At 45.4% G+C, this 230,686-nt stretch carries 203 protein-coding genes, 1 tRNA gene, 1 pseudogene and 5 riboswitches (2 of these 210 running past the window's edge); of the genes and pseudogenes, 63 read left to right on the top strand and 142 right to left on the bottom strand.

The features are described 5' to 3' along the window. Positions 1-603 carry the 3' portion of an alpha/beta hydrolase gene (locus NST58_RS03505; RefSeq protein WP_139329954.1) on the top strand. Its footprint begins 438 nt before the window's first position, so 603 of the gene's 1,041 nt are visible here — the last part of the coding sequence; its start codon lies off the left edge, out of view; its stop codon occupies positions 601-603. Here NST58_RS03505 and NST58_RS03500 read toward each other — a convergent pair whose 3' ends face one another. After that, positions 604-1,980, bottom strand: coding sequence for an MATE family efflux transporter (locus NST58_RS03500; protein WP_076193774.1), 1,377 nt, complete (start codon positions 1,978-1,980; stop codon positions 604-606). A gap of 255 nt (positions 1,981-2,235) precedes the next feature. On the opposite strand from NST58_RS03500, the gene NST58_RS03495 reads away from it, so the two are divergent. Then, positions 2,236-3,414 carry a Fe-Mn family superoxide dismutase gene (locus NST58_RS03495; RefSeq protein WP_339246248.1) on the top strand — a complete coding sequence of 393 codons (1,179 nt, stop codon included), beginning with the start codon at positions 2,236-2,238 and terminating at the stop codon, positions 3,412-3,414. Positions 3,415-3,532: 118 nt separating this feature from the next. On the opposite strand, the gene folE is transcribed toward NST58_RS03495, so the two are convergent. The 5 genes and pseudogenes from folE to NST58_RS03470 all read right to left on the bottom strand — a co-directional run bounded on the left by folE (position 3,533) and on the right by NST58_RS03470 (position 7,002). Then, positions 3,533-4,126, bottom strand: coding sequence for a GTP cyclohydrolase I FolE (gene folE, locus NST58_RS03490; protein WP_036676830.1), 594 nt, complete (start codon positions 4,124-4,126; stop codon positions 3,533-3,535). Between the two features lie 45 nt (positions 4,127-4,171). Next, positions 4,172-4,423, bottom strand: coding sequence for a YneF family protein (locus NST58_RS03485; protein WP_036676828.1), 252 nt, complete (start codon positions 4,421-4,423; stop codon positions 4,172-4,174). Positions 4,424-4,594: 171 nt separating this feature from the next. Further along, a pseudogene (gene queG, locus NST58_RS03480) lies at positions 4,595-5,749 on the bottom strand (tRNA epoxyqueuosine(34) reductase QueG); the annotation flags it as partial. Positions 5,750-5,783: 34 nt separating this feature from the next. Next, entirely contained in the window at positions 5,784-6,392 is a 609-nt protein-coding gene (lepB, locus tag NST58_RS03475; RefSeq protein WP_076101394.1) for a signal peptidase I, read from the bottom strand. A gap of 190 nt (positions 6,393-6,582) precedes the next feature. Then, positions 6,583-7,002: a GNAT family N-acetyltransferase gene (locus NST58_RS03470; protein ID WP_036676822.1), complete on the bottom strand. Its 420-nt coding sequence runs from the start codon at positions 7,000-7,002 to the stop codon at positions 6,583-6,585. Between the two features lie 482 nt (positions 7,003-7,484). Here NST58_RS03470 and NST58_RS03465 point away from each other — a divergent pair, with 482 nt between their 5' ends. Then, a complete protein-coding gene (locus tag NST58_RS03465) occupies positions 7,485-8,093 on the top strand; it encodes a superoxide dismutase (RefSeq protein WP_036676820.1) in 609 nt (202 codons plus the stop codon). Between the two features lie 857 nt (positions 8,094-8,950). Here the strand turns inward: NST58_RS03465 and mutY are convergent. Together mutY and acpS are read right to left on the bottom strand one after the other, a co-directional pair. Further along, positions 8,951-10,234 (bottom strand): A/G-specific adenine glycosylase, encoded by a 1,284-nt coding sequence (gene mutY, locus NST58_RS03460; protein WP_339246245.1) that lies wholly within the window; start codon positions 10,232-10,234, stop codon positions 8,951-8,953. A 37-nt stretch (positions 10,235-10,271) separates the two neighbouring features. Further along, positions 10,272-10,670 carry a holo-ACP synthase gene (gene acpS / locus NST58_RS03455; protein ID WP_076186292.1) on the bottom strand — a complete coding sequence of 133 codons (399 nt, stop codon included), beginning with the start codon at positions 10,668-10,670 and terminating at the stop codon, positions 10,272-10,274. Between the two features lie 209 nt (positions 10,671-10,879). Here acpS and NST58_RS03450 point away from each other — a divergent pair, with 209 nt between their 5' ends. Further along, positions 10,880-11,707: an alpha/beta fold hydrolase gene (locus NST58_RS03450; protein WP_076124399.1), complete on the top strand. Its 828-nt coding sequence runs from the start codon at positions 10,880-10,882 to the stop codon at positions 11,705-11,707. A gap of 95 nt (positions 11,708-11,802) precedes the next feature. Here the strand turns inward: NST58_RS03450 and nadE are convergent, their stop codons facing one another. The 3 genes from nadE to NST58_RS03435 form a co-directional block, all read right to left on the bottom strand. Continuing rightward, complete coding sequence (gene nadE, locus NST58_RS03445; RefSeq protein WP_339246242.1) at positions 11,803-12,612, bottom strand: ammonia-dependent NAD(+) synthetase; 810 nt, start codon at positions 12,610-12,612, stop codon at positions 11,803-11,805. 168 nt (positions 12,613-12,780) lie between these two features. Further along, positions 12,781-13,215, bottom strand: coding sequence for a BrxA/BrxB family bacilliredoxin (locus tag NST58_RS03440; protein WP_339246240.1), 435 nt, complete (start codon positions 13,213-13,215; stop codon positions 12,781-12,783). A gap of 120 nt (positions 13,216-13,335) precedes the next feature. Beyond that, on the bottom strand, positions 13,336-14,838 hold the full coding sequence (locus NST58_RS03435) for an ATP-binding protein (RefSeq protein WP_081393520.1): 1,503 nt from the start codon (positions 14,836-14,838) through the stop codon (positions 13,336-13,338). 394 nt (positions 14,839-15,232) lie between these two features. Between NST58_RS03435 and NST58_RS03430 the strand changes: the two genes are divergently transcribed. Further along, a complete protein-coding gene (locus NST58_RS03430) occupies positions 15,233-16,501 on the top strand; it encodes an NAD(P)/FAD-dependent oxidoreductase (protein ID WP_339246237.1) in 1,269 nt (422 codons plus the stop codon). Between the two features lie 449 nt (positions 16,502-16,950). On the opposite strand, the gene NST58_RS03425 is transcribed toward NST58_RS03430, so the two are convergent. The 3 genes from NST58_RS03425 to NST58_RS03415 all read right to left on the bottom strand — a co-directional run bounded on the left by NST58_RS03425 (position 16,951) and on the right by NST58_RS03415 (position 20,451). Beyond that, positions 16,951-18,228: an ABC transporter permease gene (locus NST58_RS03425; protein ID WP_339171105.1), complete on the bottom strand. Its 1,278-nt coding sequence runs from the start codon at positions 18,226-18,228 to the stop codon at positions 16,951-16,953. After that, positions 18,207-18,947 carry an ABC transporter ATP-binding protein gene (locus NST58_RS03420; protein ID WP_036676805.1) on the bottom strand — a complete coding sequence of 247 codons (741 nt, stop codon included), beginning with the start codon at positions 18,945-18,947 and terminating at the stop codon, positions 18,207-18,209. Before NST58_RS03420 ends, NST58_RS03425 begins: the two co-directional genes overlap by 22 nt. Positions 18,948-19,107: 160 nt before the next feature. After that, positions 19,108-20,451: an MFS transporter gene (locus NST58_RS03415; protein WP_339246235.1), complete on the bottom strand. Its 1,344-nt coding sequence runs from the start codon at positions 20,449-20,451 to the stop codon at positions 19,108-19,110. A 349-nt stretch (positions 20,452-20,800) separates the two neighbouring features. Between NST58_RS03415 and NST58_RS03410 the strand changes: the two genes are divergently transcribed. Both NST58_RS03410 and NST58_RS03405 read left to right on the top strand, forming a co-directional pair. Beyond that, complete coding sequence (locus NST58_RS03410; protein ID WP_036676802.1) at positions 20,801-21,268, top strand: MarR family transcriptional regulator; 468 nt, start codon at positions 20,801-20,803, stop codon at positions 21,266-21,268. A 243-nt stretch (positions 21,269-21,511) separates the two neighbouring features. After that, a complete protein-coding gene (locus tag NST58_RS03405; RefSeq protein WP_339246232.1) occupies positions 21,512-21,742 on the top strand; it encodes a hypothetical protein in 231 nt (76 codons plus the stop codon). A gap of 336 nt (positions 21,743-22,078) precedes the next feature. On the opposite strand, the gene NST58_RS03400 is transcribed toward NST58_RS03405, so the two are convergent. From NST58_RS03400 to NST58_RS03385, 4 genes are all read right to left on the bottom strand, one after another. After that, a complete protein-coding gene (locus tag NST58_RS03400) occupies positions 22,079-22,231 on the bottom strand; it encodes a hypothetical protein (protein ID WP_339246229.1) in 153 nt (50 codons plus the stop codon). Between the two features lie 68 nt (positions 22,232-22,299). Further along, positions 22,300-23,808 carry an MDR family MFS transporter gene (locus tag NST58_RS03395; protein ID WP_339246226.1) on the bottom strand — a complete coding sequence of 503 codons (1,509 nt, stop codon included), beginning with the start codon at positions 23,806-23,808 and terminating at the stop codon, positions 22,300-22,302. 30 nt (positions 23,809-23,838) lie between these two features. Continuing rightward, positions 23,839-24,393: a GNAT family protein gene (locus tag NST58_RS03390; protein WP_076279657.1), complete on the bottom strand. Its 555-nt coding sequence runs from the start codon at positions 24,391-24,393 to the stop codon at positions 23,839-23,841. Between the two features lie 184 nt (positions 24,394-24,577). Beyond that, positions 24,578-24,859: a hypothetical protein gene (locus NST58_RS03385; RefSeq protein WP_036676794.1), complete on the bottom strand. Its 282-nt coding sequence runs from the start codon at positions 24,857-24,859 to the stop codon at positions 24,578-24,580. 228 nt (positions 24,860-25,087) lie between these two features. On the opposite strand from NST58_RS03385, the gene NST58_RS03380 reads away from it, so the two are divergent. After that, complete coding sequence (locus NST58_RS03380) at positions 25,088-25,567, top strand: GAF domain-containing protein (RefSeq protein ID WP_036676791.1); 480 nt, start codon at positions 25,088-25,090, stop codon at positions 25,565-25,567. Positions 25,568-25,653: 86 nt separating this feature from the next. On the opposite strand, the gene NST58_RS03375 is transcribed toward NST58_RS03380, so the two are convergent. The 3 genes from NST58_RS03375 to NST58_RS03365 form a co-directional block, all read right to left on the bottom strand. After that, positions 25,654-28,086 carry a glycogen/starch/alpha-glucan phosphorylase gene (locus tag NST58_RS03375; RefSeq protein WP_076193750.1) on the bottom strand — a complete coding sequence of 811 codons (2,433 nt, stop codon included), beginning with the start codon at positions 28,084-28,086 and terminating at the stop codon, positions 25,654-25,656. Positions 28,087-28,186: 100 nt separating this feature from the next. After that, the gene (gene glgD / locus NST58_RS03370; protein ID WP_036676786.1) at positions 28,187-29,290 is read right to left on the bottom strand and encodes a glucose-1-phosphate adenylyltransferase subunit GlgD; all 1,104 of its coding nucleotides are present in this window, start codon (positions 29,288-29,290) and stop codon (positions 28,187-28,189) included. 122 nt (positions 29,291-29,412) lie between these two features. Beyond that, positions 29,413-30,576 carry a glucose-1-phosphate adenylyltransferase gene (locus NST58_RS03365; protein WP_076275458.1) on the bottom strand — a complete coding sequence of 388 codons (1,164 nt, stop codon included), beginning with the start codon at positions 30,574-30,576 and terminating at the stop codon, positions 29,413-29,415. Positions 30,577-31,051: 475 nt separating this feature from the next. On the opposite strand from NST58_RS03365, the gene NST58_RS03360 reads away from it, so the two are divergent. The 3 genes from NST58_RS03360 (at position 31,052) to NST58_RS03350 (ending at position 33,943) form a co-directional block, all read left to right on the top strand. Continuing rightward, a complete protein-coding gene (locus NST58_RS03360; RefSeq protein ID WP_038568592.1) occupies positions 31,052-31,735 on the top strand; it encodes a response regulator transcription factor in 684 nt (227 codons plus the stop codon). Then, positions 31,732-33,315 carry a HAMP domain-containing sensor histidine kinase gene (locus tag NST58_RS03355; protein WP_076186276.1) on the top strand — a complete coding sequence of 528 codons (1,584 nt, stop codon included), beginning with the start codon at positions 31,732-31,734 and terminating at the stop codon, positions 33,313-33,315. Before NST58_RS03360 ends, NST58_RS03355 begins: the two co-directional genes overlap by 4 nt. Positions 33,316-33,376: 61 nt before the next feature. Next, the gene (locus NST58_RS03350; protein WP_036676776.1) at positions 33,377-33,943 is read left to right on the top strand and encodes an FAD-dependent oxidoreductase; all 567 of its coding nucleotides are present in this window, start codon (positions 33,377-33,379) and stop codon (positions 33,941-33,943) included. A 390-nt stretch (positions 33,944-34,333) separates the two neighbouring features. Here NST58_RS03350 and galU read toward each other — a convergent pair whose 3' ends face one another. The 17 genes from galU to NST58_RS03265 all read right to left on the bottom strand — a co-directional run bounded on the left by galU (position 34,334) and on the right by NST58_RS03265 (position 60,072). Next, complete coding sequence (galU, locus tag NST58_RS03345) at positions 34,334-35,254, bottom strand: UTP--glucose-1-phosphate uridylyltransferase GalU (RefSeq protein WP_175617382.1); 921 nt, start codon at positions 35,252-35,254, stop codon at positions 34,334-34,336. Positions 35,255-35,272: 18 nt separating this feature from the next. Further along, positions 35,273-36,259 carry a glycosyltransferase family 2 protein gene (locus tag NST58_RS03340; RefSeq protein WP_076138397.1) on the bottom strand — a complete coding sequence of 329 codons (987 nt, stop codon included), beginning with the start codon at positions 36,257-36,259 and terminating at the stop codon, positions 35,273-35,275. A 78-nt stretch (positions 36,260-36,337) separates the two neighbouring features. Then, the gene (locus tag NST58_RS03335; RefSeq protein ID WP_339246220.1) at positions 36,338-38,467 is read right to left on the bottom strand and encodes a glycosyltransferase family 39 protein; all 2,130 of its coding nucleotides are present in this window, start codon (positions 38,465-38,467) and stop codon (positions 36,338-36,340) included. 206 nt (positions 38,468-38,673) lie between these two features. Beyond that, a complete protein-coding gene (locus NST58_RS03330) occupies positions 38,674-39,219 on the bottom strand; it encodes a DUF1697 domain-containing protein (protein ID WP_076186269.1) in 546 nt (181 codons plus the stop codon). Between the two features lie 28 nt (positions 39,220-39,247). After that, on the bottom strand, positions 39,248-40,066 hold the full coding sequence (locus NST58_RS03325) for an aminoglycoside phosphotransferase family protein (protein WP_076186267.1): 819 nt from the start codon (positions 40,064-40,066) through the stop codon (positions 39,248-39,250). Positions 40,067-40,080: 14 nt separating this feature from the next. After that, positions 40,081-40,377, bottom strand: a complete 297-nt coding sequence (locus NST58_RS03320) for an antibiotic biosynthesis monooxygenase (RefSeq protein ID WP_036676767.1) — start codon at positions 40,375-40,377, stop codon at positions 40,081-40,083. Between the two features lie 21 nt (positions 40,378-40,398). Beyond that, entirely contained in the window at positions 40,399-41,022 is a 624-nt protein-coding gene (locus tag NST58_RS03315; RefSeq protein WP_339246218.1) for a hypothetical protein, read from the bottom strand. Positions 41,023-41,045: 23 nt separating this feature from the next. Continuing rightward, entirely contained in the window at positions 41,046-41,564 is a 519-nt protein-coding gene (locus tag NST58_RS03310) for a DJ-1/PfpI family protein (RefSeq protein ID WP_076186261.1), read from the bottom strand. Between the two features lie 240 nt (positions 41,565-41,804). Beyond that, positions 41,805-42,917, bottom strand: coding sequence for an endospore germination permease (locus NST58_RS03305; RefSeq protein WP_076303404.1), 1,113 nt, complete (start codon positions 42,915-42,917; stop codon positions 41,805-41,807). Between the two features lie 240 nt (positions 42,918-43,157). Then, positions 43,158-44,315: a Ger(x)C family spore germination protein gene (locus NST58_RS03300; RefSeq protein WP_076193734.1), complete on the bottom strand. Its 1,158-nt coding sequence runs from the start codon at positions 44,313-44,315 to the stop codon at positions 43,158-43,160. Next, on the bottom strand, positions 44,312-45,862 hold the full coding sequence (locus NST58_RS03295) for a spore germination protein (RefSeq protein WP_139331104.1): 1,551 nt from the start codon (positions 45,860-45,862) through the stop codon (positions 44,312-44,314). Before NST58_RS03295 ends, NST58_RS03300 begins: the two co-directional genes overlap by 4 nt. A gap of 897 nt (positions 45,863-46,759) precedes the next feature. Next, positions 46,760-53,134, bottom strand: coding sequence for an S-layer homology domain-containing protein (locus NST58_RS03290; protein WP_339246212.1), 6,375 nt, complete (start codon positions 53,132-53,134; stop codon positions 46,760-46,762). A 19-nt stretch (positions 53,135-53,153) separates the two neighbouring features. Further along, on the bottom strand, positions 53,154-54,032 hold the full coding sequence (locus NST58_RS03285) for a carbohydrate ABC transporter permease (protein WP_081386388.1): 879 nt from the start codon (positions 54,030-54,032) through the stop codon (positions 53,154-53,156). Then, entirely contained in the window at positions 54,032-55,009 is a 978-nt protein-coding gene (locus NST58_RS03280; protein ID WP_081383334.1) for a sugar ABC transporter permease, read from the bottom strand. Before NST58_RS03280 ends, NST58_RS03285 begins: the two co-directional genes overlap by 1 nt. A 34-nt stretch (positions 55,010-55,043) precedes the next feature. Then, positions 55,044-56,444 carry an extracellular solute-binding protein gene (locus NST58_RS03275; protein ID WP_076304356.1) on the bottom strand — a complete coding sequence of 467 codons (1,401 nt, stop codon included), beginning with the start codon at positions 56,442-56,444 and terminating at the stop codon, positions 55,044-55,046. Between the two features lie 93 nt (positions 56,445-56,537). Beyond that, a complete protein-coding gene (locus NST58_RS03270; RefSeq protein WP_339246208.1) occupies positions 56,538-58,952 on the bottom strand; it encodes a hypothetical protein in 2,415 nt (804 codons plus the stop codon). A 67-nt stretch (positions 58,953-59,019) separates the two neighbouring features. Further along, a complete protein-coding gene (locus tag NST58_RS03265) occupies positions 59,020-60,072 on the bottom strand; it encodes a LacI family DNA-binding transcriptional regulator (RefSeq protein ID WP_076193723.1) in 1,053 nt (350 codons plus the stop codon). A 215-nt stretch (positions 60,073-60,287) separates the two neighbouring features. Between NST58_RS03265 and NST58_RS03260 the strand changes: the two genes are divergently transcribed. Next, the gene (locus NST58_RS03260) at positions 60,288-60,605 is read left to right on the top strand and encodes an MGMT family protein (RefSeq protein ID WP_036676747.1); all 318 of its coding nucleotides are present in this window, start codon (positions 60,288-60,290) and stop codon (positions 60,603-60,605) included. On the opposite strand, the gene NST58_RS03255 is transcribed toward NST58_RS03260, so the two are convergent. From NST58_RS03255 to NST58_RS03220, 8 genes are all read right to left on the bottom strand, one after another. Next, entirely contained in the window at positions 60,602-61,297 is a 696-nt protein-coding gene (locus tag NST58_RS03255) for a DUF1361 domain-containing protein (RefSeq protein ID WP_038568569.1), read from the bottom strand. The two genes, NST58_RS03260 and NST58_RS03255, sit on opposite strands and share 4 nt — an antisense overlap. 150 nt (positions 61,298-61,447) lie before the next feature. Then, positions 61,448-63,211, bottom strand: coding sequence for a SulP family inorganic anion transporter (locus tag NST58_RS03250; RefSeq protein WP_339246204.1), 1,764 nt, complete (start codon positions 63,209-63,211; stop codon positions 61,448-61,450). Positions 63,212-63,318: 107 nt separating this feature from the next. Continuing rightward, a complete protein-coding gene (locus NST58_RS03245) occupies positions 63,319-63,645 on the bottom strand; it encodes a metalloregulator ArsR/SmtB family transcription factor (protein WP_036676741.1) in 327 nt (108 codons plus the stop codon). Between the two features lie 74 nt (positions 63,646-63,719). Continuing rightward, positions 63,720-64,097, bottom strand: a complete 378-nt coding sequence (locus NST58_RS03240) for a hypothetical protein (protein WP_076279647.1) — start codon at positions 64,095-64,097, stop codon at positions 63,720-63,722. A 62-nt stretch (positions 64,098-64,159) separates the two neighbouring features. After that, complete coding sequence (locus tag NST58_RS03235) at positions 64,160-65,728, bottom strand: phospholipase D-like domain-containing protein (RefSeq protein ID WP_052096745.1); 1,569 nt, start codon at positions 65,726-65,728, stop codon at positions 64,160-64,162. A 175-nt stretch (positions 65,729-65,903) separates the two neighbouring features. Continuing rightward, a complete protein-coding gene (locus NST58_RS03230; protein ID WP_339246201.1) occupies positions 65,904-66,197 on the bottom strand; it encodes a putative quinol monooxygenase in 294 nt (97 codons plus the stop codon). Positions 66,198-66,256: 59 nt separating this feature from the next. Then, entirely contained in the window at positions 66,257-66,892 is a 636-nt protein-coding gene (locus NST58_RS03225) for a nitroreductase family protein (RefSeq protein WP_076223389.1), read from the bottom strand. A gap of 33 nt (positions 66,893-66,925) precedes the next feature. Continuing rightward, positions 66,926-67,354: a MarR family transcriptional regulator gene (locus NST58_RS03220; RefSeq protein ID WP_076304354.1), complete on the bottom strand. Its 429-nt coding sequence runs from the start codon at positions 67,352-67,354 to the stop codon at positions 66,926-66,928. A 164-nt stretch (positions 67,355-67,518) separates the two neighbouring features. Here NST58_RS03220 and NST58_RS03215 point away from each other — a divergent pair, with 164 nt between their 5' ends. Continuing rightward, positions 67,519-68,298 (top strand): carbon-nitrogen family hydrolase, encoded by a 780-nt coding sequence (locus NST58_RS03215; protein ID WP_339246197.1) that lies wholly within the window; start codon positions 67,519-67,521, stop codon positions 68,296-68,298. 102 nt (positions 68,299-68,400) lie between these two features. On the opposite strand, the gene NST58_RS03210 is transcribed toward NST58_RS03215, so the two are convergent. Further along, entirely contained in the window at positions 68,401-69,294 is an 894-nt protein-coding gene (locus tag NST58_RS03210) for a hypothetical protein (protein ID WP_339246194.1), read from the bottom strand. Positions 69,295-69,532: 238 nt separating this feature from the next. Between NST58_RS03210 and NST58_RS03205 the strand changes: the two genes are divergently transcribed. Then, positions 69,533-70,420 carry a CHAD domain-containing protein gene (locus NST58_RS03205; RefSeq protein WP_076124450.1) on the top strand — a complete coding sequence of 296 codons (888 nt, stop codon included), beginning with the start codon at positions 69,533-69,535 and terminating at the stop codon, positions 70,418-70,420. Positions 70,421-70,437: 17 nt separating this feature from the next. Here the strand turns inward: NST58_RS03205 and NST58_RS03200 are convergent, their stop codons facing one another. The 7 genes from NST58_RS03200 to NST58_RS03170 form a co-directional block, all read right to left on the bottom strand. Next, positions 70,438-71,649 (bottom strand): Ger(x)C family spore germination protein, encoded by a 1,212-nt coding sequence (locus NST58_RS03200; RefSeq protein ID WP_339246191.1) that lies wholly within the window; start codon positions 71,647-71,649, stop codon positions 70,438-70,440. Beyond that, complete coding sequence (locus NST58_RS03195; RefSeq protein WP_076179795.1) at positions 71,646-72,737, bottom strand: GerAB/ArcD/ProY family transporter; 1,092 nt, start codon at positions 72,735-72,737, stop codon at positions 71,646-71,648. Before NST58_RS03195 ends, NST58_RS03200 begins: the two co-directional genes overlap by 4 nt. Positions 72,738-72,764: 27 nt before the next feature. Then, positions 72,765-74,513 carry a spore germination protein gene (locus NST58_RS03190; RefSeq protein WP_339246189.1) on the bottom strand — a complete coding sequence of 583 codons (1,749 nt, stop codon included), beginning with the start codon at positions 74,511-74,513 and terminating at the stop codon, positions 72,765-72,767. A 111-nt stretch (positions 74,514-74,624) separates the two neighbouring features. Further along, positions 74,625-74,951: a thioredoxin domain-containing protein gene (locus tag NST58_RS03185; protein WP_076124458.1), complete on the bottom strand. Its 327-nt coding sequence runs from the start codon at positions 74,949-74,951 to the stop codon at positions 74,625-74,627. A gap of 37 nt (positions 74,952-74,988) precedes the next feature. Continuing rightward, positions 74,989-75,381 carry a MerR family transcriptional regulator gene (locus tag NST58_RS03180; protein WP_076185170.1) on the bottom strand — a complete coding sequence of 131 codons (393 nt, stop codon included), beginning with the start codon at positions 75,379-75,381 and terminating at the stop codon, positions 74,989-74,991. Positions 75,382-75,526: 145 nt separating this feature from the next. Beyond that, on the bottom strand, positions 75,527-76,162 hold the full coding sequence (locus NST58_RS03175; RefSeq protein ID WP_076185171.1) for a ThuA domain-containing protein: 636 nt from the start codon (positions 76,160-76,162) through the stop codon (positions 75,527-75,529). 48 nt (positions 76,163-76,210) lie between these two features. Next, positions 76,211-76,933 (bottom strand): SDR family NAD(P)-dependent oxidoreductase, encoded by a 723-nt coding sequence (locus NST58_RS03170; protein ID WP_339189368.1) that lies wholly within the window; start codon positions 76,931-76,933, stop codon positions 76,211-76,213. A 228-nt stretch (positions 76,934-77,161) separates the two neighbouring features. Here NST58_RS03170 and ytxJ point away from each other — a divergent pair, with 228 nt between their 5' ends. Next, on the top strand, positions 77,162-77,488 hold the full coding sequence (ytxJ, locus tag NST58_RS03165) for a bacillithiol system redox-active protein YtxJ (RefSeq protein ID WP_076302354.1): 327 nt from the start codon (positions 77,162-77,164) through the stop codon (positions 77,486-77,488). Further along, positions 77,485-77,724: a glutaredoxin family protein gene (locus tag NST58_RS03160; protein ID WP_076124465.1), complete on the top strand. Its 240-nt coding sequence runs from the start codon at positions 77,485-77,487 to the stop codon at positions 77,722-77,724. The genes ytxJ and NST58_RS03160 overlap by 4 nt, the downstream gene beginning before the upstream one ends. A 99-nt stretch (positions 77,725-77,823) precedes the next feature. Here the strand turns inward: NST58_RS03160 and NST58_RS03155 are convergent, their stop codons facing one another. The 5 genes from NST58_RS03155 to NST58_RS03135 all read right to left on the bottom strand — a co-directional run bounded on the left by NST58_RS03155 (position 77,824) and on the right by NST58_RS03135 (position 85,276). Beyond that, the gene (locus tag NST58_RS03155) at positions 77,824-80,148 is read right to left on the bottom strand and encodes a histidine kinase (protein WP_076304352.1); all 2,325 of its coding nucleotides are present in this window, start codon (positions 80,146-80,148) and stop codon (positions 77,824-77,826) included. 104 nt (positions 80,149-80,252) lie between these two features. Beyond that, on the bottom strand, positions 80,253-80,861 hold the full coding sequence (kdpC, locus tag NST58_RS03150) for a potassium-transporting ATPase subunit KdpC (RefSeq protein WP_076193779.1): 609 nt from the start codon (positions 80,859-80,861) through the stop codon (positions 80,253-80,255). A 55-nt stretch (positions 80,862-80,916) separates the two neighbouring features. Beyond that, positions 80,917-82,950 carry a potassium-transporting ATPase subunit KdpB gene (gene kdpB, locus NST58_RS03145; RefSeq protein ID WP_076124469.1) on the bottom strand — a complete coding sequence of 678 codons (2,034 nt, stop codon included), beginning with the start codon at positions 82,948-82,950 and terminating at the stop codon, positions 80,917-80,919. Between the two features lie 16 nt (positions 82,951-82,966). Next, on the bottom strand, positions 82,967-84,643 hold the full coding sequence (gene kdpA / locus NST58_RS03140) for a potassium-transporting ATPase subunit KdpA (protein ID WP_076141854.1): 1,677 nt from the start codon (positions 84,641-84,643) through the stop codon (positions 82,967-82,969). A 216-nt stretch (positions 84,644-84,859) separates the two neighbouring features. After that, positions 84,860-85,276 carry a hypothetical protein gene (locus NST58_RS03135; RefSeq protein WP_076124472.1) on the bottom strand — a complete coding sequence of 139 codons (417 nt, stop codon included), beginning with the start codon at positions 85,274-85,276 and terminating at the stop codon, positions 84,860-84,862. A 251-nt stretch (positions 85,277-85,527) separates the two neighbouring features. Further along, positions 85,528-85,717: riboswitch (cyclic di-AMP (ydaO/yuaA leader) on the bottom strand. 419 nt (positions 85,718-86,136) lie between these two features. Beyond that, a riboswitch (cyclic di-AMP (ydaO/yuaA leader) is annotated at positions 86,137-86,301 on the top strand. A 68-nt stretch (positions 86,302-86,369) separates the two neighbouring features. On the opposite strand from NST58_RS03135, the gene NST58_RS03130 reads away from it, so the two are divergent. Genes NST58_RS03130 through NST58_RS03120 form a run of 3 tightly spaced genes read left to right on the top strand, consistent with a single transcriptional unit; the run spans position 86,370 to position 87,954 of the window. Next, positions 86,370-86,924, top strand: a complete 555-nt coding sequence (locus NST58_RS03130; RefSeq protein ID WP_076124474.1) for a hypothetical protein — start codon at positions 86,370-86,372, stop codon at positions 86,922-86,924. Positions 86,925-86,938: 14 nt separating this feature from the next. Beyond that, a complete protein-coding gene (locus tag NST58_RS03125) occupies positions 86,939-87,460 on the top strand; it encodes a hypothetical protein (protein ID WP_076302352.1) in 522 nt (173 codons plus the stop codon). A gap of 41 nt (positions 87,461-87,501) precedes the next feature. Beyond that, positions 87,502-87,954: a hypothetical protein gene (locus NST58_RS03120; RefSeq protein ID WP_076302351.1), complete on the top strand. Its 453-nt coding sequence runs from the start codon at positions 87,502-87,504 to the stop codon at positions 87,952-87,954. A gap of 464 nt (positions 87,955-88,418) precedes the next feature. On the opposite strand, the gene NST58_RS03115 is transcribed toward NST58_RS03120, so the two are convergent. From NST58_RS03115 to NST58_RS03090, 6 genes are all read right to left on the bottom strand, one after another. Beyond that, positions 88,419-88,610, bottom strand: a complete 192-nt coding sequence (locus NST58_RS03115; RefSeq protein WP_339246181.1) for a hypothetical protein — start codon at positions 88,608-88,610, stop codon at positions 88,419-88,421. 31 nt (positions 88,611-88,641) lie between these two features. Beyond that, positions 88,642-89,922: an ABC transporter permease gene (locus tag NST58_RS03110; RefSeq protein ID WP_339246179.1), complete on the bottom strand. Its 1,281-nt coding sequence runs from the start codon at positions 89,920-89,922 to the stop codon at positions 88,642-88,644. Then, positions 89,915-90,817: an ATP-binding cassette domain-containing protein gene (locus tag NST58_RS03105; RefSeq protein WP_036676693.1), complete on the bottom strand. Its 903-nt coding sequence runs from the start codon at positions 90,815-90,817 to the stop codon at positions 89,915-89,917. Before NST58_RS03105 ends, NST58_RS03110 begins: the two co-directional genes overlap by 8 nt. 4 nt (positions 90,818-90,821) lie before the next feature. Beyond that, complete coding sequence (locus NST58_RS03100) at positions 90,822-91,751, bottom strand: ABC transporter ATP-binding protein (RefSeq protein WP_339246176.1); 930 nt, start codon at positions 91,749-91,751, stop codon at positions 90,822-90,824. A gap of 18 nt (positions 91,752-91,769) precedes the next feature. Next, on the bottom strand, positions 91,770-92,165 hold the full coding sequence (locus tag NST58_RS03095; RefSeq protein ID WP_076124482.1) for a GntR family transcriptional regulator: 396 nt from the start codon (positions 92,163-92,165) through the stop codon (positions 91,770-91,772). Positions 92,166-92,226: 61 nt separating this feature from the next. Next, positions 92,227-92,955, bottom strand: coding sequence for a hypothetical protein (locus NST58_RS03090; protein WP_076124484.1), 729 nt, complete (start codon positions 92,953-92,955; stop codon positions 92,227-92,229). Positions 92,956-93,314: 359 nt separating this feature from the next. On the opposite strand from NST58_RS03090, the gene NST58_RS03085 reads away from it, so the two are divergent. Next, entirely contained in the window at positions 93,315-93,470 is a 156-nt protein-coding gene (locus NST58_RS03085) for a hypothetical protein (RefSeq protein ID WP_339246172.1), read from the top strand. A 387-nt stretch (positions 93,471-93,857) separates the two neighbouring features. Here the strand turns inward: NST58_RS03085 and NST58_RS03080 are convergent, their stop codons facing one another. The 7 genes from NST58_RS03080 to NST58_RS03050 form a co-directional block, all read right to left on the bottom strand. Further along, the gene (locus NST58_RS03080; RefSeq protein ID WP_076124485.1) at positions 93,858-94,322 is read right to left on the bottom strand and encodes a DUF420 domain-containing protein; all 465 of its coding nucleotides are present in this window, start codon (positions 94,320-94,322) and stop codon (positions 93,858-93,860) included. A 26-nt stretch (positions 94,323-94,348) separates the two neighbouring features. Next, positions 94,349-95,269, bottom strand: a complete 921-nt coding sequence (gene ctaG / locus NST58_RS03075) for a cytochrome c oxidase assembly factor CtaG (protein WP_076124487.1) — start codon at positions 95,267-95,269, stop codon at positions 94,349-94,351. Between the two features lie 85 nt (positions 95,270-95,354). Continuing rightward, positions 95,355-95,681, bottom strand: a complete 327-nt coding sequence (locus tag NST58_RS03070; RefSeq protein WP_036682505.1) for a cytochrome C oxidase subunit IV family protein — start codon at positions 95,679-95,681, stop codon at positions 95,355-95,357. A gap of 5 nt (positions 95,682-95,686) precedes the next feature. Beyond that, complete coding sequence (locus NST58_RS03065) at positions 95,687-96,313, bottom strand: cytochrome (ubi)quinol oxidase subunit III (RefSeq protein WP_038568531.1); 627 nt, start codon at positions 96,311-96,313, stop codon at positions 95,687-95,689. Next, positions 96,310-98,157, bottom strand: coding sequence for a cytochrome c oxidase subunit I (ctaD, locus tag NST58_RS03060; RefSeq protein WP_076124740.1), 1,848 nt, complete (start codon positions 98,155-98,157; stop codon positions 96,310-96,312). The genes NST58_RS03065 and ctaD overlap by 4 nt, the downstream gene beginning before the upstream one ends. Before the next feature lie 126 nt (positions 98,158-98,283). Next, a complete protein-coding gene (gene coxB / locus NST58_RS03055; RefSeq protein WP_076124488.1) occupies positions 98,284-99,330 on the bottom strand; it encodes a cytochrome c oxidase subunit II in 1,047 nt (348 codons plus the stop codon). 403 nt (positions 99,331-99,733) lie between these two features. After that, complete coding sequence (locus NST58_RS03050) at positions 99,734-99,922, bottom strand: hypothetical protein (RefSeq protein ID WP_019913840.1); 189 nt, start codon at positions 99,920-99,922, stop codon at positions 99,734-99,736. Between the two features lie 469 nt (positions 99,923-100,391). On the opposite strand from NST58_RS03050, the gene NST58_RS03045 reads away from it, so the two are divergent. From NST58_RS03045 to NST58_RS03035, 3 genes are all read left to right on the top strand, one after another. After that, positions 100,392-101,381, top strand: a complete 990-nt coding sequence (locus tag NST58_RS03045; protein WP_339246167.1) for a serine hydrolase — start codon at positions 100,392-100,394, stop codon at positions 101,379-101,381. Between the two features lie 93 nt (positions 101,382-101,474). Continuing rightward, complete coding sequence (locus tag NST58_RS03040; RefSeq protein WP_036682511.1) at positions 101,475-101,813, top strand: membrane protein; 339 nt, start codon at positions 101,475-101,477, stop codon at positions 101,811-101,813. 110 nt (positions 101,814-101,923) lie between these two features. Continuing rightward, positions 101,924-102,880, top strand: coding sequence for a diacylglycerol kinase family protein (locus tag NST58_RS03035; RefSeq protein ID WP_339246165.1), 957 nt, complete (start codon positions 101,924-101,926; stop codon positions 102,878-102,880). 113 nt (positions 102,881-102,993) lie between these two features. On the opposite strand, the gene NST58_RS03030 is transcribed toward NST58_RS03035, so the two are convergent. From NST58_RS03030 to NST58_RS03015, 4 genes are read right to left on the bottom strand one after another with little or no spacing between them, the layout of a single operon-like run. After that, positions 102,994-103,587, bottom strand: a complete 594-nt coding sequence (locus NST58_RS03030) for a xanthine phosphoribosyltransferase (protein ID WP_076101352.1) — start codon at positions 103,585-103,587, stop codon at positions 102,994-102,996. Positions 103,588-103,629: 42 nt separating this feature from the next. Next, positions 103,630-103,932: a hypothetical protein gene (locus NST58_RS03025; protein WP_038568522.1), complete on the bottom strand. Its 303-nt coding sequence runs from the start codon at positions 103,930-103,932 to the stop codon at positions 103,630-103,632. A gap of 25 nt (positions 103,933-103,957) precedes the next feature. Beyond that, positions 103,958-104,776, bottom strand: coding sequence for a TrmB family transcriptional regulator (locus tag NST58_RS03020; protein WP_076124492.1), 819 nt, complete (start codon positions 104,774-104,776; stop codon positions 103,958-103,960). A 40-nt stretch (positions 104,777-104,816) separates the two neighbouring features. Further along, positions 104,817-105,608: a zinc ribbon domain-containing protein gene (locus tag NST58_RS03015; protein WP_076193702.1), complete on the bottom strand. Its 792-nt coding sequence runs from the start codon at positions 105,606-105,608 to the stop codon at positions 104,817-104,819. Between the two features lie 204 nt (positions 105,609-105,812). Here NST58_RS03015 and NST58_RS03010 point away from each other — a divergent pair, with 204 nt between their 5' ends. Continuing rightward, positions 105,813-106,541: a GTP pyrophosphokinase family protein gene (locus NST58_RS03010; protein ID WP_076218890.1), complete on the top strand. Its 729-nt coding sequence runs from the start codon at positions 105,813-105,815 to the stop codon at positions 106,539-106,541. Between the two features lie 365 nt (positions 106,542-106,906). On the opposite strand, the gene NST58_RS03005 is transcribed toward NST58_RS03010, so the two are convergent. From NST58_RS03005 to NST58_RS02995, 3 genes are all read right to left on the bottom strand, one after another. Beyond that, positions 106,907-108,058 (bottom strand): YCF48-related protein, encoded by a 1,152-nt coding sequence (locus NST58_RS03005; RefSeq protein ID WP_339246158.1) that lies wholly within the window; start codon positions 108,056-108,058, stop codon positions 106,907-106,909. A gap of 141 nt (positions 108,059-108,199) precedes the next feature. Next, on the bottom strand, positions 108,200-108,991 hold the full coding sequence (locus NST58_RS03000) for a hypothetical protein (protein ID WP_339246157.1): 792 nt from the start codon (positions 108,989-108,991) through the stop codon (positions 108,200-108,202). Positions 108,992-109,024: 33 nt separating this feature from the next. Further along, positions 109,025-112,120: a DEAD/DEAH box helicase gene (locus NST58_RS02995; protein ID WP_339246155.1), complete on the bottom strand. Its 3,096-nt coding sequence runs from the start codon at positions 112,118-112,120 to the stop codon at positions 109,025-109,027. 463 nt (positions 112,121-112,583) lie between these two features. Here NST58_RS02995 and NST58_RS02990 point away from each other — a divergent pair, with 463 nt between their 5' ends. Further along, positions 112,584-113,351: a TspO/MBR family protein gene (locus NST58_RS02990; protein ID WP_076124500.1), complete on the top strand. Its 768-nt coding sequence runs from the start codon at positions 112,584-112,586 to the stop codon at positions 113,349-113,351. Between the two features lie 94 nt (positions 113,352-113,445). On the opposite strand, the gene NST58_RS02985 is transcribed toward NST58_RS02990, so the two are convergent. From NST58_RS02985 to NST58_RS02965, 5 genes are all read right to left on the bottom strand, one after another. Continuing rightward, complete coding sequence (locus NST58_RS02985) at positions 113,446-113,826, bottom strand: RidA family protein (RefSeq protein ID WP_036682524.1); 381 nt, start codon at positions 113,824-113,826, stop codon at positions 113,446-113,448. Positions 113,827-113,919: 93 nt separating this feature from the next. After that, the gene (locus tag NST58_RS02980) at positions 113,920-114,585 is read right to left on the bottom strand and encodes an oxidoreductase (RefSeq protein ID WP_339246153.1); all 666 of its coding nucleotides are present in this window, start codon (positions 114,583-114,585) and stop codon (positions 113,920-113,922) included. A 19-nt stretch (positions 114,586-114,604) separates the two neighbouring features. Further along, positions 114,605-115,870 carry an MFS transporter gene (locus tag NST58_RS02975; protein WP_036682545.1) on the bottom strand — a complete coding sequence of 422 codons (1,266 nt, stop codon included), beginning with the start codon at positions 115,868-115,870 and terminating at the stop codon, positions 114,605-114,607. 104 nt (positions 115,871-115,974) lie between these two features. Next, on the bottom strand, positions 115,975-117,387 hold the full coding sequence (locus tag NST58_RS02970; protein ID WP_076179738.1) for an ATP-binding protein: 1,413 nt from the start codon (positions 117,385-117,387) through the stop codon (positions 115,975-115,977). A 169-nt stretch (positions 117,388-117,556) separates the two neighbouring features. Continuing rightward, the gene (locus NST58_RS02965) at positions 117,557-117,760 is read right to left on the bottom strand and encodes a CsbD family protein (RefSeq protein WP_036682530.1); all 204 of its coding nucleotides are present in this window, start codon (positions 117,758-117,760) and stop codon (positions 117,557-117,559) included. Between the two features lie 460 nt (positions 117,761-118,220). Here NST58_RS02965 and NST58_RS02960 point away from each other — a divergent pair, with 460 nt between their 5' ends. The 4 genes from NST58_RS02960 (at position 118,221) to NST58_RS02945 (ending at position 122,735) form a co-directional block, all read left to right on the top strand. Continuing rightward, a complete protein-coding gene (locus tag NST58_RS02960; protein WP_076124505.1) occupies positions 118,221-119,114 on the top strand; it encodes an FMN-binding protein in 894 nt (297 codons plus the stop codon). Positions 119,115-119,162: 48 nt separating this feature from the next. Then, positions 119,163-121,043, top strand: a complete 1,881-nt coding sequence (locus tag NST58_RS02955) for an FAD-dependent oxidoreductase (protein WP_076124507.1) — start codon at positions 119,163-119,165, stop codon at positions 121,041-121,043. Positions 121,044-121,288: 245 nt separating this feature from the next. Continuing rightward, positions 121,289-121,738, top strand: a complete 450-nt coding sequence (locus tag NST58_RS02950) for a hypothetical protein (RefSeq protein ID WP_076124508.1) — start codon at positions 121,289-121,291, stop codon at positions 121,736-121,738. A gap of 16 nt (positions 121,739-121,754) precedes the next feature. After that, the gene (locus NST58_RS02945) at positions 121,755-122,735 is read left to right on the top strand and encodes a polyprenyl synthetase family protein (RefSeq protein WP_076124510.1); all 981 of its coding nucleotides are present in this window, start codon (positions 121,755-121,757) and stop codon (positions 122,733-122,735) included. 569 nt (positions 122,736-123,304) lie between these two features. Here NST58_RS02945 and NST58_RS02940 read toward each other — a convergent pair. The 10 genes from NST58_RS02940 to NST58_RS02895 all read right to left on the bottom strand — a co-directional run bounded on the left by NST58_RS02940 (position 123,305) and on the right by NST58_RS02895 (position 135,328). Continuing rightward, positions 123,305-124,189, bottom strand: a complete 885-nt coding sequence (locus NST58_RS02940; RefSeq protein WP_036681005.1) for a UbiA-like polyprenyltransferase — start codon at positions 124,187-124,189, stop codon at positions 123,305-123,307. Between the two features lie 38 nt (positions 124,190-124,227). Further along, a complete protein-coding gene (locus tag NST58_RS02935; RefSeq protein WP_339246148.1) occupies positions 124,228-125,514 on the bottom strand; it encodes an aspartate aminotransferase family protein in 1,287 nt (428 codons plus the stop codon). A gap of 97 nt (positions 125,515-125,611) precedes the next feature. Beyond that, positions 125,612-127,537 (bottom strand): U32 family peptidase, encoded by a 1,926-nt coding sequence (locus tag NST58_RS02930; RefSeq protein WP_339246146.1) that lies wholly within the window; start codon positions 127,535-127,537, stop codon positions 125,612-125,614. 44 nt (positions 127,538-127,581) lie between these two features. After that, on the bottom strand, positions 127,582-128,373 hold the full coding sequence (locus tag NST58_RS02925; RefSeq protein ID WP_076138201.1) for an energy-coupling factor transporter transmembrane component T: 792 nt from the start codon (positions 128,371-128,373) through the stop codon (positions 127,582-127,584). Next, entirely contained in the window at positions 128,366-129,268 is a 903-nt protein-coding gene (locus tag NST58_RS02920) for an ATP-binding cassette domain-containing protein (RefSeq protein WP_339246142.1), read from the bottom strand. Before NST58_RS02920 ends, NST58_RS02925 begins: the two co-directional genes overlap by 8 nt. Continuing rightward, positions 129,259-130,113, bottom strand: a complete 855-nt coding sequence (locus NST58_RS02915) for an ATP-binding cassette domain-containing protein (RefSeq protein WP_339246140.1) — start codon at positions 130,111-130,113, stop codon at positions 129,259-129,261. Before NST58_RS02915 ends, NST58_RS02920 begins: the two co-directional genes overlap by 10 nt. A 29-nt stretch (positions 130,114-130,142) precedes the next feature. Then, positions 130,143-130,700 carry a Gx transporter family protein gene (locus tag NST58_RS02910; RefSeq protein WP_076124520.1) on the bottom strand — a complete coding sequence of 186 codons (558 nt, stop codon included), beginning with the start codon at positions 130,698-130,700 and terminating at the stop codon, positions 130,143-130,145. Beyond that, positions 130,684-131,073: a NusG domain II-containing protein gene (locus NST58_RS02905; protein ID WP_036681022.1), complete on the bottom strand. Its 390-nt coding sequence runs from the start codon at positions 131,071-131,073 to the stop codon at positions 130,684-130,686. The genes NST58_RS02910 and NST58_RS02905 overlap by 17 nt, the downstream gene beginning before the upstream one ends. Positions 131,074-131,892: 819 nt before the next feature. Continuing rightward, a complete protein-coding gene (locus NST58_RS02900) occupies positions 131,893-132,867 on the bottom strand; it encodes an alpha/beta hydrolase (RefSeq protein WP_339246137.1) in 975 nt (324 codons plus the stop codon). A 106-nt stretch (positions 132,868-132,973) separates the two neighbouring features. Then, positions 132,974-135,328, bottom strand: a complete 2,355-nt coding sequence (locus tag NST58_RS02895; protein ID WP_339246136.1) for a choice-of-anchor A family protein — start codon at positions 135,326-135,328, stop codon at positions 132,974-132,976. 108 nt (positions 135,329-135,436) lie between these two features. Next, positions 135,437-135,527: riboswitch (cyclic di-GMP riboswitch) on the bottom strand. A gap of 495 nt (positions 135,528-136,022) precedes the next feature. Between NST58_RS02895 and NST58_RS02890 the strand changes: the two genes are divergently transcribed. Then, a complete protein-coding gene (locus NST58_RS02890) occupies positions 136,023-136,415 on the top strand; it encodes a hypothetical protein (RefSeq protein ID WP_051491249.1) in 393 nt (130 codons plus the stop codon). Between the two features lie 199 nt (positions 136,416-136,614). Here NST58_RS02890 and NST58_RS02885 read toward each other — a convergent pair whose 3' ends face one another. Then, complete coding sequence (locus NST58_RS02885) at positions 136,615-137,028, bottom strand: ASCH domain-containing protein (protein ID WP_339246134.1); 414 nt, start codon at positions 137,026-137,028, stop codon at positions 136,615-136,617. A gap of 351 nt (positions 137,029-137,379) precedes the next feature. Here NST58_RS02885 and NST58_RS02880 point away from each other — a divergent pair, with 351 nt between their 5' ends. Both NST58_RS02880 and NST58_RS02875 read left to right on the top strand, forming a co-directional pair. Then, on the top strand, positions 137,380-137,724 hold the full coding sequence (locus NST58_RS02880; protein ID WP_076124523.1) for a DUF3221 domain-containing protein: 345 nt from the start codon (positions 137,380-137,382) through the stop codon (positions 137,722-137,724). A gap of 318 nt (positions 137,725-138,042) precedes the next feature. Next, on the top strand, positions 138,043-138,258 hold the full coding sequence (locus tag NST58_RS02875) for a hypothetical protein (protein WP_339246131.1): 216 nt from the start codon (positions 138,043-138,045) through the stop codon (positions 138,256-138,258). A 275-nt stretch (positions 138,259-138,533) separates the two neighbouring features. Here NST58_RS02875 and NST58_RS02870 read toward each other — a convergent pair whose 3' ends face one another. From NST58_RS02870 to NST58_RS02850, 5 genes are all read right to left on the bottom strand, one after another. Beyond that, positions 138,534-139,337, bottom strand: coding sequence for an undecaprenyl-diphosphate phosphatase (locus NST58_RS02870; protein WP_076138271.1), 804 nt, complete (start codon positions 139,335-139,337; stop codon positions 138,534-138,536). 199 nt (positions 139,338-139,536) lie between these two features. Continuing rightward, the gene (locus tag NST58_RS02865) at positions 139,537-139,692 is read right to left on the bottom strand and encodes a hypothetical protein (protein WP_339246128.1); all 156 of its coding nucleotides are present in this window, start codon (positions 139,690-139,692) and stop codon (positions 139,537-139,539) included. Positions 139,693-140,139: 447 nt separating this feature from the next. Continuing rightward, the gene (locus NST58_RS02860) at positions 140,140-140,307 is read right to left on the bottom strand and encodes a hypothetical protein (RefSeq protein ID WP_175617348.1); all 168 of its coding nucleotides are present in this window, start codon (positions 140,305-140,307) and stop codon (positions 140,140-140,142) included. 234 nt (positions 140,308-140,541) lie between these two features. After that, positions 140,542-140,613, bottom strand: a tRNA-Thr gene (locus NST58_RS02855). Between the two features lie 93 nt (positions 140,614-140,706). Then, the gene (locus NST58_RS02850) at positions 140,707-141,015 is read right to left on the bottom strand and encodes an MTH1187 family thiamine-binding protein (RefSeq protein ID WP_076124533.1); all 309 of its coding nucleotides are present in this window, start codon (positions 141,013-141,015) and stop codon (positions 140,707-140,709) included. 378 nt (positions 141,016-141,393) lie between these two features. Continuing rightward, a riboswitch (cobalamin riboswitch) is annotated at positions 141,394-141,629 on the top strand. 241 nt (positions 141,630-141,870) lie between these two features. Here NST58_RS02850 and NST58_RS02845 point away from each other — a divergent pair. From NST58_RS02845 to NST58_RS02830, 4 genes are all read left to right on the top strand, one after another. Continuing rightward, a complete protein-coding gene (locus NST58_RS02845; protein WP_339246125.1) occupies positions 141,871-143,856 on the top strand; it encodes an anaerobic ribonucleoside triphosphate reductase in 1,986 nt (661 codons plus the stop codon). Further along, positions 143,853-144,368, top strand: coding sequence for an anaerobic ribonucleoside-triphosphate reductase activating protein (gene nrdG / locus NST58_RS02840; protein WP_076278891.1), 516 nt, complete (start codon positions 143,853-143,855; stop codon positions 144,366-144,368). Before NST58_RS02845 ends, nrdG begins: the two co-directional genes overlap by 4 nt. Before the next feature lie 55 nt (positions 144,369-144,423). After that, a complete protein-coding gene (locus NST58_RS02835) occupies positions 144,424-146,757 on the top strand; it encodes a ribonucleoside-diphosphate reductase subunit alpha (protein ID WP_076142084.1) in 2,334 nt (777 codons plus the stop codon). Positions 146,758-147,041: 284 nt separating this feature from the next. Further along, positions 147,042-148,073 (top strand): ribonucleotide-diphosphate reductase subunit beta, encoded by a 1,032-nt coding sequence (locus NST58_RS02830; protein WP_036682584.1) that lies wholly within the window; start codon positions 147,042-147,044, stop codon positions 148,071-148,073. Positions 148,074-148,253: 180 nt separating this feature from the next. On the opposite strand, the gene ssuE is transcribed toward NST58_RS02830, so the two are convergent. Beyond that, positions 148,254-148,802 (bottom strand): NADPH-dependent FMN reductase, encoded by a 549-nt coding sequence (gene ssuE / locus NST58_RS02825; RefSeq protein WP_036682586.1) that lies wholly within the window; start codon positions 148,800-148,802, stop codon positions 148,254-148,256. A 401-nt stretch (positions 148,803-149,203) separates the two neighbouring features. Here ssuE and serS point away from each other — a divergent pair, with 401 nt between their 5' ends. Next, positions 149,204-150,493 (top strand): serine--tRNA ligase, encoded by a 1,290-nt coding sequence (gene serS / locus NST58_RS02820; RefSeq protein WP_076192777.1) that lies wholly within the window; start codon positions 149,204-149,206, stop codon positions 150,491-150,493. A gap of 415 nt (positions 150,494-150,908) precedes the next feature. Continuing rightward, the gene (locus tag NST58_RS02815; RefSeq protein WP_339246120.1) at positions 150,909-157,205 is read left to right on the top strand and encodes a 5'-nucleotidase C-terminal domain-containing protein; all 6,297 of its coding nucleotides are present in this window, start codon (positions 150,909-150,911) and stop codon (positions 157,203-157,205) included. A 105-nt stretch (positions 157,206-157,310) separates the two neighbouring features. On the opposite strand, the gene NST58_RS02810 is transcribed toward NST58_RS02815, so the two are convergent. The 11 genes from NST58_RS02810 to NST58_RS02760 form a co-directional block, all read right to left on the bottom strand. Then, a complete protein-coding gene (locus tag NST58_RS02810) occupies positions 157,311-157,949 on the bottom strand; it encodes a histidine phosphatase family protein (RefSeq protein WP_076302339.1) in 639 nt (212 codons plus the stop codon). Positions 157,950-157,987: 38 nt separating this feature from the next. Then, positions 157,988-158,791 carry an AAC(3) family N-acetyltransferase gene (locus NST58_RS02805; RefSeq protein ID WP_339246117.1) on the bottom strand — a complete coding sequence of 268 codons (804 nt, stop codon included), beginning with the start codon at positions 158,789-158,791 and terminating at the stop codon, positions 157,988-157,990. Positions 158,792-158,864: 73 nt separating this feature from the next. Beyond that, entirely contained in the window at positions 158,865-160,424 is a 1,560-nt protein-coding gene (locus tag NST58_RS02800; protein WP_076310028.1) for a response regulator, read from the bottom strand. After that, on the bottom strand, positions 160,421-162,331 hold the full coding sequence (locus NST58_RS02795; protein WP_081387132.1) for a sensor histidine kinase: 1,911 nt from the start codon (positions 162,329-162,331) through the stop codon (positions 160,421-160,423). Before NST58_RS02795 ends, NST58_RS02800 begins: the two co-directional genes overlap by 4 nt. A gap of 118 nt (positions 162,332-162,449) precedes the next feature. Continuing rightward, on the bottom strand, positions 162,450-164,144 hold the full coding sequence (locus NST58_RS02790) for an extracellular solute-binding protein (RefSeq protein ID WP_036682600.1): 1,695 nt from the start codon (positions 164,142-164,144) through the stop codon (positions 162,450-162,452). 92 nt (positions 164,145-164,236) lie between these two features. Next, positions 164,237-165,127 carry a carbohydrate ABC transporter permease gene (locus NST58_RS02785; RefSeq protein ID WP_036682603.1) on the bottom strand — a complete coding sequence of 297 codons (891 nt, stop codon included), beginning with the start codon at positions 165,125-165,127 and terminating at the stop codon, positions 164,237-164,239. Positions 165,128-165,144: 17 nt separating this feature from the next. Then, positions 165,145-166,098 (bottom strand): ABC transporter permease subunit, encoded by a 954-nt coding sequence (locus tag NST58_RS02780; protein ID WP_051491255.1) that lies wholly within the window; start codon positions 166,096-166,098, stop codon positions 165,145-165,147. Positions 166,099-166,307: 209 nt separating this feature from the next. Beyond that, positions 166,308-169,535, bottom strand: coding sequence for a cellobiose phosphorylase (locus tag NST58_RS02775; RefSeq protein WP_339246113.1), 3,228 nt, complete (start codon positions 169,533-169,535; stop codon positions 166,308-166,310). A 28-nt stretch (positions 169,536-169,563) separates the two neighbouring features. After that, positions 169,564-170,901, bottom strand: coding sequence for a glycoside hydrolase family 30 protein (locus NST58_RS02770; protein WP_339246111.1), 1,338 nt, complete (start codon positions 170,899-170,901; stop codon positions 169,564-169,566). 394 nt (positions 170,902-171,295) lie between these two features. After that, the gene (locus tag NST58_RS02765; RefSeq protein ID WP_339246109.1) at positions 171,296-172,315 is read right to left on the bottom strand and encodes a LacI family DNA-binding transcriptional regulator; all 1,020 of its coding nucleotides are present in this window, start codon (positions 172,313-172,315) and stop codon (positions 171,296-171,298) included. 52 nt (positions 172,316-172,367) lie between these two features. Continuing rightward, positions 172,368-172,757 (bottom strand): hypothetical protein, encoded by a 390-nt coding sequence (locus NST58_RS02760; protein ID WP_249267764.1) that lies wholly within the window; start codon positions 172,755-172,757, stop codon positions 172,368-172,370. A 366-nt stretch (positions 172,758-173,123) separates the two neighbouring features. On the opposite strand from NST58_RS02760, the gene NST58_RS02755 reads away from it, so the two are divergent. After that, positions 173,124-173,840: an HNH endonuclease signature motif containing protein gene (locus tag NST58_RS02755; RefSeq protein WP_076276010.1), complete on the top strand. Its 717-nt coding sequence runs from the start codon at positions 173,124-173,126 to the stop codon at positions 173,838-173,840. A 73-nt stretch (positions 173,841-173,913) separates the two neighbouring features. Here NST58_RS02755 and NST58_RS02750 read toward each other — a convergent pair whose 3' ends face one another. Continuing rightward, positions 173,914-174,111, bottom strand: a complete 198-nt coding sequence (locus NST58_RS02750) for a YwbE family protein (protein WP_036682616.1) — start codon at positions 174,109-174,111, stop codon at positions 173,914-173,916. A 62-nt stretch (positions 174,112-174,173) separates the two neighbouring features. On the opposite strand from NST58_RS02750, the gene NST58_RS02745 reads away from it, so the two are divergent. Further along, the gene (locus NST58_RS02745) at positions 174,174-174,476 is read left to right on the top strand and encodes a hypothetical protein (RefSeq protein WP_076124555.1); all 303 of its coding nucleotides are present in this window, start codon (positions 174,174-174,176) and stop codon (positions 174,474-174,476) included. A 2-nt stretch (positions 174,477-174,478) separates the two neighbouring features. On the opposite strand, the gene sdaAA is transcribed toward NST58_RS02745, so the two are convergent. The 4 genes from sdaAA to NST58_RS02725 form a co-directional block, all read right to left on the bottom strand. After that, positions 174,479-175,357: an L-serine ammonia-lyase, iron-sulfur-dependent, subunit alpha gene (gene sdaAA, locus NST58_RS02740; protein ID WP_076124557.1), complete on the bottom strand. Its 879-nt coding sequence runs from the start codon at positions 175,355-175,357 to the stop codon at positions 174,479-174,481. Next, on the bottom strand, positions 175,354-176,064 hold the full coding sequence (gene sdaAB, locus NST58_RS02735) for an L-serine ammonia-lyase, iron-sulfur-dependent subunit beta (RefSeq protein ID WP_076124558.1): 711 nt from the start codon (positions 176,062-176,064) through the stop codon (positions 175,354-175,356). Before sdaAB ends, sdaAA begins: the two co-directional genes overlap by 4 nt. A 154-nt stretch (positions 176,065-176,218) precedes the next feature. Continuing rightward, entirely contained in the window at positions 176,219-176,638 is a 420-nt protein-coding gene (locus NST58_RS02730) for a GNAT family N-acetyltransferase (RefSeq protein WP_076124560.1), read from the bottom strand. A 2-nt stretch (positions 176,639-176,640) separates the two neighbouring features. Further along, positions 176,641-177,216, bottom strand: coding sequence for a DUF4269 domain-containing protein (locus tag NST58_RS02725; RefSeq protein ID WP_076124562.1), 576 nt, complete (start codon positions 177,214-177,216; stop codon positions 176,641-176,643). Positions 177,217-177,341: 125 nt separating this feature from the next. Between NST58_RS02725 and NST58_RS02720 the strand changes: the two genes are divergently transcribed. Together NST58_RS02720 and NST58_RS02715 are read left to right on the top strand one after the other, a co-directional pair. Then, a complete protein-coding gene (locus NST58_RS02720; protein WP_339246103.1) occupies positions 177,342-178,241 on the top strand; it encodes an SDR family oxidoreductase in 900 nt (299 codons plus the stop codon). Between the two features lie 31 nt (positions 178,242-178,272). After that, a complete protein-coding gene (locus tag NST58_RS02715) occupies positions 178,273-178,728 on the top strand; it encodes a hypothetical protein (RefSeq protein WP_076142073.1) in 456 nt (151 codons plus the stop codon). Positions 178,729-178,744: 16 nt separating this feature from the next. Here NST58_RS02715 and NST58_RS02710 read toward each other — a convergent pair whose 3' ends face one another. The 3 genes from NST58_RS02710 to NST58_RS02700 all read right to left on the bottom strand — a co-directional run bounded on the left by NST58_RS02710 (position 178,745) and on the right by NST58_RS02700 (position 181,763). Beyond that, the gene (locus tag NST58_RS02710) at positions 178,745-180,394 is read right to left on the bottom strand and encodes an NAD(P)H-hydrate dehydratase (protein WP_339246101.1); all 1,650 of its coding nucleotides are present in this window, start codon (positions 180,392-180,394) and stop codon (positions 178,745-178,747) included. Between the two features lie 90 nt (positions 180,395-180,484). Further along, on the bottom strand, positions 180,485-181,117 hold the full coding sequence (locus tag NST58_RS02705; protein ID WP_076218933.1) for an NAD(P)-dependent oxidoreductase: 633 nt from the start codon (positions 181,115-181,117) through the stop codon (positions 180,485-180,487). A gap of 232 nt (positions 181,118-181,349) precedes the next feature. Further along, positions 181,350-181,763 carry a GNAT family N-acetyltransferase gene (locus NST58_RS02700; protein WP_339246097.1) on the bottom strand — a complete coding sequence of 138 codons (414 nt, stop codon included), beginning with the start codon at positions 181,761-181,763 and terminating at the stop codon, positions 181,350-181,352. Between the two features lie 179 nt (positions 181,764-181,942). Between NST58_RS02700 and NST58_RS02695 the strand changes: the two genes are divergently transcribed. Beyond that, entirely contained in the window at positions 181,943-182,251 is a 309-nt protein-coding gene (locus NST58_RS02695) for a hypothetical protein (RefSeq protein WP_076142069.1), read from the top strand. A gap of 722 nt (positions 182,252-182,973) precedes the next feature. Here the strand turns inward: NST58_RS02695 and NST58_RS02690 are convergent. From NST58_RS02690 to NST58_RS02675, 4 genes are all read right to left on the bottom strand, one after another. Further along, positions 182,974-183,198 (bottom strand): YezD family protein, encoded by a 225-nt coding sequence (locus NST58_RS02690; RefSeq protein WP_076101319.1) that lies wholly within the window; start codon positions 183,196-183,198, stop codon positions 182,974-182,976. Between the two features lie 117 nt (positions 183,199-183,315). Then, positions 183,316-184,185, bottom strand: coding sequence for a sulfate ABC transporter permease subunit CysW (gene cysW, locus NST58_RS02685; RefSeq protein WP_339246095.1), 870 nt, complete (start codon positions 184,183-184,185; stop codon positions 183,316-183,318). A gap of 122 nt (positions 184,186-184,307) precedes the next feature. Beyond that, positions 184,308-185,156: a sulfate ABC transporter permease subunit CysT gene (cysT, locus tag NST58_RS02680; protein WP_076124574.1), complete on the bottom strand. Its 849-nt coding sequence runs from the start codon at positions 185,154-185,156 to the stop codon at positions 184,308-184,310. 93 nt (positions 185,157-185,249) lie between these two features. Next, the gene (locus NST58_RS02675; protein WP_036682645.1) at positions 185,250-186,377 is read right to left on the bottom strand and encodes a sulfate ABC transporter substrate-binding protein; all 1,128 of its coding nucleotides are present in this window, start codon (positions 186,375-186,377) and stop codon (positions 185,250-185,252) included. Between the two features lie 387 nt (positions 186,378-186,764). Between NST58_RS02675 and NST58_RS02670 the strand changes: the two genes are divergently transcribed. After that, positions 186,765-189,032 carry an alpha/beta hydrolase gene (locus NST58_RS02670; protein ID WP_339246092.1) on the top strand — a complete coding sequence of 756 codons (2,268 nt, stop codon included), beginning with the start codon at positions 186,765-186,767 and terminating at the stop codon, positions 189,030-189,032. Positions 189,033-189,161: 129 nt separating this feature from the next. Here the strand turns inward: NST58_RS02670 and NST58_RS02665 are convergent, their stop codons facing one another. Then, positions 189,162-190,211 (bottom strand): lactonase family protein, encoded by a 1,050-nt coding sequence (locus NST58_RS02665; protein WP_076142066.1) that lies wholly within the window; start codon positions 190,209-190,211, stop codon positions 189,162-189,164. A gap of 250 nt (positions 190,212-190,461) precedes the next feature. Between NST58_RS02665 and NST58_RS02660 the strand changes: the two genes are divergently transcribed. The 3 genes from NST58_RS02660 (at position 190,462) to NST58_RS02650 (ending at position 192,793) form a co-directional block, all read left to right on the top strand. Then, positions 190,462-190,722 carry a GlsB/YeaQ/YmgE family stress response membrane protein gene (locus tag NST58_RS02660; protein WP_036682650.1) on the top strand — a complete coding sequence of 87 codons (261 nt, stop codon included), beginning with the start codon at positions 190,462-190,464 and terminating at the stop codon, positions 190,720-190,722. A 207-nt stretch (positions 190,723-190,929) separates the two neighbouring features. Further along, positions 190,930-191,430 carry a cytochrome c biogenesis protein CcdC gene (locus tag NST58_RS02655; protein ID WP_076185218.1) on the top strand — a complete coding sequence of 167 codons (501 nt, stop codon included), beginning with the start codon at positions 190,930-190,932 and terminating at the stop codon, positions 191,428-191,430. A 400-nt stretch (positions 191,431-191,830) separates the two neighbouring features. Continuing rightward, positions 191,831-192,793, top strand: coding sequence for an L-lactate dehydrogenase (locus NST58_RS02650; protein WP_076124580.1), 963 nt, complete (start codon positions 191,831-191,833; stop codon positions 192,791-192,793). Between the two features lie 99 nt (positions 192,794-192,892). Here the strand turns inward: NST58_RS02650 and NST58_RS02645 are convergent, their stop codons facing one another. Together NST58_RS02645 and NST58_RS02640 are read right to left on the bottom strand one after the other, a co-directional pair. Continuing rightward, entirely contained in the window at positions 192,893-194,935 is a 2,043-nt protein-coding gene (locus tag NST58_RS02645; protein WP_254847742.1) for a methyl-accepting chemotaxis protein, read from the bottom strand. A gap of 180 nt (positions 194,936-195,115) precedes the next feature. After that, positions 195,116-197,359: a heavy metal translocating P-type ATPase gene (locus tag NST58_RS02640; RefSeq protein WP_076302330.1), complete on the bottom strand. Its 2,244-nt coding sequence runs from the start codon at positions 197,357-197,359 to the stop codon at positions 195,116-195,118. A 264-nt stretch (positions 197,360-197,623) separates the two neighbouring features. Between NST58_RS02640 and NST58_RS02635 the strand changes: the two genes are divergently transcribed. Beyond that, positions 197,624-198,385, top strand: coding sequence for a CPBP family intramembrane glutamic endopeptidase (locus tag NST58_RS02635; RefSeq protein WP_076124584.1), 762 nt, complete (start codon positions 197,624-197,626; stop codon positions 198,383-198,385). Between the two features lie 431 nt (positions 198,386-198,816). On the opposite strand, the gene NST58_RS02630 is transcribed toward NST58_RS02635, so the two are convergent. The 7 genes from NST58_RS02630 to NST58_RS02600 form a co-directional block, all read right to left on the bottom strand. Then, positions 198,817-199,182, bottom strand: coding sequence for a metalloregulator ArsR/SmtB family transcription factor (locus NST58_RS02630; RefSeq protein ID WP_036682656.1), 366 nt, complete (start codon positions 199,180-199,182; stop codon positions 198,817-198,819). Between the two features lie 100 nt (positions 199,183-199,282). Continuing rightward, positions 199,283-200,017, bottom strand: coding sequence for an ABC transporter permease (locus tag NST58_RS02625; RefSeq protein ID WP_076302329.1), 735 nt, complete (start codon positions 200,015-200,017; stop codon positions 199,283-199,285). 1 nt (position 200,018) lies between these two features. Next, entirely contained in the window at positions 200,019-200,735 is a 717-nt protein-coding gene (locus NST58_RS02620; RefSeq protein ID WP_076124588.1) for an ABC transporter permease, read from the bottom strand. Next, complete coding sequence (locus NST58_RS02615; RefSeq protein ID WP_076302328.1) at positions 200,732-201,643, bottom strand: ABC transporter ATP-binding protein; 912 nt, start codon at positions 201,641-201,643, stop codon at positions 200,732-200,734. Before NST58_RS02615 ends, NST58_RS02620 begins: the two co-directional genes overlap by 4 nt. A 70-nt stretch (positions 201,644-201,713) precedes the next feature. Next, entirely contained in the window at positions 201,714-203,141 is a 1,428-nt protein-coding gene (locus NST58_RS02610) for a HAMP domain-containing sensor histidine kinase (RefSeq protein WP_038568448.1), read from the bottom strand. Further along, positions 203,138-203,812, bottom strand: coding sequence for a response regulator transcription factor (locus NST58_RS02605; protein WP_038568445.1), 675 nt, complete (start codon positions 203,810-203,812; stop codon positions 203,138-203,140). Before NST58_RS02605 ends, NST58_RS02610 begins: the two co-directional genes overlap by 4 nt. Before the next feature lie 119 nt (positions 203,813-203,931). Beyond that, a complete protein-coding gene (locus NST58_RS02600; RefSeq protein ID WP_038568443.1) occupies positions 203,932-204,351 on the bottom strand; it encodes a pyridoxamine 5'-phosphate oxidase family protein in 420 nt (139 codons plus the stop codon). 160 nt (positions 204,352-204,511) lie between these two features. Between NST58_RS02600 and NST58_RS02595 the strand changes: the two genes are divergently transcribed. The 7 genes from NST58_RS02595 (at position 204,512) to NST58_RS02565 (ending at position 211,671) form a co-directional block, all read left to right on the top strand. Continuing rightward, positions 204,512-205,732, top strand: coding sequence for an MFS transporter (locus NST58_RS02595; protein ID WP_280753303.1), 1,221 nt, complete (start codon positions 204,512-204,514; stop codon positions 205,730-205,732). Between the two features lie 72 nt (positions 205,733-205,804). Next, a complete protein-coding gene (locus tag NST58_RS02590) occupies positions 205,805-207,256 on the top strand; it encodes a hypothetical protein (protein WP_076185225.1) in 1,452 nt (483 codons plus the stop codon). A 158-nt stretch (positions 207,257-207,414) separates the two neighbouring features. Continuing rightward, a riboswitch (TPP riboswitch) is annotated at positions 207,415-207,525 on the top strand. A 161-nt stretch (positions 207,526-207,686) separates the two neighbouring features. After that, positions 207,687-208,736: an ABC transporter substrate-binding protein gene (locus NST58_RS02585; protein WP_339246081.1), complete on the top strand. Its 1,050-nt coding sequence runs from the start codon at positions 207,687-207,689 to the stop codon at positions 208,734-208,736. A 190-nt stretch (positions 208,737-208,926) separates the two neighbouring features. Next, positions 208,927-209,220 carry an MTH1187 family thiamine-binding protein gene (locus tag NST58_RS02580; protein WP_036682688.1) on the top strand — a complete coding sequence of 98 codons (294 nt, stop codon included), beginning with the start codon at positions 208,927-208,929 and terminating at the stop codon, positions 209,218-209,220. Further along, positions 209,217-209,978, top strand: coding sequence for an ABC transporter permease (locus NST58_RS02575; RefSeq protein ID WP_036682669.1), 762 nt, complete (start codon positions 209,217-209,219; stop codon positions 209,976-209,978). The genes NST58_RS02580 and NST58_RS02575 overlap by 4 nt, the downstream gene beginning before the upstream one ends. 34 nt (positions 209,979-210,012) lie before the next feature. Next, a complete protein-coding gene (locus NST58_RS02570; RefSeq protein WP_339248749.1) occupies positions 210,013-210,846 on the top strand; it encodes an ABC transporter ATP-binding protein in 834 nt (277 codons plus the stop codon). Between the two features lie 231 nt (positions 210,847-211,077). Continuing rightward, positions 211,078-211,671, top strand: a complete 594-nt coding sequence (locus NST58_RS02565; protein ID WP_339246079.1) for a hypothetical protein — start codon at positions 211,078-211,080, stop codon at positions 211,669-211,671. 583 nt (positions 211,672-212,254) lie between these two features. On the opposite strand, the gene NST58_RS02560 is transcribed toward NST58_RS02565, so the two are convergent. Both NST58_RS02560 and NST58_RS02555 read right to left on the bottom strand, forming a co-directional pair. Further along, entirely contained in the window at positions 212,255-213,004 is a 750-nt protein-coding gene (locus NST58_RS02560; RefSeq protein WP_312149627.1) for a WecB/TagA/CpsF family glycosyltransferase, read from the bottom strand. A 237-nt stretch (positions 213,005-213,241) separates the two neighbouring features. Beyond that, a complete protein-coding gene (locus NST58_RS02555) occupies positions 213,242-214,123 on the bottom strand; it encodes a nucleotidyltransferase domain-containing protein (protein ID WP_339170925.1) in 882 nt (293 codons plus the stop codon). Between the two features lie 185 nt (positions 214,124-214,308). On the opposite strand from NST58_RS02555, the gene NST58_RS02550 reads away from it, so the two are divergent. Then, the gene (locus tag NST58_RS02550; RefSeq protein WP_076278911.1) at positions 214,309-215,355 is read left to right on the top strand and encodes a YncE family protein; all 1,047 of its coding nucleotides are present in this window, start codon (positions 214,309-214,311) and stop codon (positions 215,353-215,355) included. A 46-nt stretch (positions 215,356-215,401) separates the two neighbouring features. On the opposite strand, the gene NST58_RS02545 is transcribed toward NST58_RS02550, so the two are convergent. Continuing rightward, positions 215,402-216,925 (bottom strand): DHA2 family efflux MFS transporter permease subunit, encoded by a 1,524-nt coding sequence (locus NST58_RS02545; RefSeq protein ID WP_076124605.1) that lies wholly within the window; start codon positions 216,923-216,925, stop codon positions 215,402-215,404. 206 nt (positions 216,926-217,131) lie between these two features. On the opposite strand from NST58_RS02545, the gene NST58_RS02540 reads away from it, so the two are divergent. The 5 genes from NST58_RS02540 to NST58_RS02520 all read left to right on the top strand — a co-directional run bounded on the left by NST58_RS02540 (position 217,132) and on the right by NST58_RS02520 (position 222,594). Then, a complete protein-coding gene (locus NST58_RS02540) occupies positions 217,132-218,022 on the top strand; it encodes a TetR/AcrR family transcriptional regulator (RefSeq protein WP_248549116.1) in 891 nt (296 codons plus the stop codon). Between the two features lie 77 nt (positions 218,023-218,099). After that, on the top strand, positions 218,100-218,789 hold the full coding sequence (locus NST58_RS02535; RefSeq protein WP_076124606.1) for a response regulator transcription factor: 690 nt from the start codon (positions 218,100-218,102) through the stop codon (positions 218,787-218,789). Then, complete coding sequence (locus NST58_RS02530) at positions 218,786-219,790, top strand: sensor histidine kinase (protein ID WP_076275632.1); 1,005 nt, start codon at positions 218,786-218,788, stop codon at positions 219,788-219,790. Before NST58_RS02535 ends, NST58_RS02530 begins: the two co-directional genes overlap by 4 nt. A gap of 106 nt (positions 219,791-219,896) precedes the next feature. Continuing rightward, entirely contained in the window at positions 219,897-220,658 is a 762-nt protein-coding gene (locus NST58_RS02525) for an ABC transporter ATP-binding protein (RefSeq protein ID WP_076192732.1), read from the top strand. Next, positions 220,648-222,594 (top strand): ABC transporter permease, encoded by a 1,947-nt coding sequence (locus NST58_RS02520; RefSeq protein WP_076192730.1) that lies wholly within the window; start codon positions 220,648-220,650, stop codon positions 222,592-222,594. Before NST58_RS02525 ends, NST58_RS02520 begins: the two co-directional genes overlap by 11 nt. Before the next feature lie 213 nt (positions 222,595-222,807). Here the strand turns inward: NST58_RS02520 and NST58_RS02515 are convergent, their stop codons facing one another. Next, a complete protein-coding gene (locus tag NST58_RS02515) occupies positions 222,808-223,479 on the bottom strand; it encodes an O-methyltransferase (RefSeq protein ID WP_339246071.1) in 672 nt (223 codons plus the stop codon). 339 nt (positions 223,480-223,818) lie between these two features. Here NST58_RS02515 and NST58_RS02510 point away from each other — a divergent pair, with 339 nt between their 5' ends. Then, complete coding sequence (locus NST58_RS02510; RefSeq protein WP_339246069.1) at positions 223,819-224,715, top strand: LysR family transcriptional regulator; 897 nt, start codon at positions 223,819-223,821, stop codon at positions 224,713-224,715. Between the two features lie 65 nt (positions 224,716-224,780). Here NST58_RS02510 and NST58_RS02505 read toward each other — a convergent pair whose 3' ends face one another. The 3 genes from NST58_RS02505 to NST58_RS02495 form a co-directional block, all read right to left on the bottom strand. Then, on the bottom strand, positions 224,781-225,263 hold the full coding sequence (locus NST58_RS02505; protein WP_076101239.1) for an NUDIX hydrolase: 483 nt from the start codon (positions 225,261-225,263) through the stop codon (positions 224,781-224,783). Between the two features lie 35 nt (positions 225,264-225,298). After that, a complete protein-coding gene (locus tag NST58_RS02500; RefSeq protein ID WP_339246067.1) occupies positions 225,299-227,014 on the bottom strand; it encodes an ABC transporter ATP-binding protein in 1,716 nt (571 codons plus the stop codon). Between the two features lie 306 nt (positions 227,015-227,320). After that, positions 227,321-229,573, bottom strand: coding sequence for a glycoside hydrolase family 127 protein (locus tag NST58_RS02495; protein WP_076192723.1), 2,253 nt, complete (start codon positions 229,571-229,573; stop codon positions 227,321-227,323). A gap of 145 nt (positions 229,574-229,718) precedes the next feature. On the opposite strand from NST58_RS02495, the gene NST58_RS02490 reads away from it, so the two are divergent. Next, positions 229,719-230,612: an AraC family transcriptional regulator gene (locus tag NST58_RS02490; RefSeq protein WP_076124617.1), complete on the top strand. Its 894-nt coding sequence runs from the start codon at positions 229,719-229,721 to the stop codon at positions 230,610-230,612. A 47-nt stretch (positions 230,613-230,659) separates the two neighbouring features. On the opposite strand, the gene NST58_RS02485 is transcribed toward NST58_RS02490, so the two are convergent. Beyond that, a protein-coding gene (locus NST58_RS02485; RefSeq protein WP_339246063.1) for a phosphotransferase crosses the window boundary here: on the bottom strand, positions 230,660-230,686 show its final stretch. It continues 951 nt past the right edge of the window; the window shows 27 of its 978 coding nt (coding positions 952-978); the start codon falls outside the window, past its right edge — the gene reads right to left on this strand; the stop codon is at positions 230,660-230,662.

The following is a 230,686-nucleotide window of genomic DNA, read 5'->3' as shown; positions in this document are numbered from 1 at the left end:
GATTACGGCTTTGCTGCCCAAGGCAACAAGGATATTGCAACCGGAGGTAAAAAAGAATCCCAGCAGCTTCTAGGAGCTATTGATTTTGCTAAAGAACGTGGAGCTGAGGAGTTAGTGGTATGGGGCTTCTCCATGGGAGCAGGCACAGCACTGCAAACAGGATTAGTATCAGAGGACATTGACGCGATGATTCTGGACAGCACCTTTTTGTTAGAGCCAGATACGCTGTATCATAATATTAAGCAAAATATTGATCTGCCCCGCCAGCCTTCCCTGGCGATTATGGAAATGCTGTTCCCAGTTCTAAACGGTACGGGGCTGAATCAAATTCCTTATGCGAAGGTCAAATCCGAAGATTATCCTTTCCCTATTCTACTCATGCATGGAACCGAAGATGATAAAGCTCCTTATCCTATTGCCGAAAAGCTGGCCGCGAACCAAAGCAATCCGTTCTCAGATTCCTGGGTCGTAGAGGGCAGCCATCATGAATTGCTATTCCGTGAGCACCCGCGTGAGTATTTGCGGCGAGTCTCTGCTTTCTTAGGAAATGTTCAACTAGCCAAAACCTACAATGGCAACCAGCCGGCGATGGCAAGTAACTAGTTAAGCACTACAATCCGCCTCTGTCCCCTGATGGGTCAGCTGCTTCAACCATTTACCACGGCGAAAACGCACGTAACCTATAACCAATCGAACAGCCTCTTCCAGGGACAGAAAGAAGTATACCCAGGGAAGAGGCTGTTTCCATCCCCATGACAACAGTAGCCCTAGAGGCACCCCAAGCAACCAAGTTGTGGAGGCTTCCATAATAAAGACGAATTTACTATCGCCACCACTCTGCAGGATCCCTCCCGCAATCATCATATTGCCCACCTTTATCCATAAAAAAAGAGCAAAAAAGCAGATAACGGAAGTGACCATTCGGCGCTCTTCCACTGTTAAGTTAAAGGCTGAGACGTAGAGCGGGGCAAGAACAGCAATAAGAACACCAAGCAGCAATGAAATCCCTACTCCTATTCGAACAAAAAAACGAGCATACTGAAAAGCACCTGCATTATTATTCTCTCCCAGCTTATGTCCGACCATAATGCCAGCTGCACCAGAAAGCCCTGCCAGAAGCCCAATCGTCAACCCCTGCAGCGGAAAGGTCACTGTCATAGCGGTCATCTCCGCTGTGCCCATACGGCTATATATTACGGAATAACAAGCCTCCCCTAAGACCCAAACCAATTCCGTTAAAACAATAGGCGCTATCGTTCTTAAAAAAGGTATGCACAGCGCTTTCGAAAACGAACTGAGTTCCTTAATACCTCCGGCACCCGGCAGCTTTCCACGATATACGGCTCCGACAATCAAGGCACTTTCGACTATACGTGAGATTAACGTTGCATATGCCGCACCTGCAAGTCCAAGCTCTGGAAATTCCCAATGCCCAAAAATAAGCGCATAGTTTAAAATAATATTCATTCCTACAGCAGCTATGCTAACAATCATTGGATACTTTACATGTCCTGAACTTCGTAGAACCGCCGAATAGAGCATCGTCAACATCGTTGGAATATAACTGAGGGCAACGATTTTCAGAAAAATGTACCCATTCTCCAACACTTCTTTATCCGTTGTAAAAATAGACAGACATAGCCGAGGGTTGAAAAAAACAAATATCGTAAATGAACCCGACAAGATCAGGCCAATTCCAAGACTTAATCCCAGTAGTGGTGTGATGCTCTTTCGGTCTTTACTCCCCCAATATTGAGCCGCGTATATAGCAAGACCCGTAGCAAGACCCGCCAGTACCACTGAAATCACGCTATAGATTTTACTAGCCATCCCAACCGAAGCGATTGCTACACCCCCAAGCTGCCCTACCATCAATTGATCTACTAAATACAGCACCGCCATGACTAGACTTTGGAGGGATATCGGTACCGCTAATTTTAAAAGCTGATTATAAAATTGCTTCTTCTCAAGCTTGTTCATACCCTCATCTCATTTCTCAAAGTTTTTCTACTACCCCATAGGATTTCATTAATCGGTCCACACGACAAAAAAAGGTACACCCTCCTTTTCGCGAGGTTGTACCTTTCGGTATCATTGCCTTTATTTTCCTGTATTATTTCACCATATCAAACAGTTGTCAACGATATTATTATCGCGTTCTTATGCTCTTCATAAGCTATCATGAGCACACATATAATGGACTGATGAAGACATATCACGGGAGGTTTTCTTGGAATGTTATATGTATACGGGCCGATGCTGCCAGTACGTATTTTAGAAGAAATCGTATTCTGGAAAACACAAGAGAAAGAGCATACCGAGGTTATCAAAGCAATCGTACCTAACCTGGAGGAACCCTATGTTAAACTGCTGGATGAATGGGCAGTGGTCTTCGGTGCCACAGAGATGGCCGCTCAGCAGTTATTGAATTCTGCCCTCTCTGCTTCTCCACCAAGTCAGGCTGAACTCACTGCGGAAACAGAAAAGCTGCTGCACATCTCCTGTACCCAATCCCAAGAATTTGTTCGGCAGCTTTTTGCCATCATGGAAAGTAGCGCAGCCGTCAAAGCCGTCCCCCTTGCTACCACTGTGATCCTGCATATTATTCGTGAATCAGAGTATTTCCTTGCCGTACTGCACACACTGAGCTCGCCCGGACAGCTCACACAAATTATGAGAGATTACACAACAGCCGACTATGTCGTAAGAACAGAAGAGGACAATGTCACGCGGAATGAGGGACTTATTCCTTCTACAGATACTATCCTTGATATTCGTGAAATGAGTGCTGTGCCAATTGGCGGACATACGCTGCCTCCATTGCCTTATGCTTATAATGCGCTGGAACCATACATCGATGAGAAAACCATGCGGATTCATCACGATAAACACCATCAAAGTTATGTAGATGGACTAAATAAAGCGGAGAACAAGCTAGCTGAGGCTCGCAAGAAAGGAGATTTCGATCTCGTTAAGCATTGGGAGCGGGAGCTAGCCTTTAATGGGGCAGGCCACTATCTCCATACAATCTTCTGGAACGTAATGTCTCCACAAGGTGGCGGGCGTCCAACTGGAGCCTTACTGGAAGCCATTGAACAAAGCTTTGGCAGCTATGACAGCTTCAAGAAACAGTTCACAGAAGCTGCGAATAAGGTTGAAGGTGGCGGCTGGGCTATTCTCGTCTGGAGTCCACGCAGTCATAGACTGGAGATTTTGACTGCGGAGAAACATCAGAACCTGTCACAATGGGACGTGGTTCCGTTACTGGCTCTGGATGTATGGGAGCATGCCTATTACCTTAAACATCAGAATAATCGGGCCGATTATATTGAGGATTGGTGGAAGGTCGTTAACTGGCCTTACGTCTCAGAACGTTATGCTGCTGCCAGTAAACTGGCCTGGAAGCCTTTTTGATATTATTTCAATTCACAGTGAACATCACTCTTATTCCCACACCCTGACCAAAAAGGACCCATCATTCACATTACGTGAACGATGGGTCCTTCCAATTTCGAGGTATGCACCCCGATATTTATTCCTTAATCAAGCTTAGAAACTCCGCACGAGCGGCGGCATCCTCACGGAAGACCCCTCTAGTAGCCATAGTTACCGTTTTGCTGCCTGGCTTCTTCACTCCGCGTGCACACATACACAGATGTTCTCCCTCCACAACAACCATAACACCGTGGGGGCCTAGCACCTCCGTCATAATATCAGCAATTTGCGCCGTAATGCGTTCTTGAACCTGTAGACGCCGGCTTACTGCTTCAACAAGCCGAGCTAATTTGCTGAGTCCAGCAATACGTCCGCTCGGAATGTATCCTATATGCACTTTACCAAAGAAAGGAGCCATGTGGTGTTCACATTGGCTGTAATAGACGATATCCTTAACGATCACTAGCTCTTCATGAGACTCATCAAAAGTAACGCCGAGCGCCTCGCGGGGATCTATCGAATAACCGCCGAATATCTCCTCGTACATCCGCGTAACACGTGCCGGTGTTTCCAGCAGTCCCTCGCGGCCGGTATCTTCACCGATTAATTCTAATATTTTCTCAACGTGATACTCGATTTGCTCACGGTTCTCTGCAACTTTACCGTTCACATATTCCTTGATGTTCCCCATGATGTCTCCCCCTTCCGCACCCGTATACATGTTATCCGGACCCGGTTACTTACTTCTACGTTTATTCCCTTTAGCTGCTCCTGGGCGCGCACCTGGCTGTCCCTGAGTCTTCATCATTTGCTGGGCACGCTGCATTTGCTTCCCGTTCAGGTTATAACCCATTTGCTTTGCAACCTTTTGCAGCATTTCAGGATCATTCTGCATGTTTGTCATTTGTTTGCGCAGATAATATACACCGATGAAAAAACCACCGATGAGACCTACGACCAATGTAATAATAGGTAATGCGATACTCATCTAAAGCCCACCTCTACACTCTATTGTCTGCATCGCCATATGGCACGCGAATCTATCATAGCATTTCGGGAACTGGACAGCAATTGGCAATATGCAACCTGTCTATGAACTTTTTCCTCCATTAATATCGCTGTCCTCCCGTGCCTTCTTCCCAGTAAGGAGCACATCCTGCGCCCGGCTTAGCATTTCCCTCACCGTGCTATCCTCCTCGCGCTCTAAACCCGCTTCTACAGCCGCTAGAGCCTCATCACCGCCAATACGTCCAAGCGCCCAAGCAGCAGTGCCCCGCATCTCTGGCCGCGGCTCTTTCAGAACAATCTCTGATAGCTTTGGCACAGCCCCGGCTTCCTTAAAATTGCCTAGGGCAATGATCGCATTTCGCTGCATCGGCTTTTTGCCTCTCCAGGCTGCTGAGCTATTGCCGAATTTCTCTTTGAACTCACGATTGCTAAGATCAAGGATCGGCAGCAGCAGCGGCTTCACGATTTCAGGATCAGGTTGCATCTGAGGGCGATGATTCCAGTTCTTACCTCTATTCTTGGGACATACAATCTGGCAAGTATCACAGCCGTATAGACGATTGCCGATCTTGGTCATATACTCCTCGCTGAGGAACCCTTTAGTCTGCGTCAAAAAAGAAATACACGCCTGTGCGTTAAGCTGACCCGGACCCACAAGCGCTCCGGTCGGACAAGCATCAATGCACTTAGTACACTCCCCGCAGCCTTCTTCAACTGGTTCATCCGGAGCAAAAGGAATGTTCGTAACCATTTCCCCAAGATAAATCCATGATCCCCATTTGGGTGAGATGATAGAACAGTTTTTGCCGCTAAAGCCTATTCCCGCTCTTTCCGCTACCGCTCTATCTACTAGAACACCGGTGTCCACCATACTTTCCAGCACAGCCTCCGGTACACGCTCGTGAATAAATTCCTCTAGCTTACTTAAGGCTTCCCTCAGCACATGGTGATAGTCCCTGCCCCAAGATGCCCGGGCGAGGATGCCTCTACGTGCACCCGGCTCAGATTTAGGAGGGTTCTCCATTTTAGAAGGGTAAGCCACTGCAATCGAAATAATAGATAACGGCTTGTCTCCAGAAGACAATGCTGGAACTGTCCTTTTATCCAGATCGGGTTCCTCGAAGCCAGATTCATATCCTTTGTCCCGGTGGTCTTGCAGTATATTTTTTAAATATAAAAAAGGTTCTGCTGTTGTAAACCCGATATCATCAATACCGAGTGATGTCGCAGCCTCCTGAATCTCTGCTTTAAGCTGTGCCCACTTGGAAGGCGGGGGAGCATACGATGTCTGAAATGTATTGGTCATTTCCGCCTTCTCCTTTCATATCTTCGCTGACTTCTTATAATCTATTCAGTTTTGACAGAGGCCACCATATATAATCAGCCCTGCCGACAATCATATCCTGTGAAATAGAGCCGAAGTAACGGCTGTCCTTGCTGGCTGAAGCATGACGGTTATCGCCCATTACAAAATAATTGCCACTTTCCACGGTTAACGCTGCAAAATCCGGATCTTCAATCTCAGTATCGATATAGGGCTCATTCACTATTTTTCCATTCACGTATAACTGATGATTCCGTACCTCTATGATATCTCCAGGTATGCCAATCACTCGCTTCACTAAATACTCCTTATGACTAGGTCCGGTACTTGGATCATGAAGAATGACAACATCACCATGTTTTGGATTTACGAAGAGCAATGAAATTTTATTAATGAAGAGCCTCTCACCCTCCCAGAGCGTTGGCTGCATAGACTGACCTTTAACCGTTGATATATTGAACACAAAAACATTAAGAACAGACATCACAGCAAAAACAATCACAGCTGTAAGCAGCCAATCCTTCATTTCCGAGACCAAACGACCGCCCAGGGTAGTCTTGGATCTGGAGGATCTATGTCTTTGTTTCCTATTTCTCGTGTAATCTACTTGGGGCTCCTGATTCAATATGTCACCTCTGTTCTCAATAATTGAAGTCTATACTTGCAGATATTATAACAATAAAAAAGCATATCTCCCAGCCATTAGCAATGGACTTCTGGAAAATACGCTCGAGTATGAATGAAACAGACTATATCGTCAGCTATAGTTCTTTTTTCTAGAAAATGTTTCCGCTTTCGCAGCTGAGTGATCAAAATTACCCAACAATGCTCAGCTTCCGGACAGATTTAAAGATTTGATTCTCGCTATATCCCATAGCTTCATACAATGGCAAAGCAAAAGAATTATGCTCATCGACGGCTACATAGATACCACTGACTTTACGAGCTTGAAACCTGGATTCCATAGCTGATACCAGACTTCTACCGACTCCTCTGCGGCGATAATCAGGATGTACAGCAATCCGGAAATAACAACCGTGGTTTTTCTCAATTGTACCAATCAGTGCTCCAACAATTTCTTCTTCATCTTCCGCAACTACAATGAGATCTGAATCCCAAGAAAGCTGCCTGGAGAAAGGCTCGATAGTGTTCTCGAAACACTCTTCCGATAATGCGGTTTGCAGCAAATCAGTCACAGGGCTAACGTCGCTTAATTGAAAGGAACGAACGTGCATTCTTTAAAATCTCCCTTGTCTATGGCTTATGAATTTAACAAAAAGAAGGGGTTCCCTTAACATAGAGAAAATAAAAAAAAGCATCAAATATCGAGGAATACCTGCTTTTAAATCTATTAAAGCACACTTTTCTCGTGATATCATCATTTTTCTTTTGAAAGCGCTTAATATCAAGCGTTTACATTTCGGATGGGGTTCATTTCTTCATTAAAAGGGTATTAATAAGGATGTATGTCTATAGGTTAGGGACTATTTATTTTAACATTCTAAATACAATTGTAAAACCCTTTCCCTCTCCAATTATACTTTATAAACATTTATGTTTGTTTAGTGTTGCATTATTGGTCTAGATACGGTTTAATTAAAGTATCCTATTGGGCGAAACCCTATAGTACATATTTACAATAAAGGATTTTGACGTTAGTTCGCCAGAATTCTTTATCTATAACAAAATTCTAATATAACTCAGGAGGGATTTTTCCATGGCATTTCAATTACCGGCACTTCCTTATCCGAACAACGCACTCGAACCACACATCGACGCATTGACGATGGAAATTCACCATGACAGACACCATAACACATATGTAACTAATCTGAATGCAGCTTTGGAAAAAGCACCTGAATTGCAAAGCAAAAGCATTGAAGAGCTTCTTACAGATCTGAACGCTGTACCTGAAGCTATCCGAACTGCTGTTCGCAACAATGGTGGCGGACACGCTAACCACACTTTGTTCTGGGAAGTTATCGGACCAAACGGCGGCGGCGCACCAACTGGCGCATTGGCTGAAGCTATCGATAAAGAACTGGGCGGATTCGAAAAATTCAAAGAAGATTTCGCAGCAGCAGCAACTACTCGTTTCGGCAGCGGCTGGGCTTGGCTAGTTGTTAAAGATGGCAAACTGGCAGTAACAAGCACACCTAACCAAGACAACCCAATCAGCGAAGGCGCTACTCCAATCCTCGGACTGGATGTATGGGAGCACGCTTACTACCTGAACTACCAAAACAAACGCCCTGATTACATCAAAGCGTTCTGGAACGTAGTGAACTGGGAAGAAGTTGGCAAACGTTACGAAAGCGCAAAATAAGAAATTCCATTTGGCTTATGCCATTTAACTAAAAAAGAAGGTATCTCAGAGCCGAATAGGCTAAGGGATACCTTCTTTGTTTAGGTTGGAGATATAGAGAGATAAAGATAAAGATAAAGATAAAGACAGAGATTGATTGAGATCCTCCCAGACACCGCATTTCACGCCGCTTGCGTCGCTTAAATGGATGCGCTGGATCGGTATAGATCAGAATAGATCGGTATAGATGAGAATAAATCGGAATAAATCGCAATAAATCTATACTCGGCTTACGAGAATCTGCGTTTGGAGTCGCTGAGCAATAGATTAGGGAATAACTCCCTAAAATTCTGCGATATACTCCATAAACACGAGTAATTAGGGAAATACTCCCTAAAAATCATCCTTTTTGGGCATAAAACTGATATTCCCCCAATTATTAGGGAGGTTTTCCCTAAAATGATCAATTACAAGCCAATTCGACCTATTTTTAGGGAAGAATTCCCTAATTAAATTTCATTCACTCTCGTAGCCATAGAACACCAGAAGAATTTAGTTGGAACAAGACTGAACTAATCTGAACCAAATAAACAAATATTTGCTACGAAGAGACTGAAGCATACGACCATGCTTGGGCGCATACGACCCTACTTAGGCGCATACGACCCTACTTAGGCGCATACGACCATACCTAGGTGCATACGACCCTACTTAGGCGCATACGACCCTACTTAGGCGCGTACGACCATGCTTTGGTGCATACGACCATGCTTTGGTGCATACGACCATGCTTTGGTGCATACGACCATGCTTTGGTGCATACATCATACTCAGGTTTTGTACATTTAGCACTTTAGCAACGCAACACGGCGAATCTTCTACTTCTCTAGCTTCGCCCGCTCTTCCTGCTCATCAAAATAAAGGTTCAGTAGCTTCAGAAAAACGTTAGGGAACGCATAGTTAGCCATGTCTTCGCGGCTGATCCAGCGCACTGCTCCGCCATCCTCTGGACTAGCGGTCCCGTCCTCAAATCTCTCGATAGGCATGCTGCTGTCGATCCCCGAGAATAAGTCCGCATCCGCGTTGTACACCGCCCGTCCTTCTGCCGCTATCGGCAGCGGAAGGGCGTCCTCTTCGCTGCAGCGGTACACCTGCAGCGTCCACACGATATGGCTGAAGATATGCTCAGCAGCCATCCAGTGCTTCTCAGGCCGGGCAGAGATCCCGGCCTCCCGCAGTGACCGGCGCAGCCGGTCCAGCGCCGCCGCTTCCGGCAGCCGCGCGCCTTTGGCGCCGCCTTCCACAGGCGGTGCCGGCCAGTGCGGCAGCTCCCACATGCGGGCTAACAGCCCGCTTTGTGGCCGCTGCCGGATGAGCACTTGGCCCGCGTGGGCACCGCGGCCCTCAATCAAAGCCGCCAGCCGCTCCTCAGGGCGCGGCGGCTTGGCCTTGGTCTTGACGGGCAGCGAGGTCTCGCAGCCCGCCAGGCGCGCGGCGCAATGCTCCATCACCGGGCAGGTTAAACAGCGCGGTGATTTAGGAGTGCATACGAGCGCCCCAAGCTCCATCAGCGCCTGATTAAAAGATGCCGCTTCCCCCTCCGGGATCAGTTCAGCTGCCAGGCGCTCCATCTTTACGCGGGTGGGTCCCTTGGCGATATCATCCTCTATCAGGAAGTATCGGGACAACACCCGCATCACATTGCCGTCGACCGCTGGCTCCGGCCGATTGAACGCAATGCTAAGGATAGCCCCTGCCGTATAAGGTCCCACTCCCTTTAAACTGAAGACAGCCTCGCGATCATTCGGCACCTGCCCGCCATACAGCTCTTTGACCTGTTTGGCCGCATGCTGTATATTGCGAGCACGAGAATAATAACCTAAGCCTTCCCAGCACTTAAGCACGTCCTCTTCTGGTGCATCGGCGAGCGACTCCACGGTAGGAAACCTTTCGATAAACCGATTGAAATACGGGATTACCGTATCCACCCTTGTCTGCTGCAGCATTATTTCAGAAATCCAAATATAATAAGGATTGCGGTGCCGACGCCAAGGCAAATCCCGTTTCTGCCCTTGATACCACTCCAGCAAATGATAGCTGAAATATTGCTTAGCCTCCTGCAGCTCCTGTTCGTCTTGAACTTGTAAATCTTGTTGTGTCATTATAACGCTCCTTGCCCTTCTATAATCAGGGTTCAATTTATGAACCTGGCCCTTCCACGACGGCAAAAGCCGAAGCCAAATCACGGCCATGTGTTATCGTAAGATGAATGGTGTACCTCTGTCCATTTGGCAGATCTAGTCTGCTCCAAGCTTCACACGATAAAGTTACCTCTGGTTTTCCTTTAACATCAGGCAATATCTCAATATCGTGAAAACCAACTACATTGCCGATGCCACAGCCTAAAGCCTTCACAACTGCTTCCTTGGCAGCAAAACGTCCGGCTACGAACTCAGCCAACCTCCCGCTTCGCTCTTCAGCAAGTTGATATTCTTGCTCTGTTAAGACCCGCTGGTTAAATTTCTTACCCAGTCCTCTATTTATTACCTCTGAGATTCGTTCAATTTCTAACACATCATGTCCGATTCCGTAAATCAACACTTCACGCTCCTTATGGACGTGTATCCCATTTTGCTTCAATAATGGTATGATCAATCATATGAAGTATTATTAAAAGTAATAGTCCTGCAAGATTCTTTCTGCTATCTTAAAAGAAAATGCGCTCTAAGTCTAATAAGACTATCCAGCGACTTCACGATAGACTAGCTGATTTACTTCATTTTTATATATGGAGAGGGGATTACCCTATGAATCATCGTAATTTTGAAATACCTGCCGGAGACGGAGCTGTTCTCCGCTGCTCACACTTCCCAGCCCAAGGCAAAGCCAAAAGCGTTATAGTTATAGCCCATGGCTACAAAGGTTTTAAAGATTGGGGAATGTTTCCTTACATAGCCACAACTCTCAGCCAAGAGCATGAAGTAATTACTTTTAACTTCTCTCATGCTGGCATCGGGGAAGATCTGCTGCATTTCACTGAACTTGAGAAGTTCGCCCGCAACACCTATCGCCGCAGCTTGAAGGACATGGAAATCCTGTTGTCCTATCTTAGCCAACACCCGAAATTCGGCAGCCTGCCGTTATTCCTTCTCGGTCACAGTCTCGGAGGGGGAATTTGTTTGGTCTACACGCTTGATCATCCCAATGAGATCAGCGGAGTAATCTCCTGGAACGGGGTTACGAAACTCGATCTGCTGACGGAAGAACAAAAGCAGCAGATGAAGGAAACAGGAAGAACCTATGTCCTTAATGGACGTACTGGCCAGCAAATGCCGCTGGATGCTGTAATTTTAGAAGACATGGAGAACAACAAAGAACGCTATAACATCCTTGAACGCATACAGAAAGCGTCCTTCCCAGTTGTCCTTATTCAAGGCAGTCAAGATGGAGTACATCTCCGCCAAGGATCTGAGCATCTCATCAAACTTCGGCCAGATATTAGCTGGGTGCAGGTTCCTGAGGGTAATCATACGTTCAACACTGTGCATCCTTTTGCTGGCACGACTCCGCAATTAGAGTTCGCGATTGCTGCGACAACTAATTTTATCGATCAGACACTTACGCTTACAGAATAATTATTCTTCTTAGTCTATCCAGCTATCCAACTCACAAAAACCGCCACGAGCTCTGCTGCTACGCAGACCCGTGGCGATTTCTAGTTCAACCTATTCTAAATCCCCGGAATAACATTACGCTTATGTGCCGTTCTCCGGTAATAATTCTCAAGCTTCTCAGCTACTTCAGGGTTAACCTGTTTACCTTCCAGATAGTCGCTGTTATCGTCATAAGTAATACCCAGCTCGGTTTCATCCGTCTGACCCGGCCATAAGCCCGCCGTAGGTGCTTTTGTGACAATATCCGCAGGCACACCGATATGTGCAGCCAATTGACGTACCTGACGTTTATTAAGTGTGGATAGTGGTGTAATATCTACAGCGCCATCGCCCCACTTCGTGTAGAAGCCGGTAATCGCTTCAGAAGCATGATCCGTTCCTACTACAATCAGATTGTTCTCAAAAGCAAGTGCATATTGCATAACCATACGTGTTCTGGCTTTAACATTTCCTTTGCCTTGATGCGTCATATGGCGGTGTTGGCCTATTGATTTCAGACCATGCTCAACTTCAAGGGCAATTTCATTTACAGCTTCCTCAATGTTGGTCTCCACAGTATGAGTCAGTTTAAAAGCTTTGGCAACATCATAGCTGTGCTCGATATCTTCCTGAACCCCATAAGGCTGGAATACTCCAAGCGTCATATACTCTGTGCCTTTTTCTGCCGACAGCTCGTCCGTAGCCTGTTTACAAAGACCTGCGGCTACCGCACTGTCCACTCCACCACTAATGGCGATCAATAATCCTTTAGCCCCTGCGTTCAGCACGTACGACTTTAAGAAATCAACCCGTTTTCGTGCCTCAACCTCTACATCAATCGTTGGCTTCACGCCAAGATCCGCAATAATTTCCTTCTGTAAACTCACCAAACACACCTCGTTCCATCAGAAATGGTTCCATATCCATCAAAATATCCACCCAAACGAAGCTCATGCTTCTAAGCATATTCTATCCCATTATTGCTCTTATATTTTGAAAAATCCCGCATGCAGCCGATTTGCCGGCTGATGCGAGATTATATGGAATAACTGTTTTTACTGGCACAAACGATTGAAGACTTCTTTCAATTCAGCAGCAATTTCAGCAGCCGAACGATCTTCTACGCCATTACGTTCAATAAAGTGAACGAGTTCTCCATCCTTCATCAGTGCGATGGAAGGTGAGGATGGCGGATAAGGAGCAAAATATTCACGTGCTTTAGCAGTAGCTTCTTTCTCTTGACCTGCAAACACTGTGAACAAGTGATCCGGAGTGATTTCATTTTGCAAAGCCTGAGCTACACCTGGACGACATTGTCCAGCAGCACAACCACAGACCGAATTTACGACTACAAGCGATGTTCCTTTTGCGGTTGGAAGAGTAGCTTCCACCTCTTCTGGAGTCATAAGCTCCTGAAACCCGATACTTGTCAGGTCATCACGCATAGGCTGAATTGAATCTCTCATATATTGATTAAAAGACATGGACATTTCTCTGCACTCTCCTTCACTTTTCAACTGTTTGTCAGATAATATTACAGCAGTACTTACTAACTTTATTATACATTCATACTCTGTGAAAGCAAGAGATGCTGTAGAGGGTGATTCAATCTAAGAGCGAACCCCGCTGGGTTCCTCCTTATCCAATGGGAAGGAGATCGTAAATACCGTACCCTCTCCTTCTACAGACTCTACATTTATTTTACCGTTATGCCGCTCCACAATACTAAGACACAAGGATAAGCCTAGACCTGTTCCCTGAATTTTCGTCGTAAAAAAGGGTAAAAACAGCTTCTCGCGTTGACTTTCTGACATACCAACACCGCTATCGGTGACAATCAACTCCACTTTATCATGAGTACTGCGTGTCTCCAGTGTCAGCACCCCCTTGGGTCCCATAGCCTCCATACCATTACGTCCTAAATTGAGAATAAGCTGCTTGATTTCCCGGACATTTAGCTCCAATTCATGCAGTGATGGGCTCAGCTTCAGTTCAACACTTTGACCGCGAAGATTAGCATCAGCCCACAGCAATGGACTAACTTCTTCTATAATATGGTGCAGCAGCACCTTCTCTTTATCAGAAACCCGGCTCTGTGCCAAGGATAAAAAATCATTAATAATACTATTAGCGCGGTCCAGCTCTTCCATCACAATCTGATAATAAGAATCCAATTCTTGAGCACTCTTTTCTCTCATCAGCTGCAAAAAACCCCGAACTACCGCCATAGGATTACGAATCTCATGGGTAATTCCAGCAGCCATCTGCCCGACCAAGCTCAAACGTTCCACATGATCCAGCTCTACACGTAGTTTTTCCTCATTGGTCATATCCTGCACAATAATTACAGCACCACTTGTTACCCCTGAGCTCTTATGCATTAACGGCGCTGAATAAATCTGATAGATGCGCGACTCATGAATCATTTTTTCACTGGAACGCCGTTTAGAGCGGATATTATCACTTACCCGCATATATGCCTGTGTATCCACTGAGCTGTGAAAAAACTTTTTTACCGGTTCGTCAATAATATCCTCTTTTCGCAAATTGGGATAATGAGTCCTCATCATTCCTAACATACAATCATTAAGATCAGTTACAACTCCGTGTTCATCCAGAGACATAATACTCAGAGGGACTACATTGGTAATCTGCTGCAGCTTCTCGGACTCCCACTGGAAACTTTCACTGATACTCTCCATTTGTACTTTATCCCGCAATCTACTTCTAACCATCTCAACAAAATATACAAAAACACCACCTAGCGCGATGGTAAAAAACAGATACACCGTAATCAGAAATGCTTGCACGGAATTTGATTCATATATATTTTCCCCGCCTATAATCGGGACTAACGCAATAAATAGCATGCTTGGACAAAGAATCATCCATAACATACCGATCTTCTCAACTACTGTACCTTTCTTAAAAGGTTTGGCCAATCCAAACAGTAGCGGATATAATAAAACCCCTGAATTCAATATCACGTTACTGATTCCTGTAGGCTCCGCAATGATTACATTGCAGATAAGCAAGAAAATGGACAGCAAAATGCCCGAACGGGTAGTTCCATATAAAATACCAATATACGCAGGGATTAATCCTAAATTCAAATAGGCTACACCAAACAGAGTTGTCGAAAGAAGAGAGCACAGGATAAGACTAAACGTACACGCCAAAATTAAAAAGGTCTGATCATTTGGGAGCTTCCCCTTTTTCCGAGTCACAAATCTACGGTCCACCCACCATTGAAAAAGAAAAAGAAAGGAGCATGCTGCCGATATTTGCAATAAGATATCCTTAACCGCACCAATAATTACAATCACACCCCAAAATGGACAAATTACCCTACATGCTTAGATTAAAGCACAGGATTACTCTCCTGACAACGATAATCACCTAATGATTGGACAAGACTGGTTACATGTGAATCAGAATGGTATGATTCCGTTAGGAATACCCGCGGAAATCGCTTCCGTGTCTTAACATGTAAAGGAGTAAAATTTCATGAGCAATTACGATGTGATCGTCATTGGGGGCGGCCCTTCGGGTCTAATGGCAAGCGTGGCCGCTGCAGAACACGGGGCATCCGTTCTGCTAATCGACAAGGGAGCAAAACTAGGCCGAAAGCTCGGAATATCCGGTGGCGGACGCTGCAATGTTACCAACGTCAAGGAAAGAGACGAGCTAATCGCCCATATTCCAGGAAACGGGCGTTTTTTGTATAGTGCCTTCGACCATTTTAATAACCAGGATATCATCGCCTTTTTTGAAGGTTTAGGCATTGCATTAAAAGAAGAAGATAACGGGCGGATGTTTCCCGTTTCCGATAAGGCCTCTAGTGTCGTATCTGCCTTAATTAGCAAAGTACGAAGTCTAGGCGTGCAGATTATGACCGACAGTCCCGTCTCAAGAATAATCTATAACGAAGGGGCTGTTAAGGGAGTCCAGCTGAGCTCGGGCAAGACGATCGCCTGCACTGCTGTTATCATCGCCACCGGAGGCAAGTCTGTACCACAGACCGGCTCCACTGGAGATGGCTACCCTTGGGCAGAAGCCGCAGGGCACACGATCACCGAGCTGTTTCCGACAGAGGTGCCGATTCTTTCACGGGAAGAATGGATTAAGTCAGGCGAGCTGCAAGGCCTGTCGCTACGTGATGTAGCCCTCACTGTGTGGAACCCTAAAGGAAAGAAGGTCATCTCTCATCGAGGAGATATGATATTCACCCATTTTGGATTATCAGGACCCATTGCACTGCGGTGCAGCCAATTTCTGAGACAAGTCCAACGTAAATCCGGCACAGATACGGTGGAGATGTCCATTGATCTCTTCCCTGATCTGAACACACAGGAAGTAGAATCAATGTTGCAGGATAAGCTGGATCAGGAACCTAAGAAAGCAATCCGCAATTCGCTAAAAGGGCTGTTGCCAGAGCGTCTCATCCCCCTCTTGCTGACTAAAGCTGACTTAGATGGGGATATAACCGGTCATCACGTCTCCAAGAATGGATTGCTTCTATTAGCTGGGATTTTGAAACGCATGCCGGTTTATGTGCATGGCACCCGTTCCCTATCCGAGGCCTTTGTTACCGGGGGCGGGGTAAACCTGAAGGAGATCGATCCCAAAAGAATGGAATCGAAGCTTATGCCGGGGTTATTCTTCTGCGGCGAGGTACTCGATATCCATGGCTATACAGGAGGCTACAATATAACAGCGGCCTTCTCAACAGGATATACAGCAGGCAAGCACGCTGCTGACATTCGACTGGGATAATCTCTAATGCAACGTGAATATCCTCCAAGCAGCTTACTACTTTGAAAATGGCGGTCTGCGCGATTCTCTCATTAATTGGAGAATCGCTCCTCTGTTTTGGGTTCCTCAGCTGCTATGTGGAGCGTCTGTCCTAATCAGCTACTGCGGCTTCGTACCCAGATGACGTTATTGGCGAATTTATCACCTTATGGGCAGTGTTTCGGACTCCAACGACGCTATTCATTATAACGAGGCTCATATAGGGTGTTTTTCATGGCAATAGCAACTATGGAGTCCGTTAGCATCCCAAAAGTGGAAAAATAGTATGTTTAGGGGCAGCTGTGTCCCATAGGCTAGCTAGGTACCTCGTACGTACGTGCGCACAATAGATCGAATCAAGACAACAAAAGAAGAGTGCTCCAGCAGCCTTTTCACGGCTTATGGGGCACTCTTCCGTTCTATTTATATCTTTATTTCGCTAAGCGAAATGTTCCAAATATTCTAGAGCTAAACAGTGCAACGATATAACCTAGCGGGATGAACAGGATAATCCCAAACCATCCATATAAGGAAATACAGATCAGCGCAGAACAAATGATTGAAAAAGGAAGCAGTAAGATAGGGACCGCACGCAGCCCCGCTTCGGCTTTTTGTTCCTTTGTAAACGGCAGAATTCCGATGTAATCATCTCCCACGAATAACGACCAGAACGACAACAGCCAATTGGTCATGAGAGAAACTAAAACTATAAAGCCCAGCCATTTGAACCCTGATGGAATGATAAATATCGCTAGAAGGGACACAGCAGTAAACGATAAGTAGAGCTTTAAATGGGCAGGATTCCGTACAAGGGCCTTAATCGCTGCCGCAGAGAAACGGCTCTCGGCAGTTTTTGATTTTAGCAAAGGCTGTGATTTCCGGAAAATCCACGGCTTATGGCGGGTCGGACGTGGCTTATCCAGTACGCCGCGGAGTAATAGGGCCGCTATTTTCATCCGCTGCTTATAATCTTCACGCACATCGTTCATGAACGTCCCACGCATCACTATACGCCGCTGAAGAGCGATTACCGCTACGACTGCAAAGAGTGCTGCAATCAGCAGCATAAAAACTGGACTGTTGTTCCAAAACGTAGCTGCACGGAAATAAATCCCACAAGGAACGGAGATGGCCAGAATCAGCCACAGCCAGCGCCGCCAGCCTTGCTTTTGTACTTTTACAATATGCCCAAGTAATTTAACGCACCAGCTACATGCCAGAGTCAGAGCGAACAGCGCCCATACCTCGGATGACAGCATTCCATATCCCCGAACCAGAAAAGGTAATAACAGCACAAAAGCTGCACAGAACTTCAACGATGTTACGATCAGGCTGTACAGCAACCCGCGGAACATGATCGTATTTATCCATCGCTGCCGTTGTCTTAGAAATAATAGATCGCCTTCCTGCAATAATAGCACCAGTCCCCCTCTACAGAGCAGGAGCACAAATAATGAAGGAATCAGCATAAACGGCAAATCTGCACTCCAAGCTGGCAATGCCTCGTTCCAGAACCCGTAATATAACCGTCCTCCCAGAAATCCCCCGGGAATCAGTATATATAACAGCACAGTCCAATCGGCAGCCGTACGAATAATAGCAGATTGCTCACGCCAATGAGAAAATAATCGCCGCCAGAATAGCTTTTTGGAGGTAGGAAAAGCAAACCCTCGCTGCTTCTGCTTACTCATGTCAGTTCGTCGAAGCAATCAAACAACGACGCCTCCGGCAGCCCAGCATAATCACGTATATCTTCGAGCGTTCCTGCAGCGGCAACCCTGCCACCCGAGATCAGCACAAAATCATCGCAAATTTTCTCAGCAGTATCCAATACATGCGTAGACATTAATACACCAGCTCCGCGCTGCCGCTCCGCTTCCAGCAGTCGCAGGAAATCTTTAGTGGCCCGAGGATCCAAGCCGATAAAAGGCTCGTCCACAATATAAACATCCGGCTGTACCAAAAAGCCAAGCATCAGCATCATTTTCTGTTTCATACCCTTAGAGAAGCCAGCTGGAAGATCATCACGGACATGGTTCATGCCGAACTGCTTCAGTAACCTCTCCGCCGTTTCTTGAAACTGCTCATATTTTAGTCCATAAGCAGCAGCAGCCAAATCTAAGTGTTCCCATAAGGTCAGGTCCTCATAAAACACCGGTTGCTCCGGTACATAAGCATAAGATTTATTAACTCCATTAAAGGAGACCTTAGCTTTGGTATTCTTAAGCAAACCGAGCAGTGTTTTGATTGTAGTACTTTTTCCCGCACCGTTTGGTCCGATCAGTCCGAGCAGCTGTCCACGCCGCACCTGAAATGAAATATCGAATATGCATGGGGCACCTGCTTCATAGCCTGCTTCATCGATCTCAACATCGAGTACAATCTCTTCGTCGCTCTCGGTATCCCCTGTTATTTCTACATTCTCCATATTCGCCAACTCCTAAATATTTCTAATGAATATTATTATCGAAATTCCAATCCAGAAAAATAGCTTCTCTAATCGTACTATATATACTTTCTCCAAGGAAGCAAACTGATTTTTTCACAGCTCAGAGAACTACTCTCCTATTTAAAAAAGAAACCTCCCATTAAAGAGAGGTCTGTCCGAGAAGCTCTAGGTTATTTGTTGCTGAAATTTCTTCTTCACGTTTAATTGCCGCTTCATCTCTACGCTCGATTTTACCACGCAGCATTAACAGTAACACTCCGAGCAGGGCTGTAAGCAAACCAGAGAGAATGAAAGCCGGGACAGGTCCTGACGCTGTAACTAAAGCCCCACCGGCCACAGGTCCCAAGATAACAGCCGCACTTGTTAGACTGCCTATAGTTCCAAATACACGGCCCGTGTATTCCGCAGGGGTCCGCTGTTGCAGCATAGAATTGAAGGGAATGAATGCAAGGCCTGCTCCCACACCAGCAAACATAAAAGAACCAAATAAAGCGATGTTCATCCATAATCCAGCCTGACCGTGGGCAGTTACAATTCCTGCACTTGAGAAAACAACCCCCATAATTACAGCTCCCAATCCCATAAAGACGAGCGTATGTTTACCACCGCCTATACGGCTTACAAGCAGGGCTGACAGTAAGGTGCCAAGACCACTGGCTGCCACACACCAACCCAGCAGATCACCGTTCACACCCGGAATTTCCCGGAATAACGTTACAATCTGCGAATCACCAATTTGCAGCATTAGCAGCACTAGCACCAGCATAGCAATCCCGCAAAGTACTACAGGCATTCCCGCGATCACCTGCAGACCCGCCGACATTTCTTGGCGAAAAGACTTCCGAACACCATTCTCCCCTGTGCTATCCTCTGCTGCATCTTTCTTCAGTGCAGCCGCACGCGGCAGTCCTATTAAGATGACCGCCGATAAAATGAAGGTAGCCGAGTCAATCACATAACAAGCGGCAATACCAAATGCGGCAACCAGCAGTCCACCTAGAGCAGGACCTACAATTTTGGTTATTTGTTCAATAGATGAGCTAAGCGCCATGGCTTTATCCATCTGGGCCGCAGGGACAAGCTCCTTGAGCTTTCCGCTTTTGGCTGGTGAAAAGAGTACATCCATGATCCCTTTAGCCACCAGCAGGACATATACCTGCCAGAGAGAACCTGCAAATACCAAACAAACAACGATTCCGGCACGAGCTAGATCCGAACCAATCATCAGCGCCTTGCGGTTAAAACGATCACTTAAATAACCTGCAAACGGCCCTCCTAAGAGCAACGGCACAGCCATACATAAAGATATAGCCGTAATTTCCCACGGTGTAGCATTCCATTTAAAACCTACCATTGTCAGTAGTGCTAGGATATGCAACCAGTCTCCCACATTCGATACAAGCTGTGCGGCAATAAGCAGCATAAAGGGCTTATTCGCCGTCAGCTTTCCTTCTTTTGAATCATGAGCCAGCTGTTCCTCCATCTTACTTCACTCCCCGTTACTATTTCTCGATGAAGTAATAGTAAAATATTGGAGAACATCAATCATCCGTCTGGAGGCGTAAATAGCGCTTGAACCTAAGGCTGAAATTCTTATCCTTTCAAAGACTGAAATCAAAAAAACCTTCGTTTTTATCGTATTTAAAAAATTGTTTGATTTTTAATAATTAAAAGTGTGCTCATTGTGACAAATCACATGTTCTTCATTCGCTCTTTCACGTATTCTAAGGTTATCTCAAGGTTCGTTGCACAGGTAACCCGTGCACTAATGACTATTGATTGCAAACTGTGCGATGAGTTCACACATGATTAACGATAGAGGGTGGAGAAGCATGATACAATCTTACGAACGTGATACGCAATTAACACTACATTTGTACCGGGTATTTGCCAAGTCTTTTAAGAGCATTAATGAACATGCTGTTACCGGCAGCAAAATTGAAGGTTTTAATCCGACTGCCTTTGCCGTTATGGAAGTGTTGTACTATAAGGGACCACAACCCATTCAACAAATTGGCGCCAAGCTGCTGCTGCAAAGCGGCAACGTTACTTACGTAATCGATAAGCTTGAGGAACGCGGCTATTTGCAGCGTAAGCCTTGTCCGAGCGACCGCCGTGTGATTTTTGCGGAGCTGACTACGGAAGGTGAACGTCTCATGAATGAGATGTATCCGAAATATTCAGAACGCCTGCATCTTGCTTTCAGCGGTCTGAATGATGATGAGAAGGAACAAATGATTGTTCTGCTCAAAAAGATGGGTCTACAAGCTGAGAAGCTATCCCCTCTTCCTCGTAAGTAAGAGTCGCTTATTTATGTGTTTTAGACAAGCTGTTATTGATTTCTGTTAATGGTAAAAAGAAAACCAATAGGCGATTCTCCGATTTATTTGAGAATCGCCTATTGGTTTTCTTTGTTCTGCGGCAGTTTACTTGAGCAGATGATATAAGTCCTTATGACCCCTCTGAGCAAAATTTGAGTGCCTTTTTACAGCCTCCGTTAGCCGAACATTAGTTGGGAACTGATCAGTTAGGGCAGTAAGTCGATGCCGAAGACGGACTTTGAGGTCCGCTTTTGGCAAACCTCGGATCATCATCATCCTTATTCGGCAGGACTTGCGTGCACGCTTCCGACTGGATTTGGCGTAGCACACCTCCGATTGGACTTGGCGAGCACACTTCCGATTGGACTTGTCGTGCACGCTTCCGATTGGACTTGGCAAACACACTTCCGATTGGACTTGGCAAACACACTTCCGATTGGACGTCCCTTCTAGCTGACCGTAACTACCACCCTCAGTAAAATTCACTTTTGATATAACCCGCTATATTTTCAGCGCCCGATCTTGATGGGAACCTGAGCAGTAGCTAAAGGAATAACTGCATTCTATACAGCTATTTCGTATGCAAATCGGATTATTCTAACTTTAAGTGTATTCTGTACAATTAAAAACCAGAAAAAGTACCCCTAGGCGAGTAAATCAAGAAAATAGATGTACTAAATACAGCTATATCCATTGAAGAGTTAACGGCAGGATTATAGTTGTACAAAATACAACTAAATTTGCCTAACGATTGCTTCCACTGCTTCCATCGACGCTCTACTCTAGAGGTTACATCAATCTGGCGTGCCACCCATCCGTTATTCCATGTGCTACTCCGTGCGTGATTCCATGTGTCACTCCATGCGTCATTTCATGTGATACACCGTCCGTTAGTCCATGCGTCATTCCATATGCCACACCGTCGGTCAGTCCCTGCGTCATTCCATGCGCCACTCCAGGGAGTTAATTCGTATGGTTCAACCACTTTAACACGCTATCTACCTAATAAGTTATGCCTTTTTCAAGGACGATGAAGCATCCTCTACTGAAGGCACACCGTTGCGCAAACCCCAGGAAATTATCAGCGACAAAACAGCGAAAACTGCCATTACGATAAATAATGAATGAAGACCACCTTCAAGGGCATCACGCAGACTGTTTGATACTTCCCCAGACAGGTTGGTTCCTGCATGTGATCCAAGCAGCTTATTAATATCATCTCCTGAGATGTTTGAATCTGGTTGTTTTCTTAACAGCTTATCAATATTCAAGTTCAGCCAGGAACCAAAAATAGCCACCCCAACAGTCTGTCCTAAAGAACGCGTGAACGCATTAAGCGCTGTAGATGCTCCCCGTTGCTCATACGCAACAGAGGACTGCGCGATAATCGTAAAGACTGTAGAAGAATACCCAAAGCCAACTCCACAGACCAGCATCAAGCATAAGAGCAGCAGCTGTGAAGACTCCCCTGTTAAGAAAGCCAGACCAATAGCCCCGGCAGCGATCATAATCAACCCAAGCATTGCGGTTCGACGCGAACCTGCTTTTAGAATCATCCGCCCTCCGGCGATCGAACCAAACATCCAGCCTACCGACATCGGCGCCAGTAGCAAACCTGAGATGGCGGCGCTTTTTCCGGATACACCCTGCACCCATAATGGCACATACGTAGAAAGCCCAATAATTAATGTGCTTACCAGCAGGTTAGCCCCAGTAGACACCGCTATGTTGCGGTTCGAGAATAGACCCAGCGGCAACATAGGTTCAGGAGCACGACGCTCCACAAAGAAAAATAAAACTAGCAGGATAACAGCCACACTTAGAGTTGCAATTAGCAGTGGGGATGTCCACTCCAGATTCTGTCCTCCTGTGGAGAGACCGAAGAGTAATGCGCCCATACCAGCAGCGAATAGCAGCACCCCTGCCACATCAATTTGTGCTTTCCGACGTACCTTCTCTTCCTTCAAATAACGGGCAATAAATACCATTGCTAGTAAACCAAATGGCAGATTAAAGACAAATACCCAGCGCCAGCTTAGGTAATCTACAACATATCCTCCAAGAAGAGGGCCTACCAAAGAGGAAATCCCCCATACAGAGCTAAGTAATCCTTGTGTCTTCGCTCTCTCTTCAATACTGTAAATATCCCCGATAATGGTAAAGGTCATTGGAATGAGCGCACCCGCGCCAATCCCCTGTATTGCCCGGAACAGGATCAGCTGTTCCATACTTTGCGAAATACCGCATAATAATGAGCCTAATAAAAAAACAGCTGCCCCCCACATGAACACCGGCTTGCGTCCAAAGAGGTCACTGATTTTGCCGAAAATAGGAGTAGTAATAGCCATTGCCAGCAAATAAGAAGTGAATATCCAGCTAAGCCACTGCATTCCCTGAAATTCACCTACGATAGCTGGACCCGCTGGTCCTGTTACCGTTCCTTCAATCGCAGCCAAAAAGGTAGCTAGCAGCACCCCTATCAGTATTAATTTACGTTCTAAATCCCCTGTTGACTTCAATGTTCCAAACCCTCTCTTTATGTAATCAAATCATTGCCATTCCCCACGCAGAAGCGCATGTAGAGTCACATCCTGAAAGCCGGAAGGGGTCTGACGATATTGACGCAGTATACCTTCCTTCTGAAAGCCGAGCGTTTGAACCAGCCTCTCCGCACGATTATTATCAGGATGACACAGCGCTTCTATCCGATTCAGCCCCATCCTATTGAAGCCGAAGTTGAGCACTAAACCAAGCGCTTCTTTCATATATCCAAGCCCCCAAAAGGCAGGCGCCAGATCGCAGCCAATTTCCCCGCGGTAAGCTCCCTGTAACTGCCAATAGTTATAACCGCAGCTCCCTATAACTTCACCTCCGGGTCCTACAATACTCCAGCGTAAGCTGTCCTCTTCCTGAGCCATCTGTGATAAAAATGCAATCAGTTGCTTAGTCTCTTCGATAGAGGATAATGCTGGAGCCCCCAGCCAGCGGGTGACCTCTGGATGAGACCAGATCTGATACAATGCTGAAGCATGTTCAGTAGTCATAGCACACAGCTTCACTCTACTGCCGACCAGTGTGGGTATCACTCCATTGCAGATATACAAGTCTCTGCCCCCCTTCAACTTATCAATTATACATCATTCAAGAGTATATCCTTAAGATAAAAGTTCTAAATTCTTTAACATTGAAAAGAACAAATTCTACGCGTTAACGTAAAAAGACGTCTGCAACAGGGAGCAAACACTCCCTAAATACAGACGCTTTTTATTCAACTTAACTACAATGATTTCATTCCGCTTCATGAATAACTTCACTGCATAACACCTGAAGTTTGGCTCGAATATCCTTGAACTCTTCAATTCCAGTCCCCGTAATACTGTACCCTTCGGTATGGGCAGTCAGAAAGTTGTCCAGTGTCAGCTTTTCCAATTCCTGTTTCACTTCGCGTTCTCCTACACGATACCCCAGATCTTCAAGTCCGAGCAGCATCTCTGAGATCGTCACATCTTTATCCCGTGCACAATAAAGCATATGAATTCCTATGAACAAGTTCTGTACATCAGCGCGCATATTCCACCTCTTCCGGCTATATAGCCTTCGGTATTTATACTAGCATTACCCTCTGACCGATCCCCGGAAACATTATTGTGGCTGTTCCGCATTTCATGGACTTCAAGGAACATTCCATATTGTTACAGATTGGTATTGTCGCTTGACGTATTATGTCTAGCTGTACTATGTTGATAATTACAGTTATGAGTTCATATTTGAATTTAAAGTACAGGAAGGTGATGCTTCATGTTTCAAGCTATGCCTTACGATGGAACACGCAACGAGCAGTTTGAAGCGGTTCTAATCCAACTAGAAGCATTAGTAAAGGACGAACCAAGTGCTACGGCCAACCTGGCCAATGCTTCGGCACTGCTTAAACACGCTATGCCGGATACGAATTGGGCCGGTTTTTATTTATTTGATGGCAAGGAGCTTGTGCTCGGGCCTTTCCAAGGTCTTCCTGCCTGCATCCGCATCCCGTTGTCTCGTGGAGTCTGCGGAACGGCTGCTGCGGAACGACGCACGTTAGTAGTTGGAGATGTGCATGCATTCCCGGGACATATCGCCTGTGACGCCGCTTCAAACAGCGAAATTGTTGTCCCGCTGATCAAGGATGATCGTTTGCTTGGCGTACTCGATATCGACAGTCCGCTGAAAGATCGTTTTGATGATGAGGAACGCCGGTTCCTGGAGCGGTTCGCAGCCCTGGTATCGGAAGTTATCTAAAGCAGCTCTGCCCTATAGAGCATAAGAAATAGGCTGTCTCATTTGTAGGAATCTTCTACTTATAAGACAGCCTATTCTTGTTGAGCCTATAGCCGTACCGGACTGATATTCCAAATCTCCGCCGCGTAGCGGCTAATCGTGTTATCACTTGAGAATTTACCGGAATGACCAATATTTATAATAGACTTTTTCAGCCACTCCTGACGGTTGCGGTATGCCCGGTCAATCTCGACATGAGTCTCGACATAACTTGCGAAATCCTTAAGCACAAAGAATTCATCGTTATTATCCAAAAGAGAATGGAAAATGGTCTCAAACTCCGCACCATGACAGCATATAGGTCCCGGATTAACCAACTGATCCAATACTTCCTTCACACGGCTATCCCCATTGTAGATATCACGTGCGTGATAGCCGCCATGCTGATAATAATCCATTACCTGCTCAGCACGAAGACCGAACAAGAACATATTGTTGTCCCCTACCATCTCATGCATTTCCACGTTAGCGCCGTCCATCGTACCTACGGTTAATGCACCGTTCATCATAAACTTCATATTCCCCGTACCGGAAGCCTCTTTACTCGCTGTAGAAATCTGTTCACTAATATCCGCAGCAGGAATGATCTTCTCGGCCAAAGATACCGAATAATTCTCAAGGAAAAAGATACGAATCTTGCCTTTAACATCCGGATCTTTGTTGACAGCCTCCGCCACAGTATTGATCAGCTTGATAATTCGTTTCGCCAAATGATAGCTTGGCGCCGCCTTTGCTCCGAATATAAACGTGCGCGGTACCATATCCATCGAAGGATTATCTTTGATTTGGTTGTACATATGCAGAATATGCAAAATATTTAGCAGCTGCCGCTTATAAGCATGCAGGCGCTTCACCTGAACATCAAAAATAGAGTCGGGGTCTACATGTACCGAATGCTTGCTGTAGATGTATTCAGCCAACTTGAGCTTATTCCGCCGTTTAATGCTGGCCACTTGTTCCTGGAAGGATGCATCCTCACAATATTTAATCAAGCCAATCATCTCTTGCGGATGGCTCATCCAGCGGGTTCCTATCGATTGATTGATAAGGTTAGCCAGATCCGGATTGGCATGCATCAGCCAGCGCCGGTGAGTAATCCCATTCGTCTTATTATTGAAGCGGTGCGGGTACATTTCATTAAAGAGCCGCATTTCGCGTTTCATCAATATTTCTGTATGCAGCGCCGCTACCCCATTGACACTATGGCTCGCCACAATCGCCAGATGGGCCATGCGAACCTGATCGTCATGAATAATTGCCATCTGTGAAATCCGGTCCTGATCACCGGGATAACGACTCATCAGCTCGCCGCAGAAGCGGGCATTGATCTCTTCAATAATAAGAAAAATACGTGGAAGCAAGTCCCTGACCATTTGAATAGGCCATTTCTCCAGGGCTTCGCTCAAGATCGTATGATTTGTATAGGACACCATACGAGTTGTAATACTCCACGCCTCATCCCATCCTAATCCATGTACATCCATCAGAATCCGCAGCAATTCAGGAATTACAAGCGTCGGATGTGTATCATTGATATGAAGTGCTACCTTGTCGGGCAGCGATTGTATAGGGAGTCCAAGCTTTCCAAAGGTTCGCAGAATACTTTGCAGGCCAGCGCTGCAGAGGAAGTATTGCTGCTTCAACCGCAACAGCTTGCCTTCGTATTGAGAGTCATCCGGATACAGGAACTCCGAGATGGATTCTACGGAACGCTTATATTCCAGGAATTTATGATAGTCTGATCCGGCAAAAGAGCCAAAGGTTCTGGTAGGCTGGGTGATGGACTCCGCGCTCCAGTTGCGCAGTGTATTCACATGCCGCCGATCTGCACCAATGATAGGCACATCATACGGAACTGCACGAACGGCCTCATATTGACTATGCTCAAAGACAAGCCGCCCGTTCTCCTCGCGAGTCTCAATCACGCCCCAGAACCTTACTTCTACCTGCTTGTCTTCACGACGCACTTCCCATACATTATCATTTTGCAGCCAGTAATCGGGCAGTTCCACCTGATACCCGTCAACGATTTTCTGCTCAAACAGGCCGTATTTATAACGTATACCGCAACCATGCCCCGCATATTGCAGGGAGGCCAGTGAATCCAAGAAACAAGCAGCTAGACGTCCAAGTCCTCCATTGCCAAGCCCAGCGTCGGCTTCTACCTCCTCAATATCCTGCAGCGAGAAACCAAGATCGGCCAATCCCTCACGCACGACCTCCAGCACGCCCATATTCAGCAGATTGTTCCCCAGAAGTCTTCCGATCAGAAACTCCATAGAAAAATAGTATACCTGCTTATCCTTATCCGTCTTGTACTTTTGATTGGTATCGGCCCAATTTTTCCCGGCATTCTCGCGAATCATGTTGCCTAATATTTTATAGACATCAGCATTCGAGGCTTCCTCCAAAGGTTTGCCCAATTTACTGATGAGCGTCTCGCGAAACACCTGTTTGAAAGTTTCTTTATCGTTAAACAACAGCAGGTTCCTCCTGACAAAAGCTTTTTTTAGGGATGCATTAGACTATGCCTGTAGATCAGATAGGTTATACTGTTTCGTTTCATCTAATCCAGTTGGTTTATATTTTGCTGCTCTTGGCGATGACAAATGGACGTTTACTATCCCCGACGAGAATTCGATTCTTACTTAAATGTACGTCCTTATCCATGATCACATTCTCAATAACAGCATCTTCCTCTATAATGCACTTCTGCATAATTACAGAGTTGATGATCTTCGCTCCTTTACGTACCTGAACCCCACGAAAGATCACGCTGTTCTCCACCGTTCCAGCTATAATGCAGCCGTTAGCCACCAGTGAATTGCTGACATTTGCGCTCTCTAAATATCGGGTAGGAGCCTCATATTTAATCTTCGTCTGCACTGGACTTTCTTTGAACAGACTAAAGTAATTCTCCTGCTGAAGCAGCTCCAGACTATTCTTATAATAGCTTTCCAATGAATTAATTACGGCATGATAGCCATGATACTCATAAGCAGCGATTTTGAATTTATGGCGGTTTTTCTGAATGACATCACGGAAAAAGTAACTCTCCCCATGTGCAATGCAATGTTCCACCTGCTCCAGGAACAGTTTTTTCTCCATAATGAAGATATCGAGATATAAATTGGGATGATCCTTCTCATGATGGATATTGGTCACATTATTCTCTTCGTCCACTTCAATACGCTGGCATAACTCATGCTCTGGCTGCAATTGCTCTATTTTTTTGTATACTACTGTAACATCGGCACCCTTCTCCAAATGGTAGCTGTACAAGTCCTGGAGATCGATAGTATTAATATGCTGGCTGCCGGAAAACACAATATATTTTGCAGATCCCCGTTTAAAAAGATCCAGATTATTATGATAATGCTGAAGGTCGCCAAGAGAAGTATCGGTGGGATCATTCCAGTCCGGAGGCAAAATAAATAGTCCCCCATGCTTGCGATTCATATCCCAAGATTTCCCGTCACCCAAATGGTCCATTAAAGAACGATATTTACGGCGAACAAACAGGCCCACGCTCTCCAGATCCGCACGCATCATATTGGAAAGCACGAAATCTATCAACCGATAACGACTGGCAAAAGGTACGGCTGCACCACAGCGGAAATAAGTGAGTTCATTTAGTTTATCGAGTTCATGATCCAGATTAATTACACCCATGAGTTGCTTCATCGGAATCCACCGTCCTCTTATAATTTATAAGAAAGTATAAGTTTCACTATATACTTTATCCTTATAAATCTCGCATAAACGCTTACCGTCCCTAGAAGGACGCCGAAGGCGTTTTAGCTTGATTATATGGTTTTGGCCACAGCTGATTTACGTTTTTTGCTTTTATTGTCGATCAGCAGAATTTCGTTCTCGTTCTCCCGCTCGATGCCTATTTCCATATAATCGTCGATTATCGTATTCTCACTAATAATCGCTTTATGAATGCGTACGTTCTTACCAATCTTAACCTTAGGCATAATTACGGAGTCCGTAATCACACTGCCTTCACCTACCTCTACGCCATAAAAAAGAACCGAGTGCTTCACTTCACCATGCACAATGCAGCCTTCATTAATAATGCATCCTGACACTTTCGCCCCAGGTGCGACATATTGGGCAGGTTGATTCGGATTACGTGTAAATATGCGCCAGCTGGGATCATTTAGATTAAGCGGTGGATTATCGCTCAGTAAATCCATATTCGCTTCCCACAGGCTTGCTACCGTACCAACGTCTCTCCAATACCCTTCAAAAGGGTACGCAAATAAAGAGTTCCCGTCTTCCAGCATCAAAGGGATGATATCCTTACCAAAATCGTGAGATGACCCTATATTCTCTCCGTCCTCCAGTAAATGCTTGCGGAGAATTTCCCATTTAAAGATGTACACACCCATAGAAGCTAGCGTGCTTTTTGGCTGTGCAGGCTTCTCTTCAAATTCGTAAATTTTCAGATCATCCTCCGTATTTAAGATTCCAAATCGACTTGCTTCCTCCAGCGGAACGTCAATCACAGAAATCGTGCAATCTGCATTTCTCTCCTTGTGGTATTGCAGCATAGCATGATAATCCATTTTATAAATGTGATCACCGGATAGAATAAGAACATGCTCGGGGTCGAACTGATCTACAAATTTAAGATTTCGATAAATCGCATCGGCTGTTCCCCGATACCAGCTGCTTCCATTCTCACGTTCATGCGGTGGCAATACGAATACTCCACCATTCTTACGGTTCAAATCCCAATCACTGCCTACTCCGATGTAAGAATGTAGTATAAGTGGCTCATACTGTGTCAATACACCGACAGTATCAATACCCGAGTTGGAGCAGTTACTTAAAGGAAAGTCGATGATCCGATAAGTGCCCCCAAAATAGACAGCGGGCTTGGCAAGCGATTTGGTTAAACCTTTCAATCTTTTGCCTTGGCCTCCAGCCAATAGCATGGCTACCATTTCTTTTTTCTTCATGGAAAAGCCTCCCTTGACTTATGGGTAATATAAAGTTCAGCAAACCTAGGATGAATGAACAGAATTCCAAAAAGAAGTGAATTAGAAAAGAAATACACCAGAAAGAAATGAGCCTTGATAGGAAGATGACAAAGTTGAAAAAACGAGGAAGGAAATTTTACACGTTCGGATGATCTAACCTAAAATAGGGAGAGCATTCTCCAAAATCAGGAGCCTGAATCAGGAGATTATCCTTATTGTAAAGTGTTCTATATTCTTCGTCAAAACCCTTTATCGCAATTCCGAAAATCCGGAATTTTTAACCCTGTTTGTCATTAAACACGTTAATATTCCTTATAACTAGATTAACCAATTTAAAGCCATGTGAAAGAAATTCACTCATTTATTCTAGAAAAAGAATCATTCGGTCTTCAGCAAACATTCAACCGGATATGGCATAATGAAGCTATCTATCACCGATTTGGAGGAACCTATGATGAAAGCAGTACAAGGAGTTCGACTTCTGCTCGTAGATGATGAGCCTCATATATTACAGTTCCTGGAGCTGGGTCTCCTTAACGAAGGTTTTGAAGTACGAACCGCGTCGGACGGGCTAAGCGCCATTTCGATTGCAGCTGAATTCAAGCCCCATGTAGCTATCCTGGATGTTATGATGCCGGGTATGGATGGATTCGAGGTATGTCACTATCTGCGCTCAGAAGAGACAGAGGTAGCTGTCATCATGCTTACTGCAAAAGACGAAGTGGATGATCGCGTAAAAGGACTATCTATTGGTGCTGACGACTATATGGTCAAGCCCTTCAGCTTTGATGAATTACTAGCGCGGATCCAAGCGCGGCTGCGGAATCAGTTTCCGGGGCTGCTAGGTGAGGTCCGCTGCGGTCCTTTCCGAATTGACAGTCGACGAAAGGAAATTCGCTTCAGGGAGGAAGTACTTGAACTCTCCCCTACGGAATACGAGTTATTACAGTATCTCGTTATCAATCACGGCCTTGTACTCAGCAAGCCTATGATTCTTGATAAAGTGTGGGGCTATGATTTTGGCGGTGAGGAAAATATTGTTGAGGTCTATATCCGTTCGCTTCGTGAGAAGCTCGGAGATAAGGAGCACCGTATTATCCGTACCCTGCGGGGCGCAGGCTACCGGGTGGATCTATGAGCACTCCCATCTTCAGATGGCTTCGCAGACTGCCTGCACCACGTTCCTTGCGTAAACAGCTGCTTGCCACATCGCTGCTTATTCTATCAGGATTGCTGCTGCTAATTGGAGTCTTACAATATATCCTTATGCGAGATTTTATATACAGCAATAGAGCCGAGTCTATGGAAGCGCAAATACGTTCTGTCCCCCGTGAGATGTTTTTTAACTTTTTTAATTCCTATGACGAGGACAGCACAGGTATAAATGACACGAACAACGAGTTTAACAGCAATTTCCCGTTGGAAAGAGAAGACATGAATAAAATGCCAAGTGGGCTGCGAACTGGCGAGAACCGGCGCCCGCTTCTGCTTGATGCCCATACAACTCTCGCCATGTACAGCTCGGATGGCACCTTCAGGGATTTACAGCAATTAACCCTCTCAGATATAGCAGCACCCAGGCTGACCAATGAGCAATACGATGCGCTGCTGATTCACACCACGGATAGGGCAACAGGAAATTACAAGCTCATCCAAGCTGAAGACGGAACTGAACATCTAGCTATATTCATGAATCTTTATAGACCTGGAAATACTAGATTGCTGCTGCAAATGAGTGTGAGCACAGGGCCATTGACGGATGTGATAATGCAGCAGCTGCTAATCTACGCAGGTTTGTCAGTGATTGCTTTATTGACTGGATTATTCCTATACTTACCGGCCCTGCGAAAGACGTTAGTTCCTCTATCTAATATGGGAGAATCGGCTGAGATCATTAATGCCGGTAATTTGGACATTCGGTTTCCAGTTGACCAAGGACAGGCCGAGATCGACAAGCTTGCTCATTCATTCAATGGTATGCTCGAACGTCTCGAAATATCCTTTCATAATGAACGGGAGGCCAAGGAGCAGATGCGCAGGTTCGCTGCCGATGCTTCCCACGAGCTTAGAACTCCGCTTACCTCAATACACGGTTTTCTTGAGGTCTTGCTGCGGGGCGCCGCCGATAATAAAGAACAGTTATATAACTCGTTGCGAAGCATGCATGGTGAATCGAAACGGATCAACAAGCTGGTCGAGGATCTGCTACTGCTCGCTCGAATGGATGGAGCTCCACAACTGCAGATGACTGATCTGATTCTCAGCGAGGTAATTCACGAAATGAAGCCGCATCTGCTTTTGCTCGCAGATCAACGTAAAGTTACTTTTGATATCTCCTATGGCATCCGTGGTAAATATGATCCCTATAAGCTCAAGCAGGTGATTCTGAATCTGTTCCACAATGCAGTTCAGCATACCAATGCCACGACAGGGAGCATTCATCTCTCTTTGCAAGCGGAAGGAAATCAAGCTCTATTAAGCGTGCGGGATAATGGCTACGGAATTCCCGGAGAGCACATCCCACATATCTTTGATCGATTCTACCGCAGTGACTCCTCTCGTACACGTAAATACGGCGGATCAGGGTTGGGTCTCTCCATTACAAAATCTATTGTCGAGGCACATCACGGCAAGATTAGTGTAAATAGCACCGTTGGCGAGGGCACAACGTTTACGGTTAGTCTGCCTTGCGAGGAAGGATTAGCCAAGGAAGAGTAACAACCGTTATAATTAAGAGGAACTGGAGCATCGCTCCACAAAACTTTTAGGAGGTAAATACATGTACGAAATCGCCGTAATTGGCGCCGGTCCTGCCGGTGCAAGCGCAGCCCTGTTCGCCGCCAAGGCGGGCAAAAAAACGCTGCTGATCGACAACGATAAGGGCATGACCCGCAGAGGTTGGTTTGAGAACTTTTATGGAATTTCCGAAGTAGGTGGTCCTGAGCTGGTCGAAACCGGCCACAAGCAAGCCGTTAAATTTGGCGCTGAGCTGGTTTCCGAACAGGCTATCAACCTCACCTCCAGCGGCAATGGTTTTGTCATTGAAACTGAAGATGGAATTATCTATGAAGCAAAACATGTCATTCTCGCCACAGGCGCCCTTACAGATCTAGCTGCCAAAGCTGGCGTAGAGACTAAGGATGGTACAGAGCCAAGAATCAAAACTGTAGTAGCCGTTGATGCTGAAGGCAAAACGAATATCGCAGGCATTTGGGCAGCTGGTACTGTTGCTGGAGTAAGTGTACATGCCATTATTACCGCAGGCGATGGTGCGAAGGTAGCTATTAATGTAATTAGCGAGTTAAATGGTGCGCGTTACGTTGATCATGATGTGCTGAAAGCTTAATCTATACTCAAAACATAAATCCGGAGGATGATTCTTAGGAATCGGTCTTTCGGATTTTTTCGTCACCCAGGAGAAACAAGTTACGAAATTTAAAAATAACTGCACTTGATGCAGCTATTTCATACAATAACACCCACACGGCTGTTTTAAGTGTATTTTATGCAACTAAAAACAGGCTAACTGAGCATTCTAGCTAAAATGTAAAGATATAGATGTATCAAGTACAACTAAATCGATTTGCAGCTGTCCCCCCATACTTTTAATTGTATAAAGTACACTTATTTGCTCGTCCCTCACCGTCCTTTGAACACCACACGCAAAAAAACTGCTTCAAAACCTCATCCCACCGCCGAAGCCGATGTTATGATCGTTTGAAACAGTTCCTCTCCCTCAACTGTGTATACTCCAATGCAAGGAATCCACTTCTTCTTCTCTTCCCTTAAGACTAGCAGCCAGCTCCTGCAAATACGGAACCAATAATGGGCGCAAATCCTCCCGCATCAAACCTACCTCCAGTGTGGCTTTAATGTAACCAAATTTATCACCAATATCATAACGTTTCCCGATTAAATCCAGCGCCAGCAAGCCTTCTTGCCGGCATACCTCGTGCAAAGCATCCGTCAGTTGATATTCACCGCCCGCTCCACGTTTGAGGTTAGCCAGCACTGAGAATATCGAAGGCTCCAAAATGTATCGCCCCATAATGGCGTATTCTGAAGGTGCTGTTTCAGGCGAGGGCTTCTCTACCAATCCTTTTACTTCATGAACTCCATTTAGTGAGCCGCTGGAGGCTATAATCCCATATTTGTTAACCTCCTGCCGTGGCACCTGCTGCACACCGACGATAGTCTGCTCCTCTTGCTCATACAATCTCATCATCTGCAGCAGCGCCGGGTCCTCCGAAACCATAATATCGTCACCAAGCAAAACAGCAAAAGGTTCATCACCGATAAATTGTTCCGCACAAAGGATGGCATGGCCTAGTCCCAGCGGCTCTTTTTGCCTAATGTAATGGATGCTCGCTAGCTCACTGATTAGCTGGACTTCACGAAGTAGATCCTCTTTCCCTTTTTCCAAAAGCGTCTGCTCCAGCTCCACCGATTTATCAAAATGATCTTCAATCGACTTCTTATTGCGGCCGGTCACGATGATAATACTTTCAATACCAGAGCGGACGGCTTCTTCTACGATATATTGAATCGCTGGTTTATCCACAATGGGCAGCATTTCTTTTGGCTGAGCCTTAGTGGCAGGCAGGAAACGAGTGCCTAAGCCCGCGGCGGGAATGACAGCTTTTCTAATCTTCATCATGAATCCCTCCCTTGCAGTTTATTTACGGAGATGGGTCACAGGGTGCTCACGAATGTTCTTTTGCTGCCCCTTACCTTCATAGAACTCTTGGACAATATAAAGCGGACGTCCCTTAGTTTCGTCATAAATCCGGCCGACATACTCACCTAGTATTCCTAGCATAATGAGTACAAATCCGTTGAAGGTCAGCGTAATTCCAATCATCGAAGCCCAACCCTTAACAACTGAGTCTGTAAAAATCACCAGGTACAAAACATACATAAGGTACAGAAAACCAGAAGCCGACAGCAGTGCGCCCAAATATCCTGCCAGCTTCAGCGGCTTATAGGAAAAGGAGGTGATTCCGTCCAAAGAGAGCTTGATCATACGTTTTAGTGGATATTTAGTTTCCCCCGCCAGACGTTCATCCCGTTCATATTCAATCGCCTTCTGACGGAAACCAACCCAACTGACCAGTCCGCGCACGAAACGGTTTTTCTCCGGTAGACGTTTGAGCTCTTCGCAGACCCTACGATCTATAAGCCGAAAATCACCCGTATCCACAGGGATAGAAATATCGGTTGAATAACGCAGAATTCTATAAAAGAGGCTGGCCGTCCACTTTTTGAATAGGGATTCACCGTTTCGCTTCACCCGCTTAGCATATACAACTTCATACCCCTTCTTCCATTCCGCAATCATGTCCAAGATCAGCTCAGGCGGGTCTTGCAAATCAGCATCAATAATGACAACTGCATCCCCAAGGGCATAGTCCATTCCGGCAGTAATAGCGATCTGATGTCCAAAGTTACGTGACAAATCGATCAGCTTCACACTCTCATCCCAGTAGCTATATTCCTCGATCATCTGGGCACAGTTGTCGGTGCTGCCGTCATTCACGAAGATCAGCTCATACACTTCCTCCGTCATTGCCATCACTTTTTTAATACGACGATACGTTTCCTGAATGACTGCCTCTTCATTAAACATCGGTATAATAATGGAATAGCGCACGTTGATACTCATGAGCAGCTCCTCCTTTAATTTGAATGCTGAAGCGTGCCTGCAAATGTATTAGCACGCTTCGTACTCTAAAACACTGAACTAGTTAACTGTAACTTTGTATAACGTTCCGCTGTTACCAGCATCGTTTCCTGCCCAATCCGCTGTTGGAACCTCTGTACCATTGTCGGTAATCCAGGTAGATAGCGTAGAGTTCCCTCCACGTCCACTACCCATACCGCCGCTGCTCAGCAGGAAGTATTTCACCTTTCCACTCTTTACTAACGCCTTTAGGGTATCTGTGGTATATACTGTGTCCGAATTGGAAAAACCGTTCAGAATAACAACCGATGCCCCCTTATCGACGATATAAGGAGCTGCTGTGCCATAATCCAATACGGCAAACAGATAAGGCTCCCCAGTATTATTTTCCTCCAGATAGGACAACAGACTCTCGTTCGCACTTGTGGCGCTATTACGCCCAAAGTTGCTAGAATTGCCGCCCATTCCTCCTCTGCTCTCACTGCTCCCTGGTCCTGCTTCAGGGGTTTGGCTATTCAGGCCATAAGTAATTGGGGTAGCTGCCCAGTAGAGCGGGCCAATTAACAATACTAGTACAGCAACAATACTTGCCGAGAAAACAAATGGCTTCTGCTTGCCTTTAAGAACGACCAGCACCAAAGAAACAACTATACCGGCAGCCAGAATGCCAATCGACCAGCCCCTGCCAATCGTATCGTCATAAGGATGAATAATGTACCATTGAAAAACTGCTGTAACCAGCGTCGCAACTGGCAATAGCCATGACAGCCAACCAGAGTGCTCACGACACAGACTCCAGAGCTTTGACCAGCCTGCACCGACCAGCGCGGCTATCGGCGGAGCCATCATCACCAGATAATATTGATGGAAGAATCCCGCAATACTGAAGAATCCCATCACCGGCACCAGCCATGCTAACCAGAATAGAGCTTCTTTATGCCCTTGCGTAAAGTTCCTTCTCCGCAGATTAGCGAATAATCCAATACAACCAAACAATACAAAAGGCAGCATCCAGCTTGCCTGACCTGACAGCTCTGATTGGAACAGGCGCAGTGGACCTGCGGTTCCAGTATTGAACATTCCACCTCCGCCGCCATTCATGCCGCCGCGTTGTCCTTGACCCCCACCTTCACCACCAAATTGCCGGTTTTGATTATCTGTTCCACCGCCGGGTGGTTGCCCTGGAGAACCTCCATCATCGGCGCCATTTTGACTGTCTGAGGTTGAATTCATACCTTGCCGACCCGAAAATGCTCCACGTCCGCTATCCGTACCATTTTCAGCATCTGCCCCGTTCATAGCGGGTCTTTCACCGTTCATAGCTGGCATCTCGCCATTCATGTTCGGCATCTCACCACCATTCATTGAAGGCATTCCACCTCCGCCACCACCTGTCCCCCGATCACCCGTCAATCGGGCGACACCATTATAACCAAAGGCAAGATTGAGCACGGAGTTAGTACCGCTGCTGCCGATATAAGGTCGTTTACTAGCGGGAATCGAATCCACTATCACTGCCCAGGATAACGAGACCACGAGTAATATAGCTGTCGAGGCCGCTAATACTCCAGTTTTTCGCTTCCAGTTCACTTTCGCAGCCAAGACATAAAAGAGATAAAAAGCCGGCAATACCATATAAGCCTGCAACATCTTCTCATTAAACCCAACACCGATTAAAGCGAATGCGGCAAGGAGACTGCCCAGCTTATTACTCTTCGTTCCTTTAAATAAAAACCAAACCGCCAACAGTAACGTGAATACTAACAAAGCATCAATGTTATTCGTCCGGCTAACAGCCGCCGCTACTGGAGTTGTTGCCATGGCCAGCGCTGCTAAACGAGCTGCTGCTTTACCAAAGGTAGGTTTTACCAGAAGGTATACGAGCAACACGGAGCCCACGCCCCCAAGCGCCTGAGGTAAAATTACACTCCAGCCATGCAGCCCGAAAATGAGTGCGCTAAGAGTCTGAATCCAAAAGGTGACCGGTGGTTTATCCACCGTGACTGAACCTGCAGAGTCGAGTGAAGCGAAGAAGAAATTATGAAAGTTTTGCAGCATACTTCCCACGGCAGTGGTGTAGTATGTATTCACATAGTGGTCATTCCAAACTCCATAACCGTACAAAAAAGCAGCGAGTATTAAAATGAGCCACAGTATAAGATCCGAGCTTATTTTTCTAGCAAAACTCATCTCCATTTCACTCCTATCCCTTGATCATTCTATATGCCGGCAGTTCTGTAACTCCGGCCCAAGCTTTCCGTAGGTGTATTATTTCATCCATACCTTAACTCTCAATGAGTGCAAGCTGAATGTTTGCTGAATAAATGAGGCTGCCGGAACGCAAAAAAGACCCCACAATGTGGAGCCTTTCGGTACCCTGTTCAATCCAAACTATGTTATTCCATCTTGCCTATGGCAACAAGCTTATTCACCGTGTTCCAGTTGCGTGCGGTAATGGGCATCCCGAGTATTTTGTCAAAAGGGACTTTAAAAAGCGATGATTGGCTCACACTGACCTCATATAATATATACATCTCTCTGCCGACAAAACGCACTTTATCCGGTCCATTCTCATAAGTGCACAGTTTATCCAATGCTTCCCCTGAAGGCTCGGCTGGTAAAAAAGTAACATACCATCTTTTGAATTCCTCTGGCTCGGACAGCTGAAAAGGATCGTTAGCGATCACATTCTCCATTTCTGCTAAAGTACGGATAATAACAGAGACCTCGAATCCAAAAACCTCATGAATCTGACGTTCAATGACTCCTCTAAGCAGGCTTACCGAACCTTCATCACTCTCAAAAACGACATTTCCACTCTGAATATACGTTCGTACATTTGCAAATCCAAGAGACTGAAACATCGCCTTCAGGTCCAACATTTTAATAATTTTGTTCCCGCCGACGTTAATTCCACGCAGCAGCGCTATATAGGTAGTCATAGAATACGCCTCCGTTTTTGTGCCATGATCAGCTTACCTCTGCGGCTAAGGTGTGTAGACGTTTACGAACTTCTTTTACCAGCAGCTCCTTCTCTGGAGGCGAAAGCCCCTCCACCAGACGTGCGGCAGCGATCGGCAAAATCCAGCGGTCTACGTCCTCATAAGTGTGTCCTGATAATCTGAGATACTCTTGAATGTATCCCTTAGTTAATCTTTTTCTTATAAAACCTAACATTAATTTGGAGAAGGCCGAAGCTCCCGGAGGCATAGCTCCCAAACTGAACATCACTACGGAACGCGCAGCATCTCCAGCAGGTTCTCCCACTACACCCGTCATCCAGTCGATCACCCAGAGCTGTTCATCCATAAGCACATTGTCGGGATGAAAATCCCCATGACATAAACGAGTGCCTTCCGGCAGCTTCTCCAGATACTTCAAAATGACGGATTTTTCCTCTTCGCTCAGCATAGGGGCAACCATGATCTGACTTTTCAGCATATCCTTTTGCTGGCCGATTTCCTCTGTAGTTTCAAGCTTATGTAAATCACAATGAAGCCCCGCCATCAGCCTGGCATATTGGGTAACTTTCCAAGGCTTCTCACCCATCACCTTTAGTAAAGAGGGACCCTGAATTTGTTGAAAAACGATACCTTGTCGATTCTGTTCAGAAATAAGCTCAAAAGGCTGGGGGGTCCGAACACCCCGCGCATGTACAAACTGGCTGATTTTATATTCCCGGCTGACGTGTTGCTCTGCTATATCCTCCCGATACAATTTAAGAATCCTCTGATCGTCATGCTGCCAGATCTCCGCTGTTCTGCCTTCCCCAACAAGCTTGGCCTTCATTCGGTATCCTCCATTTAGTCCAGATTAATGCGGGTAAAATGCTCAACTACCGGAAATGGGTCGTAGTAATGGTGAAGGAGTGCTTTCCATTCCTGATATTGGCTGGATTCTCTAAATCCAACAGTGTGGTCTTCAAGCGTTCTCCACTTCACCAGCAACAGATACTTATGATCATCCTCCAAGCAATGTTGTAATTCATGGCCCATATAACCTTCTATCGAGGAGATTAAGCTTGATGCCTCCTTGAAGCTTTGCTCAAATTCAGTAGTCAAACCAGGCTTCACTTGCAGCATCGCAGCTTCCAAAATCACACTCATCATCTCCTAAAGTTATTAATTTAAAGCATCCCGGAAAAATTCATGATAGAAATTAATGATGACCAGCAGTATTGCTAGTGACTCGTTGACACTGCCTACCTCCAGCGAATGATTGGCATCATCGATTCTATACACCTTCAAATGATTCAGCCCACTAATTTCACCCGAATGCTCTTCACCAAATAAGGGGTCACTGCCACCATAAATTACAGTCCCCCGACTCCGCTGAATCAGCGGCACCGCCTCAGGCAACGGGGTGATATATAGATGAGACGTCTTCTTCTGTATTTCTAGCTCTTCAGCTATTCTACCTGCAATAACAGCTCCCATGCTTTTACTTATAAAAAGAAACCTCTTATAATCCGGCAGAGAAGCAATCACGGCTTTACATTCCTCAATGATAATACTCATTTCTTCACGCTTGAAATCCACCCTAGCACTCTGGTAACCATATTCTAAAAGCAGAACATCACAATTATGCTCCCGGGCAGCTTTAGCCGCATAATCCAGCAGAGAGCGATCAACTGAATAATTTTTACCCGGAAAAATAACAGCCAGCGCTTTGGACCCTTGGGTGATATATTTATGTTTAACCTCTCTACCCCAATAAGAGGACATAATGATATTGCTAACGTTCATACATGTTTCCCCTCTTCTACTCCTTAAACGGATTTAAAATGTTTAAAGAAATCTATCGTTTCTTGCAAATCTGCCTCATCTTTATAGATACTCATTACTCGCCCAATTTCAAGCGCAAAATCTACATATCCATTCGGCTTAGCGGTAATGATTGTTCCATCGACAACGACGTTAGATACGCCAGATTCATTGTCCACATAAACCTTACCATCCAGTACTCCGGCTGCCTTAAGAATGGATACCCCACCGCAAATGCCCGCGATGACTTTGCCTGCTCCATTCAGGCTTCTGATTAAATCTAATAGAGCCTCCTGCCCTATTAAATTATCTGTTTCCCCACCAGGGATAATCAATAAATCTATGGTGCTAACGTCCACATTTTCAACCAATACGGATGGATTCACAGAAAAACCCTCGCAGGAGATTAACGCCTTATCTTCCAAACCTAAGGTATAAACCTCACCCTTTGTTTTCATAAAATAAGCTGCCAATGTAACCTCAAACTGCACAAAGCTATCATATATAAGAATATATGTATTCAATGATAGATCAGCTCCCCTGTTCTCAAAAAAAGTAATCTCTATTCTATGTATCTATCATTATAGCATCATCGCCCTCTCCTGAAACTTACGGACTCAGAGGACGCTAATCAATAACAACTATGCGCTCCGCTAAGATTCCGAATGTGGGATTTCACCTAATTACTCATAACAAAAAGGACACAAGCATCCCAACAGCCACTTTTTATGGCTCACGAGACACCTGTATCCTCCTATTTAGAGCTATTGCTGCGACTGCGGCGCTATCTGTTTATTTTTACCTCGGCTCACAACAATTTCAGCGCAAATCCATAATATCAACGGAATAATCACCTGGAAAGGAAAGGCGTATATTTTATAAATATGGTAAGAGAAATAGTACATTTCCATAATATCCTTGTACACAAAATCCGCAAAATAGATCATGAGTAGTCCCATCTGAAGCACAACGGAGCGGTAACTCTTGAGCTTGAATACTTTAGCTACTCCAATGCAAGATACGTAAAGGCATAAACTTCCTTTTATAAATGTTGTGATTACAAAAGCCACTGCCGATGACGCTTCAATTCGGGTCAAAAAATCTCCTACATTAATACGCCCTGCAGACACATAAGCCGGAAAATATAAACTAGACAAGACCTCAGGACCCAGCATCAATAGGTTCCGTAGTGTAGCCATAATAATAATTGCCCCAGCAATCGCTACGCCACCAAATAATACCTTCTTCGCTGAGCTCTTCTTCGATAAATTACCGAATACCCCCAGAAAGACTACAACCTCTGCAAATGGAAAAGAAAATGTGCCCAGCGTATCGTTAAATAATGGCTTCCAGCCTTTATCCAACAGCGGAAGTAGGTGATGATATTCCATTTTGGAAAAAGCTAAGGTGACAATGACTAGATTAACAAATATTGCGAACAGTAATAGAAGCTTAGAACTTCTCCCCAGCACTTCAATCCCAGCCTTAACTATCCATATACACAACAGTCCAAGACATGCCATAGGTGCTATCATTGGTGTTTCGGTTAAAGTAACGGATCTACTGAATTCTCCAAAAACCCTAAGAATTAGTGTCCCTAGATGAAAGGTATACCAAATATAGAGACAAGAAATGATTCGACCCAAGACGCCTCCAAACACGGTAATCAACATATCAAATAGATCCTTGCCTGGTAATAAGATGTGTAGTCTGGCATATATCAGCAGCAGTGGGACCACCAGTACCATGGCTAATAATACGGCGATCCAGTTACTGTTACCGGATTCTCCCGGCACACCCATAAATATTGAAGTCCCCATAATAAACAAGACAGCAATACTAATAGCATGCCCTGTTGATACGATCTCTTTGTTCATACTCTATTCTCCCTTTAGGCTTGTCCCCTAAAATAGCATCTTAATCCAGTGTTCTAGGTATGGTGAAGGACTAGGGAGTGACCATCTCATTGCCAATGCAAAAGCAATACAGAATGATACCAGACATAGTGCGGAAGAAACATAAAAATCCCGCTTCATCCCCTGTTTCCATAGACCATAAAGATCACTCAAAACAATTACCGCATAGATAAATATGACCACAACAACCAATTTTATTACCTATTTTTGATGAATCTTGATAGACCTTGACGTTTGTGCACTGCTCTCGATAATCACCTTGGAATTCACTACTATCTCTACGTTGGAAAATTCCTTCCCCCAGTTTTTCTCGATTTTCTCCCAGGTCCGTGGCATTTTCTCATGAAGAAGCTCTCCAAATCCAAAAATATCTGCATGGTAATCCTTCTGAACCTTATGAATAACGGAGAGAATCTGCTCCTCCAGTTCTTTTTCAGCCCACCTTTCTATAGTCTTCTTGCTGTCCAGATTATTGAATTCCCCCGAAGATTTAACCTCGTCCAGTCCTGCGTGTGTCAGTGTATTAAGCTTTATTTGGAGCTTACCGTTTATCCATACAGGTTTTATTTTTGTACGATTGGATAAAATTTCGAGGGAAAAGGCAGGTTCTCCACTTTCATCCTTTACGATTAACACACCTCCCTCGATTTGATTGTTGGCAAACAACATGTATTTCGTTTCTTCGCCACTGATCATACCGATCATTTTATCCATCCTGAAAATAGCTGTTCCGCTAACTCGTGCATTCTTCGTCTTATTTTGTTCATGAACATAAATTAATGGAGCGATGGCATATTCACCAGAAGCCTCGAGCTTATCTATGAAGTCCCAAATTTCCACAACCGGCGCTGTACTTACATTTTTCTCAGTCCTCATCTGCTGTGCAAGTGCATAGGACATAATACTCTCAGTCGAACTGCTGAGACTTATGATTTCTTGAGCCGACTTCTCTTTAGCGACAAAAATATACACATCCGATCGGGTTTCCGTATCCCTGTTGTACCAATCTATTACTTTGGTGACTCCCTCCCTTGCAATCTCCTCACTAAGGATAATCGCCTTAGAATGGCTCCAAAATAACTTTTTTCCAGTGATCGAGATCATTCCCCTCACAATATCAAACATGGTCTCGCCCGCGAGCGTGATCATTTTGAAGCCAGCCTGACTTGATTTCATTCCTTCCTTCGTATCTACAATCTCTGTTGTCACCAATAACTGACCGTCTTTTTTCCCCTTATCAATCGCGACCCCGGCAACAATCGACATATCGTCAATTTCAAAGTAGTTCCAGCAGCCTGTATTGCAGATCAGAAGCATCATGGATGTAACAATCAGAAGTATCCTTTTCAGCTTGCTCATGGTCTTCTCCTTATTTTATTGGAACCTTTTCTCCTCATATTTCGTGCCCCAATTAACGCCGGACGCAGATACATATGCCACCACGGCGCCCTGATCGCTGTATCTTTAATGTCCTGAGGACGGATTGAGCCTACTCCAAGCATGTATGGAACCCCAAAACTACGCAGACTCATCAAATGAACTACTAAACCAAGCATTCCAAGAAAATAACCGTATATCCCTAGAAAAAAACTCGCACCCAGCAGCAATGTTCTTACGATAATTAAAGGACCGGTCAACCTAGGGTTAAGTAGCGTCATGATTCCTGTTAAACCGACTACAATAATCATTGGAGCACTAACTATTCTAGCCTCTACTGCTGCTTGTCCTAACACGAGAGCGCCTACGATACTGATAGCCTGTCCTATATAGGTAGGTATCCGCTCACCCGCCTCTCTTAATATTTCAAATATAGTTAACATGAATAACGCTTCTACTATTGTAGGAAAAGGGACTGCTACTCTTGCTGTAGAAATACTGAGCAACAACATGGTTGGGATCATTTCCTGGCTATAGGTAACTAAAGCTACGTAAAGAGCAGGTATACTGATCGACAAAAAAGCTCCAAAAACTCTCAACATTCGATTGAAGGAACCAAAATAAAAGTTAATGTAATAATCCGAGCTGGCTTGAAAATTCTCTACAAATACATAGGGGACAGTCATTGCAAACGGGCTGCCTTCAATGAGCACGGCAACTCTGCCCTCCATCATGTTACTGACTACAGCATCCGGGCGCTCTGTACTTCCTGTCATTTCAAAGGGCGAATAGGGCTCGTCTCTAATTAATTCCGCCAGAGATGCCGTATCTAGAATAAGATCTATGTCAATCTGTTCCATTCGATTCTGTAATTCTTTGAGAATAGCCGGTGATGCTAACCCCTCCATGTAACAGATACATATCGGTGTTTTAGACCGTGTTCCCAGTGAACTAAAAACAAATTTCAACTCGGAATCTTGTACCCTGCGCCGAATAAGAGTGAGATTTACTAACAGTGATTCCGTAAATCCCTCCCTTGGACCTTTGACACTTTTTTCGGTCACCGGTTCCGCAAGAGCTTTTGTCTCCCAACCCTGTGCACCAATGTTCAGAACACCGGCATAACCGTCCATCAACAGTAAGGTCTTGCCAGCTATAATCGCATAGATCATTTCATCAAAATTCTCAGAGGCAACCACATCGCTAATACTAATGACCTGCGTCCGGATGTTCTCCATCAGCTCGGCTTTATTGCCACAATCCTTTTCGGTAAAATCAAATGCCATGACGGGCTTGATAATCCCCTCTTGGATCATATGTTTGTCAACCATTCCGTCAACATAGACTAATCCAAAGCGAAGACTATCACTAAACATGTTGCTAAACACTCTGATTCTAAGCGTTCCATCGTTCTTGAATATGTCTCTAAACACAGTCATCATTTCATCCAGTGACGTACTCAGAGTCTGCTCAGATTTTGTGTTTTTTTGAGACGTATTGCTGTTCCCACCTGCTGGCCGTTCCTCCACAGTAGTCACTCCTGTCAGAATTAGGTTTCCTAGAAATTATCCCCCGTCTCTCCAAATCCTATCCGCCAAAATTATACTGAAAAGGGATCAACAAGAAAGAAAATGAGACTGCTCCATAAGCTGGGTTCCGCAGGTAAGTCACTAAATCAGCCCTTGGGGTCATGCCAATAGCGAGCGACTCACTGCATACATCCTCAGACACTTTCGGCTCAGGCACTCAACACCGCATACATCCTCAGACGCTTACGGACTCAGGAGGCGTTATTGGCTCAATTACCGCCTTTTGGGCACATTTTCGGACTCCAGTGCAGCTATTTCATTCAAAGTGGCTCTGTTCGGGCGATTTTTATGCCAATAGCGACTATGGAGTCCGATAGCACGCCAAAAGTCGATAAATGCAACGTTTAGGGACTACTGGGTCCGTTGCCGCCGAGTCACACTCATCCTTTGGGCTTACTGACCTAGCGCAATAACACCGAACACACTCTCAAGTACTTACAGATCTAGGTACGATAACACCGAGTGCATCCTCAGACGCTTACGGACTCAGGAGGCGTTATTGGCTCAATTACCGCCTTTTGGGCACATTTTCGGACTCCAGTGCAGCTATCTCATCAAAAGTGGCTCTAATCGGGCGATTTTCATGCCAATAGCGACTATTGGGTCCGATAGCACACCAAAAGTCGATAAATGCAACGTTTAGGGGCTACTGGGTCCGTTAGCGATCTCTTGCGTGCAAATTACATACCATGAAGCAAAGTTTGTTTTAAGAGCGTGGTGGATACGAGCATGAGATTAGGTGTTTGGGGTTGGCAGCAAAAAAACACAGGTGCCCAGCAGTCATGATCATGACTACGGGACACCTGCGTCTTTTTTATATCTTGTATTGCTGCATGATTATTGAAGCTGCTCAAACAGGCGGAAGATCACGGTCGCTGCTTGCGCTCTTGTAGCCTTGCCGTTTGGTCCAAATTGGTTGGATGTCATACCGTTAATAATTCCACTAATACGCATCACTTCTACAGCTTTGGCTGCATCCGCAGACAACTGGTTCACATCAGAGAATGCTTCACCAGAAGCATTTGTTCCGTCAGTCAATGGGATATTAATCGTCTGAGCCAAACGATAAATCATGACCGCCATTTCCTGACGAGTAATCTCCTCGCTTGCACCAAAGTTGCCATCCGCTTTGCCTTTAACAATACCGAGCTTTTGAGCGCTCGCAATCGGACTGGCATACCATGCCCCATCCTTAACGTCTGTAAATGTGCTTACAGCCGTCTCATCTAGTAAATCAAAAGCGTTCATCAATATTTTGATGAATTCTGCACGGGTCACATTTCCACTTGGATTAAAGTGTTCAGCATCCATCCCTTGGATTGCGCCTCGTGCTGCGAGTGCTTCAATACTGTTTACCGCCCAATTAGCTGTAGCGGTATCTTTGAATGAAACATTCGAGTGAACCACTACATAACTGCCAAGCTGTTGCAAATTTAACTCAAGCATCTGTGTTCCTGTATTAAATCTTCCGTTCTTAACGATCTCTAGTTGCTGATTACTGTTCAAGTAATAAACCACTACTTTATGTGCTTTCTCACCAGACTTCAGCGTATAAGGAAGTGCCAGCTTGATCCCCGATGTCTTCAGTACATCGCCTGGAATAATCACACCATCTACGCTAAGACTGATGTCTTTAATTGTACCTGCATTCAACTGACTGCTTACCGAAAGTGGCAATCCGGATATATCTCCAGTGCCCACAATAAGCTTAAGTTTGCCGTTCTTAGCATCTTTGTAAGTCTTCAGGAAATTTTCCGGCAGCATTATGCTTGCTGTTCCTATATCAATCTTGAGGGATTTAACATTCCCCGCTGCTGCCAGTGACTGCAGTGGCAGCTCAACTACAATTTGTTTCGCGTTTCCGGTAGGTTTCACGACAATGGATAGAATACCATCCTTTGCATCCTTTGCTGCCTTTTCAACATCTGCGGCAGCGAGTTCAGCCAATGATTTTCCATCTGCTCCGATGATCGTCTGGACAACGATTTTACCATTGCTTACAGCAGGGGCAGCTGTCGCAGACGCGCTAGGCGACGGTTTTGCCGTGGCTACCGGCACATAAGTACCCGGTGCCTCTGTTGGTTTCGGCGTTGCCGTTGGCGTTGGTGTCGTTGTCGGTGCAGGTGTTGGCGTAGGTGTTGGCGTAGCTTCTGAAAGCAACTTCAGGCCCGCAACCGCCGCAGTAAGCTGACTTAATGCCTCATCAATGTCTGCCTGAGTAGCAGTTCCACTCTCCAGCAACATCACTGCACGTGCTACCTCTTTCTCAAGAGTATTCCAGCTCTCCTCTACATAAAGGCTCTTATCCAGAGCCTCTATTGCTCTAAGCTTCTCCTCCAAGGCTGCCGTTATGAGAGGTGGATTTACAGAAACTAATGTTAAGGTATACGTTCTGGTCGTTGTTTTATCCAGTGCCGTCACAATGACCTTGTAACCCGTTTGAATTTCTCCCGCAATAGTAATGCTATCGGGTTCATACACAGCGAAGGTAACCCCTACCGGAACAGTAAGTCCTTCCTTCAGCTCATCAAGTGTAGTCGTATCCGGTAAAATAATTTCTTTGGCTACCTGATCAATAGATCCGCCCGGAATTGTGATTCCGCTGATCGTTGCATCATGAGCTTCGACAGGCTGTAAGGCTTCAAAGGCATTTTTCAAATTGGAATATGCCACATTAATATCACCATCGGTAGCACCGTCATTTGCATAAGTGGCTTTAGCAGCCTCTAGTGCAATGCGTAGTGCCTCCCATTGCTCAGGCGTTCCGGTATAATTCTCTTCATTTACCGAAGGATCTTCCGCTGTATCAATGGCTGCTTTAAGTTTAGATTTATCGTACCTCACACTGATGCGGCAGCTGGCAGCAATATCGGTGCCCGCCACTTTACCAAATATAGTGAAGTCTGTAGCAATGGTGAGTTTGTTAAGGGGAATTTCCTCCCATACCACACTTGCCAAGCCTGTCGTTTTATCGGCGTAAGTTACCGTAACCTTAGCTGGAAGATTAGGCACGACGTTAACTGTCGTACTCACCGCAATCTGTTCAATGCTTACAATCGCACCATGGTCGCCGGGAGCAGGAACTTCTCCTTCTGGCTTAGACGAAATTGCCCGCCATTCCTTAACGCCTGTCCAAATACTAGTGGACTGCTTATTAAGAATCAAACGGAGTTTATCCGTCTTCACCTCGTCAAAGGTTACCTCGTTAAATGCATTTCTTGCTTTGCCTTTCTCGCTCAGGCCCGTTACCGGTAAGTATTTTCCGGCATCCTTATCCCAATATTCGAAGCTGTAATCTCCCGGTACCTGTACACCGCCTTCATCATCATAGAAGTACACGGAGCTGCCTGACAAAGTCACGGGCTCTTTCCAGGTCAGTTGTAGCCAGTGGCTTTCACCGGGACCGCCCCAGTTCCCATACTGAGTTTCTGCTTCGCTATTGTAAATACTTGCTGAAGTATAAGGGATATAACCATCATTAATGCCATATACAGACTCCCATGCCGAAGTGTAAGAGGCACTAGGGGTAGCCAAAAGGGCAGCATTTCTGTATCTAAGGTTCTCCACCGCCATCCGCATTTGATCCGTTGCCACTTTGATCTCTTCCAGTGTATATTCTCCCTGAGCCAGCAATGCCTTGGCAGCAGTCAGTGTAGCTTGCAGCTCTTGCCATGTTGCCGCAGTAAAATCATCCTTGTTCCGGACAAGTCTGCCGGAATCCCGATCCGCAAACTTAGCGATCATCTCTGTCAGTTCTGCAGTAGCTACAAATACGGTGACTGGAACCTTCACGACAGTTTCAAGTTCCCCATCGCTGACAGTCAGGCGGTATTCATATTCACCAGTCGCCTTAAAGGTTGCTTGCAGCATGGCCTTATCAAGCCCTGTCTCCTCTACTTCTCCTTCACCTGAAATCTTCTCCCAGGTATAAGTCAGCTTGCCACTTGGCAATCCATCATCAACGATTTGTGGCATAATCGTCAGAGGCACATTTTGCTCAACCTTCAATGGTGTTTCTAGATAAACCTTTGGTGCCTGATTGGCAGCCGCCTTAACCTCCAGATTATTGTTGTAGATCTGAATCTCCTTTATGGCGGTCGCAAGTTCCAGCGAATGCGTCACATGAATGCGAATCGCTACAGTGTTAACCTTTTGGAACTCTACATTGTTATAGTTGGAAGCAATATACTCCGGATAGCGGAATTGCCCCTCCACTGGTTTCCAGCTTCCATCAGCATCCTGATATTCGACACCGAATGTCTGTGGTGTACCATAACCGTTCAGAAGCCGGTCATTATAGAAATAGACTTTTACATTGTCCACAGCCTGGACTCCACCAAATTTGAAAATAACCGTATCGACGGAATTCGGCGAACCTCCGAATAAAGCTGTGTTTGACGTATGATTAATCGATGCGATTGTTGAATTGTCCGCCAGGTTGCGGATGTTCGAACCGCTCTTGATATAAGTCGATTCAACAGTAGTGCCTGAAGCAACAGCCAGATTCATACCGTCATTAACAATATCTACGCCTGCTTTATTAAACATATCGACAGTCTTCTCATTGCTGGCTAGGGATGTTTGATCTGCCGCAGCAAGTGTCGTAGCACTGCCTTTTTCATATAACACCTGTGTCTTCGAGTTGTCGCCAACAGCCCCAGTTACATCACCTGAAGGTTTTTCCACCTTACCAGTAGCTGTATCATAAATCAGATGGGACATTTCGTTAGTTGTCATTACGAGTTCATCATTAATGAAGAGCGAATAACCTGCTGGAATACCTTGATAATGAGGATTGTCACTGTATTTAGCAGGATCCTGCCATACGATAGATAAGTTAGCATCATGATAACGCACGTTATCTACAGCAAAATAGTCATAATCGACATTAATCGGCCATAGCTCGATCTTGTCATCTGTCCGTGGCTGAATACCCGCCATATCTTCAACCACAGTGTAATTCATCATGCCAAGCGTATCGTGGTGAATCCATGCCCGTACCATATCTCCACTAGGGTTAGGAGGATTGTCTTTTGTCCATGGCGTGCCGAAGAAGTAATCCTCCAGCCAGAAAAATTCATTAGAGTCCAGGTGGTCCGTATTGCCCGGCTCCACTGTATGCAACCAAGCGCCCCAATCAAACAGTGTTTTGTAAACGTCACTATTGATGTTATCTATAGGATAATAGCGCAGAGAGGCACGAACGGTATTAATATAGTTGCCGAAGTTACACCATGCGAACTGGTCTGTACCGAAGGCATCCGTCTTGCCATTCTTAAAATCTTCCACCCGCTTCATAATGCTGTTCTGATCCGCTGTAAAGAAAGGAAAGATCGGATAATAATTCGGATCTGCGTAATCAGACAACTGGGATAAATATTTCGCCTCATATCCTTCTTCACCTTCAGTTGGTACTACACCAAAGTTAAAGACAAACATGTTATTATCCCGCCAAGGGTTGAATACATCAGTACCACCCACAACTTTTTTGTGCAAAAAGCTGCCTGTACCATTCGTATCTGCCACACCGTCACCATCAAAGTCAGCCTTGTCGTACCACATCTCATTCAGAATTGAATTCTTAATATTCTGCGCCACAGTGTTCATTTTAGCTGCACCCGCAGTATCCCCAAGCTGCTCGTACATCTTCGCTGTTGCCACTGCATTGGCGTAGGTAGTAGAAGAGCCATCCAGCCGGGCATAGTTACCACTGCCATTCCAGTGCATGGATACGGTATCTCCGTCATTACCTGTAATCGGACCATGGTTATAATAAACAAGATTTGGATTAGTGCCTTTAAAATGTTCAAGTGTGCCGGTAACATCAGTGGCGGAAAAATCAGCGAACTTCTTCAGTATTTCCTGACCACCACCGTAAATCTTGTAAGCATCCCAGCCTACTTGCGACGTGTTCTGCATCATATCCCAAGTCCAGATGTTAGGACGTCCGGGATTATTTTTATAGTTCTTATTCTCGGAATATTCCCCTTGAGCCAGCCAGGTTCCATACAAGTAGGAAGGATCACGCAGCCATTTCAGATCCTGCATCGCCCAAGGTACACTGACCGTAATCCCGTTGTTGTAGCCGAGAACGCCCTCCATGTTCATCGGGAACTGCCAGTCATTGCCCGGAATGTTGGCATCCAGCAAATTAAAGCGGTTACACCACCAACGATAATAAAGTACCTTCTTCACATTCTCATCGGGAACATCGATATATGGAATGTTCTCTGCCCACCACTCGTTGTACTCCCGCACCTGTGCGGAGAAGGCTGTATCATTGCTGTCAGCAGCCTTAAAGCTCTCATAATGCAGCTTTGAGCCTGGTATTTCATCCGCGAGCCAACCCATGACTACCTTTTGGTCAACGGAGCCACCGGCGGGCACTGTAATCTCTTTAACCAGTTCATTTCCGGAAGGACTCATGCCGTTTCCGCTCAGGTGAACATCCACGTAGGACATTGCTTCAACTACCTTTTGCCCAGCTTTGCCTATCATTAGCGGAGCAGCCACTCTGTAACCCACCAGCTCATCACCCTCAGCCGCTGAGACGAAAGGTGATTTAACCTTCATCGTCAACGTTATATCGCTGGCTGTAGGATTCTTCAATTGAAGCAGCGTTACAGCACTGTTATAGCTGGAAATAAATTTCCGCTGGTTAATCTCCAGGCCTCCGCTTGTGTAGGTCTGATTCTCATGACTCGGGTAGTTCTTCCGCACATTTTTCTGTTCCGCCAAGTCTCCTGTAGAAAGGGTGATGTTATACATCGTGTCCTTGTTCAAAGTATCCGCGTAATGCACTGTTCCCACAAAACCCAGTTTGGTATTATCCTGAGTTTTCATATACAAAGCGCTTCCCCGGCTGAATAGAGTATTGGCGCTAACTTCGTCGTTGACATCATCCGGAATGACACCTTCGTTAACTAGCAAGGCGTCAAGCCAAGGCAAATCGGAATTATCTTTTGCAAAAGCCTCAAAATCAAAAGCTTCAATTGCCTGCATCATTTCTCCGACGGTGACATCGCTGAAATTAACGCCTTCCTTAACAATAGAATTATCCTTCCACTTCGCCTGCCCGTAATCGGTGCCTACACCTTCATGATAGAAATCAGTCGTGTAGTTAGCCGATACGGGAACAATCCCTGCATTTAATACCACAGCCGCGCATAATGCCGCTACAGAAGCTCTTCTGGGCCATTTATGACTTGACATTTGGATGAATTCCTCCTTTTTATCCCTTGATTCCTGTTAATGTAATGCCCTCAACAAAATATTTGTTGCCGATCAAGAAAAATACTAGACAAGGAGCTGTAACGACGAGCGCCAGTGCCATGACCTGTTCATAGTTCGGAATGCGCATCCCGTTCACAATATACAAGCCCATAGGCAGCGTATAATCTGCTTCAGTCTTTAAATAAATCATGGTGTAGAAAAATTCATTCCAACAGTTGATAAAGCTGAACAACGCCACAACAATCATTGCGGGACGTATAAGCGGCAGCATGATGCGGGAGTAGATACGGAAATAACCCGCACCGTCAATCTTGGCAGCTTCACTGAGTTCTAGTGGAATCGTCATGAAAAATTGCCGGAGCAAAAAGACAAAATACGCGTTGCCGCCTGCACAGAAAAAGGCCGGAATAATAAGAGCAGGTTTGCCAGCTAGTCCCAAAGAAGTGTACAGAGAATATTGTGGCAGCAGGGTTACGGCACTAGGCAGCATCATCGTACTGATGACCAGCACGAACCACATCCCGCGCAGCGGAAAGTTCAGCTTAGCAAAGGCATACCCAGCAAAGCTTGTCGTCAGCACCGTCCCGATCACATAAGGAACTACAATCGAAACTGAATTCCAGAGCTGCCGCAGGAACTGAATACGTTCCAATCCAAGCCGAAAATTATCGACATTTAGTGACTCGGGGAAAAACACAGGCGGCCGCGCCAGTATTTCTGTATGGCTCACGAAGGCACCTCGCAGCAGCCAATAAAGCGGAAAAGCAAACACCACTGCGAGTATACAGGAGAGCAGAATCAGCCCGGTATTGATGGCTTTAGCTCTTTTCTTTTTTTTCTGGATACTTGTATAATTCATAATTGCGGTAGCCGCCATTATCTCGCCTTCTTTCTTTTGCCCATCGAATCGTCCCTTTTAAATGCGCCCTGGAAGTAGAACAGCACACCAGTAATGGCCATAGTGATTAGGAAGACGACCCATGCCTCAGCAGACGCCAAACCGCGCATCCCTACCTGAACAAATGAATGGTCATAGATCATAACGTTGATAAAATAAGTCATCCGATCGGGTGCACCATTTCTGGACAACACCACACTTTGCGTATAAATCTGGATAGAGGTCATCATGCACATAATCAATTGGAAAAAGAGGACAGGCTTGATCGTCGGATAGGTTACTTTGAGGAACTTGTGCCAAGCATTTCCCCCGTCCATCTCGATAGCTTCCAGCAATTCTCCCGGAACATCCTGCAGCGTAGCGATGAACACAACAATCGTCCCACCACAGGTCCACAAGCTCATGATAAACAATGTCTCAAAAATACGGATGGGATCTGTCAGGAAATCAACAGGGGCTATTCCTATCTGCAATAAAATCCAGTTAAGCAATCCACCCTTGGCTTGGTTCTGTAGAAGCATCTGCCACACAATTGTTGTCGCCAGCATCGGAACTACAGACGGCAGAAAGAATATAGCCCGCATCAAGTTTCTGCCGATAAATTTACGGTTCAATAAGAGTGCAACAATCAGACAAAAGGTGATTACAAGCGCCACGTTAATGAAGGCATAAATCAAGGTTACCGTTATGGATTTTTTGAATTCGGAGCTGGTATTGGTGAATATGTACCGGAAATTATCCAGTCCAATCCACTCCATAACTTGGCTTCCGCTCATAATCGTTATTTTATGAAAGCTGTAAAACAAACTGGCCAACATCGGATAAAGCGTCAATACCAAAAATCCAATAATGGCCGGTGCTGCAAACAAATATCCAGCCACCGCCTCTTTGGTGACACCTCTGGCATGCTTTTTAACATAGACCGCAGCCGTTTCGGTTTTGCTCTCTGGGTTCATAAGCAATAGCCCTCTTTTCAAATATAAGCTCTAATTAGGAAACCTTGCCGCTCTCGAACAACTGCTTGATCGCTGGCATGATCGCGTCATAGACTTCTTTAACACTTTTCTTACCTGCCAACGCCTGATCAATAGATTTCTCATATTCAGTATTCATCTTGAGGTAGGCAGGAACGTAATATGCAGGCCATTGTGCGATAGCGTCTTTCGTTGTGGAATAACTAAGGATAGTTTCTTTTGCGCTTTCAGGAAGATCGGAGGTCCACTTTTCAACCAAGGTAGGATCGGTATACCAATCTGCCTGGTTCGGCAACCACGCACCACTCTTCAGCAGCTCCAGACTGTTCTCAGGGTTGACCATGTAAGCATAGAATTTCTTGGCTTCCTCAATGTGCTTCGATGTATTGTACACAACAAGCGGAGCACCACAGTTCATCGTTACTGCCTTTTCCATCTTAGGCAGAACGCCAACGCCGATATCTTCATTACCTTTGATATTAGCTAGATCCCAAGATCCGCTGATTGCCATGGCATAACCACCACTCAAAGCGTCTACCGCAGAACCAATTCCAGAATTCCAAGTGTAATTGAAAGCGGATGCAACCTTGTCTTTGTTAACGAGGTCAGCTAGCTTCTGGATGGCATCAACCGTTTTGGGAGAATCCCATTGAAACTCCTTTCCATCCGGCGAAACAATCCCGCCACCGTTGGCATAAGCTGCCCAGAAGTGGTGGAACTCCCGTCCCGCTGTCATACCAAGCCCGTAGTTCTCGGTCAGAGCAGCATCAAAGCCTTCATCTGCCGCTGTTTTTCCTTTAGTATCTGTCGTTAGCTTTTTCGCGTTTGTCACGAATGTATCCCAATCCCACGCATTTTCAACTTTGGAGGGTGGATATTCAAGACCTGCTGCATCAAATTTGGACTTGCTATAGTAAAGCAGCTCCAACTGGTTGGATAGGCCGACTCCAATCACTTTTTGCTCAGGTGAATGGATTGTAATCGCTGATAGTTTTTCAGGAATGCTTCCGTCCGCTAATAAATCGCTGATATCTTCGATAATTCCCATTTCATTGTACTTTTGGATATCGCCTTCACCCATATAACTGATATCTGGAAGTTCACCGGATTCGAGCCGGGTCTGAATAAATGTATCAAAGGAGCCATCTGCTGGAAGTACTTGTGCATTGATTTTCACTCCGGTGTCGGCTGTATATTTTTCTGCTGCCGCTTCTACCAGCTTTTTCTGTACATCATCACCCCAATACAATAATTCCAAGGTTACATCTTTATCAGGCGTAGTTTCCTTGTTGGCTGCTCCAGACCCTTCAGATGCCTTTGGAGCCGCGTTGTTGGAATTGCCCGAACAGCCTGCCAGTGCGGAAAAAACCATCATTGATGCTAAAGATAGAACTAGAGTACGTTTTCCAAACTTCATGTTTGTTGCCTCCCTTTTTTTCATATCTATTTATTTCAAGCCAAGCATTTAAAGCTTTAGCCTAAAATCATCATGGTTTGTCATTCTTAGCGATTACAGACAAGGGCTGAATATTCCTCCGCCTGCCAGTCTTACGCGAGGCTCTAGTATCCCCTCAGTTGTGCGATATTCGAGCTTATCCTCAAGCAGCACATATCTTGACGGATATGCAGCGTAACTTGTTACGATCCAGCCCTCCGAGTCTTCTTCAATATAACCGTTAATACAGCGCATCTTTCCGCGTGGATCCCTGTACAAATATGTGGTTGTCCCGAAGCCCATTAGATAGGCCACTAGCTCCTCCCCCATATCCCAATCATCTCCTGTCACACCCGAGAACAGCGAAGCAAACAAGGAATCACTTGCCCCCACAAATACGGATTGCCCAAAACGGTTTCGCGACAATTCTGGCATGTTCAGGTTAGGAGCTGCCACACTATATGTAGAGGCTGCCTCTCCAGGCAACAAACGGCGTGGAGTAGAGCGTACATTCCAATCGTAACAATTGAATACTGCCATCGTAGAACGGTAAGCGGCTTCCAAATATTCAGGGTCTCCAAGGAATTCATAGGCAACCCGGGATGCACCTGCTACCAATCCACCCCAAAGGGAATGAATCATATACGACAAAGCTTCCCACCAACGATCCGGATTCTGCACTCTGTAATCATTGCTGAATCCGATATTTGCCAGAATTAGTTGCCCATAACGCTGAGCCTCCTCTTTATTTCCAAGGTGACACAATGTTTCACAGGTAGGACCAAATCCTGCATTATCGTAAAAATGCTCCGTTATAGCTCCCTCATACTGCTGTATCCCTGTCTCCAGATTTCTGCCAAATTGCTCCCATAAGGTAAGTAGACGTTTATACTCTTCTGAAAGACCGCTCTGCTTCAGTGCCTCTAATAAATCAAGAATATAGAGCACAAATATACCATTTAGACGGCTCTCATCCTGTTCACGCTGCCCACTATGCCGATCAGGGTCTAGGCGAAGGCACATGATTTCGGCAGCCCATTGTAGATATTCTCTAGGAGAATGAATTTTAAGTAATGAACCATCCATTCGTGACAATAGATAAAAGACATGCCCAATATAATCCAGATCATAAATGCGGTAGAATTCTCCATACAAGGGACGCGGATGATTGAAATCTCCGCCTTCAAACCAATGCTCCTTCACATCCAATACTGCGGCAATCTCGGCCTTAGCTACTTGTTCGGGGACAGCCTTGGCCATGCTATTCTTCATCAGAAGAAAAGCAACCTTACCCAGCGATTCTCCCTGATTCGATAGCGGACGGAAGGCATATGGCCTCTCAGCCTCACCTGTCCCTCCAAAGTTGTTATTTACCAACCACTCGGCTCTCTTTTCCAGAATCAGGTCAATCGACTCCAGTACATTCCAGACCAGGATATCGGTCCGTCCATCTTCTAGCCCCAGCTCCAGCTTATGTTCTCCCGGCTCCAAACGCTGTAAAGATATAGTGTAGCTGCTGCCTGACTCCAACCGTACAGCTTCGTTCGTAATATTCTCCTGGCGGATCAGCTCCGTTGCCGTTGAAGTGCTATACAAACGCAGCTCACGTAGAGCCTGGCCCTGCGGCAGATCAACAACAGCTTCGAACCTTCCTCCCCGGGTTAATACAGGCGTATAGCTCCAGCGCGGATGTCCATAGGCCATACCCTGCCTATAGAAATCATCTCGATTCTGACAGGGATGGAATATGTATTCCCAGCTGGAGGTTTCTCCAGCGTCAAGATCCAGCGGACTGTAAGCGCCACCATATATCCAGTCGGCAGCTGCAGATTCGGTCATAGATGATCCGTCCTCCACCAACGATAGCCGATGATACAGCAGACCATCCAAAGAAGGGGAAACCTGCTCAAGAAAACGATTCTTATAACTACAATAAGTACCTAGGGTTACTGTTCTGCCCTGAACACCATAAACACCCAGATGTGGTGCTTCGTTGCTCCGTCGAATGGCAGCAATTTTAGCGAAATCTCCACCAAGATGGGGGAATACTGCACAGGACTGACTCATATTGCGCTGCACATTTTCATCTCGGTACATGACATAAGCGAGCGAAAACCACACATGAAGTCCATTAATTCTTACAGACTGTGTTGATCGGTTCATAGCTTCAATAGTCCATCTTAGTCGCTCATCTTCCAAAGAATATGTAAGTCTGATTGCAATCGGCGCACCTTCAAAATCCACAAATACACGGTTTTTTCCTTCTGGTGTGATTTTGGGCAACAGATCAGTGCTTTTTATGATATTCCCGTCTAGCTCTATTGTCCATTCTCCGAATAGCTTATCTGTATCCGCATAACCTGCCTCTTTCAAATAAGACGGATCAACTACCCAATTCATTTCACTAGGGTCGCCCTGTAATATCAGAGACTGAAGTGCTCCGCGGTCGCTTAACTCCATCCTGAAATTTTCGTTGCCTAGAATCGTCATTGCCTAGCACCTCTTCAATATTTTAAGTTAAACGTTTAGATTTATGAGGAAAAAGGAGCTGTGAAACTTATTTTTGTCTCACAGCATTTTTTAACGTAGCCACAGAATCACGTTCGATCAACCGGCACTCCGGCATGGTCAGTGAATCCATCTTCGTCCCCTTGATTAAATTGAACAAAACCTCAATAGCTTGATAGCCCATCTCATGTAGCGGAAGTCCCATTGTTGTTATACGCGGGCGTAAGTAATCACTGAATTCACGATTATCAAAACCGACAACCGACAGATCATCCGGTATTTTAAACCCTTTTTCCTCTGCCGCCTGCAAAATACCTACAACCATTACATCATTCATGGAAAGAATCGCGGTTGGAGGCTCCGGCAAAGCGAGCAACTCGGAGGTAAGACGATACCCTGATTCCCTCTCCCAGTCTCCCATCTTAATTAACAGTGGATCGAACGGTAATTGATATTCAGTAACGGCCTTGTAATAACCGTTCAGTCTTAATCTGGAAGGGATTGAATCCATCAAACCACTGATTACAGCAATTCTGCTATGTCCTTGGTTAACCAAGTAGGACATGGCTTGGTAAGCAGCTTGCTCATCATTATACTGGATAGAGATATCGTCCTGTGTGTAAGAGTAGGTATACACAATAGGCTTACCTTCCGTATCGATTAAACCCGTTAAATCACGGGGATGAACACCGATATAAATAATCCCATCCACTTGATTACTGAGCAGTTCGGCAACCGCATTAGCGGCATACTTTCGATAGTCTTCCGTATTCGAGAAGTTACGGCCGATACGCTTGTCCAAACGAAGATTCACCAGTAAAATATGCAAATCATTACGATCTCCAAAATCATTAATTCCATCGATAATATCGGGGGTGTTAAATACCGTCACATCTTCTGCAATAACACCTATTGTATTCGTACGGTTGAGTTTGAGACTCTTCGCAATAGCATTCGGCTTATAATTCAACTCCTCAATGGCTGCAACAACTCGTTCCCTTGTATCGGAACGTACATTGCGGGTACCATTAAGCACATAGGAGACTGTAGCAATCGAAACATTAGCCTTTGCGGCTATGTCTTTAATGCTGGTTTTCCTCATTACACCTTCTCCTATCTTATTATGGGAACTCTTTTAATCACGTTGTTAAACGTTTAGATTATTTTTACAGTTAAAATATACCACGCGTATTTATTGCTTTGCAACCCCTTTTTTGCTATTCTCAAAAAATCCTCCTGTTCGTCCCCCGTTTCGTTTAGAATTGATTTATCTGTTGTTCATTGGATAAAAATAAGATATAGGAGCTTGAGCTTGCTATGACACCATTTACTGAGAGAGTTATTCATATCATACAGTCTATACCAGAAGGTAAAGTGATGACTTACGGAGGAGTTGCCCGCGCGGCAGGCAGCCCAAGAGGAGCGAGGCAGGTCGTTCGCATCCTTCATTCCATGAGCAAAAAATATAAGCTGCCCTGGCATCGGGTCATTAATGCTAAAGGAATGATCGCACTAACTGAGGATGAGTCTAACTCCCTCCAGAGGCTCTATCTACAGGGAGAGGGAGTTAGTTTTAATGAAAAAGGTGTGGTAGATCTGAAACAATTCCAGTTTGAGCCGGAGTGTACCGATTAGTACCCTCTGGTAACTCTTCGTCTTTCTCCGGTGCCAAGAGCATTGAGTAGACAATACATCGTCGCGTAAATGACCAGCAGGACAAAGGCAATGAACAAGCTGAAAAATACGGACTGGAGATTCAGGCTATCCAGAACAAGTTGATACAACTGATGCCTGTCCGTCAGGACGTCCCAGCTATTGAGTCTGTAGACTCGGCCAAGCAGTACACCATATCCCCCGAGCATACATGCCGCAAGCACGAATACCCATGACCACAGCAGGTTGCTTTTACGATAAATGACCGTCTGGAACTGATACAATGAGAAAAAACCGGTCAACCATCCACTCCAGGTGAACAATAAAAGAGTGACCAAGTCATACCAGTAGCGATTCTGAATGGCTCCCTCCACGATATATCTACTTTTTCTTACCGTTAAATGCACCAGGTCAGTCATGAGATAAGGCGCGTTGGGAAAGAACAGCAGCCACGCGACACCCAAAGGAAGAAGTAATAGACCGCCTATCTTCCTTTTGTCTAGCTCATAAGCAGCCATGGAGAATAAAAACGGAATCCATGCTAAGAACAAATTCCAAATTAAAAAACCGTAAAACGAATCCGTCTGAAGTGACACTACACGATATACCGCCAATGTAGCGACAGACAATCCCGCCAAGAGCATAAACACCTTCGGATAATTCAATTCCTTCATGAGCTTATATTCTCCTTATCGATATTGATTACATTAAACTTATACCTAATTGTACAAATTCAGAATTCCGAAGTCCAATTTTAATACAAAAGCCCAGACGCAAGAATAGCGCCCAGGCCGACTTTATTTATTAAGCTCAAGTACCGCTGATTAGTTCAGAGGCAATGCTGGCTTCTTGCGTCCTGTCAGACCTCGTAGTCCACCTGCATCCTCCTGACAGGATAATGCCGTACACTCCCTAAACGCCGCATGACTGCATCCGATACATTTATTGTGATTAATACTGCTAAGAGCTTCATTGATCGCTTCACCGGTATGATGATAGAACTGTGCCTCTCCTATTTTGTCATATAGCCCGGTTCTCTTAAGTAGCTCAAGCGGCTGCGGCTGAACACCGGAGATCATCAGTTTCCCTCCAACAGCATGGAGATGCCGCACCAGCTCCGCCAGATTGGATTCGCCCGTAGTATCCATGAATGGCACTTTTCCCATCCGCATTAATATAATTTTCGGCTGATCGGAGCCATAACCCGGCATGGTGTCATCAAATCTATACGCAGCGCCAAAAAACAGCGGCCCTTCCACGGTATAAATCCCAATCTGCGGACAATCATGACTCTCCGTTACCATATGTGCTCCTACCTTGACGGAATTAGGATCAGGCAATACTTTGGATACCAGATGAACCTCTCCCATCCGTTTCACAAACAAAATCACCGCAAGAATCAATCCCACCTCTACAGCCAGCGTTAAATCTGCAAATATCGTCAACAAGAAAGTGATGAATAATACCAAAGAATCGCCTGTTTTGATTTTAAGCAATTGAAGAAATTGTTTACGCTCACTCATATTCCAAGCTACTACCATCAAGATAGGAGCCATCGCTGCCAACGGAATACTAGAAGCATAGGGTGCAAACAACAGAAGAATTAGGAATACCACTACCCCATGAACGATCCCTGAGATCGGAGAAACTGCGCCGCTTTTGATATTTGTGGCGGTTCTGGCAATGGCACCCGTGGCTGGAATTCCTCCAAACAATGGAGCTGCAATATTGGCGATTCCCTGACCAATCAGTTCACGGTTGCTGTTATGGCGGCTACCCGTCATCCCATCAGCTACGACAGCTGACAATAAGGATTCAATAGCACCCAACATCGCGATGATAAAGGCCGGACGAATCAGCAGTATAATCCGCTCCCAGGTAATGGTCGGAAAACGGAAGCTTGGTAATGTATTAGGGATATTCCCATAGGCCAAACCAATCGTAGTCACCTTACCGCTAAAAAATAACGCTGCTATGACAGTTGCACAAAGAAGACCGACCAATGAACCCGGCACCTTCGGAGCAAAGCGAATCGCTAGGATAACAACGGCCAGACAAATCGCGGCGGTCAGGATACTATATCCATTGATCGTCGATAGATGAAGTCCAATTTCTTTCATGTTATCTACAAAGCTCTCGTGCCGTTCAATATCCCTTAACCCAAGGAAGTTAGCAATCTGTCCGGTGAAGATAATAACCGCTATTCCTGCTGTGAAACCAATCGTGACCGGCTTCGGAATAAATTTAATCAGTACACCCAGCCTTAACAATCCCATGAGGACTAAAATAACCCCCGCCATCATCCCCGCTAACAGCAGGTTCTCATAACCATACTGCATCCCAATGGCGAACAAGATAGGAATAAATGCACCTGTCGGTCCACCAATCTGAAATTTCGATCCCCCGAACAATGAAATACATATGCCGGCAACGATTGTCGTATAAATGCCATATTCCGGCTTTACACCAGAAGCAATAGCAAATGCCATCCCTAAAGGAATGGCAATAACCCCGACGATTGTCCCTGATATCAAATCCTTGCGAAAAGCGTTCATGTTGTAGCCTTTATAACGACCCCGCCCTGTCATGTTCAAACCTTCTTTTCTTTAAATATCTGATTATTTGAATATAAGAAGAACATTACTCTAGGACGCGACTGTTGTCAACGCCAAAATAACGTTAATCTATTCCATTTTCACTCGCCGCGCATGCCTTCCAGCAATGAAATGGTATTCACGAGATGGTTATCAAATATTTGTTTGGCCACGACCAGAAGGTCCTTGATCAGAGGATCACGCAAGGCATAAATGACTGTGGTGCCTTCTTTCACACTGGTTACTACATTTTTGGCGCGTAAAACAGCTAGCTGCTGGGATACAGCAGAACCTTCCGAGCCGAGAATAGCCTGCAGTTCATTCACATTCTTCTCACCTTCGCTAAGCAGCTCCAGAATACGAATACGCATCGGATGAGCCAGCGCCTTGAAGAATTCGGTCTTAAATTGCTGAATTTCGGTGTTCATAGCTTTCTACTCCTCATGCTTAACTTTCTGAATCTAATGTTATCTTTGTATGTTATCTTAGTCCCTAAGAAGCGTCAAATACTGAAGGGATAGATTCGCACATCACGGACCTGCAATTCTACGAACACACCCAGTGCCATAGGTTCACCGAGACACTCGAACATCACTAACCCTTCACCTATTCGTAAAAATCCTGTGCCATCTTCTTCAATATTCTCCAACACGCCCGTAAAAATAACCCTATCCTGTTCGAGCCTGATGTTGAACTCACCTGCAGGCACAGGATGGATATCCACCCACCTCATAAGCAGCTCCGAAAGCTCCAATTCCACATCCATTTCTGCCCCTGGATTCACAGGAGCACCACACCAGATTCCCCGGCCCTCCCCAAATTCTGTGAGAAAAAATACCTCGTCCTTTTTCAAACCACTTTTTGTAATTTTGATTTGCATAGCCCATACTCCACCCTAATGATTTATAACGATCATTATATCATGAGAATTAGCCCAATTTATCAAGTATAATTCTGGGTTGCCTTATTCAGATAAGTACTAGGGTGTAACCAAGGATGCTTAAAGAACTCACTTTTACTGGTAATCTTCCGCGAGACACTCAGGTCATAATCGATCATAGACTTTATCTGCTCTGCAAAGGCCTCCCCTTTTACCAGCATTCCCAGCTCAAAATCGTGGCAGGCACTTCTTTCGTTGATATTATATGAACCATGAAAAACGGCTTGTGATCTATGATCATAGGTAATTTTCCAATGGGAAAATCGACCGGTGGCACTGTAGTCATAGAAGGAAACACCGTTAATAAACGGCATATACATATTGCCTCTTACCGCCGCGCGATTTGTAGGATGATCATTAACCTCCAGCGGGTTACAAATGTTCAAATTACACGAGCATTCCGGACCAAGCAGCCCAAGCCGATCCCAAAAATCCTGATCAATCAAATAAGGATTCACGATGATAGTCTCTTCAGCCGCGTAAGTAATTAAATCCAGATAATATTGTTGAATCAGGTTAACCGGGTTACCTGGAAAGCTTGCTAACAGCGTACATTCTTCCTCACCAAAATGATAATCCACATCCGGATAATAAAAGACATCATTCACATCAAAATGATCTCCGCCTAGAAGCAGCCAGCGAGAATAGAACATCGCATTCAAAGGCTGCGCTGCTGCGCCGCGAATCCGGAAGCAGCCATCATGCCACTCAGCCTCTTTACTAGGAATCCCCTGTGGATGTCCATCTATACTCATTGCAGAGGATGCCTGCACTGGGGTCTCATACGTATATTGGTCACCAATATTTACACTGCCTATAATCGAGGTTACCCCATCTATGACCATAAACTTCCGATGATCGATGACATTCAGTCCTGTAACCTCAACATCCTCTTGCACTTTATCCTGCAGAAACAGGATACTTTCCGGCACTCCTTCTTGCTCCAGCGCCTTTCGTTTCACCCGCCATTCAATGGCTGTATAATACGAATTGAAGGTATTCAGCAGCTTGGCGCCTGCATTCTCAAGCTGATCAGCAATCTTGGAGAACTGGCCGTACTCCAGATTATTTCCGTACCCCAAAGCCGTCAATGTGTAATTGACCATAACCCTTACCTTAACGCCACGCTTAAGAGCATAAAACAGTTCATCTGCAACCAGATTGCCCGAGCGATCATTAAAAAAAAGCATGACAGACAGGTGGATATAATGCTGCGCTTTTCTGATCTCCTCTAATATCATTCCTAGACACTCTGGACCATTCACGTAAGGTGTTACTTGATTATTCCACGTAGTCTGCGGAGCCAGAACCTTTAGCTTGCCTGAGTCTAGTCTGCCCAATACTTCAGTAAGTTGTTCCAGTAAGCTTGGGCTAAATCCAGGAAGCTGGAATAGCTGCTGACTTGTCGTAATGACTCCGCCAAGCGTCTGACGATAGGCTCTGGCAGCCTCTAGGTCTATCCCCTCAAGCTTACGCTCCACCTCTTCTCCTGCTACACCCATAATACGGGCAAGCGATCCGCCGGATAGATAATAATTCAAGAAATCAATCATATTTCTCTGTGTCTTCATATGTAAAGTCCCCCATCGTTTATATTGCATGCCTTTGAATCAAGGTAAGGATAGATACCCTAGATCTCCTTTTTATAAACGGGGTGAAATGCAAAATAGGGATGCCCCACCGCCTTTATGGCTATAGATCATCCCTGTTAAGGTTTAAACAAAATTCGCTAAGAATGGAGACAGCTTATTTTGCCTGTTCTGCGCTAAATACTTTAACATCTAGAGGAGCAGCCAAGAATTCGCCAGCTTTAGCTGAGAAAGCAGTGAAATGAGCGCTCGTATTGTGGCTGGATACTGCTTCAGCATCACGCCATTGCTCAATCATAATAAATGAGTTGGCTTCTCCAGCATTCTCATATAGCTCATAAGAAAGGTTACCCTCTTCAGCATGAGTAGCAGCCAGTAATGCTTTAGACTCCGTCAAAAACTGTTCGCGACGCTCTGGATTAACTTTAAGTACAGCATGAATAATGATCATTGTATATTCCTCCTAAGATTAGTGTTTATGGTAGCGTGTTGGCTTACTAACTTTAATAATTATTTCCACTCAGCAACTTTATCGATAGGCAGACGAACAGAGGGGTAACCTGCATCAACAGCTTTACCAATGGAGAGTAGCATTACAGGAACATAACGATCTTTTTCCATACCAAACGCTTCAGCGATTTGGTCTTTTTCAAATCCACCAATTGGGTTTGTATCGTAACCATGTGCACGAGCAACCAGCATCAGCTGCATAGCAACAAGTGCGCCATCGATAAGCACGGTGTCTCTATTAATTTCCCGTGGCAGGTTAGCAAAATGAGCGGATAATCTGGTTAATTGATTTTCTTTTACTTCAGCAGGCATAAGTCCACGTTCAACAGCCGTACCGTAAATTTCTTCAGCGTAATCGAAGTTGTTCAGATCACCAAAGATGGCAATCATAGCCGCAGAAGTCTCTACTTGTACGTTATTAAAACGAGCGAGAGGCGCTAAAGTAGCTTTAGCTTCGTCACTTTCAATGACCAGAAAACGCCAAGGCTGCATGTTCACTGAAGATGGAGCAAGTGTAGCTTCGGCAAGGATCTGTGTCATTTCTTCTTTGCTGATTTTAACGGATGGATCATATTTGCGGATAGAGCGGCGTCCTGTAATAATTTCTTGAAAATCATTTGTTTGTGTAGCGTTCATATGTTTAATTCTCCTTTGAGTGTGTTTTGTAAGTTACAACAGAATGATATTAGATTGCAGACGATTGAGCATATCAATGAGCACTGCTCGCTCCTGATCGTTAAAACCTGTTAGAAGAGTAGCGATAAACCGCCTTTTCTCTTCGCTATATTTAACCATTCTTTCCCGACCTTGATCGGTTAATGAGACCAATGTGACCCTGTTATCGGCTGGGTTATTGCGGCGAGCGATCATGCCACTCTCTTCCAATCCCTTCAGATGACGTGTGACGGCTGCCGCATCAATATCCATTTCCTTTTGCAGACTGATTTGGCTGACTTCATCTACCCGAAACAGTTCATGCAGGAGGCGAAGCCGTGTGGGACTGATCCCTGCACAACGTTCGAATTTTGGAGAGATTCCTTTGTTTAAGGCCTGCAGCAGTTCAAATATATGTTCTTCCTCAGGACAGTACTCCGTCAAAATATACCTCCTTTCTATATTTAATTGCATGCAATTGTTTTGTATAAAATTATACTAACGCATAATCATTGACCCGTCAACTAATATATCAAATCATTTTTAAAAAATCAACATTGCTTATCCTCATCCGGTGCTATACGCTTGAACAAAAGAGGAGGATACCTATGAGAATATCCCTGATTCAGCTGGATATAGCATTTGGCAATCCCACTATGAATTATGCTGCCGTAGCCCAAAAAATAAGTGAAGCTGCTTCCGCAGCCCCTGATTGTCTGATTCTCCCTGAGCTATGGACCACTGGTTATGATCTAACTCGCTTAGAAGATATTGGCGATCCGGAAGGAGAAATTACCAAGGCATTTATCTCCAGCTTGGCTAAACAATACAGCATTAATATCATCGCTGGTTCTGTCGCTAGCCGAAATGATACTGGTGTAACCAATCGTATGTATGTATTTAATCGATCAGGTGAGCTCGTCGGACAATACAGCAAGTTGCATTTGTTCCAGCTGATGGATGAACATTTGTATCTGCAGCCGGGAGAAGCCAAAGGACTATTTACATTAGACAATACGTTATGTGCAGGCCTAATCTGTTATGATATCCGTTTTCCGGAGTGGGTTCGCGCCCATACCGCACAAGGGGCGGAAATCCTGTTCGTCTGCGCTGAATGGCCACTGCCCAGATTGTCCCACTGGCGGGCGCTGTTGATCAGCCGGGCCATCGAGAACCAATGTTATGTTGTAGCCTGCAACCGTGCAGGCAGCGATCCTGCCAATATCTTTGCTGGGCATTCAATGATTATTGATCCTTGGGGAGATATTGTGTGTGAGGCTTCTGAAGAGGAACAAATTCTAACCGGAGAGATCGATTTACATCAGGTGCGTGAGATTAGGAAACAAATTCCGATTTTTTCGGACAGACGTCCTGAGTTGTATAATTAAAAGAGCGTGATTGTTGAATATTAAAAAAGACGTTACGTAGGCTGGCTCTAGCCAGCTTTCCGTTACGTCCTTTTTTAACAGACTCCAACCCATGCTTAGATCTCAGGAATACCGCTCGCGAAGCACCCGCGTTGCATCGAGCACACGTGGATCATCATAGTCCAAGTTGTATCCTGTCTCTTGCTGCAAAATGCCGGATGGTCTAAGGGACACTCCCCGATGAATTAAAGCCTGAATAATTCCCTCCACAAACACTGTTGCCACTTCAGGTCCACCTAGTTCACCAAGTCCAGCAATCGTCTCTGGACGAACCCGTGGATATGATAGTGAGGAGTCTCCTCCGGAGGCTTGCGCATAGAAATTACGAATTTGTTCACCACGTTCTTGACCCGAGCCAGAAACTACAACAAATGCATGTACAAAATAAGCATTGTTCTGCCTACGCTGAGCAATACCACAAAACTTCCGGCCACCAATGGCCAGATCGAAATCACCCGGGCAGTAAGAACCAACAATCTCACCAGCCTCAATTTGCGCCGCAGCCTGTGGATGACTTATAGCAACCGCTTCCGTGATCAAAGCAGCCAAGAGCCTAAAGTCATCATGAAAGTCCAGCTTTCCACGTCCTTTGGGCAGAACTAGAGAAACATTAATGATCCCTGCATCCAGAGGCACCGCAGCCCCGCCGGAATGCCTAACCGCCGTTCTAATCCCTTGCGCCTCAAGCGTAAGCATCGCCTGAGCTGCACACGGTAGCTTACTGTCCCGAAGTCCAAGTGCCACACCACCAGAATGACTCCACAGATGTAAGCTAGGAGGTATAAGTCCCGCTCCAACATCCCGGCATAAGGTTTCCTCAAAAGCGAATGGGACCAGCATATCCTCTAAGCTCCCTGCTTCTGTACCTTTGCTCTCATCCCTTGCACTCAGATGTTGAAAGAGCCCCATTTCTGAAGGAAGTTTACTAAATATTGAATCATACTCACGAGTATCCACCAAAGCCCCTCTTTCCCGAATATGAGCCACGAGACCTGCTATTCTCTACCAGCTAAGATCCAAGCCTATCCGTATAAATAATGATAGTAATATTGTAACCGATCTGTCTCCATGCTGTGAGTAGAGAATTGAAATGAGGTTATGATAACGCTATTCTTATAGTAAATGGACTTGCCCCAGAGCATAATAGGGGAAGCCCTAAATTCATGCTATCCCAAACGTTAAGGAGTGATGCTGCATGACAGGAGACAAGCTGACCAAAGAACGACAGCTAACCAAAACAAAGCAATGGGAACAAGCCCTTAACCACCTTTATATCAACTTTTGGGATTACAGCCATGACGCATTAAATAAATTCGCGGATGAAGATATCCACCAGGCAAGAGTGAACTGCCGTAAGCTGCTAAGTCTATTATCCATTCTTGATCCGCGGCACACTTCAGGCCTGTACCCTATTTTCAAAAAAGCGCAAAAGAGATTAGGTAAAGTGAGAGATGCAGATGTTCTAATAGAATCTTTCAAGAACAAGCGCAAGCAAGCGAAGGAGAACGGAGATTCCAAAACTGCAGACCTGTTAAAGGCAGTGATTGCTTACCAAAAGGACAAGCGCAAAACTTACCGCAAGAAGCTCGCTAAGGAGCTGCCTGAACTAATTAATGAAGACCTCGAGGAAAAGTGGAAGACCTTCCTAAGCGAGCAGCTTGAAGCCCTAGCCGCCAAAAAGAATGTTAACGTTGTTATGCGTGAGCTTGAGATCGCTTATGAGCAAAAGAAAAAAACCTGTAAAGCTATTTTCCATGAAGACAATGCCGAATCTAAAGAAGCCTTCGACGCTTTGCACCAGCTAAGAATCGCTGCTAAGGAACTTCGTTATACCGCGAGTGCGGCCGATTTTGCGTTAAATCAGAAATTTCATGCGCATGAGGAGATCTATAAGGAGATTCAAGATCAACTTGGGCTGATTAACGACAAACGTCTATGGCTGGAAACACTGAATGCTATTGGACGTGAAGAGCTGGACATCGGTAAAAAAGCATGGAATGCCTTCACGTCGCAATTAAAGGATGAAGTGCTCGATGCACTGCATCATAATGATGTCATTCCTATCCAGACACAAACGAAGTAAATTGCAAATGGTCCTTTCTATTCAGCCGATGTATCTGATGCACCATACTCTTCAATATTTAGTTTCACTTCATAGGTAATCGGAATCTCACTAAAGGTTTCATCCCAGTTATCCTCTACGCTCCGCCATACGGCTGGATGTTGAATACGCAAAGCGTTGCCGAAACCTGCAACCTCTGTATGCAGCTCCTTCTGCATTTTTTTCACAGTGACCTGAAGCATGTCTAAGACATGCTTCTCCAGCACTGCTTTATCCTCCTTTACAATGCCGTCATGTAACTTCTTTGCACTCTTGGCAAAAGCCTCACCATATCTCCCCGTAGATTCTATTTTCACATGAAAAGAGATCTTCCCATCCTTCACATTAGCTTTATACTTACTACCCAGAGATTTGATTTCATAGGTAATGAGCTTATTGTTAGACGGGTCGTATGCTTTGAGAGCACCCCCCTCTCCCTTTCCAGTCAGCCAGACCATACCTTCCAGCTCCGATGCATCTAAAAAACCAACGAGCTTTCCCGTTTTCCCTTTAATTACGCCTGCTCCATCCAGCTTTGTCTCCTTCTCTTTTTCTAAAGAAATCACATTCTGCAACATGAAACTTCTTTTACCATGCAAAGGACCCGCCACTTTAGCTATTGAAACCGGCTCCCATATCCTCGTGCTCCGACTTCTATTCACAAAAATCCCCTCTAATACAAATGACGGGGTTTGGCCCGGCAGCGCATTTTCCAATACATCTCTGGCTTTTCCCTTGCTGACATATAGTAGAACACTGGGACGGATATCGTTATCCCTGCTAAAGAAATCAATTAACTCAGAAAACTTGGTAGAGCGTGCAAGCTTCTCACCGATCACAATGACCTTAAGGTGATGTCCGATTGGAGTACGTCTAGTACGCAGTGAAAGTGCCCGTAATGCTTCAAACATAGAATCACTTACTTCACTCATGTTATAGTAATTTCTGGTTGAGGATGGGGAAGCCCCAGACTTCATACCTGACCCTCCTGAGCCTTGAGGAATCGTAAACTGGTAGGTACTCATTATTTGGGCAGGCATGGGATTTCCCCCGCCTCCTTGCTGTGTTGCCTCCTCATCCCCTGTCTCCTCCGCACTGTCCAGGGCAACGCCAATCTCCATACTTAACTCCTCAACTGGTGTACTGCTCCAGCAACCGGTCAACAGAATACATACTATAAGAAATGTAATCGACACTCTCCATTTTTTCATGAAGCCGCCCTCCGGAAATGTGCGATGATCAACAGCGGCAATGGAATTAATCCAAATAAAACGATCATCCAATTACCTACGACTGTTCCTAATGCAAATAGAGCATTCACATTTGGTGGCATTCTGGAAACTACATAGGCTACTGGAAGTATAGCCAATAAGCAGCTATTAAATCGTTTATGAAATATTTGAGAAACTCCCAAAGCAGCAGCATAAATAGTGATGCAGAAGGTGCAGAAAATTTGCATAATCCAAATTACCAGTAGCAGCGATTCAAACCTCTCAAAAATAAGATAATTCACCTCAAAGCTTCTCACTAGATCAAGAAATGGCCAAGTTCTTGTGACCACTCCATCTATAGAAAACGCACCAATAGTCATTACAACAGCTAAAAGATAAAAGAACGTTGATATACATGATCCAGCAATAATTACCTTTACTGCTTTTTGTGGCTTATCCATAAAAGCAACAACGAACAGCATCGCTTCACCAGCAGTAAAAGTCAGAATGGTTGGCCTGATGCCCTTCCATACCGGTCCTAAACCATCTCCAAGGAAAGGCCGCAAATTATCGATATCGAAAACTTCAATACTAAGCAAGCATACTCCAACAAAAACTGTCCAAGTAATCGGAACAATCAACCTACACATGCTAGTGATAGCATTAAGTCCTCCTCTGCATAAATAGAAGGCTATCCAAATAAACACAGCAACAATAGCCCAAGGAGGGGTTCCCTCCAACAGAAAAAAAGAGGTCACTTCCTGTACGGAACGTGCTTCAAAACTGGCTATACACAGAAAATAAACAATCACTAATATAGAGAGCATCACTCCAAGTGGCTTGCCAATGATTTTCCCGCTAAATTGAAAAATAGTTTGACCTGGAAACCGTTGGCTAAGTTTCACTATAATTAAACCTGTTAAAAAGGTAATTACTCCCCCTAAAAAAACGGAGATCCACACGTCTGGAGTTTCACTAGCCTCTACAATCGTCCGAGGAAGTGTAAGTATCCCTGCCGCAATAGTATAATTGGCTAGTATGATCGTCGCTTGAACAGCAGTAATTCGGTCCTTCACCTCGGTACTCATATTCGCTTCCTCCTTTACTTCGATCTCTCACCCTTTGCGTCGGGGGTCCTTCGGCTTCAACAGCGTAGGGCGGCCTGTTAGAAATTGCAGTGGCATACGGAATATAAAATCTTTCCAATCCTTAATCTTATAAGGTATAAACATGCCAAGATAAGGCATGCCGAAGCTTTTTAGCTTGATTAAATGGGCACTCAGGAAAAGGAAAAATAACACAACTCCATATAATCCAAAGACTGCTGCAGAAAACATCGCTATAAAACGGAGCATACGCAGCGTCATTCCCGCACTATACATAGGGATGGTGAAGGAGGAGATTGCTGTAACTGAAACAACGATGACTAGAATTGGACTCACAATTCCCGCTTCTACCGCGGCTTGGCCGATGATTAGACCGCCAACAATCCCCATCGCGGGACCGATAGGTTTAGGCAGCCGGAGTCCAGCCTCCCGTAATATTTCGATTGAGGTCTCCATGATCAAAGCTTCGATTAATACCGAAAAAGGTACACCTTGGCGGGAGCTGATGATTGAAATGGCCAACTTTGTCGGAATCAATCCCGGCTGAAAGGAGAGGAAGGAAATATATAGTGCCGGTGCAAACATTGATATCAATGCGGCGAGAAAACGCAGTAAGCGCACCAACGACCCCACCATCCACCGATCGTAATAATCCTCTGGGGATTGCAACAGCATCCCGAAGGACACGGGCATGATCAAGGCAAAGGGTGTGCCATCCAGCAGGATAGCTACTCTCCCTTCCAATAACGCTGCCATTACGCGGTCAGGTCTTTCCGTATTCTGAATCTGCTGGAATGGCGTGAAGCTATTATCTTCGATTAATTGCTCCACATAACCAGATTCTTGCACATCATCTATATCAATCGTCCTAATTCTTCGTTTGACTTCTTCGACAAGTTCATCATTCGCGATATCTTTGATATAAGTTAGAACCAGATCCTTCTTCATCCTCTTTCCTACAGTAAAAGAAATCATGGCTAGCTCTGTGCTCTGCCCATGTCGGCGCAGTAATGCCGTGTTATCACTTAACGTCTCATTAAATCCGCTTCGAGATCCCCGCAAGACAGCTTCTGATTCAGGCTCCTCTATCCCTCTTGTGTTCCCCTTCGGGGTGCTGAGCACAATAGCCTCCGGTATCCCTTCTACTAACAGCACTACAGAGCCGAACAATACCTTTTGAAGGGAGAGCTTCACATTATCCGTAAACTCAACTTCCGAAATAAGCACGATCTCATGAATGAGAATATCTTTTAGATCCTTTGCTTCCGGTATCGTATGGGGATCCTTAAAAACCTTATAGGCATCCATTAAAGGCTTCAGAATATTCCGATCCATTTTATCTTTATCTGTCAGTCCATCTACAAATATAAGGGCCGCTTGCAGCTTTATACCTCCGATACGCAACTCCCGAAAACTCACATCATGCATATCTGTGCTCATCTCTTTAAATCTTTGCAAATCCTCCCGAAATTGACCGCTATAGCTTGCTCCTGTAGGAGATTCTTCACTGATTCCAACGGAATCGTCCGCCTTAGCAACCTTTTTCGTATTGCTAGAACCTAGAGATGCTTCTCCGTAAGGAACCCCACCACCTATGCTGCCGGCAGCTTTTTTTGCTCTAGTACTTATCGTATCTTCCTTTACATTAGCCCAACTCATCATCCGGATTAGAATAAACGGAACGAAAAAGATCATAATAGCTTGGAAAATCACACTCCATTTAGGAATTATCTCTAGAATAATATTCCACACCCTCATCACCTCCTTTATAACTGTGTTCGTATTTTTTACCGAAGATGGGTAAATCATGCACGCAAAAAAGACCCCACAATATGGAGTCTCCCTAATTTCATCTTTAAAATTATCGCCTTATGCTTGAAGAACCTTGTTCAGTATGCCTTGGTAGGCTGCTTTCGGACGCAGACCGACCAGCTTTTCCACGGGCTGCCCCTCTTTATATACAATGACTGTAGGCATCCCCATAACACCCGCTTCTCCAGCCAAATCCGGCAGTTCATCACAATTCACCTTAACAATAGAAACATCGTCTCCATATTCCTGGTGAAGATCTTCCAGAACAGGCAGCAGCACCTTACAAGGGGGGCACCATGGCGCACCATAATCCACCAGTACCGTTCCTCCACCACGTATTTCTGACCGCACCCAATCCGCACTATCGGCATTTATAATAGACATTTGCCATTCCTCCTCATATTTTTCAACACCAGCAGTACTATTCCAAGTTCTCCAGTGGACACGTTCCCAACTTGCTCTCATCCTGCTCCTGCAGAATAGATGCCATTCGTTCTTCCAAATTCCTCTTGATCTGATTCAGCTCTACAAGCTGACGTTCAATATCTTCCAATTTACTGCGGTATAGTGGCATCACTTCTGCGCAGAAAGCTTCTTTGTTCTTCAAGACACAATGTAGAAAGCCCGCGATCTGCTCTGTCGACAGACCCAGGTTCAAATATAGTTTAATCGTTTCTACCGTCTCTACAGCAAGTGAAGAATACTCCCGATATCCGTTGGCCTGACGGATCGGCGAGATTAATCCTTGACTCTCATAGTAACGAAGTGAACGGACGCTTACGCCCGTCAGTTTAGCAAGCTCACCTATTTTCATAGCATTCTCCCCGGGGTTCATGAGAATTGTTCTACACCAGTATAAACCCTGACACCAATGTTAGAGTCAACAAAAAAAATCCAACCGCAGCTAACCCGCAGTTGGACTCGTGTTTTATGTTACAACAGGTATATCCGCTTATATCCTACAATAATCCTGCCGCCCAAAGTCCACCTCTAAGAATCATCTGGCGAAAGGGCTCTACGGAAAATGACGGCAAATGATGACCAGGCATTAAATAAACAACCCGGCCTAGACCAAATTCATGGCACCAAGCCGCCTGCCTCATTGCCCCATCATGAGGATATTCCATAAGCACAGTTGTTTCGAAATAGGGATGCTGCTCAAAATAATAAGGCTCATCATCGATCACAAATTCTTCGATCCCCTGCATAATGGGATGCTCCCGTGCCGGTATGGACATCTGGAGCGAAGTGAATTCTGGATGATGAGTGAAATGCGCTCCCAGCATAGCGCCTAGCTCCTGATTACGCTGTAAGGAGATTCCGTTATGTACCACTAGTAATCCACCACCGTTAGCCACATAGGAGAGCAATGCGCTGCTTTGTTCCGCCGGTATTTTATCATCGGAGAATTCGGTATAGGAGATTACCAGCTTGTAATCAGATAATGTTTCTTTATTAAGCAGCCCATAATCCTCCGAGGAGAATACCTGCAGGTCATTGGCAAGGATCTGCTCAATCTCCCGGTCTACTCCCGCAAATGGGTGATATTTAACCTCCGAATAACTTCCGAGTGCCAGTGCTTTTAGTGTAGACATCCTATCATCGCCTTTCTTCGTGTACTTTTTTGATTACGGGAAGACCATCTACCAAGGCCATGTATTTCCATCCACGTCAAGATAGGCCGGCTCATCCCCTAGATGCTTTTTATACTCCATAACCTGACTTATAATCTGGTCTGCAGACACATCGGATGAAATATCCGCTTGCTCATTTTTTTCGCCATGCATATAAGTCTTCATCCAGCCGGGGTGAAACACCATCACTTGACCCCCAAGCGTCTTTAGATGATTGTGCATCAGGGAGGATTGCATATTGAGAGCCGCCTTAGACATGCAGTAGCCGTACATATTAATACGTTTATTTCTGCCAATGCTGCCCGCTTCCGAAGAAATATTAACAATCAATTTATCCTTACTTTGCAATAAAAGTCCCATAAGTGCATTGCTGACTCTCAACGCGCCTAGCGTATTCACATTATAAATCTCCGCCATGCCCTCATCATCCATATCCACCAGCATCGTAGCATCATCTGCGGAATGAATAATTCCGGCATTATTAATAAGAATATCAACATGCCCAGTTCTGCTGGCGATAGCCCTTGCTGCCTGCTTTACACTGTCCTTACTACCAATATCGAGTGGAATAAGTTCCAGCTGTTCCGGATACTCCTCTTTAAGCGCTTTCAATTCATCTGTATCTCTCATGTATTGTCCAGCAAATACTGAGAACTGTTTCTCTAAAAGAGAGTGCACAAGAGACAATCCGAGACCCCGATCAGCTCCAGTCACACATGCAACTCTGTTCATTCTTATCAACACTCCTACCTAGTAAGGATTATTGAAGCAAGCTGTCTTCCTTTCACCTTAGCATGCCGTCCTCTTTTTTTCAACGCACTAAAATGAGGGTTTAGTCATCCTTGGATTAGCTGCTCCAGAATCCTTTTTGTTTTAAATTTAATATATGTTACAATCATGATTACAGGTTGTTAACAACACAATGGTTAGTAAAATAACGATCCCAGGAGGGTGATATCTATGTCTATTCAACAACTTCATACATTGGAAGATCTTGAGCAGTATGTGGCTAAACCTGGCAAGAAGCTGCTGTTCAAACACAGCACTACCTGCCCGATTAGCGCCAAAGCTAATGAAGAATTCCAGGCTTATCTAAAGGATGCGGATACTGCAGCAGCAGTAGTTCTAGTCATCGAGGATCGTCCAGTTTCCAATCAAATTGCCGAGGATTTCGGGATTAAGCATGAATCTCCACAGCTCTTCCTGCTTGAGGATACTGAGGTCCGCTGGAACACTTCCCACTGGAAGATCACAAGAGATGCTATCAAAGAGGCTGTGAACCAATGAGCCAGCAAGTGATTGTTTATTCAACAGCAGGCTGCAGCGACTGTAATCTGGTCAAACAATATCTTACGGAGCAAGGTATCCCTTTTGAAGTAAGAGATGTTATGACTAGCACCGTCTATCAAGAGGAAGTCGAAAAGCTTGGTTTCATGGGTGTTCCTGTTACTGTAGCAGGGGATCACGCCACCAAAGGATTCAATCTTCCCGAGCTGAAAGCACTTCTCGAAGCTGCTCAGTAATTCATTCGTTTAATTATTTAGCACTTGATATATGCTTACAAAAAAGGGGATTCCAGCAGCCACTCGGCAAGGAATCCCTTTTTTTCATTGTTCTAAAGCTTAGGGTTCCTCACGCATAAGATTTGCCACGACCAGTACATCTACATTTCTGGCCGAACGCAAAATCTGTTTAGTGACATCCCCGCGTAGCCATTTGCGCACCCATGAGCGTTGGGACTGGCCGATAATAATCTGTGTGCTCTGTAAGGCTTGAGACCTTTCAAGCAGCAAGGAAGACACTCGTGCCGGGAGCACGTTAGGAATCATCTTAAACGTTCCACCCAGTCGTTCCGTCAATTCTTTCAAATCATTAATTCGTTTATCGTAAGAAGGCCCGCTCTGCTTATATTCCTGTACGTACGTAACATACCAGCAAGCTTTTAGACGATAGGCAATCCTAAAACCGCGCCGAATCAGACGTTCCGCATGATCTCCTAAGGTGATGCACACATAGATCACTTCCTGCCGCCGCCAAGGTCCCCGCAGCGACCCGACACGTTCCCAGGCCTCCAGACGTTCATCCACATCATCAGCAATTTCCCGCAGCGCCAGTTCACGGAGGGCGATTAGATTGCCGATTTTGAAAAAAGCACCCAGCGCCTGATCCACTTTGGTCATCGCATATATTTTTCCATCCTTCATCCGCTCTTGCAGTGTTTTGGGGGATACATCGATAAGTTCAACTTCGTCGGCCCGTTGCAGAATGCTGTCCGGGAAAGTCTCTCTAACTCTAACTCCGGTAATTTGTTCTACTGCATCATTCAAGCTTTCTAAATGCTGAACATTCACTGTGGAGATTACAGAGATCCCCGCATCCAATAACTCCATAACATCCATATACCGCTTCTTATGCTTGCTGCCCGGCATATTGGTATGTGCCAGTTCATCTACCAGTACGACCTCCGGATTACGCTTAATAATAGCTGCCGTATCCATTTCCTCAAGGACAGCCCCCCGATAGTCAATGCTCAGTCGCGGAAGGATCTCCAGATCACCGATCTGTTCAAGGGTTTCTTTACGTCCATGCGTTTCTAGTAGTCCAATAACAACATCGATCCCTCTCTTTAAGAGATCATTTCCTTCTCGCAGCATCTTATAAGTCTTGCCCACCCCGGGAGCAGCACCAATGTACACTTTAAATGTGCCCCCACGAATCGCATCGATTTTATCCTTTACTTCCTGAGTGCTTAATCTGTGATAGGCATCAGCTTTCCGCTCATTTCGGCTCTGCCGGGTAGGAAGAACACGTTCTCCCTCACGCTCAGCACGATCAGCCACGAAAAACACATCTACTCCACGGATTTGCTTTAACAATGAGTTAGCAATCGAACCCTTCCACAGCTCCTGCCACGCCGTTTGCTTAGAGTGACCCATAACGATACGGGTAATATTATGCTGGATGGCGTATTTCACTAGAAGTCCCGGAATCTCCCTCTTCGAGCGAAAAGAAATCTCCTCCATCGAGGCCCCAATCTTCTCAGTCAGCTTCCATAGGGATCGCTTGAAGGTTGCTGCTTCCTTAGAGGGCGTCAGGCCCTGCTTCCAGAAGGATACCACCGCCAGATCTCCGTTTAACCGTTTAGCGATTTGCTGCCCACGGCGGATATGAATCGAGCCATTCCAATAATACTGTGCGGACACCAACACTTTTTCGGCAATCCCCGAAGCCCCCAGCAATCCTTGCTCCTCCCGATGCTTCTCCAGCGAACCATTAACATCCTCCGCAACCATTCTCAGCGCCAGCTCCCGCAGCTTGCTTAGATTCCCTTTGTTAAAAAGCGAAGTCCGCTGCTTCTTGCCCAAATGTCCTTCGGACAAACGTTGAAGTATCTTTTCCGGAGTCACATCAATTAGAACGATATCATCTGCAAGGGTGAGCACTTCCGCAGGCAAGGAATATTCCACCTCAATCCCCGTCCACTTCCGCGCAAGATCTGCTGCGCCTTCCAGCTCGTATACGTTTACAGTTGTGATGACACTAATTCCACAGCCCAATAAATATTTGATATCCTCCAGCCTAGTCGATCTCTCCGCACCCTCGCGATTATGATGAGCCAATCCATCGGTCAGTACAACCTCTGGATTACGCGCCACAATGGCCTCCACGTCCAGATCCTTCTTCTCGATCTCCTTCTGAAACCAATGAATACTTGGAATCCGTTCCAAGTCACCCAGCTGATCCCTTGTTTCTGGACTTTGGTTGGTTGAAACCGCACAGATTACAACATCGATGCCCTGTGCTTTCAGCGCCTGACCCTCACGCAGCATCTGATAGGTCTTGCCTGATCCACTGACCGGACCTATATAGATCTTCAGACGTCCACGATGCAGCTCATAAATAGAGAGCAGCAGTTCCTCCGGCGTCTTCCTCCGATATGTTCCCATCAAGACCACTCCTTAATAACCCGTTCATCCATTCACTCTTCTATGCCAGAAAGCAAGATATCCCTGACCCAGTTTGAACAATCGGGCAGGGATATTAGCTATATTTATTTGTTCGTTAATTTCTGCAGCTCCATGTTCAGCTTAAGAACATTTACCCGCTTTTCACCAAACAGCCCTAGATCGCGACCTTCGGTCTGCTTATTCACTAGCTCTTCCAGCTGCGCGGCTGGAATCCCAGTCAAATTACTGATCCGGGGAATCTGCACAATTGCCGACGCAGGAGTGATATGCGGATCAAGACCTGAACCCGAGTTGGTTACTAAATCAACCGGCAGCTTGTTTACAGGCACATCCGGATTATCCAGCTGCCACTGTGTGATGGAATCCTTCGTCCGCTGCAGCATATCCGGGTTGGATGGGCCGTAGTTATTGGAACCTGAGGCTTCCGCTTTATAATCAATGCTGGATACACGGCCATGGAATAATGCCGGGTCCGTAAAGCTTTGCCCGATGAGTTCTGAGCCCACAACTACTCCAGCGTCATTCTTCAGCTGACTGCCGTTCGCTTGCGATGGCATCAGAACTTGAGCAATCGCTGTAGTAGTCAGAGGATAAATCACTCCGCAAAGAACAATAAACACTAGACATAGCCGTAATATAATAAAGAAATTAGCACCCTTCGATGATGACAACTGTTCTTCAGCGTCCGCAATCGATTTTCTGTTATTCACGATGCTCTCACCCTTTCAATGATTAGTCAATCCGTTGTTAAATCCATACACTTACGAGCAAATCAATAAGCTTGATGCCCGCAAAAGGAACGACTACTCCACCTAAACCATAGATAAAAATATTACGTCCCAGCAGCTTCGTAGAACTCATCGCTTTATACGAGACACCTTTCATAGCCAATGGGATCAGCAGCGGAATAATAATCGCATTAAATATTAATGCAGATATAATTGCCGAGCTAGGTGAACCCAATCCCATGACATTCAGGGCTTCCATTTCAGGAATGGCGAGCATGAACATTGCCGGAATAATTGCGAAGTATTTAGCGATATCATTCGCAATACTGAACGTTGTCAACGCGCCCCGCGTCATCAGTAGCTGTTTACCAATAGCTACAACCTCAATGATCTTCGAGGGATCGGAGTCCAGATCAACCATGTTTGCTGCTTCCTTAGCGGCTGTAGTCCCACTGTTCATCGCTAAGCCCACATCAGCTTGGGCAAGGGCAGGTGCGTCATTCGTACCATCACCAGTCATTGCCACCAGCTTGCCTTCGTTCTGCTCACGGCGGATAACCGCTATTTTATCCTCAGGTGTACTCTCTGCAATAAAATCATCTACCCCTGCTTCACGGGCAATAGTAGCTGCGGTCAGCGGATTGTCCCCTGTACACATGATAGTCTTGATTCCCATTTTTCGCAGCTCATCAAACCGCTCTTTCATGCCTGGCTTAACCGTATCCTTTAAGTAAATAAGTCCATAAATCCGGTTGTCTACCGCAACAGCAAGCGGGGTCCCCCCCATCCGAGCGATAGCATCGGAATTACTGTCGAGGTTCGCGGGAATGACTCCGCCCTTCGACTGTACCCATTTCTTCACGGAATCGACTGCCCCTTTACGAACAGATCGTCCATCAAGTAGATCTATACCACTCATCCGGGTCTCAGCCTTAAACTCTACGAACTCTCCGCCTTCAGCAAGTTTGCTGTCATAGCTGCGCTCCAGCTTCTTAGCCAGCTCAATAACCGAACGTCCTTCCGGAGTCTCATCCTTTAGCGAACTAATAGCTGCCCAAGCCGTAAGCTCAGCTTCCGTTTCATCTCCAACAGGCACAAAATCACTCGCCATCCGGTTTCCGAAAGTAATCGTACCTGTCTTATCTAGAATCATTGTATTAATGTCGCCGGCAGCTTCAACGGCCTTCCCTGACATAGCAAGGACATTAAACTGTGTGACGCGGTCCATCCCTGCTATCCCGATAGCGGAGAGTAGGCCCCCGATTGTGGTCGGGATCAGACAGACCAGCAAGGCGATCATAACAGGAATATCTAGATCAACGCCCAGATAAGTCGCAATTGGCCGCAAGGTCACTACTACAATCAGGAAAATCAACGTCAGACTGATCAAGAGTGTATTTAGTGCAATTTCATTGGGTGTCTTTTGACGTTTCGCCCCTTCAACGAGGGAGATCATCCGATCCAGGAATGACTCACCGGGATCACTGGTAATTTTGACTTTAATCTCATCACTGACTACCCGGGTGCCGCCAGTGACTGAGCCAAAATCTCCGCCGGCTTCCTTAATAACAGGTGCAGATTCACCTGTAATTGCAGATTCATCTACGGAGGCCAGCCCTTCAATTACTTCACCATCGCCAGGGATAAGTTCTCCCTGACTGACGATGACAATATCTCCTTTACGAAGCTCGGAAGAAGAAACGGTCTTCACAGACCCTCCAACGAGTTTGTTAGCTGTGATATCCTGTTTCGTTTTCTTGAGTGAATCCGCCTGGGCTTTCCCGCGGCCTTCAGCCAGCGCTTCAGCGAAGTTGGCAAACAGCACTGTGAATAGCAGAATGAACAACACTGTGATATTGAAGCCTACCGATTTCTCTGCATTAAAATATCCGGGGGCCAGTACCATAAGCAATACAATAATCGTACCGATTTCGACTACGAACATGACCGGATTTTTAATTAACGTCACCGGGTTAAGCTTAATAAAGCTATCCTTTACAGCGCTTAGGAGTATGGGTCCCGTCAGCAGCTTTTTTCTTTTTACAGTACTCATCTTGTTCTCCCTCTTCCTACCGTAAGGTCAAATATTCTGCAATCGGGCCGAGCACAATGACTGGCAGAAACGTCAGAGCCCCGATAATTACTACGGTACCAATCAGAATTCCGGTGAACAGACCATTGTCTGTGCGGAATGTGCCAATCGTCTCAGGAACTGGCTTCTTCTGGATCAGTGATCCTGCAACTGCCAGCATCGCGATTATAGAGACATAACGGCCAAGCAGCATTACGATTCCGGTTGTAACATTCCAAAAGGTGGTGTTGTCCGCAAGCCCTTCAAATCCTGAACCATTGTTCGCGGCAGAAGAGACATATTCATATAACACTTGGCTAAGTCCATGGAATCCGGGATTCGTGATGGAACCGTTGCCCAAGTCCGTTAAGAACGCACCTGCTGTTGGTACAAGGATAATGAATGGATGCACAAGGATAGCAATCGCAATTAGCTTCATCTCCTTGGCTTCTATCTTTCGCCCGAGAAACTCTGGTGTTCTGCCAACCATTAGTCCACATAAGAAGACACCCATGATGGCATACATCAGCATATTGATTAGTCCGACACCTTTTCCCCCGAAGACGTTGTTGAGCATCATTAGGGCCAGAGGGGTAATGCCACCCAGCGGTGTCAGCGTATCATGCATATTGTTAACACTACCTGTCGTAGCTGCCGTTGTTACCGAAGTGAACAGCGAAGATTGCGGGATACCAAAACGTACCTCTTTACCTTCCATGCTGCCTTGCGAAGACTCGATCCCCAGCGCATTGATAGCTGGATTGCCTTTGGTTTCCGCATAATAATTCAATCCCAGCAGTAGTACGAACAAGGTCATCATTGCTGTGAAAATCACCCAGCCCTGACGTTTGTTCTTAGCGAACAACCCGTACATATATGGCAAAGAGGCTGGCAGCATCCACATAGAGAGAATCTCCAGAACGTTCGTAAGTGGATTAGGGTTCTCAAAAGGATGTGCTGAATTGGCTCCGAAGAAGCCGCCACCATTCGTACCTAAGTGTTTAATTGATTCCAAAGAAGCGACTGGACCGATAGCGATTTGTTGCGTCTGGCCTTCAAGTGTAGTGACCTCAAGCGATGGCTTGAGCGTTTGTGGCACATGCAATCCTACCAGCACCAATGAAACTAGCAGAGCTAATGGAATGAATACACGAATATGTGCTTTTACGAAGTCCTCGAAAAAGTTCCCGACTGATTTCTGTCCTGTAATCCCTCTGACAAAAGCAACCGCAACAGAAAATCCGCTCGCTGCAGACGTGAACATCATCATCGTGATGACTGCCATTTGTGAAAAATACGATAGTCCCGTCTCCCCGCTATAATGCTGCAGGTTCGTATTGGTCATAAAGCTGATCACCGTATTGAATGAAAGCGTCTGTTCCATATCGGCAATTCCATTCGGGTTCAGCGGCAATCCCCGCTGTAATCTTAGAAAAATATAACTGAAAGCAACCAGTACGATATTAGTTAAAACAAAGCTGAGTGCATACTTCTTCCAGGACATTCCGTCCCGTTTTTTCAGGCCGATCAGCTTATAAATACCTTTCTCTGTGCCTGCAAACCAGCGATCCGTACGATTCGGTTCGTTAGAAAATACATGATATAAATACGTTCCCATCGGCTTGACCAGCAAGATGAGAATTACAATTACGACGACTATTTGCAAAATGCCCATGAATGCCCCTCCTTAAAATTTCTCAGGATGAATCAACGCGTAAACCAGATATATAAACAACAGTAGGGTAACAGCGATTACTAGAATCACAGCTTATCCCTCCCCGTATCCTCAACTACACCTGCGCACCAGCGCATAAAGCCATAAAATAACCCGTAAATTACAGCTAACGAAGCCACCATATACAGATCCATCATATCTTCCGCACTCCTTCCATTATCCTTGATGAGGTGATCTATCGATTAGAAAATCAGCATCACCACTATGGGAATAGATTACATAGCTCGCACCAAGTCTTTTATAGACCAATCTAGGATTTATTGAACTTGTAATCACAAAAATCGGCTGTGTCGTCCAGGTACGGCACATCTGAATATAGCGGCAGCAAAGCGGAAAGCTGCTCTCAAACAGATATACCCTGCCTACCGGGAACGATGGGCGAAACCAAGTGCTCTGATGGCGGGTATCCACTAGAATAACCTGCTCAATCCCGAGCTCCTCAAGTAAAGCTTTCTCAGCCACATTGTTGGTTAATCCCGCCATCTTAATACCCCTGAACTTCAGAAGTTTAATGAAATGTTCTCCCGCCTTTGTAGGCGCACATACAAGCACATATTCATTCTGATCCGTCATCTTTTTTTCTCCTCCTGCTCATTTACAACAAGGAGGCAACGAAAATCTCCGAAAGGATGTTGACCTATCGTCATTTTCGGGCACAACCTAAAGCTCGGTTGTGTCACGTCATTAGACGCTGCCTTACAAATACCGCTAATGATGAATTTAGCGACCTCTTAGGGGAGGCCTCCATAAATGCTTTGCTTCTAAGAGCACAGCAAAAAGCCACAAAGGATCTCCTCTGTGGCTCGCTAGCGGTCACATTGCACTCATCCTCTCTCCATACGCTTACGAGGTTAGCTGTCGGATTCGGGCGGTGAGAGTCGCCCTACCTGTATAGATGCGAGCTCACTCACACCCTCTACAGGATTCACCCCATAATCGGCTTCCGACTCTCACATCGGCTGCCGATTGTTGGTTCCCCCGCTTTCCTTACCGGAAATTAAGCGGATCAAATATTCGATTGTCGTTGAAACAGGAGTAATCATACTCTTATGCACGAAGACTTGTAAAACCTGAATGATGCCAAAATAATGCAAATTAAAAACTATTTTCCCATTAGATAGCGCTTACTTGATATCTAATCTCTCTATATCTCTTGTTTACTCGAGTTTGGAGCGTTTAATCGCTATCTATAACCCATGTGATTTTATTCACCTTTTTAGAGCGAAAATACTGCAAATTCCCATTATAGGTAGAAACGCAAGAAGCTGAGGCTGAGCGAGAAAGAGGCGCGATAACACGCCATAAATACCTATTTACCTCGTTTTTCAGTCGTAGTCGGCAGGATATGGTTAAAATTGCTCTAAAAGAACATTTTCCGTTTTTTACAGAAAATCTTGAAAAGAGTATGATTCGGGTTGAATCTAATTCATGAAAAACAATCAACGCTGAGTTCCTGCATTCGCAGGGAACGGGGGAACCATCAGGCCACCTGGCCTACTTGGGGTGAATCCAAAGGAGACTGCATAAGTCTCAATAGGTAGGGCGACTCTCACCGTCCGAATCCGACAGCTAACCTCGTAAGCGTAAAGAGAGAGACCCTTGATCCGCCACGCTTTGGCCCAGGTATATCTGCCTGTAATCCAAAACCGCAGCAGAGGTCCTCCTCTTGCTGCGGTTTTTGCGTTACCTGAGCTTATTAGGTGATAGCACGCTGGATGGGGTGAATGTTTTGAAGCACTATTATTTAGGGATACATCAAGGGCTGCTTGAGCCGATAAGTCTAAATTACGTTTGTTTCGGGGCCTTGTGGTTCGAAGAACATAATCACAGGTACATTGTAGGCTATGCATTTGGCCAGAACCAGATCCAAGCCCTTCGCCAGTTCAGCACACCTTCTTCTTGTAAAGACTGTTTAGACTCTAAGATTGTATATGAGATATATAAAAAAATTCGAGAACAACAGCAGCAGCAGGATTGGTCATCACACCAAAAACTCCCGTGGTTTACAGCCTTCAAGGAGCCTTGGAAAGATGTAAGCGCCGGTTGGTATGTCTTGAGATCCCGCAGCACCTTTCCCTTACATCTATCTGTTATACGGAAAGAGAAGTTCCGACTATGGCTAGAGCATACCGCAGTCTGTGAGAATAAAATGGAAATGCTCGCTTGTGTAGAAAAGGCTAGTGTCACTCATCATGTAGACTTAAAGCTTTTGGAAATCTAAGGAGGAACCCTACTATGGACCAGCGCAGACTATCCCGCATTGAAGTATTTGTATTGGATGAACCCGAGCCTATCCACTATGGAATGGAAGGGGCTGAAGGCTGCCGTTATGGTATTCTAAAACTCACCTGTAAGGGAGGTTGCAGCTGGGGGGCTTGTCTGATCTCTGCCAACACCAAAAATTTCGATCTCATTAAATGGAGTTCTTTTTTACGGGCTATCTGTCATTGCCGTCTTGAGGAAGCGCTGGATAAGGTCCGCCGCGAAGGTTCAGATTGGGAGCAGGTTAAGCTTGAGCTAGTTCAGGGTGCTTTGCAGGATTTAAAGGCCAAGCTCCAGGGTAAATCCTTGGCAGGGCATATTCAGCAAGGGCGTCTGTACAGTGTTGCAGCAGGGGGGAGCAATTCCAGAAGTGAACGGCTCTACTACAAACCTTCCAAAGCTTTATCCAGTACCTCCCAGCAGAAACACAGTTGCCCGGAACCAGACACCGCTGATCTCATCAATAAATCAATCTCTTACTTTTCTATATTATAGATTCAAGCAAATCTCTCATTCTGAAAGGATCGTGTTTCACCATGCCTGACCCCTTACCTCCCGAGTCCACCTACAGTACTAAATTTGCAGAGTGTGTCCAAAAGTATACTAATGAAGTCTACGTACTTAGTTCCATGTTGTTAGAACAATCTAATGAGGCGGACAAGGTTACTATACGCACCTTCACAGAGCTTCATAAAATATATCGTCAGGATGAATTCGATCCTCAGTTATTCTCTATCCACGCTTACCGCACTTGTATTCGCCAGTGTGCTGATTCTTTTGCCCGGCGCTCGCTTCTATCGGCTAAGGCATTACCTTGGGAGGAACAGCTTGTGAAGGTATTGTGGTACGGCTTAAAGCTGCCTCTTTCTCAAATAAGCATTATTCTGCAAAAAAGTGTTCCTGCATTGAAAGCACAGCTTAGAGCTGTACGGGAGCAGATGACCGCCCAAGCGGATGTACTAACGAGCGCAAATCTTTCTATAATTTAGTCTCTGACTAGAATTCAAACGATCTTTGAGCGCATGAAGCATCTAACGGACTCAGGAGCCTTTAATTGAAGCTTTTCCACAAATATGGCCGGCGTTCGGACTCCAGTAAAAATCTCGAGCGATGAGCGTCTTGGATCGTCTTAAAGCAAGCCCTAATCATCTTCCACCAAGACAAGGCTTACGGACCCAGATGACGTTACTTGCACGTTTATCGCCTTTTGAGCATAGTATCGGACTCCAGTGCAACTATTTGGTTAAAAGAGCTACTAATTCACCATTTTTCATGCCAATAGCGACTATAGTGTCCGATATCTTGCTAAATCTCGATGATTGTTGCATTTAAGTGCTGCTGGGTCCGTTAGCTATATCAGCTCGTATACAAAGAGATTGCCAACTCAAAAACGGGGATATCCCAACAACCATAAATGGCTGTTAGGATACCCCCGAAAATTCAGTTCCTACTATTACACTTTACTCTTACGCGCCTTACCGTACATCCACAATCCTGCCAACATCCCCACTATAGCAACACCAGTCAATACGCCTTGAACGAAATCCATAAAAGTGGAGCCATCCGGAAGCATTCTACTAACCGTAGCCAGCGATACAGAACTCATTAAAAGCATAATGTTATATTGTTCGCTTGTAGACATCATTAGCACTCCTTAAAAGTTATATGAGGTCTTCTTAGATCTTGTAAGCTTTCATTGCTTTTCTGATTTCTTTAATACTTGGGCGTTTGCCGTACATCAGTACGCCGGTACGATAGATCTTGGCTGCCAGCCATCCGAAGATGAAGGTAGTCACAAGCAGGATCAGCAGCGATACAATGACTTGCCAGATCGCCACCTCGCCGACACCAATTCGGAGCAGCATCGTTAATGGTGAGGTGAAAGGCACATAACTCGCTATCTTAACCACTAGAGTATCTGCATTGGAGATACTGAACAGTGGAACATAGAACGCTACGAAGCCTAACATCATGATTGGCATTACCGCCTGACCGAGATCCTCCGTACGGCTGACAATCGAACCTACAGCCGCATACATCAAGGCATAGAGGAAGTAACCTAATACGTACAAGACAAATCCATAGAGCAGCAAGTTAATATTGAGCTGGCCTAAATCGAGATCAAAATCAGCCAATACAGTCGCATTATGCGGGAGCGTCAAATTGACGACGATCGCTGCGACAAAGATCCCAATTTGCAATATTCCTACTAGGAAAACACCGATAACTTTACCGAACATTTGCGCTAAAGGTGAGGCACTTGTAATCAGAATCTCCATAATCCGCGAGCTTTTCTCAGAAGTTATCTCAGCGGCAATCATGTTGCCTGTCATCATAATGGACATAAAGAACAACATAAGCATGGCATATAAGATAATGTAGTTAATGGCCGGAGTGTCCTCCTGAGAGCTTTCACTGCCACCGCCTGCGTTAAGCTGTTGTGTAGTAATCTGCACTGGTGTTGACATTGCAGCAATCTGTTCAGAGGTCAGCTTGTCACCAACGATATATTGTGTGTTTGCTTGCTGAAGTGCATTTTGAAGATAAACTTGCACATCTCCGTTTAGTTCTCCATCATTACTATGATAAGTAACGGGTGGAAGCCCTTCACCAATAGGTTCCGCAAAAGTAACATAACCTTCTACTGTCTCTTCATCTAATGCTTTCTTTAACTCGGCATCATCCGCAGAAGCATATTGTACTATCTTAGCCTGTGGCATGCCTTCTGGCGCAGTATAAGCCTTCAACAATTCTGCAACCTGATTTCCCTCTTCAGCAATCACAGCAATTTGAGTAACTTCACTTTTGGCCGAATCACCCTTAAACTGATCGATGATATAGGGAAGATTCATCCCTATGCTGAGCAATAATACTAGAATCAAAGTAGTAATCATAAATGATTTCGTTCTAACTTTATTTTTAAAGGTAAAGCCGATAATTGTCCCCATCTTATTCATTAGATTCACCCACCGCTCTGATAAAGATTTGGTTTAACGTAGGTTCCTTGATTTCAAAATGCTCCACTTCACCCTGTGCTATCGCCTGCTGTAAAATACGCTGTGCTGCACCGATCTCACTGATCGATAACAGATACCCACGCTCCAGCCGTTTCACTGCTGTAACACCTGCGATGGACTCCAAACCTTTTACCTCATTAGCTGTACGCAGCAATACTTCTTCCCGCGGGTAGCCATTCTTGATCGTGCGGATATCCCCTTGAACGACCGTATTGGATCGATCGAGAATCGTAATGTTACGGCATAGCTCTTCCACATGCTCCATCCGGTGCGTAGAGAAGAGGATACTTGTTCCCGAATCACGTAATTCTTTGACCGTATCTTTCAGCAGCTCCACGTTTACTGGATCCAGCCCGCTGAAAGCTTCATCTAGAATCAGAATCTGCGGCTTATGAACGACAGCGGCGATAAAGCCCATTTTTTGCTGATTTCCTTTGGAGAGCTCTTCTATTTTTTTATTGTAATAATCCGGAACCTCGAATCGATCCAGCCAATAGCGCAAGCTCTTATCTGCATCACTAGCTGACATCCCACGCAGGCGGGCCAAGTAAACGATTTGATCACTGATCTTCACCTTAGGATATAGTCCACGTTCTTCGGGCAGATAACCCATAAGTTGCTGCAGTTCACTGTTGAAAGGTTTCCCGTTATACAAAATCTTGCCCTCATCAGGGTAGATTAGGCCGAGTACCATACGCATCGTGGTTGTTTTCCCCGCGCCGTTCGCCCCCAGTAATCCGTAAATTTCCCCTTTACCTACGGTTAGGTTAATTCCGTTTACTGCGGTTTTTTCTCCATATTGCTTAACTACACTTTCCAGCTTTAAGGCTTCCATTTCTCTAGTCCCCTCTCTTGTGGTCAATTAGAATAGGACGATGACCCTGTGTCCATAAACTTAATATTTCGTCCAGCTCCAAACTGCGCCTCTTGATAACCTTTACGCCCAAGTCATGAATGCGTTTCTCGTTTTCAGAAAATTGTTCTATGATAAAAGAAGCTACACCCGGTGTATCCATGGTGAAGTACAAGCCTCCTGGCAACTCAGCCGATAACTCCGCAAGCTCCTCTTCATCCGCAGCATTCACCCAAACCTCGGTCCAAGCACCGAACAGACTGTCTTTTTCAGCCATACCCAGCAGTTCTCCCCGATGCATAAGGACGATATAATCCGCCAGCCGTCGCACCTCATCCACAATGTGTGTGGAGATGATAATCGTTGCGTTGTGCTCATCCATATATTTACGAAGTGTCTCGATCATAATCTTCCAGGCAAAAGGATCAAGACCCGATGAAGGTTCATCCAATAGCAGCAGACTTGGCCGTGCCGCAAGTGCTAAAGCAATTTCGAATTTCCGGCGCTCCCCTTTAGACATCTTCGAAAGTCTCATATGATACGGAACCTCAAAGCGATCCATCAGCTCGTGAAAATACTGATCGTCCCAATTTGGATACCAATACTTCCGAAATCGAGCTGCCTCCTCTGCATTCCAGTGGTTCTCCTCAGTAATTGACGTTTCAGGAACATAGGCAATGGTCTGGCGAAGCTCCAGAGACAACCCGCTATCATACCTGTTCTCGAACCAATATATCTCGCCTTCCTCTGGATTAGTCAGCTGCATCAGCAGATTCAGCAGCGTGCTTTTGCCGGATCCATTCTGACCTACCAAAGCTGTAATATATCCTTTAGGCAGATTCAGGGTCAGTGGCCCTATCGTCTTGTTTCGCCGCCGTTTAAGTACATTCCGCAATTCTATAGCCATCTGTACCATATGAGTAAGCGCCCCCTCTCAATCCTTTTCTCTATACTTGCGTTCTACAATCTCCATAAAAATCTGTTCAAGTTCATCCTTGCTGCAATGTACCGATCGGGCGATATCCACTGCACTTTCAAGTGCTTTGCCAACCGTTTCACGTTTATATTCTTCCATGGCTCCGTCACCTACATGGGATACAAAGGTACCTGTTCCTTGTCGCGTTCGCAGCAAACCTTCGTTCTCCAGATCCTGATATACCCGCCGCACGGTAATTACACTGCATTTCAGATCTCCTGCGAACTCACGAATCGAGGGCAGCAGCGTACCTTCTGTAATGACTCCGCTAATGATTAATGATCTAAGCTGAGTCTCTATTTGATGATAGAGGGGCTCTGCACTATTTTCGTTGATTTGTACCGGTATCCACATTATTTACACCTCGCCTTCCACTCTAGCGTGCTAGAGCGCAGTCCTTGCCATTTCCGATTTTTTATATGAGATTGCGACTTTTCAGCCGATGTATAGTCCATTTAGAGAATAACTGCACAGATATTGTTCCCAGCAGAAGTGACCCCCACATGATCGGAGATAACAGCCCCCACTCCTTCGAATAGGAGATACTGTATAAGAACAAACTGCCTCCGCCCAGTGTAACTAAGAACGATGTTGCCCACGATAAAACTACGATAAGCAATGTTAGCCATAGATAAGCTTTGCCGCTAAAAAGATATTCAATAAAAATATATAGACCTGAGACCATGAATCCGAAGCCGAGCCAAGTAATCGCAAAAGCTATATACGAAGGAACCGCCAGTTCTGCCCGGAAATTCTCTCCTAACAAGTAAATAATAACGAAGAATAACGTACCATTTAGAGTAAAGGAGCCCACACCCTGAAGTTTCCTCCGCGATAATATTACTGCAGCTGGGATCGGTAAAGTTCGTAAGTAAACCAACATTTTTGTGTAAGAGTCTTCACTCCAATATTTCATGGAGCGGCGAGAGAATGTTAATCCCAATAAGGGGATAAAGGAGAGAAATAAGAAATCCGCTAGCATCGTCCGATCCTGCTCACCTAGTACATCATTTGCTATCAGGCTAGTCAGTCCACCAAGATAACTCATAAAAACAACTGTTATTACGAGGGTCCCTAATATTTTTAATTTGTCTCCGCGAAAATCAGAGCGCAACATAAACCATGAATCTTTTAATGTTCTCATTAATGCTAACCTCGCTTTACAATGTCTTCAGCGTCTAGCAGAAGCAGGTGTTCATATCCCTGTGCTTACTGTATATATCTATATACACAGTATATGACCTTGATTTTACATTGTCAATCCTGTAACTGGAAATTATTCAAAAGAAATAGGAGGTTTATGTAACCTCACACTTCAAGCTTATGAAGACACTCTCGAACGTTAGGTAACGCTTATTAATTGAGATTAACTACAATGAGGGGGAATTGAGGCAGAATGCTACGGGGCGAATGTAACTGGGATAATTGAGTTTATTAGATAATTCATTCTGGAAATGAAGTAGTAAGCGCTCACTCTCTGCTTCTATGCAACGTGTTGGTGTAATGTGTGTTGAGGGAGGCGGGTATGGCGGATGGTGCGGTATCGGGGGCGGGGTGCTGATTCGGCTGCTGACTGGTTCAGGTTTCGGGTGTGGGATACCGTTTCGGCTGCTAGTGCAGTTTCAGGTATGGGATATGGGCGACTGCCGGGCGGATTAACATTAGGGAAAAACTCCCTAAAATCTGCCCAACCGAGCTTAGATTATTAGTTTTTAGGGAAATCCTCCCCAAAAATTCAGCTATTACTCCGTTATTGAGCTAAATCCATTCACTTTTAGGGAGTATTTCCCTAATTATGGCCTTTTTGAGCTATTTCCGTTCATTTTCAGGGAGGTTTTCCCCAATTACATCTTTTTCGTGCTAACTTCGTTCAATTTCAGGACAGATCCCGAAGCTCTACAAACCAAAATAAGCCCATCACCCGCAATCCCTACTCAGGAACATGCAGATATATAGGCTTATTTCATAACTATTTACGGTTCTGCTACTTTAGTGCTGTTCATTCGCTCAACGCACTAAACTCTGTGCTCTATTCAAGCACTTATTTTACGCACCCAAAATAACTTCCCACACCGGCTTGGTGTGTCCACCTGGATACAAAACATACAACAGCACGTACACCATAACGCCTGTAATCGCTGTGATAAACCAGATTATAGATGTCACTCTGCCCCACTTACGGTGCTTGGAATACTTCGCCTTGAAACCAAGTGTTAACGTAGTAAGTCCGAATACCGCAGCTACGGTTGCCAGAACGATATGGAAGATCAAAAACACTTGATAAATTGTCTTCAGTTCATCCGGTCCACCCCATGAGGTATTTCCCACAAACAACGTTCTCGATACGTAAACAATAAAAAACAGCAGCGCAGCGATAGCGGCAGCAATCATCGTTTTCTTATGCGCCTCGCGTTTGCCCTTGATAATGAGCCACCAACCTATAGCCACCAGCACCGCGCTGATCACGATGAATGACGTACTAATAGTCGGAAACACTGTGAAAATATCCATGATTCTCCCCCTCGGCAGTCTACCAGTTATGCACGGTTCAAGTTGCTCTCCTGAAGTGTTGAGGATGGCGTCGACAATTCATCGTCGTCTTGTCCGTTCTCTTTTTTATACCAATGATAGAACACATAAGCAAGCATAGAGGCAAAAATAAATTCCTGAATGAACTTCATCGCGATGCCTCCCACCTGTTGATCCACCTTCGGCGACATCACTTCAAAGAATGCAGGACCTCCAAAATTCTGAAGTAAAACAGAGGGGTCTCCCGAGATACAATAGCCCATAGCACGCGCCCAAGTCTCTGGATCACTGTAAGTGGCGTAGAGCGGATGATCGGCAAATATAATCAGCCCGCAAGCCGGCGTCAGCAATACCATGTTAAGAAAAATAAATCCAATCTTCCCAAGCCCACTCGCCATACGATGTTCCGGCAGCGGATTAATCAGTGTCCACCACATTAAAGCAGAGGTCAGGAACAAAACAATGTAATAAATACGATGAACAGTAAAATGCAGCATCACATAATCATGAATAACAGGAATATGGTACAAGGAAAAAAGTCCGTTAAACAATAGAGCAGCTACTACCGGATGAGCTAAAAAAGATAACCGCCGAAGCGGATTCACCTTTAGTATCCTGCGCCAGATAAAATCTGGAATTCCAAGCATAATCAGCGGCACCGCTACCAGATAAGACAAGGCCATACTGACCATGTGGAAGGAAAACATCATATGCCCTAAAAGGCTAATGGGTCCTCCTTGTGCCAGATAAAGGGCAAGCATCCCGCAGACAAATAACGCTCTACGCCAAAATGGCACCGGTAATGAATCGGCATAACGCCCAGCAATCGGACCAATCCACACAAAATAACCTGCTGTCAGCAGCAGCATTACCGCTAGAAAAAGCGGACTCCATAGTTCAGCAAAACTAAAGTATTCTAATCCCAGCATAATCCCAACCTCCTAGCGCAGGAATTCATATATCTAAACATCAAAAAGAGGGGGCATCGCAGCCCACCTCTTTCATTATCGTCCGTTAATTCCACCAAACCCAATACAGCGACATAACAATACAGGTCCCAGCGATAAAGAAGCCGCCCAGCATGAAGAGAATCGGCAGAAGATGCCCTTTATCTTTTAGATGCATCCAGAAGCCCATCTGTACAATGACCTGAAGAACAGCCATTACCAGCAGCAAAATAATCGCAAAGGTTGCATTTACGCCCCCAGCCGCAACAGCAGCGAAAGCAATCAATGTTAAGACAATGGAGAAAATAAAGACAACAATATGTTTCTGTGGTCCTTCATGCCGATGACGTTGCTTATACCCGCCGCTATCTGGCATATGCTGATCCGTCGTCATAGTGCCTAGCCCACCTTTCCGAGTAGGTATACAACCGTAAAGATGAAGACCCATACTACATCGATAAAATGCCAGTACATGGCTGACACATACACTTTTGGTGCAGTAACAACCGTTAACCCCTTGCGGGCGAGCTGCCCGATCAAGATGGAGATCCAAGCGATCCCGAAGGCTACGTGCGCACCATGAAATCCTACCAGTGTGTAGAATGCCGAGCTGAATGCACTTGTGGTCATTCCGAATTCTTCGTGTCTTACATATTGAGTAAACTCATAGATCTCCAAAACCAGGAAACCTAAACCTAAACCTACAGTAACTAAAAGCCAATTCCGTAGCAGTGCCGGCCGATTTCTGTGCATTGCTTGAATAGCGAATACACTCGTCAGACTGCTTACCAGCAGGATGAATGTTGCAGCGGCTACAAGCGGCAGGTGAAACAGTTCATTCGCCGAAGGCCCCTCATTCGTCTGATTACGCAGTGCGAGGAAAGTAGCGAACAACGTGCCGAACAATACCGCTTCGCCGCCTAGAAACAACCAAAAGGCAAGAACCTTGTTGCGTCCTTCGAGCGTAGCTTTTTCCGGCTCGTGCGGAAAGGTATCCTTAGAAGCTTCTGCATGTGCCGTTGTCATGTCCGCTCACTTCCTTCCAGCTCTTCAGGTTCAATATGCCATCCGTGATCATCATACAGCGAACGCATCAGCATGGATCCAAATGTAATAATAAGACCGATGGCTGTAACGATATAATTATTAAACAGGAAGCTCATAAAAGCATTGCCGAATTCATCACGGCTAAACATAAAGCCAAGCCCAGCGATAAAAATTCCGATAGACATCGTAAACGGTAAAATCGTTGCTGACGGCATATGAATTGAGCCCACCGGCTCTGCTGGTGTCATGCCTTTATTCCCTGCTACTTTTTCTTTCCAGAAGGCATCAATCCCCCGAATAAGAGGTGTTTGCTTGAAGTTATATTCTGGCGGCGGTGAAGGAATGGTCCATTCCAATGTACGTCCATCCTCCCACGGATCATTGCCTGCATCCGCTGGTTTTCTGGAAGTCAGGAAGATGTTCACCAAGAAAATAATCATACCAACACCCATAAGACCTGCACCAATGGTACTGACTAGATTTAGCAAATCAAATTGCTGATTTGGTAAATAAGTGAACACGCGGCGCTGCATCCCCATAAGCCCAAGGAAATGCTGTACAAAGAAGGTCAGATGGAATCCGATGATAAACGTCCAGAAAGTCCACTTGCCCAGCGTCTCACTCAGCATCCTTCCGAACATTTTGGGCCACCAGTAGTGCAGACCTGCGAACAGGCCAAGCACCAAGCCACCTACAATAACATAGTGGAAATGCGCTACAACAAAATACGTATCATGGAACTGAAAGTCAGCAGGTGCGGACGCCAGCATCACTCCAGTTACTCCCCCCATAGTAAATGTAGGAATAAATCCTACAGCGAACAGGTTAGGGGTTGTGAAACGTACTTGCCCGCCCCACATCGTGAACAACCAGTTAAAAATTTTAATCCCGGTCGGAACCGCAATTAACATCGTTGATACGGAAAACAACGCGTTAGCTACAGGTCCAAGTCCAGTTGTGAACATGTGGTGAGCCCAAACCATAAAACCTAAGAAGGCGATCAAGATAGTTGCAAACACCATGGAGCTATATCCGAACAGTCTTTTACGCGAAAAGGTTGGGATGACCTCGGAAATAATCCCGAAGGCAGGCAGAATGAGAATATACACTTCCGGGTGACCAAATATCCAGAAGATATGCTGCCATAGCACTGGACTTCCTCCGGCTCCAACTTCGAAGAAATTGGCTCCTAGAATCCGGTCGAATGTCAGCAGTACTAAACCTACTGTTATTGCTGGAAAAGCAAACAAAATAATGGCGGAAGTAATAAATGTGGTCCAGGCGAACATCGGCATCCGCATATAGGTCATTCCCGGCGCACGCATCGTAATGATCGTGGCTAGAAAGTTAATCCCCCCGATGAGGGTCCCTAATCCGGCAATTTGCAAGCCGATCGTATAGAAGTCTACACCGTGTGTAGTGCTGTATGTACTCGTAGATAGTGGGGTGTAGGCGGTCCACCCGGCATCAGGAGCACCACCCATAACCCAGCTAAGATTCAGTAGAATCCCGCCGAACAGGAAGGTCCAGAAACCAAGTGCATTTAGAAAAGGAAAGGCTACGTCACGTGCACCGATCTGTAGCGGAATGACGGCATTCATGAGTGCGAAGATGACTGGCATGACGCCGAGGAAGATCATCGTCGTACCATGCATAGTTATGAGTTCATTAAACGTTTGTGCATCCAAAAAGTTATTCATCGGCTTGATGAGCTGCCAACGAATCAGAAGCGCTTCAATTCCCCCGATGCCAAAAAATAATCCTCCGGCCCATAGGTACAAAATCGCGATTTTTTTGTGATCGACGGTTGTTAGCCAATCCATAAGTCCTGTATGGCGCTTCACACTGTGGCCGTGCCCCAGAGGCTTGGATGAATTCAAGGTATGCGCAGCTTGAGCCAAAGTTCGTCCCCCCTTTTCGAAAGTTCCGCCCGCCTTTAGGCTAAGGCATTAGTCCAGCTTATAGTTGGCCAGATACTCTGCAATGCCATCAATCTCAGCATCACTCAGGCCCAGATCTTTGGGGTTAGGCATCAGATTGCCTGGTTTTACGGATTGCGGGTCGTGCAGCCAGGTTTTGAGATTCTCTTCAATCGGCGCACCATCTTCCCTCGTGTCGTCGTTGAGCAGAATTCCAGCAATCGATTCCCGAGAACCAATTCCGGTCAAGTTCGGCGCATTATTAATCCCTTGATCGCCTACAGCGTGGCAAGTCAGACATGCCGCTTTGAACTTCTCAGCTAAAGCAGGATCCTCTGGCAGCACAGCTACAGGTGCTTTCATCGAATCAATCCACTTTTGAAACTCTTGTTCACTAACTGATTTCACCTTAAATTCCATCAATCCATGAGAAGGTCCACATAGCTCCGCACATTTCCCACGGTAAACGCCTTCATTAGGCGCACTAAAGCTAAAGCGGTTAATCGTTCCAGCTGGGTTGGTATCGATTTTACCGGAAAGAGAAGGGACCCAGAAGGAGTGCAGCACATCTTTAGTTTCCAGTTCAAAGGCGATATCTTTGCCCACCGGAATAATCAAGTCCTGCGCTGTAGTTACCTTATAGTCGGTATACTCAAACTCCCACCAGTATTGGTGGCCGGTTACTTTAACCTTGATCGCATTCTTGTCATTGGAATGATCATCTCCAGCGGCAAACACAGCTTTAACCGTTGGCACGGCCAGTACTACAACAAGGATGAGCGGAATGACTGTCCAGAGAATCTCAAGTTTCATACTGCCCTCAACCTGCTCAGGGATTTCATTCTGACCCGGTCTTCTGCGGAAGCGGATCAGTACATAAGCTGCAATCGTAAAGACAATCAGCAACACCACGATCATAATGCTGATCGACAGCTCCATTAATCCGTAAGATCTGTCTGCTGCAGGTCCCTGTGGTCTGAGTACTGACAAGTCCTCACGACCGCACCCGGCAAGAAAGAGTCCAAACATAGCGGTCATGGGAAGGAGTCGCTTTACAGCCTGCCACGTTTTCATCATTGATCTACCCCGCTTTTCCCGATTTCGTAGATTCCTGTTTTTTTCTGTCAATTATAACAATCACTATTAATATAAGTTTAAGGGAAAGTTTTGTCAATCGTTCACAACTAGTTCACATTGTAATTTTCGACACAATAAACCCTTGTCCCATCTGGATTTTATAGCATTTTATGAAAACGCAAACAAATAAAAAATAATAAAGAAAGCGCATTCAATTTAAAATGTGTCTATTAATTCATTTGACTATTCTATGAGGAAGACTTTTCCTTATTCGAAAATGGACATACAAAAAAAACCGATTCCAGCAACAAAAGTCGCTCGGGCACGGTTTATAAGAATCCTCGTGGATGTTATTACTCAAAATGATGTCTAAAGTTAAGCAAGTGACAAACGTATCTGTTAGCTAGGAGACGGATGAATTCATCCGTACCAACTCGTGTTCCACGACCATGGTCAGTTCTTCTTCATAGCCTCCTGTAATCCGATACTTTCGGACGTACTCCTTTACGAATTTCTTGGGATCTTTGGGCCGGAAAATGCGTGTCATTTCCCGTAGACTTTCCTTGACTTCGTTATGACCTTTACTTGCCATGATCAGTTCCCTCCCAAAACATTGAAAATGAATGCTCCGTTGTAGAGAATGCATGATGAAAAGTACGCCGTAACCTCGAATGCAAGTGAAGTATCCATTACACATACGTGGCTTGCACTATCCGTCAAAACGTGGAATCTAAAGCTAAATCTAGCCTTTGAAACACCGCCTTGCCGGTGAAGCAGGTTCGTCGTGATTTGGGCTGAGAGTAAGGACGCCTGATGAACGATAGCTCCTTGACACTTTTATTACCCGAAGAGCCACTTACTGAATCACTCCTTTCGGGCCTTATCGTTATATTGTATCATATTCCGGATTAACTTCCACCTTTCCTTGTAAAATGTACTATTTGGAAAATATTATTTTTTACAGCTGTCTTCGTAAGTCAGATGTCTCCAAACTGGTTAAAATACAATAACCTATACAGCAAGCGAAATTGTATTTATCAACAAATGAGAAGGAGATCTTTATGGCCCAGCCTGTAATTCCCCTAATGACTACCGCAACGCCAGAAGACACCGATACACGCCGGGAGGGTCTTGAACAAGCCCATCAAGCTATCCTAAAAGAATACCCCAAGATGCATAGCATGCTTATTGTGCGTCATGGAAAACTTATCTTCGAACGTTATTATAACGACCATCATGCTGGAGCATTAAATGATCTCCGTTCTGCCACCAAAAGTTTTGTCAGCGTCCTTACGGGAATCGCTATCGGCCGTGGAGAGATGCCTGATCTCCATATTTCTGTGTCCGAGGTTCTTCGCAAGCATATTCCATACCTTCACTCCCCACATCTCTCAAAGATCACACTCCGTCATCTTCTTACCATGACTTCCGGTTTTAGCTGGATCACAGGGAAGAAACTTGGTGAACCGCTCGTTCGGAACCTCCATCGCAGCCGCCGCTGGGGTTCCTTTGGCCTTAGCTTGAACATTATTCCAGAACAAATCGGCCAGTTCCAATATCGAAGCATCGACTCACATCTAATCTCGATAATGATTAGTGAATCTACAGGTCTTGATGCATTTCCCTATGCAGCACAGCATTTATTCACTCCACTCCGAATGGCTAATACCGCTTGGTTACCTAGCCCCGAAGGACATAGCATGGGTCATATCGGTTTGCACCTAACGTCTCGGGATATGGCTAAATTCGGAATCTGCCTGCTGAATAATGGAGTGTTTGCAGAGCAGCAAATCATCCCAGAACATTGGTTGCAGGATGCACTTACCGCTCAAGCTGAGGGATATCCAGCGTTTGGTGATTACGGATATCAGTTTTGGATCGGTACGATGAGCGGGCAGCCCTACAAGCTCGCCCACGGGCATGGCGGGCAGCAGATTCTGCTCTTTCCCAATCTGGATGCTGTAGTGGTCTTTACAGCAGAGAGCAAGACAAACAACTGGAAGAACCCTCGCAGGCTGCTTGAAAAGTATGTTCTCCCTTCAATGAGCTAAACATACTTTTTCCTGACAAGTCATAGGCTTGTAAGGAAGAAGGATTCGAACAATCAAGCCCCTTCTTCTCCAAGCAGAAGGAGAGTGAGCCCATTGTCCCCTTTTAAATCATCCACCGGATTGCCCGATAATATAGCGGGCGCGTTGTGTTACTTTTTCCCTTTTCTCGGCGGCGTCGTCTTTCTCGCATTGGAGAAACGCAGCCGCTTTGTGCTGTTCCATTCGCTGCAATCACTGATTACCTTCGGGGTGCTGATGATCCTCCACGTTCTAACCGGATTGGTCCCATTCCTCGGTCCCTTGATGAGTGCCCTCGTCTCTCTTTGCAGCTTTGGGGTGTGGCTGTTAATGATCTACCATGCCTTAAGTGGCAGGTGGTATAAACTCCCTTGGGCAGGTGATATCGCAGAAAGTCAGATTCGCCATCTGTAATCCCCCAAAAAGCAGCCCCTCTGATCGCTGAAAAGTATTCCCTTTTGCCCATCCACTCCTTACAATGTAGAAAGGGCATCAATGGAATTCTACAGGCTGGAGGAAATCATATGTATCTATTTATCATAAACCCGCGTTCCGGCGGGGGAGCAGGCGGCCGGACCTGGCATACTGTAGAGGTGCTCATGAAGGAGCGTTCGCTGCCTTTCATGTCCTTGTTTACGCACAGCGTAGAGGGTGCAGAAGCCCTTGCTTTAAATACACTAAAGCATCGCGAGGATTGGAAAGCCGTGATTGTAATCGGTGGTGACGGCACGCTCCATAGCATTTTGGGTGCACTTTGCGGCAAAGATATCCCCATGGGCGTGATTCCTGCCGGCTCCGGCAACGACACCGCCCGGGGGTTTGGCATTCCACTTTCAATAGAAGCCGCGCTGGAGGCCGCCCTTAGCGAGCGGTATATCGAAGCAGACCTGCTTTCAGGAGCAAACGGACTGACCGTAACAGCCGTTGCCAATGGCTTTGATGCTCAAGTGGCCGAGAATGTGAATGCCAGCCGATACAAAAGGCTGTGCAATGCCATTGGAGCAGGCCAGCTCGCGTATATCATCGGCATATTGCATACGCTGATGACGTTCAAGCCCTGCCGGGTAAGCGTAGTCTGCGACGGTACGGAGCACGCCTTCGAGAAGGCATGGCTGGTCTCGATCTGCAACCTGCCCAGCTACGGCGGCGGGCTTTTGATCTGCCCGCAGGCAAAGGCCGATGACGGCCAGCTTGACGTCTGCGTCGTGCATGGGTGCAGCCGCGGGCAGTTGCTGCGGTTGTTCCCCACGGTACTGAAGGGCAAGCATGTGGCTTTGCCCTTCGTGTCTATGCTGCGCGGACGTAGCGTAGCTGTAGGCTTTGCCGAGGCCCGGCCAGCGATCGGCGACGGCGAGAGCCTCGGCAAAGGGCCGCTGGCCGTTCGCTGCGAGCCGGGGGCGCTGCGGGTGCTATCGCCGCTGGCGGCGGACAGCGTACAGCTGCCCGTCGACACTGCAGCGGCATGCGGCAGCAACGGGTAACCTGACCCGTGCATACCATACACACAAAAAACAGCAAGCGACTGGTTCATTACCAGTTCGCTTGCTGTTTTGTATATCCTATAGCTTTTGTTTGAGAATGCATTCCAAAAGCCTCAAACAAGAGGCTCTTCCTCGTCTTCCACGAAAGTGACTCTTCCGTCCTCCAGTGAAGCAATACGCACAAGTGACTCTACGCGATATCCCGCTTCCTGCAGCAGCCGATTCCCTGGCTGGAACGCTTTTTCGATCACAATACCAATTCCAACCACACTTCCCCCCGCCTGCTCAACAATACGGGCAAGTCCGAAGGCGGCTTCACCATTCGCCAAGAAATCATCAACAATCAGCACCCGTTCTCCGGGAGCAATGAATTTCTTCGAAACGGTAATTTCATTCGTTTCTTTCTTCGTGAAGGAGTAGACCTTCTCCACGTAAATGTCTTCTGTCAGCGTCAGCGATTTCTGCTTACGGGCAAAAATCAGCGGAACCTCCAGCTCTAATGCTGTCATAATCCCCGGAGCAATCCCCGAGGATTCTATAGTCAGCACCTTCGTAATTTCTTCGCCAGCGAACCGGCGGATAAACTCACGGCCAACCTCACGCATCAGGAAGGGGTCCATCTGATGATTCAGAAAAGAATCCACCTTGAGCACTCCTTGCCCGAGTACAATACCTTCTTTCAACACTTTTTGTCTCAACAGCTCCATAGTGCTCCTCCTTCTCCCATCATTGAATCCATTCTCCCCACATTACAGACCTGTCGGCTTCTGAGGCAATAAATTTCCAACGATCGATTTTAAATTATGATCATCCTTGCTCTTTTCCTGACCGTTATCATAACCCGTAATTCGAATCTCCAAGAAATCCCCCGGATTTACTGGTTTAAAAATCAATTTTTCGCGGTCTTCCAGTCTCACGTTAAAATTCATATCCTTAAACATTTCGACTAATTCTGCTTCTCCAGGAGATGCTCCCTTATCCAGAAACAACAGTCCACGCAATTTTTTAGGACCATCATTGTGCACCACTTCAAAATGAACGATACATTCCATGCTTCTCACCTCCCTATGATAATAACTACTGCGCCTGTTCTTCCCCATCATCGCCTTGATCATACATAACATATTTGCTATGAATTTTGCTGTAACGTTCTCCATAACGCTCTACTAATTCTGCGCCCATATCCTGCTCCAGCTCGAACAAGACCATTTCCTGTGTAAAATGATTCAACAGCAGCTCCACTAACACCGGGTGCTCTGTTACCACTGCTTGCGCGGATCCATCATCATAACGCATCCCCAGCATACACCAGCTCCGGTCAATCACAAATGAGAACTTCCGTCCATCCGCCCGCTGCGAATTTTTTCCGAATGACGGCCATACTGGGTAAGAGGCAGCAGCAGCATTGCCACCGTCAAAAGCCCATAAAAGCCTAACGCCACGCAGTTCGGCCTGTTCAAGTTCGCTCCGCAGAAGCGACGCTTCCTCGCGCCACATATCCACTACAATTTCCTGCTCTGCCATGTTAAGCTGGCGAATCAGCGCCCCCATTACATTGCGGTCGCCCTCTACATTATAAAAAGAAGGACTAACAGGCCCTCCGCGAGGCATCTCACTTTCCATATAAGCCAGCGAAGCTTGAACTCTTCCCGAGATCATCGTCGCCAGCTCCTCCGGATTGAGAACACTATACCGCGCAGGCTCTCCTTCACCACATCGTACATATCCCTGCTGTGTTAGGCGCTGAAGCGCCGCATACACATTTGATCTTGAAACTCCGAGCTGTTTGGCAACCTCATAGCCAGAAGCCTGACCTTTAGTCGCAAGCTCGACCATGATTTTGGACTCCATCTCCGTGAAGCCCAGATTGCGCAGATGCAGCAGCAGCTGTTCCATCTTGTTGTCCCCCTAAGCCCTAAGCTGACTGATATCTGTACTATATTTGCTCCGATCCACAACGCGGGCACCATAAGGAGCCCTTGGGCAATTCATTCCGACAGATTTGACACTTAATCATATCACGAACACCACTGTCCTGGGTGACTGCGGACTCCTCCTGATGTTCATTCGCGTTCCAATCGCGGATGCGACGATCCAGCTCAAGCTGTCTTTGTCTTTCCCGTTCCAGCTGATCAGCATGTCTGCGATCCCGTTCAATGTCATGTTCGTTCGCCGCATATTCCTCCAATGGCAGCTCATCATCCTCTGAAGGCAGGATCTCAGAATACACCACACTTTGCGGATGGAGCTTCATTGCAATCTCCTTCTCTTCATCCGTTAGCTCATCCGCACCATAGTATTGATCCTCATCCTCTTCGTCCTCATCCACAGTTTTGACGAATACCGGCGGTGACGGAATCTTTCTTGATGTGGTTAGCTCCTCCAGCTTACTTCCACACTTTGGACAAAAGTTTGCATCGAGCGCCACAACATTGCCGCAAGAACATAACCGTTCATTTTTCAGTTCAGCAATTCTTGCGCGTTGGACTTCAATTTTTTCCTGAAGCTTGGAACAGGTCCGTGCCAGTTCTACCATTTTGCCTTCAGCTACAGACATATCCTTAGAGCGATACCCTTCATAAAAAAGCCTGCCCATTTTCGTGAATTCCACTTCCATCTCACGTTCAATATCGGAAATAAGCCCGTTCAGCTTGCCGATCTCAACAGAGCTTTGTGCTTTTTCAGTAACCCGGCTCGCACTATCTTTGATTCGTTTCATAAAACTCATTACAGTTCCTCCCTCTCCAGCGATACGTGTTTCTATCATACCAAATGTATCGAACAGATTCATTAATGTGCTTTAATACGCGATTTAGCGGAGAATGTTCCTATAAATTCTTATTTTCCCTGATTTCAGACGTTATTTTGCGTCAGGGGTTCTACATCGGTTAAAATAGAATTAATCACAAATAACGAAATTGGGAGAGTTTCAGTGGAAGAACATGACAGCACACAGCTTACGCTAAAACAGATGCAGGTACACGTTAAGGATCTGCAACATTGGCAGGATAACGAGGATTTCACAAATCTTATCAATGAGTTCAAGTCTCTGCCAGCACTCTATCGCCATGCACTAAACGATCTTGAGAATAAAATCGATGTGATCAAAACGGAATGGCAGGTCCGTGACGGCTTCAGTCCCATCGAGCATGTTAAATGCCGAATTAAAGAACCCAAGAGTATCCTTCAAAAGATGGAGCGCAAAGGTTTCGAGTTCAACTTGGAAAATATGGAGCAGCACATTCACGATATTGCAGGTATGCGGATTGTATGTGCTTTTGTTAAAGATATTTACCGCCTGGTTGATCACCTCAGCACACGCGAAGACATTCGCGTATTGGAGATCAAAGATTATATAGCCCATCCCAAGCCGAATGGGTATCAAAGCCTGCATCTTATCGTCGCAATTCCGCTCGTCCTGCTGGAAGGAACACGCTGGGTCAAAGCCGAAATACAGCTGCGAACCCTAGCCATGGACTTCTGGGCAAGTATGGAACATATTCTGTATTATAAATTCGATAAGCAGCTTCCTTCGCATGTTGCGGAGGAATTGAAGGATGCCGCACGCGCCGCCGATGAACTGGATCAAAAAATGCTGCGCCTACGCCGCGAGATTCTGGAACTTGCAGAAGGGGAATCCCCTGCCGGCGGGCAGGTTTAAGCTTTCATATTTCTACATTTCTCAAAAATTAAGGGGATGTCTCATAAGCCATGACAATGGCTGCTGGGACACCCCCTTCTTTTTAATCGATTAGGCCGTTTGATCATTACCCTTCGCCGCCGAAGCAAGGTGCTATCGGACACAGCCGATCTTATTCGCAAAATAATCCTCCATTTTGCATACTAACGGACCCCAAAGTCGCTAACGGCATAAAAAACGCCGGATCTGCGCCCTACTATATAAAATAGCTGCACTGGAGTCCGAAAACATGCTGGATAGGCGATAAATGTGTGAATAACGCCTCCTGCGTCCCTAAGCCTCAACCAACGGCTAATCATGACTCCGGCATTCCGCTGTATTCAGCCTTAAGGCTTACTAACCAAAGGCTTCCATGTAACGCCACCATCTGTAGTGGTCTGTAGAAATCCTGGACCCGCCAGCCAGCCGTTTTTCGGCGTAACAAACTGAATGTTTTCTGCCTTCGCGAATAACTGTGATGTTGCAATCATCCTCCAGCTTACTCCCCCGTTGACAGTCGCCACCAGTTTGCCGCCCTCCTGCAAAGCCCAACCTTCACGAGCGTTCAGCCATGTTGTTCTCGCTGCCTCAGTACCGAGCAATTGAGGGCCAAGCTTCCATGTCCTGCCTCCGTTATCACTTGTGTAAAACACCATACTTCGAATCCCATCGTCAACAATCTCCAGCGGCAGGATGCCTTTCATATTGTCTTTGCCTGAGAATTTAGGCGGATAACTATTACTGTAAGTAAAGGCTGCCAGAGCAGCTGGCTTCTTTAATTGCTCCGGCTTCCAGCTCTTCCCGCCATCCGTAGTTCTGAATGTTAAAATGTATTCTTGCCCATGGTTGCTGGAGGTGATCCAGCCATTCTGGGAATCCTGAAAGGTTATCCCTGTTGGATAGGCTTTAATACTCCCCGTTAGATTTCCGATTCGCTTCCAGCTGTTCCCGCCATCAGCCGTGCGATACAAGGATTTCTCCATCATCCCGAGACCAGGTTCTGAATCCAGCAGCACATACCCGTTATTCACATCGATAAAATGAATAAAACCGCCACTGTATCCTTGCTCCCAATCCTCCGTGACGGGAAGTTTTGTCTCCTTCCAGGTCTGGCCCTGATCAGAGGTATGATAGATCAGGACAGGTTGCCCTATACCATGACTACTTATAATCCAGCCATTTGTGGCATTCAGGAAAAAGCTTGCTGCGGCAAAGATGCCTGTTTCTTGTGGAATAGGAACAATATTGCTGTCCGGATGGTACCAACTACTTCCTCCATCGTTCGTAGTCCATAATCCAGTCTTATCTATTCCCCACCCATGCTTTATGTCATTCATGCTAAATTTAGCAGGATACCCCTGCAAAGAATTCATATCCGTCTTCAGCTCAGCGGTATTTATCCCCACACTCGAATCTAAACCAAGATTATCATTTACCATGTAGGATTGCAGAAATAACCCAGCAATGATTATCGGGGCAAAAACGGCATATAGTCTCAAATGAAACCCTCCTTTTTCCATTTCCTTCTATTCTATAATCATAGACAGAGTTTAATAGTAAAAGGTTACAGAAGCTTTACACAAAGAAGAAGCCGCCTCCTCAGATAGGAAGCGGCTTCTCTAAACTCCACTGCTGTTTGACTACGCCTTACTTGCACGACGGGCAGCAGCTTCTGCTACTCGATTCATAATCAAAGTTAGGCCTTCTAGAGCCTTAGGTGTCTGAGGCAGCAAAGCTCCCCAGTCTTCCGTTACCGCTGCTACTACCGGCGATGAAGGAAATGGCCTAGCCGTAATCTCATGGAACTGCGGTCCCGGCTGGTGAAGCGAACCTTCAGCAGCCGCTTCTGCAAGCCATTCCCCAGAAGAAATTGCGGGGCCCTTGCGCTCTAGCCGTGCTAATTCTGTTGCAAGCTCACTAGCTGGGGCTGCCTCTGTCTCAGAATCATCGGCAGCTATATCAGTTTCAGCCCAAAGGGCAAATATTCCATCCAGGAGTTCTCCCTTAGTAAATCCTCTCAGAGAAAGCGCCAGCAGCGGCTCTTCAGCAAGTCGTTCTTTTATAAGCTGCAGAGTCTCCGCCTGGTTCTCTAACCCTTCCCCCTCAAAGAGGGCTTGCTCCAGCTCAGTATCTGTAGGCAGAAGCTCCAGTTCCGCCAGCCCACCCGTCAATCTCCCTTGCAGCAAAGCAAATACCTCATCCGGACTTAGCGCCAGACGCCGCAATATTTCTTTTCTACGGGCAGCATGCCATACTGGAACCTTCAGAGAGAGAGGTTGCTCCGTTCTTTGTCCCTGAGGAATAGCAGAAGTACCGACATTCCATTCACCTTTTGCCCGCGACCCTCCCGTCACTTTCCCGGGCGAAGCCGTCCATGCTGCTTTTACTAATCCAGGCACAACTTCCAGCCGCATCTCTAACAGTTCACTCATTGTTCGATCCCTCCGTATTGCTCATGTCTTTCCTTACATCCAATCCTGATCCTGCAGTTCAATAAGCTCCTTCAGTTCATGATTAGACATCTCGGTCAACCATGTTTCACCAGAACCAACAACCTGCTCCGAAAGGCTTTTCTTCCGCTCAATTAATTCGTCAATACGTTCCTCCAGCGTTCCTTGGCAAATCAGCTTATGAACTTGTACGTTCTTATCCTGCCCAATTCGGAAAGCCCGGTCTGTCGCCTGATTCTCCACGGCCGGATTCCACCAGCGATCGTAATGAATAACATGATTGGCCCGGGTTAGGTTCAAACCTACTCCGCCCGCTTTAAGAGATAACACGAAGAAGGCTGGACCCTTGCCCTCTTGAAAATCATGCACCATCTCGTCCCGCTCCCGTTTTGGAATTCCCCCATGAAGGAACAGCGGCGATGTACCATAACGCTTAGTAAGCTTGCTCACCAGCAGCTCACCCATCGCTACGTATTGCGTAAAGATCAACACAGATTCGCCAACTTCAGCGACACTGTCCAGCACCTCGAACATAACCTCCATTTTACCGGAATGTTCATTGCGTGGACTCCGTCCTTCTTCTTTCCGGAATAGCTGAGGATGATCGCAAATCTGCTTCAGCTTCGTCAGAGAGGATAACACCAGTCCACGGCGAGCCATACCACTGCTCTCCCCGATCACGCCGAGCATTTCATCCACGACACCCTGATACAGGGCAGCTTGGGTCTCGGTCAGCGGGCAATAAGACTTCAGCTCCAGCTTCTCCGGTAAATCCTTAGAAATATCCGGGTCACTCTTCAGACGCCGCAACAGGAAGGGGGATACCAAGCGATGTAGCTCCCGCAGACGTTCCCCACCTTCACCAGACACATAACGCTGCCGGAAGGAATGATAGGTTCCTAAATAGCCTGGGTTTAAAAAGTGGAAAATAGACCATAACTCACCAAGTCTGTTCTCTACCGGAGTACCTGTCATAGCTATGCGATGCGGTGCCGATAATTTCATCACACTCTGTGCCTGCTTCGTCCGGTGATTTTTAATATATTGAGCTTCATCCAGCACTACTGTTGACCACTGGACATTGGCTAAATCCTCGCTGTCACGCCCTGCCAAGTGATAGGTCGTCAGTACGATATCATGACTGGTTGCCAGTTCTAAGAAGCTATCTCCCCGAACACGGCGTCCACCATGATGTATGTGTACATTAAGCGAAGGTGCAAAGCGCTGCAGCTCCCGCTGCCAGTTGCCAAGAAGCGATGTTGGGCAGAGAATCAGCACAGGCTCCTGCTTCTCTTCAGGGGGAGCACTTAACGCCCGGTCCAGCAGGCAGGTGATAACCTGCACCGTTTTACCTAGACCCATATCATCGGCGAGGCATACCCCAAAACCCAGACCACTGAGCTCGGCCAGCCATTGATAACCCCGCTCCTGATAAGGTCTTAAAGTTCCATGCAGACCCTCAGGTACGGGACGCACCGGAAGATTACGTAATACATCTCCGCGCATAAGCGATGCCAACAGCCCGGATGTCTCCATCCCAGTGACGGACATTCCTTTCCAGAGCCGATCTTCACCATCCTCGGCTTCTAGACGCATCCAATCCGCGGCAGTCATTTCTCCGTTTTCATGGCGTTTCATATATCTAAGAACCTGGCGGATTTCTTTAGGATCTATCTCGATCCATTCCCCGCGGAAACGTACAAAAGGTACACCGGCCTCTACTAATGCATTTAATTCTTCCTCACTAATCGTACTATCTCCAAGCGAGGCCTCAATACGGAACGAGATCAGCTCTTCCATACCCAGAGCTGCGGGCGCAGGGCTATCGCCCCCGTTCACGCCCGGCTGCATTTTCATCTTCATGCCAATGCGGCGGCGTCCCTCACGGCTCCAGCGCGAAGGCATCTGCACCGTTATTCCCCGATCGCGCAGCTGCTGCACCGTCTCCTTCAAAAAGAAATAAAGACGCTCCGGTTCCAAATCCGCCCCCGTAGGCGCAGGCTTAGCAAGAGCGCGCTGAATATCCGGCGATATCTTCGCAGCCCGGCCCAGCGCTATAAGCAGCTGCTGCTGGATATTGCGATAGCGTTTACCCCATAACGTAAACTCTCGTTCTTTACTACTCCAGATCGATTTGGCGGGAAACCAGAATTCCCCTTCTTCCTTATTCTCCGCCCAGAAGGTTAACCGCCAGACTTCATTATTGTTTTCATTGTCTTCTGGCGGCTCCAGCCGTAGCCCAAGACCCAGCTGCCCGCTCCGTGCTTCCTCTGGCTCTGAATGTGGCACATCGCTGCCAGCGGTCTCGTTCACAGTGACCAAAAGGTCTGTCACCTCTGCTGGAGTTCCTTGCACGGGTATATCTCGGCTTCCCGTGAGAAGGCTATTCCACCACAGTTCAGTTAAAGGGGAATAACCCCGGCGATAATTCGCTTTATAAGGGGTTAACTCACTTTCAATGCCCGCAATTACTTTTTTTATCTCAGCAGTCATTACAGCCTGCATAAAGGAGTAAAGCACATATGCTCCAGCCTCATCACGAGAGGATAAATCCCCTGCCTCTGCGATATGCGTTCCTAGTGCAAGAACAGGCATGGATGCTGCCAGCTGCAGAAAGATCTCTTTGTCCTCCTGCTTTCGGAAAGCTGGCGACCAGCAGACCGTCGCCGCCTGTTCGCCGCCGCGGCGACGTGAGCCCACAGGGCGTGGTGGCAAGGCCCCCGGCGTAATCCCGCCCGTACCCATCAGCTCCAGCGCAAAACGTGCCGCTGCTGCCCAGTAACGCAGTTCGCCGCCTGGCTCCACTCCCTGATCTCGGCATAACGTCTCATCCCATGCCAGAAGCAGTTGAAATGCATCGCTAGGAACCAAGGCGAGCCCTTCGAACGTTCGTCCGGGCAATCCGCGCCGGGCTGGCTTCCCCTCTACAGGGGGAGCCGGATATTTCACTTCTGCCAGACGCAGAGCAGCAGTTGCAAAAGGACGCACTCCTCCCTGTAGCTCCATCCGCTTCACTACGCGAGTCCAAGCGTCAACCTTCGGCTCCGAAGTTTCGCCAGAGAAGCAAAATAAAACGTCCCCTAACCATATTGCATACAGATGCTTAGTCATCGGTGATCTCCTGTCTTTTAAGCAAGCAAAAAAAGAACCAGCCCCATACCATCAGGAAGGGTAACTGCAACCTTTTCCGCGAGAAATAAATTTTGAAGCTATACAAGTAGAAGCCGCTTCTTCCTCTTTTAGAGAGGCGATGCGCTCCTGCGGTAAATATAAGGATAAAGAACTAGGACAAAACTTATATTTTCTTGAATCTTCATCTCTTCATCTTATACGAAAAAGCGCTGATTTAAAAACATTTCTGCATATTTTCTGTAGATTTTTATGAAATAAAGTTGAAGGATATAGAAACACCCAGTAATTTGATTCATTTAAAATACCCCGCACTACTGCCCTGCTATCCAAGAATGTTATGACTCACTAGTCACTTCTTTTCTTTTTATAGTCTTAATTAGGCCAAAAAGGGGTATATTCTAAATAAGCAACACCCTATTAAAAAAGCTAGGGAGTGAATTATTTGAGACGTTATAATCCTTATAAATGGTGGAACCTCGTATTCTTTGTGGGTGTAATTATCGTAAATGTGCTGGCGGTAACCTTGCCTTTGGGCGGAAACAGTACAGGAGAAATCTCTGACAAATATAAGACTTACATGACTCCTGCTGGCTACGCGTTCTCCATTTGGTCGCTGATCTACCTCTTGTTAGCCGGTTTCGTTATTTATCAATTCCGCTCCTATACAAGTTCTAGGGATTCTGTACGAGCTATTTCGTTCTGGTTTATCCTGAGCTGTGTTTTTAATATGAGCTGGCTTTTCCTCTGGCAGTATCTATACATCGAGCTTTCTTTGATTGCCATGGTGTTAATGTTAATTTCCATCATTGTTATCTATCGCCGAACGCGCCAGATCGCAAATCCTACTTCAGGTGAGAAATGGCTGATCAAGCTACCCTTTAGTATATACCTTGGCTGGATCTCTGTGGCGACTATCGTGAATGTTAGCGTTGTTCTGGAGAAAAATCATTGGGATGGGTTTGGACTTAGCGGGATAACCTGGGCCGTGATCATGCTCTGCGTGGGGACACTGCTTGCGGTGTTAGTCAGCTACCCTAACCGAGACAGCATCTATCCTCTGGTCTTCGTATGGGCTTTCATCGCGATCGCCTTGGAACATAGAGAAGCTAATGCAGTCTTTGTAACGGGCACAGTAACGGCAGGTCTTCTGCTGCTCTACAGCATTTGGCTATTGCTCACACCACGCCGCAGAAGATACAGCAGATACTGATTGTCCTCTTGATAATATAAAAAGGCAGGCTAAGAAGGTGATCCTCCTTAACCCGCCTTTTTTTGTAGAATAATCTAGAAGTGCGAAATCATATTTATTTCTTACGTGCTACCGCTTCGATCTCAACAAGTCCGTCTTTGGGAAGTCGAGCAACCTCAATGGCACTGCGGGCAGGATAAGGTTCTTTAAAGAAAGTGCTGTAAACCTCGTTAACTGCTGCAAAATCATTCATATCTTTTAGGAATACGGTGGTCTTCACTACATGATCCAGTGATGCACCAGCTTCCTCAAGAATAGCTTGTACATTGCTAAGTGCTTGACGAGCTTGTTCCTGAACGCCCTCAGCCAAATTCCCTGTCTCGGGATTAAGGCCCAGTTGTCCTGAAGTGTATACCCAACTACCGGTGGTAATGGCTTGACTATAAGGACCAATGGCTCCTGGTGCTTTTGTAGTAGCTACTTGTTTTTTACTCATCTTGTTACCCCTCTCCATTAAACGCTGATCATTTATTGTCCATTGTAAGTCCTGTTCTCACCGTAATGCAAATTTATTAGCAGCCCGAAAAACTTAACGTTTTCCAATCACATGTATTACTTCATTCGTGTAGATATGCAAACCATGCGTGTCAGCAGAGGCAATGTTAACCATAGCTCTCGCCACAGTTACACCAGGTATGGCACGATATTTAGCCGCTTTGCCAACCATCACAAACTCCAGCGCTTTCATCAATCTAGCCGCGACGCGTTCTCCCAGTCTGAATTCCTTACGATGACCCAGCAGCAAGGATGGCCGAAACAAATGCAGCCCTTGAAAACCGATTTTGCTTAACGCTTCCTCTGCTCTCCCCTTAGTCCGACTGTAGAAATTGCGCGATTTGGCATCTGCACCCATGGATGAAACAACCAAGAACTGTTTAACACCGTGATCTCTCGCAATAGCAGCAGCTGCAAGCGGATAATCCAGATCGACACGTTCGAACTGCTCTTGTGAACCTGCCTTCTTGATCGTAGTCCCGAGGCAACAGAAGATGGAATGAACGCCTTCGAACGAATCGCTATACTCCGCCAGGCTCTCCCAATCCACAACGATTTGCTTAAGCTTAGGATGTTCTAAAGCTAATGGAGTCCGTACAAGCACTCTCACCTCACCCCAACCTTCACGATTCAGCAATTCCTCCGTAACCGCTTTCCCTACTAATCCAGTAGCCCCTAATACCAACGCAATCCTTAACATGGAATAGTCCCCTTTACTTCTATTCGTCCTTTAGAATACGACGGCCCAGCAGGAAGGCAAGAGCGATCATAAGCGTTCCCACTACCAACTGCATACCGTATACTTGGGTCCATTGCGGCCAGTGGGCAATTTTTTCATACAGCTGTCCCCCAATAAGCGGACCAAAAAAGGATGATAAACCCGTAAGCGCCGCATAGGTCGCCATATACATAGGCCGTTCTTTTTTCGGCGTGTCTCCAATAATAAAATTAAAGGCCAGCTGGTTGAAACCGCCTACACCTACACCAAAAACAATATGAGCGGCAAACAACACCAACAGCATCGGCAACACAGACAAGAGTCCCCACATCAACGAGGACAAGGCAATAATCGGCAACGTAAAGAACAACAGACGTTTATTGCTATATTTTGCATTTAGATTACCCCAAACGTAGAAACTAGCCATCATAAAAAGAGTCTGGGACACATTAAGCAGTGATAACGTTTCATAATTTATATGAAGTAACTGCAACATGACATACGAGTATAGCGGAACAGTTAAATTCTGCAGCAGCAACCAGGCGGCCAGAAACAAAGTAGACTTCATAAATAAAGTATCTTTAAGCGGTTTCTTAAACATCGGCAAAAATTTATGTTCTTCCGATTTCTCGAAAGGCACGTCGGGATAAAAAAAGAATACAACGACGTTAGAGATCGCGAAGATCCACACAACAATATAAAGAATCAGAAAACCATGGCTACCGGGATAACGATCCAAAACGATACCCCCACCGTACATCACCAGACTACCGAGTGCATTCAGGAACGTATTACGAATCCCAAAATAACGTCCACGCACACGTGCCGGAACAAGATCGCTGATCACAGAGCTCCATAGCACACCACCTGCCGTATTAGCAATAAATGCAGTAGTATATAAGGCTATAAAAGCCATGACCCAATACTCTTTAGGAAAAATAAACGGAATTAGCCCCGTAGAACTCCAAAGTATCCTATGCAGGCCGATAAAAGTAACCATAGCCCATTTGCGGCTTGGCAGCTTCTGAATCAAAAAAGCTACCCCGATCTGCATCACGTTAACCAAAGTGGTAAGCGCTAGCACAAATCCAATTTGACTTGAAGTGGCTCCTAAATATAGCAGGAATCCTGTTAGAAACTGCCCTTGCAGCAGGACCTGGAAAATGGTCGATGGCACACCTTCCCAGGTAGCAATGCGCAAATTCCTGCGATGTACTGAGGTTTTACGGACACGCTTTGAACTAGTAACTGTGTGCTTAGTTTCCATGTTGTTCATAGAAAGGTGTAACACTCCTTTGATGCGGCATTTGCTTCATTCTACTCCGCATCAATCTACTGTCAATACGCCAAATTAACAAATAATATTGGAGCTTACTCTTCTATGAATTCGAGGGGTAAATAAAGCGAAAAACGACTCCCTTTACCCTCCTCACTTTCTAAAGTAATGAACCCTCCGAGCAGTCTGGCCAAATCATTACTAATAGAAAGTCCTAATCCTGTTCCGCCATATTTTCGACTAATTGTTCTATCCGCCTGTTGGAAGGCTTCAAAGATCATGGCATGCTTCTCTGGTGCAATACCTATCCCACTATCTTCTACCTCAAATACAATCCAATGCTTCACAATAGCTCTTTCCCCACGTTCCTCTTGACGAATACGGAGTGCGACATGGCCAGACTTTGTAAATTTAAAAGCATTAGAGAGCAAATTACGCAGGATCTGCTGAATCCGCTGTGGATCGGAATGAATCATTTGCGGGATATTTTCTTCCATAGCAATAGTAAATTCCAGTTCCTTTTGTTTAGCCGTGACAGCGAATTGCATAGCCAGGATCTCTGGGATCTCAATAACACTTAAATCTTCATTTATAATATCTAATCGACCTGCTTCCACTTTGGAGAGATCTAATATATCGCCAATTATCATCAATAATTCTTCACCAGAACGGCGGATAATGGCTGCATACTCACTCATTTCTGCTTCCGTAAGAGAATTATCATTGTCTTCAATTAATTGCGATAAATTAATGATGCTATTCAGTGGTGTTCGAAGCTCATGAGACATATTGGCCAGGAATTCGGATTTAAATTGCGAAGCCATCATTAACTGATCGGCACGTTCTTCAAGCGCTATCTTATTCTTATGCAGCTCCTCCGTCTGGGCGGACAGTTGTTCATTAGCACGCTGAATCTGCACATTCCGTAAGAGTCCTAATTGAAAGTCACGAATAATTAAGGAGAATAGAACACTTAGAATCAACCCCGCAGGGAAAGTAATCGGCATAATCTCTCTTATGTACTCTGGGGCGGGAATCACACCAAACACCATAATGTTGATTGCATTCATTACATTTACGACTAGAATCACGATCAAACCTTTGTTCACTATACATAAGCTAGATCGTCTGACCCAGTAGCTAAGCGCAGCACAAACAAATCCTAGAATTGACAAATTAATTGTACCAGCCATTGCTGCCTCATTTACTCCAAAAGTTAACCGTGTAAGACCTGTTCCTATACCAATCAAAACAAGAATGAAAGGATGCGGATAAGCCAGCGTTGAAATAATAAGTGGCACAAAACGTAAATCAAAAATCACATGCTCATCCAGCCTATATCCAAAAAGAGTACTAATCCACCCGGCAAAGATGGCTAGTAATACCCAGCTTACTTTCTTTATTCTTACACTTGCATTTGAAATGGTGCTTTTATATATAAGATTAGCCAAATAGGCTACAGCTATTAGCATCGCGGTGTTTCCAAAAAATATTTTAAGATAACCCATAGATTCACTCCCACCTTGGCAAAATAAATTACAACTTTCATCTCATAATACTACCATACTAAAGCCCTATTCGATAACTAACCGCCCAAGGACGCAGAAGAAGAGCGCAAATCAGATGCGATTTGCGCTCTTCTTCTGGAATTTTATTATAAACGTCATTAGTAACGAATTAATCGCGGTAGGATCGTCCCCAAGTTTGGTACTCTTTTTCCGCGTCTTCTTTCGTGTGTCCATAACGTTCTTGTAGTTTACCTACTAATTTATCCTTTTCACCATCAATTACGTCAAGATCATCATCTGTAAGCTTGCCCCATTGCTTCTTGGCCTCGCCTTTGAGCTGTTTCCATTTCCCTTTAAATACATTGTTGTCCATTATAAGCTCATCTCCTTAGCTGAATTAATTAGGGTAGGATCGTTATCCCGTGTTACCTTTACTTACCCTTCCCCATTCGCTATGAATCTTTCCGCCATTCATGGCATTAGCAAATTAAGTCGTATTCTGTCACATATATTTTTTAATTTATGTATTCAAATCTTTTAAAATTTGATATAATCCAGATATAAATTAAATATTTAATTTTTTAAGTGATTTATTTCACAAATGTTTTCCTAGTCCATGTGCTAGAATGCCATCGGAGATAAAACAACATCATTAAATTTTTTCCTAATGTATGCCGATATAAGTCATGATACTGTTACAAACGGGTAATAAGGTATGAGATTAAAGTGACAAATATCATTTATAAAGTGATTTTTATCACTTCGCTCGACTATTAAAATGTTTTACATTTTAATATATATATTTTAAACTATATTTTTGGAGGTCATTTGAAATGAAAAAAGCTTCTGTTATCTTGTCGAGCGCACTTATCCTTGGATTGCTCGCAGGTTGTGGTAACAACACAGACAACGCCGCAGCCCCTACTAACGCACCAGCTGAAACAACTGCTCCTGCAACAAATTCCGGTAACGCTGGAACTGAAGCTGGACAGTACAAAGACGGAGTTTACTACGGTACTGCTGACGTTGATGCTAAAACTGGCTGGCAATATTTCGCACTCTTAACTGTAGAAGGTGGAAAGATCACTAAAGCTGACTGGGATGCCTTTAACGTTAACACTGCAGGCGACCTGAAGAAAAAGGTTTCTGAAGATGGTAAATATGGCATGAAAGCTGGCGGTGCTTCTTCTGAATGGCACGAGCAAGCAGCTAAAGCTGAAGAATTCCTGATCGAAAAACAAGATCCAGCAGCTATAACTTTTGATGCTGAGGGGAAAACTGATGCCATCTCTGGTGTATCCGTACACGTATCTGACTTTGTAAAAGCTGCTCAAGCTGCTCTTGCTGCTGGTCCAGTAGAAGCTGGTCAATATAAAGACGGAGGCTACCATGCTGAAGGCGAAATGGACGCTGAATCCGGTTGGAAATCCACTGTTGACCTGACTGTTGCTAACGGTAATGTTGTAGCTGTTAAATTCAGTGGTTTGAATGCTGCTGGCGATGACAAGAAGCAATTCTCCGTTGATGGTAAATATGGTATGAAAGCTGGCGGCGCTTCTGCTGAATGGCATGAAGAAATCGCTTTGGCTGAAAAATACTTCCTTGAAAACAAAGGTACTGCTCCAACGCTTGATGCTGAAGGCAAAACTGATGCAATTTCCGGCGTGAGTATTCATGTTGGTGAATATTTTACACTTGCAGAAAAAGCACTCGAAGGCGCGAAATAATTTCGCAGGACCTTCTGCAGCTAATCAGACGAATGAGGTGAATTTCTCTTGAAGAAAATAGTCATTTTGGGCGGCGGCTACGGCGGCGTACTCACGGCTAAGAAACTGGCAAAGAAATTTAAGAAAAACAAAGATGTTGAAATTACACTGATCGACCGGAATCCATATCACACTCTATTGACTGAGCTGCATGAGGTTGCCGCGAACCGTGCTCCAGAGGATTCAATCAAGATCGATCTTAAGAAAATTTTTGCGGGCCTTAAAGTAGATGTTGTTCTTGATGAGATCAGCAATATCGATTTCAAAAGCAGAAAACTTAAGTCCGATAAAGCTACCTACGCTTACGATTACCTTGTAATCGGCACAGGTAGCAAACCAACCTTCTTCGGCATTCCAGGCGCAGAAGAAAACACCTTCTCCTTCTGGTCTTACGATGATGCGGTAGCATTGAAACGCCAAATCCGCGATATGTATACCAAAGCGGCTATGGAGAAAAATCCAGCTGTACGCCGTGCTATGCTGACCTTCGTTATTATCGGTGCCGGCTTTACTGGTGTCGAGCTGGTTGGTGAAATGGCTGAACAACGCGAGGAATTATGCAAGGAGTTCTTTATCGACCCATCCGAAGTAAGACTGATTGTGGCTGATATGGCTCCGAAGATTCTGCCTATCCTTCCAGATAAGCTGATTCAAAAAGCTGAAGCTCGCCTTCGTAAGCTGAACGTGGAAATCGTTACTGGCGCTAAAATCACCGAAGTAGGCAATGGTAGTGTTGCCCTTGGTGAGAAAAACGTCGTTGATTCCCAAACAATTGTTTGGACTGCTGGTGTTGAAGGCTCCGAAATCGTTGGTGGACTTGAAGTTCAACAACAAGGCCGCAAACGGATTGTTACGAATGAGAACCTGGAAAGTGTAGATCATAAGAACGTCTACGTAGTAGGGGACAACATTTTCTACATTCCTGAAGGTGAAACTCGTCCTGTACCACAAATGGTTGAGAACGCTGAACAAGCCGCTCCGATTGTTGCTGGCAACATTGCCGCCGACATTCAGAATACTGCTAAAAAAGCTTACAAACCAGGTTTCCACGGTACAATGGTCTCCATTGGTAGCCGCTACGGCGTAGCTAACGTTGGTCTGCCAGGTAAGTTCTTTATGCTTACTGGATTCATGGCAATGCTATCCAAACACTTTATTAATATGTTCTACCTGTCTCAGGTTGTCGGATTCAATAAAGTATGGACATATATGATGCATGAATTCTTCCATGTTGAGAACCGCAAGAGCTTCTTGGGTGGTCACTTCTCCAAACGTTCACCTAATTTCTGGCTCGTTCCACTTCGTGTTCTACTTGGGGGTATGTGGTTATATGAAGGTATTGAGAAGATCCAAAAGATTTGGAAAGATCCAGATAAGATTTTCTTGATTCCAGCTGCTCCTTTTGCAACGGATGCTTCATCAGCAGCCAGTGTTGCAGTAGATGCAGTTAAAGACACCGTAGATGCACAATCTGCAGCTTCAGCAGTATCCACTGCAAAAGAAGCAGTTGAAGCGTTGCCTGTACCTAACTTCGTATACAACATTACAAACTGGTTCATGGATTTGATGTTCTACAACAACGACGGAAGTTACACTTTCCTCGCGAAATGGTTCCAAATCGGTATGGTATGTGCAGAAATCGTCTTCGGTATTATGCTCATCGTTGGTCTCTTCACAGCACTTGCTTCTATAGCGACCGTAGGCATGTCGGTCATGATTTGGTCAACCAAAATGGCCTCGACAGAAATGTTATGGTACGTTGCTGCTGGTATTGCCTGCATCGGCGGATCGGGAAGCACACTTGGTCTAGACTACTATGTACTTCCTTGGCTTAAGAAACAGTGGAAGAGAATTCCGCTCGTCAGACGATGGTATCTATACACCGACTGATAATAAAACCCTGAATTTGTGTAATTTATCATATAGAACATATGTGCAAATTGTATTTTATTAGGGTTAAATATGGATATACTTCAGAGTAATGTGTCCCTAGGACACATTACTCTCCTTATTTACAAGAAGAAAATAACCTTCCTAATCCTAGGAAATGGTGGTTTTTTCTTGAATGAATGGTTTTGTAGGGATGATCGGGGTATGGTTTCTTCCGGCAAAACCGACAAGAAGGAGAGAATCTTGTGAACAAACAACTCATAGAAGATACCCTCCGGTTGTTGCATACTGAAATGTCACCTATTGCCGGAATTGAGCTTCAGCCCTCTCCGGCTGCATGTGAACAGCTAATCTCGGTACTGGAACGCCATGATCTGGAATACAGCCGCAAAGTCAATTTGCTGGGTATTTACACTATTCTCACTTTGGCAGCAGAGCGCCATATGGAATGTATCCCACATCATCCCGACCTTACACGCAACATTTTGGATGGAGATTATTTGTATAGCTTTTACCTGCAGTTTGCGGTGAAATGCCGTGAGCTCGACTTAGTTGCTTATCTAGCTCCTTCGATCAAAAAAATGCAGATTAGACGGTCAAATGGAGACTTCGCGGAACATGATCCAGCTACTGGAATCGAAGAGTTCTTGATTCAAGAGTGCAGACAGCGTAGTCGCACAAGCAAAGCCATTTGACAGGTGGGATCCATAAATGAAGCTGCATGAGGCCTTAAATATAGACATAAATGAAATCAACCGCGAAATCGTAAACCTTGTGACGCGTGATAAAGATGTACCTAAGAAATCTCAGCTCGCGCAAAGTGTTCTAGAGCTTATAAATTCCGGTGGTAAACGCCTTCGTCCCCTCATGGTCATTGTTGGCAGTCGGTTTGGCCGTAAGGATACCGGTCGCAGAGCGCTTCAATTAGCTGCTGCTGCTGAATTTATTCATGCCGCCTCATTAATTCATGATGATATCATTGACCGTTCTGAGTTACGGCGGGGCGTACCCGCCTTACATATTAAGACGGGTACATTGTCAGCAGTACATGTTGGTAATTACATGTCCGCTCGGGTCATCGAGCTGCTGAGCAAATATACAGGAGATAAAAACAGATACGTTCATGACTTATCCTCTGTAGCCACCGCTCAGCTGTGTCTGGGTGAATATCAGCAAATGGAACATGCTTTTGATTATGAAATTACAATGGATCAGTATTTGGAGAAATCCTTAAACAAAACCGCTCTTCTTATGGCAACCTGCTTACGGGTTGGTGCACTGTCCACTGAAAGCACCGAAGAAGTTGCCAATCTCCTTTATAATTTTGGAGAAGCCTTAGGGATGTCTTTTCAGATACAAGATGACCTGCTAGATTTCACACAGTCCGCCGATGTCCTAGGCAAACCTGCCGGTAGCGACCTGCGACATGGTCAAGTCACCCTGCCAGTGCTGTACGCCTTGCAGGACCCTAAGCTCTCGCCTGTGATCCGTGCAATCGGCCCGGATTCTTCCGACGCTGAAGTAGCACATGTGCTCACCCTAATTAACAATAGCGATGCCCTCGCTCGCGCTGAAAGGGTCAGCCAGAACTATCTGGATAAAGCTGCAGCTATTGTGCAGCAGCTCTCCTCCTACCCGGCGCATGCTGATCTGGAAACGTTGCTGCAATATTTTGCGGACCGTGATCGCTAAAGCGTACGATCTAATACAAATAAAAACGGATACCTCCATTCACTTGGGGGTATCCGTTTTTTTGCTTTAAACAAATCATTTCATTGATCTTGTCGCAAATTCAAACTGCTATTTTTCTGCTTCAACAAGACAAGCTAAACACGCAAACGCAGCGTAGCGCACATGAGCTAATTTAGTCATTCTACTCCATCGGATATAATTAGGGAAAACCTCCCTAAAATTAGCTAATAATCGTTCGAAAACCACGATATTAGGGAATTCCTCCCTAATAAAGTACACTTTAGCATGCTTTTAAGAGTAACCAGCTGTATTTCAGGGAGAAATTCCCTAAAACAGAGTCAAAGGATAAAAAACTCAATAAGATTAGGGAGGTTTTCCCTAATCTTTGCATTCAACTCGTAGCTTCCCCCTAGCAGAGCGGGGAACCGAGTCAACACAAAAAAAGAAAGCTAGCGTAGCCAGCTTTCCAATTCCCTTGCCTACCCAAAAGGGGTAGGCTATTGTCTTTTGTTGTTAGTTTGAGGGCAATGCGCCAATGCTCAGCCAGCCTGCTTACCAAAGCCAGTTCCCTAACTAACATAGAAAAAATCAATCAGCGTACACAATAATATCACTATGCTGATTACCTGATTTAGATTATAAGAAGCCACCTTCATCAGCTTACGATTCGAAGGTTTTATAATCTTATGCTCGGTCATCAGGAGCAATGTAGCGATACCAATCCCAACTAAATACATCCATCCGAGATCCTGCCATACGTATAGAAATAATAGCAGCATAATCATAATGAAGTGTAGACCTTTGGCGATACGCAGCGCATTCTCTAATCCAAAGAAGCTCGGAATAGACCATAACCCATGCCGCCGGTCAAATTCAATGTCCTGAGTGCCGTAGATAATATCAAATCCGGCAATCCAGAGCATAACTACCGTCCCGATCACAAACGGGGTAAATGCGATATTTCCGGTTACGGCAAACCATGCACCAATCGGTGCGGAAGCAATAACAAAGCCTAAATATAAATGGCTTAGAAAGGTAAAACGTTTTGTATAAGAATAAGTCGATATTAACACGATTGCTACCGGCGATAAGAGCAGGCAGAGCAAGTTCAGCATGCCTGAAGCCACAATAAAGATGGCATAATTGACAATAACAAAGACAACCACTTCTTTTTCTGCCAATAACCGTTGTGGCAAATGCCGATGTGCCGTACGAGGATTCTGTTCATCAAACGTACGGTCTGCCAGCCGATTGAATGCATTAGCGCCATTACGGGCACCGATCAATGCAATCAGACCCCAGATCATCACATGCCCTGATGGCCAGCCCCCAGCAGCCCACACCATCGAGATAATGGCAAACGGCAGCGAAAAAAGCGTATGAGAGAACATCACCAGTTCACTGAACATTTTAAGCTTTAGGCCTGCAGTTTTAAAAATGTTTAGAATAGCCATTCGTTTTCCTCTTTCTTCGCTACTTGAAATTCATTATATTAGTCATTAAGCTCCGCAAGGACTTCATTCAGGTTGTTAAGCAGCCCGTCGATATCCTCTTCCGTAATAATCATCGGCGGTTGAAAGGCTAGTACGTTGCGTCCTATGCCATTTTTGCCGATCAGGTATCCTCTGTCTTTCATCGCTTCCAGTACTTGATCTGTAAGCGCCGCAGAGCCTTCTGCATCCTCACCAGCAAGCTCCGCTCCCAACATAAGCCCAATTCCTCGTACATCCACAATAAGCGAAGGATAACGGTCTTGAAGGGTCTTTAGCCCTGCTTTCAATCGTTCTCCGAGCAGCACTGAGCGTTCAGGAAGCCGTTCATCGCGAATATAATCAAGCACAGCCAGCGCCGTTGCAGCAGATACCGGATTGCCTCCAAAGGTTGAAGCCGACGGACGGTTCAGCGCGAGAGCAATCTCATCCGTTGTCGCAAAGGCTGCCACCGGAATTCCATTCCCCAGTGCCTTGGCCATACTAATAATATCGGGCACTACGTCAAAATGCTCCATAGCAAATATTTTGCCTGTACGACCAAATCCAGTTTGAATTTCATCAGCGATCAGAAGCACGCCGTATCTCTCCAGCAACATTTTGACCTCACTGAAATAGGTTGGCGTTGGCATAATCATACCACCATTGCCTTGGATTGGCTCTACGATCATTGCGGCGATAGTATTCCCCTTCTCCTCAAGCACTCGCTCCAGAGATTCCAGGGATAGTGCAGCGGCTTCCTCTAGAGATAGTTCTGGATGATATGGGCGAGGAATAAACTCAACGTCATGATCCAAGTATTTATCGGTACGCCACATCGGCAGACCTGTCACACTCATAGTTAGATTGGTACGGCCGTGTAAACCACTTTCCAGTGCAATGAACCCTTTGCGTCCTGTATACATCCGGGCAAGCAGCAGTGCGCCTTCATTAGCCTCTGAGCCGCTGTTCACGAAAAAGGTTCGGCGTAGACCGCCTGGCATAACCTCTTCCAGACGTTCAGCCAAATCCACATTTGGCTGAGTTAAATAGATCGTAGACGTATGCTGCAGCTGCTGCAGTTGCTCAATCGTACGTTCAGTTATGGCTGGATTGCAGTGCCCACAGGCAACTACAGATACACCTGCGAAGAAATCTGTATATTGTTTGCCATTTTCATCATACACAAACTGCATCGAACCTCGCACAAGCTGAGGCGCATCGCGGTAAAAATGCTGTGTACACGGATAGAAATATTGCTTACGTTTTGCCGCTACGGCTTCTCTTCCGATGAATTCTTGTTGTTCCATGATTGATTCCCTCTCTTCTTGTGAAAATAGTAACTTATTCATAGAGTACTATGCATTCTTCTTACTAGCAGACGGTATTTTGCCCCAAAAAATAGAATTAGTTAAATTGCAGCGAACCTAGAGTATAACCCGCATAAATGGGCTCAAGACCACCTAGCATATCATCTTTCACTTCAGTACGATTCATAGCTTGTTGATAAGAAATTATAATTTCACGCAACTGCTTAGCGCTATATGTCGCTCCTTCAATACGGAAACTAGATATGCCTAGATCAATCATCTCACCAAGCAACGGCAAATAGCAGAGCTCCTTCGCGAACAAAAGATGGCAACGGCCGTGCTGATCACGATATACCGGATTTTCACCTTTGTCTGTTTTTAGAACCAATACATTATTGTGCACATATTGATTATCCTCTTCAGCGATAGGCTCCATTACTTCAGTATTCTCATAAAGGTCATGTTCCATATACATTAGTGCAGGTGTACCATGTACAACAACTTCCAAAGGCGTGTCACAACGCGAGGCAAAGGTAGCAAAGTGCTCCAGCGTCATTTCCGGTGAAACCGAAAGCTGAGTTAAACCTAATTTTGCATATAATTGGGCTGAAAGATGATTGTAGACATTTAAACTACCATCTCCAATTAACGGATACCCTGTAGAACTGTATCTGCGAATCGCTCCCAAATTAGTAACGATTAGACCGTCGATCGGCAAGCGTTCTCCACCAAGCAATTGATCATATTGATCAAAATGCAGCTCGGTCATCATACGTGGCAACCCTAAATAGATTTTGCTATCGCCTTTTAGCTCACCAAGTTCCTTAATATCACGTTTTGTAAAAGGTCTGTCCGGTTCAAATACATCCCCCGGCAAGTATAAACTATCCACACCCAGCTCCAATACTACGCGCGCCTGTTCCATATTATTCACACGTACAGCCAACTTAGCTTTTGTTGCCATTGGTTTCTTTTCTTGCGCCAAACGTTCCCGCAATTCCTCTACACGTTTTTCAGATAGCTCACGTTCTGCGGTTGGGGTGCTAAAAACTTTTCCAGTGCTATAGAATTTGCCCGTACCTTCATAACGACGGTTAATGTTAGCTAACCCTGGTTTACCAAAAGCATAAGCTGTCGAAAAGTCACGCTTGCGATTGTTGTACAGCTCTTTAGTATCAACCGTACGATCAAAGCCAATCGGATCATCGATATATCGGTCAATGGCTTCGCCGTAGCTATTCGCCAGCATCACCATAAAATCCTTATCACGCATACGGCCTTCTATTTTGAAGGAAGTAATACCTGATTCAATCAATTCCGGAAGATGCTCATACATAAACATATCTTTGACAGCCAGTGGATATTCAGCAGGATATACATATCCGTCTTTTTTAACCCGATAATCCCAGCGGCAAGGCTTCATACATTTTCCCCGGTTGCTGCTCATGCCAAAAACATGGGAACTGAAGTAACAATTTGCACCATGCACAGAGCACATATCCCCGTGAATAAAATATTCCAGCTCCATACCACTCCGCTGACCAAGCAGCTTAGCTGTCTGCAGGTCCATTTCCCGCGAGGTAACTACACGAGTTACACCCAGATCACGCAGCGCAAAGATCATCTCCAGGTTGTGAACATTCATCATTACAGAAGAGTGAATAGGAAGGTTAAGCTCCATCTCCCGAATAAGCTCCAACACTGCCATATCCTGAACAATCAAGGCATCTGGCCGAGCACCATCAAGGAAACGCAAGTATTCTCTAGCTTCCTCCACATCTTCCTCACTAAAAAGATTATTCACAGTGATATACACTTTTTTGTCTAGACGGTGTGCGATATCAAGTGCCTCTACGATCTCTTCATGAGTAAGATTATAACCTTTACGCATCATTCTCATATTCAATACAGGTCCACCAAAATAAACTGCATCACACCGTGATTGGATCACTTCCTTGAAAATCTCAAACGTTCCTGCGGGTGCGAGTAATTCGACTTCTCTACCGTTAAAATAACGTGCCATTCAAGTTCCCTCCCAAGTTGATACTACTAATTAGGGAATGAGTATTATAACAAAGCTACTGCAATTCCCATGACCACAAACATCCCAATAAAAACAGTATCGAATTTGCCCCACCTTAGGCGGTGATACCGACTGCGGGGAGCATCCATGCGAAAACCGCGGGCCTCCATGGAATACACCAGATCCTGAGCACGCCTAAAAGCACTGGCGATAATCGGGACCAGCAGGGAGACTAACATCCGTCCCTTTTCCTTCAAAGGCAGCTCTTTTAGATCGGCTCCCCTTGAGGCCTGCGCTTTCATTATGATCTGCGATTCATCTAGAATCGTAGGAATGAAACGAAGTGAAATGCTGATCATCAGCGTGATACGGTCAGGGGATAAGCCAAGCTTTTTGAAGGGTGTCAAGATCCCCTCCAGCCCTTGATTCAGCTTCCCCGGCGTTGTTGTGAAGGTCAGAAGCGCTGTAAAGGTGATAAGAAAGAACATGCGGATGACCGAAAATGCCCCTAATCTTAGCCCTCCCTCATAGATAGACCAGGAACCAAGAGTCAGCATTACCTCCCCTGTCTTTACAGACACCACCTGCACAATAAAGATAAACAACATTAAATAACGTAAAGGCTTAGCTGCTTTCAGGAAGTATTTAAGCGGAATCTTCGTTGAAGCCATAACGGCTATCGAAAAAATAGCCAGCACAGCCATGGCCATCCACGAACGTGAGAGCAGGATAACAGCTACGTATAATAGCATGCCAGTGATTTTGGCACGAGCATCCAGCTTGTGCACCCACGAACCGGTCTCAATACTCCGACCTAAGATCAGTTTCTCATTCATGGTCATCCCTCTTTCCATCGGGCTTACCAGTGCTTATTGATTCCGCTGGCAGCGAAGCTATAAGCTCTGCCAGACTCTCAGCCGTCAAGCGGGGGGCTTCATCCACAAGACCTAAATGATCAGCAACTGCATGCCAGTAACGAAGGGACTGCGGAACCGTCAAACCACACTGTTCCAGAATCGAAGGATCATCTGCAAGCGCCTTTACACTGCCCTGAAACGCCGTGCTGCCCTCTTTAAGTACAACCCAGCTGTCCGCATATGGCAATAACTCATCCATCCGATGCGTAACGATAATGATCGTTCTGCCCTGCTCACGGCATAATCGCTCCAGCAAGCTGATTAGCTCTGCACGGCTAATGGGATCAAGCGTTGCCGTGGGCTCATCCAGAACGATGACCTCAGGGTCCATAGCTAGCACGGAAGCGATAGCCGCCTTACGCATTTGTCCACCGCTCAATTGGAAAGGATTCCGCTCTAGCAGTGCGAGATCCAGCCCCATATCTGACATGGCCTGACGTGCACGTGACTTTGCCTCTTCGAGACTCATGCCGAAATTAAGGGGACCGAAAATGAGATCCTTTTCGACCGTATCTTCGAACATCTGCTGCTCCGGAAATTGAAATACCAATCCGACTCGGCGGCGCAGTGGCATTAGCTTAGGTGACTTCTCACCAGCCTGAATGGTTACATCAAGCACTTTTACCGTACCCTCGGTTGGTTTCAGTATCCCGTTAAACAATTGCAGCAGCGTCGATTTACCTGAGCCCGTCGCCCCCGCAATACCAACCATCGAGCCAATGGGTACACTGAGGTTAATGTCCCGGAGCGCCGTCAGCTTCCAGAGGCTTCGGTCAGCGTAGGTGTAACTTACTTGCTGTAATTCTATGGCCATAACGTATCTATAAGCTCCTTTTCACTGGTCGGAACATCCACATGAATGCCCTGGTTCTGCAGCTCGCGTGCAAGGCGCCAAGAATAAGGTTCACGCAAATGACATTTTTCCAGAAGCTCCTCGTTCCGGAACAACTCCGCCGGTGTAACATCTGCAGCCAAACCACCTCCATGCAGCGCAAGCACCCGATCCGATGCCAAAATCTCATCTGCATCATGCGTAATCATGAGGATCGTGTACTTCCCTTCTGCCCGCATATCCTGCAGAATACCGAGAAGGTCATTTCTGCTTCCTTCATCCAACATAGAAGAGGCCTCGTCAAAAATGACGATGCCTGGTTCCATAGCAAGAATGGAAGCAATAGCAACACGCTGCTTTTGGCCTCCCGACAGCTCACCCGGATGCTTGGACAACAGATGATTTATTCCTAGTCTCGTCGTATAGGAGTGCAAACGTTCAGCCATCTCTTCGTACGGCAAACAAAGCCCTTCCAGGCCGAATAGGATATCTTCCTCTACAGTGGCTCCAATAAACTGATTATCCGGATTTTGGAACACCATTCCGATACATTGCCGAATGCTTCCGATCGTTTCCTCACTAAGCAGCATGCCACTAACCACAATCTCACCAGCCCCCTTAGGCAGCAGAGCATTGAGCAGCTTGACCAACGTAGACTTCCCGCAGCCATTAGGACCAACCAAGCTGACCCATTGTCCTTGAGAGATAGATAACGTTATATTGTGAAGAATCGGATGCTCGGGATCATAGCCAAACGATACCCCATCCAGAGAGATGACTGCTTGTCCCTCTCCCTCTAAGTCTTGACCTTCGTATGATTCATTCATGTTAGTCATCCTTCCGCTGATGTGACTAATCAGTCCAAAAATTCTTCAAACAGCGATATTTTTGACAATGACGCCACCAAATAACGGACTGCATAGCCCACGGCAATTCCTGTTACTACCCCAGTGATCAGCAGCATGGGAAGATAATAAAAAATACTAAGTGATGCAAATACCATAGAAGCTGCCAGCAGCTGACCGATATTATGCGCAATCCCACCGGCTATACTAATTCCGATCAAGCTTATACTCTTACCTTTGCCACTAATCAGCATCAGCACAAACATAACAACAAAGCTAAAAAGTGAACCAAATAAACTAAACAGCAAGCTTGAGAAGGTACCTAGCAGAAATGCAGTAAGCAGTGTTTTGAGGATGACAAGCAGCAAAGCATCCCGTCCACGTAAAAAGTAAATACAAGTCAAAATCATAATGTTGGCCAGTCCGAGCTTAGCACCCGGCACCAGTCCCATCCCGGATAACGGAATCTGTGCCTCTATTAAACTTAACACTACTGCCACTGCGGCGAAAATCGCAATAATCACTGTTCTTTTTAAAGCTGTTGCAGATTCACTACTGGACATAGGCATCTATATCATCCTCCCCCGACGCACTGGTGATTTCGACTAATACTCTATGCGGTAGACAGACAATCGTCTGTTTGGGCAGGGTAATAAAACCAAAACCTAGGCAAACTTTATCAGCGCAATCGGCATCGTACATTTCAATCCCGTAATCATGCACCTTCAAAATGTTATAGCCGCGTTCCGTGCGGACCTCAATGGTTTGTTCTTCTTTTGTAAGCTTTACCGTTTTAAATAACTCACCGTCCACCGTTACATTGGCTATGAGATTTTTACCGGCCCCACCTTTGTCATCATTGTCCGAAAACCATCTCGGTACGAGAAAAGCGAGCGCAGCAATCAATACGATGGAAATCAGCCACACATCTGCGCGTTTCATAAAAATCTCCCTTATTTTTTAATTAAAATCCAGACTTATTAATTATAACGGTCTACCCTCAATCCTTCAATCAATGTTGGAGTTTATTGTCAGTTTTAGAGAGCTGTTCACAAAATAGGCACGCAAAATAACCCCAGCAGACACAACCCATTCGTCTCTGGCATTTTCAGTTGAAGTTTGTAGCGTTTGCAAAAATATCCAACTTACATTTTAGCCCATTTGCACCGAGATCGCCCATCTCCTCTGGTTTACTAGCTTTTCCGGAATAATTCACAATTAACCCAATTTAAGTTACTTTCAAAATCTAAGCACCCCTTATCGAGGTTTGTTCCTCTCTAGAATCAAATAAACCTTATCTTGGAATTCATTATTATATTTGCCTTTTAAACAATAGTGTGTTATATTTATATGGTATTTGTTTTTCGATATATTGAATATCCCCACCAAGAAGATGTCAGGCCGACTATTATACACATCGGCATTTTGGACAAAGAGGCTTTATGTTTTCTTGCAGTACTCTTCCTTTTTATGAGATTAAATTCGAAATATAGCATTCCGATTCACACTGGCGCGGTCAATGGAGCCGCAAGGGCAAAAGAGAGGTAGGGCTTTTGTCGTATTGGAAGGATTATTCTCGCCACACGGCTGCTGGAAATAACAAGGAATTAAGACACCCGTTACTCACGAACGGCGGGGGATGAATATAACGAGAAAGCATGACGGTACGATCCTTATTCAAGGACTACGTCATGTGTGGAAAAATATAGGCGCCCGATAACCGCTACCTAGCGGATATCGGGCGCTGTCTACGTTCAGGACTTATTTTACATATCGACTTACAAAAGCTGTTACTACATCTATATACCCCGCCTTATCCGTATCATAAGACAATCCATGCCCCGCTTGCGGTACTATGAGCCTCTCTTTTGGACTCTGGCATGCCTCATACAATTCATTCATCATAGCAAAAGGTACAAAGTTATCCGCATCCCCATGAATAAAAAGAATCGGAGCCTTCGCTTTCCGCACTTGTTTTAATGCAGAGGCTTCACCAAAGCCATACCCCGCCTTCAAGCGGGTGATTAGACTTGCACTTTGAACGAAAGGGAAACTTGGCAAGCGATACATTCGTCGTAGTTGGTAAGATAATTGTGCTTTTACTGAGGTATAAGCGCAGTCCGCAACAATAGCTTTTACCTGCGGCGGAAGATCTTCCCCTGAGGTCATTAGCACTGTAGCACCGCCCATAGAGATGCCGTGAAGCACAATTTGAGCACTGGGCCCAGTCTTTTTAATCATGTATTCAATCCATTGCAAATAATCTTTTCGTTCCGGCCAACCAAAACCAATGTAATCCCCTGCGCTATCTCCATGCCCTCTTGCATCGGGAATTAGGATGTTACAGCCTAAGTTCTCGTAGTAGATTTTGGCGTACGCCCCCATATCCTTTGCTTTACCTGAATAACCGTGGGCTAGAATGGCTGTGCGTCCCGCAGCACGATTAGATTGGAGTAAGTAACCCCTTAGTTTAAGTCCATCTGCAGATACGATCTCAATATTCTCGAAGCTCTGGCGAGAGACCCAATCCTTCCCCTCCCCCCAAGAAGCTCCGGCAACCGGAGGATCAGCCTTCAGATTAGGATTATTACTTAGAAATACCTTTGGCGCTCGTTTAATAGCAATACCATAGAAGAAAAATCCCACATAGATTAGAATCCCTATGATGATTACAGCGCTAATAATGAACCATATCAATTCGCCTTCGCCATCCCCTCTACATTTCTTTTCCAACAAGAGTATACCATCTACTTAGAATGCACCAAACTATCGAAATCATGACATACAAATAGAGCCGCCATCGGAACACTCCCGAAAGCGACTCTATGTGCTCTACCCTTTATTATTTATTCTTTTTGGAGAACTTGGTTCTCATTAATAATCCGATAAGTGCAAAACCTAAACCTGCTACGTAGTAAGGTGCAGGACTTGATTCACCCGTTTTTGGCAATTCCTTCACAGGTGGCTTACCTAATGGGATCGTATCGTCCACTACGATGATTTCATCAGGTGTTGGTGTTGGCGTTGGTGTCACTGCCGGTACCGGACCTAATGGGATCTCATCATCATCAACAAGTACTTCTGTGCTATTCGACGGTGTTGGTACTGGCGATGGTGTCGGCGAAGCTACAGGCCCAAGCGGCACGGGATCTTCTGCAAGAACTATAGTGCCAATTACGGATGATGGCGTTGGTGTCGGGAACACCGAAGTCTCTGGTGTCGACGTTGGTGTTACCTCTGGTGTTACCGTTGGTGTTGGTGTTACCTCTGGTGTTACCGTTGGTGTTGGTGTTACCTCTGGCGTTACCATCGGTGTTGGTGTTGCTTCAGGCGTCGGCGTTGGTGTTGCTTCAGGCGTTACCGTCGGTGTTGGTGTTGCTTCAGGCGTCGGCGTTGGTGTCGGTGTTGGTGTCGGCGTCACTGTCGGCGTTGGTGTCGGTGTTGGTGTCGGCGTTGGTGTCACTGTCGGTGTTGGTGTCGATGTCGGCGTCACTGTCGGCGTTGGTGTCACTGTTGGCGTTGGTGTTGGTGTCACTGTCGGCGTTGGTGTCGGTGTTGGCGTCACTGTCGGCGTTGGTGTCGGTGTTGGTGTCGGTGTTGGCGTCACTGTCGGCGTTGGTGTCGGTGTTGGCTTCACTGTCGGCGTTGGTGTCGGTGTTGGTGTCGGTGTTGGCTTCACTGTCGGCGTTGGTGTCGGTGTTGGCGTCACTGTCGGCGTTGGCGTTGGTGTCACTGTCGGCGTCGGCGTTGGTGTCACTGTCGGCGTCGGCGTTGGTGTCACTGTCGGCGTTGGTGTTGGTGTCACTGTCGGCGTTGGTGTCGGTGTTGGTGTCGGTGTTGGTGTCACTGTCGGCGTTGGTGTCGGTGTTGGCGTCACTGTCGGCGTTGGTGTCACTGTTGGCGTTGGCGTCGGTGTCACTGTCGGCGTTGGCGTCGGCGTTGGCGTCGGTGTCACTGTCGGCGTTGGTGTTGGTGTTGGTGTCACTGTCGGCGTCGGACATGGTGTTGGCGTCGGTGTCGGCGTTGGTGTCACTGTCGGTGTTGGTGTCGGTGTCACTGTCGGTGTTGGTGTCGGTGTCACTGTCGGCGTTGGCGTTGGTGTCACTGTTGGTGTCGGCGTCACTGTCGGCGTTGGCGTTGGTGTCACTGTCGGTGTTGGTGTCGGCGTCACTGTCGGCGTTGGCGTTGGTGTCACTGTCGGTGTTGGTGTCGGCGTCACTGTCGGCGTTGGCGTTGGTGTCACTGTCGGTGTTGGTGTCGGCGTCACTGTCGGCGTTGGCGTTGGTGTCACTGTTGGTGTCGGCGTCACTGTCGGCGTTGGTGTCGGCGTTGGTCCAGGTTCATCACCATCGTATGGATAGTGGTGAAATTCACCACCAGTACCTTTGAGTGAAGCCGCCACTAAAGTACCGTTAATCTGACCATTAATAAAATCAACATGAGCATAGGGGGCAAGTATGCTTCCCATTACACCTATGCCTGCCATATCAAGATACGCAGCTTGGCTAAAGTTAAGCAAAATTTTCTTGCTGTTCAACACGTTATTAGGTAGAAATCCGAAGTTTTTCATTTTTACGTTAGAACCATCAATATTAATAATTGCAGTAGATCCTGAAGGAACATTTATTGTAATTCCATAGGTATTAGAGACGTTATCTCCTGAAACATTAAAAACATTGACCGCAGGATCTGTACCTGTCAGGGTAAGGCTGCCATATTGGTACACTGTTGTTCCATTCGCCGGCAATGCTGCAAGTTCTGCTGATTTGTCCTTCAAAGACTGACCTACGGCTGAAAAGTCAATCGTACTCCCCTGTCTTTTTGTACCACCCTTGAGGAGCGTTACATTCCCTGAAAAATCTCCCCCGTGCACGATATTCCCATAAACAGTACCTCCGTTGAAAGTAAGATTCCCTCCAACAACAAGTGTGTCAGTCAGGGAAACCTCTGCAGCGGTCAACCTATCTCCAACACTATAGTTGGTTAAGTTAACGTTACCTCCAGCAGCAAACCTTCCTTCCGTATCCGAAACTGTTGTTATATCCCCTAGAATAAACACGTTGTAGACCGCTGCAATTCCCAATGTAGAAGAACTGCTAGCTCCAGCAACTCCAGCTCCCAATGAGGAAAGCCCACTACCTACCGTCAAAATCCCAGCTAATACAAGCGAGAGTAACGGTTTTATTCTTCTTTTCAAATGGCACACCTCCTAAAACTATGATTTATATTAATCAGAATAATTACCAGAAACTCTAAAGGACCTAACAACAAAAAAGACCGCCAAAAAGAAGTGAAATTCCCTTCTCATGGCAGTCGGACGGTCATTGTGCCTTTAAGACACTTTAGACTCCTGGACTTTGCGTCCCGCCCTTTCAGACGGTTTGCTATTATCATGACTATATATATGTATTACACTGCAAGTCCAGAACTGGTAGCTGAAGCATTCTATCCAATAACAGTCTATGACTTTTAATACTTTTGAATTAATAACAGTTTAGCTCCCGACACCCACAATTGTCAATCAATTCCTTTCGATAATTCCCCGCATTAGTACCACACAAAAAAAGCGCCTAAAGGCGCTTCGCATAAGGTTTTTCATTAAATTTTAAAGTAACTGTATATAGCCCAATATGGATATCCATAAGGGAACACTCAGAATTAAACCAAAAAACAATCCACGCTGGAGGCTGCCCTCTTTTTCCATCATAATTCTCCTTTATTTGCGTTCGATACATTAATTTTTATTATTACAATTTTTAATATAATTTATTCTTCGTTATTTAGTTGTGAATTTAATCACATTGGATAAGCTGTTTAGAAATACCATTGATTATTTTTGGAATATCGGGGTAGAATACGAATATACGTTCCTATTAGAGGTGATGAGATTCATGCATAGAGCAGAAAGCAGGGACAACATGCTGGTGAAATCTTATTTATTGCTTCCGATGATTTTATCAGCTTTCGAACGGGACTCCGCCATTTTATCTACACACTTACGAACACCCGCCCCTTATCTGGAGGTGCTTGGAACAGCTGCTGCAGTAGCTACAACAGATCTAAGGGATGTTCGTGCAGAAATGAGAAGACGGGGAATCAAGGTGTATGAGCAAAACAGACTTAATACTGGAATTGAAGCCAAGTATATATGTCGTGGCTATCATGAACGAATGCTGCTGTTGAATGACATTGTTGCGGCTCAGGCTGCCATCCATATGCGCAGATACCTAGGGCTGGATATTTCATCTTTTAAGAGTTACGAAGAACAGTACCAGATTAAGTAAAGCTGTATAGAAGCCGCTGCGCTCTCTCCCCCCAATCAATTAGTGAACAAAAAAATAGGCCTTACCATGGGAGTTGGCAAGACCTGAGAGAGATATACCACAAAACACTGGGGGGTGTTTGGTGTCTCTAATATATACCTCGAACCTGAAAAAAAGCTGATAGGCACATAAAAATTACATTAAAAATATTGTTCGCCGTTCAGAAGTGATTAGAGTGCTCCCACAAGCTTAGCCGACCTTTAGCTGGAATTGGATGGCTTAATGGATGAACCCCTTCAAGCTTCCAGGCAAACCGTCCTTCACTATAGTCGCCAAAATCATATTCGTTCCCATTGATCCATTCCCTTAAATCCACCTCTGGAGTAACCACATAACATCCCGCGAGCTGACCTGTAGCAATAATAGCTCCTGTCGGCAAATTATTCGCTGTATAGCCATGTTTCGCCAATACTGATTTGTACGGTTCCTGTTCACAAATCTTTTTGTCAATCCTCACTCCGGCATGGATGCCTAACTCGCCGCGGTAGGCTGTTCTCCATGAACGAGTTTCAAACTCTTTTTCACCAAGAGCAATTAAGGTCGCCCAAGGCTGCCGTATTGTTATACACCGCATGATATTTATCCCCTTTGTTTATGTTGGACGTTTGTCACGGATGCCACGGATCTCGATCTCGCGTTGTGTAATCTTGCTCACCTTGACCTGATAAATAATCCCAACCGTTTGGTCGATACTCATTTCCATCATTGATCGCCTCTAAAATAAGAACATTTATTTTTATTATATACAAACAAAAGTTCTTATAAAAATATCAATACTACAGACATTCACCTGTAACTCCCCAGAATCAATAAAGGTCGTCATAATGGAAGGGCTGCTGTTTATTCTTATATTGGTAATGTACTAAATGCTATGCCTGTGCAACCGATTTTAAATTAATGTCGTAACCACTGGAGGGGAAGGTCCATGATTCAAAAACCACGTACTACTATTAAATGGACTCTTATTTTTGTTTTTTTGTTATTAGTCACCGCCTGTAGTAAGAATGATGAAGTTTTGAAAGGAATTGTACACACAATAGATGTAGAAAATAAAAGAATTTTAGTAATTTCTGAATTAAAAGAAGAAGACTTGAACAAGGAATATAAGGAGATTCTCGAATCTAATGAGTACTCTCAAGCCATTTGGGTAAATAAAGTTGCACCTTCTAAATATAAAAAAGGCGATGAGATTAAAGTGTTTTTTGAAGTAAGTGATGATTCATTCCCTGCACAAGTTACCGCCAAAAAAATCACCAAAATCAAGAATTGAGCAAAAAGAATAGAATCTACTATAAAGAAGCGGCGTCTCCAAAAGGGGCGGCGCTTCTTTATAGTAGATTTAAGGAGAAATCCATATTTATAAATTTACTCTGTGCAAAAAAAGTGACCCCACCACTTCCGGCAGGGTCTAGATCTATTTTATAAGGGGGTTATGTGATTACTATAATCCTCTTAGCTTAAATAAGTATGAAGCCCGTCTAAAGATTTGCTGAATTATTATTATTTTTATCGAAACCGATCAAATATAGTAACGTATCAATCTTAATTTCCAAATTACTACATATACAAAATGGAGGTGTGTATAAAGATGAAAATATTCAGTCTATTGCTTGTAGCATTGTCTTCCATTGGAGTAGTTGCCACATTCGGATTTTCAACATTCAGCTTAATCACAGGAATTATAGGAGGGCTTATTGCAACATTTGCAATTTCAGGCTACTTGCAGTCTGTCAGACGTGATTACCCCAATGAGAGCTATGCGAACAAACATGTTAAGTATCAGTCGAACTATAATACTTGGTAAGCAAAAACCCACCTAAACTGGTGGGGTTTTTCATATTCCCAAACACTTGTAAAATCACTTTGTGATATTAATGGTAGAAGAAACAAACGAGGGATAACGGCTAGCTGTAGAAGTGCTTTCACCGAAAATTCATTCCTTAGTTCATAGATTACTTGAGCTTTGTCTTGTTTGGTGACTTCCCCTTGTTTTGAACCTCTAGTTCAATCTATGCAGGATATGATGTATAGCCCTTTTTAAAAGCTTCTTTCCCATGATGTTCATATTGACTAATCCAATTACTGTATGACAATTAAATAGAAGAGAGCTGCTAAAACAAACCGGTATAGAGCAAACCACTCCAATCGAAGTCTCTTAATCAGTTTGATGAACGTCACTACTGCAATCATTGCCACAAGAAAGGATGTCGCAAAGCCAATTAACATTAGAAGCAAATCGTCAGAACTCAGCAAATCACGACTATCGTACAAATCCAACAAGCTTGCACCAAACATAACAGGCACAGAAATAAGGAATGTAAAATCTGCAGCGGCTTTTTGGCTAGTGCCAAGCAACAGGCCACCTGAAATCGTCGAACCTGATCTCGAAAATCCCGGCCATAACGCCAAGCATTGGAACAGACCAATTCCGAAAGCCTGTTTATAATTAATCCCATCGATAGTACCAGCGGTTTCAGTCCGCCTATTCCGCGCTGCAATGATCATCAACACGCCACCAACAACTAGACCGATCAAAACAGGGGTTGGGCCAAATAATTGGCTTTTTATTGTGTCCTTGAAGAGAAGATATAGGATTAATGCTGGTAACATAGCCAAAATCATATGAATGACATTTAATCCTTTGCTTTTGGAAAAATCCATTCTAATCATATTAACCCCAATCTCCAAATACCTTTTCCAATAAAGAATTAAAACTGCCATCACTGCACCCAACTGAATAACAATTTTAAAAGTTATTGCAGCATCTCCCTCAAAGCTAAGCAAATCGCCTGCTAGAATAAGATGTCCAGTAGATGATACTGGTAAAAATTCAGTTAAGCCCTCTATTATGCCAAGTATTATTGCTTTAATTACATCAGTCATTAGTGCATTGTCCCCTTTCGGAAATAAAATCATTTAATTTCCAGTATAAGGGAGACACGTAAACTTCCCCATCGATTAACCTAACAATATTCAATTCAGAATGACATAATTGTCACATTGCTCATTATTCCAGTCTTAAGTAACTCCTTTATTAAACTATCCTTTCCCGTTAGCATAACAACAGTATCAAACATTAAATTCAACCTGTATCAATAAAAAATCCGTTAACCTTCTGAACTTGCTGCCCGTTATTTTGGATAATCAAGTTCAGAGCATACAGCAGATATGAATACCGAAACGTAACTTCCATTTGATCATTCTGCAGCCGCGTGCGTGGAGCCTCAATGACCATCATGATTCACACAGAACCGCCACCCCGACCAAGAATAGGGGGTCCTTTTTTTGGCAAAACACAAAATATTAAGTATAATGTTATTGTCGAAACGCTAAGGCGTCTGTACAGGATGGCTACCTGGCACTGATGATGGCAGGCCAAGCGCTTTATAAAGTTTTCTTTATGTGTATTTATACTTTAGGAGCGTGGTTATCTATGAAAATTAATATTACCGCACATTTTAACATTGATATTACTTTATCTCTTCATCTGTTAGCCGTAGCCAGTCTTGCTTATGAACTCAGTTCACTGACGAGCTCGTGAAATTCGAGCGAAAAGTATCTGTACTAAGACACCTTGTGGTGTCTTTTTTTATTTTTATAGTAATTACCATCTAACCGATCTGCCCCCGCAAGAGAAAAGCAGCTTATGCTGCTCCTCCTCCACCATTCTTCATTCTGATTGCTGTCAGCTTGCGCCACACCTTCCGTCTGCTCGACAGTGACCACTAGTCATACCGTTTTCATTAGCGATTTCGCGCCATGTCTTATCTTCCTTGATACGTTTCTCCAGAAGAACAGGGAACGGCATTGGCTGTCCATCATATTCGACTTCAGGAAAGATTAGGCCATTCATCAATAAATATCACCCTGGGTACTTATTCACATGTTCTCCCCAACTTGCAGGAAGCAGTGCCCCGATGTATCTGAGATTCTATTCTAGGAACCCGAAAAGAAGTGGAGAAAATTGACGAGACACCCACTTCACTCGGATAAAGGGTAGAAGAATGGAAGAAGTCAGGGGGATTTAACGAAAAATGGCACGGTCCCGGAATCCCGGAAAACCGCGCCATTGCGCCATTCTTAGATATGCTGGTGAAGGGAATTGAACCCCCGGCCTACGCATTACGAGTGCGTTGCTCTACCCCTGAGCTACACCAGCTTAACGCTGTTTTTCTGTCAAACAAAAAATATTATACAACTTCCAGCCAGAAACGCAAGCCTATTTCTCCCTGTTTTCCGCCCTTCTAAAATGCTAATCCACCTGTAGCTTACGCTCCACAGACTCTAACTTTCCACGGCTAGTAGAGGGTTTATCGCGGCGGTCGTCTATTTTAAGTGAGGTAGAGACACGTTCTGCACCTGCGGAAAAAGGAGACTCATGCAAAGCTTCTACCGCGGCAAAAATGCGTTGCAGAGGCCCTTCGATGATCGTCCCCATGGACGTAAGTTCATAAGTAATCCCTTCTACTGTCTTCAGCACCCGCTGCATATCCGCAACATAGCTGCTAAGACTGGTACTGCCTGTTCCAATTGGAATAACTGTAACTTCAGCAATAGGCATGAGAATACCTCCTCGAAATTTTATAGTAGCTGTCTCCTTCCATTGTAACAATTCCACCGCTCTGTCACAAACTAAGCAAGATTATCCTCCCTTATCTCTTCTATTTCTTCTGATTACTCCAAAATATGACTTTGGGCTAAGGGTATTTTCTCATGAGCAAATTCTAGGGTCATCTGCACTATATTTATGGACTCTTTGTGGCATCTTTTCGGACAATTTATGAATCATTTCGCATCTCCCTGTGGATCAATTGTGGATTACTTATGGACAGCCTGTGGATCATTTGTGGAGTACTTTTAAAGAACCCGCTCCCCGCGCGGGTTTTCTAAAAAACTGTTTACAAACACAACATCTTGGGTTATTTTTATCTAACGACAACAAAATATAGTGGAGACAGGCGCTTTGATCCTTAACCGGATTTAGAGCTTAATAGGGAAGCGCGGTGAGAATCCGCTGCGGTCCCGCCACTGTAACCGGATGGCCTTCTTAAGCTTCTGGGAAGCTTGAGAATCCACATCTCCCGGCAAATGCCACTGAGGGTTAGGAACACCCTTGGGAAGGCGCCGAGAGATCCCACGGAAGCCAGGAGACCTACCTGTTTCGACGACACCAACTATTGATGCCTGCGAGGAACAGGGATGGTGTCCGCATGCGGTCATCTACGTAGAGACCTCTGCAAATATCCGTGTGGATATTTACATAACGCATCGGGCATTTTCTGCCATCCTCGGGTAGGGGATGCTTTTTTTATGTAATCTGAACAAATATACGACTGCTTATAGCAGTCCAACTTCTTATGGATATATGGATTTGATGATAGATGTTTTTCTTTTATACTGAGAGGAGAGCTGTACAATGACGTTGTTGGAGAGACAATTTAATGGAGTAGAAAATGCACGGGAAGTTCTTTTAGAAGAGCTCATTGATTTAGGCCGGGATATTATCGACAGTCGGGATATGGACCTATTGCGCGAGAATGCCAATTTGAATGGAGAGAGTTTCTCCGGTAAAATGAGCAAGTTCGGCAGTGAATATTCAAAATGGTACGCCCGCAATTTTACGATGCCGCCACAGCTAGTGCAGGCTATTGATGACAATGTCGTCTATGTGCATGATCTGGATCAATACGCGATTGGAACGACGAACTGTATTTTTATCCCGTTTGATAAACTTCTCCGTGAAGGTTTCAATACCGGCAACGGCAGCGTTCGTCCTCCGAACTCAATAATGACAGCTATGTCTCTGGTAGCGATTATTTTCCAATCCCAGCAAAATGCTCAATATGGTGGTGTATCCGCCAATAAACTCGATTACGATCTGGCACCTTATGTAACCAAATCCTTCGCCAAGCTGTTCCGCAAGGGTCTGGATTATTTTGAAGAAGGACAAGCTGACGAATCTTTGGGCGAGATTACGATGAGCCGGACCGATCTGGCGGAGTCATATCCAAGGGCGTTCCGTTTTGCACTAAAGGAAACCGAAATCGAAACTCTGCAAGCGGCTGAAAGTATGGTACATAATCTGAATACCATGTCCAGCCGATCCGGTGGACAAATACCGTTTACCAGCATCAACTACGGTACTTGTACTTCACCAGAAGGTCAGCTTGTAATCAGTTCTCTGCTAACCGCAACTATGAACGGACTTGGCAGCGGAGAAACACCAGTGTTCCCGATTCAAATCTTCAAATGCAAGCAAGGAATCAATCAACAGCAAGGCGATCCTAACTATGAACTGTTCCTAAAAGCAGCTGAATGTTCTGCGCGCAGACTATATCCAAACTTCGCTAATCTGGACGCTCCGCTCAACTTGCAGTATTATGATCCAAGTGATCCTGATACGGAGTTCGCTACAATGGGCTGCCGAACCCGAGTGCTCGGTGACCGTTTTGGGCGTAATCATTGCTCTGGGAAGGGCAACCTTTCCTTTAATACACTGAATCTGGTTCGGCTAGGTCTGGCACACGGCACAGTAACAGGCAGACGTACCGTCGCAGACGAAGCTGGCTTCTATGAAGCTCTAAATCATTATATGGATATTGCGCTGGAAGGACTTCTCCATCGCTTCCACATCCAAACCGCACAAAAAGCTAAAGCTTCCGATTTCATGATGCGAGAAGGCGTCTGGGAAGGCGGCGAACACCTTGCACCTGATGACACTGTAGGCGATCTGCTGAAGCATGGCAGTCTGTCTCTTGGCTTCATCGGTATGGCGGAATGTATGAAAGCTATGTACGGTAAACACCATGGCGAGGATATGGAAGTTCATTCCAAGGCGCTGGCTATCGTGCGTCATATGCGGGACTATTGCGATCGGAAAAGTGAGGAACTGGATCTTAACATCACCCTGTTCGCAACTCCAGCAGAAGGTTTGTCCGGTAAATTCACCAAAGTTGACCGCAAGGTACTGGGTTCCATTCCGGGCGTAACCGACCGTGAATATTATACGAACTCTTTTCACATCCCTGTATACTTCGATCTGGGTGCTGCTCAGAAGATCAGCTTGGAAGCTCCTTTCCATGAATACTGCAATGCCGGAGCTATTTCTTATGTCGAATTAAACGGCAATGCCCGCAACAACCCATCGGCTTTTATCAAAATCATTAAATATGCGCTCGAACAACAGGTCAGTTATTTCAGCATTAACCATCCGATTGACCGCTGCTCCAGCTGTGGATACGAAGGCGTAATTGGGACAAACTGCCCTTCCTGCAACGCACATGAGAATGACGTGCACATCCGCCGTTTGCGCAGAGTTACAGGTTATTTAACCGGCGACTATCAGACCCGCTTTAATGCCGCCAAACAAGCTGAAGTACGGGATCGCGTTAAGCATCTATGAATATTTGCGGTTACTATCCGGAGTCGATTAACGAGGGAGAGGGCATGCGGGCCGTCCTCTTTCTCAGCGGCTGCCGCCATCGTTGCCCGGGATGTTTTAATCCCGAGACATGGAACTTTAAATATGGAGAAGTCTTCACCTTAGAACGACAACATGAAATCATTGCAGAAATCGCCGCTAACCCTTTGCTGGATGGTCTGACACTGGCAGGCGGCGATCCTTTTTTCTCAGCAGAAGAGTTGCTGGGGTTCATTCATGAGCTTCGCGCTGTACTGCCAGGTTTCTCAATCTGGATTTACAGTGGTTATACGTACGAAGAACTTACAGCCCTTCCCGGTACGCCGGAGTGGAATCTACTTAAACAGTGTCAGGTGTTAATAGATGGAAGATTTGTAGAAGAACTGAAAGATACTACGCTTCTCTACCGGGGAAGCTCCAACCAACGCATTATCGACATTCCGGCCAGCATGAACGGCTCGGAGGTCTTTCTGTGGCAGCCTGCTGCGCTATAATATATCAATTTTTGATATTGAAAATTAATTTGAAATAAGAAGGGATGAACTAACTATGCCGCAATTCGTAGTAAAACCGGATAATCGCCAACTGGCTTTTGATGAGAACCGTCTCTCCGTCTACGCTGACCGTATTCTGGAAGGTCTCGATCAACTAAATAAAGAAACTTTGCTGCGTGGAGTGAATTCCAAACTGCGTCGTGACTCGGTAAGCGGAGAAGAAATCAGCAATGCCTTCACCATGAGCGCTCTAGAGCTTGTAACAAAAGAAGAGCCTAACTGGAAGTTCGCAGCTGCCCGCGCCCTTCTGACTACCCTTTATAAAAAAGCTGCCGTTCATCGCCGCTACAAAGCTTATCCAGAAGAGCCTTACGGTGAATTGTATCCACTAATTACGGATCTCGTGAAAAAAGGAATCTATCGCGAAGAACTTCTAAGTCATTACACCAAAGAACAAATTATCGAACTAGGCGGGTGTATCGATTATACACGCGACCTTTTGTTTGACTATATCGGTCTGCTTACGCTATCCGACCGTTATTTGGCGCATGATTTTGACGGCCGTGTAATGGAGCTTCCACAAGAACGTTATATGATTATTGCTATGTACCTGATGCACCGTGAGCCAGCTGAGAAACGTCTTGAGCTTGTAAAAGAAGCTTATTGGGCTATGAGCAACATCTATATGACTGCTGCTACACCTACAATGTCCAATGCCGGCAAAAAGGTCGCTGGACAACTATCCAGCTGCTTTATTGATACTGTAGACGATTCCCTAGAGGGTATCTTTGACTCCAATACAGACGTAGCACGTCTAAGCAAAATGGGTGGCGGCATCGGCGTTTACCTTGGAAAAGTACGAGCACGTGGTTCGGATATCCGTGGCCACAAGAACACAAGCTCCGGCGTAATCCCTTGGATTCGCCAGTTGAACAATACAGCAGTCAGCGTAGACCAGTTGGGCACACGTAAAGGTGCTGTAGCTGTTTATCTTGATGTATTCCATAAAGATATTCTCGCTTTCCTCGATCTTAAGCTGAACAACGGTGACGAGCGCATGCGTGCACATGACGTGTTCCATGGCGTCTCCCTACCTGACCTGTTCATGGAAGCTGTAGAATCGCGCAGCCATTGGAACCTCTTCTGCCCTCACGAAGTGAAAAAGGTCATGGGCTGGACAGATAAAAATGGCCGTCCACTAGGATTGGAAGATTTCTACGATGAAGAGCTTGGCAAAGGTACTTTCCGTGAAAAATATGCTGAGGCTACAGCGAACCTGGAATTATCCCGGATCACTGTTCCTGCGATCGACATCATGAAACGGATTATGAAATCACAGCTAGAAACAGGTACACCGTACATGTTCTACCGCGATACCGTGAACCGGACTAACCCAAACCGTCATCAAGGTATGGTTTTCTCCTCCAACCTGTGTACAGAAATTATGCAGAATCAGTCTGCAACAGTTATTGAGCAAGAAGAATTAGTAACTAAAGATGGCCAGACCCGTATCGTTATTTCCAAAATCCCTGGCGACTTCGTAGTCTGCAACCTGAATTCGATTCACTTAGCACGGGCGATTCCAGCTGGCGTATTAGAAAGACTTGTTCCGATCCAAGTTCGTATGCTTGATAACGTAATCGACATTAATAATATTGAAGTTCTGCAGGCACAATACACGAACAGCCAGTACCGCGCAGTAGGTCTCGGCACATTCGGCCTGCATCACCTATTGGCACTCAAGGGCATTCGTTGGGAATCCGATGAAGCCGTAGAATATAACAATCATTTATATGAACATATCAACTACCTGTTGGTTCGTTCGAGCATGGAGCTTGCCCGTGAAAAAGGCCGTTATCCGAAATTTGCTGGATCCGATTGGGAGACTGGCGCATACTTCACTTCCCGCGGGTATGTTAGCGGTGAGCAAGAAGGTAAATATGTAACGACTGAGCAATGGCGCGAGCTGCAAGAAGAAGTAGCTAAGGACGGCGTACGTAACGCTTGGATGTTCGCCATTGCGCCGAATGGATCTACATCGATTATTGCCGGCTCCACCGCCAGCATTGATCCGCTGTATGAACTGCTTTCCTATGAAGAAAAAACAACTTATAAGATTGCTAACCCAGCACCGGATCTGTCCGACAAAACGATCTGGTACTATAAGACAGCATTTACGATTGACCAAAACTGGTCGATCCGCATGGCTTCTGCTCGCCAGCGTCACGTCGATCAAGGCCAAAGCTTCAACCTGTATGTCCGTCCTGACATCAAGGCTACCGAGTTCCTGGAACTGCATCTGAATGCCTGGAAGGGCGGCTTGAAATCAACTTATTATGTGCGTAGCCGTGCTTTGACTATAGAAGAGTGTGAATCTTGCGCTAGCTAATTATCTTAGTGCCCTAAATAGAAAAACGATGATGAATTTCGTAACTGCGAGGAATGTTTGGGCTTCCGGCCGCTGTTGTCATCAGAGGTCTTGATCTTTACCGCTATTAGCGGATGACATCCGATGACAGCATATGCTTTCGATGCGAGCTTTCCTACGGAAAGCTTTCGGGCGAACGCTGACGCTCCTACAGCTCCAAACTTCCTCTCCGTTACTCCATCACCTTCTTTCTATGAACAAGACACCAAGAAAGATTACCAGCGCAAAAAATGGAGGGATAAGAAATGCAATTACAAAAGATTTTTAATACTGAAGCACCTAACCAATCCACACGCATTATCGACGGTGAATGCTCAGGTATTCTGAACTGGAATGATATTCGCATGCCTCATATGTACAAGCTGTATAAGGTGCTGCTGCTTAATCACTGGATCGCGGATGAAATTCCAATGTCCAAGGATGCGCAACAATTCCCGATGCTGGATGCCGAGGAACAACGCGTATTTAAGATTAATATCTCCCTACTCGCTGTGCTGGATTCGATGCAGACGATGTTCGTGAGCGACGTGAAGCGTTATTTCACCGATTCCTCTTTGGAAGCTATCTCCGCTATTATCGGGCAGCAAGAAGTGGTGCATAACCAATCCTATTCCTATGTTCTATCCTCTATCGTGTCGGAGAGTGAGCAGAAGGAAATTTTTGAATATTGGAAAAAAGACCCTGTCCTGCTGGAACGCAATCAGTTTATCTCTGATATTTATCAAGAGTTCCGTGATAACCCTACGAGACAGACCTTTTTCCATGCGCTGGTAGCAGATCTCATCTTGGAAGGAATTTTCTTCTACAGCACTTTCGCCTTCTTCTACAATCTGGCCCGTGACCAGAAGATGATGGCAACCAGCCAAATGATCTCTTATATTCAACGTGACGAGAATCAGCACTGCTACTTCTTCGCAGAAGTATTTAAGCAGCTGCTTGTAGACTTCCCTGAGCTGAACACCAAAGAAAACATGGATTACGTATACCGTACCATCGACCGCGCGGTAGAGCTCGAAACCAACTGGGCTTATTACACACTTACTAACGTGCGTGGTATTGATCTTAACGAGCTTAGCGACTACATTAAATATACAGCGAACAAACGTCTGACTTTGATGGGTATGGAAAAAGCTTATCAAGGTGTTGACGTTAACTGTATGCCTTGGATCAAACCTTTCTCCGATGATGCGCTTAATGCTACCAAAACTGACTTCTTCGAAGCTAAGTCCCGCAACTATGGTAAGGTTGGCGACGATAACGGATTCGACGATTTGTAAGACCGGATATATAATAACCCCTATATAAAAAAGAGGCCATTCTCTACTTTCTTAGTGAGATGGCCTTTTTGCTATAGCTTATATAATGCAAAAAGCGCCCCTCTCCCCTGGTATCAGGGATGAAAGAGACGCTTATACGTTTGTTATTAGCACTAAGCACAGAAGGCTTGCTACTTAGTCTTATGCCTTGCGTTCCACACGATGTGTAGTTTCTTCTGCAAGCTCATCTAATGCATCGTTCAGGCGCAGCTTCAGCTCCTCAGCAAGCTCTACCACTCCGTGATCATTACGAACCACTTGAGAATCCACGGCATAGACGCCGCCAAGAATGTAACGCGCGCCCAGTACAGACAACACAGGTTTCAATGCGTAATCAATTGTGAGCAGATGTGCAAGACTGCCGCCCATGAACAGCGGGAGTACAACTTTTCCGGCCAATCCCTTTTGTGGAACCAGATCTAAAAAGGTCTTCAACACGCCTGTATAAGAAGCTTTATAAACCGGGCTAACCACAATTACCGCATCAGCTTCCGCTACAAGGCCATTGGCTTTGACGATAGACTCACTTTCAAACTTAGTGTGAATCAAATCCTCCGCTGGTAGTTCTGCTACGTTAATACGCTCAACCTCGAAGCCCTGATTGGTTAAGCTGGCCTCCGCATATTCTATAGCTGCATTGATACGCGATACCAGGGAAGGCGTTCCGTTAATCACAACAATTTTAGCCACTTTTCCACCTCTTCCATCCCACTTAAGCAGCTCACACTGCTTTATTTATTATCCCGACAAAATTACTTTAAATTAATACTAATCCTAACGTAGAATTGATATTTTTGTCAAACCATAACCACTTGCGCTCCTCCCACTCTTACGTTATACTAAGCAACAATATTAAATCCAACAATCAGGCCAATGATCGGCATCCAACCGTGAGGCGTCTGCGACCGGAGTCTACAACAACTCCCTAAGTTCACCGGGTTTCGCCCGTTATCGCGAAGACCAAAGAGGGTCGGATTGTTCCTGCAGTTAAGGAGATTCGATCAACCTGGGTGGCACCGCGAGCTGACGCTCCTCGTCCCATGGATGAGGGCGTTTTTTGCGTTTTTTTAACCAAAAAGGAGCGAAACGGTATGCTGGATATGAACTGGATCAAAGACAATCAGGAACTTGTAAGAAACATTACGGCTTGGAAAAGAGTCGACTTCCCACTGGATGAACTGCTGGAATGGGATGAGAAACGGCGCGAATTGCGCCAAGATACGGAACAGTTGAGAGCCCAGCGTAACGGGCTGACCAAAGAGGTTGAACGACTTTTACGACAGGGTGACAGCGTGGCAGGAGAAGCAGTTAAAGAACAAGTAAGAGAACTGAACAACCGCCTGAATCTCTATGAGGCAGAACTAACTGAGGCAGACCGCCGCTGTGGAGAACTCATGCTGCTCGCACCAAACCCTGTATCGCAGGATACACCGATTGGCCATGATGATAAAGATAATGTAGAACTGCGACGAACCGGAACGTTGCCGGAATTCGGCTTTAAACCGCGTGATCATGTAGAACTAGGCGAGCTCCACAATATCATCGATATCCCCCGTGGCGTCAAAGCAGGCGGCCCACGCAGCTATGTGCTGAAGGATGCAGGGTTGTTGTTACATCTCGCTGTACAGCGGCTGGCCATTGATGTACTAACTGCCCGCGGGTTCACGGTGATGGATGTTCCCGTGATTGTCCGTCCGGAAGCGCTGGAACGTACGGGCTTCTTCCCCGGCGGGATGGATCAGACCTATGAGCTAAACGGAGACAATCGCTGGCTGGTAGGCACATCGGAGGTGTCGCTTGTCTCGCTGTATAGCGATGAGATTGTCGAACTGGATTCGCCAATGCGACTCGCCGGAATGTCGGCCTGCTTCCGCCGTGAGGTAGGATCGGCGGGACGAGACGTGCGTGGTCTGTACCGTGTTCATCAATTCTCAAAAATTGAACAAGTTATCTTATGTCGGAATGATGAGGGCGTATCAGAGGGCATGCTGCAGGAGATTCTTGCGAATGCAGAGCATATTCTACAGCTCTTGGAACTTCCCTATCGGATCATGTCTGTCTGCACAGGAGATATGTCCCTGAAGACACATAAGCAGTATGACATCGAGACTTGGATGCCAAGCAGAGAGGCATACGGAGAGACACACTCGGCTTCCAACCTGCTCGATTTCCAAGCTCGTCGTTCGGGCATTCGTTACCGGGATGCCGACGGTAAGCTGCAATACTGCCACACCCTAAACAACACCGCAGTGGCTACACCAAGGATCCTAATTCCGCTGCTGGAGAATCATCAACTGGAGGATGGATCCATTTACATTCCGCAGGCACTGCGTAAATATATGGATGGAATTGAACGGCTTGAGCTTCCGTACCAGCAGTGATGTGTTGTCCAAGTAGATTTAAAATTAATAATGCCCTTCCACTTCTCGATAAGAAGCTGGAGGGGCATTATTTTTGTTCCGATACATTCTATATAATTCTAATCTCAATTGTTTTCCCTATGTAAAAATTAATAAAACTCTAGAATAAATTTGTCGTAATCCATAATAAATTCAACAATATATATAACATAAAATTAAAATATCGGTGATCTATTAACCATAAAAATACTAAATTTATAATTAATATTGTATTTATGCACTGTTTTTATACTAAAATCACAACATTTCAATTTTTAGATTTAATTGATGCAAACTTTAATTTATATTCATGAAAGACAACCTTTCATTTTACATTTGAATGCTAAGATTTAATAGGTTGTAAATAAAAGATTCGAGGGGAGAATGACTTATCCAAATGATTATTTCTTCAAGAGTAAGGAAATGGTTCGCTACTGGACTGGCAATGTTAATGGTTGCCGGCAGTGTGTTACCAGCTGTCCAGACCGCCGAGGCAGCACCGGATAATAGCAATATTGTTATCTCGCAGGTCTATGGTGGTGGTGGAAACGGCGGAGCGGAATTTAAAAATGATTTTATTGAATTATACAATCCTACAAATCATCCAGTAGATTTGACTGGATGGAAAGTTCGCTATACCTCAGCGGCCGGAACCTTTAGTAGCGGAACAGACTTAAATGGAACCATCCCGGCAAATGGATACTTCCTTATTGAGGAGGCCGCTGGAACGGGAGGAACTACCGACTTGCCTACTCCTGATGTTAGCAAGGGAATCCTTGCTATGAGTGGTACAAACGGCAAAGTCGACCTCGTTGATAAATCAGGTACAACAATTGATTTAGTTGGCTACGGAACAGCTACAAATGTCGAGGGAAGTGCGACCGCTGCTCTCTCCAATACGACAGCCGCTATCCGTAAAGCTGCGGCTGGTGCACCGGCTGATAGCCGCGGTCTAGATACGGATAACAACTCTACGGATTTTGTTGTCCAAGCACCAAGTCCACGGAACAGCACCTACGGTACGTTACCTGAATTACCGGAAACTGCTAGTTCCGCAGTAGCTTTACCAGCCCCTAATGCCTGGCCGGCTGGTACAGAAATATCTTTGAATTCTCCAACGGTTGGAGCATCCGTCTATGCAGCTGTTTATGGATCAGGTGGTTCAACTAATTTCCAACCTTACACAGGGCCTATTACCTTAACTGAGGACACTACGATTAAAGCGTATGCTTCAGAACCAAATATGCCAGACAGCCCTATATCGACTTTTGATTACACTATTCTGGCCAAAACAGATGTTGCAACAGCACGCCTTGCTAGTAAAGGTCAGAATATTTTAACAGAAGGTATCGTAACTCACATTAATGCAGCAAAAATGTATATTCAGGATGAATCCGGCGGGATCGTACTTTATGGTTTCCCAGAGTTCGCAAACGTTGGAGATCGTGTTGAAGTAAGCGGCACAATGGATATCTACAGCAACCTGCAAGAAATCAAATTCCAAAGTGGACTTCAATACAATGTAGCTGCACAAAATGTTGGGGTGCCTGCACCAAAATTGATTACAGCAACCGACTTGTCTGCCGCGAACGGCGAAAGCCACGAAGCTCAGCTGGTAACTATGAATAATGTGACCATAGACAATGTAAATGGCAGCACGGTGACTGCTAGCCAAGGTGGACAACAATTCACAATTTTTTCAACCCTGCCTAAACTAGTTAAGGGTAAAACCTTTGACAATATCACTGGGGTTATCGAGCAATATAGTACGACTTATCAATTCATTCCACTTAATGAAAATGCTTTGGTGGAAGAAACTTTTTCCGTTATGGCCAGCCCTGGCGCAGGTCGCATCATCAAAGGAAGTTCTGTGACCCTATCCAGCCCTACTCTTGGAGCACAGATTTACTACACGACCAACGGAACTGAACCAACAACAGCAAGTAAGCTTTATTCAGATCCGATTACAGTTAATCAAGATCTTACCATCCATGCAATTGTCGTAGCAGATGGCAAGACAAGTAAGGTTTATACCTTTGCATATAAAGCATCTGAACTCCCTCGTATACATGATATTCAAGGAGAATCTCATACTTCTGAGTATGCAGGTCAGAACGTTTCCGATGTAGAAGGCATCGTTACCCAATATGGGTACACCTTCGCCACTGGCGCTTATAGAGGTTTCTTTATGCAAGACCCTCAGCCAGACGATAATGTAAACACTTCGGAAGGTATTTTTGTATACAGCACTAATTCATCCCTTAAGCCTCAAATTGGAGATTTAGTCCAAGTTAGTGGAGCTGTTTCCGAATACAACGAAGGTAACGCAAGTAATTTAACCTCTACTCAAATTACTATGACTTCAATAAAAGTAGACTCCTCTTCAAGTTATACTGTGCCAGAGCCTGTCGTACTTGGTAAAGGCGGGAGAGCCATTCCGTCTTCCATAATTGACAATGACGGCATGGCTGATTTTGAGCCTAATGAAGATGCAATTGATTTCTACGAATCGTTAGAAGGTATGCTCGTCAAGCTCCCTACCCCTACGATTATCAGTCCTTACTGGACAAGTGGTAGCGGAAATTCCATGCTGTATAACATCCCTACAAGAGTAGAAAATGAAACACCTGATGTCATCACACCAGCTGGTGGATTAGTTCTCAAAGAATACAACCAATACAATCCTCAGCGCCTCATCATTGCTTACGGAAATCCGGGTAAAGAAGTCATCACCGGAGATAAGTTCGCGGGAGATGTAACTGGCGTCATCGGATACAACAACGGTAACTTCAAAGTGATTCCGGAAAACGGTAAGCTTCCAGCCATCACTCCAAGTACCTTTAAGCAAGAAACAACTACTCTTGAAGTCAATGATAGTAAGTTGTTGATCGCATCGTACAACATTGAAAACTTCTACCCGGGTGTCGGAGCAACAAAAATCCAGAAACTAGCCGACTCCATCACAAACAATATGAAAAAACCTGACATTATCGGCGTTGTCGAAATGCAGGACAGCAATGGTGAAGCCAATAATGGTATCACTGAAGCAAGTGCAGCCGAATTGATTAAGGCTATTGAAACCGCTGGCGGTCCTGTATATAAATACACAGATATCGCTCCGGAGAACAATATGGATGGCGGTGCCCCAGGCGGAAACATTCGCGTAGGATTCCTGTACAATCCAGCAAGAGTACAGCTTGCGGACAGTGTGAGCGGACAAAAAGGTACAGCTACACAATCCGTTGGATATAACGCAGCGGCAGATCAATTGACCTACAATCCAGGACGAATTGATCCAACAAACTCTGCCTTTGCAAGTTCACGTAAACCCCTTGCTGCACAGTTCGTATTCGGTGGCGAAACAGTAATTGTGATCGCTAACCATTTCAATTCAAAAGGCGGCGATACCGGTCCTTTCGGAAACGTTCAGCCCCCTGTATTGTCCAGTGAAACACAACGCCATAAAATCGCGGCGGTCGTAAACGGATTTGTCAAAGAGGTTCTGACTGCAAATCCTAAAGCCAACATCGTAGCTCTTGGCGATTTGAATGATTTCCAATTTACTAAAACTGCAACCCTCTTAAAAGGTACAGAACTAGACAATTTGATCGATACATTACCTTTAAATGAGCAGTATACGTACACCTATGATGGAAACTCTCAAGTGCTAGATCATATTCTTGTCAGTAAAAATCTAACGGCTTCTTCTAAAGTAGATGTCGTTCATCTAAATGCCGACTTCTCACCATCGAACGGTCGGGTATCCGATCATGATGCGGTTTTGGCACAGATTGATTTTAATACTGCTGAAGACTTCCCACTAACCATTCTGCACACCAATGATACACATGCAGGATTAGATACTGTCAGCTCGCCAAACAACATCTTGCGCCGTGTAACAGCAATCAAAGATGCCAAGGCGACTACAGAGAATCCTATTCTTGTAGACGCAGGTGATGTGTTCTCCGGAACGCTTTACTTCAATAAGTATCTGGGTCAAGCAGATCTGGCCTTTATGAATCTGGTTAAATATGATGCTATGACTTTCGGTAATCATGAGTTTGATAAAGATTCAGATGTACTGTCCAAATTCATCGGCAACGCAAAGTTCCCATTTGTCTCCTCCAATGTGAACTTCTCAGCGGATGATATTCTTAGCAAAATGTTCACCAATGAAATCGGCCGGTCAGGTAATGCTGGAACCATCTACCCTGCGCTGATCAAAGAAGTAGACGGCCAACAGGTCGGTATCATGGGTCTGACGACAGAAGATACGGCGAACATTGCTTCACCAGGTAAAGTGACCTTTGAGAATGCCTTCGCTAAAGCGGAAGCAACGGTCGCTATGCTTGAAAAAGAGAAAGTTAACAAGATCATTGTTCTCTCTCACCTTGGCTATGAAGAAGATCTCAAGCTAGCCAAAGCCGTTAACGGCATTGATATTATCGTTGGGGGTCACAGCCACACGCAACTGAATCAAGCCGTTGTTGATAACACCGATCCAAAAGCACCGAAGCTAATTGTACAAACTGGTGAAAAAGGTCTTTTCCTTGGCCAACTTGAAGTTAAATTTAACAAAGATGGCGTACTGACCGATTGGAAAGACCAATTAATCTCCATCGATGCTAAAAACGGTACTAACTACGTTATCGCAGAGGACCCTGAAGCTAAAAAGATCCTGGATACCGAGTATAAGCCGGGGATTCAAGAACTAACCAATGAGGTAGTAGGAAATTCAGAGGTTGTTCTAAACGGCGTTCGTGATAATGTGCGCACAAAGGAAACTAATCTTGGTAACCTGATTGCCGATGGCATGCTTTATGCAGCTCAAAAAGCGGGCACTAATGCCGTAATCGCCTTGCAAAACGGCGGCGGTATTCGCGAATCCATCAACGAAGGACCGATCACACAAGGCGAAGTACTCGGCGTACTTCCATTCAACAACGATCTGGTTACGATCACTTTGACTGGACAAGAAATTAAGGATGCTATGGAGAACGGGGTTTCCAAAACGCCGGCAGCAGACGGACGTTTCCCACACGTTGCAGGGTTGAAATTCTATTACGACTCTACGAAACCTGTGAACGAACGTGTATTGCGTATTGAAGTGAAAAACGGGGATAAATACGTTCCTCTAGATCTAAAAGCATCTTATGAAGTAGCTACTAATGCTTTCACAGCTAAGGGTGGAGATTTCTATACTTCACTTGAAAAGGCTTATAAAGAAGGCCGTGTGAATCTGCTGTACCTACCGGACTTTGATGTATTTACGAAGTATCTGCAGAAGGTTGGAACGGTCACTGCGAACACTTCTGCCGTTGAAGGCCGGATTGTTGATCTAAAAGGTGCACCACTGCCGGAGACAACTCCGACACCAGACCCAACACCAGACCCAACACCAGCACCAACACCAGATCCAACTTCAGTACCAACATCAGTACCAACATCGGCTCCAACAGTACCAACAGCTACAGCTACACCATCACCAACTGTTGCTCCAACTGTGGCTCCAATTGCTTCAGCACAAGTAACAACAATTGATGCTGCTGATCTAACCAAACAACTTGCTGAACTGCCAACGGGTAGCCAAGAGCTGGTTATTCCGGTTAAAGCCACTACAGGCGGCGCTCAAGTAGTGCTTCCAGGCAGTGTGCTTGTAAAACAAGCAGCAGCACAACCTAACACAGTTCTTACCTTTACTACGGATGGTGCTTCTTATTCCTTGCCACTCCGTGTTGTAAACAGCGCAGCACTTGCCGCTCAATTAAGCACCAGCGACTTTACAATTACGGTATCCATTCTAGTAGCGAATTCGGGAACACTAAACAGCACAAACCAAGCTATCGCCTCACAGCTGGGTAATGCTACTTTAGCTGCTCCAGTAATCGAATTCAGCGTTTCAGCGCAAGCCGGAACTAAGAGTGTGCAGTTGAACAATTTCGGCAGCACTTACGTGAAGCGCACGATCAATGTACCTGCCGTCTTAAATTCAAATAACGCAACGGCAGTGGTCTTCGATCCTGCTTCAGGTAAGATCTCCTTCGTGCCTGCTATCTTTGTTCCTAAAGCAGATGGAACAACGGACGTTACGATTAAAGGGAACAGCAACAGCTACTACACCGTTGTTAAGTCTTCCAAAACGTTCGCAGATATTAACGGACACTGGGCTAAATCATCTATTGATCTGTTAGCTTCCAAGCTGATCGTCAGCGGAACAAGCAACGATACGTTCTCTCCTTCACAGTCGATCACACGTGCTGAGTTCGCGGCATTAATTACGCGTTCTCTGGGACTTGCGACAGCTAATGGTGAGACCACATTTAAAGATGTAAACCCAAGTGCTTGGTATGCTGATGCTATTCGCACCGCAGCAGAAGCCGGATTGATTTCCGGTTATACCGATGGCAGCTTTAAGCCGGGTAGCCCAATCACTCGTCAGGAAATGGCCTCGGTATTAGCGAAAGCCATCAAGTATACAGGTAAAACCTTAAATGCCGACCCTGCAGCACTGGCTAAATTCAGTGACGCAGCAAGCATTCCAGCTTGGTCCCAAGCAGCAGTAGCAGAAATCGCTGCTGAGGGAATTATCCAAGGAGCAACAGATGGATCCTTTGCTCCACAGAAGCTGGCAACTCGTGCCGAAGCGGTTACTATGCTGGAGAAGACATTGAAATCTCTCCAGTTTATCAACTAGCAAAAGCTGATCTCCAGCTCTGAAGACAAAAAGGCGGTTTCCCGAGTGCGTAATGCACCCGAGGAACCGCCTTTTTTATAAACCCAATCTGATCTGTAGGAAGTGTTATGATTCCATCCCAGCTTCACTCTCTTCGTAATGGCTCGTATCCCCATGCAGCAGGATTTCCGGCACACCATCCGTAAAATCAACCCTGCATAAGCAGGTCGGATAAATGTAAGGCAGATCCCAGAGCTTAGGCAACGCTCTGCCCTCAAAATAGGCCATTAACAGCTTAATCACTACTGTATGTGTGACGATAAGAATGGTCTCACCCTGATGGGCAATGAGAATTTCCTGAAGCTTGCCCAGCGCCCGTGCCTGCACCTCTGCGAAGGTCTCACTACCCTCCACTTTAAACTGCTCAGGGTCTTGCCAGAAATTGCGATGCTGCTCCGAATACTCGCTCTCCAGCTCAGTAGAATCACGGCCTTCCCATACCCCCATGCCAATCTCTTTGAACGCCTCAGAGGTCTTAAGCGGAGTACTCCGCTCTCCTCGAATAATTTCAGCTGTGCGCAGCGCCCTTGGGCTGGGGCTTGCATAGATGACATCCAGCTGTTCAGTGTGCATCCCCCGGCTCAGCCATTCAGCCTGTTGTACACCAAGCGCTGTTAGTTCAGAATCCATATGTCCCTGCATCCGATGCTGCACGTTCCATTCCGTCTGACCATGCCGGGTTAAAAATATCGTTGTTGTACTCATGCCAGCTTCTCCTTCCGTTTCCCCTATCCAATGAGGTTTTACTTCCTGTTCTGTTCCATCCAGTTCACTGCATAATCAACGATTTCCCGTTGCGGAATCAATTGAGCGGTTGCGGAAGCAACCTGTCCATATGTAATAAGTCCCGTCTCTTGTCCAAACTGATCTGCCAGCTGAACGAAATCGTCAGAATCCCAATCCAGCTCCTTAAATTCCACCCACTGCCTAACTCCATCCACCATAATGGGCGCCCCGCCAAGGGTTTCCTTCTTGCCAGCATAAGATGCGCGGCATTCGGCAAGATGCAGGGAAGTATTATTAAGATTGCCAACACCCAGCAACAGTACATGTCCGCCCAAATCGTAAATACGAGCCAGCGGAGAATCTTCCCCCAGACCCGTTTCAAGCGAATGACCATACATAATTTCGTCTCTATGCTTGCCCCAAGCGGCAAACGAATGAATCGGATGGTCACTGCGTTTTACTCCTTTTTGTTTACGGAAGCAGTCCGGAATAACCCCCATTCCTCTAAGCTGGGTCAGGTCTGGATCATAAGCCGGCATCTGCTCGCGGATACTCTGCCACCACGCCTCCGGCACCGGTGGGTTGCTCCAGCCTGCGGGATCAGTCAGGTCACTGGAATGTGTGGGCATTACCAGCGTGCCAGATTCTCCGAGGACCTCCTCCAATGCCAAAATAACAGCGACCGGGCCCCCGGCTACCCATTGGCCTAACGATTTAAAAGAAGAATGCAATAAAATCGTCATGCCCGCCTTAACGCCCAGTCGACGAAAATCCGCTGCTAATGTCTGAACCGTAATCAAATTGCCTTGTATTTCTTCCACCCTTCATTCCTCCAATGAATCTTCTCAAATCCATTATATAGGAGGGCCGCTTCTAAATGCATCTTCAATAGCCTCAACACTCTTCGGATACTATTTTCGCTCTATAATCACCTGGGGAAATCCCTTCCAGCTCTTTAAAAACACGGGCAAATTGTTTACTGTTCTCGAAGCCTACCTCTTCTGAGACTGTTGCGAGTTTACTGCAGCCTTTTGCCAATAGCTCTTTAGCATGACGGATGCGGACCTTTTTTAAATAAATAACAAAATTCTCACCGGTATATGCCTTAAAGGCTTCGCTAAAATAAGAATAATTCAAGGATACATGATTGCTGACCATAGCCATATTCAGTGGACGGGCGTAGTTGGCTTCAATATAGCTCAGTGCCTCTTCCATATCCGCATGCTCGGTATGCGCGGACCTTACACCTACAATGTATTCATTCACACTCAAGAGTAAGTTCTCCAGCGCACGATAATATTCGTGGAAATGACGATAGTTGTACATATTGCCTACCGTGCGATACAGCTTCAATACCTCTACCGAGGCTTCGCCATGTACCCGAAATACTTCATCCAACACCAGTTCGTTTACATTCTGTCCCACGGACTCCAGATAAGCTAGGTCCAGTTCCTTCAAATGCTCAGTTTGAAAAATCACAGATAGAAGATGCTTCATCTCCTTCTCGCGTTCTGTTCCCAGCATATTGAGCAGCTTGCGAAGCTCTTCCTTAGGTAACGGAAAGTTAGACCGTCCCTGACCAACATCCCCATAATCCAACAAACTCACTTGCGGATATAAAAAAGTATATTGCAGTGCCCGGCATGCTTCCTTATAACAGGAACGGAGGTCCTCAAGACTTCCTCCTTCGCTGCTAATCCCAATCGATAATCCCTTTATTTCCTTAGCTTCAGCTTGTCTGGACAGCTCTATAAAATCCTGTTTTCTGCTCCCGATCAAGACTAATTTGCCATCCCAATCCGTTGTGATTTCCGAGAAAAACTTTTCAAGCGGTCCGATCAATCGTTCCGCCAGTCCTTGAACATCCCCCGACTTCATTCTTGTTCCGTCATTGTAATAGTAATTCAACACACCAACTGTAAAAGGTGCTTGCAGATCACTTAGCCACTCTTGCTGCTCACGCTCCAGCGGAACCTCCTGCTGCATTAGCAGTCCCCGTAAACGACTGGACCGCAGTTCCCTGCGGAAGTGTTCCGTTTCCTGTTCCAGCTGCCTTGCGCTGAGATCCTGTTCTTCCTGTTCCTTATCGATATTCTTCAAAATTTCGAACAACTCATCTCGGCGAATCGGCTTCAGCAAGTAATCCTTTACGCGATAACGAATCGCGCTTTTGGCATATTCGAAATCATCATAACCGCTTAAGATGAGCACTGCTGGGCTTTTCTCACCACTTGTTAGCTTAGATATCTGCTCCAACAGTGTAATTCCATCCATCACTGGCATACGTATATCTGTAATAATAATATCTGCACCTTCGGTCTTAAATATCTCGAAACCCTCTGCGCCATTACTCGCCATTGTGATGGTATACACGGACGGAAATTCTCTTTCTATCATAGTCTTGAGACCGTAACGGATATTCTTTTCATCATCAATGATCAGTAGCTTCTTCATAGTTGTTTTTCTCCTGTCAAAAGAACTTTCGGCAAGGTCAGACGTACCATCGTCCAACTCCCTGCTTCACTCTGTACTACAAGCCCATATTCATCACCATAAAAGATTTGCAGTCGCTGATGTACATTTCTCAGTCCAATACCACCTGTTCGGCGGTCAACATCCCTCTGTTCTGAAGCACTCTCACAGCGCTCATCTTTCGCATAAATCGCCTCGTTCAAAGCAACCAAACGCTCTGGAGTTAAGCCGATGCCATTATCACGAAGCTCTATGCAAATATCACCTTCCGTTTCCGAAATATGAATATGAATGTTCGGGTCCTGTAAATTCTCTTTCTCGTCGCACCAAGCATGCTTAACACTGTTCTCTACAATAGGCTGCAGTGACATTTTCAGCACCTCCAGCTCCAAATATCGAGGTTCAATATGAAGCACTAACTTAACCGGATATTCAAAACGAATATTCATCACTTCAATGTAATTTTCAATGTGGCGGACTTCATCCCGCAGCTTCACATACTCTCCGGACCATTTAAAATTATAGCGCATCATCCCACCCAGCGAGGTCAGTGCGTCCGAGATCGTTCGCTGGTTCTCAATTTCAGCCAGCATTTTTATATTTTCCAGCGTATTATATAAAAAATGTGCGTCAATCTGGTTATGCAGCGTACGCAGTTCAGCCTCTTTAGACAACGCCTGCTTGCTCACTGCCTGAGCCACCAACGTATTGATGGTGTTCATCAGCTTGGAGAAATGATGGGCAAGCTCCCCGACTTCCCCTCCACCACGAATCATTATTCCAGTGTACGCTTCACCTCTACGCACTTTTTTCATCGTTTCGGTCAATCTACGCAGATTTTTTAGAATAAAGGCATTTGTCACATAAGCGATCAGCGTTAGTAAAGTAATAAAACCAACATTGGCTCCAATGATTAAGTTGCGCGTGCGGGAGATATCCTTCATCACTCCTTCCATTGACACTACATTTAACAAATAAGCATCAATTCGTTCTAGCGGAGTGTTAATTAACAAAAACGATTTACCATTCTCCGAGTAATTACTGTCCCATTCGCCAGTTTCCCGGAACTGCTTATACCGTTCTGCAATCATATCAGCCATCTCTAGATTATCCTGCAAAAAAGAATTGTCCGGCCTGGTGAAAAGCTGCAGCTCACTATCCACAAGAAACATCTGGGTCTGATTATCCCGTACATCTGTATACGTCTTGGGTGTAAATCGACTAAGCAGCATATCCACCTGCACCATGCCGATATGATTGTCTGCTGGCCGACTCTTCTCACGCAGCAAAGAAACCTTTGGCAGACTCTCCGTCGGTGCTCCCAAGTATCTCTGCATCAAATCCGGATCATTTTTCTGAAAAGACCAGTATTCCTGCCCCTTCAATTGAAGCGCTTTCTGAAACCATGGGGTGGAAGAAACCCGCTCTTCGCGAAAGATAATCGGCCAAATTTCATGCACCTTATTACTTCTCGAATACAGCCGTAAATGCTCAATATTCGGATTATTAAATTGAATACGAGTCATATTCACATAAGCATTTGTATTAAAATCAACCAAATCTACTAGCTGCGGTTCGGTTTCATTCGCTAAGAATTTTTCTACTTCGGCATCAGAATAAGCCATTTGCGCCGCCCGTTCCATCGCTTCGATCTGATTATGAATATGCAGCTTCTCCATTTGCGACAAATAATCATTTTTCTCGACGGCATCGCGGAGATAGGTATTATTAATGGCTTTATAGGAGTAGACAGAAACCAGCATACACGGGCCTAAAACAATAAAAACATAAGCTGCAATTAAACGGCTCTGAAGTGATCTTCGCCCCCACCAATAACTAAAAGAATGCCATAATGCTCTGGTTCGATCTCGCCTATTCACTTTATACACTTCTGTCCTGTCCACCTCGCTAAAATAGTGAATATTCAAATACTTAATATCTATTCCTTATTATAATTCGAAAATAACCCAAAAGCCCGCAGTTAGCGGGCATTTTGGGTCATGCTTTTTATTTTATGGACAGCTTCACTTTATTCTCTTCATATTTCTTTTGTTGGTAGGCATCAAATACATCTTCGCCTTCCTTCTTTCTCTTCTCTAAATACTCATTCCAAATCTTATCGAATTCCGCATCGGAGGAAGCCATGAGCAATTTCGGCATAGTTTTACCGCGCAGCTGTTTCAGCTTCGAAGCGATGATACCTTCAGGAGAGTTTCCTGTTGGTTCGATTTGTTGGAACTCCGAGGAGCCTATGGATTTACCTCTAGTCCAATCTTCCAATTGCTTAAATGGTTCTACCGATTTAGGAGCCCATTGGTCTGTGATATTCGTATTTTGCAGCATCCAGAATGTAAAGGAAGATCCGATTTGCTTATCAAACGTCGAACGGTCTTTATTCATCAAATCAAACACTTCTGGTTTAAATTGATCTTTTCCATCAATCGTATCGTAGCTGACACCTTTTTCGCCTAAGAACAAGTCTTTGTTGCCTTCTTCACTGTTCAAGTAGCTGAGGAAGCGGATAGCACGTGCTTTATCCTTAACATCTTTGGAGATCAGTGTTACCGTCCAACCGGAGATACCAGGGCCATCAAGGGTTGGTTTATCCAAGTTCGTATTGGAAGGTCCGTCAACAGCGATATACGTTTTAGTTGGATCCTGTTGGTAAATCGTTCCTAGTTGTGCTGCAAAGTCTGTACGTTGATACAGCATTGCGAAATAACGGCCTTGGGCAATTTTTTCTTCCATTTGTGGGCGTTTGTCGATAAAGATATCTTTAGCCAGCAGACCGTCTTGATTCGCTTGACGAAGTGCCTTCATCCAGCGGATATATTCAGGATCGGTTTCACGAGCATATACCTTGCCATCTTTTTCTCTTGGGATTGCCAAGAAGTTCTGCAGGTAACCTTCCAAAGAATCGTTACCGTTCTCGGTAAATTCATGCAAACCAAGTGGAATAAGCGGCTGTCCATTTACGTCAGGGAATTTCTCTTTCGCTAATTTAAGCGCATTCAAGAAACCTTCTGGTGTGCGCATATCTGGACTTCCAATAGCTTCATACATATCCTTGCGGACAGCGAATACTTGGTTGGATACGTAATTTTCTCCATATTTCTCATAGTCGGCAGGAGAGGAAGAAGAGTTAGGATAGCCATACACATTGCCGTCTTCTTGTGTATACCAGCCCAGCTTATCAGCATCGGATACTTTAAAGAAGTACGGATCATATTCATCAGCAAGTTTGTTCAATGGAAGAACAAGTTCACCTTCGACCATTTTCTTAATCGCATCTTCCCAGAAGCCCAAAGTGATGAAATCAGGCAATTTACCGGATGCAATCAGCGTGTTAAGCTTCTCATTCTCGTTACCAGCCGGAACGATGAAATTAATATCAACTCCGGTCTTCTTAGTTACATATTGGGAGGTTGGGTCCACGCCCCATTTATTAGGGAACCATGAGAAGTTCAGGTACCAGTCAAATGTAATAGGTGAAGTATCAATCTTCCATCCCGGTTCATCTGCTGATAATGCAGCAGCAGTCGGTTCAGCACTTGCCTCCGTATTAGTAGCTTTAGCGCTGTTAGCATTACCTTCGGCATTCTTGCCAGCATTATTCCCGCTGGAGCAGCCTGCGGCTGACAATGACATCATTATTGCGAGAAGCAGAACTCCCATTGCTTTTGGCTTACGTTTCATGCCCATGCTTGTTTACCCCTTTTCTATGAATGTTAATTATAAGCTCAACCCCAGTGCCTACAGCTGTAGGCAACCGGAGGAGTTATCACTGCTAGACATCAGCCCTTAATGGAGCCGATCATCATCCCTTTAACAAAATAACGCTGCAGGAACGGATACACGAATACTATCGGCAGTGTGGTCACTACCATCGTCGCCAGCTTAATGGACTGTGACGTTACGCTTCTCGTAACGCTGCTGCCTTGTACAGCGACCATCATTTGACTAGAGCTCGATTGTGCGACGACCCGGAACAAATACGTCTGAATCGGCTGTAGATCAGTATTATTGATATAGATCATACCCGTGAAGTAATCATTCCACTGATACACGCCATGGAACAGCGCAATGGTAGCAATTACAGGCATGGATACTGGAAGTACGATTCTTAGAAAGATGGACCAATCATTAGCACCGTCAATCCGTGCCGCTTCTTCCAGCCCATCGGGAATCTCCCGGAAGAAGGTCATGAAGATAATAAGATCAAAGAAGCTAAACATAACCGGAATAATATAGACTAGGAAATTCTCCAATAGGTGAAGGTCCTTCATCAGCAGGAAGGTAGGAATGAGTCCCCCGCCAAAAAAGAGAGTCACTGTACCCATCAGCATGTAGAACTTACCACCAATGAGGTTTTTTCTGGAGAATGCATAAGCTACCATCGCTGTGAAAAATACATGCAGTACAGTACCCAAAAGTGTTTTGGCGACAGTAACCCACATCGCCTGCATGATGCCGGGGCTGGCAAACACGGCCTCGAAATTCTCAAAGCTGAACATCCGCGGCCACCAGTAGATTCCTCCCCGCATGGCGTCATTACCGTTATTGAAGGCGTTAACCAATACGTACCAGATCGGGTAAAGCGTTATGAAGCAGATACATAACATGATGAGGTTATTGATGATATCGAACAGGGCCTCGCCCTTCGTTTTACGCTTAAGTGCAAACATATATGGTCCTCCTTATCCTAGAACAACGATGTATCGTTGATTTTTTTAGATACTTGGTTGGCAATCAGCAGCAAGATTAGAGCGATAACCGATTTTAACAATCCAACTGCAGTTGAGTAAGAGAAGCGGCCTGAGAGAATCCCTGTATAGTACACATAGTAATCAATTACATTACTTGCACTATCATTCAGTGAGTTGCGCAGGACCAGAATCTGATCAAAGTTGGAGTTCAGCACTCCGCTGACCGCGAGAATGAAGAGAATGCTGATTGTCGATTTAATCGCCGGCAAGGTAACATACCACATCTTCTGAAATCTGCCCGCGCCGTCGATTGTCGCCGCCTCGTACATTTCAGGAGATACACCGGAAATTGCTGCTAAATAGATAATCGCTGACCATCCAAGTTCTTTCCAGATATCAGAGGAGATAATAATTGTCCAGAAGTAACCAGGCTCAGCCAAGTATGTAATTGGCTGATCAATCAGATGAAGCGCTAGCAAAATGTTATTGATAATTCCTACATCAGCAAGCCATGTAGCCAAAATCCCTCCGAGTACCACCCATGAGAGAAAGTGGGGCAAATACGAAATCGTCTGTATGGTCTTCTTGAATTTCATTGAACGAACTTCATTCAGAAATAGAGCAAATATTATTGGCAATGGAAATCCGATAATTAGCTTAAACAAGCTGATGCCGAGCGTATTTTTAATTACATTCGAGAGATTGTCATCATCCATGAACTCTTTGAAATGTGTAAGTCCCACCCATGGGGCTTCTGCAATCGTTTTAACGATGTTGTAATCTTTAAAAGCAATGATAATTCCATACATGGGAATGTAGTTAAAGATTATCATCCACGCAATGCCGAGTAGAGCCATTGTCTGCAAATGGCGCTGGGCAATGAACCTCTTCCAAAGCGGGCTCCGATTTACTTTACCGGTTTCGAAATTGCCAGGAATTAACGGCTTCATCGCTGAGCTTACTTCCATGCTTTTTTTGTTCTCCATCCTTTGGACCTCCAGGCTCTATATCTGTATTTAATCTAAAGCGCTTACAATGTTTATGTATCCATTGTATTTGCTTTTGCCTGTCTCCGTAAGGCTTTGAATTTCGGATTATAGGTACCATTTTTCGGATTGAGTGAAAATTTAAGGGCGAGCCGCAGCTCGCCCCTCTATTTTTATGCTAATACTGCTTGAATTTGCACGATTTCTCCACGCCGCAGAGCCTCTGCCTCTGCACCGCGCACGAACGCTCCAGATATTTTAGTCACAGTTCCATTGCGGTATACAAGCATCAAAGATTGAATGCTAACCTTCTTCTCGCCAAAGGTATTTTCACGTTTTGGATTAGAATAGATTACCTCCGTATTCCCTAGGAAAGTGAAAGACAGTTTGCCCTCTTCATCAAACAGCCATCCTGGCAATACCGGATCGAGAGACAGCGTAAGCGCTCCATCCTCCATTCTGAAAACATGGCTTCCAGCCATCATTGTTCTCCACATGCTTAAGAATTCCGCGGTCGATCCACTAAGTCTCGCTACGAACCCCCTACCATGGTTATTTGGATCAGGATTGCCTCCAGTTGCGATAAATGATGAATTCTCCAGTGTACTGCGTCCATAAACAGCAGGATCAAGGAATGGCACCAGCGACGTCTTCAGCTCGCCGTAGAATTCCTCATACAGCCCGCCCTTCAGCAGCTCAAGCAAATACTTATAGGACATGTGCAGGAAGTTAGACTCCCGTTCTAGCCAGCCTGGTGTGAAGGCTCTCATCCGTCCGATTTCATGCGATTCACCATCTAGACTAACAGAGGTCTGATACATAGATGTTGCCTGATCATACAGCTCTGTTTGCTTAATCAGATTATAGATTTCTTTTGCCTGCACCGGATTCTTCATCGTCTTCAACCAGCGGGTAGGTCCTTCAAGGAAATAAGGCAAGGCATAAGCCTTAAACTCCTCTACCACAGCCTTTGGCAATCCGTATCCGCTAATGACTGGCTGACCCTCAGCATCTGTTACCTGATGGAATTTCTCCGCTTCAAAACGGAAATAGGTTGGGGTAAGTCCATTGCCCATTTCTACCGCCTTGTTGATCCCCTCATCAATTTTAACCAGGAACTTGGAAAGGGCTTCGCGGATGTGTTCCAAGGTTACTTCAGTTTCAGCACCAGTAATTCCAAACCGGATACTTGCTCTATAAGCTTCACGGGCTGAAGCTACTGTATCCCAATAGTTGAATTGTTCCACTTCTCCTGCTAGGACAGCAGTTACCGCGTGATATACCGCTTCAAGCAGCTCCGCGATTTCTTCTGGCAGCTTTACAGCTCCCTGTACATTCTCAGCACCGTTCAGCACATCCAGCAATAAGACTACAGTACGCTTCAGCTCAAAAGTCTCACTCATTCCGGAGCCAAACAATCCCGGCAGACCGTTCATAGCATCGTTCCAGCCCGGCTTGTTGCCTTCCATCTCCACACCCATGCCGTAAGGGTCAAGCGTAGCAAATTTATTCAAAGCAAGAGACAACATCTTCACGAACAGATTGGTGTGGTAAATAGCACCTTGCCCACCTTTGGTACGCAGCCAATGGGTATCTCCAGCTTTCCATTTCAGCTTATGCAGCTTCTCCTCATCCTCAAGGAGGGCGCCATATTGCCGGGCTTTTCCGTCACTAATTACATACTTCTCACTACGGGGCAGCACATATGCTGGGCTGTCATAGAACGCATAAGTACTATCCCCAAATAAAAGCTCCTGCTTCTTGTCAGGGAAAATATCCAAATAACCTACTACGAGATCCAAATTATATGTCCAGTGATCAGACCAGAAGCCTTCGCCAAAAGCAGCCTCAATGTTTTGCTGTGAAAGAGCCAGCAGACCCGACAGAAACTCCTGCTCACTAACCTTCAGCGTAACGTTTTGATCCGCAATGTAATTGATCAGGCTGCCTGGGGTGAACCGGCTGTTGCATAGCTTAACAAGCTCAGCTTGATGATCCGCAGCCGCTTCTCCGATCCATTCCGCAGCCTTCGCTTTGCTGTCTGGCTTCACTTCAAAGGTTGTTCCTTGAACACTTAGTGGATTGTAGCCATCTGCTTGAATCAAGCTATAGAACATTTTGATGTTGAAGCTGCCCACCTTCGGATTAAAAAACACATCGTTCCGGCGGTTCTGATTCATGTCACGGAAGTTACCGTTCCCCTGTGAATAATATTCTGGGGCAAGTGAGAAGAAGTTATAGTCGCGCTCCAAATCGCCATGCTTGCGGGAATATAAATGAACTACTAAGCCATCTCCGCCATTGTCAAAAATAAAAGGATAGCCTCCGCGCAGGAAGTTATCGAGATAGGACTGACGGCAATAAGCATCAAACACAGCCGATGAAGTGTGCGTGGCAATGTCTTCTGTTAATTGCTCTGTCAGACCTGCGGCTTCCTTGGATTTGGACAGGATATATTCATCCCGGCATAACTGCTCCGCCTTTTTATTGATTTTGTCGATGTCATTTACATGCCCAACCAAAGTATTCAGGGTCAAGCTGCTGCCGGGTGCCAAACGTCTAGCCACACCACTGAAGCCGCAAGGAACCTTATTGACTGGATATTGTGGAAGCTCACTCAGCTCCGAAAGCGTTAATTCCGCAAAACGGTCTGGGTAAGTAAGAGAGATATTGCCGCCGAAAATAAGTTCGAAATCAACGATTGGCGCGACTTTTTCTCCTTCTCCAGTAAACGACAGATAGAAATGTCCATTTGTGATTTCGCTAACCTGTGCACTATCATTGGTGCTGGAACGCAGCTTATAGAACGGAATACCGTTCTCCAGATTGTATACGTCCATCCAGCTGCGCAGCAGGTTACCAATCTCCTTGTAGCCGCTGTTTTCTACTCCGTAAGGTAAAATCTCAGGCAGACCATCCATCAGCTCCAGCTCAATCTCTTTGCCACCGATATTCTCAATCTCCACCCGACGTACCAACGCGGCATAATCGTCATTAGGCAGATTAAAATAGTGTACAGTCGTCTTCAGCCCATGCCCGGCATGGCTTTCTTCAAGGGTCAGTCCGTTAGGCAAAATGGTCATGATCCGCTTGGCGGCAGGATCTGGACGTGCCGATTGAAATGGCTCATAAATCTCTTGCTCGCCTTTTATTTTAATAAAGGTTCGGAATCCGGTGGTTCCTACGTCTTTATAAGAGATATTTGCTGGAGAGAATTCCATGATTGGCGAGTTCTTGTCGCGTACCCCAAAGCTGCAAATCGCTTGCCCCCGGTTTACATAAAAAGTCCACATTGGAATTCCCTTAAGACCTGCAAGACCTGGCAGGAAACTAGAGAAAGGCTTTCCTGTATCAAACTGCTCCATTACAAAGTTACCTGATTGGAAATAATAATTACTCACGTTAATGTCCTCCTAAACTGTTACTTATTTATGAAATCAGATGCGTTACGATAGAATGAGGGGATAGCTCGCAGTTGGCAATCTCTTCGCCAAGCCCCAGGGTTACTGCGCGAACTTCTTCGCTCTCATTCATCAATATGACAGCAATGCTGCCGTCCGGATTACGGAATGCTGTGGATAGGATTCCTTCCGCTTCAGAAGTAAAGCCAATCCGTACCGCACCTGGCGCGATAAATTTACTGAAATGCCCGATATAATAATAAGAGCTGTTATAGTGCAATTCGTCTGTTGTTGTATCTGCAATAATTGGGGCATCACAGAGATTCCCTACATGATTGGGCCCGCCGGTCTCATCCAGTACCAGGTTCCAGTCCAGGTACCCTTCTGTCCATGCATTGAGATCCCCAATCATATTTCTGCCGTAACGTTCACCTGTAAACCATTCGCCAAGCTTGACGCCGCCCTCTTGACAGCCCTCAGTGAACAATAGATGTTTGTCAGGAAATAGATCATGTACCTTTTCTACCTTGTCGAACTCCTCACCACCATACCAGTGGATGCCTGTACCCCACACATATTGTGCAGCTTCAGGATCAGACAATACGACCGAAGCACGTTCGACCATAATATCGCGGTTATGATCCCAGATGACAATGTTCACATCGGAATGGCCTGCCTGCTGCATCACTGGACCGAGATGATTTTTAACAAAATCGCGTTCCTCTTCCGCACTATAAATACAAGAATCCCAGACTTGAACAGCAGCCGGCTCATTTTGCACAGAAACCGCCCAAATAGGTACGCCTTCCTTCCCATAAGCTTCGATAAATTTGGTATAATAGCGTGCCCAAACTTCAGCGTATTCTGGCTTGAGTGATCCTCCATTATTCATTTCACCATTTGTTTTCATCCATGCCGGAGGGCTCCAAGGAGACGCCAACATCGTGAACGGCCCGCCTTTTACCTGCATTGCATCCTTAATCAGCGGAAGCACCCACTTATGATCATGAGAGATATCAAAGGTAGCCAGCTCCGTATCATGATCAGCGACATAAGTATAATTTCCAAGAGCAAAGTCACAGCTATGGATATGAACACGACCCATGTTATAGCCTAACCCCTCTACCGGATGAAAATAGCGGTGAATAACCTCTGCCCGTTTCTCAGGACTGAGCCGTGACAACGTATAGGCCGCAGCTTCTGTGAAAGCGCCGCCAAATCCGATCATCTTTTGGAACTCCTGCTCTGGCCTAAGCTCTACATCGGCAGATCCAGAATCTACTCTTGTGCTAAAAACAATTGCCTCTTTCGGAGTTAAGCGTTCCCCTGTATCTTTTGCAGTTACTACAGTTTGAACTTTTGCCATTTCATCCATCTCCTCTAATTGTTTTGTTACTAACAACAAGCACTGCCTTTACTGGATCACCATCCGATGTTAGGGTTCGGAGCGATGGGCCACTGAAACGTTTGAGAAAATTCAAGGAAGCCCTCGGTAAATTTTGATTTCATCTCAATTCGAAACCTATAATCGAAACCGGTTTCGATTATAACGAAAAAAAATGATCTAACGAGAGCAGGTAAAAAGCGGCATAACAATATGCCCATTATAGCCCTATTCCTCTGAATACGCTGTAGCAAATACCGCATAGAAAAAATTCAAGCTATGATGTCCTCTACTTTATCAGGACTCTTTTCTCTACGTCAAGATTTATCCTGTGGATAGCAGCCCGCTCTCTGTAGTTATGGAATTTGATACAGCCCTAATTCCCGCTAGCCGGAGGTGCACAGGATTCCCGTTCGATCACTTCTACCGGAACTAAAACCGCTTCCTTATCCAACTGTTTCCCTTCAATCGATGCTAAAAGAATGTCCGCTGCCCGGCTTCCTAAAAGTGCCGTATCCTGACGAATGGTTGTCAATGCAGGTGTAACATACTCAGCTAGATCAATATCATCGTATCCCACAACTGAAAGGTCCAGCGGGACGGAAAGTCCACTATCTTTTGCTGCCATAATAGCCCCTAAAGCTAACATGTCACCCGAAGCAAAAACAGCGGTTGGCCGATCAGGTAGCTTAAGAAGCTCCAGCATCGCGTTATAACCACTTTCACGAGAATAAAAAGCTCCATTCACAACATAGGACTCCGGCACTTCAAGCCCCTGCCGCTTCATAGCGTTCTTATACCCTAACTCCCGAGTTTTACCGGGAAAAGTGTTCATCCCCCCGGAAATATGAGCAATCTTGCGATGACCCAAAGAAACTAAATACTCTATCGCAAGCTGAGCTCCAGCCGTATTATCCGAACATACCGTATGCGACTGGTTAGTCTCAAAATCCAGAATCACAGTAGGAATATCACTCTCTAGCAGCTCACGGAAATAGGGGTCCTCGTAATCAGACAAGAAAACGACAACACCATCTACACCACGGATTCGGCAATTCTCCAAATACCCACTTTGTTTACCCCCAACATCCTTGGAAATAAACATGAGGGCATACCCCTTATCCACAGCAACCTTCTTAAAGCTCTCGATCACAGCGCTAAAAAAGGGATGGCGAATACCAAATCCCGTATTCTCTACAAATAATACACCGATGGTCCATGATTTCTTAGTAGTCAGTGTACGGGCATGGGAATTCGGCAAATATCCCATTTCTTGGGCAACCCGGAAAATTTCCTGGCGAGTCTTCTCCCGTACATCGGAATAATTATTAAACGCCTTGGATACCGTTGTAGGAGAGTAACCGGTTCTTTTGGCAATATCGTATATAGTTGTCAATCCGGTTCACTCCTTGCCCAGACTAATGAAATACCTTCTGTTCACTGCAATTTTAACGTCTTTCGGTACCGCCGTCCAGCAAAAAGTAACTTTGTACGGAAGGAAGCAGCGTAACAGCTTGGATCAAAAGCCCTAGACTCATATAGACCAGATGTATGATTACCACACTGTCGAGCATATACGTCTGTACCATAATCCAAATAATTAGACCAAAGCCGATATATAGGGACAATGCCCAGAAGCTATATAATTTCTTAAAGGGATTCAAAGTATTCACCCAATGCCATTCTGGTCTCTTGATCAACCCATATAACACGAGCATGGGCAGGATACCAAATACGATGAATAGCAAAATACCCGGAATTAAAAAATCTGAAAATGGCGATCTTTCCAGCATAGATGTGGGTATGTGTATCAGATCACCACTAGGATCTATGACCATTGACCCGCCTCCTGCTAACGCTCCAACCCCCAAAAATATATGAAAAATATAAAGCAATGTTACCGTAAACGGCCTTCTTTTGGTTGGCTTCATTTCAGTACCCCTTCCCATGTTTAAAAAGTAGAGCATTCCTTACAGCTCTTTTCGATTTTACATGTTTTTCCTGAATGTCACCAAGACAGATATCACACAAAAAGCCGTATTTAAGCTTTTTTTGAGTGCGATGTGAACGATTGTATTTTACGCTATACTAAGATTAGAACGAAATGTTAACCCTGCCGACTGAATCTAATAAATAAAATACATTGGATCCTAAAAAACAAGGAGACAGGACGGGCGCTAAGTTGCGCTGAACCTAACATATCTATGAACGATACCCATCTTTTATCCACCAAACAATGTACCTATTGCCAGCAACAGAAGCCGCTCTCTGAATTTCGTAAACGTACCGGCAAACGTTCCAAAGGTCAGTCTCGCCGTGGCGCTTGTCGGGAGTGCCGCAATCAACGACAAAACATAGATCTCACTCTTGCAGCAGGTCCCATTCCAGTACAAACTGATACCATTCAATCCCCTTCTTTGGCTGTCAAGGAACGCTCCAAACAAGGAAAGCCTACGGTTGCTTCTTCACCGCAATCCAACCCAAATCAGCGCATACAGGGCTTGGAACAACGAAGGAAACATTCTCATTCTCAAGGCGCGAAACTGAGTCCCGAAGATCCAACGCAATTGATTCCCTCTGCCAAAGGGAAAATTCTAATGCGTGGCCACAGTGATAAAGGACGGCGCTGGCATCAGGAAATTGACTACGAGCTTGCAGTTACTCTAGTCAGAGAACATGCCGCTATCGTAGTGAATCGCCGAACCATCCGCCGGATTTACAGCAATAAGGATTTCCGTGCTTATATATTGACCAGAGACAACTATACTTGCTACTTCTGTGGCTCCTATGGAGACACTATAGATCACTTGCTCCCCCGTGCTAAAGGTGGCCATACTACTCCGGATAATTGCGTTTGCGCTTGTACGTTATGTAATCAGACCAAAGCCGATCAGTCCGTTGAGGATTTTATGAGCAGATAAAAAAGAAAAGCGCCCCAATCTCTGTTGATTAGGGGCGCTTTTTTATAAAAATCAAAGGTAAAGTTTATTGTTGTTAGTTAGCAACAATATTCTTAACTCGTCCTACCTGTCCACTGGTTAAACGCACCTTGATGCCATGCGGATGTCGAGGTGAGTTCGTGAGAATATCCTTTACCGTTCCATGTGTTAGCTTACCCGTCGGCTGATCCTGCTTAAGCACAATATCCACTTCAAGCCCAGGACGAATATCGGCTCTTACCTGTCCGTTCATGATGTAATCCCCTTTCAATGGGTTATAATGTTGTCAACTATACTACATAAGGAGGAGACGTAATGGCCTTTGGCATCAACAGAGAAGAATTAACCCGCTGGAAAAAGGCTGTCTCCGCAGGAGAGATCGCTTTCTTAACCCATTACTGGCTAGACCCGCGTTTTCCCGGCATGACTACTGTCACCAAGGTCGGCTGTAGTGACCTGACCAGACTAACATATTGGTGTGAGGAAAATGGACTGCCGGCTAAATATATTCATAATCGTTCGCCATTCCCCCACTTTGACCTTTTGGGACCCAAACAAGCAGAAATCCTTCGGAAGGAAGGATTATGGGAACAGTTGGAACGTTTCAAAATGCTCTAAAATCACTTCTTTTTACGTAAATCCTGCATGATCTTGCGGCCGGTAGGTGTCTGTGCTAATCCGCCACCTGCGGTCTCGCGGTGTTTTTCTGGCATAGCTGAGCCTACCTCAAGCATGACCTTGATTACTTCATCTGAAGGAATCACGCTACGTACGCCAGCCAGTGCCATATCGGCGGCGGCGAGCGCGGTCACTGCACCGAATCCGTTTCTAACGATACAAGGAATCTCTACAAGTCCTCCCACCGGATCACAAATCAGTCCTAAGGTGTTCTTAAGCGCCAGTCCAACAGCATGCACTGCTTGTGCAGGCGTTCCTCCACGCAGTTCGGTTAAAGCTCCTGCCGCCATCCCGATGGCCGACCCGACCTCCGCCTGACAGCCACCCTCTGCACCAGATACAAACGAATTGTTGGCAATGACATAACCGATCGCTCCTGCAGCGAACAAACCGGTAACCATATAGTCATCATCCCAGCCAAACCGTTCCTGGCAGCTGAGAAATACACCCGGAATAATTCCGCATGAACCTGCGGTAGGTGTAGCAATTATGCGGCCCATTGAGGCATTAACCTCGGACACAGCCAAGGCATAGGCCATTGCTTGACCAGCGGGTCCACCTAGGCATGGTTCATCTGCTGCGTTATAGGCTCCTACACGCTGGGCATCCATTCCCGTAAGACCGCTGCGCGAAGTGGTATCTTCATGCATCCCACGATGAACAGCCTCTTTCATCACCCCATAATATTCACGCATAGTGGCAAATTCCTGTTCACTGGAACGTCCCGATTCCGCGCTTTGCTCTTCAAGCATAAGGGCTCCAATGGTGAGGCCACGTTCCTCACATAATACAGCCAGTTGGCTAAGTGTTTGAAAATTCATGTTAAGCTTTCCTTCCCCTTCTCATCTTGCTTACCCTCGTTTAAATTAACCAATTTCACCGATTTCACCGCAGTGAGCGCTTTAAGCGCTTCAATAAGCTCTGGAGTAGCAGCTTCATCCAGCTCCAGCACCGTTAAGGCTGCACCGCTGCGATTCTTCCGATCCAGAGACATATGCCCTATATTAAATTGTCCGTTACGCATCACTTCTGTAACACTCGCCAAAACACCTAAATAATCCATATGATGAATCAATACCGTCGGATACATTCCCGTAAGCTTTACTCCAAAACCATCCACATCGACGATCTCAATGTTTCCACCACCGATGGATGTCCCCGTTAAAGTCAGCTCACTTCCTGTCTCTTGTCCGATAAGATGCAGTTTAACTGTGTTAGGATGAGGAAACAATCCCGTTCCTTGCTCAAAAGATACGTCCATCCCAGCTTCAGCCGCTAACTCCAGAGAGTCGGGTAACCGATGATCATCGGTAGCGTAATCCAAAAGTCCTCCGACAATAGCCCTGTCTGTGCCATGGCCCTGATAAGTAGCTGCAAAAGAACCAAAAAACGTCACTTCTGCCACACGCGGCACTTCACCCAGCACCTGCCTTGCAGCCCTTCCGATCCGTGCCGCACCGGCTGTATGCGAGCTTGAAGGCCCGACCATGGCCGGACCAATAATTGAAAACACATCTTTAAAACGCATAAAAGACCTCCTGCCTGCAAAATAGGCAATTATCAAACTCATATATAGTATACTGCACTGGCAGTCGGAGTTCACCGTTACATTTGCTGTGATATATCCACTTCTAATCTAATGATATTTTACTTAGATAGTATTTTCATTTCGCATATTTGTATCACAAGATATCCTGGGAGTATAACATAATTCCACCTCTATACTGCCAGCCTATCCCTTCCCAGAATCCTCTTCCTTGTTCATTGGTTCCAATCACCATCAGATGACATTTTGCGATACCAGCTGTATGTAAATTACCGAGGCAACGCTTTACAAGCTCACGCCCGATGCCCATGCCTCGGCAGTCATTACTAACTGCAACATGATACATATAACCTCTTCGCCCATCATGTCCACACAATGCAGTTCCTACAATCCGGCCGTCTTCATTCTCGCAGATCTGGCTGAAGCCAGCATTACGCTCCAGATAACGCGTAATCTCCAGTCTCGAATCCGCTTCACTAAGTCCCATTCCCTCTGTATTTTCCCATAGCTGGTGGGCAGCTTCATAATCATCCGCAATCATCTCTCGATAATTCATGTCTATCCCCTCGCTTGTATAGAATGACAAAAAGCATAAAGAGCACTCCGCGGAAGCTTTTCCAGCATCAGCAGCGCTTCATAAGGGTCGCCTTCCAAGCCCAGCACTTGCGCGAAGGCAGGTTCGGTCTTCCACCCGTTTGTTTTCATTGTAATGATCTGCTGGCGAAAATCATTATCCAGCTGAGCTAGAATTTCCGCTTCAATGATCATATGTAAGTAACCATTCTGCAGAGCTGTGGGTCGCGGCTGCCCAAACAGTTCTATAGGCCAGCCACCGGCCATAAAGTTAATTTTCGTTCGTGGGACCCCATCAACCACACGCGATACACTAGTAAACTCATCCATGGTTCCGAAATATCGACTAACAATGTCCGTAAACTTTACGGAATCATGCACCTCACAAATAATATCCAGATCGCTGCCCTTCACCTGAATACCAAGCGGCACTGTGCCAACCAGCACCGGGTTATAGTCGGCCAGCAAACTCATAATATTTAATTTTCTTAACAGGGTATAGACCTCTTTTTGCACTGGAGTTCCACGATTCAGATACTCTATGTTTCGCCAATCATTCATCTCTGACAAACGCTCCCTCGAACTAGGTTATAAACACAGGCAGGACCGGATAACAGCGCACGCTTTTCTAGGCGCATGCATAGAAATATACGGAAGATAGAAGGCAAGGAGGAGTGTATGTAAAAATGAACCCCACCTACCCCTATTATGGGGAACAAACGATATGTAAGGAACAGCCTATTGCTTTTCCCCCACAGCACCAAGACCGTCAGCCTGGTCTAGAGAGTCTAATGAATCCTCGCCCCATCAGTGAAAATCCGGAGATCACCGGCAGCGGAAAGCTAAAAGGAAAAATTGCGCTCATCACCGGAGGCGACAGCGGAATTGGTAAAGCGGCGGCCATTGCTTTTGCAAAGGAAGGCGCAGATGTCGCTATAGCTTATTTATACGAAGCTTCAGATGCAGAGGTCACTCAGCGGCGAATTGAAGAATTAGGGCAACGTTGTTTGCGGATCGAAGTTGATTTACGCCATAAGGAAAACTGCTTCAAGGCTGTGGAGCATACCCTTCGCACTTTTGGCAAGCTGGACATCCTCGTCAACAATCATGGCGTCCAGTATCCGCAAAAAAGTATTCTGGATATCACGGAAGCACAGCTCTACCAAACGTTTCAGACGAATATATTTCCATTCTTTTACCTGACACAAGCCGCACTTCCACATCTAAAAAAAGGTGCAGCCATCATCAACACTGCTTCCATTACTGCCTATCAAGGAAATAAAGAGCTTATAGATTATTCCTCAACTAAAGGCGCGATCGTCTCCTTTACCCGCTCTTTAGCCTTATCACTCTTAGACTCTGGCATTCGTGTCAATAGCGTAGCTCCCGGACCTGTATGGACACCACTAATTCCCTCCAGCTACTCTGCAGATGAGGTTAGTGTATTTGGGACGGATACACCCTTTAAACGTGCCGCACAGCCATATGAGTTAGCAGGAGCCTATCTTTATTTAGCGGGACCGGATTCTTCGTATGTTACCGGGACATGTATTCATGTCAATGGTGGAGACATGGTCACCAGCTGATGCATTACACCACGAGAGGAATGTATATCAAATGAATAAGATAAATGATTATGATATCTCTTCTGTCCGCCTAAGCAGTGGCATGTACGCATTAACCAAATTAGCCTGCGCAGGGCTAACTTACGTCCTTATTACCTTACTTATGCTTGGATTTCCACAATCCGATGGAATTCCTGAAGGCTGGCCACTATCGATTCCTTATGCCATTTATGCTTATGGATTGCCTGCGGCGTTAGTAGCAGATGTACTGCTGCGTATTCTGCGCTCCAAATCCCCTATCCTGCCCCTTGCTGTATATGTCGTCACAGGTTTTGGTGCAGGTCTATGGCTGGCAGCGGAACAAGGTGCAGAGTATCTGCTATGGGGTCTGGGTGGAGTCCTTGGACTACTCCTTCTCAGAGTGACCCAGCTTGGTGTAGAAAGGTTTCCTCTGTTGCTGCCAGTATTCGCCCTATTTCTGCCACTGCTCTGCTTACTGCTGTCATAAGCCTTATTAGGGATACTCAAAGCGCTTCAATGATATCTCCGGCAATAATAGCCGCCGGATTATTCCGCTGACGGGCTGCTCCCTCTCCTGCTAATCCGTGCAGGTATACCCCAAAAGCTGCTGCCTGCGTAGCATGAAGTCCCTGAGCCAGCAGGCTGGAAATCATGCCCGTTAGCACATCACCAGCTCCACCAGTGCCCATGCCGGGATGGCCTGTGGTATTTACATAAGCTTGCCGTTCAGGAGTTGCTATCACGGTATGTGCTCCTTTTAACACAAGTGTAACCCCATGCTCCTTGGCATAGTCCATAGCCAGACCGATTCGGTCACGTTGGACCTCAGCCGTAGTTAGGTTAGCCAGGCGAGCCATTTCGCCTGGGTGAGGTGTCAGAATTACAGAATGACGGCGCCGCGCCCAAATCTTATAATCGGAGTCAGCCAGAATATTTAAAGCATCCGCATCGATAACCAGCGGGCAATCACTGCCTTCCCAAAGACTGCGAAGCCAATCTGTATCACCTGGGAACCGTCCAAGACCTGGTCCCACAGCGATTGCATCTCGCTCTTCGCTTAACTTCAGTAGCTCGGACGCGGTCTCAGCCTTCCAGTTTCCCTCTTCACTGCCACCTACATCAGCCAGCATGAGTTCAGGAACAACACCGATGACGGAAGGTAACAGCTTCTTAGGAAGCGCCCACGTCACCAGTCCGCAGCCCGTGCGCAGCGCAGCACGGGCTGCCAGTAGTCCGGCGCCGCTCATCCGTAAGGTGCCGGCAGCAAGGAGTACATGCCCATAAGTTCCCTTATGGCCTTCTGGCGACCGCCGCCGGGCCAGATCGACCCCCAGATGGGCATGCAGCACTTCCGGTGTCAGCAGGTGAACCTGCACACCGCTGTTAAGAGCCAGAGCAGTCGGAATGCCGATGGCCCGTACCTTGACATGCCCCGCTGCGCCTGCACCGGGGTATTGCAGGAGGCCTCGCTTGAGAAACGCGAGGCATACCGTCACTGACGCATGAATGCAAGGCTCATGCGTCTCTCCTGTGTCCGCGTTCAGACCACTGGGGATGTCCGCGGACACAATGACCTTGCCGCTGCTGTTCGCTGCGGCAATCAGCTCCGCATAGGCGCCGCGCGGGGCTCCCGCGCCGCCGGTGCCGAGCAGCGCATCCAGGATGCCGCTGCACTCGGCAAGGTCCAGCCGATCCCTGCCGTATACTACGGCAGGCAGGCCCATGGCTGCAGCGGCATCGCGCTGCAGGGCGGCCTCGCCGGAGAGCGACTCCGGCGGCACCGCATAGACGAGCGTGACGGCGATGCCGGTCTCGCGAAGGTACCGTGCGGCGGAGAGGCCATCGCCGCCGTTGTTGCCTTTGCCGACGAGGATGAACCATCGCTCGGCTGCGGCAGAGGCAAGCGTCAGCGCATGATCTGCGCTGACCTTAAATGCCTTGCCTGGGTCACCCAGCGCGGCCTGCTTTAGCCCGGCATCGTTCCCTTTAGCTGCATTCCTGCAGCCTGCCCCGCCTCTCTCCCGGCAAAGCGCGATGATCTCCTCTGCGATAACTCTTCCCGCATTCTCCATCAGCGCAATCGCTGGAATCCCCAGCTGCTGGATCGTTTCGCTGTCCAGCTGCCTCATTTGCTCAGCAGTTACCAGATACATGATTTTGCCCCTTTCCGCTATCTACCGTTCCAAAGCTTCACAGGCAATTCCAAATACAAGTCCGAGCGCAAGTCCGGCGCAAGTCTGATATCAGTAAGCGACAGTAAATCGGGCCCGACTAAAATTCCCTTCCTCCAGCTCGTCCACCATAGCTACAGCGAAATCCTCCACACTAATCTTGCTTTCACCATTCTCATCTAGAATAAGACGGTCCAATCCGATGCGGAAATGACCTGTACGACGACCTGGATGAACTACCGCAGCAGGACTGAGATACGTATAATCCAATTCTGTATTTTTGTAAATCTCATAAGCCTGCGCATGCGCCTCTGCAACTGGTTTAAACTCTTCCGGAAAATCCGGTGTATTCATCAGCAGCTCTCCAGTTTCAGTCTTTAAGCTACCTGCACCTCCAACAACCAACAGCCGATTTAACCCTGCCGTCTGCATACCCTCCACCAACGCTTTTGCCGCCGTAATCAGATCCTGCTCGTGGCCCGCTCCTGGTCCATAAGCACTAATTACCTCTTCATGGCCACGGACCGCAGCTGCTACTGAAGCCGGATCAAGAATATCCACCGTTGTGACATGTAAACGCTCGTGTTCGAGAGTTACTGACTCTGGATTGCGTACCGCAGCTGTTACTTCGTGTTTTCTTTTTAATGCCTCCTGTACAATTGCCTTTCCAATCGTTCCTGAAGCGCCCAATATTACAACATCCATCTTGTTGTTCCTCACATTCTACGAGCAAGGCCATTATCGTGCAGCCTTCCTGCTCTATTATTTTTTTGATGCTCATCTGAATAGCTTTTCCCTTACAGCCTTTAAACATTATTTATCCCCTGAGATCCAATCGAAACCAGATCGCACCTACTACTCCACTTCCAGACCAAAAACCCCTTAACCAATACAAGGGGCACTCTCTACTAAAAAAGCAGCATGAATTCGCCTTAGCTTAGCGACGCAAAAACATTCCCTGAGAACGTGGCATAACCGATTCAAATCCGTATTGTGCATAGAGCTTCGAGGCTTCTCCATCTGCAATCAGACTTACATAAGCCTTGTCAGGTACAGTATTAAGGAACTCCCTGATTTCCCGCATGATCAGCTTTCCCAAACCTCGTCCTTGATGTGAAGGCTTGACCGCGATATCCGTGACCTGAAAAAAGCATCCCCCATCGCCAATCACCCGCCCCATCCCGATTAGGTTATTCTCCTCATACAAAGTTACCGCAAAAATAGAACGAGGCAAACCGATCGCTGCACCTTCCACACTCATTTCACTCAGCCCAGCTTCTTTTCTCAGCGCCAAATACTGTTCCACTGAAGGCTGTTCATGGCATATATCAAGCTTATTTGTTGTTTCCACCCGCACTCCTCCGTTCAGCATTGCTGTTCCCACTATATACGACTGCATGGTTCACAGGCAAGGCTCACTGCTAGGGATGTTTTTGAAACTGAGGGATAAGCATTATATTCTTGAATTCCTTTACTGACTGTGTGGAATAGTATCTGTAACAATATTTTTAAAAGGGTGGGTGAAGCATTATGTCTCCTGTAGCCAAGCTGTTTAAATGGGGAACATGCCTTTATGAAGCTTTTCTGGCTCTGCCGTTGATTGGCGGACTCTTTATCATTGCTAATGGTTGGGTCCCTTTGGCCATTGCCTTTTTGCTTCATGCTGTAGCCGTTGTTGTGCTGCAAAGAGAACATAAACCATTCATGGGGAACGTTCTGGGCATTATCACCTCGATTTTAGCTTTTGTTCCGTTCGTTGGTTGGATTATGCACGCTATTACTGCGTTCATCCTGTTGATGGAGGGCGTATCCGCCTCACGCCAAGCCCCTCGTTATTAACAAACGTACTGCGTCATCAAAATATGTAGCTATCCCACGGGCCGAATCATTTGTAAAAGTCGTAAAAAGACAGATCATCCTCTGCGACCTACCTACGGATCCAGATGACGTATTGTGTGTTCTTACTCATGAGCGGTCTGCTTCAACACTCATCATTCCTGCGACTTACGGACCCAGATGACGTATTGTATGTTCTTACTAATGAGCGGTCTGCTTCAACACTCATCATTCCCTGCGACTTACGGACCCAGATGACATATTGCCGTGTTCTTACTCATGAGCGGTCTGCTTCAACAATCATCATTCCCGGCGACCTGCGGACCCAGATGACATATTGCTGTGTTTTTACTCGGGGCGGTCTGCTTCATCACTCATCATTCCTGCGACCTACGGACCCAGATGACGTTATTTGCGCCTTTTCAGCTTTTGGAGCGTGGTTTCGGACTCCAGGGACGTTATTGCTTAGAATCAGGTCCATATGTGGTGTTTTTTATGCCAATAGCGGCTATGCGGTCCGTTAGCGGGGCAAATGTGGCATAATACTGCGTTTAGTGTCAACTGAGTCCGATGGGGTGCGTCATATGGTGCGTCATACGTGCCAAATATCAAGCATACGAAGAAAAAGGAGTTGCCCCAGCAGCCATTTCGTGGCTTATGTGACAACTCCATAATCTTTTATCCAAAAAGTTGATATATACCTTTATGATTGCCCAGAGATTGAATCAACGTCCCGCCGATTGAGAATCGGCCCGCCGGCTGCCGCTTTCACCAATATAACGTCCATTTGCGTTGCCACTGCTATTCTCAAACCGTTTGCGTTCCGTACGCTCCATCTGAACAATCTGACCTTCATGAACCACAATATGCAATGAGCCAAATTCCATATCATCCAGAAGTCCTGCAATCCGCGTAAGCCATAAATCGTCCACTTTCAGCGGTTTAGCCATTCTCTAGCCTCCCTTTCTCACCAAAGGATTATATCCGCCTAAATTCCTTTTTTCCTCAATTCCGTTATTACCAACCAGTATACTATGAATTAACTTAGCATGGAACTAAAAGTCATGTCAATGGGCATTTTTTCGCGACAACCAGCTTTTAATAATCATCGTTACCAAAGCCAATAACAGGAGCAAAGAAGCTACTGCAAAAGATGCTGAAAATTGATATTCGTTGTACAAAATCTCAACATGCAGCGGCAGCGTATTCGTCTCCCCACGGATGTGCCCGGACACCACAGAAACCGCACCAAACTCACCCATGGCCCGCGCATTACACAAAATAATGCCGTATAGTAACCCCCATTTAATATTAGGCAGCGTGACTCTGAAAAAGATTTGCCACCCATGTGCGCCGAGTGTAATTGCCGCTTCTTCCTCCTGTGTACCCTGATCCTCCATCAGCGGGATTAACTCACGCGCTACAAAAGGAAACGTCACAAACAACGTGGCTAGCACGATACCCGGAAGCGCAAATACGATCTTAATATCATGGGCGCTCAGCCAAGGGCCAAACCATCCGTTTGCTCCGAAGACGAGTACAAAGATTAGGCCGCCGATGACTGGCGAGACTGCAAAAGGGAGATCAATCAAGGTGATCAGAAACCCTTTGCCGCGGAAACGGAACTTGGTTACAGCCCACGCCGCTGTTACACCAAAAAAGGTATTCAGAGGTACAGTTATCGCCGCAACAAGCAGCGTCAATCGCAGCGCTGAGCGGGCATCCGGATCAGTCAGGGCTGCAATATATACGTCCCAGCCCTTCTTAAGTGCCTCGGTTAACACAACAACTAATGGCAGAGCAATCAGCCAAAAAAGGACTAGCCCAGCCGCTCCGATCAACACCCATTTTACAATTGGGGTTTCCGTTGTCGCGGACGAGGACGCATTCTTTTGTAGCCGGGGGGTATGGAGAGGGACGGTACCGGCCAAAATCATTCCTCCTTTAAAGGGTTTTACGAAGACAAGATAGCTTGGAATATTCAATATCAACGGCAGATATCGAGTGTCTCCGAGTAAGTTTGAACATGTTCGGACGTCTGCTGTCACGGCGATTACCCTCAACGAGAAGTCTTACGAACCCATCGCTGAAGTGTATTAATAACAAGTAACATTAAGAAAGAGATGAGGAGCAATAGCAGGGCAACGGCGGTAGCTCCGGCATAATCATATTGCTCCAGTTTAGACATAATAAGCAGCGGAGCAATCTCCGTCCTCATCGGCATGTTACCGGAGATGAACACGACGGAGCCGAATTCACCGATGCCCCGAGCAAAAGCTAGAGCAAAACCTGTTAGCAGTGGCGGAAACAGCTCAGGCAGAACTACTGAACGAAAGGTTCTCCAGCGGCCTGCGCCAAGGGTTGCCGAAGCCTCCTCCATATCTCTGTCCAAATCCTCCAGCACCGGCTGCACCGTCCGGACAACGAACGGTATGCCGATGAACATCAAAGCCAAGGTAATCCCGAGCGGAGTGAATGCCACCTTTAATCCCAGCGGCTCAAGCCAAGACCCAATCCAGCCATTGCCTGCATAGAGCGCCGTCAAGGAGACACCGGCTACAGCTGTCGGCAAGGCAAACGGGAGATCGATCAGCGCATCAAATATTCTTTTGCCCGGAAATTCATAACGTACCAGTACCCACGCCAGCAAAAGACCTAGAATTGCATCTACAAAAGCGGCGGCAGCAGCTGTCGACAGGCTCACACGATACGAAGCTAATACCCGCGGGTCCGTAGCTACATCCCAGAATTTCGCCCAGCTCAGACCTGTAGAATTGAACAGCAGCGCCGAAAGTGGCAGTAGAACCACTAGACTCAGATATAATACACTGTAGCCCATCGTCAGCCCGAAGCCGGGCAGTATTTTGCGCCGCGTTGCTGCTGGTGCAGCCGTAGTGGTGACATTCATCCCCTATTCATCCTTTCTCGCCTTCGGCCTTTTAGCCGATCAGCCCCTACCGGGACAAATCTCAATGATCATATCCTGCATTTCATTCATCTGTTATTTGGCACCCGGCACATAAATCTTGTCAAAGATCCCGCCATCATTAAAATGCTTCTCTTGCGTTTCTTTCCAGGTTCCGAATTTGTCAGCCAATGTAAACAGCTTGATTTCCGGGAACTTATCTTTGTATTCTTCTTTCACACTATCTAATGTAGGACGGTAATAGTTCTCAGCCGCGATTTTTTGTCCCTCTTCACTATAGAGATACTTCAGGTACGCCTCGGATACCTCACGCGTGTCTCTTTTGTCCACAACCTTATCTACTATAGCTACTGGCGGTTCAGCCAGAATGCTCTCCGAAGGATTCACGATATCAAATTTGTCCGGTCCCAGCTCTTCCACGGATAAATAGGCTTCATTCTCCCATGCGATCAGCACATCACCAATTCCACGCTCCACAAACGTTGTCGTAGATCCACGCGCACCGGTATCCAGCACTGGCACATGCTTGAACAGTTCTTTTACAAATTCCTCAGCCTTAGCCTCATCGTTATTGTTCTGGTCTAGTGCGTAACCCCAAGCCGCCAAGTAGTTCCAGCGTGCACCACCTGATGTTTTCGGGTTTGGTGTAATAACCTCTACGCCCTCTTTGAGCAGATCTGGCCAATCCTTGATTCCTTTCGGATTCCCTTTGCGTACAAGGAACACGATAGTCGAGGTGTAAGGCGAGCTGTTATGATCGAATTTACTTTGCCAGCCCTCGTTGATCAGTCCCTTTTCCTGCAAGGCATCAATATCATAACCAAGTGCTAATGTCACAACATCCGCTTCCAGGCCATCAAGCACAGCACGGCTTTGTTTCCCCGATCCACCGTGGGATTGTTTAATGGTGACCTTCTGTCCTGTTTCTTTCTCCCAATAGGCAGCAAAAGCTTTATTATAATTCTCGTACAATTCGCGAGTAGGGTCATAAGATACGTTCAGTAGTTCTACTGGATCTTTAGATGGAGTTTTGGTGGCTTCAGCCGCATTTGTGGCCTCCGCTGAATTGGTTGTTGCTGGTGCGTCTGTTGCCGGACTAGCACTATTGCCGTTATTGTTATTGCTGCCGCAAGCAGCAGTAAGCCCTGCCGTCAGCAACAAGCTAAACCCTACAAGAAGCCCTTTATTCATCTTTTTCTTCATCTTTTCCACTCCCCCATGTTTTTTCGTACCAGACAAACCCTTGGGTAACACAAAAAGAACGGAGGAAAGCCTACGTATGGCAGGTCAAACCGGTCCTAAGACCGTGTCTGCGAGCCTAATGCAGGCGTTCCTCCGTTCGTACGGTAAGAACCTTCTTCAATTATTCCTATCTACTTAGTTGGTTTATATGGATATAATACTGAAACCCTTTAACTGTGTCAAACCTTTTTTTCCAGCCTATGTCAAAGAAAACTCCCACACACCACACCATACAAGCTATGGGGTCGGTTCCTGTAAGATCCACTTGTTATTGATGCTATAAAGTAATATTATTGCTACAGCTTATGGGTTAAGAGAAATTACCGCTTTATGTCAGGGGAGAGAGTCATGGGTATGGATTTAGAGTACGTCCCTGTGCCGTTGAAACCGCGGCTCCACAGACGTATGGCTCAAGAAATTGGACGAAGAATTAGGGGAACCTACCGTTACGATACAGCAGTTTGGAGAACAGCAATAGCCGGTCTGTGGATAATATGCTTTTTAGCCTTTAGTACTGCCGTGTTAGGCATTCCTACTGGATTAGGTAAACCTACCGATATCGCTCTTGCTGCAGGTGCAGGCACTGTCCTGCTGGCGATTTCCGGCAATATCTTGGCTGTTCTGCTAGCGTTGACCGGACTGCGTATCCCAAGATTATTCGCAGGCTGTGTATTGAGTGATTTTGGAGCTATTCTACTAATCTTATATTATGCAGATTTTGAAATTGAGGCTGCGGTTGTCATTGCGGTCGTGCTTGCACTGCTAGGAGCACTAGGCGGATTAGCCATTGGCCTGCTCCGCAGCAAAAGAATAACATTAGGACTTCTGCTAACAGTGGCAGTGACTTTTTCCCCACTTGCGCTGGCAAGCGGAGTGCAAGAACTGCCTATTTCAGAGTCGGTCGACATCAACGATACGGAAGTTGTTCCACTTACAGCCTCCGATCCTGGAAAACCAGGTAATCTAGCTTATCAGACCTTCACCTATGCCAGTGGTACCGATCTACATCGTGCCGAATACGGTAAGGATACAAGCTTGATATCCTCTACGGCCGATGCTTCTGCTTATATTAAGGATTGGTCAAAGCTGCGCACTTTATTCTGGGGTTTCGATTATAAGGCACTTCCCTTGAATGGTCGCGTATGGATGCCAGAAGGTGAAGGTCCTTATCCAGTAGTACTGATGGTGCACGGCAACCATATGATGGAAGATTACTCTGATGGCGGGTACGCTTATCTCGGCGGACTATTGGCAAGCCGGGGATTTATCGCGATCTCGCTCGATGAGAATTTCCTGAATTATTCTGCTTGGTCCGGTATTCCGGACAATGATTTTAAAGTACGGACTTGGATCCTACTGAAACATTTAGAGCAGCTAGCAGATTTTTCAGATGATCCGGGCAGTCCTTTTTATCAGAAAATAGATTTCACAAAAACCGCCCTGCTCGGCCATAGCCGCGGAGGACAAGCCGTAGCTATGGCCGCGGATGCCACTCGTTGGTTCAAGGATGATCCGGTGATGGCGGCAGTTAATCGCTTTAATATAACCTCTGTAATCGCGCTTGCACCAACGGACAAAACGATAGATGACCAGCAAGCCCGTCTCAAAGACATCAATTATTTGACCCTGCAGGGAGCCCGCGATGGAGATGTACATGATTTCTATGGTGATCGGCAGTATATACGTACCTCCTATTCCCAAGGATCATCTGCTTTCAAAAGCTCGCTGTATATTGCGGACGCCAATCACAGTCAATTCAACAGCGATTGGGGCGGGTATGATCAGACCTTGCCAGCTGGACTCTTCTTAAATCGGGCACAAATCATGGATGCAGACAAACAACGGCAAATCGCTAAGGTCTATGTATCAGCTTTCTTGGAGACCACCTTGCATAAAAAAGAGGAATACCAAAGCTTGTTCCGGGATTATCGCAGCGGGCTGAAGTGGTTACCAGATACCGCCTACTACAATCGATTCCAAAGCGGGGGATATCGTCCTGTAGCCACATTCGACGATGACCGTAACAAAAACACAGTAGAACTGGGAACAGCAGAAGCATCGGGTGTTTCTTGGTCAGAAGAGCTGGCTAAAGACCGGGAGTCAAAAAGCAAAGCCACCTATGGTGTTGTCCTTGAACGCACAGCCAGCAAAAACGAAGAAGCTTATTACAACATTAAGCTTAACGACAGTGTCCGTACTGAAACTGCTCTTTTAGGGGCAGATGGCCTTACGTTCTCTATGGCAAATCTGAATGGTGACATTAGTGAAGAAATGGATGTTCCACTACCTCCAAAGGTTGAGGTGGAGTTAACTGACCATAATGATACCTCAGCCCGCTTGACGCTGGATGAAGTAATGGACATACTGCCGCTTCCACAAACTCAGTTCACGTTATTCCCATGGCTTGAAGAGCGGATAAACGATGGCAAATACGGTGACCTTTCCGAAGCTGTATTTCAAACCTACGAGATGCCGTTCGAACAATTTCAAGAGGAAGAACCAGAGCTGGATCCTGATAACCTGACAGAAATCACCTTCTATCTTGATGAAGAAGGCGACCGGATCATGCTGGATGACATCGGTTTTTACGATTTAGGTATCCGAAATACATTTTAAAAATCATTTGCTATTATCCTTAGGACTTCATTTGCAAAATAGGGCTATTCCCAACCTCCACTCACGAAAAAATGAATGGATTGCGGGAATAGCCCTTATTTTTACGACATACAATAACCTAGTCTCAGCCTACAACGCTTGCACACAAACAGGTGACTTCATTTCCAATTCATTTCCTGTAGGGATTAATCTGCCACTCTCACTATCGATGGAGAACGAGGTAATATTATCACTATTCTGATTAGCAGCAAGCAGCTTATCCCCAATAATTGCAAAGTTACGCGGAGTACGCCCGCCGGTACCCTGCCAATCCACTGCTTCAAGCAGACCCGTTAATTCATCGATATGGAACAGGGCGATACTGTCTTGTCCCCGATTGGAGACATACAGGAATCTGCCACAAGGGGAGACATGAATATCGGAAGCTGTATCGTCACTACCGGCAGTATAATTATCAGGAAGCGTGCTAAGATGCTGTAAAACATTTAGATTTGCATCCTGTTCATCATTAGCAAATGCCGTTACTGTACAATTCAGTTCATTCGCCAGGTAGATCCATTGTCCAGAGGGATGCACCGCCAGATGACGTGGACCTGAACCAGGTGGCAGATTAAGCTCACGATGTTTTACCAGTTTGCCCTCTTCAGGGCGATAGATCACAATTTGATCCAGTCCCAAATCGCACACCAGCACATGTCTACCACTTGCGTCCGGAATGACAGAGTGCGGATGCGGAGCCTCCTGACGGTCTTCACGAATGCCTGAACCCACATGTTTTACTTGGTCGGACATCTCTTGAAGCGAACCATCTTCATTTACAGGAAAAGCATTAACATTGCCTCCCGAGTAATTGGAGACGAATATGTAATCTTCCTTAGGACTAATGGAGACATAACAAGGAGCGCCGCCTTCCGTAGAACGACTTCCAAGTGATTGCAACGCTTTAGTTGCAGGATCAATTGCATATGCGTAAACCTCACCTTGATCCTTCTCACTAACTGCATACAACACGCTGCCTGCTTTATTCACAGCTAAAAACGATGGGTTCTCAATTCCCTCGGTACCCTCAAGAATTCTCATTTCCCCCGATAAAAGACTAAGCGCACATAACTGAATCGCCTTCTCGTTCTCAGAGTTATACGTTCCTACATAAAACAATGCCTCATTAGCCCGTTCCATAATAGTGGCTCCTTTATCTTTTATGTATTGTATTACTTCTTACTTACCCTTTACTAATAGGGGTTTACTCATAATTTTATAATATTTTTTCACTATAGCATGTTTATAGTTGTAATACATTATCGAAACTGCATTTAGAGCCTACTTCCTAACCGTTCCGGAAGAAGTAAGTTTTTCCATGTGGTTTAAAGATGGTCACAAAGGTTAATAGTAGACATCGCAAACAACAAAACGAAGGAGTTGAAGTAACATGAGTTTTCTATGGATGTTAATCGTTGGTGGGGTTATTGGTTGGTTGGCTGGTCTGATTATGGGCAGAGATATTCCTGGTGGTGTTATCGGTAATATCATCGCTGGTATTATCGGTTCATGGCTGGGTGGCGTGCTTCTGGGAAGCTGGGGACCTAAAGTAAGTGATTTCTACTTCTTCCCTTCTTTGATCGGTGCCGTTGTGCTGATCTTTATCGTGAGCCTTATTCTTCGCTCGACAAGTGGACGCAGCCGTTCGTAAGTCTGGGCTGAGATAATAATATTCACATCAATAAATCCTCGTCAGAGTATGCTCTGGCGGGGATTTTTGTATGTATCGTTCCTTTAAGAAAAAATTCCTCTGCTGGAATTGTTGCGGGGATGGAGCCAATACACTTCAATGTTTTGCCATCGTTTTTCTGTTATAATGAAGATACAAGTGACTGAAATCATAGAGAGGTCGTGTATCATGGGTAACATAAACCCCTCGCTTCTACATATTGGCTCCACATTAGGGGCTTTGTTCATGGCGCTGATGGTTATTTTCATTCGTCTAAAAGCAAGCGCACGTCCGGTTACTATTCGAAAAATATGGATTCCACCTCTCGGTATGTCGACGGGTTTTGCCATGTTTGTGGCACCTGCGGTCAGATTCCCATTATGGTGGGCGGCAGTCGCCTTTTTGATTGGCTGGTTCATCTTCGCGTATCCTCTTATACGCAGCACCCACTTTGAACAACGTGATGGACAAATTTACGCTCAACGCTCCAAGAGCTTTGCGTTTATCCTGCTCGGACTTCTTCTAGTCCGCACTTTACTCCATGAATTTATTAACCGTTATGTGTCTATTCCACAGTCCGGTGGTTTGTTCTTTATTTTAGCCTTCGGCATGATTGTTCATTGGAGATTTTTTATGTTCAAGCGTTATAAGGCTATGACCTCCTCGGTGAGTCTGCTGCCGCAGCCATGATTATCAATAATAATCCTAAGAAGCCATCTCAGGGTTCTTACCCGATATCCTTGAGATGACTTCTTACCTCTTGTAACTCAAGCTTATGTTCTCCTCTGCTTTTTTCTACTTTTCACCCTTTTCTGACATCAATTAGCCATCCTCTTATTACATCCTCTTTAAGCACTTTACATACACTATAGGGATAGATCTCCTGAAATAACTAACTCATCATGTCACCTATTCAGCATTAAACAGAAAAAATATAATCTTTGCAAGTCCGATGTCAGGTAACTTGCGAAGGGATACGTTAAACTATAAGCATACCTAACGATAAGCTTCCAAAAGACCTTAATGCTGAAATAAATATCATTTGGAAGCCTATACTGCGTATAACTTTTAGAGAGTGAGGACAAGGCAATTGAAAAGTAAATCGAGAAAAGTAGCCATCGTCGGGGCCGGAATGGTGGGTTCAAGCTGTGCTTACTCCATGGTTAATCAGGCCATTTGCGACGAAATTATGATGATCGACCGCACCTATGATCGGGCTATGGCACAAGCACTTGATCTCTCGCACTGTATGGATTTCACAAGCACACGCACAAAGGTGTATGCCGGAACCTATAGCGATTGTGCAAAAATGGATGTCGTTATCTTAACCGCTGGCGCTAATCCAACAGCCGGGCAGACCCGACTTGACGTATTGGAAGCCTCTGCGGTTATTACTCGAGAAATCATTACCAACATCATGGCTGGGGGATTTGATGGAATTTTCGTAGTCGCCGCTAATCCGGTCGATATTGTCACTTATATGGTCTGGAAAATATCAGGTCTGCCTCGCCACAGAATTATTGGTACCGGGACCTCCATTGACTCGTCGCGCCTAAAAACCCTGCTCTCCGATGTGTTCTCCATTGACCCGCGCAGTGTTAATGGCTACGCCTTAGGTGAACATGGCGAATCCCAATTTGTAGCTTGGTCCCATGTAACAATTGGCGGCAAGCCTATTCTGCAAATTTTAGATCAGCATCGCGAGCGGTTCCCGCATTTGGATCTGGAGGATATCTCCCGCAAGACAAAAGATGCCGGCTGGGAAATTTTCACCCGTAAAGGCTCCACACATTTCGGGATTGGCAGCGCACTTGCCTACATTACCCGTTCGATCCTGAATGATGAGCACAAAATTATCGCCGTATCCGCCATTCTGGATGGAGAGTACGGACATAGTGGTGTATGCACGGGCGTGCCCGCCATCATAGGCAACACTGGGATTCAAGAGCTGCTGGAGCTTAATTTAAATACAGAGGAAACCCAGAAATTGAACCACTCCTGCAACATTGTACGTGCAGGCATCGAGAGCCTACAGCTGGAAGACAGCGTTTAATTCATAAAAAAATCGCTACTTTGGGAATTGGTGAGATCACCTACCAGCTCCCAGAGAGCGATTTTTTGTATTATTAGGAGATGAATCTCAGTTTATCTCCTACTTTTTAAACTTTTCGATTTCTTCTTTCAGCACAGACATCACTTCATTAAGTGATTCCGCGGAGGACACGACATCCTTCATAATCTCTGTCTGCTCCGCTGAAGCTAAGGAGACCGCCTGAGCATTCTCAGCAGATTCTTTAGCTATTCCGAGCATATCGGATATAGAAGCCGTTATTTCTTCCGTGCCGGCTGACATCTCTTCATTAATTGCTGACACATCCTGTATTTGCGACGATACTTCACGGATCGAAGAACGGATATGATCAAAGGAAACACCGACGTTTTGCATTTTCCCCATTCCATCGCCAATTTCCTCAATACTCTTCTTCATGGAATCCGCTGCACTTGTTGTTGAAGACTGAATGCCGCCGATTAGCTCCACTATACTAATGATGGAGCTGTTTGTCCGCTCTGCTAACTTCTTCACCTCATTCGCAACTACACCGAAGCCACGACCATGTTCTCCAGCTCTGGCAGCCTCAATAGAAGCATTCAAAGATAATAAGCTTGTCTGATTGGATATCTCAGAAATTACATCCACAATTTGTCCGATTTGTTCCGATTGCTCACTTAATTTCCCAATCATCTCGGCAGTCTGATTAGCTGTGGAACTGATAACAGCCATCTGTTGCAGTGTAGATTGAATTTCCAAATAGCCACTCTCTACTTCTGAGTTGACTGTCTCAGCCTGATCTGATACCGCTGCAGAGGACTCAGCAATACGTTGTAAACCTACAGCCATCTCTTCCGTTGCTCTTGCGGATTGCTCGGAGCCTCTAAATTGCTCTTCCATTCCTTGAGCTACTTCTTGGATAACTGTGGCAACCTCTGCTGAAGTATAGGACGAACGTTGAGCCGATTTCAGCATTCCTTCTGAGGAATAAGTAACCTCCACTACTGTTGTATCAATCTTGTTGACAATACCGGAGAGTGTCTCAATCATATCATTGATATTTTGACTCATCTCGCCGATCTCATCTCCGGACTGCACTTTAACCCTCTCATTTAGATGACCCTCTGCCACCTTTTTCATAGTCGAGGAAATAGCTTTAATGGGTCTAACGATAAGACGAGTAAGGTACAGTGAAACAAAAATTATGACAAGTATAACTGCCAGTAAGATGAACATTGCTGTTCTTTGTGCAGAGGTCACTTTGGCAAAAACCTCTTTCTCCGGCACTGTTACAAGAAGCTTCAGATCGGTATCTGGAATTGTCTTAAAGTATGTAATGACTTTCTTACCATCTTCGCCCTTATAAGTTTCAGACCCCTCTTTATTGCTTAAAATCTTGTCAACGACCTTCTGAAGAGCCGGCTCTTTAGCGAAATCGGTAATTTTTTTGCCCATACGACTGACGTCTGGATATGTATAATACATGCCATCATTTGAGATTACATATCCAAATCCGGTATCCGCCATAGTAATTTCATTACTCATTTGGGCAAGAACTTCAGGAGTAATCGAGAAGACAATACCTCCCATAAATTGCTTATCCTTATCCATGACAGGAACTACGATCGGAATGATATATTTATCAAGCTGCTCCAGATAGGACATTTCCCCCAACACAGGCGCATGTGTTTCTTTCGCTTTCAAGAAATAGCTCGCATCTGCTACATTTGCGGTCATGTTCATCATATTGGTTAACTGGCCGTCTTTACTAATGACACTGTAACCTTCTGTCTCACTGTCACTTTCCTCCAGCACTTCTATCACAGGGAAGATACTTGCCGGATTTGTAAAATCGAACTCAGGATGCTGGGACACCAGATCCTTTACGGACGAGGTTTTGTTGGATAGCCACTCATCCATCCGGAATGTGTTCGTATTAATGGTGTCCTGCGCCATTTGCTCACTGTCTGTGCGTGTGACATTGCCGAAATAATCAAGTAAAAATATGGTCGCTACCATGAGCGGCACGATTGCAATAGCTAATATAACAGATGACCACTTAAGTTGAATTGACGTCGCTTTTCTCTTCGTTACATTTTTTCTCATTTTTTTCATCTTGTTTCCTTTCATTTCATTTTCATTCACGATGAAATAGCCTCCTCACTCCATTTGTTATAATATCTCCTGATGTGGATATATCTTCTATATCGGCAAAAATAGACAAATTCTTTGCTGGAGAATAAAAAAAATAAGCCCTAAGACCCCTAAAACCGGAATCCTAAAGCTTACTTTTGTTGAAATCATTTATTTAAACACCAAAGATTCTTAACCTTCGTCTTGCACTTTTAAAGCTCGGATACTGTTCAGTACGGCAAGTACGGTTACCCCTACATCTGAGAATACTGCCTCCCACATCGTGGCAATCCCAAATGCACCGAGCAGAAGGAATATAGCTTTTACACCTAAAGCAAAAATAATATTTTGCCATACGATGGCTCGAGTACGCTTGGCAATTCCGATAGCTACAGCAATCTTCGAAGGCTCATCGGTCATAATTACAATATCTGCTGCTTCAATGGCAGCGTCGGAACCAAGTCCTCCCATAGCGATGCCGACATCGGCTCTAGCCAGTACAGGAGTATCATTAATTCCGTCTCCGACAAAAATAATCTTCTCGCGTGGAGACTTATCACGATCCAGCTTCTCGATGGCCTCTACCTTATGCTGTGGTAAAAGCTCTGCGTGTACCTCATCTACCCCTAACTGCTTCCCTACATCTTCAGCTACGGCGGAAGCATCACCTGTCAGCATCACCGTCTTGCGTATACCCAGCTTTTTGAGGCGCTGAATGGCCTGCAGTGAGTCCTCCTTCACTTCATCAGCGATCACCAGATAACCTTCATATTGATGATCTACTGCAATGTGAACAACGGTACCGCTCTGCTCTGGGACCTCATAAGCAATTCCCTCACGCTCCATCAGACGTGCGTTACCTGCAAATACGGTCTTGCCTTCGATAGTTACTTCGATACCATGACCAGAGATTTCATTGTAATTGGAGATAGCTTCCTTAGAAATCTGTTCACCATAAGCCGTCCGAATCGACTCAGCGATCGGGTGATTGGAATGGCTCTCCGCATAAGCGGCTGTCCGCAGTAATTCATCCTTAGATTTGCCACCCGACGGATAAATCCCCGTAACCTTAAACTGTCCCTTGGTCAACGTTCCTGTTTTATCAAAGACAACTACCTTCACATCATTTAGGGCTTCCAGGTAGTTACTTCCCTTAATCAGAATACCGCTGCGTGAAGCTGCACCAATCCCTCCGAAGAATCCCAGTGGAATCGAGACCACAAGCGCACAAGGACAAGAGATTACGAGGAATACAAGCGCACGGTAAATCCAATCCGAAAAAGTTGCACCACTGATCAGCAGTGGAGGAACGACGGCCAGCAGGACTGCTGTGATCACTACTACAGGCGTGTAGGCACGTGCAAATTTAGTAATAAAGTTCTCGGTTTTAGCTTTGTTGCTTGATGCATTCTGCACTAGCTCCAGTATTTTGGATACGGCCGATTCTCCAAAGGTCTGAGTAACTTGCACAGTAATTACGCCGTTCCGGTTAATAAAACCACTTAACACCGCACTTCCTGGACCAGCTGATCGTGGTACCGACTCTCCAGTAAGTGCAGATGTGTCCATCATGGCGTTACCTTCAAGTATTGTTCCGTCAAGGGGTACCTTCTCACCGGGTTTAACAACAATCAAATCTCCGATGGCTACTTCCTCTGGTGAGACCTTCCTCAGATCATTTCCAAGCTTGAGATAGGCAAACTCGGGGCGAATATCCATAAGTGCCGTAATAGATCGGCGTGAACGATTCACGGCCAGACCTTGGAACAGTTCTCCAATCTGGTAAAACAGCATTACTGCCACGCCCTCTGGATACTCACCAATCGCAAATGCACCGATAGTTGCCAGAGCCATCAGGAAATTCTCATCAAACACCTGGCCACGGATGATGTTCTTAACCGCCTGCCAGACAACTTCACCACCCACGATAAGATAGGCTGCCAAAAAGATTAGTAATTCAACTACTCCATTCACGGGCAGGAATATCCCAGCTAGAGCAAGAATTCCACCAGCGCCTAACCGCAGCAATATTTTGCGTGTATCACCTTCCCCGTGCTCGTGAGTATGACCATGACCTTCAGCATCCTCATGACCATGATGATGTCCAGCAGCTTGATGGACGTGCTCATGACCATGCTCGTGATCATGCGTATGTTCATGAGCGCCACTATTGCGCGCCTTGTGATTGCCCCCAACCTTCTCTTTCACATTTACGTGGGGCTCAAGTGCCTTCACCGTCTTCTTCGCTTCTACAATCGCTGACTCCTCATACCCTGCGGCAGTTTCCAACGTCATTGTTTTTGTTACAAAATTAACGGAACAAGACGATACACCTTCAATCTTCTTCACCTTATCTTCAATTTTCATCGCGCAATTGGCGCAATCCAAGCCTTCTAATTCCCACTGACGTTTTAATTTTCCTTGCATTGTATCCATACGGCACATCTCCTCAAATAAAAACCATATATGAGCACTTGTTCATATGTTATCTTAGCCCTATTATATTCCCTTTATATTTCAAGGTCAATACGCGATATACACCATTTTTCTACATTATCTTAAAAATTAAATCAATTGACCTTTACGAGAAAATATGTAAAATCATGTATGACCCAAAGTAAGTTTCTTACATACGAATGACCCCATTATCAATGAAGCTCGATGGGCAAATGATTTACACAGAAGGGATGAATTTAGAACATGTCAAAGCTAGCCAAAACGTCTTCTTTTTCACAGAAACACCCTATTTGGAGCGTAGTTATTATCGAAGTGTTATTACTTGTAGCCGTAACTGCCGCCGGGGCTTACGCAACAATTAAGGAACTTGCGTACACCGCCCCTGTACTTATCTCCTTCATCCCAATCGCGCTTGTACTCATCATCTACTTTACAGTTAAGCGCAAATGGAGCACGCTTGGCTTCCGACCTCTAAACACCATATCCTCGGGCAACTGGATCTATTATGCCCCGCTAGTAGTGGTCCTGATTACCATATCCTTTAAGGGATTTCGTGAGATCAGTGCATCTGAGGTACTGTTCTTTATCTTCTTCACCCTGCTGGTCGCTTTTGTGGAGGAAAGTATCTATCGCGGTTTGATTTTTAAGACCTTGCTTCCTAAAGGGGCTAAAACAGCAGTGATCACTTCAAGTATTCTTTTCTCTATTACCCACTTACTTAATGCATTATCCAGCACTGATATCACACAAATTCTTCTACAACTCGTATATGCGCTTCTGATCGGTTTTGCGCTAGCCTTGTTGATGCTAAAAAATAATAATATTCTTCCGCTGATATCCTTTCACTTTATACATAATTTAATTCAGTTTGTGGGCAACGATAATACGAGTGAATACATGGGAATCGATCTATTTATCCTGCTAGTGCTTGCTGTGCAATGTGTCTGGCTAGTGTTGTCCTTTAGAAAACCAAACCTAACGAAGAACCTAAATCAAGCCAGCTAATAAGCTAAATCCTTACTTCGAAATACAAGGCTTCAGTGGATTTAAACGCATTGGTTAACCCCGACGCAGCCTGGTTTAATTGAGGTGCTACTTAGTTTAGTTGAGATGCCACCTAGCTTCATTAGAGCAATATTTGTCGCAAACCACACAGCTAACGGACCCAATTGACCCTAAAAGCAGTATTATCCCCGGTTTAGCATATTATCGGACCCCATAGGCGCTATTGGCATGAAAAAGAGCAAAATAAGACCTCTTTCTAAAGAATAACTGCACTGAGGTCCGCAACTCTGCTCAAAAAGCAATTATTGTGCAAATAACATCAGCTGGGTCCGTAAGCCGTAGTGGATGGTTGGGACTCGTCGGCATAATAAAATGAGGGACTCCCAAAAGCCATTCAATGGCTGCTGGAGTCCCTCTTTTTTTGCAACTAGCTATTCGTGTCGGACATGCTCGTGGGTCTGCAAAAAGATCTGCTCCACATGCGCATCGTTCAGCGAATAGAATACCGTTTTCCCCTCTTTACGCCGCTTCACGATCCGTAGATTACGTAAATAACGGAGCTGATGGGATATCGCAGATTGGCCCATATCAAGGATCACGGACAAATCATGTACACATAATTCTTGCTGTGACAAAGCGTAAATGAGCCGCACTCGTGTTGGATCACCCAACGCTTTGAACATTTCTGCCATTTTATCAGTAATCCCACGGTCTGGCAGGATCAATGCAATGGATTCCGGTTCAAGCTCTGAACCCTTGCATGTATTGTCGCAATCCTCTAATGCCGTTGGCTCCATGCTCTCGCCCTCCTCCATCTTAGCTAAGTATATTCTTTAATTATAAGAAAAACAGCACGGGATGTCCATTGAGGAGGAGTTTATAGCCTCTGATTGTGAATTAGACTGCTTTACGATAAAAGGAGATTAGTCCTGCGGCAAAAAAGACAATCAAGCTTCCTCCCACTATCATCATCAGTGTCTCTAAAGGCAGATTAAAGGCACCAAATCCGTCATCACCATAAGGACTCATGGCCAACAACGGCTGTACCCAAGGATAATAGGGGCCGTAGGTTGAAGAATTAGCGATCAGTATATTGGGAATGGTCAGACTCACATTCAGCGCCAGCGGTGCGCCAAAACTGCTCCAGCTTTGCGAGATCGCCAGCTGCAATGCGGCGAGAGGTAGACAGGCTACAAAGCCGCCAAATACTGATTTTAGCAGTAGAGCCCAAGGGATTGGATCTGGAGCCCCTCGGAACAAGCCCATTCCCAGCACCATAACGAGGAACGTTACTTGCACAGCAGCCAGCAATCCGATGATCATCACATATTTTGAGAGATACACCGACAACCGGGTTACAGGCAGAGACAACAATAGCTTCCAACCACCGTCATGATGCTCATAACGACAGATCAGGGCCGCAAAAATGCCTGAAAGCACAGGCAGAAACAGCAAAGCATGCATCATTGACATCACACTTAACAGCAGCTCCCAAGACATCTTCTCACCTTGATTATCCGATAACAATCCGGGAACCAGTGATAAAACCGGACTTCCTATGACTAAAAGCCAAACATATGATTTAGACATTTTTAATCGCTCTGAGGATAATACTCTCCAAAATGACATCATCTTAATCCACATCCTTTCGAGCGAAATGCACTGCACCCGGCAAAAACACCAGCATTCCCAGCAGCAGACCCGCACCGCTGAACAAAAGGCGATTAGAGGAGTCCCACGCCAAATATGGCCATGTTAAAGGCACCCACTCCGAAAGGAACATGGAGAAAAATGACGTCAAAGATAATGTGATCCCCAGGGCAACTGGCAGTGTCTGATTACGATTAGCCAGGGAAAGCCACAGCTGTAGCGCGATGACCGGCAGAGCCGCAATATAGGACATAAAGCCAATCCGCACTACATCCACATAAGGAATAAGATCCGCTTTGAAGCCCAAAATAAGCCCTAAAACAACTATCCCCACTGAGAGCAACAAGCAGGAAACTGCCACTAGCAGCAGACAGAGCATTAACTTAGCCATAAACACTGAGGTACGAGAGATAGGCAGTGCCAAGAGCTGCTTCCATGAACTCATCTGATGTTCGACATTTGCAATCAACGAGCATACTAAAGTGCCTCCCAGAAAAAGAGCTGTGGGCACAAACCCGGACACATTATCCAGAAGTCCTCCCCATAAATCCGCGCTATACTGCTGACGCAGATAATCATAACGAAGGCCAAAGTTAAGGCCCTGCATGGCTACTAGACCAATCGGTCCTAGAAACACTAGAAACCAAATTCCTTTGCCGCGGATTTTAAGCCAATCCGCTGACAACGCCCGCCACATCATGATTCCCCGCCTCCCACAACCTGTAGGAAGAAGTCCTCAAGCGATTGTCTCCGCTCCTCTACACGATAGACAGCGTGCCCATTCTCTACCAAAGCCTTGACTAGCAGCGCTACTCTTGCATCGTTCATTCTTGAAAAAATCAGTTTTTGCTCTTGTAGTGTCCCTTCATACCCCCGGCCTCCAGCGAGACGTAACGCAGACTCTGGTTCCGAAACCGCAAGGCGTATCTCGCCAGCAGCCTGTTGTTGCAGATTAGCTATTGTATCTTGGTATACCATTTGCCCTTGGCGAATAATACCCACGGTATCTGCCATTTGTTCAATTTCACTAAGCAGGTGACTGGATACTACAACCGTAATTCCTTGCTCCTGTGGCAAACGTTTGATAAGCCCACGAATTTCCTGAATCCCTGACGGGTCGAGTCCGTTCGTTGGCTCGTCCAGAATAAGCAGCTCTGGATTCCCTAGCAAGGCAGCTGCGATACCGAGTCTCTGCTTCATCCCGAGGGAGAACCCTTTGACCGGACGTCTCTCTTCCCCGGTTAAAGAAACAATATCTAGCACCTCAGCGATTCGTGACTTCGGAACATCCAGAATGCGTCGGATCGCTTCGAGATTGTCCACAGCACTCAGATGCCCATAATACGAGGGGGATTCGACAAGCGACCCTACCTTCCGTAAAATTTGCAGCTTATTCCTCCGAAGATCCTGGCCGAACACTTCAATTTTTCCAGATGTCGGTGTAATTAGGCCAAGCAGCATACGGATTGTTGTAGTTTTCCCAGCTCCGTTTGGACCCAGAAAACCATAAATCTCTCCCTTACGGATATTTAAATTCAAATTTTCTACCGCAGCCCGGCCACGATATTTTTTCAATAAATCCTTAGTTTTAATCACTGTTTCTTCCATGTTCTTCACCTCGGTATACAGCATAACGTCCCAAGGTTAAGAACAAGGAAGTGCCAAGTTTAAGTTTTGTTTAAATTTCACGATGCGGATCAAAGATTACAATAGAAGTGCCTTTGCCTGTGCTCTCCACAACCCATTCCAGCTCCATATGCTTCATCAAAAGATCGACGATAGACAATCCCAAACCTGCCCCCTTGTAATCGGATGGACTCTGAATGCCTCGACCATGATCCGCAATAATTATGGCACGTTGTTCATTACGTTGCTCCGTTGAGATCCCGACATAATGCCCGCTGCTGGCATGTCGTACAATGTTTTGATACAAATTATCGAGAATACGGCGGAACCAGACCTCATCCACCCTCCAGAATAGCGGTTCGGCTTCCAGGTTAATATCAATGTCGAAGCCCTCTTTTTCCCATACGGGGTACCAAGCAGCCGCACTCTCCCGTAACAAGCGTAGAACATCTTTACGTTCCAGCTTTAAGGTTACCCGTCCACTATTGAGCAGATTGTAAGATAAAAGATTCTCGATCAGGACGCTAAGATCCGCAATACGCTCATCCATAAGCTGTAAGGACTGCTTACCTTTTGAGGTCAGATCCTCTTTGGTCATAACATGGATATGGCTGCGAATGACGGTTAGAGGTGTGCGTAAATCGTGAGATAAATTCGAGACTAGACGCTTACGCAACTCTTCCTCTTCTATTTCCCTGCGTCGGCTTTCATCCAGTTTGGTTACCATCGTATTAAAAGCTTCCTCCAGGCGACCGATCTCGTCCAGTTTGCCTGTCACTATAGACTTAGGCATTCTATCCGGGCCTGTAATCGTCATCGCGGTTTGCAGTTGCAGCAGCCGTTTGCGAATTTTTCTAAAGAACATCCACGAAACCAGAGCGAACCCTCCAAAAAGGGTAAATAACACAAAGTTATACCAAGCCCAAGCCCCTAATCCCCCATAAGCCCCTTTGTTCAGCAGCTTGCTTGGAATTTGCATCACCATAAATCCCTTGTCTGCCTCCACTTTGTCCCCCACGAAAGCAACGATGGCTAAAGGATCACGATTCGTACTTTCTTTCATAAATGAAATAGCCTCAGCCGCAGTCCACTGATCAGGAACTTCAGGGTAAATCTTATCCTTATCCCCTTCTTCAGGCGTGAGAATCAACTGGGTTTTTCCCTGCGCGTCTACCCAAAACATAGTAGCCTCGGTGTATTTTCGACTCAATTCAATCAGCCGCTGATTTATGGCTTCCGAAGAAGCATTTTCTAAGTGAAGTGCCTCTTTATGCCACATAGTCTCCAGCGGTGCAATATTCGAATACAGGGATGTATCTACAGGCGGGGCACCTTTGGTCACTTCGTTAAGAATATTGTAGCCAACAAAAGACAACGGAAGGACCACAGGGATAAATAGCAGTGCAGATACGATAATTAGCAAATACCCTGATAACAAGGAGGAATTACGTTTCTTGCGAATGCGCTCTAATCCTCTCATGCTCTTACCCGGTAGCCGATCCCACGGACAGTTTCGATAATTTCCGGATTACCCGGATCAAGCTCCAGCTTTTCGCGCAAATAACGAATATGTACCATCAGAGTTTTATCCCCTTCGATATAAGCCTCACCCCACACGGCCTCGTAGATCTGCTCCTTCGTCATAATTTGGTTAAGATGACGCAGCAAATAGGAAAAAATCTGAAATTGCTTACCTGTAAGCATGATTTCTTCCTGAGTCTGAGCATTCATTACGCGGTTATCCCCTTCATATACGACTAGATGTTTAAGTGTGAGCGAATCCTGAACAGATGCCCCATTCCTTCGGAGCAGCACCTCAATTCGAGCGGCCAATTCATCCGGATGAAAAGGCTTGGTCAAATAATCATCTGCGAACTCCAAACCTTGCAGCTTATCATCAATAGAGGTCCGGGCGGAAAGCATCAAAATGGGCAGCTTAGGGTAAGAACGTTTCAAACGTTGCCCGATCGTAAACCCGTCCAGACCTGGTAGCATAACATCGAGAATAGCCAGTTGGCAGGCGCCGGCTTCTTCCATTGCTCCTTCGCCGCTCCGTAACCAGCGGACACTATATCCTCTTTCGCTTAAATCAGCAGACACTACACTGCCAATTTCACGATCATCTTCAATATATAACAGAGTAACGCTCATGTAGCTTTAGCTCCTCCCCGATATGAATACCTAAAAAGTTGAAGTCATTATAACACATCAAACAGCCCTCCTACCCCATATGGGATAGGAGGGCTGTTTGATCAATTCAAAGCTATAGCTTACGGCTGCCATACTCCATGCTCTTTATTGCTGCCTACATACTCAATACGTGTTGGAGTAAGCTCCAAAATTACATAATTAGGATCATCAGGTCCTGTAAACCATGGCTCCAGCTCTTTATTCCATACCTTGGAGCGCAAGCCTTCATCCTTAGAGACGGTAGCAGTTGCTTCAATCTCCAGCACATCTTTGCTTCCGCCTGCCTCATAGCCAAGCAGTACAAAAGCATTCGGATTATCGGATAACTCCTCCACTTTATGAGTTTTGCGATTTGTAGCCAAATAAATTCTCAAACCCTCATGGAAAATGGCCATATAACGTACTTTCGGCTTATTTCCTTCTTCGATCGTACCAAAGGAACCGAACTTGTTGTCATCCAATGCCTTAATAATGAGTTGCTCCAGTTGTTTGTTATCCATTACGTAAATCTCTCCCTTCAAGCATGTAAACAAAAGTTTATATATCCAAGCTCACCGTTTGGATTTATCATAACAATGGTGCTTATTATAATGTACCCTTCAGGTTCACATTGAATCCGACCTTACCTCATAAACTACTTCAAGATAAGGAGCTTACTTCGTGAAAAAACTGATTTGGATCGGCTGTCTTTCCTACTTCGTTATCGGTCTGGCACATGTTGTGCTGGGATCTATTCTGCCCGTTCTACTGCAACATTATGATCAAAATTATAGTGCTGGCGGTGAATTAATCTTTAGTCAATTCGCTGGTTTTTTAGCAGGTGTGTTGGTCTCTCCCCTGCTTAATCGCCGCTTCGGAAAACGTGGAGGCATCCTCATTGCCACCAGTCTTCTACTAGTTGCAGAAATTGCCTACGCCTTTCTACCGCCTTGGGGCTGGATGTATGTTATCGCTGTTGCCGCAGGTTTTGGTTTCGGGATGATCGAAGCTGTTATCGGCACCATTATTATTGGTGCTGTAACCGAAGGAACTGCTATTGCAATGAGCCGGCTTGAAGTGCTATTCGGGATAGGCGCACTCGTGATGCCGCTTATCGCCAGTCCGCTCATTGCTGCCGGAGCGTGGAGATTGGCCTTTCTAATCGTCGCTGCCTTCTCCTTAATTTCTCTTATCCTCTGGACAAGAGGGCATTTCGGTAATCTACAACGAATGCTGGATGAACGCGCCTCTGTCCAAGGAGCAGACAATTCGCAATCCTCAAGCTCACGTTCTAACAAAAAATTTCCGTATAAAGGTAAGCAATGGATTCTGTTAGGGATCTTCATCGTTTTCTTTTTTCTTTATGTAGGCACAGAGATGAGTTTAGTCAACTTTATGCCGGCTATCTTTATTGCCAAGCTAGGGATGACGGAGTCTGCCGCAGCACTGACAGTCACTTTCTTTTGGCTGGCGATGTCTACAGGAAGATTGTTTGCGGGTGTAATTGCCGAAAAAATATCTTATCGCGTGTACATTCTCAGCAGCTGTTTACTAACCTTGTTACTGCTGACACTCTTTCCGTTCACTGACAATCGAATGGCTGCTTTCATTGTAATTCTGCTGCTGGGGCTGTTTATGTCCGGTATTTTCTCCATTGCTTTAGTCTACTCCAGCAAAATGCTGCCTAGCACCGAAGAGTCAACACCCAGCATTATGATTGCTTCCGGAGGTGTTGGCGGTGCTTTGCTACCTCTGTTTATGGGCTGGTCTATGGACCATTTAGAAGTGGCACAAACAGCCGGATTACTTGCCGCTTTTGCCGCCTTCTTGTTTCTGCTAAGCATTGCCGCATGGAGGTTCCAATCTATGCAAGCGGTGAAAGGAAAGAGTTCCCGTATTTAGAACAGTATCAACGTTATCCTTTTAGGGTAATGTGATCTATAAGCATATTCTGAGCACAAGGATGGACGATGAATGAATGAGTCTTCAACTGAGCCTTTGTTACATACTGCGCTCATGCAGTTTATATTTCCCTTTTCTATAAAAAAGGGCGATTCTAAGCAGCTTATCCAGCAATTACAGGACGACGGCTTCACACGTTTTTTTCTGGATAATAAAGAGCTTGAAGCTGCCTACTACGGAGATGGCTACTGTGTTTCCCATGAACGAATGGAGCGCACCTATTTACCGTTTGCTGCACATGTCCTTTTTCCACGCAGGAAGGATGCCGACTCGTTTCGCCGTTTTTCCAGAGTAAATAATCTCGACTGCATTCTGGAGATTCCGCAGCAATCTATATTTTTCAAAATTCTCTCGACGGATATATTCATATGTCCTTTTCAGCTTGGATTCGTGACGATACGTGTCCAGCTGGAGGGGGATTCAATTCCCTTTAGTATTGCCCTAGAATTCGCAGATCGTTTCCGTGCGCTAGAGAATACCTTCATACAGGATGATTACACTTATATTCATTGCGGGGAACAGACCTATGAGATGGTAGAGGATTTTGTCTTCCGAAATTTGGTGGATGGACTGGAGCCATATCTGGATCAATCGGATATCAATGGGGCTTATTTCGAGACCCTTCCTTTTTTCGTAGATGAAAGAATGCAGGTGCAAGCTTTTTACGGCTTTCAGAATGAAGAAAGCTCTGATGAGATTAGTGTAAATCTACGCTATCGCGCCTCACAGCTTGATGGAATTAATCTGAACGGAAAGCCCTATGCCAGTGCCAGCGATCCAGCGTATATTGCAAACTATTGTCATGAGCATTCCTATAATCGCTGGGGTCCAGACACATATTATATGATGAATGAGCAAACCTTTTGCTGCATGACCCGCGCTGAACAGGAGATTGCTGTTAGTCTAGCCAACCAGATGTACGGGCAATATTATTACGGATTTTTACTCAATATTTTCCACAAAATCGTTCTGCTAAAGCTCGCCAATATGCACTCCCGACTTCGGATTAATCATGATTATGAGGAAATAGACAATCTAATCTACTCCATCAATAAGTTCTCGGCTAAGTTCTACTTCTTGGAGTTGATTTCCCAGTCGCAGGGCCGGGAGATATTTCTTCAGCTGCGTAAAGTATACGGAAACGATGCTTTGTTCGAGGAAGTGAAAGAAACCTTAAATGACCTGTTTCAGTATCAGGATAAGTTTCAATCCAAGCGACGGGATAATCTGCTGATGATTCTCACTGTATTTACGGTAGTAAGCGGGATTTACGGCATGAATCAGGTCATTGACGATCTGGATGGAAAGATTCAATGGAGTAAAATGATTGGTTATTCTCCCTTTGAATTTCTTGCCCTCTTCGTGATCATGAGCGGGATTCTGATCAGCGTTGTCCTCACGCTAGGGGCGCTGGTTAGTGAGCTTAAACGGCGTCACCGCAAGAAATATAAAGATCTAGACTAGCAAAAAAGAAACTACTGGATTGGAAAAATTCAGGAGTGCACTACTAGACATTCCGAGTACAGCCGTCTATAATACACCGTATGCGAGAAATATAAGATATAAAGTATGGGTACAAAACTTATGCTTACTTATATTGCACATAGAAATACCCGTTAACTTCATAGAACCAGGGGTGCTGGAATTGGCCGGCTGAGATTGTATCCCACAAGATACTGACCCTTATACCTGATCTGGATAATGCCAGCGTAGGAATCGCCAATTGGTTCTGGTCCCTGTGACCTTAACTAACCTTGCGCCAAGCCAGCGTCCCGATCACTCGGGGCGCTTTTTTTGTAAGATCACTAAAAGATGTAGAAAAACGTACATACTACACTTTACGGTTCATGTTGTGAAGACGGGATTCTTGTAACCTTAAAGGAGAGAAGAAGACATGCACCTCAAAAAAGCACTTACGTTGTGCCTCACCTGTGTACTCATTCTTGCCATTGCCGGATGCGGCAGCAACAATGGGAATACAGCCGGAAACAAAGCAAATGCTACTGATCCAACTGCTGCGGCTGGGACGGATGCTCCAAAAGAGCTCACCAAAGTTAAAGTCGCACTCGACTGGACACCGAACACAAATCATACCGGTCTATACGTAGCTAAGGATCTTGGTTACTACGCTGAAGAAGGTCTGGACGTCGAGATCGTTCAGCCAGGCGCAGCGGGTTCTGATACTATGGTTACTTCTGGCGAAGCCGCATTTGGCATCAGCGCCCAAGAAGGATTAACACTAGCCCGTCTACAAGGCGTACCCCTTGTCTCGATAGCAGCTATTATTCAGCATAATACGTCGGGATTCGTTGCTCCAGTAGATCGCAATATTAAATCACCAAAGGATTTCGAAGGTAAAACCTACGGAGGCTGGGGCTCACCGGCGGAAGAAGCAGCCATGAAAGCTATCATGGATCCTGAAGGTGGCGATGTGAAAAAGGTGAAGCTGATCAGTATCGGTGAAGCTGATTATTTTACCGCCGTCAAACGTGACATTGATTTCGCCTGGATTTTCTACGCTTGGACTGGTGTTGAGGCTGAGTTGCGTGGCGAGCCATTGGATATGCTGTACTTAAAGGATTATGCGCCGCAGCTCGATTATTACACGCCTGTGCTGACGACGAGTGAGAAGCAAATTGCAGATCATCCTGATCTGGTGAAGGCCTTCATGAAAGCCACATCAAAAGGTTATCAATATGCCATAGATCATCCGGAAGAGGCTGCCGGTATGTTATCGAAGGCCGTTCCTGACCTGGACGCCGACCTTGTCCTAGCTAGCCAAAAATGGCTTAGCCCAAAATACAAGGACGATGCTGCCCGCTGGGGCGAGCAAAAAACCGAGGTCTGGCAGAATTATGGCGACTGGATGTACGATCTGAAGTTGCTGGATAAACCGCTGGATGCTGCTAGTGCATTCAGTAATGATTTTTTACCGGCGGAGTAGAGAGCGGACTTCAGAACCAAGAAGGTTGGACGTTACTTGAGGAAGGAGGAACGGAGCGTAGTGATGTGCTACGTGAGTACCGGACTTCCCAAGTTCGTTCAAGATTCGATGTCGAGTTTGCTTCCTGAGTTACTTCGTTATCAAAGTTGGCTTTTTGAACTTACCTTATAAAATGAGAGGATTGATTATTGTGGCTAACACCCTACTAAGCATTCAAGTAATTCCAAAAACTCCGAACAATGAGGATTCCATCCCATACGTAGATAAAGCGATTGAGGTCATTCAGAAATCCGGTGTTAAACATCAAGTGAATCCGCTGGAAACCACAATGGAAGGTGAGCTTAGCGAGCTGCTGGAGGTTGTGCGTCAGATGCAGGAGGCGTTGATCGAAGCAGGCAGTCCAAGCGTAATTTCGCAGATCAAAATCGCTCATAATCCTAACGGAATCAGCATGGATAAATTGACGGAGAAATATCGGCCGTGAGATCGACCTGGAAGCTAATATGGCCGCCCCTTGTGGCGGTCGTCTTCTTTTTAACCGTATGGCAGCTATCTGTATCTGTATTTCATATTGAATCCTGGATTCTGCCGAGTCCTGCTGATATTGCCCGTGAATCCACCAGTAACGCTTCTGGTCTTTGGGCACATACGATGGCTACGCTGCGGCTCACTTTAATTGGTTTTCCCATTGGTACGGGGGTAGGCCTGATCGTTGCTTTGCTTTTGCATCTTTTGCCTTGGGCTAGACGGGCTTTTTATCCACTTATTATTCTGAGTCAAAATGTTCCCTCCATCGCGCTCGGACCCCTGCTCATTATCTGGTTCGGCTTTGGTCTTTTGCCCAAAATCGTGCTGATTACACTAGTATGTTTCTTCCCGGTAGCTGTCGCTGCGATGGGCGGTCTGGCCCAAAGTGATCAGGTCATGATGAATTATATGAAAATGGCTGGCGCAAGCAAGTGGCAAATCTTCACCAAGCTGGAGCTGCCCTCTTCTATCCCGGCACTATTTTCCGGCGTAAAAATATCTGCTACTTATGCGGTTATGGGCGCCGTGGTCGCTGAATGGATTGGCGCGGATAAAGGTATTGGCTATTATATGCTTCTGCAGAAATCCGCATATCGTACGGATCGGATGTTTGTTGCTATTGTTATTATTGTACTTTTAAGTCTTGTACTCTTTGCTATTATTGCATTGCTGGAAAAATGGCTGGTTCGCTGGAAGCCGCGCCGTAACTCATAGAAAGGAAGATGCCTGTATGTCTCAAGCGACGCAAATGCAACACAGAACAACAGAAGTCATAAGCTCTCCTGAAGCTCATACCGTGGCACCCGCCCTTGAAGTGAGCGGCATCTCCAAATCTTTTTCCCATCGTCGCCGTGAGACGAACGTTCTGAATAATGTCTCTCTCAAGGTAGAGCAACAAGAATTCGTTTCGATCGTTGGTCCTTCCGGCTGCGGAAAAAGCACCTTATTCCATATGATTGGCGGCCTTGTGAAACCCGATGCAGGCACGATCCGCATGAACGGTAAGGTCGTTACAGGTCAACGCGGTGAAATTAGTTATATGCCGCAGCAGCCTGCGCTTTTTCCTTGGCGTACGATTGAGGATAATGTGCTGCTTGCTGGGGAGATCAAGGGCGCACTGCGGGAGGGAGCCCGCGAGGAAGCGCGCCAGTGGCTTGCCAAGGTTGGGTTAAGCGGTTTCGAACATGCTTATCCGCATATGTTGTCTGGCGGGATGCAGCAGCGTGCAGCTTTTCTCAGAGCATTGCTCGCTCCCCAGGAGCTAATGTTGCTGGATGAACCTTTCAGCGCACTCGATGCACTAACTCGCAGTGAAATGCAGCGCTGGCTGCTTGAGCTGTGGGAAGAGAATCGCCGCTCTGTGCTGTTCATCACTCACAACATCGAAGAAGCGTTGCTGCTCTCTAATCGTATCTATGTATTTTCCGGTCGCCCCGGCTCCATTCTGCATACAGTCGATGTGCCGTTTCCGCGGCCACGCCGTGATGAGATTACGGACTCTCCCGAGTTCCTTAAGCTCAAACGCCAGTTGTCACAGTGGATGCGAGAGGAACAAGCTAAAAATAGGCAGCCGCTAGCTTAATCGCTAAGCACTGTAAACTGATATCGCTGGTATAGCGGTGTCAGTTTTTTTATTTTGCAGCGATAAACTCCAACCCTATTTTCAATTAACGCGGATGTATCTGCTCAATTAAACAAATTTCACTCATCATAGTAGGGATCACATTAAATGTGTGGCGAAAACCGCCCCCCTGTTGGTAATAGATAGTAACCGGGCGGGTTTGGGACATTCTGCGGGATTTATACCGCTGATTTGCTGCTTCAGGCCGGATTCGGCTCAGTCTACGGGATTTATACCGTTGATTTGCTTCGTCGGGCCGGATTTGGCTCATTCTGCGGGATTTATACCGTTGATTTGCTTCGTCGGGCCGGATTTGGCTCATTCTGCGGGATTTATACCGTTGATTTGCTTCGTCGGGCCGGGTTGGGGACATTCTGCGGGATTTATACCGTTGATTTGCTTCGTCGGGCCGGGTTGGGGACATTCTACGGGATTTATACCGTTGATTCACTTCGTCGGGCCGGATTTGGCTCATTCTGCGGGATTTATACCGCTGATTTGCTTCGGTGGGCCGGATTTGGCTCATTCTGCGGGATTTATACCGTTGATTTGCTTCGTCGGGCCGGGTTGGGGACATTCTACGGGATTTATACCGTTGATTTGCTTCGTCGGGCCGGATTCGGCTCAGTCTACGGGATTTATACCGTTAATTTGCTTCGTCGGGCCGGATTCGGCTCAGTCTACGGGATTTATACCGTTGATTTGCTTCGTCGGGCCGGATTTGGCTCATTCTGCGGGATTTATACCGTTGATTTGCTTCGTCGGGCTGTATTGCACCGATTCTAGGGCATTTTTGCCTTTCTTTTGCCACTTCGGGTTGAATTGCACCCGATCTAGGGCATTTTTGCCTTTCTTTTGCCCCTTAGGGCTGTATTGCGCCCGATCTAGGGCATTTTTGCCTTTCTTTTGCCTCTTCGGGCGGAATTCCAGTGACTCAGGGGCATTTTTGCCCTTATTGTTCCTCTTTAGCTTTTAGTTTGAATTAAATACGAGACTATGGCATCAACCAGAATCGGTGTTGTTTATTATTATTAATTTGTTTAAAGGTCACAGCTATAGTCGCACTTACATCCTACTCACCACTCTTACACATACTCCCACTACTCACTTTTTCTCCCATTCCTTACCTCAATCCCACTACTTACTCTTACTCTTACTCTTACTCTTACTCTACTCCTACTCCTACTCCTACTCCTACTCCTAGTCCTTACCTCAATCTCACTACTCACTCTTGCTCATACTCCTCACCTTACTCCCACTAATCTCTCTTACTCTTCCCCCTACTCCTTACTTCCAACTCTCACACCTGCCCCCTCCTCCTCTCCCACCAATCGAACCTAAAAAAGGCCCCATAAACGAGGCCTTTTCTTCATTTCCTAATCATAGCTCGGAACACGAATTTGGGCAGTACTGCCTGTCTGCGCCATCGCGACTTTTGTCCCTTCGCAACGGGAGCGAACAAAAGTCGATGCAACCACTCCAGATTGAGTTTTTTCCATAGCGCTGGTGCAGGAGTAACTTTTCCCGCTATTACATCCAAGCTGCCCCCCACGCCAAAAACAACTTTTACCTGCGCAAGCTCCTGTTTGTGCTTATATACCCATTTGTCAGAGTATGGCGCACCCATCGCAACGATCAGGAAATCTGGCTGTGCGCGCTGTATTTCTGCTACAATGGCAGGCTCCTCTTCCTTGGTAAGAAAACCATTATGTCTTCCTGCAATCTTCACATTCGGATATAACTCCGTGATCTTTTCGACCGCTCTACAGCTGGTAAGCTCATCTGTTCCCAAGAAATAAAAACTCCATCCCAAGCTATTTCCTTGCTCCAAAAGCTCAAGAAGCAGCTCATATCCAGTTACCCTCTCAGCAATAGGATCGCCTTTTCTTTTTGATGCCATCACAATGCCAATCCCGTCAGGAGTGATTAAATCCGCTTCTTGAAGTATGGTTCGTAGCAGCTCGTCCGATTGACTTGTTATCGTAATTTCCGGGTTAGCCGTGATCAAATGGAAAAGTTTCGATTCCCCAGATTGAATATGTTTTGTTAGATGAAGTGTTGTCTCATGTAGTGTTAGTTTTGAAAAGGGAACTCCTAATATTGAAACTGTCCCGTCCATATAATCACCTCTCACTAAAATTCCACTTCAATATACCTTACCATAATCAAGAGGAGGAAGGGGAGTCATTTAAGTTACTTAATCACCACAGCTACTACGCCGCTACAGCTAGCTATCCACTACGATCACCCAAACACTACAGCCACCTCAACCATCCGACCATTCCACCACTACAGCCATCCCCAGCACCCCCGCCACCACAGCTACTCTACTCACCCAAACACCCTATAGCTCCACTCACTCCTCCATAAACTTCCACCACTCTACTAACCAAGGTTCATCGATCCCCCGCATGCGGAATTCCTCTACAAGTATCTTCCGGAATCGTTTTTCCATTTTGACAAAGTTATTATCCTCCTGGTACATAGGGGCAAAGGATTCATCATCTCTAACAAAACTCCAAAAATCGCCCGCACACTCCAAAATCTTTCGGCCGACAGTCGTTTGTTTGGCTACAGGTACCAGCCATTTGTCATAGGGGTAGGGGTGACCTTCAATAGTAATGGCACAGCGTAATGCTTCTTTATAAAGAGAAACCGCTAAAAATAAAATAGGAAAGGCGTCGCCACGCACTACCGGATTATCTAAGCTTTTGGCATAACTTCTTAACTGGATGTATGAATTCTTACGAAATCTCATTAGGACTCCAGGTTGGAGGGGCACATAGGCATCAAAAAGCGACTTTACATCCAATCGGTCATAGTAGATATAAGAAATAGAAGCATTCCACAGCCATTCCATATTTCCGCTCATTAACGCCTCTTTGATTTCTGATATTTTATGCAGTGTGTAATGTCCGGTCTTGCCGCTGGGAAGTCGTAAATCCATAAAAAAACTACTTTGCTCCGGGATCAGCCCCGCTTGCTCGAACCGATGATTAATGCTGCTATAATACTCATCCTGACAAATAATAATTACATCCACATCCGACTGCTCATCCACCACACCAAGTGCGGTCGATCCATCAAGGAGAATACTTACCTGCTGACTCTCCTCTTTCATTAACGGATGATTTAGAATTTCTTGTGTGATATACTGCCCAATTTCCTCTAATAATTCGCTATGAACCTGCGTCTTATCAGGTGTTAATAAAATATCCGACAACACTGATTTCACCATCTCAACCCCAACCTCCAATCAATCTCAATTTCTCAAAAAATAAAACGCTTACACCTAACCTAATATTTGGATAATGGAGTACCATTCTACACTCCTAATATATATCTTGCAAGGATAAATGAAGTACCCTTTTGCCTAAGCCTAAATATAATGAAGTATCTATTTACTTGGAAAGGGGTAAAAGCATGGCGCAGCCAAAAGTGATTGCTACAGTCCGCTCTGCCGGACCGATCGGAGATATAAAAGTAAATGTCGTCACGAATCGAGTATACTTTGTAAACCCAGACACCGAGGCTGGAACTATCGGGGTATTGGAGGGCAGAACTAATCGCATTATCGCTCGGATCCCTGTAGGAAGACTGCCGTCTCAGCTCGGAATCAACCCCCAAACCAACCGGATTTATGTACCTAACTTCCGTGACGAAAACGTATCTGTCATAAACGGGCGGACAAACCAGGTAATCAAAACTGTCAAAGTAGGCCGATTCCCAGACAATATCGGAGTAAATGTTCGAACCAATCTGATTTATGTAACTAGCGCATTCGGAACCCTATTCGTCATAGACGGGAAAACAAATCAGGTCCGTAAAAAGATTGAAATCGGTGGACGCCCCTCCAGAATTGTTATCAATGAGCTTACCAACCGTGTCTATGTGACCAATACAGTAAATGATAGCGTCACCGTCATTAACGGAACTACACAGGCGATCATTGCGACAATAAAAGTCGGAAGTAACCCCGTGATAGCGCCAGCACTTAATAAAATTACCAATCGTATTTATGTCGCTAATAACTTGAGCCGGTTTCTTTCTGTGATCAATGGCCGAACCAATAAATTGTTGCGTAATGTACAGCTGGGACGTTTGCAAAGTGAGGTCGTTATAAATCCGCTGACGAATCGTATTTATGTCTCAAGTGCACAAGTGGAGGGTAAGGGCAGGCTGTTTGTCATAGATGGGCGCAACAACAAAATTATAACCACAAAGGTGTTGCCTACCTCCTCCAACACGATTATCAACCCGAATACAAATCATTTATTTGTTGGTAATTTTGATAAGAATCATATGTCCGTTTATAACGCCACCACGTTTAAACGGCTCGCAAGATTCTCCTCCGTATCAGGCAGCACTGTGCTAAACCCGCTCACAAATAGAATTTATGTAGGTGGAAACGACTCCATAACGGTCATTCAGGATGGACCAAGACTCACTCAGAGTTCTATTTTTAATTAAGACAAAAAGACGCCCACCATAGGTGAGCGTCTTTCTACATATCAAATTACATCGATCTAGCGGATGAAACTTGTTTAACAGCCACTTTTTCCTCGACTGTTTCTGTATCCTTAGGCTGTATCCCTCTTTTTATGAAGAAAGCTAGGATAAAGGCAATGATGGCTACGCCTACTGACACTAAGAATGCATCGTTAATTCCTTCGATCGTTGCTTTTGCGATGACTTGGTTTTGAATGCCAAGCAATTGCTCTGCAGAAGGCTTAGCCGTTAATTTACTCACAGCCTCAGCTACCATATCTTTGACATGTGAAGTAGTACTGTTAGACATAATCGTTACAAGCAGCGCCCCGCCAATCGCCCCGGAGACTTGCTGAATCGTACTGTTCATGGCTGTACCATGTGGTGTATATTTAGCCGGGATGGAGTTCAGACCATTGGTCATCACAGGCATCATAACCATTGAAATCCCGAACATTCTCACAGAATACAAAATCATAAGTGTCGAATATTTCGTTGTCTCAGTTAGATCACTAAAGAAATACGTACTGATCACTACGATAGCCAGACCGATTAACGCTAAGACTTTGCCGCCGAATTTATCGAACAATTTACCTGTGATTGGAGACATAACCCCCATAATCAAAGCACCAGGCAACATTAGGAGTCCCGAATCCAGAGGTGAAATACCTCTAATATTTTGCAGATAAATCGGCATTAACATCATGGCTGAGAACATCGCCATATTCAGTGTAATCGAAATCGCTGAGGATAAAGCGAACATCGGATATTTGTACACTCTGAAGTTAAGCATAGGCTCCTTCATCTTCATCTGGCGCATAATGAATATCACTAAACCAATAACCCCGATAATAAGGGTGGAGTAGACCATTGGATCATCCCATCCTTTATTCCCAGCGGAACTGAAGCCGTATAGAAGACCCCCGAACCCAATCGCTGATAGAACTACAGATAGAATATCAATTTTAATAGCCACATCTTTTTTAGGATCATGCAGTTTGAAGAAGGCAAGAATGAACACCAATACGGCGATCGGTGCAATCATAAAGAACAGCACAGGCCATTCATAATGCTGAATAATCCATCCTGAGAGTGTAGGACCAATGGCTGGTGCAAAAATCATAACCAAACCAAACATCCCCATGGCCGAGCCACGTTTTTCAGGTGGAAATGTGGTGAACAATACATTCATTAATAATGGCATCATAATCGCGGCCCCTGAGGCTTGGACCATTCTCGCAATCAATAATACAGGGAAACTTGGAGCAAAGCCTCCAATGAAGGTCCCTATTGCAAATAATCCAATGGCGATTAGGAATAATCGTCTGGCTGTATACTTTTGAATTAAAAAGGCCGTTGAAGGAATCATGATCCCGTTCACTAGCATATAACCCGTCGATAACCACTGTACCGTTGAGGCACTGACATCAAAATCCTTCATAATCGATGGTAAAGCTATATTGAGCAAGGTATTACTCAGTAAAGCAACAAATGCACCAATCATAAGGATTGCCAAAATCCCATAGGACGCTTTACTTTCTTTCGTTTTCATTTTGGAATCCTCCATTCTATAATCATACCGTCGGTTCAATTTTGAACTTATGTTACAATGTAGAATATATTACTCTTATATTTACTGCTTGGCAAGTCAGAATTCATTTAAAAACTAAATTGTATTAAGTGGAAATATAAGCTAGTCTATTCTACGTGAAGTGTTTTTTTTTGCACAAAAGAGTCCACCTTAAAGGGGCACCTAAGATGATAAATAAACGGAAAGAGCAAGTGATTCAAAAAGCACATGAATTATTTATTGAAAAAGGCTACCACGCCACATCCATACAGGACATTCTGAATCACAGCCGGATCTCCAAAGGATCTTTTTATAATTATTTCCCTTCCAAGGGGGATCTCTTTAAAGCTGTATTCACCTCTATTCATGACCAGCTGGAAGAAGGCAGAAATGGCCTGCTCATTGGCCAGGACCCCTCTGACATTGATATATTCGCTAAACAAGTTCAACTGGTTATGAAAATCAATAAAAAAAATAAATTGTTGCAGCTGGTTGAAGATGCCCTGGTCTCCAATGATCCGGATTTAATTACGTTCATCAAAAAAACTAAATTCACCTTATTAACCTGGGTGCATGAACGTTTCCTGCATATATTTTCTGAAGATAAAAAACCCTATCTACTGGATGGAGCCATCATTTTCACAGGCATCTTGCAACATATGCTGCAAATTAACAGTGCCATGAATGAAGTCATTACCTCTCAACAAATCATTAATTATTGCACTACTCTTATCCAGACGATTGTTGAGGACTTAAGTGAAAAAGGAATGCAGCTTATCTCCCCCGATCATGTAGGGAAACTATTGCCTGTTGCTGAATACACTGATTTTTTTAATAATGATTTATCGTTTGCGACCGTAAGCTTAAAAAAAATCATTGATAAATCATTCGCCGCCGATGATCCCAGCCTGTCCAATGCACTGAAGCTGTTATATTTTATCCAAGAAGAGATCATGAACAATAAGGAACCAAGAGAGTTCTTAATCGAAAGCGCCCTGCTCTCCTTGAAAATGTGCCCTCAGTTTAATGAAACGAAGGAATTTGCACATTATCAGACAGTGTTATCTGCAATGCTCTAAGCACAATCAAAGTATGGCTTCAATCATTTAAGCGTATTCTAAACGCAAGGCACGAAACTAAAAGTGTGGTGACCGATTTGTTCAAGCTTTTATTAATCGAAGATGATACAACGCTGTTTAATGAGATCAAAGAACGGCTTACGCAGTGGTCTTATGATGTATATGGCATTCAAGATTTCAACAATGTTACGCAGGAATTCACGGAAATCAAACCTGATTTAGTGATAATTGATATCCAATTACCCAAATTCGATGGATTTCATTGGTGCAGAATGATTCGCTCTCACTCTAATCTGCCGATTATCTTCTTATCCTCTCGGGATCATCCGACAGATATGGTGATGTCCATGCAGCTGGGAGCCGATGATTATATCCAAAAGCCCTTCCATTTCGATGTACTCATTGCCAAGGTGCAAGCCATTCTCCGGCGTGTGTACAATTACAATACGGATAACATTGAACTCAAAACGTGGTGCGGAGCTACCGTCGATTATGAGCGGAATTCAGTGACCAACGACACGGGAACGATTGAGCTTACCAAAAATGAGATTTTCATATTGAAATTGCTCATTGAGAAAAAGAATAAAATCGTCACCCGTGAGGAATTAATTAATAGCTTATGGGACGATAAGCGCTTTATTAGCGATAACACCCTTACCGTCAACGTAAATCGGCTGCGCAAAAAGCTCGACGAGCTTGAATTAGGGGCGTTTATTGAGACGAAGGTTGGACAAGGGTACGTAGCCATTGAAGAGGATTCTCTATGATTAAAAAGTACCTGCTCGAAAGACTCGGTTGGATTTTTCTTTTTCTCTTTGTACATCTATTTATGCTCTTTATCACCTTTATGGACCCGACCATCCCCCTGTCTTCAGTGCTCTATCTGGTCTCTTTATCGATGATTTTTTTCGTAATTTTTCTAGTCATTCGCTATCCTAAGGAAACCAGATTTTATAAAAGCTTAAATGAGCGGGACGATGATCTCGATCTGACAAGCATCGCTCTTGCCGAAAGTCCTTTTGAGAAAATCATCGAAGAGAGCATCACCAACCAAGTGAAATTGTTAAAGCGGACTGCTTCAGACAATTTAATGAATTTGGAGCAAGAGAAGGATGAGCTGTTATCCTGGATTCATGAAGTAAAGACTCCACTGACCGCAATGCATCTAATGATTGAGCGTATAGAAGATGATGTTATGAAGGGGCACTTGACCTATGAGTGGCTTCGTATTCATCTGCTCCTGGATCAGCAGCTCCATCAAAGACGGATACCATTTATTGAAAACGACCTGTACATGGAGCAAATCGATATAGAAACGCTTATTTTTAGTGAGATTAAGACATTACAATCTTGGTGTATTCAGAAGGGAATTGGTTTTGAGTTGAACTTAGAAGCTGCTGAAGTGCTTAGTGATGCTAAATGGCTGGCTTTTATCCTCAGACAACTTCTAACCAACGCCGTAAAATATAGTGAGGCTTCTGATATTACAGTGAATAGCTACCAGCAAGCTGAACATATCGTTCTTGAGGTGAAGGATTGCGGGCGCGGGATAGATCCGAAGGACCTGCCGCGCATCTTCGACAGAGGGTTTACTTCCACTACTGTACATCGCGACAATGCCGCCACAGGCATGGGCTTATATTTAGCTCAGAAAGCAGCTCAATCCTTACTCATCATCATCGGGGTTCAATCCAAGCTCGGAGCGGGATCAACATTTACGCTAACCTTCCCACTCAAAAATGAATTCGTTAAAATCTCAAGCATGTGACAACAATGTCACATGCTTTTATATTTTGTTCGGGCAATCGCAGGATAAGAACAATAAACTTTTTTATAATAAAGCTATACAAGAAGAAACGAAGGAGTGAATCATTATGGCAATTCTAGAAGCTACTAAAATTCATAAAAGCTATGGCAATAAATTAAACAAACAATCCGTGTTAAGCGGACTCGATATTCGTATAGAAGAAGGCGAATTCGTTGGCATCATGGGGCCTTCCGGTTCAGGTAAAACCACCCTACTCAACGTACTCTCGTCGATCGACAAAATCAGTAACGGATCTATTACCATCGAGGGCAATGAAATCTCCAATATGAAAGAGAAGCAGCTCGCTGAATTTCGCAAGAATCATTTAGGTTTTATTTTTCAAGAATATAATCTCTTGGACACGCTGACGGTAAAGGAAAACATCCTGCTGCCACTATCCATTACCAATACACCCAAGAAAGCCGCCAATCAGAAATTCGAAAGTCTCGCAAAGGAATTGGGGATTTTGGAATTAAAAAATAAGTACCCCAATGAAATCTCTGGCGGTCAAAAACAACGTACCTCAGCAGCTCGTGCCTTCATTCATGATCCAAGTATTATTTTTGCTGATGAGCCTACCGGGGCGCTGGATTCTAAATCCGCTTCTGATTTATTAAATAAGCTAAGTGAACTCAATCAAAAACGAAGAGCAACCATCGTTATGGTTACACATGATCCAGTGGCTGCCAGTTATTGCAGTAGAGTTATTTTTATAAAAGATGGAAAAATCTATACGCAACTAAATAAAGGAGAACAATCAAGACAAGTTTTCTTCAACGACATTATAAAAACACAGGGTGTATTAGGCGGTGTGCAGAATGAGCATTAATGTATTAATGATTCGAAATCTGCGAAAAAACATCCGAAATTACTACCTATACGTGTTTGCGCTAGTTTTTAGTGTGGCCTTATATTTCGCCTTTGTCACCTTGCAATACGATCCCTCGATGGATGAGCTGGAAAGCTCTATCAAAGGGGGCGCAGCCATCACGGCTGCCTCGGTTTTACTAGTCGTAATTGTCTCTATTTTCCTGTTATATGCTAATACGATCTTCATCAAACGACGCGGCAAAGAAATTGGCTTATTTCAGTTAATTGGAATGACCAAAAATAAAATCTTCCGCATTCTTTCGGCAGAGAACTTTATTCTGTATTTCGGTTCCTTGGTCCTGGGGATATTAGTAGGCTTTTCTATCTCAAAATTGATCCTCATGATCTTATTTAAAATAATGGGGGTCGATGCTATAGCCTCCCTTCATTTCTCTATCGAAGCTTTGATTCAGACGTTGATCGTATTCTGTGTGATTTATCTTTTGATCATGCTGATGAATTATGGATTTATTAAAAGACAAAGTATCTTATCCTTGTTCCGGGTAACCTCAACAACAGAAGGTACAGTGAAAAAGTTATCCTTCTTTGAAATGATCATAGGGATTGTCGGAATTGGCCTAATCCTACTGGGCTATGTGCTCTCCTCTAAATTACTTACCGAAGACGTAACCTCAATGAATCAATTGGCTATATCCATGATTACTATTTTGGGATCCGTCATTATTGGGACCTATCTATTTTATAAAGGCTCGGTAAGTTTTATTTTTCATATCATTCGTAAGCGGAAAAACGGCTATCTGAACATTAGAGAGGTTCTATCTCTTTCCTCCATTATGTTTCGCATGAAATCCAATGCCGTATTATTAACCATCATTACAACGGTATCGGCACTAGCCCTGGGTTTATTATCCCTTAGCTACATTTCCTTTTACTCTGCTGAGAAAACTTCCAAGCAATATGTCCCAACGGATTTTGTATTCACGAATGCCCAAGAGGCTGAACAATTTACAAAGATCCTAACGGCAAATGATTTAGTATTTACAGAAAGAAGGACCCAAGTCCTTCAGGTCGATGTAGATGTTGAAGAGATTCTTGTTAAAAAACCGGACGGAGACAATATGTTTTCAAATATTATGACCCTGGCGGTCATAAGTGAAAATGCACTTGAAGACGTTGATCTAACTCCAGATAAAGCTTATTTTACGAAATCAAGCAGTGCACTGGATAATTTTGTTACTATGAAAGATAAAGGTGCGATTGAACTCAAAGGGTTACATGAGGTTTTTCCACAGGATTATAAAAGATTAGATATCGAAAGTCCCATTTCAGGGTATTACACAGGTGGTGGCTTACCGGTTGCGGTTGTAGACGAATCGATCTTTAAGCGCTTAAAGAAGGATTTAGATCCTGCCCTTCAAAGGGGATCCTCCCTTAATATCGGGATTGATATGAAAGTCCGGGCAAGCGTTGAACAGGCAAATGAACTTTTCAAGACCTTGAAATTTGATGAGAAAAACAAACAAGACTCTCAATTAGAGTCGATAAAAGGTCAAAAACAAAATATGGGACTCATTATGTTTATCGTTGCTTTTCTGGGGTTAACCTTCTTGATTACCTCCGGATGTATTCTATACTTTAAACAAATGGATGAAAGTGAAAATGAAAAACCTAACTACACTATTCTGAGAAAGCTTGGATTCACGCAAGGCGATCTGCTCAGAGGTATACAGATGAAACAATTGTTCAACTTCGGTATTCCATTAGTCATAGGTCTGCTTCACAGCTACTTCGCCGTTAAATCCGGCTGGTTCTTATTCGGCACAGAGCTTTGGACACCGATGATTCTGGTGATGCTGTTATACACTGCTTTGTATTCGATCTTTGCAATATTGTCCGTCTTCTATTACAAAAAGGTGATTAAAGAGGCGCTTTAAAATAACGAAGGTGTTCCTAAAGCCATCATGGCTTAGGGACACCTTTGTTTGATTTGATATCATTTACAGGTAGGAGGCACCGGCATCTATCGGACACAGATGAACCTCTTTCTAAGTAATAGCGTCACTGGAGTCCGAAACCCTGCTCTATAGGCTAAAAATTCGCAAATAACGCCAACGGGGTCGTAACGCTCAGAGGATCTGTCGAATCCCTCAGCTATTCACAATCCCCAATACAAATCCATCATAACCTTTGCTTCCCACCGTCTGAATGGCAGTAGCCGAAATTCTAGGCTCTTCAGCCAACAGATCATAAAATTCCCGTACGCCTACTACACGAGCGTCTTCGCTATTCTCATTAATGACCTCACCTTCACGAATCACATTATCTCCAAGGATCACCGTTCCGGGCTGGGAGAATTGCAGCGCCCACTTTAAATAGTTAGGATTATTCGGTTTATCGGCATCTATAAAAATAAAGTCGAAGGGTTCAACGCCCTCTTGTTTCATCTGAGACAGTTGCTCTAATGCATCCCCTACACGAAGCTCTACCAGATGATCCACCTCGGCAAGCGAAAGATTAGCTTTAGCTACCTGCGCATTAATGGGATCCAGCTCCAAGGTAACTATCTGTCCGTCAGACGGCAGGGCTCTTGCCATCCAAATCGTACTGTACCCGCCCAAGGTGCCAATCTCCAAAATCCGGCGTGCACCTTTCATTTGCACCAGTAGATTGAGGAATTTCCCCTGACTAGGCGAAACATCAAAGGGCGGCAGCCCTGCCTGTTGATTGGTGACCAACACTTCTTCCAACACAGCGTCCTGTGGAATCAGGCGCCCTGTAATATACTGATCGACTTTATCCCAAGTAGTCGTTTGATTCATATTTATCACTTCTCCTTTAGTATTGATTTTGGTTTAGATGAACTTATAAATTCCACATTTAGGGATCGTTCGTAACTACGAGGAGTGTTTGGACTTCCGGTCGCTGTTGTCTCCAGATTTCTTCAATTTAAACACTGTTCATGGTTGAAATCCGGAGACAAAGGCGATCGCTACGCTCCTACAGTTCCAAACCTCCTCTCCATTATTCCTTTCCCTAATCTCATCTTTCCAAGTTCATCTTTATATCTGTATTGTAAATCAGTTATAATCATAAATATAATATATCTTTATATTTAATTTATATATTTAATATATGAATTGAAGAATGGGAGTTTAACCATGAACCTACATGCCTTACGCTTATTCCATGTAATCGCATCGGCAGGCAGTGTGACACGCGCTTCAGAAATTTTAAATATAAGTCAGCCTGCCATCACTGCGCAGATTAAGAAGTTCGAAAAGGAACTGTCCTTTGCCCTATTTAAACCTCAAGGCAGAGGAATTGCTTTAACGGATGCAGGGGAAGAGCTTACTCTACTCGCCAAGCGACTGTTCGCCGTAGAACAACAAATTGAGCAATTCACTCAAGATTATGTTAACGGCAGTAACGGAAGTATCCGTCTAGCCGCAACGTATTTGCCTGCTCACTTTCTCATTCCTACCTGGATTGCAAAGTTTAAGCAGCAATATGAACAAGTGGAGATGATGATCACCACTACCAACTCAAGTGATGCCCTCAAGCAGCTGTTGAATGTAGATGTGGATATAGCTATTTATGGAGGAATCGCCGAGGCTTATCCAGATACAATCCAGACAGAGGAGTTATTTCAGGACGAGTTATGGTTTGTAGTCGCACCCGATCATCGTTATGCCAATCAGCAAGTTTCTCTATCCGAAATGATGAAGGAACCCTTCGTTATGCGTGAAGAAGGGAGTTCAACGCGGGAGCGATTATTATCTTTATGCCGCACATACAACACACCCGCTCCTATCATCTCTTTGCAATTTAATGGACTACATGAAGCCATCAAAGCCGTTATCGCCGGATATGGTGCAAACTTCGTTTCTTCATTAGTCGTACGCAAATATGTAGAGCGTGGAGAATTGTGCCGAGTATATGTAGAAGGCGTCCATCTGAAAAATACCATTGCGATCTGTACACGTAAAAATGAGCCCTTATCAGCAGCCGCAGTGAATTTAATTGAGATGATTCGACACAATCCTTATACGATATAGCGGAATGATTGCTCATTCCCAACAAAAGAGGCCTTCCCTTTCGGGAAAGCCTCAAAGCTTCTTTTTTACACCGTCCGATCCAATTTAACTTCAAACGCACCTCCAGTTACATAATCCATGTACCTAGTATTTCCGTCGAAATCCAAATAAGCTTGATAGCGGGTACGAATAGCCGCTGCAGAAATCAGATCCAGCACCTTCTCCTTGGCTACCCACATCACTTCAGATGTTTCCTCCGAAGTACTTAATTCTCCACCCACGGGCTTGCAGATAAAGTCTAACATGACCTTGGTAGGAACATCCGTCTCACCGTCATACCATTTATGCATACCTGTATTCGAATACACGCCAATCAGTTGAGAAACAACGACATCTATTCCACTTTCCTCTTTAATCTCGCGAATTAGTGCATCCATTAGGTTTTCTCCAACTTCCACTTGTCCTCCAGGAAATACCCACCCACCATGATGTGTTTTTACTAAAAGAATATCTCCCTCTTCATTTATTGCAATTCCACCCACCGCTACAATATGTGTTGGCCAAGCCATAGATAGCACCTCTTTTTTTAGAAGAGTCTAGCAATTTATCGATAATCTGTAAACGATATTTTTCTATTCCATAACGCTTTAAAAGCTTCGCACTGTTCTATTAAATCATCAAACTTCCCTTCCCCAACAATTGACCCTTGATCCACTACCAATATCTTATCAACGTCTTTTATAAAATTAAGCCTGTGGGCCACAATGATGATAGTTTTGTCCTTAAATTCATTCAAAATCGTCTCCATAAGACTTTGCTCAGTGATATTATCAAGCGCTGACACGGGCTCATCCAGAATTAGAATATTTCTTTTTTGGGCAATGACTCTGGCAAACGCTAATCGCTGTCTTTCGCCTCCTGATAATTTGAGACCTTTTTCGCCTACCAAAGTATCTAAGCGATCCGGTAAATGGCTTACTTTTTCCTGCAAATGAACTTTTCCCAGAATCTCATATAGCTCTTCATCGGACAGAGTATCCTCATCAAATACAATATTATCCCTTATCGTAGCATCAAAAATCGGCGTGTCTTGGGATAGATAGGAAATATGATCATAGTAGCTATTCAAACGAATCTCATCGATATCCTTACCGTCCAGTAAGAGTTCACCTTCGCCCTTTTTTAATAACCCCACAATCAATTTAATCAGCGTAGATTTCCCGCCTCCACTTAATCCGACAATAGCAACGGAAGCTCCTCGCGTAAGCGAAAATGACAGGTTATTCAGAATCTGCACATTCCCATAAGTAAAGGACACCTCCCTAAACTCAATATTGCCTTGGAGCTCAGTGATGGCTTCTCCGGATTCCAAGTTCTTATCTTCTGGGGCAGCAATAAATTCCTCGAATCTTCTGTAGGTCACTTTATTCAGTCTGTAATCTACAAATAAAACATTAAAGATGGCAATTGGGGTATAAATTTTATCGATGAACATAAACAATGCGACCACAATACCAAGGGAGGTCTCGCCTGCGACAATGCTTTTCACACCATAAATCAGGACAACAACTTTAATGATCGTGACAAATAACTCGAATATAGCAAAAAAAGCTTCATGGATCATTTTTAGCTGAGCATTTTTATGAATGATAGTGCGTGCGGTCTGGCTTAATTTATCGATCTCTTTCTCATATCTCTTGTTGGTTCTAAAGACGACCAATTCCATAAACCCGCGGATAGAGAATCTGGACATCTTTTCTTGCTCTTGGAGAATGGCAGCCTTCATCGCATACAGAAATTTCAACAACAGATTTGTTATCAGAAAGACGACCACATAGCCAGCTGCAATCACTAACATGATCCTTAGATCATAGAAGCTGATAAAGACTAGACTGAATAGAAGAGTAGGAAACAACTCATGTAGTGTTTTGAGAAAAAAAGAAAAAATAATGCTGTTTCCAGCCGCTGCCCCGTTCTCGATCACCTTAATCATCTGCCCTGTTCCCATATCCTGATACGCTTGATAATCCATTTTTGATATTTTGGACAGTGCAAGAATCTTTAACTGCTCCGTGATGCTGTTCGATAAAAACACACTCGGGTATTCGTCTATATAATTCAGGATCGCCACCCCAGCTAGCAGAAACCCATACACCATAATTAATGTGGATATTTCACCAAAACTGTTGATTACCGTGGCCTTATCTAATATTTTTTGAAAGACAACAACCCCTAAACTACTTAACAGCTGAATGGCAAAACCCAATAAAATATAACCACATACCCACCACTTTAGATGAGCTAGACTCTTTTTTAACATATCATTTATCCCCTCTTTTAATTGAATGCAAAAAAGCCAGGCGCCCCTATCCCACTGTAAAAAACCATCCACAAATAAACGGTTCTCTAAGTTAAATAGGTTAAGTGCCTGGCTCTACAAAAATAGCTGCCTATGGCACCGTTCAAAGCTCTAGTTAGTTGTAATCAAAAGGGTAGACTCCCCCCTTGATAGCTGGTACGCGTTTCACCCAGCCCGATAACTAGTTCCTTGTAACGGTACGGAAAGACATCCATTTCACCTCAATTAAAAGAATTGACCCTATTATAATTCTGTAAGCCTTTTTATTCAAGAATTACGTTTAACGATACGTAGTCCGGCCACTTGGCCAACCTTATGTCCTTCATGAGAAGCAAACTTGATCGTAACTGCTGATTTGCCGCTCGTGATCGGCTGCGGGAGTTCATAGCGAATCGTCTCCAGCTTATTCATCTCCTCAGACTCAAGAGTGCCTACACCAAGTTGCTCCCCATCCGCCAAAATATCAAATGCCAGCGAAGTATCGTTCGACTTCAGATACGTGACCACCAAATCCACTTGCTTATCCGGCAAAACTTCCATCGTGAAGGAGAACCAGCCATTGATCCAGCTGTCCCGATACTTGCGATTGTGGATTTTACCTAAGCCTACAAATTCACCTGTGAAATTATGATCGCGTTCAGGCTGCATTTCAGCAGGTTGTACCGAATCGACAGTTAACTGCTCAAGCAGCAAGTTATTCTCCACAGCTTCGCGATATTCAGCCTCTGCCAGCTTCCACTCTTCCGGTGTAAATAAATCCCAATACACGGAATAACGATGATCATGCATAGGGTAGAACGGACGAAGCTCATGATCCCCTGTATACCCTAAACCTTTCATCCGGAACACATTTTTGCTCACATTAGATTGGATGAGGTTGTCCGTCAGTGTGTCCCGATCTCCGATTAATACGGAAGCAAGGGCGCGATCGCTATTGGTCTCTGCATTTATAGGCCCAAAATCACCTGCGAGCACAAGTGGCCCGTAAAGGAATGCAACTCGGTTCGGATTATCCGGCATCGTCTCGATTCTCACCGACATCGGAATATCGTATTCGACAACGTCTCCATCCTGCCATTCTCTATCCAAAGTAAAGTAGTTAGATTTGCCTACATTTACTTGAACATCTTCACCATTTACGCTAACACTCATCCCTTGCTCAGCCCAGTAAGGATATCTTAGCTTTAATGTGAATTTCGTTGACTGTGCTGCACTGATCCGCAGTACACCTTGTCCCTCTGCCGGGAACTTGGTCTCTTGCTGCAAGCTAATGCCTTGCTCTTTCCAAGCCACTGTAGAAGGTACGTACTGATTGACATAAAGCTCATCTGCACTATGGAAGTATATCGCCGAGCCATACATAGAATGGCTTTCCATTCCCGAACCTACACAACACGTAAAGCTTTCGAACTGCGAATTAAACGATTTATGTCCACCCATCTCGAGAGATACGAAGTAACATACCCGGCCATCTACCGGCTCCTGAGAGGCTAAGATGTGATTATACATCGCACGTTCGTAGTAATCCGCATACGCTGCATACGCATCCCATTGGAACATATGCTTAGTCAGCTTCAGCATGTTGTACGTGTTGCATGTCTCACAGGAACCTTCACCCAATCGATCATTTAACTTATCCGGTTCACCAAAATGCTCATTATAGCTGTTGCCGCCGATCACATAAGAATGATGATTCACGACCCGATCCCAGAAGAAGCGGGAAATACCTGCATAATGCTCCTGCCCAGTTACCTCATATTGTCTAGCAGCTCCGATGATTTTTGGAATCTGTGTATTAGCATGTCTTCCAGCTAGGGTATCTTTTTCTACGGCCAGATCATTAAGCACTTCCCCATGATAAAAGCTTTCCGCTAACGCGAGGAAACGATCTTCTCCGGAATCCTCTGCCAAATCCGTCAGCGCTTCATTCATGCCGCCAAACTCACAACGCAGCACCTCTTGGATCTGATCTTTACTCAGCCCTGCAAAAATATCCTCAAGCCACAGCCCCAGCTTCGTTTCAATAACGAGCGCCTTCTGATTGCCGGCCAATCGATAAGCATCGCGAAGACCTGCAAACAGCTTATGCATCGTGTAAAGCGGCACCCAACCTCCGTTGAGGTCAAAGCCCTGTGAGCGAATGTCGCCTGCCTTCACTTCCTCAAATAACTCCTTGCCACGAGGAATGCCGGAAATAAAGCCATTGCCATGCGCATCCTGACATTGCTCTAATTCATCTACTACATAATTCACGCGTTGTAGCAGCTCTTCATTTCCCGTAGAGGCATACATTAACGCACATCCAGAAATAAAATGGCCTAACGTATGGCCGCTAATACCCTGAGATTCCCAGCCCTCGTAGTGAGCAGCCTTAGGCTCTAAGCCAGCATATTCGCGAAAACGCGACAGAAGCCGATCTGCCTCAAGCTTAAGTAAATAATCAGTATTTAACTCCATCGCATGGAGAAGTGGACCTGAATCAATTCGTACGTTCTGTAGATCAAAAGCTTGCGTCTTCAATGAAATCGCTCCCTCGCAATCTTGTCAGGGTTAGATGACAAGTGTATATTTGTATCCATAAGATAACACCGGAACGTTGATTTGTCGGTAGATCAGTCGTACAAATAGTGGACAAACCCGACTTATTGATTGCTAGGAGGACCGCATGACCTACTTAAAAATAAATGCAGATGTACCTGTTCATTTTACAGCGGCAGGTGAATTTATCTCAGAAACACCATGGAAGCATGTGGAGCGTGTTATGGGGAACTACGAACTAATCATTGGCGTGAACGAAACGGTATATTTGAGTGAGGAGAACAAACAATTTGAAGTAGGTCCTGACGAAGCTTTTCTGCTCATGCCTAATCGCACACATGTCGGCTATAGAGAGTCACGACCCGGGGTTAAGTTTTATTGGTTTCATTTCGAACTGACAACCGAGGGGTTATTACTGAGTGAGGAGGAAATGAAGCCTGAGGCAGAAGAAATCTTTTCGCGCACACAGCGCTTATGGTCCGTACATGATCTATATCTGCCCCAAATCATAAAAATCGAACATAGTGACCGGATTCATATTCTGGCGAATCAAATCCTTCATGTGGCCAACTCGGGGTATTTAACCTATTCCAGCGTTAATTATTTGCTGACCTCGCTTTTAATTGAGCTGTCTGAGCATGCACTTCAGCCGTTCGCCAGTAAGCTGATCCGCGCACAGCAAGATGTCACCTTCGTCAAAATAGCTGAGTGGACAAGGATACATGCAAGCGAACCGCTTACCGTGGCCATCATCGCGGATAAATTCAATTACAACAAGGACTATCTAGCTCGGCTATTTAAACAGCATACCTCCATGGGGCCATTAGAATATATCCATTCAGTACGTGTGACTAAAGCGAAGGAGCTACTAACCAGAACCGCATTAAGCGTGAGGGACATCGCGACAGAGACGGGGTTCACCGACGATAAATATTTCATGCGCCTCTTCCGAAAATACGAAAACATGACGCCCACCCAATATCGTAACGCTTATCATAAGACGTTTATGAATAATGACTGAAGTAAAGCCACCCCTAAATATGGAGTGGCTTCTTGTTTGGGTATTGTCTATTGGATAGAATGAACTTCACACCA

The sequence above is a fragment of the Paenibacillus sp. FSL R10-2796 genome, assembly GCF_037965315.1.
Classification (GTDB): Bacteria; Bacillota; Bacilli; order Paenibacillales; family Paenibacillaceae; genus Paenibacillus_AQ; species Paenibacillus_AQ odorifer.
Note: the sequence above shows the minus strand (reverse complement) of the source record. Positions and strands in the feature narration are given on the sequence as shown.

Bases quoted from the DNA above. Each gene is read 5' to 3' on its own strand.
- NST58_RS03500 (WP_076193774.1), bottom strand. From the start codon at position 1,980: ATGAACAAGCTTGAGAAGAAGCAATTTTATAATCAGCTTTTAAAATTA.
- NST58_RS03495 (WP_339246248.1), top strand. From the start codon at position 2,236: ATGTTATATGTATACGGGCCGATGCTGCCAGTACGTATTTTAGAAGAA.
- folE (WP_036676830.1), bottom strand. From the start codon at position 4,126: ATGGGGAACATCAAGGAATATGTGAACGGTAAAGTTGCAGAGAACCGT.
- NST58_RS03485 (WP_036676828.1), bottom strand. From the start codon at position 4,423: ATGAGTATCGCATTACCTATTATTACATTGGTCGTAGGTCTCATCGGT.
- NST58_RS03470 (WP_036676822.1), bottom strand. From the start codon at position 7,002: ATGCACGTTCGTTCCTTTCAATTAAGCGACGTTAGCCCTGTGACTGAT.
- NST58_RS03465 (WP_036676820.1), top strand. From the start codon at position 7,485: ATGGCATTTCAATTACCGGCACTTCCTTATCCGAACAACGCACTCGAA.
- mutY (WP_339246245.1), bottom strand. From the start codon at position 10,234: ATGACACAACAAGATTTACAAGTTCAAGACGAACAGGAGCTGCAGGAG.
- NST58_RS03450 (WP_076124399.1), top strand. From the start codon at position 10,880: ATGAATCATCGTAATTTTGAAATACCTGCCGGAGACGGAGCTGTTCTC.
- NST58_RS03440 (WP_339246240.1), bottom strand. From the start codon at position 13,215: ATGTCCATGTCTTTTAATCAATATATGAGAGATTCAATTCAGCCTATG.
- NST58_RS03430 (WP_339246237.1), top strand. From the start codon at position 15,233: ATGAGCAATTACGATGTGATCGTCATTGGGGGCGGCCCTTCGGGTCTA.
- NST58_RS03420 (WP_036676805.1), bottom strand. From the start codon at position 18,947: ATGGAGAATGTAGAAATAACAGGGGATACCGAGAGCGACGAAGAGATT.
- NST58_RS03415 (WP_339246235.1), bottom strand. From the start codon at position 20,451: ATGGAGGAACAGCTGGCTCATGATTCAAAAGAAGGAAAGCTGACGGCG.
- NST58_RS03410 (WP_036676802.1), top strand. From the start codon at position 20,801: ATGATACAATCTTACGAACGTGATACGCAATTAACACTACATTTGTAC.
- NST58_RS03405 (WP_339246232.1), top strand. From the start codon at position 21,512: ATGCCGAAGACGGACTTTGAGGTCCGCTTTTGGCAAACCTCGGATCAT.
- NST58_RS03400 (WP_339246229.1), bottom strand. From the start codon at position 22,231: ATGACGCAGGGACTGACCGACGGTGTGGCATATGGAATGACGCATGGA.
- NST58_RS03385 (WP_036676794.1), bottom strand. From the start codon at position 24,859: ATGCGCGCTGATGTACAGAACTTGTTCATAGGAATTCATATGCTTTAT.
- NST58_RS03380 (WP_036676791.1), top strand. From the start codon at position 25,088: ATGTTTCAAGCTATGCCTTACGATGGAACACGCAACGAGCAGTTTGAA.
- glgD (WP_036676786.1), bottom strand. From the start codon at position 29,290: ATGAAGCAACTCATGGGTGTAATTAATCTGGATCATGAACTCGATAAA.
- NST58_RS03365 (WP_076275458.1), bottom strand. From the start codon at position 30,576: ATGAAGAAAAAAGAAATGGTAGCCATGCTATTGGCTGGAGGCCAAGGC.
- NST58_RS03360 (WP_038568592.1), top strand. From the start codon at position 31,052: ATGAAAGCAGTACAAGGAGTTCGACTTCTGCTCGTAGATGATGAGCCT.
- NST58_RS03355 (WP_076186276.1), top strand. From the start codon at position 31,732: ATGAGCACTCCCATCTTCAGATGGCTTCGCAGACTGCCTGCACCACGT.
- NST58_RS03350 (WP_036676776.1), top strand. From the start codon at position 33,377: ATGTACGAAATCGCCGTAATTGGCGCCGGTCCTGCCGGTGCAAGCGCA.
- galU (WP_175617382.1), bottom strand. From the start codon at position 35,254: ATGATGAAGATTAGAAAAGCTGTCATTCCCGCCGCGGGCTTAGGCACT.
- NST58_RS03340 (WP_076138397.1), bottom strand. From the start codon at position 36,259: ATGAGTATCAACGTGCGCTATTCCATTATTATACCGATGTTTAATGAA.
- NST58_RS03335 (WP_339246220.1), bottom strand. From the start codon at position 38,467: ATGAGTTTTGCTAGAAAAATAAGCTCGGATCTTATACTGTGGCTCATT.
- NST58_RS03330 (WP_076186269.1), bottom strand. From the start codon at position 39,219: ATGACTACCTATATAGCGCTGCTGCGTGGAATTAACGTCGGCGGGAAC.
- NST58_RS03325 (WP_076186267.1), bottom strand. From the start codon at position 40,066: ATGAAGGCCAAGCTTGTTGGGGAAGGCAGAACAGCGGAGATCTGGCAG.
- NST58_RS03315 (WP_339246218.1), bottom strand. From the start codon at position 41,022: ATGAACGTTAGCAATATCATTATGTCCTCTTATTGGGGTAGAGAGGTT.
- NST58_RS03305 (WP_076303404.1), bottom strand. From the start codon at position 42,917: ATGAACAAAGAGATCGTATCAACAGGGCATGCTATTAGTATTGCTGTC.
- NST58_RS03300 (WP_076193734.1), bottom strand. From the start codon at position 44,315: ATGAGCAAGCTGAAAAGGATACTTCTGATTGTTACATCCATGATGCTT.
- NST58_RS03290 (WP_339246212.1), bottom strand. From the start codon at position 53,134: ATGTCAAGTCATAAATGGCCCAGAAGAGCTTCTGTAGCGGCATTATGC.
- NST58_RS03285 (WP_081386388.1), bottom strand. From the start codon at position 54,032: ATGGCGGCTACCGCAATTATGAATTATACAAGTATCCAGAAAAAAAAG.
- NST58_RS03280 (WP_081383334.1), bottom strand. From the start codon at position 55,009: ATGAACCCAGAGAGCAAAACCGAAACGGCTGCGGTCTATGTTAAAAAG.
- NST58_RS03275 (WP_076304356.1), bottom strand. From the start codon at position 56,444: ATGAAGTTTGGAAAACGTACTCTAGTTCTATCTTTAGCATCAATGATG.
- NST58_RS03270 (WP_339246208.1), bottom strand. From the start codon at position 58,952: ATGACGATTCTAGGCAACGAAAATTTCAGGATGGAGTTAAGCGACCGC.
- NST58_RS03265 (WP_076193723.1), bottom strand. From the start codon at position 60,072: ATGAGGAAAACCAGCATTAAAGACATAGCCGCAAAGGCTAATGTTTCG.
- NST58_RS03260 (WP_036676747.1), top strand. From the start codon at position 60,288: ATGACACCATTTACTGAGAGAGTTATTCATATCATACAGTCTATACCA.
- NST58_RS03255 (WP_038568569.1), bottom strand. From the start codon at position 61,297: ATGAAGGAATTGAATTATCCGAAGGTGTTTATGCTCTTGGCGGGATTG.
- NST58_RS03250 (WP_339246204.1), bottom strand. From the start codon at position 63,211: ATGACAGGGCGGGGTCGTTATAAAGGCTACAACATGAACGCTTTTCGC.
- NST58_RS03245 (WP_036676741.1), bottom strand. From the start codon at position 63,645: ATGAACACCGAAATTCAGCAATTTAAGACCGAATTCTTCAAGGCGCTG.
- NST58_RS03240 (WP_076279647.1), bottom strand. From the start codon at position 64,097: ATGCAAATCAAAATTACAAAAAGTGGTTTGAAAAAGGACGAGGTATTT.
- NST58_RS03235 (WP_052096745.1), bottom strand. From the start codon at position 65,728: ATGAAGACACAGAGAAATATGATTGATTTCTTGAATTATTATCTATCC.
- NST58_RS03230 (WP_339246201.1), bottom strand. From the start codon at position 66,197: ATGATCATTATTCATGCTGTACTTAAAGTTAATCCAGAGCGTCGCGAA.
- NST58_RS03225 (WP_076223389.1), bottom strand. From the start codon at position 66,892: ATGAACGCTACACAAACAAATGATTTTCAAGAAATTATTACAGGACGC.
- NST58_RS03215 (WP_339246197.1), top strand. From the start codon at position 67,519: ATGAGAATATCCCTGATTCAGCTGGATATAGCATTTGGCAATCCCACT.
- NST58_RS03205 (WP_076124450.1), top strand. From the start codon at position 69,533: ATGACAGGAGACAAGCTGACCAAAGAACGACAGCTAACCAAAACAAAG.
- NST58_RS03200 (WP_339246191.1), bottom strand. From the start codon at position 71,649: ATGAAAAAATGGAGAGTGTCGATTACATTTCTTATAGTATGTATTCTG.
- NST58_RS03195 (WP_076179795.1), bottom strand. From the start codon at position 72,737: ATGAGTACCGAGGTGAAGGACCGAATTACTGCTGTTCAAGCGACGATC.
- NST58_RS03190 (WP_339246189.1), bottom strand. From the start codon at position 74,513: ATGAGGGTGTGGAATATTATTCTAGAGATAATTCCTAAATGGAGTGTG.
- NST58_RS03185 (WP_076124458.1), bottom strand. From the start codon at position 74,951: ATGTCTATTATAAATGCCGATAGTGCGGATTGGGTGCGGTCAGAAATA.
- NST58_RS03180 (WP_076185170.1), bottom strand. From the start codon at position 75,381: ATGAAAATAGGTGAGCTTGCTAAACTGACGGGCGTAAGCGTCCGTTCA.
- NST58_RS03175 (WP_076185171.1), bottom strand. From the start codon at position 76,162: ATGTCTACACTAAAAGCACTGGCACTCGGAAGTTATTCGGAGGTTAAA.
- NST58_RS03170 (WP_339189368.1), bottom strand. From the start codon at position 76,933: ATGAACAGAGTTGCATGTGTGACTGGAGCTGATCGGGGTCTCGGATTG.
- ytxJ (WP_076302354.1), top strand. From the start codon at position 77,162: ATGTCTATTCAACAACTTCATACATTGGAAGATCTTGAGCAGTATGTG.
- NST58_RS03160 (WP_076124465.1), top strand. From the start codon at position 77,485: ATGAGCCAGCAAGTGATTGTTTATTCAACAGCAGGCTGCAGCGACTGT.
- NST58_RS03155 (WP_076304352.1), bottom strand. From the start codon at position 80,148: ATGGGAACATATCGGAGGAAGACGCCGGAGGAACTGCTGCTCTCTATT.
- kdpB (WP_076124469.1), bottom strand. From the start codon at position 82,950: ATGAGTACTGTAAAAAGAAAAAAGCTGCTGACGGGACCCATACTCCTA.
- kdpA (WP_076141854.1), bottom strand. From the start codon at position 84,643: ATGGGCATTTTGCAAATAGTCGTCGTAATTGTAATTCTCATCTTGCTG.
- NST58_RS03135 (WP_076124472.1), bottom strand. From the start codon at position 85,276: ATGACGGATCAGAATGAATATGTGCTTGTATGTGCGCCTACAAAGGCG.
- NST58_RS03125 (WP_076302352.1), top strand. From the start codon at position 86,939: ATGGACCAGCGCAGACTATCCCGCATTGAAGTATTTGTATTGGATGAA.
- NST58_RS03120 (WP_076302351.1), top strand. From the start codon at position 87,502: ATGCCTGACCCCTTACCTCCCGAGTCCACCTACAGTACTAAATTTGCA.
- NST58_RS03115 (WP_339246181.1), bottom strand. From the start codon at position 88,610: ATGATGTCTACAAGCGAACAATATAACATTATGCTTTTAATGAGTTCT.
- NST58_RS03110 (WP_339246179.1), bottom strand. From the start codon at position 89,922: ATGAATAAGATGGGGACAATTATCGGCTTTACCTTTAAAAATAAAGTT.
- NST58_RS03105 (WP_036676693.1), bottom strand. From the start codon at position 90,817: ATGGAAGCCTTAAAGCTGGAAAGTGTAGTTAAGCAATATGGAGAAAAA.
- NST58_RS03100 (WP_339246176.1), bottom strand. From the start codon at position 91,751: ATGGTACAGATGGCTATAGAATTGCGGAATGTACTTAAACGGCGGCGA.
- NST58_RS03095 (WP_076124482.1), bottom strand. From the start codon at position 92,165: ATGTGGATACCGGTACAAATCAACGAAAATAGTGCAGAGCCCCTCTAT.
- NST58_RS03090 (WP_076124484.1), bottom strand. From the start codon at position 92,955: ATGAGAACATTAAAAGATTCATGGTTTATGTTGCGCTCTGATTTTCGC.
- NST58_RS03085 (WP_339246172.1), top strand. From the start codon at position 93,315: ATGTGTGTTGAGGGAGGCGGGTATGGCGGATGGTGCGGTATCGGGGGC.
- NST58_RS03080 (WP_076124485.1), bottom strand. From the start codon at position 94,322: ATGGATATTTTCACAGTGTTTCCGACTATTAGTACGTCATTCATCGTG.
- ctaG (WP_076124487.1), bottom strand. From the start codon at position 95,269: ATGCTGGGATTAGAATACTTTAGTTTTGCTGAACTATGGAGTCCGCTT.
- NST58_RS03070 (WP_036682505.1), bottom strand. From the start codon at position 95,681: ATGACGACGGATCAGCATATGCCAGATAGCGGCGGGTATAAGCAACGT.
- NST58_RS03065 (WP_038568531.1), bottom strand. From the start codon at position 96,313: ATGACAACGGCACATGCAGAAGCTTCTAAGGATACCTTTCCGCACGAG.
- ctaD (WP_076124740.1), bottom strand. From the start codon at position 98,157: ATGGATTGGCTAACAACCGTCGATCACAAAAAAATCGCGATTTTGTAC.
- coxB (WP_076124488.1), bottom strand. From the start codon at position 99,330: ATGATGAAAACGTGGCAGGCTGTAAAGCGACTCCTTCCCATGACCGCT.
- NST58_RS03050 (WP_019913840.1), bottom strand. From the start codon at position 99,922: ATGGCAAGTAAAGGTCATAACGAAGTCAAGGAAAGTCTACGGGAAATG.
- NST58_RS03045 (WP_339246167.1), top strand. From the start codon at position 100,392: ATGGCCCAGCCTGTAATTCCCCTAATGACTACCGCAACGCCAGAAGAC.
- NST58_RS03035 (WP_339246165.1), top strand. From the start codon at position 101,924: ATGTATCTATTTATCATAAACCCGCGTTCCGGCGGGGGAGCAGGCGGC.
- NST58_RS03030 (WP_076101352.1), bottom strand. From the start codon at position 103,587: ATGGAGCTGTTGAGACAAAAAGTGTTGAAAGAAGGTATTGTACTCGGG.
- NST58_RS03025 (WP_038568522.1), bottom strand. From the start codon at position 103,932: ATGGAATGTATCGTTCATTTTGAAGTGGTGCACAATGATGGTCCTAAA.
- NST58_RS03020 (WP_076124492.1), bottom strand. From the start codon at position 104,776: ATGGAACAGCTGCTGCTGCATCTGCGCAATCTGGGCTTCACGGAGATG.
- NST58_RS03015 (WP_076193702.1), bottom strand. From the start codon at position 105,608: ATGAGTTTTATGAAACGAATCAAAGATAGTGCGAGCCGGGTTACTGAA.
- NST58_RS03000 (WP_339246157.1), bottom strand. From the start codon at position 108,991: ATGAGTGAACTGTTAGAGATGCGGCTGGAAGTTGTGCCTGGATTAGTA.
- NST58_RS02995 (WP_339246155.1), bottom strand. From the start codon at position 112,120: ATGACTAAGCATCTGTATGCAATATGGTTAGGGGACGTTTTATTTTGC.
- NST58_RS02985 (WP_036682524.1), bottom strand. From the start codon at position 113,826: ATGAGTAAAAAACAAGTAGCTACTACAAAAGCACCAGGAGCCATTGGT.
- NST58_RS02980 (WP_339246153.1), bottom strand. From the start codon at position 114,585: ATGTTAAGGATTGCGTTGGTATTAGGGGCTACTGGATTAGTAGGGAAA.
- NST58_RS02975 (WP_036682545.1), bottom strand. From the start codon at position 115,870: ATGGAAACTAAGCACACAGTTACTAGTTCAAAGCGTGTCCGTAAAACC.
- NST58_RS02970 (WP_076179738.1), bottom strand. From the start codon at position 117,387: ATGGGTTATCTTAAAATATTTTTTGGAAACACCGCGATGCTAATAGCT.
- NST58_RS02965 (WP_036682530.1), bottom strand. From the start codon at position 117,760: ATGGACAACAATGTATTTAAAGGGAAATGGAAACAGCTCAAAGGCGAG.
- NST58_RS02960 (WP_076124505.1), top strand. From the start codon at position 118,221: ATGAAAAAAGCTTCTGTTATCTTGTCGAGCGCACTTATCCTTGGATTG.
- NST58_RS02945 (WP_076124510.1), top strand. From the start codon at position 121,755: ATGAAGCTGCATGAGGCCTTAAATATAGACATAAATGAAATCAACCGC.
- NST58_RS02940 (WP_036681005.1), bottom strand. From the start codon at position 124,189: ATGGCTATTCTAAACATTTTTAAAACTGCAGGCCTAAAGCTTAAAATG.
- NST58_RS02935 (WP_339246148.1), bottom strand. From the start codon at position 125,514: ATGGAACAACAAGAATTCATCGGAAGAGAAGCCGTAGCGGCAAAACGT.
- NST58_RS02930 (WP_339246146.1), bottom strand. From the start codon at position 127,537: ATGGCACGTTATTTTAACGGTAGAGAAGTCGAATTACTCGCACCCGCA.
- NST58_RS02925 (WP_076138201.1), bottom strand. From the start codon at position 128,373: ATGAATGAGAAACTGATCTTAGGTCGGAGTATTGAGACCGGTTCGTGG.
- NST58_RS02920 (WP_339246142.1), bottom strand. From the start codon at position 129,268: ATGGCCATAGAATTACAGCAAGTAAGTTACACCTACGCTGACCGAAGC.
- NST58_RS02915 (WP_339246140.1), bottom strand. From the start codon at position 130,113: ATGAATGAATCATACGAAGGTCAAGACTTAGAGGGAGAGGGACAAGCA.
- NST58_RS02910 (WP_076124520.1), bottom strand. From the start codon at position 130,700: ATGCCTATGTCCAGTAGTGAATCTGCAACAGCTTTAAAAAGAACAGTG.
- NST58_RS02905 (WP_036681022.1), bottom strand. From the start codon at position 131,073: ATGAAACGCGCAGATGTGTGGCTGATTTCCATCGTATTGATTGCTGCG.
- NST58_RS02890 (WP_051491249.1), top strand. From the start codon at position 136,023: ATGCATAGAGCAGAAAGCAGGGACAACATGCTGGTGAAATCTTATTTA.
- NST58_RS02885 (WP_339246134.1), bottom strand. From the start codon at position 137,028: ATGCGGTGTATAACAATACGGCAGCCTTGGGCGACCTTAATTGCTCTT.
- NST58_RS02880 (WP_076124523.1), top strand. From the start codon at position 137,380: ATGATTCAAAAACCACGTACTACTATTAAATGGACTCTTATTTTTGTT.
- NST58_RS02875 (WP_339246131.1), top strand. From the start codon at position 138,043: ATGAAAATATTCAGTCTATTGCTTGTAGCATTGTCTTCCATTGGAGTA.
- NST58_RS02870 (WP_076138271.1), bottom strand. From the start codon at position 139,337: ATGACTGATGTAATTAAAGCAATAATACTTGGCATAATAGAGGGCTTA.
- NST58_RS02865 (WP_339246128.1), bottom strand. From the start codon at position 139,692: ATGATGGTCATTGAGGCTCCACGCACGCGGCTGCAGAATGATCAAATG.
- NST58_RS02860 (WP_175617348.1), bottom strand. From the start codon at position 140,307: ATGAATGGCCTAATCTTTCCTGAAGTCGAATATGATGGACAGCCAATG.
- NST58_RS02850 (WP_076124533.1), bottom strand. From the start codon at position 141,015: ATGCCTATTGCTGAAGTTACAGTTATTCCAATTGGAACAGGCAGTACC.
- NST58_RS02845 (WP_339246125.1), top strand. From the start codon at position 141,871: ATGACGTTGTTGGAGAGACAATTTAATGGAGTAGAAAATGCACGGGAA.
- nrdG (WP_076278891.1), top strand. From the start codon at position 143,853: ATGAATATTTGCGGTTACTATCCGGAGTCGATTAACGAGGGAGAGGGC.
- NST58_RS02835 (WP_076142084.1), top strand. From the start codon at position 144,424: ATGCCGCAATTCGTAGTAAAACCGGATAATCGCCAACTGGCTTTTGAT.
- NST58_RS02830 (WP_036682584.1), top strand. From the start codon at position 147,042: ATGCAATTACAAAAGATTTTTAATACTGAAGCACCTAACCAATCCACA.
- serS (WP_076192777.1), top strand. From the start codon at position 149,204: ATGCTGGATATGAACTGGATCAAAGACAATCAGGAACTTGTAAGAAAC.
- NST58_RS02815 (WP_339246120.1), top strand. From the start codon at position 150,909: ATGATTATTTCTTCAAGAGTAAGGAAATGGTTCGCTACTGGACTGGCA.
- NST58_RS02810 (WP_076302339.1), bottom strand. From the start codon at position 157,949: ATGAGTACAACAACGATATTTTTAACCCGGCATGGTCAGACGGAATGG.
- NST58_RS02800 (WP_076310028.1), bottom strand. From the start codon at position 160,424: ATGAAGAAGCTACTGATCATTGATGATGAAAAGAATATCCGTTACGGT.
- NST58_RS02790 (WP_036682600.1), bottom strand. From the start codon at position 164,144: ATGGGCATGAAACGTAAGCCAAAAGCAATGGGAGTTCTGCTTCTCGCA.
- NST58_RS02785 (WP_036682603.1), bottom strand. From the start codon at position 165,127: ATGTTTGCACTTAAGCGTAAAACGAAGGGCGAGGCCCTGTTCGATATC.
- NST58_RS02780 (WP_051491255.1), bottom strand. From the start codon at position 166,098: ATGAAGCCGTTAATTCCTGGCAATTTCGAAACCGGTAAAGTAAATCGG.
- NST58_RS02770 (WP_339246111.1), bottom strand. From the start codon at position 170,901: ATGGCAAAAGTTCAAACTGTAGTAACTGCAAAAGATACAGGGGAACGC.
- NST58_RS02760 (WP_249267764.1), bottom strand. From the start codon at position 172,757: ATGGTCATAGATCCTAGTGGTGATCTGATACACATACCCACATCTATG.
- NST58_RS02755 (WP_076276010.1), top strand. From the start codon at position 173,124: ATGAACGATACCCATCTTTTATCCACCAAACAATGTACCTATTGCCAG.
- NST58_RS02750 (WP_036682616.1), bottom strand. From the start codon at position 174,111: ATGAACGGACAGGTAAGAGCCGATATTCGTCCTGGGCTTGAAGTGGAT.
- NST58_RS02745 (WP_076124555.1), top strand. From the start codon at position 174,174: ATGGCCTTTGGCATCAACAGAGAAGAATTAACCCGCTGGAAAAAGGCT.
- sdaAA (WP_076124557.1), bottom strand. From the start codon at position 175,357: ATGAATTTTCAAACACTTAGCCAACTGGCTGTATTATGTGAGGAACGT.
- sdaAB (WP_076124558.1), bottom strand. From the start codon at position 176,064: ATGCGTTTTAAAGATGTGTTTTCAATTATTGGTCCGGCCATGGTCGGG.
- NST58_RS02730 (WP_076124560.1), bottom strand. From the start codon at position 176,638: ATGAATTATCGAGAGATGATTGCGGATGATTATGAAGCTGCCCACCAG.
- NST58_RS02725 (WP_076124562.1), bottom strand. From the start codon at position 177,216: ATGAATGATTGGCGAAACATAGAGTATCTGAATCGTGGAACTCCAGTG.
- NST58_RS02720 (WP_339246103.1), top strand. From the start codon at position 177,342: ATGAACCCCACCTACCCCTATTATGGGGAACAAACGATATGTAAGGAA.
- NST58_RS02715 (WP_076142073.1), top strand. From the start codon at position 178,273: ATGAATAAGATAAATGATTATGATATCTCTTCTGTCCGCCTAAGCAGT.
- NST58_RS02710 (WP_339246101.1), bottom strand. From the start codon at position 180,394: ATGTATCTGGTAACTGCTGAGCAAATGAGGCAGCTGGACAGCGAAACG.
- NST58_RS02705 (WP_076218933.1), bottom strand. From the start codon at position 181,117: ATGGATGTTGTAATATTGGGCGCTTCAGGAACGATTGGAAAGGCAATT.
- NST58_RS02695 (WP_076142069.1), top strand. From the start codon at position 181,943: ATGTCTCCTGTAGCCAAGCTGTTTAAATGGGGAACATGCCTTTATGAA.
- NST58_RS02690 (WP_076101319.1), bottom strand. From the start codon at position 183,198: ATGGCTAAACCGCTGAAAGTGGACGATTTATGGCTTACGCGGATTGCA.
- cysW (WP_339246095.1), bottom strand. From the start codon at position 184,185: ATGATTTTGGCCGGTACCGTCCCTCTCCATACCCCCCGGCTACAAAAG.
- cysT (WP_076124574.1), bottom strand. From the start codon at position 185,156: ATGAATGTCACCACTACGGCTGCACCAGCAGCAACGCGGCGCAAAATA.
- NST58_RS02675 (WP_036682645.1), bottom strand. From the start codon at position 186,377: ATGAAGAAAAAGATGAATAAAGGGCTTCTTGTAGGGTTTAGCTTGTTG.
- NST58_RS02670 (WP_339246092.1), top strand. From the start codon at position 186,765: ATGGGTATGGATTTAGAGTACGTCCCTGTGCCGTTGAAACCGCGGCTC.
- NST58_RS02665 (WP_076142066.1), bottom strand. From the start codon at position 190,211: ATGGAACGGGCTAATGAGGCATTGTTTTATGTAGGAACGTATAACTCT.
- NST58_RS02660 (WP_036682650.1), top strand. From the start codon at position 190,462: ATGAGTTTTCTATGGATGTTAATCGTTGGTGGGGTTATTGGTTGGTTG.
- NST58_RS02655 (WP_076185218.1), top strand. From the start codon at position 190,930: ATGGGTAACATAAACCCCTCGCTTCTACATATTGGCTCCACATTAGGG.
- NST58_RS02640 (WP_076302330.1), bottom strand. From the start codon at position 197,359: ATGGATACAATGCAAGGAAAATTAAAACGTCAGTGGGAATTAGAAGGC.
- NST58_RS02635 (WP_076124584.1), top strand. From the start codon at position 197,624: ATGTCAAAGCTAGCCAAAACGTCTTCTTTTTCACAGAAACACCCTATT.
- NST58_RS02630 (WP_036682656.1), bottom strand. From the start codon at position 199,182: ATGGAGCCAACGGCATTAGAGGATTGCGACAATACATGCAAGGGTTCA.
- NST58_RS02625 (WP_076302329.1), bottom strand. From the start codon at position 200,017: ATGATGTCATTTTGGAGAGTATTATCCTCAGAGCGATTAAAAATGTCT.
- NST58_RS02620 (WP_076124588.1), bottom strand. From the start codon at position 200,735: ATGATGTGGCGGGCGTTGTCAGCGGATTGGCTTAAAATCCGCGGCAAA.
- NST58_RS02615 (WP_076302328.1), bottom strand. From the start codon at position 201,643: ATGGAAGAAACAGTGATTAAAACTAAGGATTTATTGAAAAAATATCGT.
- NST58_RS02610 (WP_038568448.1), bottom strand. From the start codon at position 203,141: ATGAGAGGATTAGAGCGCATTCGCAAGAAACGTAATTCCTCCTTGTTA.
- NST58_RS02605 (WP_038568445.1), bottom strand. From the start codon at position 203,812: ATGAGCGTTACTCTGTTATATATTGAAGATGATCGTGAAATTGGCAGT.
- NST58_RS02600 (WP_038568443.1), bottom strand. From the start codon at position 204,351: ATGGATAACAAACAACTGGAGCAACTCATTATTAAGGCATTGGATGAC.
- NST58_RS02590 (WP_076185225.1), top strand. From the start codon at position 205,805: ATGAATGAGTCTTCAACTGAGCCTTTGTTACATACTGCGCTCATGCAG.
- NST58_RS02585 (WP_339246081.1), top strand. From the start codon at position 207,687: ATGCACCTCAAAAAAGCACTTACGTTGTGCCTCACCTGTGTACTCATT.
- NST58_RS02570 (WP_339248749.1), top strand. From the start codon at position 210,013: ATGCAACACAGAACAACAGAAGTCATAAGCTCTCCTGAAGCTCATACC.
- NST58_RS02560 (WP_312149627.1), bottom strand. From the start codon at position 213,004: ATGGACGGGACAGTTTCAATATTAGGAGTTCCCTTTTCAAAACTAACA.
- NST58_RS02555 (WP_339170925.1), bottom strand. From the start codon at position 214,123: ATGGTGAAATCAGTGTTGTCGGATATTTTATTAACACCTGATAAGACG.
- NST58_RS02550 (WP_076278911.1), top strand. From the start codon at position 214,309: ATGGCGCAGCCAAAAGTGATTGCTACAGTCCGCTCTGCCGGACCGATC.
- NST58_RS02545 (WP_076124605.1), bottom strand. From the start codon at position 216,925: ATGAAAACGAAAGAAAGTAAAGCGTCCTATGGGATTTTGGCAATCCTT.
- NST58_RS02540 (WP_248549116.1), top strand. From the start codon at position 217,132: ATGATAAATAAACGGAAAGAGCAAGTGATTCAAAAAGCACATGAATTA.
- NST58_RS02530 (WP_076275632.1), top strand. From the start codon at position 218,786: ATGATTAAAAAGTACCTGCTCGAAAGACTCGGTTGGATTTTTCTTTTT.
- NST58_RS02525 (WP_076192732.1), top strand. From the start codon at position 219,897: ATGGCAATTCTAGAAGCTACTAAAATTCATAAAAGCTATGGCAATAAA.
- NST58_RS02520 (WP_076192730.1), top strand. From the start codon at position 220,648: ATGAGCATTAATGTATTAATGATTCGAAATCTGCGAAAAAACATCCGA.
- NST58_RS02515 (WP_339246071.1), bottom strand. From the start codon at position 223,479: ATGAATCAAACGACTACTTGGGATAAAGTCGATCAGTATATTACAGGG.
- NST58_RS02510 (WP_339246069.1), top strand. From the start codon at position 223,819: ATGAACCTACATGCCTTACGCTTATTCCATGTAATCGCATCGGCAGGC.
- NST58_RS02505 (WP_076101239.1), bottom strand. From the start codon at position 225,263: ATGGCTTGGCCAACACATATTGTAGCGGTGGGTGGAATTGCAATAAAT.
- NST58_RS02500 (WP_339246067.1), bottom strand. From the start codon at position 227,014: ATGTTAAAAAAGAGTCTAGCTCATCTAAAGTGGTGGGTATGTGGTTAT.
- NST58_RS02490 (WP_076124617.1), top strand. From the start codon at position 229,719: ATGACCTACTTAAAAATAAATGCAGATGTACCTGTTCATTTTACAGCG.